The organism is Pseudoxanthomonas sp. SE1 (assembly GCF_029542205.1).
Classification (GTDB): domain Bacteria; phylum Pseudomonadota; class Gammaproteobacteria; order Xanthomonadales; family Xanthomonadaceae; genus Pseudoxanthomonas_A.
In genome coordinates this window covers 3,320,155-3,544,626 of record NZ_CP113783.1, presented here as the reverse complement: position 1 = coordinate 3,544,626, position 224,472 = coordinate 3,320,155, and the positions used below count along the sequence as shown (strand labels likewise).

General features: G+C 67.5%; 218 protein-coding genes, 2 other RNA genes, 5 pseudogenes and 1 riboswitch (2 of these 226 cut by a window edge). Of the genes and pseudogenes, 128 read left to right on the top strand and 97 right to left on the bottom strand.

What is annotated here, in order from left to right:
- A protein-coding gene (locus OY559_RS16810; protein WP_277727395.1) for a caspase family protein crosses the window boundary here: on the top strand, positions 1–568 show its 3' portion. It extends 1,172 nt beyond the left edge of the window; the window shows 568 of its 1,740 coding nt (coding positions 1,173–1,740); its start codon lies beyond the left edge, outside the window; its stop codon occupies positions 566–568.
- A 9-nt stretch (positions 569–577) separates the two neighbouring features.
- Here OY559_RS16810 and OY559_RS16805 read toward each other — a convergent pair whose 3' ends face one another.
- The 3 genes from OY559_RS16805 to OY559_RS16795 form a co-directional block, all read right to left on the bottom strand.
- Entirely contained in the window at positions 578–1,843 is a 1,266-nt protein-coding gene (locus OY559_RS16805) for an RNA polymerase sigma factor (RefSeq protein WP_277727394.1), read from the bottom strand.
- A gap of 91 nt (positions 1,844–1,934) precedes the next feature.
- The gene (locus OY559_RS16800) at positions 1,935–2,348 is read right to left on the bottom strand and encodes a VOC family protein (protein WP_277727393.1); all 414 of its coding nucleotides are present in this window, start codon (positions 2,346–2,348) and stop codon (positions 1,935–1,937) included.
- 117 nt (positions 2,349–2,465) lie between these two features.
- The gene (locus OY559_RS16795; RefSeq protein WP_277727392.1) at positions 2,466–2,852 is read right to left on the bottom strand and encodes an MmcQ/YjbR family DNA-binding protein; all 387 of its coding nucleotides are present in this window, start codon (positions 2,850–2,852) and stop codon (positions 2,466–2,468) included.
- A 145-nt stretch (positions 2,853–2,997) separates the two neighbouring features.
- Here OY559_RS16795 and OY559_RS16790 point away from each other — a divergent pair, with 145 nt between their 5' ends.
- A complete protein-coding gene (locus tag OY559_RS16790) occupies positions 2,998–3,393 on the top strand; it encodes a low affinity iron permease family protein (protein ID WP_277727391.1) in 396 nt (131 codons plus the stop codon).
- 72 nt (positions 3,394–3,465) lie between these two features.
- Here the strand turns inward: OY559_RS16790 and OY559_RS16785 are convergent, their stop codons facing one another.
- The 4 genes from OY559_RS16785 to OY559_RS16770 form a co-directional block, all read right to left on the bottom strand.
- Complete coding sequence (locus OY559_RS16785) at positions 3,466–3,939, bottom strand: GNAT family N-acetyltransferase (RefSeq protein WP_277727389.1); 474 nt, start codon at positions 3,937–3,939, stop codon at positions 3,466–3,468.
- 45 nt (positions 3,940–3,984) lie between these two features.
- Positions 3,985–4,848: an SDR family oxidoreductase gene (locus OY559_RS16780; protein ID WP_277727388.1), complete on the bottom strand. Its 864-nt coding sequence runs from the start codon at positions 4,846–4,848 to the stop codon at positions 3,985–3,987.
- A gap of 290 nt (positions 4,849–5,138) precedes the next feature.
- A complete protein-coding gene (locus OY559_RS16775) occupies positions 5,139–5,669 on the bottom strand; it encodes a hypothetical protein (protein WP_277727387.1) in 531 nt (176 codons plus the stop codon).
- Positions 5,670–5,798: 129 nt separating this feature from the next.
- On the bottom strand, positions 5,799–6,695 hold the full coding sequence (locus tag OY559_RS16770) for a TIGR01777 family oxidoreductase (protein ID WP_277727386.1): 897 nt from the start codon (positions 6,693–6,695) through the stop codon (positions 5,799–5,801).
- Between the two features lie 116 nt (positions 6,696–6,811).
- Here OY559_RS16770 and OY559_RS16765 point away from each other — a divergent pair, with 116 nt between their 5' ends.
- The 6 genes from OY559_RS16765 to OY559_RS16740 all read left to right on the top strand — a co-directional run bounded on the left by OY559_RS16765 (position 6,812) and on the right by OY559_RS16740 (position 10,312).
- Complete coding sequence (locus OY559_RS16765) at positions 6,812–7,510, top strand: alpha/beta fold hydrolase (protein WP_277727385.1); 699 nt, start codon at positions 6,812–6,814, stop codon at positions 7,508–7,510.
- A 91-nt stretch (positions 7,511–7,601) separates the two neighbouring features.
- Positions 7,602–8,507, top strand: a complete 906-nt coding sequence (gnd, locus tag OY559_RS16760) for a phosphogluconate dehydrogenase (NAD(+)-dependent, decarboxylating) (RefSeq protein WP_277727384.1) — start codon at positions 7,602–7,604, stop codon at positions 8,505–8,507.
- A gap of 61 nt (positions 8,508–8,568) precedes the next feature.
- Entirely contained in the window at positions 8,569–9,246 is a 678-nt protein-coding gene (locus tag OY559_RS16755) for a type 1 glutamine amidotransferase domain-containing protein (protein ID WP_277727383.1), read from the top strand.
- Between the two features lie 63 nt (positions 9,247–9,309).
- Positions 9,310–9,597 (top strand): DUF3247 family protein, encoded by a 288-nt coding sequence (locus tag OY559_RS16750; RefSeq protein ID WP_277727382.1) that lies wholly within the window; start codon positions 9,310–9,312, stop codon positions 9,595–9,597.
- Positions 9,597–9,791, top strand: a complete 195-nt coding sequence (locus tag OY559_RS16745; RefSeq protein WP_277727381.1) for a CPXCG motif-containing cysteine-rich protein — start codon at positions 9,597–9,599, stop codon at positions 9,789–9,791. Before OY559_RS16750 ends, OY559_RS16745 begins: the two co-directional genes overlap by 1 nt.
- 83 nt (positions 9,792–9,874) lie before the next feature.
- Positions 9,875–10,312: a hypothetical protein gene (locus OY559_RS16740; protein ID WP_277727380.1), complete on the top strand. Its 438-nt coding sequence runs from the start codon at positions 9,875–9,877 to the stop codon at positions 10,310–10,312.
- A gap of 481 nt (positions 10,313–10,793) precedes the next feature.
- Here OY559_RS16740 and OY559_RS16735 read toward each other — a convergent pair whose 3' ends face one another.
- The gene (locus tag OY559_RS16735) at positions 10,794–12,641 is read right to left on the bottom strand and encodes an ABC transporter ATP-binding protein (protein ID WP_277727379.1); all 1,848 of its coding nucleotides are present in this window, start codon (positions 12,639–12,641) and stop codon (positions 10,794–10,796) included.
- Positions 12,642–12,693: 52 nt separating this feature from the next.
- Positions 12,694–13,266, bottom strand: coding sequence for an NADPH-dependent FMN reductase (locus OY559_RS16730; RefSeq protein ID WP_277727378.1), 573 nt, complete (start codon positions 13,264–13,266; stop codon positions 12,694–12,696).
- 66 nt (positions 13,267–13,332) lie between these two features.
- Here OY559_RS16730 and soxR point away from each other — a divergent pair, with 66 nt between their 5' ends.
- The 3 genes from soxR to OY559_RS16715 all read left to right on the top strand — a co-directional run bounded on the left by soxR (position 13,333) and on the right by OY559_RS16715 (position 14,990).
- Positions 13,333–13,797 (top strand): redox-sensitive transcriptional activator SoxR, encoded by a 465-nt coding sequence (soxR, locus tag OY559_RS16725; protein ID WP_277727377.1) that lies wholly within the window; start codon positions 13,333–13,335, stop codon positions 13,795–13,797.
- Positions 13,798–13,858: 61 nt separating this feature from the next.
- Positions 13,859–14,386 (top strand): DUF2059 domain-containing protein, encoded by a 528-nt coding sequence (locus tag OY559_RS16720; protein WP_277727375.1) that lies wholly within the window; start codon positions 13,859–13,861, stop codon positions 14,384–14,386.
- A complete protein-coding gene (locus OY559_RS16715) occupies positions 14,373–14,990 on the top strand; it encodes an HAD family hydrolase (RefSeq protein WP_277727374.1) in 618 nt (205 codons plus the stop codon). Before OY559_RS16720 ends, OY559_RS16715 begins: the two co-directional genes overlap by 14 nt.
- Before the next feature lie 171 nt (positions 14,991–15,161).
- Here the strand turns inward: OY559_RS16715 and OY559_RS16710 are convergent, their stop codons facing one another.
- Positions 15,162–16,202, bottom strand: coding sequence for an oxidoreductase (locus tag OY559_RS16710; RefSeq protein ID WP_277727373.1), 1,041 nt, complete (start codon positions 16,200–16,202; stop codon positions 15,162–15,164).
- 168 nt (positions 16,203–16,370) lie between these two features.
- Here OY559_RS16710 and OY559_RS16705 point away from each other — a divergent pair, with 168 nt between their 5' ends.
- Entirely contained in the window at positions 16,371–16,724 is a 354-nt protein-coding gene (locus OY559_RS16705) for a BON domain-containing protein (RefSeq protein WP_277727372.1), read from the top strand.
- A gap of 111 nt (positions 16,725–16,835) precedes the next feature.
- Positions 16,836–17,384, top strand: coding sequence for a lipocalin family protein (locus tag OY559_RS16700; protein WP_277727371.1), 549 nt, complete (start codon positions 16,836–16,838; stop codon positions 17,382–17,384).
- A 152-nt stretch (positions 17,385–17,536) separates the two neighbouring features.
- Here OY559_RS16700 and OY559_RS16695 read toward each other — a convergent pair whose 3' ends face one another.
- The 8 genes from OY559_RS16695 to OY559_RS16660 form a co-directional block, all read right to left on the bottom strand.
- Positions 17,537–18,064: an acyloxyacyl hydrolase gene (locus OY559_RS16695; RefSeq protein WP_277727370.1), complete on the bottom strand. Its 528-nt coding sequence runs from the start codon at positions 18,062–18,064 to the stop codon at positions 17,537–17,539.
- A 148-nt stretch (positions 18,065–18,212) separates the two neighbouring features.
- Positions 18,213–19,628 carry an efflux transporter outer membrane subunit gene (locus OY559_RS16690; protein WP_277727369.1) on the bottom strand — a complete coding sequence of 472 codons (1,416 nt, stop codon included), beginning with the start codon at positions 19,626–19,628 and terminating at the stop codon, positions 18,213–18,215.
- Positions 19,622–20,371 (bottom strand): SDR family oxidoreductase, encoded by a 750-nt coding sequence (locus tag OY559_RS16685; RefSeq protein ID WP_277727368.1) that lies wholly within the window; start codon positions 20,369–20,371, stop codon positions 19,622–19,624. Before OY559_RS16685 ends, OY559_RS16690 begins: the two co-directional genes overlap by 7 nt.
- Before the next feature lie 27 nt (positions 20,372–20,398).
- Entirely contained in the window at positions 20,399–23,569 is a 3,171-nt protein-coding gene (locus tag OY559_RS16680) for an efflux RND transporter permease subunit (RefSeq protein WP_277727366.1), read from the bottom strand.
- A gap of 90 nt (positions 23,570–23,659) precedes the next feature.
- A complete protein-coding gene (locus OY559_RS16675) occupies positions 23,660–24,868 on the bottom strand; it encodes an efflux RND transporter periplasmic adaptor subunit (protein ID WP_277727364.1) in 1,209 nt (402 codons plus the stop codon).
- A gap of 125 nt (positions 24,869–24,993) precedes the next feature.
- Positions 24,994–25,791 carry an SDR family NAD(P)-dependent oxidoreductase gene (locus OY559_RS16670; RefSeq protein WP_277727363.1) on the bottom strand — a complete coding sequence of 266 codons (798 nt, stop codon included), beginning with the start codon at positions 25,789–25,791 and terminating at the stop codon, positions 24,994–24,996.
- A gap of 5 nt (positions 25,792–25,796) precedes the next feature.
- Complete coding sequence (locus OY559_RS16665; RefSeq protein ID WP_277727362.1) at positions 25,797–26,264, bottom strand: hypothetical protein; 468 nt, start codon at positions 26,262–26,264, stop codon at positions 25,797–25,799.
- Positions 26,261–26,488, bottom strand: coding sequence for a hypothetical protein (locus OY559_RS16660; protein ID WP_277727361.1), 228 nt, complete (start codon positions 26,486–26,488; stop codon positions 26,261–26,263). Before OY559_RS16660 ends, OY559_RS16665 begins: the two co-directional genes overlap by 4 nt.
- Before the next feature lie 131 nt (positions 26,489–26,619).
- On the opposite strand from OY559_RS16660, the gene OY559_RS16655 reads away from it, so the two are divergent.
- Positions 26,620–27,648 carry a LysR family transcriptional regulator gene (locus tag OY559_RS16655; RefSeq protein WP_277727360.1) on the top strand — a complete coding sequence of 343 codons (1,029 nt, stop codon included), beginning with the start codon at positions 26,620–26,622 and terminating at the stop codon, positions 27,646–27,648.
- A 266-nt stretch (positions 27,649–27,914) separates the two neighbouring features.
- The gene (locus tag OY559_RS16650; RefSeq protein ID WP_277727358.1) at positions 27,915–28,442 is read left to right on the top strand and encodes a hypothetical protein; all 528 of its coding nucleotides are present in this window, start codon (positions 27,915–27,917) and stop codon (positions 28,440–28,442) included.
- A 235-nt stretch (positions 28,443–28,677) separates the two neighbouring features.
- On the opposite strand, the gene OY559_RS16645 is transcribed toward OY559_RS16650, so the two are convergent.
- Entirely contained in the window at positions 28,678–29,013 is a 336-nt protein-coding gene (locus OY559_RS16645; RefSeq protein WP_277730038.1) for an OmpA family protein, read from the bottom strand.
- A 60-nt stretch (positions 29,014–29,073) separates the two neighbouring features.
- A pseudogene (locus tag OY559_RS16640) lies at positions 29,074–31,101 on the bottom strand (sodium-translocating pyrophosphatase); the annotation flags it as partial.
- 260 nt (positions 31,102–31,361) lie between these two features.
- Between OY559_RS16640 and OY559_RS16635 the strand changes: the two are divergent.
- Complete coding sequence (locus tag OY559_RS16635) at positions 31,362–31,883, top strand: hypothetical protein (protein WP_277727357.1); 522 nt, start codon at positions 31,362–31,364, stop codon at positions 31,881–31,883.
- A 54-nt stretch (positions 31,884–31,937) separates the two neighbouring features.
- On the opposite strand, the gene OY559_RS16630 is transcribed toward OY559_RS16635, so the two are convergent.
- From OY559_RS16630 to OY559_RS16605, 6 genes are all read right to left on the bottom strand, one after another.
- Entirely contained in the window at positions 31,938–32,429 is a 492-nt protein-coding gene (locus OY559_RS16630) for a DUF2846 domain-containing protein (RefSeq protein ID WP_192202167.1), read from the bottom strand.
- Between the two features lie 3 nt (positions 32,430–32,432).
- Positions 32,433–33,071 carry a hypothetical protein gene (locus OY559_RS16625; protein WP_277727356.1) on the bottom strand — a complete coding sequence of 213 codons (639 nt, stop codon included), beginning with the start codon at positions 33,069–33,071 and terminating at the stop codon, positions 32,433–32,435.
- A 96-nt stretch (positions 33,072–33,167) separates the two neighbouring features.
- Positions 33,168–33,536 carry a nuclear transport factor 2 family protein gene (locus tag OY559_RS16620; protein WP_277727354.1) on the bottom strand — a complete coding sequence of 123 codons (369 nt, stop codon included), beginning with the start codon at positions 33,534–33,536 and terminating at the stop codon, positions 33,168–33,170.
- Between the two features lie 31 nt (positions 33,537–33,567).
- The gene (locus OY559_RS16615) at positions 33,568–33,699 is read right to left on the bottom strand and encodes a hypothetical protein (RefSeq protein WP_277727353.1); all 132 of its coding nucleotides are present in this window, start codon (positions 33,697–33,699) and stop codon (positions 33,568–33,570) included.
- Between the two features lie 70 nt (positions 33,700–33,769).
- A complete protein-coding gene (locus OY559_RS16610; protein WP_277727352.1) occupies positions 33,770–34,162 on the bottom strand; it encodes a DUF488 domain-containing protein in 393 nt (130 codons plus the stop codon).
- A 7-nt stretch (positions 34,163–34,169) separates the two neighbouring features.
- Complete coding sequence (locus OY559_RS16605; RefSeq protein WP_277727351.1) at positions 34,170–35,426, bottom strand: 6-phosphofructokinase; 1,257 nt, start codon at positions 35,424–35,426, stop codon at positions 34,170–34,172.
- Between the two features lie 120 nt (positions 35,427–35,546).
- Between OY559_RS16605 and OY559_RS16600 the strand changes: the two genes are divergently transcribed.
- The 4 genes from OY559_RS16600 (at position 35,547) to OY559_RS16585 (ending at position 40,003) form a co-directional block, all read left to right on the top strand.
- Positions 35,547–36,125 (top strand): adenylate kinase, encoded by a 579-nt coding sequence (locus OY559_RS16600; protein WP_142125568.1) that lies wholly within the window; start codon positions 35,547–35,549, stop codon positions 36,123–36,125.
- Between the two features lie 138 nt (positions 36,126–36,263).
- Complete coding sequence (locus tag OY559_RS16595) at positions 36,264–37,973, top strand: cellulase family glycosylhydrolase (protein WP_277727350.1); 1,710 nt, start codon at positions 36,264–36,266, stop codon at positions 37,971–37,973.
- Between the two features lie 121 nt (positions 37,974–38,094).
- Positions 38,095–39,417 carry a UDP-N-acetylmuramate:L-alanyl-gamma-D-glutamyl-meso-diaminopimelate ligase gene (mpl, locus tag OY559_RS16590; protein WP_277730037.1) on the top strand — a complete coding sequence of 441 codons (1,323 nt, stop codon included), beginning with the start codon at positions 38,095–38,097 and terminating at the stop codon, positions 39,415–39,417.
- Positions 39,418–39,427: 10 nt separating this feature from the next.
- Complete coding sequence (locus tag OY559_RS16585; RefSeq protein WP_277727349.1) at positions 39,428–40,003, top strand: LON peptidase substrate-binding domain-containing protein; 576 nt, start codon at positions 39,428–39,430, stop codon at positions 40,001–40,003.
- 134 nt (positions 40,004–40,137) lie between these two features.
- Here OY559_RS16585 and OY559_RS16580 read toward each other — a convergent pair whose 3' ends face one another.
- Entirely contained in the window at positions 40,138–42,144 is a 2,007-nt protein-coding gene (locus OY559_RS16580; protein ID WP_277727348.1) for a bifunctional DedA family/phosphatase PAP2 family protein, read from the bottom strand.
- Positions 42,145–42,273: 129 nt separating this feature from the next.
- On the opposite strand from OY559_RS16580, the gene OY559_RS16575 reads away from it, so the two are divergent.
- From OY559_RS16575 to OY559_RS16555, 5 genes are all read left to right on the top strand, one after another.
- Entirely contained in the window at positions 42,274–42,870 is a 597-nt protein-coding gene (locus OY559_RS16575; protein ID WP_277730036.1) for a phosphotransferase, read from the top strand.
- Positions 42,871–42,953: 83 nt separating this feature from the next.
- Positions 42,954–43,769, top strand: a complete 816-nt coding sequence (locus OY559_RS16570) for an SDR family oxidoreductase (RefSeq protein WP_277727347.1) — start codon at positions 42,954–42,956, stop codon at positions 43,767–43,769.
- A gap of 68 nt (positions 43,770–43,837) precedes the next feature.
- Entirely contained in the window at positions 43,838–44,242 is a 405-nt protein-coding gene (locus OY559_RS16565; RefSeq protein WP_277727346.1) for a DoxX family protein, read from the top strand.
- 7 nt (positions 44,243–44,249) lie between these two features.
- Positions 44,250–44,687 (top strand): VOC family protein, encoded by a 438-nt coding sequence (locus OY559_RS16560; protein ID WP_277727345.1) that lies wholly within the window; start codon positions 44,250–44,252, stop codon positions 44,685–44,687.
- A 26-nt stretch (positions 44,688–44,713) separates the two neighbouring features.
- Positions 44,714–45,250: a cysteine hydrolase family protein gene (locus tag OY559_RS16555; protein WP_277727344.1), complete on the top strand. Its 537-nt coding sequence runs from the start codon at positions 44,714–44,716 to the stop codon at positions 45,248–45,250.
- Between the two features lie 6 nt (positions 45,251–45,256).
- On the opposite strand, the gene OY559_RS16550 is transcribed toward OY559_RS16555, so the two are convergent.
- Positions 45,257–46,141 (bottom strand): ion transporter, encoded by an 885-nt coding sequence (locus tag OY559_RS16550; RefSeq protein WP_277727343.1) that lies wholly within the window; start codon positions 46,139–46,141, stop codon positions 45,257–45,259.
- Positions 46,142–46,245: 104 nt separating this feature from the next.
- Between OY559_RS16550 and OY559_RS16545 the strand changes: the two genes are divergently transcribed.
- A complete protein-coding gene (locus tag OY559_RS16545) occupies positions 46,246–47,481 on the top strand; it encodes an acetylornithine transaminase (RefSeq protein ID WP_277727341.1) in 1,236 nt (411 codons plus the stop codon).
- On the opposite strand, the gene OY559_RS16540 is transcribed toward OY559_RS16545, so the two are convergent.
- The 6 genes from OY559_RS16540 to thiE all read right to left on the bottom strand — a co-directional run bounded on the left by OY559_RS16540 (position 47,482) and on the right by thiE (position 53,296).
- On the bottom strand, positions 47,482–48,762 hold the full coding sequence (locus OY559_RS16540) for a sensor histidine kinase (RefSeq protein ID WP_277727339.1): 1,281 nt from the start codon (positions 48,760–48,762) through the stop codon (positions 47,482–47,484).
- Positions 48,759–49,448: a response regulator transcription factor gene (locus OY559_RS16535; protein ID WP_277727338.1), complete on the bottom strand. Its 690-nt coding sequence runs from the start codon at positions 49,446–49,448 to the stop codon at positions 48,759–48,761. The genes OY559_RS16540 and OY559_RS16535 overlap by 4 nt, the downstream gene beginning before the upstream one ends.
- A 3-nt stretch (positions 49,449–49,451) precedes the next feature.
- On the bottom strand, positions 49,452–50,576 hold the full coding sequence (locus OY559_RS16530) for a DJ-1/PfpI family protein (RefSeq protein ID WP_277727337.1): 1,125 nt from the start codon (positions 50,574–50,576) through the stop codon (positions 49,452–49,454).
- A 70-nt stretch (positions 50,577–50,646) separates the two neighbouring features.
- A complete protein-coding gene (locus OY559_RS16525) occupies positions 50,647–51,276 on the bottom strand; it encodes an HAD-IA family hydrolase (protein WP_277727336.1) in 630 nt (209 codons plus the stop codon).
- On the bottom strand, positions 51,273–52,565 hold the full coding sequence (gene hemL, locus OY559_RS16520; RefSeq protein ID WP_277727335.1) for a glutamate-1-semialdehyde 2,1-aminomutase: 1,293 nt from the start codon (positions 52,563–52,565) through the stop codon (positions 51,273–51,275). Before hemL ends, OY559_RS16525 begins: the two co-directional genes overlap by 4 nt.
- 95 nt (positions 52,566–52,660) lie before the next feature.
- Positions 52,661–53,296, bottom strand: a complete 636-nt coding sequence (gene thiE, locus OY559_RS16515; protein WP_277727334.1) for a thiamine phosphate synthase — start codon at positions 53,294–53,296, stop codon at positions 52,661–52,663.
- A gap of 35 nt (positions 53,297–53,331) precedes the next feature.
- Here thiE and OY559_RS16510 point away from each other — a divergent pair, with 35 nt between their 5' ends.
- Positions 53,332–53,553 carry a rubredoxin gene (locus OY559_RS16510; RefSeq protein WP_277727333.1) on the top strand — a complete coding sequence of 74 codons (222 nt, stop codon included), beginning with the start codon at positions 53,332–53,334 and terminating at the stop codon, positions 53,551–53,553.
- Between the two features lie 107 nt (positions 53,554–53,660).
- On the opposite strand, the gene OY559_RS16505 is transcribed toward OY559_RS16510, so the two are convergent.
- The 3 genes from OY559_RS16505 to OY559_RS16495 form a co-directional block, all read right to left on the bottom strand.
- On the bottom strand, positions 53,661–54,509 hold the full coding sequence (locus OY559_RS16505) for a SirB1 family protein (protein ID WP_277727332.1): 849 nt from the start codon (positions 54,507–54,509) through the stop codon (positions 53,661–53,663).
- A 38-nt stretch (positions 54,510–54,547) separates the two neighbouring features.
- The gene (locus OY559_RS16500; RefSeq protein ID WP_277727331.1) at positions 54,548–54,994 is read right to left on the bottom strand and encodes a DUF192 domain-containing protein; all 447 of its coding nucleotides are present in this window, start codon (positions 54,992–54,994) and stop codon (positions 54,548–54,550) included.
- 91 nt (positions 54,995–55,085) lie between these two features.
- Positions 55,086–55,514 (bottom strand): hypothetical protein, encoded by a 429-nt coding sequence (locus OY559_RS16495; protein WP_277727330.1) that lies wholly within the window; start codon positions 55,512–55,514, stop codon positions 55,086–55,088.
- Between the two features lie 161 nt (positions 55,515–55,675).
- On the opposite strand from OY559_RS16495, the gene OY559_RS16490 reads away from it, so the two are divergent.
- Positions 55,676–56,065 carry a hypothetical protein gene (locus OY559_RS16490; protein WP_277727329.1) on the top strand — a complete coding sequence of 130 codons (390 nt, stop codon included), beginning with the start codon at positions 55,676–55,678 and terminating at the stop codon, positions 56,063–56,065.
- 26 nt (positions 56,066–56,091) lie between these two features.
- Here the strand turns inward: OY559_RS16490 and rpiA are convergent, their stop codons facing one another.
- The 7 genes from rpiA to OY559_RS16455 form a co-directional block, all read right to left on the bottom strand.
- On the bottom strand, positions 56,092–56,742 hold the full coding sequence (gene rpiA, locus OY559_RS16485; RefSeq protein WP_277727327.1) for a ribose-5-phosphate isomerase RpiA: 651 nt from the start codon (positions 56,740–56,742) through the stop codon (positions 56,092–56,094).
- Positions 56,743–56,913: 171 nt separating this feature from the next.
- Positions 56,914–57,381, bottom strand: a complete 468-nt coding sequence (locus OY559_RS16480) for an EVE domain-containing protein (protein WP_277727326.1) — start codon at positions 57,379–57,381, stop codon at positions 56,914–56,916.
- On the bottom strand, positions 57,378–58,004 hold the full coding sequence (locus tag OY559_RS16475) for a 5-formyltetrahydrofolate cyclo-ligase (RefSeq protein WP_277727325.1): 627 nt from the start codon (positions 58,002–58,004) through the stop codon (positions 57,378–57,380). The genes OY559_RS16480 and OY559_RS16475 overlap by 4 nt, the downstream gene beginning before the upstream one ends.
- A gap of 178 nt (positions 58,005–58,182) precedes the next feature.
- Positions 58,183–58,369, bottom strand: a non-coding RNA gene (ssrS, locus tag OY559_RS16470) — 6S RNA.
- An 84-nt stretch (positions 58,370–58,453) separates the two neighbouring features.
- Positions 58,454–58,750 (bottom strand): cell division protein ZapA, encoded by a 297-nt coding sequence (locus OY559_RS16465; protein WP_142125591.1) that lies wholly within the window; start codon positions 58,748–58,750, stop codon positions 58,454–58,456.
- Positions 58,747–58,968, bottom strand: coding sequence for a TIGR02449 family protein (locus OY559_RS16460; RefSeq protein WP_277730035.1), 222 nt, complete (start codon positions 58,966–58,968; stop codon positions 58,747–58,749). Before OY559_RS16460 ends, OY559_RS16465 begins: the two co-directional genes overlap by 4 nt.
- A 156-nt stretch (positions 58,969–59,124) precedes the next feature.
- Positions 59,125–61,386, bottom strand: coding sequence for a putative bifunctional diguanylate cyclase/phosphodiesterase (locus tag OY559_RS16455; RefSeq protein WP_277727324.1), 2,262 nt, complete (start codon positions 61,384–61,386; stop codon positions 59,125–59,127).
- A gap of 137 nt (positions 61,387–61,523) precedes the next feature.
- Here OY559_RS16455 and OY559_RS16450 point away from each other — a divergent pair, with 137 nt between their 5' ends.
- Both OY559_RS16450 and OY559_RS16445 read left to right on the top strand, forming a co-directional pair.
- Positions 61,524–62,066, top strand: a complete 543-nt coding sequence (locus OY559_RS16450; RefSeq protein ID WP_277727323.1) for a UPF0149 family protein — start codon at positions 61,524–61,526, stop codon at positions 62,064–62,066.
- A complete protein-coding gene (locus tag OY559_RS16445) occupies positions 62,066–63,391 on the top strand; it encodes an aminopeptidase P N-terminal domain-containing protein (protein WP_277727321.1) in 1,326 nt (441 codons plus the stop codon). Before OY559_RS16450 ends, OY559_RS16445 begins: the two co-directional genes overlap by 1 nt.
- 456 nt (positions 63,392–63,847) lie before the next feature.
- On the opposite strand, the gene OY559_RS16440 is transcribed toward OY559_RS16445, so the two are convergent.
- Both OY559_RS16440 and OY559_RS16435 read right to left on the bottom strand, forming a co-directional pair.
- Positions 63,848–64,282, bottom strand: coding sequence for a GFA family protein (locus OY559_RS16440; RefSeq protein WP_277727320.1), 435 nt, complete (start codon positions 64,280–64,282; stop codon positions 63,848–63,850).
- Between the two features lie 9 nt (positions 64,283–64,291).
- The gene (locus OY559_RS16435; RefSeq protein WP_277727319.1) at positions 64,292–64,687 is read right to left on the bottom strand and encodes a YciI family protein; all 396 of its coding nucleotides are present in this window, start codon (positions 64,685–64,687) and stop codon (positions 64,292–64,294) included.
- A gap of 165 nt (positions 64,688–64,852) precedes the next feature.
- On the opposite strand from OY559_RS16435, the gene OY559_RS16430 reads away from it, so the two are divergent.
- A complete protein-coding gene (locus OY559_RS16430) occupies positions 64,853–65,245 on the top strand; it encodes a GFA family protein (RefSeq protein WP_277727318.1) in 393 nt (130 codons plus the stop codon).
- Between the two features lie 72 nt (positions 65,246–65,317).
- Here OY559_RS16430 and OY559_RS16425 read toward each other — a convergent pair whose 3' ends face one another.
- The 4 genes from OY559_RS16425 to OY559_RS16410 form a co-directional block, all read right to left on the bottom strand.
- A complete protein-coding gene (locus tag OY559_RS16425; protein ID WP_277727317.1) occupies positions 65,318–65,653 on the bottom strand; it encodes an antibiotic biosynthesis monooxygenase family protein in 336 nt (111 codons plus the stop codon).
- A gap of 70 nt (positions 65,654–65,723) precedes the next feature.
- Positions 65,724–66,119 (bottom strand): nuclear transport factor 2 family protein, encoded by a 396-nt coding sequence (locus tag OY559_RS16420; protein ID WP_277727316.1) that lies wholly within the window; start codon positions 66,117–66,119, stop codon positions 65,724–65,726.
- Positions 66,120–66,265: 146 nt separating this feature from the next.
- Positions 66,266–66,556 (bottom strand): DUF3144 domain-containing protein, encoded by a 291-nt coding sequence (locus tag OY559_RS16415; protein WP_277727315.1) that lies wholly within the window; start codon positions 66,554–66,556, stop codon positions 66,266–66,268.
- A gap of 81 nt (positions 66,557–66,637) precedes the next feature.
- Positions 66,638–66,955, bottom strand: coding sequence for a hypothetical protein (locus OY559_RS16410; protein WP_277727314.1), 318 nt, complete (start codon positions 66,953–66,955; stop codon positions 66,638–66,640).
- 642 nt (positions 66,956–67,597) lie between these two features.
- Here OY559_RS16410 and OY559_RS16405 point away from each other — a divergent pair.
- Positions 67,598–68,560 carry a hypothetical protein gene (locus tag OY559_RS16405; protein WP_277727313.1) on the top strand — a complete coding sequence of 321 codons (963 nt, stop codon included), beginning with the start codon at positions 67,598–67,600 and terminating at the stop codon, positions 68,558–68,560.
- A gap of 18 nt (positions 68,561–68,578) precedes the next feature.
- Here the strand turns inward: OY559_RS16405 and pepQ are convergent, their stop codons facing one another.
- The 7 genes from pepQ to rph form a co-directional block, all read right to left on the bottom strand.
- Positions 68,579–69,919: a Xaa-Pro dipeptidase gene (pepQ, locus tag OY559_RS16400; RefSeq protein WP_277727312.1), complete on the bottom strand. Its 1,341-nt coding sequence runs from the start codon at positions 69,917–69,919 to the stop codon at positions 68,579–68,581.
- A gap of 69 nt (positions 69,920–69,988) precedes the next feature.
- The gene (locus OY559_RS16395) at positions 69,989–70,336 is read right to left on the bottom strand and encodes a PilZ domain-containing protein (protein WP_277727311.1); all 348 of its coding nucleotides are present in this window, start codon (positions 70,334–70,336) and stop codon (positions 69,989–69,991) included.
- Entirely contained in the window at positions 70,333–72,864 is a 2,532-nt protein-coding gene (locus tag OY559_RS16390; protein WP_277727310.1) for a DUF1631 family protein, read from the bottom strand. The genes OY559_RS16395 and OY559_RS16390 overlap by 4 nt, the downstream gene beginning before the upstream one ends.
- A gap of 90 nt (positions 72,865–72,954) precedes the next feature.
- Positions 72,955–74,109 carry a radical SAM family heme chaperone HemW gene (gene hemW / locus OY559_RS16385; RefSeq protein ID WP_277727309.1) on the bottom strand — a complete coding sequence of 385 codons (1,155 nt, stop codon included), beginning with the start codon at positions 74,107–74,109 and terminating at the stop codon, positions 72,955–72,957.
- 138 nt (positions 74,110–74,247) lie between these two features.
- The gene (gene rdgB, locus OY559_RS16380) at positions 74,248–74,841 is read right to left on the bottom strand and encodes an RdgB/HAM1 family non-canonical purine NTP pyrophosphatase (protein WP_277727308.1); all 594 of its coding nucleotides are present in this window, start codon (positions 74,839–74,841) and stop codon (positions 74,248–74,250) included.
- 6 nt (positions 74,842–74,847) lie between these two features.
- Positions 74,848–75,234: a VOC family protein gene (locus OY559_RS16375; protein ID WP_277727307.1), complete on the bottom strand. Its 387-nt coding sequence runs from the start codon at positions 75,232–75,234 to the stop codon at positions 74,848–74,850.
- Positions 75,235–75,338: 104 nt separating this feature from the next.
- Positions 75,339–76,070, bottom strand: a complete 732-nt coding sequence (gene rph / locus OY559_RS16370) for a ribonuclease PH (protein WP_277727306.1) — start codon at positions 76,068–76,070, stop codon at positions 75,339–75,341.
- Positions 76,071–76,199: 129 nt separating this feature from the next.
- Here rph and OY559_RS16365 point away from each other — a divergent pair, with 129 nt between their 5' ends.
- The 5 genes from OY559_RS16365 (at position 76,200) to OY559_RS16345 (ending at position 81,043) form a co-directional block, all read left to right on the top strand.
- Positions 76,200–77,060 (top strand): YicC/YloC family endoribonuclease, encoded by an 861-nt coding sequence (locus OY559_RS16365; RefSeq protein ID WP_277727305.1) that lies wholly within the window; start codon positions 76,200–76,202, stop codon positions 77,058–77,060.
- Positions 77,057–77,674, top strand: a complete 618-nt coding sequence (gmk, locus tag OY559_RS16360; RefSeq protein WP_277727304.1) for a guanylate kinase — start codon at positions 77,057–77,059, stop codon at positions 77,672–77,674. Before OY559_RS16365 ends, gmk begins: the two co-directional genes overlap by 4 nt.
- Positions 77,675–77,888: 214 nt before the next feature.
- Positions 77,889–78,188 (top strand): DNA-directed RNA polymerase subunit omega, encoded by a 300-nt coding sequence (gene rpoZ, locus OY559_RS16355; RefSeq protein WP_142125611.1) that lies wholly within the window; start codon positions 77,889–77,891, stop codon positions 78,186–78,188.
- 138 nt (positions 78,189–78,326) lie between these two features.
- The gene (locus tag OY559_RS16350) at positions 78,327–80,498 is read left to right on the top strand and encodes a RelA/SpoT family protein (RefSeq protein WP_277727302.1); all 2,172 of its coding nucleotides are present in this window, start codon (positions 78,327–78,329) and stop codon (positions 80,496–80,498) included.
- 161 nt (positions 80,499–80,659) lie between these two features.
- A complete protein-coding gene (locus tag OY559_RS16345; protein ID WP_277727301.1) occupies positions 80,660–81,043 on the top strand; it encodes a RidA family protein in 384 nt (127 codons plus the stop codon).
- A 92-nt stretch (positions 81,044–81,135) separates the two neighbouring features.
- On the opposite strand, the gene OY559_RS16340 is transcribed toward OY559_RS16345, so the two are convergent.
- Entirely contained in the window at positions 81,136–82,173 is a 1,038-nt protein-coding gene (locus tag OY559_RS16340) for an AraC family transcriptional regulator (RefSeq protein WP_277727300.1), read from the bottom strand.
- Between the two features lie 119 nt (positions 82,174–82,292).
- Here OY559_RS16340 and OY559_RS16335 point away from each other — a divergent pair, with 119 nt between their 5' ends.
- From OY559_RS16335 to OY559_RS16305, 7 genes are all read left to right on the top strand, one after another.
- On the top strand, positions 82,293–83,528 hold the full coding sequence (locus OY559_RS16335) for a parallel beta-helix domain-containing protein (RefSeq protein ID WP_277727299.1): 1,236 nt from the start codon (positions 82,293–82,295) through the stop codon (positions 83,526–83,528).
- Between the two features lie 9 nt (positions 83,529–83,537).
- Positions 83,538–84,713, top strand: a complete 1,176-nt coding sequence (locus OY559_RS16330) for an SO2930 family diheme c-type cytochrome (RefSeq protein WP_277727298.1) — start codon at positions 83,538–83,540, stop codon at positions 84,711–84,713.
- A 36-nt stretch (positions 84,714–84,749) separates the two neighbouring features.
- A complete protein-coding gene (locus OY559_RS16325; protein WP_277727297.1) occupies positions 84,750–87,200 on the top strand; it encodes a TonB-dependent receptor in 2,451 nt (816 codons plus the stop codon).
- Between the two features lie 86 nt (positions 87,201–87,286).
- Entirely contained in the window at positions 87,287–89,392 is a 2,106-nt protein-coding gene (gene recG / locus OY559_RS16320; RefSeq protein WP_277727296.1) for an ATP-dependent DNA helicase RecG, read from the top strand.
- A gap of 163 nt (positions 89,393–89,555) precedes the next feature.
- A complete protein-coding gene (locus OY559_RS16315; protein ID WP_277727294.1) occupies positions 89,556–90,494 on the top strand; it encodes a nucleoside hydrolase in 939 nt (312 codons plus the stop codon).
- A gap of 74 nt (positions 90,495–90,568) precedes the next feature.
- The gene (locus OY559_RS16310) at positions 90,569–90,811 is read left to right on the top strand and encodes a type B 50S ribosomal protein L31 (RefSeq protein ID WP_055940095.1); all 243 of its coding nucleotides are present in this window, start codon (positions 90,569–90,571) and stop codon (positions 90,809–90,811) included.
- A 260-nt stretch (positions 90,812–91,071) separates the two neighbouring features.
- Entirely contained in the window at positions 91,072–92,361 is a 1,290-nt protein-coding gene (locus OY559_RS16305; protein WP_277727293.1) for a citrate synthase, read from the top strand.
- Between the two features lie 75 nt (positions 92,362–92,436).
- On the opposite strand, the gene OY559_RS16300 is transcribed toward OY559_RS16305, so the two are convergent.
- From OY559_RS16300 to OY559_RS16290, 3 genes are all read right to left on the bottom strand, one after another.
- A complete protein-coding gene (locus OY559_RS16300) occupies positions 92,437–93,471 on the bottom strand; it encodes an aldo/keto reductase (RefSeq protein WP_277727292.1) in 1,035 nt (344 codons plus the stop codon).
- A 106-nt stretch (positions 93,472–93,577) separates the two neighbouring features.
- On the bottom strand, positions 93,578–94,234 hold the full coding sequence (locus OY559_RS16295) for a hypothetical protein (protein WP_277727291.1): 657 nt from the start codon (positions 94,232–94,234) through the stop codon (positions 93,578–93,580).
- Positions 94,235–94,340: 106 nt separating this feature from the next.
- Positions 94,341–96,767, bottom strand: coding sequence for a penicillin-binding protein 1A (locus OY559_RS16290; RefSeq protein WP_277727290.1), 2,427 nt, complete (start codon positions 96,765–96,767; stop codon positions 94,341–94,343).
- Between the two features lie 216 nt (positions 96,768–96,983).
- On the opposite strand from OY559_RS16290, the gene OY559_RS16285 reads away from it, so the two are divergent.
- The 14 genes from OY559_RS16285 to OY559_RS16220 all read left to right on the top strand — a co-directional run bounded on the left by OY559_RS16285 (position 96,984) and on the right by OY559_RS16220 (position 113,060).
- Positions 96,984–98,042: a pilus assembly protein PilM gene (locus OY559_RS16285; RefSeq protein ID WP_142125624.1), complete on the top strand. Its 1,059-nt coding sequence runs from the start codon at positions 96,984–96,986 to the stop codon at positions 98,040–98,042.
- Positions 98,042–98,833, top strand: a complete 792-nt coding sequence (locus OY559_RS16280) for a PilN domain-containing protein (RefSeq protein WP_277727288.1) — start codon at positions 98,042–98,044, stop codon at positions 98,831–98,833. Before OY559_RS16285 ends, OY559_RS16280 begins: the two co-directional genes overlap by 1 nt.
- The gene (gene pilO / locus OY559_RS16275) at positions 98,830–99,519 is read left to right on the top strand and encodes a type IV pilus inner membrane component PilO (RefSeq protein ID WP_277727287.1); all 690 of its coding nucleotides are present in this window, start codon (positions 98,830–98,832) and stop codon (positions 99,517–99,519) included. Before OY559_RS16280 ends, pilO begins: the two co-directional genes overlap by 4 nt.
- Positions 99,519–100,043 (top strand): pilus assembly protein PilP, encoded by a 525-nt coding sequence (locus tag OY559_RS16270; protein ID WP_277730034.1) that lies wholly within the window; start codon positions 99,519–99,521, stop codon positions 100,041–100,043. The genes pilO and OY559_RS16270 overlap by 1 nt, the downstream gene beginning before the upstream one ends.
- A gap of 14 nt (positions 100,044–100,057) precedes the next feature.
- The gene (locus OY559_RS16265) at positions 100,058–101,983 is read left to right on the top strand and encodes a type IV pilus secretin PilQ (RefSeq protein ID WP_277727286.1); all 1,926 of its coding nucleotides are present in this window, start codon (positions 100,058–100,060) and stop codon (positions 101,981–101,983) included.
- A 153-nt stretch (positions 101,984–102,136) separates the two neighbouring features.
- Positions 102,137–103,129, top strand: coding sequence for an AAA family ATPase (locus OY559_RS16260; protein WP_277727285.1), 993 nt, complete (start codon positions 102,137–102,139; stop codon positions 103,127–103,129).
- A gap of 25 nt (positions 103,130–103,154) precedes the next feature.
- Positions 103,155–104,057 carry a DUF58 domain-containing protein gene (locus OY559_RS16255; RefSeq protein ID WP_277727284.1) on the top strand — a complete coding sequence of 301 codons (903 nt, stop codon included), beginning with the start codon at positions 103,155–103,157 and terminating at the stop codon, positions 104,055–104,057.
- A 2-nt stretch (positions 104,058–104,059) separates the two neighbouring features.
- On the top strand, positions 104,060–104,512 hold the full coding sequence (locus OY559_RS16250; RefSeq protein WP_277727283.1) for a DUF4381 domain-containing protein: 453 nt from the start codon (positions 104,060–104,062) through the stop codon (positions 104,510–104,512).
- A complete protein-coding gene (locus tag OY559_RS16245) occupies positions 104,509–105,531 on the top strand; it encodes a vWA domain-containing protein (protein WP_277727282.1) in 1,023 nt (340 codons plus the stop codon). The genes OY559_RS16250 and OY559_RS16245 overlap by 4 nt, the downstream gene beginning before the upstream one ends.
- A complete protein-coding gene (locus OY559_RS16240; protein WP_277727281.1) occupies positions 105,528–107,288 on the top strand; it encodes a tetratricopeptide repeat protein in 1,761 nt (586 codons plus the stop codon). The genes OY559_RS16245 and OY559_RS16240 overlap by 4 nt, the downstream gene beginning before the upstream one ends.
- Positions 107,285–108,961 carry a BatD family protein gene (locus OY559_RS16235; protein ID WP_277727280.1) on the top strand — a complete coding sequence of 559 codons (1,677 nt, stop codon included), beginning with the start codon at positions 107,285–107,287 and terminating at the stop codon, positions 108,959–108,961. Before OY559_RS16240 ends, OY559_RS16235 begins: the two co-directional genes overlap by 4 nt.
- Before the next feature lie 72 nt (positions 108,962–109,033).
- On the top strand, positions 109,034–110,347 hold the full coding sequence (locus OY559_RS16230) for a dicarboxylate/amino acid:cation symporter (RefSeq protein WP_277727279.1): 1,314 nt from the start codon (positions 109,034–109,036) through the stop codon (positions 110,345–110,347).
- A gap of 101 nt (positions 110,348–110,448) precedes the next feature.
- The gene (gene tkt / locus OY559_RS16225) at positions 110,449–112,446 is read left to right on the top strand and encodes a transketolase (protein ID WP_277727278.1); all 1,998 of its coding nucleotides are present in this window, start codon (positions 110,449–110,451) and stop codon (positions 112,444–112,446) included.
- A 116-nt stretch (positions 112,447–112,562) separates the two neighbouring features.
- On the top strand, positions 112,563–113,060 hold the full coding sequence (locus OY559_RS16220) for an REP-associated tyrosine transposase (RefSeq protein WP_277727277.1): 498 nt from the start codon (positions 112,563–112,565) through the stop codon (positions 113,058–113,060).
- A 53-nt stretch (positions 113,061–113,113) separates the two neighbouring features.
- Here the strand turns inward: OY559_RS16220 and OY559_RS16215 are convergent, their stop codons facing one another.
- The 7 genes from OY559_RS16215 to OY559_RS16185 form a co-directional block, all read right to left on the bottom strand.
- Positions 113,114–115,054, bottom strand: coding sequence for an acetyl-CoA hydrolase/transferase C-terminal domain-containing protein (locus OY559_RS16215; RefSeq protein WP_277727276.1), 1,941 nt, complete (start codon positions 115,052–115,054; stop codon positions 113,114–113,116).
- Positions 115,055–115,094: 40 nt separating this feature from the next.
- Positions 115,095–115,655, bottom strand: coding sequence for a flavin reductase family protein (locus tag OY559_RS16210; RefSeq protein WP_277727275.1), 561 nt, complete (start codon positions 115,653–115,655; stop codon positions 115,095–115,097).
- A gap of 39 nt (positions 115,656–115,694) precedes the next feature.
- Positions 115,695–116,312: a molybdenum ABC transporter ATP-binding protein gene (locus tag OY559_RS16205; protein ID WP_277727274.1), complete on the bottom strand. Its 618-nt coding sequence runs from the start codon at positions 116,310–116,312 to the stop codon at positions 115,695–115,697.
- Positions 116,312–117,013 carry a molybdate ABC transporter permease subunit gene (modB, locus tag OY559_RS16200; protein ID WP_277727273.1) on the bottom strand — a complete coding sequence of 234 codons (702 nt, stop codon included), beginning with the start codon at positions 117,011–117,013 and terminating at the stop codon, positions 116,312–116,314. Before modB ends, OY559_RS16205 begins: the two co-directional genes overlap by 1 nt.
- A gap of 7 nt (positions 117,014–117,020) precedes the next feature.
- The gene (gene modA, locus OY559_RS16195; RefSeq protein WP_277730033.1) at positions 117,021–117,803 is read right to left on the bottom strand and encodes a molybdate ABC transporter substrate-binding protein; all 783 of its coding nucleotides are present in this window, start codon (positions 117,801–117,803) and stop codon (positions 117,021–117,023) included.
- Positions 117,804–117,877: 74 nt separating this feature from the next.
- Complete coding sequence (locus tag OY559_RS16190) at positions 117,878–118,630, bottom strand: S1/P1 nuclease (protein WP_277727272.1); 753 nt, start codon at positions 118,628–118,630, stop codon at positions 117,878–117,880.
- A gap of 126 nt (positions 118,631–118,756) precedes the next feature.
- Positions 118,757–119,377, bottom strand: a complete 621-nt coding sequence (locus tag OY559_RS16185) for an OmpW/AlkL family protein (protein WP_277727271.1) — start codon at positions 119,375–119,377, stop codon at positions 118,757–118,759.
- 164 nt (positions 119,378–119,541) lie between these two features.
- On the opposite strand from OY559_RS16185, the gene gap reads away from it, so the two are divergent.
- From gap to OY559_RS16120, 13 genes are all read left to right on the top strand, one after another.
- Complete coding sequence (gene gap / locus OY559_RS16180; protein ID WP_277727270.1) at positions 119,542–120,546, top strand: type I glyceraldehyde-3-phosphate dehydrogenase; 1,005 nt, start codon at positions 119,542–119,544, stop codon at positions 120,544–120,546.
- Positions 120,547–120,771: 225 nt separating this feature from the next.
- A complete protein-coding gene (locus OY559_RS16175; RefSeq protein ID WP_277730032.1) occupies positions 120,772–123,504 on the top strand; it encodes a DUF2339 domain-containing protein in 2,733 nt (910 codons plus the stop codon).
- Positions 123,501–124,853: a DUF3999 family protein gene (locus tag OY559_RS16170; RefSeq protein WP_277727269.1), complete on the top strand. Its 1,353-nt coding sequence runs from the start codon at positions 123,501–123,503 to the stop codon at positions 124,851–124,853. Before OY559_RS16175 ends, OY559_RS16170 begins: the two co-directional genes overlap by 4 nt.
- 70 nt (positions 124,854–124,923) lie before the next feature.
- Entirely contained in the window at positions 124,924–126,099 is a 1,176-nt protein-coding gene (locus OY559_RS16165) for a phosphoglycerate kinase (RefSeq protein WP_277727268.1), read from the top strand.
- Positions 126,096–126,737 carry an HAD hydrolase-like protein gene (locus OY559_RS16160; RefSeq protein ID WP_277727267.1) on the top strand — a complete coding sequence of 214 codons (642 nt, stop codon included), beginning with the start codon at positions 126,096–126,098 and terminating at the stop codon, positions 126,735–126,737. The genes OY559_RS16165 and OY559_RS16160 overlap by 4 nt, the downstream gene beginning before the upstream one ends.
- 272 nt (positions 126,738–127,009) lie before the next feature.
- Entirely contained in the window at positions 127,010–128,479 is a 1,470-nt protein-coding gene (gene pyk / locus OY559_RS16155; RefSeq protein ID WP_192202087.1) for a pyruvate kinase, read from the top strand.
- A gap of 136 nt (positions 128,480–128,615) precedes the next feature.
- Positions 128,616–129,620, top strand: coding sequence for a class I fructose-bisphosphate aldolase (locus tag OY559_RS16150; protein ID WP_277727266.1), 1,005 nt, complete (start codon positions 128,616–128,618; stop codon positions 129,618–129,620).
- Positions 129,621–129,932: 312 nt separating this feature from the next.
- On the top strand, positions 129,933–130,406 hold the full coding sequence (locus tag OY559_RS16145; protein WP_277727265.1) for a MarR family winged helix-turn-helix transcriptional regulator: 474 nt from the start codon (positions 129,933–129,935) through the stop codon (positions 130,404–130,406).
- Between the two features lie 8 nt (positions 130,407–130,414).
- Entirely contained in the window at positions 130,415–131,506 is a 1,092-nt protein-coding gene (locus OY559_RS16140; RefSeq protein WP_277727264.1) for an HlyD family secretion protein, read from the top strand.
- 140 nt (positions 131,507–131,646) lie between these two features.
- On the top strand, positions 131,647–133,203 hold the full coding sequence (locus tag OY559_RS16135) for an MDR family MFS transporter (RefSeq protein WP_277727263.1): 1,557 nt from the start codon (positions 131,647–131,649) through the stop codon (positions 133,201–133,203).
- A gap of 55 nt (positions 133,204–133,258) precedes the next feature.
- A complete protein-coding gene (locus OY559_RS16130; RefSeq protein ID WP_277727262.1) occupies positions 133,259–133,645 on the top strand; it encodes an SMU1112c/YaeR family gloxylase I-like metalloprotein in 387 nt (128 codons plus the stop codon).
- Between the two features lie 224 nt (positions 133,646–133,869).
- Positions 133,870–134,187, top strand: a complete 318-nt coding sequence (locus OY559_RS16125; protein ID WP_277727261.1) for a zinc-ribbon domain-containing protein — start codon at positions 133,870–133,872, stop codon at positions 134,185–134,187.
- Positions 134,188–134,213: 26 nt separating this feature from the next.
- A complete protein-coding gene (locus OY559_RS16120) occupies positions 134,214–134,678 on the top strand; it encodes a DUF6265 family protein (protein ID WP_277727260.1) in 465 nt (154 codons plus the stop codon).
- A 3-nt stretch (positions 134,679–134,681) separates the two neighbouring features.
- Here OY559_RS16120 and cysK read toward each other — a convergent pair whose 3' ends face one another.
- Positions 134,682–135,656, bottom strand: a complete 975-nt coding sequence (gene cysK / locus OY559_RS16115) for a cysteine synthase A (protein ID WP_142125655.1) — start codon at positions 135,654–135,656, stop codon at positions 134,682–134,684.
- A gap of 25 nt (positions 135,657–135,681) precedes the next feature.
- Entirely contained in the window at positions 135,682–137,142 is a 1,461-nt protein-coding gene (gene cysG / locus OY559_RS16110; RefSeq protein ID WP_277727259.1) for a siroheme synthase CysG, read from the bottom strand.
- A 169-nt stretch (positions 137,143–137,311) separates the two neighbouring features.
- Between cysG and OY559_RS16105 the strand changes: the two genes are divergently transcribed.
- The 5 genes from OY559_RS16105 (at position 137,312) to OY559_RS16085 (ending at position 139,679) form a co-directional block, all read left to right on the top strand.
- Positions 137,312–138,295: a LysR family transcriptional regulator gene (locus OY559_RS16105; RefSeq protein WP_277727258.1), complete on the top strand. Its 984-nt coding sequence runs from the start codon at positions 137,312–137,314 to the stop codon at positions 138,293–138,295.
- 78 nt (positions 138,296–138,373) lie between these two features.
- Entirely contained in the window at positions 138,374–138,721 is a 348-nt protein-coding gene (locus OY559_RS16100) for a hypothetical protein (RefSeq protein WP_277727257.1), read from the top strand.
- Complete coding sequence (locus tag OY559_RS16095; RefSeq protein WP_277727256.1) at positions 138,718–139,095, top strand: DUF2809 domain-containing protein; 378 nt, start codon at positions 138,718–138,720, stop codon at positions 139,093–139,095. Before OY559_RS16100 ends, OY559_RS16095 begins: the two co-directional genes overlap by 4 nt.
- An 18-nt stretch (positions 139,096–139,113) precedes the next feature.
- The gene (locus OY559_RS16090) at positions 139,114–139,371 is read left to right on the top strand and encodes a type II toxin-antitoxin system Phd/YefM family antitoxin (protein WP_277727255.1); all 258 of its coding nucleotides are present in this window, start codon (positions 139,114–139,116) and stop codon (positions 139,369–139,371) included.
- The gene (locus OY559_RS16085; protein ID WP_277727254.1) at positions 139,359–139,679 is read left to right on the top strand and encodes a type II toxin-antitoxin system RelE/ParE family toxin; all 321 of its coding nucleotides are present in this window, start codon (positions 139,359–139,361) and stop codon (positions 139,677–139,679) included. Before OY559_RS16090 ends, OY559_RS16085 begins: the two co-directional genes overlap by 13 nt.
- Positions 139,680–139,685: 6 nt before the next feature.
- Here OY559_RS16085 and OY559_RS16080 read toward each other — a convergent pair whose 3' ends face one another.
- The 6 genes from OY559_RS16080 to OY559_RS16055 all read right to left on the bottom strand — a co-directional run bounded on the left by OY559_RS16080 (position 139,686) and on the right by OY559_RS16055 (position 146,706).
- Positions 139,686–140,054 (bottom strand): hypothetical protein, encoded by a 369-nt coding sequence (locus OY559_RS16080; protein WP_277727253.1) that lies wholly within the window; start codon positions 140,052–140,054, stop codon positions 139,686–139,688.
- 113 nt (positions 140,055–140,167) lie between these two features.
- Entirely contained in the window at positions 140,168–140,938 is a 771-nt protein-coding gene (locus OY559_RS16075) for a LytR/AlgR family response regulator transcription factor (protein ID WP_277727251.1), read from the bottom strand.
- On the bottom strand, positions 140,935–142,197 hold the full coding sequence (locus OY559_RS16070; protein ID WP_277730031.1) for a histidine kinase: 1,263 nt from the start codon (positions 142,195–142,197) through the stop codon (positions 140,935–140,937). Before OY559_RS16070 ends, OY559_RS16075 begins: the two co-directional genes overlap by 4 nt.
- A gap of 140 nt (positions 142,198–142,337) precedes the next feature.
- Positions 142,338–143,051: a phosphoadenylyl-sulfate reductase gene (locus OY559_RS16065; RefSeq protein WP_277727250.1), complete on the bottom strand. Its 714-nt coding sequence runs from the start codon at positions 143,049–143,051 to the stop codon at positions 142,338–142,340.
- Entirely contained in the window at positions 143,048–144,751 is a 1,704-nt protein-coding gene (cysI, locus tag OY559_RS16060) for an assimilatory sulfite reductase (NADPH) hemoprotein subunit (RefSeq protein ID WP_277727249.1), read from the bottom strand. The genes OY559_RS16065 and cysI overlap by 4 nt, the downstream gene beginning before the upstream one ends.
- 86 nt (positions 144,752–144,837) lie before the next feature.
- On the bottom strand, positions 144,838–146,706 hold the full coding sequence (locus tag OY559_RS16055; RefSeq protein WP_277727248.1) for an assimilatory sulfite reductase (NADPH) flavoprotein subunit: 1,869 nt from the start codon (positions 146,704–146,706) through the stop codon (positions 144,838–144,840).
- Between the two features lie 205 nt (positions 146,707–146,911).
- On the opposite strand from OY559_RS16055, the gene cysD reads away from it, so the two are divergent.
- From cysD to OY559_RS16020, 7 genes are all read left to right on the top strand, one after another.
- On the top strand, positions 146,912–147,823 hold the full coding sequence (gene cysD / locus OY559_RS16050; protein WP_277727247.1) for a sulfate adenylyltransferase subunit CysD: 912 nt from the start codon (positions 146,912–146,914) through the stop codon (positions 147,821–147,823).
- A gap of 105 nt (positions 147,824–147,928) precedes the next feature.
- Positions 147,929–149,794 carry a sulfate adenylyltransferase subunit CysN gene (cysN, locus tag OY559_RS16045; protein ID WP_277727246.1) on the top strand — a complete coding sequence of 622 codons (1,866 nt, stop codon included), beginning with the start codon at positions 147,929–147,931 and terminating at the stop codon, positions 149,792–149,794.
- A 164-nt stretch (positions 149,795–149,958) separates the two neighbouring features.
- The gene (locus tag OY559_RS16040) at positions 149,959–151,056 is read left to right on the top strand and encodes an efflux RND transporter periplasmic adaptor subunit (protein WP_277727245.1); all 1,098 of its coding nucleotides are present in this window, start codon (positions 149,959–149,961) and stop codon (positions 151,054–151,056) included.
- Between the two features lie 5 nt (positions 151,057–151,061).
- On the top strand, positions 151,062–154,196 hold the full coding sequence (locus OY559_RS16035; protein ID WP_277727244.1) for an efflux RND transporter permease subunit: 3,135 nt from the start codon (positions 151,062–151,064) through the stop codon (positions 154,194–154,196).
- Entirely contained in the window at positions 154,189–154,737 is a 549-nt protein-coding gene (locus OY559_RS16030; protein ID WP_277727243.1) for a GNAT family N-acetyltransferase, read from the top strand. The genes OY559_RS16035 and OY559_RS16030 overlap by 8 nt, the downstream gene beginning before the upstream one ends.
- 111 nt (positions 154,738–154,848) lie before the next feature.
- Positions 154,849–156,348, top strand: a complete 1,500-nt coding sequence (locus OY559_RS16025; protein ID WP_277727242.1) for an alanine/glycine:cation symporter family protein — start codon at positions 154,849–154,851, stop codon at positions 156,346–156,348.
- 97 nt (positions 156,349–156,445) lie between these two features.
- On the top strand, positions 156,446–157,222 hold the full coding sequence (locus OY559_RS16020) for a TrmH family RNA methyltransferase (protein WP_277730030.1): 777 nt from the start codon (positions 156,446–156,448) through the stop codon (positions 157,220–157,222).
- 158 nt (positions 157,223–157,380) lie between these two features.
- Here the strand turns inward: OY559_RS16020 and OY559_RS16015 are convergent, their stop codons facing one another.
- The 4 genes from OY559_RS16015 to OY559_RS16000 form a co-directional block, all read right to left on the bottom strand.
- The gene (locus tag OY559_RS16015; RefSeq protein ID WP_277727241.1) at positions 157,381–158,769 is read right to left on the bottom strand and encodes a M28 family peptidase; all 1,389 of its coding nucleotides are present in this window, start codon (positions 158,767–158,769) and stop codon (positions 157,381–157,383) included.
- 93 nt (positions 158,770–158,862) lie between these two features.
- Entirely contained in the window at positions 158,863–159,264 is a 402-nt protein-coding gene (gene mscL / locus OY559_RS16010) for a large-conductance mechanosensitive channel protein MscL (protein ID WP_277727240.1), read from the bottom strand.
- 64 nt (positions 159,265–159,328) lie between these two features.
- Positions 159,329–160,036, bottom strand: coding sequence for a fumarylacetoacetate hydrolase family protein (locus OY559_RS16005; protein ID WP_277727239.1), 708 nt, complete (start codon positions 160,034–160,036; stop codon positions 159,329–159,331).
- Between the two features lie 64 nt (positions 160,037–160,100).
- A complete protein-coding gene (locus OY559_RS16000; protein ID WP_142125913.1) occupies positions 160,101–160,376 on the bottom strand; it encodes a hypothetical protein in 276 nt (91 codons plus the stop codon).
- Positions 160,377–160,466: 90 nt separating this feature from the next.
- On the opposite strand from OY559_RS16000, the gene OY559_RS15995 reads away from it, so the two are divergent.
- Positions 160,467–160,790: a Rieske (2Fe-2S) protein gene (locus OY559_RS15995; RefSeq protein WP_277727238.1), complete on the top strand. Its 324-nt coding sequence runs from the start codon at positions 160,467–160,469 to the stop codon at positions 160,788–160,790.
- A gap of 18 nt (positions 160,791–160,808) precedes the next feature.
- On the opposite strand, the gene OY559_RS15990 is transcribed toward OY559_RS15995, so the two are convergent.
- Entirely contained in the window at positions 160,809–161,891 is a 1,083-nt protein-coding gene (locus tag OY559_RS15990; RefSeq protein WP_277727237.1) for a methyl-accepting chemotaxis protein, read from the bottom strand.
- Between the two features lie 600 nt (positions 161,892–162,491).
- On the bottom strand, positions 162,492–164,159 hold the full coding sequence (gene ettA, locus OY559_RS15985; protein ID WP_055940213.1) for an energy-dependent translational throttle protein EttA: 1,668 nt from the start codon (positions 164,157–164,159) through the stop codon (positions 162,492–162,494).
- Positions 164,160–164,374: 215 nt separating this feature from the next.
- On the opposite strand from ettA, the gene OY559_RS15980 reads away from it, so the two are divergent.
- The 12 genes from OY559_RS15980 (at position 164,375) to thiL (ending at position 173,793) form a co-directional block, all read left to right on the top strand.
- The gene (locus tag OY559_RS15980) at positions 164,375–164,854 is read left to right on the top strand and encodes an RcnB family protein (protein WP_277727236.1); all 480 of its coding nucleotides are present in this window, start codon (positions 164,375–164,377) and stop codon (positions 164,852–164,854) included.
- 145 nt (positions 164,855–164,999) lie between these two features.
- A complete protein-coding gene (gene glyA / locus OY559_RS15975; protein WP_277727234.1) occupies positions 165,000–166,253 on the top strand; it encodes a serine hydroxymethyltransferase in 1,254 nt (417 codons plus the stop codon).
- A 113-nt stretch (positions 166,254–166,366) separates the two neighbouring features.
- On the top strand, positions 166,367–166,903 hold the full coding sequence (nrdR, locus tag OY559_RS15970; RefSeq protein ID WP_142125678.1) for a transcriptional regulator NrdR: 537 nt from the start codon (positions 166,367–166,369) through the stop codon (positions 166,901–166,903).
- 3 nt (positions 166,904–166,906) lie between these two features.
- Positions 166,907–167,425 (top strand): GNAT family N-acetyltransferase, encoded by a 519-nt coding sequence (locus OY559_RS15965; protein WP_277727233.1) that lies wholly within the window; start codon positions 166,907–166,909, stop codon positions 167,423–167,425.
- On the top strand, positions 167,418–168,515 hold the full coding sequence (ribD, locus tag OY559_RS15960) for a bifunctional diaminohydroxyphosphoribosylaminopyrimidine deaminase/5-amino-6-(5-phosphoribosylamino)uracil reductase RibD (protein WP_277727232.1): 1,098 nt from the start codon (positions 167,418–167,420) through the stop codon (positions 168,513–168,515). Before OY559_RS15965 ends, ribD begins: the two co-directional genes overlap by 8 nt.
- 12 nt (positions 168,516–168,527) lie before the next feature.
- On the top strand, positions 168,528–169,286 hold the full coding sequence (locus OY559_RS15955; protein WP_277727231.1) for a class I SAM-dependent methyltransferase: 759 nt from the start codon (positions 168,528–168,530) through the stop codon (positions 169,284–169,286).
- Between the two features lie 139 nt (positions 169,287–169,425).
- A riboswitch (FMN riboswitch) is annotated at positions 169,426–169,623 on the top strand.
- 138 nt (positions 169,624–169,761) lie between these two features.
- Positions 169,762–170,355: a riboflavin synthase gene (locus tag OY559_RS15950; RefSeq protein WP_277727230.1), complete on the top strand. Its 594-nt coding sequence runs from the start codon at positions 169,762–169,764 to the stop codon at positions 170,353–170,355.
- 108 nt (positions 170,356–170,463) lie between these two features.
- Positions 170,464–171,558, top strand: coding sequence for a 3,4-dihydroxy-2-butanone-4-phosphate synthase (ribB, locus tag OY559_RS15945; RefSeq protein ID WP_277727229.1), 1,095 nt, complete (start codon positions 170,464–170,466; stop codon positions 171,556–171,558).
- 63 nt (positions 171,559–171,621) lie between these two features.
- Positions 171,622–172,089, top strand: a complete 468-nt coding sequence (gene ribH / locus OY559_RS15940; RefSeq protein ID WP_277727228.1) for a 6,7-dimethyl-8-ribityllumazine synthase — start codon at positions 171,622–171,624, stop codon at positions 172,087–172,089.
- Between the two features lie 22 nt (positions 172,090–172,111).
- The gene (nusB, locus tag OY559_RS15935) at positions 172,112–172,579 is read left to right on the top strand and encodes a transcription antitermination factor NusB (RefSeq protein ID WP_277727227.1); all 468 of its coding nucleotides are present in this window, start codon (positions 172,112–172,114) and stop codon (positions 172,577–172,579) included.
- Between the two features lies 1 nt (position 172,580).
- Positions 172,581–172,832 (top strand): helix-hairpin-helix domain-containing protein, encoded by a 252-nt coding sequence (locus tag OY559_RS15930; protein WP_277727226.1) that lies wholly within the window; start codon positions 172,581–172,583, stop codon positions 172,830–172,832.
- Between the two features lie 7 nt (positions 172,833–172,839).
- Entirely contained in the window at positions 172,840–173,793 is a 954-nt protein-coding gene (thiL, locus tag OY559_RS15925; protein WP_277727225.1) for a thiamine-phosphate kinase, read from the top strand.
- A 139-nt stretch (positions 173,794–173,932) separates the two neighbouring features.
- On the opposite strand, the gene OY559_RS15920 is transcribed toward thiL, so the two are convergent.
- The 3 genes and pseudogenes from OY559_RS15920 to OY559_RS15910 form a co-directional block, all read right to left on the bottom strand.
- Positions 173,933–175,321, bottom strand: a complete 1,389-nt coding sequence (locus tag OY559_RS15920; protein ID WP_277727224.1) for an FAD-binding oxidoreductase — start codon at positions 175,319–175,321, stop codon at positions 173,933–173,935.
- 29 nt (positions 175,322–175,350) lie between these two features.
- The gene (locus OY559_RS15915) at positions 175,351–175,740 is read right to left on the bottom strand and encodes a YraN family protein (RefSeq protein WP_277727223.1); all 390 of its coding nucleotides are present in this window, start codon (positions 175,738–175,740) and stop codon (positions 175,351–175,353) included.
- Positions 175,730–176,995: pseudogene (locus tag OY559_RS15910) on the bottom strand (penicillin-binding protein activator); the annotation flags it as partial. The pseudogene OY559_RS15910 and the gene OY559_RS15915, both read right to left, overlap by 11 nt.
- 215 nt (positions 176,996–177,210) lie before the next feature.
- Between OY559_RS15910 and rsmI the strand changes: the two are divergent.
- The 3 genes from rsmI to rnpB all read left to right on the top strand — a co-directional run bounded on the left by rsmI (position 177,211) and on the right by rnpB (position 179,638).
- Positions 177,211–178,044, top strand: a complete 834-nt coding sequence (gene rsmI / locus OY559_RS15905; RefSeq protein ID WP_277727222.1) for a 16S rRNA (cytidine(1402)-2'-O)-methyltransferase — start codon at positions 177,211–177,213, stop codon at positions 178,042–178,044.
- A gap of 27 nt (positions 178,045–178,071) precedes the next feature.
- The gene (chrA, locus tag OY559_RS15900; RefSeq protein ID WP_277727221.1) at positions 178,072–179,241 is read left to right on the top strand and encodes a chromate efflux transporter; all 1,170 of its coding nucleotides are present in this window, start codon (positions 178,072–178,074) and stop codon (positions 179,239–179,241) included.
- Positions 179,242–179,288: 47 nt separating this feature from the next.
- Positions 179,289–179,638, top strand: an RNA gene (gene rnpB, locus OY559_RS15895) — RNase P RNA component class A.
- A gap of 205 nt (positions 179,639–179,843) precedes the next feature.
- Here rnpB and OY559_RS15890 read toward each other — a convergent pair.
- Positions 179,844–180,614, bottom strand: a complete 771-nt coding sequence (locus OY559_RS15890; protein ID WP_277727219.1) for an NRDE family protein — start codon at positions 180,612–180,614, stop codon at positions 179,844–179,846.
- Positions 180,615–180,935: 321 nt separating this feature from the next.
- Between OY559_RS15890 and mraZ the strand changes: the two genes are divergently transcribed.
- The 15 genes and pseudogenes from mraZ to lpxC all read left to right on the top strand — a co-directional run bounded on the left by mraZ (position 180,936) and on the right by lpxC (position 197,727).
- Positions 180,936–181,382 (top strand): division/cell wall cluster transcriptional repressor MraZ, encoded by a 447-nt coding sequence (mraZ, locus tag OY559_RS15885; RefSeq protein WP_142125694.1) that lies wholly within the window; start codon positions 180,936–180,938, stop codon positions 181,380–181,382.
- Positions 181,379–182,347, top strand: a complete 969-nt coding sequence (gene rsmH, locus OY559_RS15880) for a 16S rRNA (cytosine(1402)-N(4))-methyltransferase RsmH (protein ID WP_277727217.1) — start codon at positions 181,379–181,381, stop codon at positions 182,345–182,347. The genes mraZ and rsmH overlap by 4 nt, the downstream gene beginning before the upstream one ends.
- Complete coding sequence (ftsL, locus tag OY559_RS15875) at positions 182,344–182,607, top strand: cell division protein FtsL (protein WP_277727216.1); 264 nt, start codon at positions 182,344–182,346, stop codon at positions 182,605–182,607. The genes rsmH and ftsL overlap by 4 nt, the downstream gene beginning before the upstream one ends.
- Positions 182,604–184,313, top strand: a pseudogene (locus OY559_RS15870) (penicillin-binding transpeptidase domain-containing protein); the annotation flags it as partial. The gene ftsL and the pseudogene OY559_RS15870, both read left to right, overlap by 4 nt.
- A 128-nt stretch (positions 184,314–184,441) precedes the next feature.
- Positions 184,442–185,911: a UDP-N-acetylmuramoyl-L-alanyl-D-glutamate--2,6-diaminopimelate ligase gene (locus OY559_RS15865; RefSeq protein ID WP_277727214.1), complete on the top strand. Its 1,470-nt coding sequence runs from the start codon at positions 184,442–184,444 to the stop codon at positions 185,909–185,911.
- Positions 185,908–187,287, top strand: a complete 1,380-nt coding sequence (gene murF, locus OY559_RS15860; protein ID WP_277727212.1) for a UDP-N-acetylmuramoyl-tripeptide--D-alanyl-D-alanine ligase — start codon at positions 185,908–185,910, stop codon at positions 187,285–187,287. The genes OY559_RS15865 and murF overlap by 4 nt, the downstream gene beginning before the upstream one ends.
- Positions 187,277–188,362, top strand: a complete 1,086-nt coding sequence (mraY, locus tag OY559_RS15855; protein ID WP_277727210.1) for a phospho-N-acetylmuramoyl-pentapeptide-transferase — start codon at positions 187,277–187,279, stop codon at positions 188,360–188,362. Before murF ends, mraY begins: the two co-directional genes overlap by 11 nt.
- The gene (gene ftsW, locus OY559_RS15850) at positions 188,362–189,657 is read left to right on the top strand and encodes a putative lipid II flippase FtsW (RefSeq protein WP_277727208.1); all 1,296 of its coding nucleotides are present in this window, start codon (positions 188,362–188,364) and stop codon (positions 189,655–189,657) included. Before mraY ends, ftsW begins: the two co-directional genes overlap by 1 nt.
- On the top strand, positions 189,654–190,748 hold the full coding sequence (gene murG / locus OY559_RS15845; RefSeq protein ID WP_277727206.1) for an undecaprenyldiphospho-muramoylpentapeptide beta-N-acetylglucosaminyltransferase: 1,095 nt from the start codon (positions 189,654–189,656) through the stop codon (positions 190,746–190,748). The genes ftsW and murG overlap by 4 nt, the downstream gene beginning before the upstream one ends.
- On the top strand, positions 190,748–192,199 hold the full coding sequence (gene murC / locus OY559_RS15840) for a UDP-N-acetylmuramate--L-alanine ligase (protein ID WP_277730029.1): 1,452 nt from the start codon (positions 190,748–190,750) through the stop codon (positions 192,197–192,199). Before murG ends, murC begins: the two co-directional genes overlap by 1 nt.
- Positions 192,196–193,155, top strand: a complete 960-nt coding sequence (locus OY559_RS15835; RefSeq protein ID WP_277727204.1) for a D-alanine--D-alanine ligase — start codon at positions 192,196–192,198, stop codon at positions 193,153–193,155. The genes murC and OY559_RS15835 overlap by 4 nt, the downstream gene beginning before the upstream one ends.
- Complete coding sequence (locus OY559_RS15830; protein ID WP_277727202.1) at positions 193,155–193,940, top strand: cell division protein FtsQ/DivIB; 786 nt, start codon at positions 193,155–193,157, stop codon at positions 193,938–193,940. Before OY559_RS15835 ends, OY559_RS15830 begins: the two co-directional genes overlap by 1 nt.
- Positions 193,937–195,172 carry a cell division protein FtsA gene (gene ftsA, locus OY559_RS15825; protein ID WP_142125704.1) on the top strand — a complete coding sequence of 412 codons (1,236 nt, stop codon included), beginning with the start codon at positions 193,937–193,939 and terminating at the stop codon, positions 195,170–195,172. Before OY559_RS15830 ends, ftsA begins: the two co-directional genes overlap by 4 nt.
- 86 nt (positions 195,173–195,258) lie before the next feature.
- Positions 195,259–196,485 (top strand): cell division protein FtsZ, encoded by a 1,227-nt coding sequence (gene ftsZ, locus OY559_RS15820; RefSeq protein WP_277727199.1) that lies wholly within the window; start codon positions 195,259–195,261, stop codon positions 196,483–196,485.
- Between the two features lie 327 nt (positions 196,486–196,812).
- On the top strand, positions 196,813–197,727 hold the full coding sequence (lpxC, locus tag OY559_RS15815; protein ID WP_277727197.1) for a UDP-3-O-acyl-N-acetylglucosamine deacetylase: 915 nt from the start codon (positions 196,813–196,815) through the stop codon (positions 197,725–197,727).
- Positions 197,728–197,928: 201 nt separating this feature from the next.
- On the opposite strand, the gene OY559_RS15810 is transcribed toward lpxC, so the two are convergent.
- Positions 197,929–198,402, bottom strand: a complete 474-nt coding sequence (locus tag OY559_RS15810) for a DciA family protein (protein WP_277727195.1) — start codon at positions 198,400–198,402, stop codon at positions 197,929–197,931.
- 8 nt (positions 198,403–198,410) lie between these two features.
- Here OY559_RS15810 and OY559_RS15805 point away from each other — a divergent pair, with 8 nt between their 5' ends.
- The 4 genes from OY559_RS15805 (at position 198,411) to OY559_RS15790 (ending at position 204,232) form a co-directional block, all read left to right on the top strand.
- A complete protein-coding gene (locus OY559_RS15805; protein ID WP_277727193.1) occupies positions 198,411–199,361 on the top strand; it encodes a M23 family metallopeptidase in 951 nt (316 codons plus the stop codon).
- A 269-nt stretch (positions 199,362–199,630) separates the two neighbouring features.
- Entirely contained in the window at positions 199,631–202,384 is a 2,754-nt protein-coding gene (secA, locus tag OY559_RS15800; protein WP_277727191.1) for a preprotein translocase subunit SecA, read from the top strand.
- 121 nt (positions 202,385–202,505) lie between these two features.
- Complete coding sequence (locus OY559_RS15795; RefSeq protein ID WP_277727189.1) at positions 202,506–203,459, top strand: Nudix family hydrolase; 954 nt, start codon at positions 202,506–202,508, stop codon at positions 203,457–203,459.
- Positions 203,460–203,938: 479 nt separating this feature from the next.
- Positions 203,939–204,232, top strand: coding sequence for an REP-associated tyrosine transposase (locus OY559_RS15790; protein WP_277727187.1), 294 nt, complete (start codon positions 203,939–203,941; stop codon positions 204,230–204,232).
- Positions 204,233–204,389: 157 nt separating this feature from the next.
- On the opposite strand, the gene coaE is transcribed toward OY559_RS15790, so the two are convergent.
- The 8 genes and pseudogenes from coaE to OY559_RS15750 all read right to left on the bottom strand — a co-directional run bounded on the left by coaE (position 204,390) and on the right by OY559_RS15750 (position 214,179).
- On the bottom strand, positions 204,390–205,037 hold the full coding sequence (gene coaE, locus OY559_RS15785; protein WP_277727185.1) for a dephospho-CoA kinase: 648 nt from the start codon (positions 205,035–205,037) through the stop codon (positions 204,390–204,392).
- A gap of 84 nt (positions 205,038–205,121) precedes the next feature.
- Positions 205,122–205,985 (bottom strand): prepilin peptidase, encoded by an 864-nt coding sequence (locus tag OY559_RS15780; protein ID WP_277727182.1) that lies wholly within the window; start codon positions 205,983–205,985, stop codon positions 205,122–205,124.
- Between the two features lie 3 nt (positions 205,986–205,988).
- A complete protein-coding gene (locus OY559_RS15775) occupies positions 205,989–207,254 on the bottom strand; it encodes a type II secretion system F family protein (RefSeq protein ID WP_277727181.1) in 1,266 nt (421 codons plus the stop codon).
- A gap of 366 nt (positions 207,255–207,620) precedes the next feature.
- On the bottom strand, positions 207,621–209,354 hold the full coding sequence (gene pilB / locus OY559_RS15770; protein WP_277727179.1) for a type IV-A pilus assembly ATPase PilB: 1,734 nt from the start codon (positions 209,352–209,354) through the stop codon (positions 207,621–207,623).
- Between the two features lie 160 nt (positions 209,355–209,514).
- Positions 209,515–209,844 carry a prepilin-type N-terminal cleavage/methylation domain-containing protein gene (locus tag OY559_RS15765; protein WP_277727177.1) on the bottom strand — a complete coding sequence of 110 codons (330 nt, stop codon included), beginning with the start codon at positions 209,842–209,844 and terminating at the stop codon, positions 209,515–209,517.
- A gap of 540 nt (positions 209,845–210,384) precedes the next feature.
- Positions 210,385–210,477 (bottom strand): annotated as a pseudogene (locus tag OY559_RS15760) (prepilin-type N-terminal cleavage/methylation domain-containing protein); the annotation flags it as partial.
- A 443-nt stretch (positions 210,478–210,920) separates the two neighbouring features.
- A pseudogene (locus OY559_RS15755) lies at positions 210,921–212,325 on the bottom strand (sigma-54 dependent transcriptional regulator).
- A 231-nt stretch (positions 212,326–212,556) separates the two neighbouring features.
- Positions 212,557–214,179, bottom strand: coding sequence for a sensor histidine kinase (locus tag OY559_RS15750; RefSeq protein ID WP_277727175.1), 1,623 nt, complete (start codon positions 214,177–214,179; stop codon positions 212,557–212,559).
- 212 nt (positions 214,180–214,391) lie between these two features.
- On the opposite strand from OY559_RS15750, the gene sucC reads away from it, so the two are divergent.
- The 6 genes from sucC (at position 214,392) to OY559_RS15720 (ending at position 219,811) form a co-directional block, all read left to right on the top strand.
- Positions 214,392–215,561, top strand: a complete 1,170-nt coding sequence (sucC, locus tag OY559_RS15745) for an ADP-forming succinate--CoA ligase subunit beta (RefSeq protein WP_277727173.1) — start codon at positions 214,392–214,394, stop codon at positions 215,559–215,561.
- A 96-nt stretch (positions 215,562–215,657) separates the two neighbouring features.
- Positions 215,658–216,533 carry a succinate--CoA ligase subunit alpha gene (sucD, locus tag OY559_RS15740; protein WP_277727171.1) on the top strand — a complete coding sequence of 292 codons (876 nt, stop codon included), beginning with the start codon at positions 215,658–215,660 and terminating at the stop codon, positions 216,531–216,533.
- Between the two features lie 114 nt (positions 216,534–216,647).
- Positions 216,648–216,932, top strand: coding sequence for a CopG family ribbon-helix-helix protein (locus OY559_RS15735; RefSeq protein WP_277727170.1), 285 nt, complete (start codon positions 216,648–216,650; stop codon positions 216,930–216,932).
- A 3-nt stretch (positions 216,933–216,935) separates the two neighbouring features.
- Positions 216,936–217,238, top strand: a complete 303-nt coding sequence (locus OY559_RS15730; protein ID WP_277727168.1) for a type II toxin-antitoxin system RelE/ParE family toxin — start codon at positions 216,936–216,938, stop codon at positions 217,236–217,238.
- Positions 217,239–217,248: 10 nt separating this feature from the next.
- Complete coding sequence (locus OY559_RS15725) at positions 217,249–218,883, top strand: NAD+ synthase (RefSeq protein ID WP_277727166.1); 1,635 nt, start codon at positions 217,249–217,251, stop codon at positions 218,881–218,883.
- A 40-nt stretch (positions 218,884–218,923) separates the two neighbouring features.
- Complete coding sequence (locus tag OY559_RS15720) at positions 218,924–219,811, top strand: vitamin K epoxide reductase family protein (RefSeq protein ID WP_277727164.1); 888 nt, start codon at positions 218,924–218,926, stop codon at positions 219,809–219,811.
- A 96-nt stretch (positions 219,812–219,907) separates the two neighbouring features.
- Here OY559_RS15720 and OY559_RS15715 read toward each other — a convergent pair whose 3' ends face one another.
- On the bottom strand, positions 219,908–220,795 hold the full coding sequence (locus OY559_RS15715) for an outer membrane protein assembly factor BamD (protein WP_277727162.1): 888 nt from the start codon (positions 220,793–220,795) through the stop codon (positions 219,908–219,910).
- A gap of 118 nt (positions 220,796–220,913) precedes the next feature.
- Here OY559_RS15715 and rluD point away from each other — a divergent pair, with 118 nt between their 5' ends.
- The 4 genes from rluD (at position 220,914) to OY559_RS15695 (ending at position 223,829) form a co-directional block, all read left to right on the top strand.
- Positions 220,914–221,888 carry a 23S rRNA pseudouridine(1911/1915/1917) synthase RluD gene (gene rluD, locus OY559_RS15710; protein WP_277727160.1) on the top strand — a complete coding sequence of 325 codons (975 nt, stop codon included), beginning with the start codon at positions 220,914–220,916 and terminating at the stop codon, positions 221,886–221,888.
- Positions 221,885–222,655 (top strand): peptidoglycan editing factor PgeF, encoded by a 771-nt coding sequence (pgeF, locus tag OY559_RS15705; RefSeq protein ID WP_277727158.1) that lies wholly within the window; start codon positions 221,885–221,887, stop codon positions 222,653–222,655. Before rluD ends, pgeF begins: the two co-directional genes overlap by 4 nt.
- Positions 222,640–223,173, top strand: coding sequence for a DUF4166 domain-containing protein (locus OY559_RS15700; RefSeq protein ID WP_277727156.1), 534 nt, complete (start codon positions 222,640–222,642; stop codon positions 223,171–223,173). Before pgeF ends, OY559_RS15700 begins: the two co-directional genes overlap by 16 nt.
- Before the next feature lie 239 nt (positions 223,174–223,412).
- The gene (locus OY559_RS15695; RefSeq protein ID WP_277727154.1) at positions 223,413–223,829 is read left to right on the top strand and encodes a thiol-disulfide oxidoreductase DCC family protein; all 417 of its coding nucleotides are present in this window, start codon (positions 223,413–223,415) and stop codon (positions 223,827–223,829) included.
- A gap of 394 nt (positions 223,830–224,223) precedes the next feature.
- On the opposite strand, the gene OY559_RS15690 is transcribed toward OY559_RS15695, so the two are convergent.
- A protein-coding gene (locus OY559_RS15690; RefSeq protein ID WP_277727152.1) for a TonB-dependent receptor plug domain-containing protein crosses the window boundary here: on the bottom strand, positions 224,224–224,472 show its 3' end. Its footprint extends 2,172 nt past the window's final position; 249 of the gene's 2,421 nt are visible here — the last part of the coding sequence; its start codon lies beyond the right edge, outside the window — the gene reads right to left on this strand; the stop codon is at positions 224,224–224,226.

Here is a 224,472-nt window from a genome sequence, read left to right as displayed (position 1 = left end):
GTACGACGTGGACTTCAGCATCCTGCTGGACTGCTGCCATTCCGGCGGCATGGCCAAGGGCGGTCCGGCGCGCATGCGCGGACTCAACCCGCCGGACGATATCCGCCATCGTGCGATGAAGTGGGACGCCGCCAGGGAGATGTGGGTGCCGCGCGAACTGGAACTCACCGAGCGCAAGCAGCTGGCCGTCGACCAGGACACCATGCCGCTGGGCGACATGAGCGGCCGCCTGGGCTACGCATTGCCGGTACGCACGTTGCCACTGGGCCAGGCGCGCCAGATGCGCAAGAAGCTCGGCCACAAGGGGCCGTACATGCCGCTGCTGGTGTACGCGTGCCAGGAAGGCGAGTTCGCATACGAATACGAGCACGGCGCTGTCCAGCATGGCGCGTTCACCTATGCGCTGGTGAAGAACTGGCGCCGGATGCTGGCAGGGGGCCATGGAGACAGGCGACGGTTGAAAGTCAGCGACCTGGTGAAACACACCTCGCAGGAACTGCGCGAACTGGACTACGACCAGACCGCCGCGCTGGCCGGGCCCGAGATCCGCCTGTCGCGCTGGATGTAACGGGGCTTGCTATCCGGCAGCGCATTCGCGCGCGCGCGCCAGCAGCAGGGCCTGCTCGCGTGCGTTGCGGGTCATCGCCGCTGCGCGCTCGAATTCCGCACGTGCTTCGTCGCGGCGGTCCAGCTTGAACAGCAGGTCGCCGCGGACGCTGGGCAGCAGGTGGTACTGCTTCATCGCCGGTTCGTCGCGTAGCCGGTCCACCAGCGGCAACGCACTGGCCGGGCCGGCAGCCATCGACACCGCGACCGCGCGGTTCAGTTCGACCACCGGTGACGGATTCACCTGTGCCAATGCCGCGTACAGCGTCGCGATCCGCGCCCAGTCCGTCGCGTCCGCCGTACCGGCGCGGGCATGGCAGGCGGCGATGGCGGCCTGCAGGGCATACGGGCCGAATGCACCGCCCAGCTGCTCGGCACGCTCCAGCGCGGCCAGGCCACGCCGGATGAGCAGGTGGTCCCAACGGCCACGATCCTGGTCCAGCAGCAACACCGGCTCACCGTCCTTGCCGGTGCGCGCGTGCAGGCGCGAGGCCTGGATCTCCATCAGCGCGACCAACCCGTGCACTTCCGGTTCGCGCGGCGCCAGTGCGGCCAGCATGCGGCCCAGCCGCAGCGCTTCCTCGCACAGCGCGGGCCGCATCCAGCCGTCACCGCTGGTGGCCGAGTACCCTTCGTTGAAGACCAGGTACACCACGCCGAGCACCGACGAAAGACGCTCCTGCAGTTCTTCCCCGCGTGGCACCTCGAACGCCACGTCGGCCTCGGCCAGCGTGCGCTTGGCGCGCACGATGCGCTGGGCGACGGTGGGTTCCGAGGTCAGGAACGCGCGCGCGATCTCGTCCGTCGTCAGCCCGCACAGCAGGCGCAGCGTCAGCGCCACGCGGGCCTCCATCGACAGCACCGGATGGCACGACACGAAGACCAGCCGCAGCAGGTCGTCGTCGATGTCGTGGTCCAGCGCGTCCTCGTCACGCGCGCGCCGTTCCTCCTGCACGTCCTCCAGTTCGCGCGCCAGCTCCTCGTGCTTGCGGTCCAGCAGCTGGAGCCGCCGCAACCGGTCGATCGCGCGGCGCTTGGCGGTGGTCATCAGCCAGGCCCCCGGATTGTCCGGCACGCCGTCACGGGGCCAGGTTTCCAGGGCGGACACCAGCGCGTCCTGCGCCAGTTCCTCGGCCAGGTCCAGGTCCCGCAGCATGCGGGCGAGACCGGCGATCACGCGTGCGGATTCGATGCGCCAGACGGCATCGATCGCGCGATGGGTAGGGGTCGTCGACATGCCGCGCATCACACCACGGCGCCGCGATCGGTGAAAGTCGCAGCGCAGCGAACAGGGGCATCACCGTGTGCATGACGTCCCCGCACGGGCATCAGGCATCCTTCTCGCAGTTGATCATCCACGGTACGCCGAACTTGTCGACCAGCATGCCGAAGCGTACCGCCCAGAAGGTCTGCGCCAGTGGCATGGTCACCTGGCCGCCATCGGAGAGCGCGGCGAAGATGCGTTCAGCATCGGCGATGCTGTCCACCGACAGCGACACCGAACAGCCCTTCACGCCATCGTACGGATGGGCCGGGTGGTTGTCCGACCCCATCAGCACGGTCTGGCCGAACATCACATGCGTATGCATGATCTTCTGCTTGTACTCGGCCGGCATGTCCTCGCAGCCTTCGGTGCCCTCGAAGCGCATCATCGGGCCCAGCGTGCCGCCGGTGGCCTGCGCGTAGAAGGTGAAGGCGGCCTCGCAGTCGCCATTGAGGATCAGGTAGGGATTGACGTTCATGGTGCGCTCCTTGGGTGATGGTGCAGGCCCGGCCGGCCCTGCTTCTTTTCTCCGACGAACCGGCGTGCCTGGAATCGACACGCCGGGCCGGTCTTCTTCATTCGGGGCGCGTGGCGCTCAGCGGACCTTTCCGTCCGGCGCCGACGCCCCTTCCTGGATCTCGGCACGCTGCCGCCGGCTCAACCTGTCCCAGGCGTACCGGTGGGACCACGCCACCAGGTCCTTCAGGTAACCGGCCGGCATGGCGGACACGTCCACCACCGTGACCCAGCGGTGATGCCCCAGCCAGCGGGCAGGCTTGATGCCGGGCTGGTCGGTCAGTTCAAGAAAACGCTCCGGCGGGACTTTGAAGCTGAAACGCCACCGCTCCGGTTCACTGGTCTTGAAGTAGGCGAAGCGCTTGCCGCCCACTGCATACACCAGGATGTTGGCCGGTGCGTCGTACCGTTGTTCGACGGCGCCGGGCAAAGACCTGCAGTGGCGTTTGAGGGCGGCGACATCCATGCCGCATGCTAACGCCGTCGCCGCAGGCGATGCGCTGGCGGCGACGCGGTCGAGGGCACTGCCTGTCCGCGAAACGCCCCTGTTCACGCCCGCCTTCGTGCAAGGGATTACCTTGCCTGCCTTGCCATGCACAGGATCGCCCGCCATGTCGTCCCACTCCCTGTTCACGCGCGTGGCCAAGGCGGCTTCCACGTTCAGCGGCAGGCCCACGTGTTTCGTGCTGGCGCTGGCGGTGCTGCTGGCGTGGGCGGTCAGTGGCCCGATGTTCGGGTTCAGCGATACCTGGCAGCTCGTCATCAATACCGGCACCACCATCATCACCTTCCTGATGGTGTTCCTCATCCAGAACACCCAGAACCGCGATGCCGAAGCCATGCAGATCAAGCTGGATGAGCTCATCCGCGTCTCGCGCAACGCCAACAACGCATTGCTCGACCTGGAGGAAATGGAAGAGAAGGAACTCGACACCCTGCGCGCACGTTACGAGGACATGGCACGGCAGGCGCGCGAGGCGCAGCAGGTGAAGGCGGATCGCAGGTAGCCCGTGGATGCCGCGATTGCGCTTCGTTCCAACCCGGCCTACGGGTGAGTGGAAGCCCGGCGTGATGGCCCATCACACCAGCAACCGCTTCTCCATCCGGTAGTTGTGGATGGCCACGCCGCCGAGCGACAGAGCGTTGCGGCCCAGCATCAGGAAGCCGCGGCGCTCGAACAGCGGCCGCGACAGTTCGCTGGCCTCCACGAAGATGCGCGGCACGTGCAAGTGCCGCGCATGCGCCTCCAGTGCGGCGTAGAGGAACGAACCTACGCGCATGCCCTCGGCTTCCGGAGCGATGTAGAGAAAGTCGAGGTGCCCGTCGTCTTCCATGTCGCCGAAGCCCAGCACCGCTCCTGTGCCATCCTGCGCAACCAGCACGAGGCGTCCGTCACGGCAACGTGCTTCCGTTCCCTCGACAGTCGCCGTCGCCGCCCATGCGGTCACTTGCGCCGCGGTGTATGCACGCGGGCCGTAGTGCATGACGGATCTGGCGTACAGATCGGCCAGCGTGGAGGCGTCGTCGGGACGGTAGAGGCGGAGCGTCGGCATGGGCGAGGACACCGGAACGATGTCGTCAGTATGCGGTGCGTGGTTTCACGCCGAGATATGCCCGCCACCGTTGACGTGGATCAGCTGCCCGGTGATGTAGCGCGCATCCTCGCTGGCCAGGAACACATACGCCGGCGCGACTTCCGACGGCTGGCCGGGGCGCTTCATCAGCGTGTCCGAGCCGAATTCCGCCACCTGCCTGCGGGTGAACGAGGCCGGGATCAGCGGCGTCCAGATGGGTCCCGGCGCGACCGCGTTGACACGGATACCCCGGTCCGCCAGCGACTTGGCCAGCGAGAACGTCATCGCATGGATCGCGCCCTTGGTCGCGGCATAGTCCAGCAACGTATCGTGGCCACGCACGCCAGTCACCGAGCCGGTGTTGATGATGCAGCCGGTCTTTTCCGGCAGGTGGTCCAGCGCGGCGTCGACCAGGTGGAAGAACGAGAACAGGTTGGTCTCGAAGGTATGCCGCAGGCGCGCAGGCGTCAGGTCTTCCGGCGCATCCACGGGGTACTGCTGCGCGTGGTTGTTGACCAGCACGTCCAGCGCGCCGAGCTGTTTCACCGTGCGCGCGACCACGCGGCGGCAGCGGGCCGGTGTGGTCAGGTCGCCGCGCAATGCCAGGGCGCGCCGCCCCGTGGCCTCGATCAAGCGCTGCGTTTCCCGTGCATCGCGATCTTCTTCCAGGTAGGCAATCGCGACATCGGCACCCTCATGCGCGAAATGCACTGCCACGGCGCGCCCGATGCCGCTGTCGCCGCCGGTCACCAGCGCCACCTTGCCGGCGAGCCGGCCGCTGCCGCGGTAGCCGGGGCGGATGGTTTCGGGTTCGGGCTGCATCCGCGGTTGGCGACCGGGCTGGCGGCGCTGGGCCTGCGGACGGTTGACGCGCTTCTTGGTGGCCATGACGCACTCCTGGAAGGAACGTCCCGACCGTAAGTGCGCGGACGTTACGCCTCCGTCGGCAGGCGATGAAGATCGTCGTGATCGACGCCACCGTGGCTGCTGGAACACCGCTTCCAGCGCGGCCGGGTTCATGGGACCGGGTACCAGCTGCTCAAGCAGTTCCTTCGGCAGCTCCACTGCCGGCCTCAGGGCCGGCTCCTTCTTCTTGCGAGATATACAGGTTCCTTGGTGCCGTCATGGTTGGCCTGGCACACAAAATTCCTGACACCCTCCTGACACCATCTGACGTGCTAGCCGAGCAGCCTCTCTCTACTCACACAGAGCCTGACGCGGCAGCCAAAAAGCCTGGCGCTTCTCTCATTGGGGCTGGCACATGAGGCGAAAAGCCTCGTTCTTCTCTCAGCAAGCCTGACGTGCCAGCCGCGCAGCCTCTCTCTACTCACACAGAGCCTGACGCGACAGCCAAAAAGCCTGGCGCTTCTCTCATTCGGACTGGCGCATGAGGCGAAAAGCCTCGTTCTTCTCTCATCAAGCCTGACGTGCCAGCCGAGCAGCCTCTCTCTACTCACACAGAGCCTGACGCGACAGCCAAAAAGCCTGGCGCTTCTCTCATTCGGGCTGGCGCATGAGGCGAAAAGCCTCGTTCTTCTCTCATCAAGCCTGACGTGCCAGCCGAACAGCCTCTCTCTACTCACACAGAGCCTGACGCGGCAGCCAAAAAGCCTGGCGCTTCTCTCATTCGGGCTGGCGCATGAGGCGAAAAGCCTCGTTCTTCTCTCATCAAGCCTGACGTGCCAGCCGAACAGCCTCTCTCTACTCACACAGAGCCTGACGCGGCAGCAAAAAAGCCTGGCGCTTCTCTCATCCGGGCTGGCGCACGAGGCGAAAAGCCTCGTTCCACTCACACATGGGCTGGTGGCTCAGGCAAAACGTCCCGCGGGCGGCCGCGGTCACCTCGCCGGGCGCTGCAGCAGGTCTCCAAGCGCCGTCTCCAGCGTGGGAAAGCGGAACGTGAATCCCTCCGCCAGGGCGTGAGCAGGCAGCACACGCTGGCCGGTGAGCAGAAGCTGGGCCATCTCGCCGAAGCCGAGGGTCAGCGCGAAGGCCGGCGTGGGCAGTACGGCGGGGCGACGCAGGGCCTTGCCCAGCGCGCGTGCGAAGTCGCGATTGGTCACCGGCGTGGGTGCGGTGCCGTTGTAGGCGCCGCCGGCCTGGTCGCGCTCCAGCAACCACTGGATCAGGCTGACCAGGTCGTCGCGATGGATCCAGCTCATCCATTGCCGGCCATCGCCCATCGGTCCGCCCACGCCCATGCGGAACGGGGGCAGCATCTTCGCCAGCGCGCCGCCCCCGGTGCCCAGCACGATGCCGGTGCGCATGCGGCAGGTGCGGACGTCCAGGCTTTCGGCCTGCATGGCTTCGGTTTCCCAGTCCCGGCACAGGCGTGCGGCGAAGTCGTCGCCGGGTGCGGCGGACTCATCCAGCGCCACGTCGTCGCGCGGGCCGTAGTAGCCGATCGCCGAGCCGGAGACCAGCACGCGCGGTCGCGCGGCCTGGCGCGCCATCCATGCGATGAGCGCCCGCGTGGTGCCGATCCGCGATGCGATGAAGGCCGCCTTGCGCTCCGCGTTCCATCGCCCGGCCATCAGCGGTTCGCCGGCCAGGTTCACCACTGCCTCCATGTCGCTGGCCTCCTCCAGAGAGGCGAACGCGTGCACGGCCGGCAGCCGTGCGCGGGCGCGGGCCGGGTCGCGTGTCAGCACGCTGACGGTGTGGCCGGCCCGCAGCAGGCGGGTGCAGAGGGCCTGGCCGATGAAGCCGGTGCCGCCGGTGATCAGGACGCGCATGGAGCGGACTCGTGAGGGGTGGCTCCAGCTTACGCAGGCGGGTGTGTTGCGGATGTGGAACGGACCGTCGGCGGCGATCGGCGGTGGTTGGGCAGGCGGGTGATTACACTGGCGGCATGGCTTCATTTCCCCTGCTCCTGCTGCCCGGCCTGCTGTGTGACGAGCACCTGTGGCAGCAGCCTGCCGTGGCGTTGGCCGACGTCGCGACCGTGCATCACGCTGACCTCACCCTGGACGACAGCGTCGCCGGCATGGCCGCGCGCGTGCTGGCCACGGCGCCGCCGGTGTTCGCATTGGCGGGATTGTCGATGGGCGGCTATGTCGCGTTCGAGATCCTGCGCCAGGCGCCGCAACGCGTGGCACGCTTGGCATTGCTGGACACCAGCGCGCGCCTGGATCCGCCGAAGCGGCTCGCCGTGCGCCGGGCGGGACTGGCGATGGCCGCATCCGGCCGCTTCGCCGGGGTCACCCGCAAGCTGCTGCCGCAGCTGGTGCACGAGAGCCGGGTGGATGACGCCGTGGGTGCGGAAGTGATGGCCATGGCGCAGCGTGTCGGCCGCGATGCGTTCCTGCGCCAGCAGCGCGCCATCATCGACCGTCCCGATTCGTTGCCGCTGCTGCCCACCCTGGCCGTGCCGACATTGGTCGGCGTGGGCGAGGACGACCGCATGACGCTGCCGGAGGAATCCCGGATCCTGCACGAACATATTCCCGGTGCGCGTCTGCATGTGTTCGCGCGCTGCGGACACCTGCCCCCGTTGGAAGTGCCGCAGGAAACCGCGGCGGTGCTGCGCGATTGGCTGCTGGCCGCATGAGTCGCCGCACGCGCATGCGCGCCATCGCCGTGCGCAGGGCGGACAATGCGCGGGCACCTTTTCATTCTTGACTGACTACACGGGAGTACACATGGAACTGGCGATGATCGGGCTGGGGCGCATGGGCGCCAACATGGCCGAACGGCTGGTACGCGGCGGCCACGCGGTGCGCGGCTACGATCCGGGCGATGCTGCGCGCCAGCAGGCGGAGGCGCGCGGCATCGTCGTGCACGCGAACCTGCAGAACGCGGTGTCGTCGCTGCCCACGCCGCGCGTGGTGTGGCTGATGGTGCCGGCCGGGCACGTGGTCGACGACACGCTGGACCAGTTGCGGCCGCTGCTGTCGGCAGGCGACACCGTGATCGATGGTGGCAATTCCAACTACAAGGACACCCAGCGGCGTGCCGCGCTGTTGTCCGATGCCGGCATTCACTACGTCGACTGCGGCACCAGCGGCGGCGTGTGGGGCCTGGCGGAAGGCTACAGCCTGATGATCGGCGGCGACGCCGAGGCGGTGGCGCGCCTGGAGCCGGTGTTCGCCACGCTGGCGCCCGCGCGGGACAGCGGTTGGGGCCGGGTGGGCCCGAGCGGTGCAGGCCACTTCGCCAAGATGGTCCACAACGGCATCGAGTACGGAATGATGCAGGCTTATGCCGAGGGGTTCGCCATCCTCAAGAAGAAGCAGGAGATGGATTTCGACCTGGGCGCGCTGGCCGACATCTGGCGCGAAGGCAGCGTGGTGCGCTCGTGGCTGCTGGACCTGACCGCCGATGCGCTGAAGAAGAATCCGGAGATGCAGGGCATCGCGCCGTACGTGGCCGATTCCGGCGAAGGCCGCTGGACCGTGGCCGAGGCCATCGACCTCAATGTCTCCGCGCCGGTGATCACGTTGTCGCTGCTGGAACGCCTGCGCTCGCGCGATGACGATTCCTACGCCGACAAGCTGCTGGCGGCGATGCGCAACGAGTTCGGCGGGCATGCGGTGAAGCAGGGCTAGGCTCACCTGGCCTTATCGCAGGCAGCGCTAGTCTGGCCGCATCGACACGAGGGAAACGCCGATGAAGATCCTGATGGTCCTGACCTCCCATGATCGCCTGGGCGATACCGGGCTCAAGACCGGGTTCTGGCTGGAGGAATTCGCCGCGCCGTACTACGTGTTCAAGGATGCGGGCGCGGAGGTCGTGCTGGCGTCGCCGAAGGGCGGGCAGCCTCCGCTGGACCCGAAGAGCGACGCGCCCGATGCGCAGACGGCCGCCACCGTGCGCTTCAACGAGGATGCGGACGCACTGTCCGCGCTGGCCGGCACGCTGCGCCTGAAGGACGTGGTGGATGGCGAGTTCGATGCCGTGTTCTATCCGGGCGGGCACGGTCCGTTGTGGGACCTGGCCGAGGATGCCGATTCCATCCGGCTCATCGAGCAGGCGTTCTCCGCCGGCAAGCCGGTGGCGGCGGTGTGCCATGGACCGGCGGTGTTCCGGCACACGCGGGGCGCCCTGGGCGAACCGCTGGTGAAGGACAAGCGCGTGACCGGCTTCTCCAACCAGGAAGAAGCGGCGGTCGGGCTGGCCGACGTGGTGCCGTTCTCGCTGGAAGACGTGCTGAAGAAGAACGGCGGACGCTACGAGCGCGGCGCCGTGTGGCAGTCGTACGTGGTGACCGATGGCAGGCTGGTGACGGGACAGAATCCCGCCTCGTCCGAAGCCGCGGCCGAGGACGTGCTGCGCCTGCTGCGCTGACGTGTTCACGGCCGCTTACCAGGCCGGGACTAGGGTGGGGCCGCATTCGCACGGAGTAGGACCATGACGCAGGCGCCGCAGCATCTCTACACCCGGCAGGACGACATCGCCCGCATGGAGGCACTGATCCTGCAGTTGCCGGACGAGGCGAAGGTGGAATTGAAGCTCACCGATGGCGGTTCGATCACCGGCATCGTGCCGGTGCGTCCCAGCGTGCAGGTGTTCCGCGACGCCGAAGGCCGTGAGGGCTTCAATGCGGTGGTGCGCATCGACGACGGCACGCGCCCGGAGGTGGCGCACTACCTGTGGCTGGACCGTATCGCGTCGGTGACGGCGCTGGGCTCGGCCTGATGCCGCACCTGCCGTCCGCCGACATCGCCTGCCCGTACTGCGGGGAAGTCATCACGCTGGTCGTGGATGATTCGGCCGGCGACCAGCGCTACATCGAGGACTGCCATGTCTGCTGCAAGCCCATCGAAGTGCGCGTGAGCGTCGACGGTGACGGCATGGTCGAGATCGACGCATGGGGGCAGGACGAGGCCTGACCGCGCGCCGACCGTAACGCGCGTATCGCGTGCGGTGGCGCTATGCTCCCTCCCGGTCCAACAACCAACCCTGGGGAGGGAAGATGACGACCACAACGACGGTGAAGCGTTCGACGGGCTACTGGATCATCGCGGTGTTCGCGCTGGTCTGGAACCTGATCGGCGTGGCGTTCTGGTACATGCAGGTGAACATGTCCAGCGAACAACTGGCATTGATGACCGCACCGCAGCGGCAGGTCTACGAAGGCACGCCCGGCTGGATCAACATCGCGTTCGCCGTTGCCGTGTTCGGCGGCGTGCTCGGCGCGGTGGGGCTGCTGCTGAAGAAGCGCTGGGCCACCACGATGTTCCTGCTCTCGCTGGTCGCGCTGCTGGTGCAGATCATCGGCGCATACGTGGTGACGCCTGCATGGGCGGCCTACGGCGCGGCGGGACTGGCGATGCCGGTGGTGCTGGTGGTGATCGCGCTGTTCCTGTGGTGGTACAGCGGCAAGGCGAAGGGGCGCGGCTGGCTGTCGTGATTCGCGTACGATGATGCAAAAAGGCGCCGGGGAAACCCGGCGTTTTTTCTTCTCCCCACGCGGTGGGGAGAAGGAATAAAGGGCGTCGTCTTCTTTCAGGCACAAGCACGGCGAGACAGCTCCCCTCTCCCTGCGCAGCGGGGAGAGGGTGCCGAAGGCGGGTGAGGGGCGACGGAGCCTGTAGTGTCGATGCCGACGGACCGCTTCCAACGTCGGACGCAGACCGCGTAGGGGCTGTTATCGCGCTCGCCCCTCATCCGGCCTCCGGCCACCTTCTCCCCGCCGTGCGGGGAGAAGGGAACGTCAGGTTTCGGTCTCCTGCGGATCCACGCCGATGAAGTCGTCGGACTGGCGGCGCCAGGACCCCGTAGGGTGGGCCCTGGCCCACCCTCGCAACAACGCGCCATGCCGCGCGTGATCTGGCATGGCGACGGTGGGCCGGGCCCACCCTACGTTTCTGCGCAGCGGGGAGCAGGGAACGTCAGGCTTCAGTCTCTTCTAGATCCACGCCGATGAAACCACCCGACTGGCGGCGCCACAGCGCGGCATACAGGCCGTCCTGTTGCAGCAGTTCCTCGTGGCTGCCGCTTTCGATCACGCGGCCGCCGTCCATCACGATCAGGCGGTCGAGTACGGCGATGGTGGACAGGCGGTGGGCGATGGCGATGACGGTCTTGCCTTCCATCAGCGCGTACAGCTGTTCCTGGATGGCGGCTTCGACTTCCGAATCCAGCGCCGAAGTCGCTTCGTCCAGCACCAGGATCGGTGCGTCCTTCAGCAGTACACGCGCGATGGCCACGCGCTGGCGCTGGCCGCCGGACAGCTTCACGCCGCGCTCGCCCACCTGGGTGTCGTAGCCGCTGCGGCCCTTGGCGTCGGTCAGCCCGCGGATGAACTCGTCCGCATGTGCGCGCTCGGAGGCCTGCAGCAGTTCTTCCTCGGTCGCGTCCGGGCGGCCGTAGCGGATGTTGTCGCGGATCGAACGGTGCAGCAGCGAGGTGTCTTGGGTGACCATGCCGATGTTCCGGCGCAGCGATTCCTGGGTGACGTGCGCCACGTCCTGGCCGTCGATCAGGATGCGTCCGCCTTCCACGTCGTAGAAGCGCAGCAGCAGGTTCACCAGCGTCGACTTGCCGGCGCCGGAGCGGCCGACGATGCCGACCTTCTCGCCGGGCCTGATGACCAGCGACAGGTCGTCGATCACCTTGGCCTCGCGGCCGTAGTGGAACTTCACGTGGTCGAAGCGGATCTCGCCGTGCGCGACGTCCAGGTCTTTCGCGTCCTTGGCATCGGCGATGGCCAGCGGCTGCGCCAGCGTGCCCATGCCGTCCTCGACGGTGCCGATGTTCTCGAACAGGCCGGCCACTTCCCACAGGATCCAGTCCGACATCGAGCGGATGCGCATCACCAGCGCGATGGCCACCGCGATGGCGCCCATCGAGATCGATGCCTGCAGCCACGCCCAGATCGCCACACCGGCGATGCTGGCCAGCAGGAAGGCGTTGAGCGTGTGCAGGGCCACGGTCAGCTGGGTGACCAGCCGCATCTGCGCGTGCACGGTGACCATGAACTCGTCCATCGCGCCGCGGGCGTAGTCCTGCTCGCGCATGGTGTGGGCGAACAGCTTGATGGTCTGGATGTTGGTGTAGCTGTCGACGATGCGGCCGGTCATCTGCGCACGCGCGTCCGACTGCGCCATCGAGACCTTCTGCAGGCGCGGCACGAAGTGGAACACCAGCACCAGGTAGCTGACCAGCCAGACGACCAGCGGCAGCACCAGCCACACATCGGCCTGCGCCACCAGCACCACGGTGCCGACGAAGTAGACGACGACGTAGACGAACACGTCCATCAGCTTCATCACCGTCTCGCGGATCGACAGTGCGGTCTGCATGACCTTCTGCGAGATGCGGCCGGCGAACTCGTCCTGGAAGAAGCCCACGCTCTGCCGCAGCAGGTAACGGTGCGACAGCCAGCGGGCGATCATCGGGTAGTTGCCGAAGATGGTCTGGTGGATGATCAGCGACTGCACCAGCACCAGCAGCGGGTAGGCCACCACCACCAGCAGGCCCATCCACAACAGCGTCTGCCCATGCACCTGCAGGAAGCTGTCGCGGCCCGTGCTGCCCATCCAGTCGACCAGCTGCCCCATGTAGTCGAAGAAGGTGATCTCCAGCGCGGAGATCACACCGGTCAGCACCGACATCGCGATCAGCCACGGCAACAGCGGCCGCGAATAGTGCAGCAGGAACGGCAGCAGCTTGCGGGGCGGTGTGGCGGGTTCGCCCTTGGGATACGGATTGATGCGGGTTTCGAAGAATCGGAACATCGGGTCGGTCCATCGTGGGCGCGCATCGGCGCGCCGGGGAAAACGTACCGGCTCAGCCGGCGGGATAGGGCCAGGCCGCGCGCGCCTGGCGGAGCGCGTGGCCATGCCAGGCCAGCTGGTCCAGCATGCGGCGGGCGGCGCGTTCGCTGGCATCGCCTTCGCGTGGCCTGCCATTGGTATCGAAACGGTCCCACGCCTGGGCGAAATACACGCCATCACGGACCGGCACCGCATGCAGGCCGGAGAATACCTGCCGCAGCTGTTCCGCCGCACGGACGCCACCGCTGTGGCCCCCATAGGCGACGAACGCGACCGGTTTGGCCTGCCAGTGGGCCTGGACCGAATCGATCACGAACTTCAACGCGGCGGGATAGCCGTGATTGTACTCCGGCACCACCACCACGAAGGCGTCGGCGCGCCAGATGCGTTGTTGCAGATTCACGAGGTCGGCGCTGGGTGCGCCGCCGTGGCGGTGCGGAAGATCAAGCAGGGTGGGATCGATGGCATCGACAGTGTAGTCGCGCCGCAAGGCCAGCTGCGCGCGCAACCAATCGGCGACGGTGTCGCAGAAGCGACCTTCGCGCGTGCTGCCGTACAGCAGGGCCAGATGAAGTGGATCTCGCATGGGGACGGGTTGCAGGGAGGCGGGGTGGCAGGGTAGAACCTCAACCATTCTTGAGGTCAATCCGCCATGCCTGGAAAACAGCATCCGCCCGTCGAAACGGAACTCACCGTCGGCCAGGTGGCCGCGCGCGCGGGCGTCGCGGTGTCCACGCTGCACTTCTACGAAGCGAAGGGGCTGATCCACAGCTGGCGCAATGCCGGCAACCAGCGCCGCTATCCGCGCGAAGTGTTGCGCCGCGTGGCCGTCATCAAGGTGGCGCAGCGTACCGGCATTCCGCTGGCTGAGATCCAGTCCGCGTTGTCCTCATTGCCCGAGAACCGCACGCCCACCGCCGCCGACTGGAAGAAACTCTCCGCGCGCTGGCATGCCGCGCTGGAGGCCCGCATCGCCAGCCTGACCCGCCTGCGCGACCAGCTCGACGGCTGCATCGGCTGCGGCTGCCTGTCGTTGAAGGCGTGCCCGCTGCGCAATCCGTGGGACGAACTGGGCGAGGAGGGTCCCGGTGCCCGGTTGCTGGAAGCGGACGGGTAAGCGGCACGGGAGATGTCCTATGCTGCGCGGGCGCCAAGGTCGGCGCCGCATAGGAGGACGCATGAAAAAGTGGATGCTGTGCCTGTTGCTTGTCGTGGTGTCGCCCATATTCACTGCCGCCGCCGCGCCGGCCAGCGAAACCTCGGTGCGCGAGCTGCTGGACGTCACGAAGACGCGCCAGATGCTGGACCAGGTCTATGCCCAGATGGATGCCATGTACGCGGGTTCGATGCGCCAGGCGTTCGGGGGTACGTTGTCTGCCGAACAGCAGGCACGCGTCGACCGGCTCAGCACGCGCATGATGGCGTTGATGAAGAAGGAGTTGTCGTGGGAGGTGCTGGCGCCGATGTACGTCGACATCTACGGCAAGTCGTTCACCGAAGACGAGGTGCAGGGCATGCTCGCGTTCTACCGGACGCCGGCCGGGCAGGCGGTGGTCGACAAGATGCCGGTGGTCATGCAGCACTCGATGGAGGCGATGCAGTCGCGCATGGGCAGCCTGATGCCCGAGATGCAGAAGCTGCTGGCCGAGGAGCTGGAAAGCGCCCAGGCCGAACCCGAGACGGCGGCACCGCATGGTGGCCACTGAGCACGAGGGCGGACGGGACCTCGCGCTCTTCGACTTCGACGGTACGCTGACCACGCGCGAGACGTTTCCGGATTTCATGCGCCAGGCCGTCGCGCGTTCGCGGCTGCTGGTCGGCAGCGTGCTGCTGGCGCCGGTGGTGTTCGGCTACCGGCGTGGCTGGGTGGCGGGCAATCCGACCCGGGCCAGCATCGTGCAGGTGGGCCTGCGCGGCGTGGATGCGGAACGCCTGCGGGCGCAAGGCGCAGCCTTCGCACATGACGTGCTGCCCGGTGTGCTGCGGCCCGAGGCGATGGCGCGACTGGCGTGGCATCGCGAGCGTGGCGACCGCATCGTCGTGGTGTCGGGCGGACTGGATGTCTACCTCGTGCCGTGGTGCGCGGCGCAGGGTGTCGACCTGCTGTGCTCGGTGCTGGCCGAACGCAAAGGGCGCATCACCGGCTATGCCGGGCCGCAGTGCGTCGGCGAGGAGAAGGTGCGTCGCGTGCGCGCGCTGTGCGACCCGCAGGCGTATGCCGCCATCCATGCCTACGGCGATACGCACGAAGACCAGGCCATGCTGGCGATGGCGCACCACCGGACGTATCGCGGCAAGGCGATGGCCTGATTCTGTGTTCCTGTAGGAGCGACGTAAGTCGCGACCGCACGCCATCCGCGACACAAGATCCCAGGCCCGGTCCCGACCCGTCGTCTGGGTGGGCACAATGCACTTGATGTCTGGTGTCCCGGTTGTTCCGGCCTTGCGGTCGCGACTTACGTCGCTCCTACAGGGAGGCAGTCAGTCCAGCGGGATCGCGCGCTGCGCCTCGCTACTCTGCACGCCCAGCTCGATCAGGCGCATCACGTCCAGCGCTTCCTGTGTCGTCACCGGGGGCGCGGTGCCCTGCAGGATCGCGTCACGGATGCCGGCGTAGTAGCGGCGGTAGTCGCCGGCCTCGGCCTGCGCGACTTCGGTGACCAGGCGGCCGTCGCGTTCGGCTACGATCTCGCCCGCACGTGTGTCCACACCCCAGCCCGGCGCGCCAGGCACCACGCCCGCGCGCAGCTGGTCTTCCTGCACGTCCAGCCCGTGCTTGAGATAGCTGCCGCGCGTGCCATGCACCGCGAAACGCAGGCCGTTGCCCGCCACCAGCGTGGACGCATGCAGGATGACGCGATGGTGCGGGTAGCGGAGCGTGGCGTCGACATAGTCCGGTGCGCGTGCGCCATCGCGCAGGCGGGCGATGTCGGCGCTGATCGCCTCGGGAACACCGAACAGCTGCAACGCCTGATCCAGCAGATGCGGACCCAGGTCGTACCACAGCCCGCCACCGGGTTCGTCGCGCTCGCGCCAGCGGTCCTGCACGGCGGGGCGGAAGCGGTCGAAGTGCGAGTGGAACTCGGCCACGCGCCCGAGCCGGCCTTCGTCGATCAAGCGCCGCACGGTCAGGAAATCCCCATCCCAACGACGGTTCTGGAACACGCTCGCCACGCGTCCCGCGTGCGCCGCCGCCGCCACGACCTCCCGCGCTTCCCGTAGCGTGAGGGTGAACGGTTTGTCCACCACCACATGTTTGCCCTGGCCGAGCGCCTCGATCGCCAGCGGCGCGTGCGAGTCGTTCGGCGAGGCGATGACGACCAGATCCACGGCGGGATCCGCGAAGGCCGCGCGCGTATCGGCGGTGACGAGCATGCGGGGCCAGTCGGCGTGCACCTTGCCGGCGTCGCGCGAAACCACCGTATGCAGTGCGAGCCCGGGCGTGGCCTGGATCAGGGGCGCGTGGAACACCTTGCCCACGAAACCATAGCCGACCAGTGCGACGTTGAGTGTGTCAGTCATGCGGGCGATTCCAGGAGCCAGCGGACATGGTAGGTGCAATACGCGCGTTGATCACCTGTCCACCTGCGTGAACGTCGCGCAACGCGTAACTGAACGACACGCGTTCTTTCACGTGCGTTGTACGCCGGCGCACGGACACTCGTGGCGCAACACAAGAGGAGGATGACCATGACCCATGTACGCACCCGTTCGCTGTTGACCGCCGCTCTGTCGACGGCCCTGTTGTTCTCCAGTGCCCATGTGCTGGCGGACAATCCCCCGAACGAGCCTGAGGAGAATGCGCAGAACGACTCCTCGCAGCCCGTCAACGACACCTGGATCACCACCAAGGTGAAAGCCGACCTGCTGGCCACGGAAAACGTGTCCGGGCTCGACATCAAGGTCGAGACCGTCAACGGCGTGGTGACGCTCACTGGCGCTGTCGCCAACCAGGCGCAGAAGGACAAGGCCATCGCAGTGGCCAGCCAGATCAAAGGCGTATCGAGTGTCGAAGCCAGTGGGCTGACGCTCGCCGCGAAGTAGATCGTTGCACCGAGTTGTGGCACGGAGCGGATGCACTCCAGCGTAGGGTGCATCCGCTTCTCTGTCTCTGGCGTATGCGTTGCACCCTTCTCATCCATCAAGGAGCGACCGATGAACCGCCGGTACCTGATCCCGATCGCCGTTGCCGCACTGCTGGCCTGCAGCATGTTCTCCGTGCAGGCCGCCGCGCCTGTCACCTCGGTGCCACACCTGGACATCTCGCGCTATGCCGGCCAGTGGCATGAGATCGCGCACCTGCCCATGGCATTCCAGAAGCAGTGCGTGGGCGACATCACCGCGCGCTATTCGCTGGATGCACCCGGAAAGATCGGTGTGCTCAACGCGTGCAGGACGAAGGACGGCAGCATCGACCAGGCCCAGGGCGTGGCACGCCCGGTGGAAGGTCACCCGGGTCGGCTGGAGGTCCGCTTCGCCCCCGAATGGCTGTCATGGCTACCCTGGGCATGGGCAGACTACTGGGTGATCGCGCTCGATCCGGATTACCAGTGGGCGATGGTGGGCGAGCCCGGCCGCGACTACCTGTGGATCCTGTCGCGCGAACCCTCGATGGAGCGTGCGCAGTTCGAGCAGCTGAAGGCCCGGGGCGAGGCCATGGGCTACGACCTGTCGCCGTTGATCATGGCGGCGCCGCTGAAATAGGAAGATGCATGTTGTCGTTGTAGGAGCGACGAGAGTCGCGACCGCGAAAACTGAGGCTCCAGGGAATCCGCAGCAAGCGCGGGGTACTGGCGCTACAAAGACCATCACGCCGTGCGGTCGCGACTTACGTCGCTCCTACAAAAGCCGGAACGTCAAAGCCTGTGCGTATAGCGGAACTGCAGGAAGTTCTCGCCCGGGTTCGGCTTCTCGATGCGTGCGTTGGAGAAATGCTGGAAACGCAGCGACCATTCGTGCTGGCGATCCGCGCCGAAGGTCTTGCCCACGGCGATGTGGTCGCCGAAGTTGAAGGTGGTGCCGAATTCTTTCTTCCGCGTGTTGTATTTCGGGAAGATCACGTTCACGCCGATGCCGCCTTCGACGAACCAGCCTTCGCTCCAGCCATTCGGGCGCCAGCGCAGCGCCGGCGTGAAGCCGACCTGCGTGCTGTTGTCGCTGTCGCTGTGCCAGCGACCGATTTCGGCCTGCCACTGGCCGCTGACGTGACCGTAGCGGTACTGCTTTTCCCAACGCCAGTCGCGGCTCGCGCCAACCGTGAGCGCGTGCGCGTCTTCAGCAACGCCGCCCTGCACGAACCAGGCCGTGCGCGGTTCGGCGGCGGTGGCCGTACCGGCGGCAAGCGCCATCAAGCCGGCCAGGGACCAGCGGCTCAGCAGGGGCAAGGGGGAAGGGCGACGGGCGCGTGGGGGGAAGACGGCAAGGTTCTGGTTGGACACGGACACACTCGATCGAAGGGAACAGGCCGCGCCCGTGGGCGCGGCGGTACATTTTCCAGATTGGCTCAGGGCGCGTGAAGGCTGCGCGGCGTGCTCAGGGCTGCGCCGCGAGCGCGGGGGCCACGTCCTGTTCGCCCCAACCGCCCAGCGATTTGTAGATCGCCACCACCCCGACATTCACGCCTGCCTCTGCCTGTGCCAGCGCGTCATCGGCGGCCAGCTGGGTACGCTGCGCGTCCAGCAGGGTGAGGAAATCGGACGAGCCGGCACGATACCGGACTTCGGCCAGTTCTGCTGCACGGCGCGCGGCAACGGATTGTTCCAGCCGGAATTTCAGCTGCGTCTGCTGCTTGGCATAGGACAGCAGTGCGTTTTCCGTTTCCTCCAGGGCGCCAAGCACGGTCTTTTCGTACTGCGCCGCCACGCCATCGGCCTGGGCTTCGCTGGCACGCAGGCGAGCGCGCACGCTGCCCATGTCGAACGCGGCCCAGCTGATCGAGGGCGTGACCTGCCAGGCCCGGTTGTCGCTGTTCACCAGGTTGCCCCAGCCGCCGGACAGGAAACCGATGAAACCGCGCAGGCTGACCCGCGGGAACAGGTCGGCCGTCGCCACGCCGACGCGTGCCGTGGCTGCGGCCAGGCGGCGCTCGGCCGCGCGCACGTCAGGCCGCTGGCGAAGCAGGTCGGTGGTGTCGCCGATCGGCAACGCCTTGGCGAAGGCCGGGGCCTCGCGCGGGGCGAGCACGGCGTCCAGTTCACCGGGGCGCTTGCCCACCAGCACGGCGAGCCGATGCCGCGATTGGCCTTCGCTCGCTTCCAGTGCGGGCACTTCGGCTTCCACCGCACGCACGCGCGCCAGACTGCTCTGTACTTCCAGCTGGCTGCCGGCGCCCAAGTCGAAGCGCGATTCCGTGAGGCGCTGGGTGTCGCCCAGTGTCTGCAGGATCCGACGCGCCACCTCCAGCCGCTTCTGCGTGCCGCGCAGTTCGAAGTAATTGCGTGCCACCTCCGCGGCCACGGTCACCTGCGCGGCCTGCAGGTCATTGCGCTGCGCCTGCAGGTCCGCGTGTGCGGCTTCGGTATTGCGGCGCACGCGACCGAACAGATCCAGTTCCCACGCGGCATCGAAGCCGGCGGAGTAGCTGTCGGTCTCCACGCGGCCCTGTCCTTCAACGGGCTGCTTGGTGCGCGTGCCTTCCACCGCGGCGGTGACGTGCGGGGCCAGGTCCAGGCGGCGTTCGGAGAACACCGCGCGCGCTTCGTTGACGCGCGCTATCGCGATGCGCACGTCGGGATTGGCCAGCAGCGATTCGCGCACCAATTGGTCGAGCACCGGGTCGTCGAACTGGCCCCACCATGTGGCGACCGGATGGTCGGCCACGTAGCCGGCCGACGCCGCGTGCTGCAGCGTGGCCGGTGCGGTCTGCGGCGCCACGTAGTCGGGCCCCACGGTGACGCAGCCGGCGAGCAGCGCGGCTGCCACGCCGAGCGTGAGGGTGCGGATCACCATGGCAGCACCTGGTCGAAGTAGTAGTAGCCGCCGGTCGGGCCGTCGTTGTCGATCAGGGCCAGCCGCACGCTGGTGCGCGCGCCTTCCGGCACGGACAGCTCACCGTTCTGCTGGTCGCCCGACTTGTTCATGTCGGTCTGCACGTAGCCCGGGTGGATGGTGTTGACCTTGATGCCGGTGTCCTTCAGCTCGTGCGCCAGGTGCACCGTCCACGCATTCACTGCGCTCTTGGACACGTTGTAGGCCGGGATGCCCTTGAACTCGTAGATGAAGGAGGCCGGGTTCTGGTGCTCCGAGATCGAGCCCAGCAGGCTGGACACGTTGACGATGCGGCCCGCGTCGGACTTGCGCAGCAGCGGCAGGAAGGCCTGCGTGGTTTCGATCAGGCCGAACACATTGGTGTCGAACGTGGTGCGCCAGGTTTCCAGCGACTGGCCGGACACGCCCTTGGTGCCGTCGTCGACCAGGATGCCGGCGTTGTTGACCAGAATGTCGAGCTTGCCGTGGCGTTGCTCGATCTCCTTCACTGCCGCGGCGATGCTGGCCGCGTCGGTGACGTCCAGCGCGATGGCTTCCACCGGCAGGCCTTGGGCCTGCAGGTCGAGCGTGGCTTCGACGGCCTTGTCGCGGTTGCGGCCGGCAAGGATCGTGTGCACGCCGGCTTCGGCCAGCTGGCGGACGGTTTCACGGCCAATGCCGCGGGTGGCGCCGGTGACCAGCGCGATCTTGGATGACGTGTTCATGGCTTTGCCTCGTGATGTGGGGATGGGTCAGGAATGGGCATGCGCATCGGCGTTGGCCGGCGCATGGGAAACGAGCGGACGGTTGGCCAGCTTGCGCAGGGCCACGTAGAACACCGGCGTCAGGAACAGGCCGAACAGGGTGACGCCCAGCATGCCGGCGAACACCGTGATGCCGGTGATCGAGCGGACTTCGGCGCCGGCGCCACTGGACAGCACCAGCGGCACGGTGCCGGCGATGAACGCCACCGACGTCATGATGATGGGACGCAGGCGCAGGCGACAGGATTCCAGTGCTGATTCGACGATGCCCTTGCCCTGCAGCTCCAGCTCGCGGGCGAACTCGACGATCAGGATGGCGTTCTTGCACGCCAGGCCCATCAGCACCACCAGACCCACCTGCACGAACACGTTGTTGTCGCCACCGGCCAGCCACACGCCGAACAGGGCCGACAGCAGCGTCATGGGCACGATCAGGATCACCGCCAGCGGCAGCGTCCAGCTTTCGTACAGCGCGGCCAGCACCAGGAAGGCCAGCAGCACCGCCAGCGGGAACACCACCAGCGCGGCGCCACCCTGCGTCATCTGCTGGTAGCTCAGATCGCTCCAGCCGATGCCCATGCCGGTCGGCAGCACCTGCTGCGCCAGCTCGGTGACCTTGGCCATCGCTTCGCCCGACGACAGCACGCGCGGGTCGGCATCGCCCAGCAGGTCCGCGGCGGGATAGCCGTTGAAGCGGATCACCGGGTCCGGGCCGTAGGTCTGCTTGACGCTGACCATGCTGCCGATCGGCACCATCTCGCCATTGCCGTTGCGGGTACGCAGGTTGGCGATGTCCTCGACGTTGTCGCGGAACGGACCGTCGGCCTGCGCGATCACCTGCCAGGTACGTCCGAACATGTTGAAGTCGTTGACGTAGGCCGAACCCAGATAGGTCTGCAGCGTGTCGAACAGCTCGGTCAGCGGCACGCCCTGTGCCTTCGCCTTCACCCGGTCGACCTCGGCATCCAGCTGCGGCACGTTGGCCTGGTAGCTGCTGATCGGGAAGCCCAGGCCCGGCGTCTGCGACGCCGCGCCCTGGAACGCCTGCACGGCGTTCTGCAGTTCGCCATAGCCCAGGCGTGTGCGGTCCTCGATGAACAGCGACCAGCCGGAACCATTGCCCAGGCCCTGGATGGGCGGCGGCATGAAGGCGAAGGTGAAGCCTTCCTGGATGGTGGAGAACTTCTGGTTGAGTTCGGCGGTGATCTCCTCGGCCGAGCGCGAGCGCTCACCGAAGGGGTCGAGGGTGAAGAAGATCACACCGTTGTTGGGTGTGTTGGTGAACTGCAGCGGGTTGAGGCCCGGGAACGCGATCTCGCTGGCGACGCCGTCCACTTCGTTGGCGAGGGCCGCCATCTTCTTGAGCACGGTGTCGGTACGTTCGATCGAGGCGCCTTCCGGCATCTTCACGCCGGCGATCACGTACAGCTTGTCCTGCACGGGAATGAAGCCCGCCGGCACCGCCTTGAACATCAGGCCCGCGCCGACCAGCAGCACCATGTAGACCGCGAACACCGCACCGCGCTTGCCGAGCGCGCGCGACACCGCGCCTTCATAGCGCTGCGAGCTGCGGTTGAAGAAACGGTTGAACGGACGGAACAGCCAGCCGAACAGGCGGTCGATCAGACGCGACGGGCCGTCCTTGGGCGCGTCGTGCGACTTCAGCAACTTGGCGGCCAGCGCCGGCGACAGGGTCAGCGAGTTGATGGCCGAGATGACCGTGGAGATGGCGATGGTGACGGCGAACTGCTTGTAGAACTGGCCGGTCACGCCGGTCAGGAAGGCCATCGGCACGAACACCGCGCACAGCACGAGTGCGATGGCGATGATCGGGCCGGAGACTTCCTTCATCGCCAGGTGGGCCGCTTCCAGCGGCGTGGCGCCGAGTTCGATGTGGCGCTCGACGTTCTCCACCACCACGATGGCATCATCGACCACGATGCCGATCGCCAGCACCAGGCCGAACAGGGTCAAGGTGTTGATCGAGTAGCCCAGCACGTACAGCACCGCGAACGTACCGACCACCGAGACCGGCACCGCCAGCAGCGGGATGATCGAGGCGCGCCAGGTCTGCAGGAACAGGATCACCACCAGCACCACCAGCAGGGTGGCTTCCAGCAGCGTCATGACGACGGACTTGATGGAGTCGCGGACGAAGATGGTAGTGTCGTAGATCGACTGGATCTCCACGCCCGGCGGAAGCGTCGGGCGGATCTCGTCCATCTTGGCGACCACCGCGTCGCGGATCTCCAGCGCGTTGGCGCCGGGGGCCTGGAAGATGCCGATCGCCGAGGCGTTCTTGCCGTCCAGGCGGGCGCGCAGGGTGTAGTCGCCGGCCGCCAGTTCGATGCGGGCCACGTCGGCCAGCCGGACGATCTCGCCGTCGGCGCCGCTCTTCAGCACGATGTTGCCGAATTCCTCGGTGGTCTCCAGCCGGCCCTTGGCATTGATCGGCAGCAGGAAGTCGCTGCCGTTCGGCATCGGCTCGGCACCGAGCTGGCCGGCCGAGACCTGCACGTTCTGCTCGCGCACGGCGCGCAGCACGTCGCCGGCGGTCATGCCGCGCGCGGCCACCTTGTCCGGGTCCAGCCACAGGCGCATCGCGTAGTCGCCGCCGCCGAACTGCTGCGCATCGCCGACGCCCTGGATGCGCGCCAGCTCATCCTTGACGTGCAGGCGCATGTAGTTGCGCAGGTACAGCGAATCGTACTTGCCATCCTTCGATGTCAGATGCACGACCATCAGGAACACGGGCGACTGCTTCTGGGTGGTGACGCCCTGCCGGCGCACGTCCTCGGGCAGGCGCGCCTGCGCCTGCGCCACGCGGTTCTGCACGCGCACGGCGGCTTCATCGGGATCGGTGCCCGGCTTGAAAGTCACCGTCAGCGACAGCACGCCATCGGAACCGGCGACGGACTTGACGTACATCATGTCCTCCACGCCGTTGATGGCTTCTTCCAGCGGGGTGGCGACGGTTTCGGCGATCACCTTGGGGTTGGCGCCGGGATAGACGGTACGGACGACGACCGATGGCGGTACCACTTCGGGGTATTCGCCGATCGGCAGCAACGGGATCGAGATCAGGCCGGCGGCGAAGATCACGATCGACAACACCGCGGCGAAGATCGGCCGGTCGATGAAGAATCTTGAGAAGTCCATGGGTGGATTTCCTGGAAAGAAGAAAGAGCGTCCCCGTCGCCTGCCAGGGGAGTGGCAGGCGTGGGGTCAATCAGGGCGGTGCGCGGAGCGTCAGTTCTTGGCGACGGCCTGGGTCGGCGGCGCTTCCGCCGCGCCCATCACCACGGCCTTGGCCTGCACCGGCATGCCGGGGAAGAACACCTTCTGCACGCCGCTGACGATCACGCGGTCGCCGGCCGACAGGCCCTTTTCGACGATGCGCAGGCCGTCGGCCATGCGGCCCACCTGCACGTCGCGGCGCTGGGCCTTGCCTTCCTTGTCGACCACGTAGACGTACTTGCGGTCCTGATCGGTCAGCACGGCCTTGTCGTCCACCAGCGCGGCCTTGAATTCACCGCTGCCCAGCAGGCGTACGCGGGCATACAGACCGGGGGTGAAGACGCGGTCGGCATTGTCCAGCAGCGCGCGGGCGCGGATGGTGCCGGTGCTGCGGTCGACCTGGTTGTCGAGGAAGTCGACCACGCCCGCATGCGGGAAGTCGGTTTCGTCAGCCAGCGCCACCTGCACCGGCACCTTGCCGTCGCGTTCGCTCGGGCGTTCGCCGTTGCGGGCCATCTCGGCATAGCGCAGGAAGGCGCGTTCGTCCGCATCGAAGTGCACGTGCACCTTGTCCAGCGAGACGACGGTCGTCAGCACGCTGGCGGCATCGCCGGCGCTGACCAGGTTGCCCGCGGTGACCAGCGCACGACCGGCGCGGCCGTTGATGGGTGCGCGCACCTGGGTCCATTCCAGGTTCAGACGCGCGCTTTCCAGCGCGGCCTGCGCGGCGGCGACGTTCGCCTGCGCCTGGTCGGCGTTGGCGCGGCGCTGTTCGTACTCCTCGGTGGACAGGGCCTGCAGGTCGGACAGGCGCTTGGCGCGCGAGGCCTCGCTGCGGCCGAGTTCGGCCAGGGTGCGTGCACGTGCCAGTTCGGCCTGCGCGCGTGCCAGTTCGGCGCGGTAGCTGCGCGCGTCGATGGTGAAGAGGACGTCGCCCTTCTTCACTTCCTGGCCTTCGGTGTAGTTCACGCGGTCGATGTAGCCGGACACGCGCGGACGCAGGTCGACGTGCTCGATGGCCTCGACGCGGCCACTGAATTCGTCCCACTGGCTGACCGACTTCACGGGCACGGCTGCGACGCTGACCTCCGGCGGGGGCGGCGCACCTTGCTCGGCGGCCTGTCCGCTGCAACCGGCCAGCACGGCAAGGGCGAGCGCACTGAACGCGCCCAGCGCCAACAGGCGGCGGGCGCGCGGGGAAGTGGGGAGATTCGTGTTCATGGGGAGTGGTCTCTTGGGGGAGAGGAGGAAACGGGGGCCAAGACTGCTACCTGAAGTCAGGTTGAGGTCAAGCGGCAGGTCGGGTCGATGCAGATGGGACGGGGCGATGCGGTGTGGCGTGACAGTCAGGCGGAAGCGCGGCCATTGCGTCGGGCGCCGGCGACGGCCCACAACGCATCTTCGAAGTCGCACGCCACGGTCTGCTCCGGCGGTTTCGCGTCGCGTGCGGACCAGGTGACGATGGATTGCGAAGAGCGGCCTGTGCGCGTCAGCAGCGACACTGCGCTGCGTCCCACGGCCAGCGCATCGGGCCATTCCGCGCAGGCGTTGATCGCGTTCTCCGGCGTACATACCGGCTTGTCCACGGAAAGCAGCTGCACGCGCACGCCAAGTGCATGCGCTTCTTCGTGCAGCACCTGCGCGAGCATGCGCATCGCGGCGCCGGTGACCGAGGCATGGCCATAGCCCGACCAGCCGCGCTCCGCATACGGTCCACCGATCAGCACGTAGTTCGCGGCGGTCTGGCTTTCCGCCAGCACCGGCAGCAGGTGGCGGGCGGCGGCGAGATGCGGGATCAGGTCGGCTTCCAGTTTCTCCAGCAGGAACGATGCCGGGCGATCCAGCAGGCGCCCGCTCTGCAGCGGCGTGCCCATGCTGGCGAATACGGCCCGCAGCGGGCGTCCGCGTTCGCGCACCTGTTCGGCCAGGCGCGCGGCGTCGCGGTCGTCGTGGATGCAGGGGGAATGGATCAGTTCCAGTCCGGGTTCGTCCTCGAAGTGCTCCGCCAGCGCACTCATGCGCGGGCCGTCGCGACCGACCGCCAGCACCGGGCTGCCGGCTTCCAGCAACGCACCGACCACACCGAACCCGACATTGCCGCCTGCGCCCAGCACCAGCGCGCCCGGAGTGAGCGAATCCTTCATCGCGTTCACCGATTGCCCCGCATCGAAAGGGGCGCGATGCGCGCGCTGGTACCGGCCGCTTTCACCCGCAGGCGCAGACGGCCGCCATCCGCCAGGTGGCGGGGCAGCGTGAACTCGCGGAAGCCGGTGGCCTTGCTCGCCAACGGCAGGCGCACGGCGGGCCGACCCGTCGCGGGGGAGGATGACGACGGGCCGGCCGGCCTGCGGAAGCGTTCGGCCAGCGCGCGCGCAACGGCACGGAGCCAGCGCGCGGCGGCACTCGGTAGGGAGAAGGGCATGGACGATAGTCTGGCGACCGGTGCAGTGATCGCGATATCCGGATCCTGTTGCACGATTGCCTGATCCTGCATGCCCTCGATAGCCGTGGCCACGAAGGCCCGGCAGGTGCCAAGGCGCAGGGCGGGGGCGCAGCGGCCATCGGCATCGGTGGCGATGCCGTTTGTCGGAAGGCGCCGGGCAAGTGTCCCGCTCATGGGATGAATCCTCCCACGACCGGGATAATCCCACTCAGCATGCCCAGGCGACCGATGCGCCGACCACCGCCCAGGACACCGCCGCGCTGCGAACGGGGCGCGGCGACGTGACCGGAGAGGTCCTGTAACAACAGGCTTTTGCCGCGACGGAAAGCGCGTTGTGTCGCGGCTTCCTGCGGGTCTTCGGGATGTTCCAGCGATTGGAAAAGGCGGGCGAACAGCATGGGGGCGGTACCCGGTGGAGGACGATGGACGCCACGTTACGCCTCCAATGAGGACTTGATTAGTCCTGATTTAGGGGAATAATCATCCCGTCAGCGGGCCAATGCGCCCTTCGTTCCCCTGGAGTCATACGATGAGCCACGATCTCAACGACACCCTGATCTTCGTGAAAGTGGTGGAGCAGGGCAGCTTCATCGCCGCCGCCAACCTGCTGCGCCTGCCCAAGACCACGGTCAGCCGCAAGGTGCAGGAACTGGAGACACGTCTGGGCGCGCAGTTGCTGCACCGGACCACGCGCAAGCTGGGCCTCACCGAAGCGGGCAACGTCTACTACGAACATTGCCAGCGCATCGCGCGCGAGCTGAACGAAGCGGCGAGCGCGGTCAGCCAATTGCATGCCGGTCCGCGCGGCTGGCTGCGCTTCACTGCGCCGTACTCGATCGGCATCGACAAGATCTCGCCGCTGTTGGGCGAGTTCCATGCGCAGTACCCCGAGATCCGGGTGGAGATGCTGCTGGCCAACGACACGCTCGACCTGATTTCCGGCGAGATCGACGTGGCGCTGCGCATCGGCAGCCTGCCGGATTCCAACCTCGTGGCGCGCCGGCTCAGCACCCTGCGCACCCAGGTGTATGCCAGCCCGAAGTACCTGGCGCGGTATGGCGAACCCCTGCATCCCGATGACCTGCAGCACCATCGCGTGCTTGCCATGCAGAAGAACCGGCGCGGCAACGGCTTCGCACTGACCCTGCGCGATGCCGAAGGCGAGCAGGATTACCCGATCAACCCGATCCTGGTGGCCAACGATCCCGCCGCATTGAAAGGCGCGCTGCTGTGTGGCGAGGGCATCATGGTCGGCGCCGACGTGATGGTGAAACCGTACCTGGAACAGGGGCATCTGCTGCGCGTCCTCGCCGGCTGGACGGGACCCGAGTACGAGTTCAATGCGGTGTTCCCGCGCGGCCACGTGCAGTCGCCGAAGGTGCGCGCGTTCGTCGACTTCCTCGTCGAGCGCATGAAGTTCGACGTGGACTACATGATGGAGCACTGCCCGGTGTACCTGAAGCAGCAGGCCGAGGCGCGCGCTGCCGCCGGGACGGCACCCGCGGCCGAAGCTGCGACGGCCGTGGGACGCAAGGTGCTGGCCGACGTGCTGAGTTGACGGCGGCAGGCAGGCGCCGTCGTCCAGCGCAGGCTGGGACCCAATGGCGTTTGCGGTTGCTCCTGTGGTTTTCGAATACAGGCGAAGACAGAACGGGTCCCGGCCTGCGCCGGGACGACAGCGGATGCGGCCGGGCGCCGGCTAACGATTCCCGAACGCAAGCGCGTGCAAGGCTGGCTAGGATGGAGACGCATCGCCGGAGCTGGGTTGTCGCGCCATGGATGGGCCACTGCACCGCGCCTGCCACCTGACCAGGAATCCGAACGATGAAGAAGCTGATGACAGCATCGATGGTGCTGTGGCTTGCGGCCTGCGCGCCTTCCGCGCCCGAGGCGGATACGAGGGCCACGCCTGCGGCGCCCGCGCAGGCGGCGGTAATCAAGACGGCGACGCCTCCGCCTGAGCTTGCGGACGATCCCGCGGCCGTGAACCAGGCGATCGACGAAGTGCTGGGTGACCACGCGCGCTATGAAGCCGTGATCCGCCAACTGCAGCAGGCGGTCGCAGCGAACGACGCGGTCGCCGTGGCCGCGCTGGTGGACTATCCGTTCTCCACCGTGAGGGAAGGGCAGCCGCTGAAAGTGGCCGATGCCGGCGCGTTCGTGCGCGACTACGACCGGATCATGCTGCCGGCCATCGCCGAGGCCATCACGCGGCAGAAGTACTCGCAGCTGATGGTCAACTACAAGGGCGTGATGTTCGGCAACGGCGAAGCCTGGGTGAACGGCATCTGTAAGGATGATGCGTGCAAGGATGTCGACGTGCGCGTGGTGGCGCTGCAGCCGGCGTCGTGATCCGCGGCGACTGTTGTGACCTCTGTAGGAGCGACGTCAGTCGCGACCGCACGGTTCGGATGCCATGGATCATCGCAAGCCAAGAACAGGTGGTCGGCACGATTCTCTTCTCGCACGCTCATCGATGTTCAGTGGTGTTGATGGCACACGGTCGCGACTGACGTCGCTCCTACAGTCAAAAGAAGAGAAAGGGCGGCCAGTGGCCGCCCTTCTTCATGCCGCGTAGCGCGGACGTTTACTCCACCATCACATCCACGCGCCGCGCCTCATCGGCATCACCGCTGCCGGTGGTCTGCGCCGGCTTGTCGAGCGTGATGCGCTCCATCGCCACGCCGTTGACCACCAGCCATTGCTGGATGACTTCCGCGCGCTGCTTCGCCAGTGCTTCGTTAGCGGCGGCATCGCCACTGGCATCGTGGAAGCCGGACACGCGGACGCGCTTGCCCGGATCGGCGCCCAGCGTGCCCAGCACGCCGGACAGGCGCGCGCTGGTGTCGGCCGGTACCACGGCCGAGCCGCTGTCGAACAGGATGCGTGCCTGGCGTCCATCCACTACCTCGCTGGCCGCCATCGGGGCGACGTGCGCGGCAGCCTCGGCCGAGGTCGTGCTGCCCAGCCAGCCGTTGACCGGCAGCACCGGCACCAGCAGCAGCGCGACGATGTTGATGATCTTGATCAGTGGGTTGATGGCCGGACCGGCGGTGTCCTTGTAGGGATCGCCGACGGTATCGCCGGTCACCGCGGCCTTGTGCGCCTCGCTGCCCTTGCCGCCGTGGTGGCCGTCCTCGATGTACTTCTTGGCGTTGTCCCACGCGCCGCCGCCGGTGGTCATCGAGATGGCCACGAACAGGCCGGTGACGATGGTGCCGATCAGCAGGCCGCCCAGCGCCTGCGGACCCAGCAGCAGTCCGACGATGATCGGCACGACCACCGGCAGCAGCGAGGGCACGATCATTTCCTTGATCGCGGACTTGGTCAGCATGTCCACCGCCCGGCTGTAATCCGGCTTCGCGGTGCCGGCCATGATGCCGGGGATCTCGCGGAACTGCCGGCGCACTTCTTCCACGACGCTGCCTGCAGCGCGGCCGACGGCTTCCATCGCCATCGCGCCGAACAGGTAGGGAATCAGGCCGCCGATCAACAGGCCGACGATCACCAGGTGGTTGGACAGGTCGAAGGTAAACACCGTGTCCGGATGCGCGGTCTGCAGGTTGTGGGTGTAGTCGGCGAACAGCACCAGCGCGGCCAGCGCGGCCGAACCGATGGCGTACCCCTTGGTCACCGCCTTGGTGGTATTGCCCACCGCATCCAGCGGGTCGGTGATGTTGCGGATCTCGGGCGGCAGTTCCGCCATTTCCGCGATGCCACCGGCGTTGTCGGTGATCGGACCGTAGGCATCCAGTGCCACGATCATGCCGGCCATCGACAGCATCGCCGTCGCCGCGATGGCGATGCCATACAGGCCGCCCAACGCATACGCTCCCAGGATCGCGATGCACACCGCGACCACGGGCCATGCCGTAGACCGCATCGACACGCCGAGGCCGGCGATGATGTTGGTGCCATGGCCCGTCGTCGACGCGGCGGCGACGTGCTTGACCGGCGCGTACTGCGTGCCGGTGTAGTACTCGGTGATCCACACGATCACGCCGGTCAGCACCAGGCCGACCAGCGCGCAGAAGTACAGGTTCAGCGCGCCATACGACGAATCGGCCATCAGTTGCGTGGTGATCGGGTAGAACGCGATCGCCGCCAGCACCGCCGACACGATCACGCCCTTGTACAGCGCGCCCATGATGGAGCCGCCCGCCTTTACCTTGACGAACATGGCGCCGATGATCGACGCGATGATCGACACGCCGCCGAGCACCAGCGGATAGAGCACTGCATGCTCGCCCGCCTGCGCGACCATCAGGCTGCCCAGCAGCATGGTCGCGATGATGGTGACCGCATAGGTTTCGAACAGGTCCGCCGCCATGCCGGCGCAGTCGCCGACGTTGTCGCCCACGTTGTCGGCGATCACGGCGGGGTTGCGCGGATCATCCTCCGGAATGCCCGCTTCCACCTTGCCCACCAGGTCCGCGCCGACGTCGGCGCCCTTGGTGAAGATGCCGCCGCCGAGGCGCGCGAAAATCGAGATCAGCGAGGAGCCGAACGCCAAGCCGACCAGCGCGTGCAGCGCGTCGCCTTCGCTATAGCCCAGGTGCAGGTGGAGCACGGCGAAGTAGCCGGCCACGCCCAGCAGGCCCAGGCCGACGACCAGCATGCCGGTGATGGCGCCGCCCTTGAAGGCCACGTCCATCGCTGCGCTCATGCCCTTGCTCGCGGCCTCGGCGGTGCGCACGTTGGCGCGTACCGAGACGTTCATGCCGATGTAGCCGGCGGCACCGGACAGCACCGCGCCGATCAGGAAACCGATGGCGCTGGCCCACGACACGAAGAAGCCGATCAGCACGAGCAGCACGAGGCCGGCGATGCCGATGGTGGTGTACTGGCGGTTGAGGTAGGCGCTGGCGCCTTCCTGCACGGCCGCCGCGATTTCCTGCATGCGGGCATTGCCCGCGGGCTGTTTCATGATCCAGCGCGCAGCCACCACGCCGTAGATGATCGCCACGCCGGCGCAGATCAGCGCCAGCGTCAAACCGTATTGTTCCAGCATGACCCCTCCCAAGGTTGATGGATGTCGTCCAGCGAAACGCATGAACACGCAACCCAATCCTGATGGAGCCTGTTGAACGATTGAGCGCACTCGACCGCTGCGATGGACTGCAGCACGAAACCCTTGTTCAGACATCCCTGGAGCTGGCCCGAGTATGACCGGATGCGACCCATGCCGCCAGCGGTGACGGACCGGTTCAGGCATTCCATGCCAGCCTTGCGACCCTGATCCTGTTTCCGTATCCGTTTCAAGGAGTTGCCATGCGTCAGACCGTCGCACTTCCGCTGTTTGTCGTGTGCCTGGTGATGGCGTTGCCCGCGTGGGCGGCCGATCCGGTGCCCGAGATCCAACGACCCGCAGGTGCGCCGCAGGCCGTCGGTGCGGTGCACAGCCTGCGTCAGATCCCCGAGGCCTGCGCGCGGTTGGAGGGCGCCTTCACCGGCGACGCAGCGCAGCCCTATCGCTATGCCCCGGTGCGCACAAGCCCGCAGTGCCAGCCGCGTGCACGCTTCATCGATTTCGACAAAGCGAAGCCATCGGTCGCGACTGGCTGGAAGCTCAATGACCTCATCCGCGTGCCGAATGCCGCGTGTCCGTCGCAACAGGCAGTCGTGCGCGTGTGGCGCAAGCCCGGCAGCGCCGCGCCGCCACCGCTGGACGGCCAGGGCCAGTCCCGCATCTACCTGCAGGACGCGAAGCAGCAGGCGGGCACCGCCGCACAGGCGCCGTCGCTGACGTTGTATGCGGCGAAACTCGAGGTGGAAGGCAAGGCCTGCAGATAAGGACGGCGACGGTGTCCCTGGGGGAAACCGTCGCCGCGGGGTCCGCGTCCGCGCTTACTTCTTCGCGGGCTTGAGCTCTTTCGCCATGCCGTTGAAGGCAGCCTCGTCGGAAGGCGACAGGTTCGGGCGACCGGCCATGAAGCCCATCGTGATCGAGCCGAGCACGTAGTAGGTCTCGCCTGCTTCCACTTCCAGTGTCAGCACATCCTTGGCTTCGGAGTGCACCGTGTACTGATGGGTGCCCGGCGCGACGGAGGCGACGAAGTACGTGCCGCTGCTGAGCTTGCCGAGCTCCGTTTCGCCTTCGCGGACCTTGTACTTCACGGCGGCGCCGGCGAATTTCTTCTCGCGGAAGAACACGATCTGGCCCATGCCTTCGGACGGTGCTCCGATCAGGCTGTCGCCCGCTGCCGGCGCAGGCGCGGGCGCTGCCTCGGGTGCTTCGGTGGCGGCAGGCGCAGCGGCCTCCTGCGATTGGGCGTGGCCGGCCGCCATCGGCAGCAGCAGGGCGAGGCAGAGCAGCGAACGGTTCAACGGATGACGCATGGGTTACTCCTGTGTGTCGGGTGGTTTCGGGGTGGATGGGATGTCGGGCATCGAGGGCGTCGGGGTCGCCGCGTCTGGCGCGATGCCGCTCGTGGCGGCTTCCGTGGAGAAGGAGCCGGCCAGCTTGGCCGTCGCCGTCGTCAGCGCGGGTATTTCGATTTCCTTGCCGTGGATGAAGTGCGCGAAGGGTCCGATGCCCAGCGACGCGCCCAGTGCGGCGCCGCTGGTGTCGCGTCCAGCACCTCCCAGCTTGAAGCCGCGCAGCCGGATGGTGTGGTCGCCGATCTGGAGGCTACGCGCCGCGAGGATGAGTTCGCCGGGCTTGCCTCCACCGCGCGAGGGCTCGGCATGGACGATCTCGCCGACGCCTTCGATACCGGCGGGGATCACGACCGCATCGTCCACGACCACCGCTTCCTTCAGGCGCAGACGGAAGACGTCGCCGCGGTGGGCGTGCGCGGAACTGATGGGGTCGAGTATCTCGATGACGAGCAGCGTGCCATCAGGCAGTACGCAGCACGCAGGCTGCGCTGTTTCACCGCTAAAGGGAGCAGGCGGCACCGGTGCGTCCTGCGCGCCGCACGGCAAGGCGCACAGTACCGCGAGCAGGCCCGCGCCCACGCATGTCCATTGTCTTTGCATGTTCCCCCCTGGTGGCAACGCTAGCGCAACAGAAGGGGGTCGCCAAGCGGGGGAAGCGGCCATTCCGTGGCCAGGGCCCGATGTCGGGGGCGTCCGCTACGAAGCGGCAGGGGTACCCTGGTGATACGACAGCTGCCAGCCGAGCGCGGTATGTCGCCACACCGACATGCGCAGCGCGGCATTGTGCCGTGTGCCATCGGCCGCGATTCCGTGCGAAGCGAAGTGCAGCAACACCACGCCGTCCGAGAGCCGCTCGATGTGGTGATCGTAGGCGAGGACGCGGGGCGGAGACGGGCGATCGACGAGAAAGTCGATGACGGTCTGCCGCGTGTAGCGCGTGCCCGAACGGCCCACCTCATGGAAGTCGGCATGCAACAGGCGCTCCAGCCGCTCGCGCGAGCACGTCGCGCCGGGGTGGTGGAGTTCGGTTTCCAGCGCCGTCAGTTCGGCGAGCAGGTCGTCCATTGCATCATCCTGGCGCGATGGATGGCATCGATCAGGATGTCTCACCGACGAACGAAGCCGCATTGTCTTTCTGCGCGAGGTATTGGCCGAAACGGTAGCCGGCGCCCGCGATGGCCAGACCGATGGCGACGGCAAGCAGTCCGATGAGCACTTTGCGGAACATGGCGGGATCCTTGAGCGAAGGCGAGGAGCCCACGCTAGCACCGCCCGTTTCGACGGACCGGTGCCTGAAGTCATCCTGCCTTGATGATGGCGCCGCGTTCGGCCAGCAGCGCGCGCAGCACCGACCGGTGGCAGTGTGCTTCATCCTCGCAGTAGCAGCCCACCGAGAAGTCGCTGCCGTGCGACAGCGCAGCAAGCAGGTCCAGCGTGCGGGCATTGTCGGGCACGGCCATCTCGGTGCGGTACTTCCTGGCGAAGGCAGCCCAGTCCTTGGGTGTCGTCGCCTCCTGCGCTTGCTTCACCAGCTCCGTGCTGGGCGCGAGATTGGGATACCAGACGTCGTACCAGTCCTGCGCCGCGAACTCCGCCTTCGGCACGCCACGTGGCGGCCTGCGCACCGTGCCGATGCGCAGGCCTTCGTCCTTCGCGCGCGGACTGCCGAGGCGGACGATGCGGATGCCCATCAGGCGATCAGCCTTCCCAGGCAGGCAGCTTCTTCTTCACCGCCACGTTCTTCAGCGCGACGTACTTCGGCAGGCCATCGGTGCCATACGGGGGGTAGGCTTCGCCGCGGATCAGCGGTTGCAGGTACTTCCGTGCGGCCGGGGTGATGCCGTAGCCATCCTTGCGGATGAAGCCCGGCGGGAACTTCTTCTCGTGGTTGGCCACTTTCGACAGCGGCGCGGCCTCGATCTTCCAGCGGAACGGCGCGTCGGACGTGCGCACGATCACCGGCATCACCGCATTCTGTCCCTTCAGCGCGAACTGCACGGCCGCCTTGCCGACGGCCTGCGCCTGCTCCCAGTCGGTCTTCGAGGCGATGTGGCGCGCGGAGCGCTGCAGATAGTCGGGCAAGGTCCAGTGCACCTTCAGGCCCAACTGGTCCTTCACCCGGCCCGCCAGATAAGAAGCCACACCACCGAGCTGCGTATGGCCGAACGAATCCTTGCCGCCGCCGGCATCGGCGACGAAGCGGCCATCGGCATGCTGGATGCCCTCGCTGGCCACCACCACGCACCAGCCGACGCGGTCGACGACCTTCTTCACCTGCGCAAGGAACTGCGTCTCGTCGTAGGCGCGCTCCGGGAACAGGATGATGTGCGGCGCCTCGTCAGGCGTCTGCCCGGCCATGCCCGCCGCCGCGGCCAGCCAGCCGGCGTGCCGGCCCATGGCCTCGTAGACGAACACCTTGGTGGAAGTTTCCGCCATCGCGGCCACGTCCAGCGCAGCCTCGCGCACGGAGACCGCCGTGTACTTCGCCGCCGAGCCGAAGCCGGGGCAGGTGTCGGTGACGGCCAGGTCGTTGTCGACCGTCTTCGGCACGCCGATGCAGGTCAGCGGGTAGTCGAAGGCCTGCGCCAGCTGCGAGACCTTCCACGCCGTGTCGGCCGAATCGTTGCCGCCGTTGTAGAGGAAGTAACGCACGTCGTGCGCCTTCAGCACCGCCAGCAGGCGCTCGTACTTCGCGCGGTCGGCCTCCAGCGATTTCAGCTTCACGCGGCAGCTGCCGAAGGCGCCGCCCGGGGTGTGGGCGAGTGCGCGGATGGCGGCCGCCGACTCCTTGCTGGTGTCGATCAGGTCTTCGCGAAGTGCGCCGAGGATGCCGTTGCGCGCCGCCAAGACCTTGATTTTCCGGGCCCGCGCTTCGGTGATGACCGCCGATGCGGAGGCGTTGATGACGGCGGTGACGCCGCCGGACTGCGCATAAAGTAGGGTGCCAGATGCCATGTGGGGTTCGTTCCGGGTTGCCGGGATGCGGTAAGCTTCACACAGATGACGCGGTGCAGCGCGGCGCCCGGCGCCCGGCGCGGTCCACCGCCCGCAGGATTCCAGCTTGGGAGTTACAGCATGCGATTGGTTCTACTGGGCCCACCCGGGTCGGGCAAGGGCACTCAGGCGGCGCGCCTGAAGGACTACCTGCAGGTACCGCACATCTCCACCGGCGACCTGCTGCGCGCCGAAGTGGCCGCCGGCAGCCCGCTGGGCCTGCAGGCCAAGGAAATCATGGCGCGCGGCGACTTCGTCAGCGACGACATCCTGCTCGGCATGCTGGAAGACCGCTTCGCCCGCCCCGACACCGCCAACGGCTTCATCCTGGACGGTTATCCGCGCAACCAGGCCCAGGCCGATGCGCTGGGCACGTTGCTGGCCAGGCTGGGCCAGCCCATGGACTATGCGGTGCAACTGGAGGTCCCGGCCGACCTGCTGGTCGAGCGCATCGCCGGCCGTGCCGCTGCGGAAGGCCGCGACGACGACACGCCCGAGGTGGTGCGCAACCGCCTGGACAAGTACACCACCCAGACCGCGCCGGTGATCGACTACTACCGCCAGCATGGTCAGCTGACCGTGGTGGACGGCGTGGGTTCGCTGGACGAGGTGTTCACCCGCATCACCGAGGCGCTGGCGCCGGCCAAGGAAGTGGGCTGACGTTCCCGCATTCCCGGACGTGACTCCACGAAGCCCCGCCATGCGGGGCTTCGTCGTTGAGGGCTGTGATGGCGGGCATCGCCGTCCGTGGGGCCGGCTGTTATGGTCCGGGTCCCGAGGGGTCACCCGGAGCCGCCGATGAAGCGCATCGCCTGCCTGCTGCTTGCCAGCCTGCTCGCCGTATCCGTAGCCGAAGCCAAGGACTTCCTGCGCACGCAGGGCCCGCAGATCGTCGACGAATCAGGCAGGCCGGTGATCCTGCGCGGCATGGGCCTGGGCGGCTGGATGCTGCAGGAAGGCTACATGCTGGACATCGACGGCGTAGGCACCCAACGCAGCATCCATGCGCGCATCGTCGAGCTGATCGGGACGGAGAAGGCCGAGGCGTTCTACCAGGCCTGGCGCGACAACCACACGACCAAGGCCGACATCGACGCGATGGCGCGCTGGGGTTTCAACTCCGTGCGCCTGCCGATGCACTACGCCCTGTACACGCTGCCGGTGGAGCAGGAGCCGGTCGCCGGCCGGCAGACCTGGGTGGAGGAAGGCTTCCGCCGCACCGACGAACTGCTGGCCTGGGCCAAGGCCAACGACCTGTACCTGATCCTCGACCTGCACGCCGCGCCCGGCGGGCAGGGCAACGACAACAACATCGCCGACCGCGACCCCACGCAGCCCTCGCTGTGGGACGACCCGCGCCACCAGGACAAGATGGTCGCGTTGTGGAAGAAGCTGGCGCAGCGCTACAGCGATGAGCCGTACATCGCCGCCTACGACATCATCAACGAGCCCAACTGGGGCTTCGCCGACAAGGCCGACACCAACGGCTGCAAGGAGAATGACAACGCACCGCTGAAGGACCTGCTGGTGCGCACGACACGTGCGATCCGCGAGGTGGACACGCGCCACATCATCGTCATCGAAGGCAACTGCTGGGGCAACAACTACCGCGGCGTGCTCGACGACGGCCCGTGGGACGACAATCTGGTGATCAGCTTCCACAAGTACTGGAACGTCACCACGCGCGACAGCATCGCCGACCTGCTGGCGCTGCGCGACAAGCACAAGATGCCGCTGTGGCTGGGCGAGACCGGCGAGAACTCCAACGACTGGTTCGCCCGCACCGTCGCCCTTGTCGAGGGCGAGGGCATCGGCTGGGCGTGGTGGCCGCTGAAGAAGATCCGCTACAACAATCCGCTGCAGATCGTGCCAAATGCGGGCTACCGGCAGGTGCTGGCGTACTGGAAGGGCGAGGGTCCGCGCCCCTCGCCGGAAGCAGCAGAGACGGCTCTGATGCGGTTCGCCCGCCAGGACGTGCGCCATGAGGACAACGTGCAGCACCCGGACGTGATCGATGCGTTGTTCCGCGCGCCGCATTCGGATCAGTCGGTGCCGTTCAAGACCCATGTGATCGGCAGGGAAGGAGGCCGCATCGCGGCGGTCGATTTCGACATGGGCCGCAATGGCGTCGCCTACCATGACCTGACGCCGGCCAACCACCATATCTCCGACGGTGGCGAACGCGTGGTGTGGAATCCGGCCATGACCTACCGCAACGATGGGGTGGACCTCGGCAAGGACGCCGACGGTGCGCTCCATGTCGCCGGCATGCGACGCGGCGAGTGGCTCAAGTACACCTTCGATGCCGGCACTGGCGGCCGGTATCGACTGGCGCTGGACGGGCGCGGCAAGGGGCGTGTCTCGCTGGTGCTCAACGGAGTACCGGTGAAGGCCGCCGAGCGCGCCCGCGGATTCCGCGCGCTGCCGCTCGCGCCCGGGTGCAACACGCTGGTGGTGAAGGCCGAGAGCGACGGCCTGGATCTGCAGACCCTGCATTTTTCCCGCTGAACCCGCGTCACGCCCACGTCTTGCAGGAGGTGCCGAACCCAGCGCGCTCGGCTAAAGTTCGCGGACTCATCCCGGAACTGCAGTCTTGAAGATCCACATCCTCGGCATCGCCGGCACCTTCATGGGCGGCGTGGCCGCCCTGGCCCGCGAACTCGGCCACACCGTCGAAGGCAGCGACCAGGCCATCTACCCGCCCATGTCGACCCAGCTCGAAAAGCTCGGCATCGCGCTGGCGCAGGGCTACCAGCCTCAGAACATCGCGCCGGACTGCGACGAGATCGTGATCGGCAATGCCTTGTCTCGCGGCAACCCCGCGGTCGAGGCGGTGCTGGACCAGGGCCGGCGCTACATCTCCGGCGCGCAGTGGCTGTCCGAGCGCGTGCTGCCGGGCCGCGACACCCTGGCCGTGGCGGGCACGCACGGCAAGACCACCACGACGACCATCCTGACCTACCTGCTGGACGCGGCGGGGCGTTCGCCCGGCTTCCTGATCGGCGGCGTGGCCGAGGACTTCGGCGTGTCCGCGCGCATCGGCGGCGGCCGCGAGTTCGTGGTCGAGGCCGACGAATACGACACGGCCTTCTTCGACAAGCGCAGCAAGTTCGTCCACTACCGCCCGCTGGTCGCCATCCTCAACAACCTGGAATACGACCACGCCGACATCTTTCCCGACGTGGCCGCGATCCAGCGCCAGTTCCACCACCTTGTGCGTACCGTGCCGCGCCGTGGTCGCCTGATCGTCAATGGCGAGGACCAGAGGCTGGCCGAAGTGCTGGCCATGGGGTGCTGGACGCCGGTGGAACGCTTCGGCTTCGATGCCGCACTGGAGTGGAGCGCGCGCCTGATCCGCGAAGACGGCAGCGCGTTCGCCGTACGCCACCACGGCAACGAGATCGGCGAGGTGCACTGGCCCATGCTCGGCCGCCACAACGTGCTCAACGGCCTGGCCGCGCTCGCCGCATGCCATGCGGTCGGCGTCGATGTCGCCACCGTGCTGCCGGCGCTGGCGGCGTTCCGCAGCGTGAAGCGGCGGATGGAAGTGATCGGCCAGCACGACGGCATCACCGTCTACGACGATTTCGCGCACCATCCCACCGCCATCCACACCACGCTGGAAGGCCTGCGTGCGCGTGTCGGCGAGGCACGCATCCTGGTGGCGATGGAACCGCGCAGCAACTCGATGCGCTCCGGCGCGCATGCCGGGGCGCTGGCACCGTCGCTCGACATCGCCGACGCGGTCGTCTTCCTGCACCGGCCGGAACTCGCATGGGACGCCGGCAAGATCGTCGCCGCCATCCGTGGCGACGCGCGCACCGTGCCCGACGCCGATGCGCTGATCGCGGCGTTGAAGACGCAGGCGCGGCCGGGCGACCACGTGGTGTTCATGTCCAATGGCGGCTTCGACGGTGCGCCGCGACGCTTTCTGGCGGCACTGCAAGGCTGAGGTGGCCGCCATGGCGCACGAATCCCTGCCGCTGTTCCCCCTGCACAAGGTGCTGCTGCCTGGTGCCGCGATGGATCTGCGCATCTTCGAGCGGCGCTACCTGGATCTGGTCCGCGACTGCGGGCGTTCCGGTGGCGGATTCGGGGTCTGCCTGATCCTGGAGGGCAGCGAGGCGGGGGCGCCCGCGACGCCGGCGGCCTACGGCGTCGAAGCGCGGATCGAGAACTTCGACATGGGCGAGGACGGGCTGTTGTCGCTGCGCGTGCGCGGGCACCGGCGTTTCCACGTGGTCCGCACGCGCGTTCGCGACAACGGGCTGGTGATGGCGGATGTGGAATGGCTGTGCGCCGACGAGGACTGGGAGATCCGTCCCGAGCACGCACTGCTGGGCACCTTGCTGCAGACCATGATGGAAAAGGTGGGCACCGATCTGAATGGCCTGCCGCCGCGCATCTTCGAGCACGCCGCCTGGGTGGGATGGCGATTGGCGCAGGTGCTGCCGATCACGCCCGAGCAGCGCGTGTCGATCCTGCAGGAAGACGACGTGCACGCACGCCTGCAGCGCCTGCTGGAGTGGATCGACTGACACCGCCCCGGTAGGAGGGGCTTCAGCCCCGACCGCACGTTCTGAATTCCGGGATGTTTGACGGGGTGGCATCGGAACTGGCTTTCAACAGCCGCACGGCTGGTCGGCCCTCCTCCAGGAACCTTCCCGCTGAGTCAGGGCGGGACCGCCTCGTCGTCGGTACGCAAGCGCAGCACCGGCAGCCCGGAGTCCGGATGCGGCGCGATCACGTGGGCGAGATCCGGCGTGGCCTGCGTCACCGCATCCAGCGCCGTGCGCGCCTCGCGTAACGGCCGCCACAGACGCACCAGGTTGAAGGCGCGCTGCTGCTGCAGCACCTGCGCACTGCCGATCCAAAGCGGCACATCGCCGGGCAGCAGGCGCGTGTCGGCCGGCCACAGGCGCAGCACGAACACTTCGCCCGGCTGGTCGCCCTTGCGCACCATCAGCAGGCTTTCAGCGCGCGTGTCGAGCGTGGCGGGGAGCACGGGTTGCTCATCGTCGGGCAGGTCGCTGTCGAGCAGGTTCAGGGCTTCCTCCCACCCGGCCTGCGGTTGTTCGCGCCAACCGGCGGCCGTCAGGCTGGCCTTCAGCGGCGCCAGCGGCCCGGCGACCTGCACGTCCAGCGGCCAGCGCTGTTCGTCGTCGAACTCGTTGCGGCGCGCCGGCAATGCCTGCCAGTCGCGCTGCCACCAGTCCTGCAGCGCGACCGTCCGTTCGATCACCGGTGTCTGGAACTGCGCCAGCATGTGCTCCACGTTGCGCGGCGCATGCCACAGCCCGGCCAGCACGAAGCTGCCGTAGAACAGCCACGCGATGGGCTTGATCCAGAACGAGCGCACCATGCGGCGCCGGTACGCGATGCCCAGCACCAGCAGCCACACCAGGCCGAACAACATGCCGCCGATGATGTCGCTGAGCCAGTGCGCGCCCAGGTAGATGCGCGCGAAGCCGATCAGCGCCACCACGATGCCCGAGACCAGGTACGGCCACACGCGCGTGCGGCCCGGCAGTTCGCGCGCGATCAGCACGGCGAAGAAGCCGAAGGTGATCGTCGACATCGTCACCGCGATGGACGGGAAGCCGAACCCGCTGCTGACACTGGGGGGCTTCGGAATATCCACTGACGCGCCCAGCCACGCCGTCAGGGCCAGGCCGAAGGCGATGGCGGCCAGCCAGTGTGCGGCCGCCATCCAGCGCTTGCGCCAGCACAGGTAGCCGAGGACCAGCAGCGATGCCGGGGCCAGCACCTGTTCGTCGCCGAGCGAGGCGATCGCGGCGAGGGGATGATCCGCCAGCGGGTTGCGCAACGCGCGCATCAACTCGTACACCCACAGGTCCGCCGCCAGCGGCTCGCCATGGCCGATCACGATGATGAGGAACGCGAACCATACCCACACGATCGCCAGCAACAGGATGGCCAGCAGGGCCAGCGGCACGGATTCGCGCCGCGCAGGCTCGAAGACCGCGGCGGTGTAACGGCCGAGCACCGGATGTGCGTGCGACCACGCCAGTGCGCGCGCCAGCAGGGCATCGGCGTGGGCCGCAAACCAGCGATAGGTGTACAGCACCATGGCCCATGCCAGCGCGATCACCAGCACCAGCAGTCCCAGGACCAGCGCCAGTCGGCCCGCCACGGCGGCCACGGCATCGTATGCGTGGCCCAGCACCCAGCCGGGCAGCAGGAAGGCCACCGCCCATGCCACGCAGGCCGCACCGCTTGCCACGGCATAGCGCCGCAGCGGCATGCGCGAGATGCCGGCGACCGCCGGCACGAACGGCCGGATGGGGCCAACGAAGCGCGCGATGAAGATGCTCTTCCATGCATTGCGGCGGAACAGCAGTTCGCCGCGGTCGAGCAGCTGCGGATACTTGCGGAACGGCCACACCGTGCGCAGCTGCTGGCCCCAGCGATGACCGACCCAGTAACTGGTCGCGTCGCCCAGGAGCGCGCCCAGCGTCGCGCAGAGGACGGCGTAGGGACCCGAGATTTCGCCCAGGCCGATCAGCACGCCGACCGCGAACAGCAACGGCAGGGCCGGCACGATGGCGCCCATGATGATCACCGCATCGCAGAAGGCGATGGCGAAGATCACCAGCCCTGCGGCCACGGGATGCGCGCTGATCCAGGCCAGCAGGTTGTCGAACCAGGAGGACTCCATCGCCGGATTATAGGCGGCGGCACATGACCGGCGTCTGCGACCTATGGACGGTAGAATGACGTCGTGGACTTGCGCTCGCCCTCCGAAATCGCTGCACTCAAGGCCGACAGCTTCGGCCGCATCTCGTTGATGCAGGGGGGCGGAGGCCCATTCGTACGTCGTGACCTTGCACACGTCCCGCTGTGGTTGAGGTTTCCGGCCTGGTGGCTGGCGAGGCGCGAGGCGCTTGCATTGCGCAAGGTCGCCGGCATGGCCGATGTCCCCCAACTGCTCGACTGGACCGGCCGCCGGCTCGACCGCAGCTACATGGAGGGCGCAGCGATGTACCAGCGGCCGCCGCGTGGCGACCTGGCCTACTTCCGCGCCGCGCGCCGGCTGCTGCAGCAACTGCACCGCCGGGGCATCGCCCACAACGATCTCGCCAAGGAGGCGAACTGGTTGGTGCTGGAAGACGGCCGCCCGGCGATCATCGATTTCCAGCTCGCCACCCGCGGCGATCCGCGCTCGCGCTGGATGCGCCTGCTGGCGCGGCAGGACCTGCGCCATCTGCTCAAGCACAAGCGCATGTACTGCGGCGCCTCGCTGACGCCGGTCGAGAAGCGCGTACTCAAGCGCACGTCCTGGCTGCGCGACCTGTGGTTCCGCACAGGAAAGCCGGTCTATCGTTTCATCACGCGCCGGCTGTTGAAGTGGGAAGATAACGAAGGACAGGGGCCGAAGCCATGAGGCCCGGCGTTGCAGCTCCCGGACCTGCAGGAGCGTCCCACGGGCGCTCCTGCAATGACGGTTTGTAGAGACCAGGAAACGACATGAACCTCGCAGGCAAAACCCTGTTCATCACCGGCGCTTCGCGCGGCATCGGCCTGGCCATCGCCCTGCGCGCGGCGCGCGACGGCGCCAACGTGGCGATCGCGGCCAAATCGTCGGTGCCCAATCCGAAACTGCCCGGCACCATCCACACCGCCGCGCAGGCGGTCAACGACGCCGGGGGGCGGGGACTGGCGCTGAAGTGCGACATCCGCGAAGAGGACGAGGTGAAGGCCGCGATGGCCGCGACCTTCGACGCCTTCGGTGGCATCGATATCCTGGTCAACAACGCCAGCGCCATCTGGCTGGCCGGTGCGCTGGACACGCCGATGAAGCGCTTCGACCTGATGCAGCAGGTCAACGCGCGCGGCAGCTTCCTGTGCGCGCAGGCCGCGCTTCCCTACCTGAAGCAGGCCGCCAATCCGCACATCCTGACGCTCGCGCCGCCGCCCACGCTGGACCCGAAGTGGTGGGCGCCGCACACCGGTTACACGTTGGCGAAGATGGGCATGAGCTTCGTGACCCTGGGGTTGGCCGGCGAGTTCGGTCCGCAGGGCATCGCAGTGAATGCCCTGTGGCCGCGCACCATCATCGCCACCGATGCGTTGAACATGATTCCCGGCGTGGAGATCCCGCGCTGCCGCACGCCGCAGATCGTCGCCGACGCCGCGCATGCCGTGCTCGCCCGCGAGGCGCGCGGTTTCCACGGTCACTTCCTGATCGATGAGGATGTGCTGCGCGAAACGGGCGTCATGGATTTCACGCCGTATGCCGTCGATCCGTCGCAATCGCTGTTGCCGGATCTGTTCCTGTCGTAGCGGGCAGGCGCGGCCCCGCGTGCCGCGCAACCTGCGTTCGATGCCGGTCATGAAGAGGAGCCACGACGATGTCGCCATCTGAAACCGCAGGACGCCAGGCGCTGGCGTTCATCCGCATCGCCCTGGCCGCGCTGCTTTTCGTCCATGGCGTCGCGCGCGTGCTGGCCGATGGCGTGGCGCCTTTCGGCGTATTCCTGGAGTCGCGCGGATTTCCGTTCGGACTGGGGATCGCGTGGTTCGTGACGGTGTTCGAACTGGTCGCGGCGCCGCTGTTCGCGGCGGGCCGATGGATCACGCCGATCGCGCTGGTGTTCAGCGCGATCTACGCCTGCGGCATCTGGCTGGTGCACGCGCCGGCGGGCTGGTTCGTCGTGGGCCTTGGCCGCAATGGCGCCGAGTACAGCGTGCTGATCATCGCCTGCCTGCTGGCCCATGCGTGGGCGCACCGAAACCGCTCTTCCGTTCCGACATGAGGCTGTCATGAAATACCTGCACGCGATGATCCGCGTCCACGATCTCGAAGCCACCGGCCGCTTCCTCACCGAAGGCCTGGGCCTGGTGGAAACCCGCCGCATGGAGAGCCCGCAGGGGCGTTTCACCCTGGTCTATTTCGGCGCGCCGGCCAATCCGGAAGCGGAGATCGAACTGACCTACAACTGGCCGCCGGAAGACGGATCGCCTGCCGAGGACTATGGCAGCGCGCGCAACTTCGGCCATCTCGCGTTCGAGGTCGATGACATCCATGCGACCTGCGCGCACTTGCAGTCGCTGGGCATCACCATCAACCGCCCGCCGCGCGATGGCCGCATGGCCTTCGTCCGGACGCCGGACCTGATCTCGATCGAATTGTTGCAGAAGGGTGCCGCGCTGCCGCCGCAGGAGCCTTGGCTTTCGATGCCGAATACGGGAAGCTGGTGACGCATCCGCAAGAAGGAGCCCGACAGATGAACCTTGCCCTGGTCGTGATCGATGTGCAGCGTGGCCTGTTCGAGCCGCAACCGTCGCCGGCTGATGCCGATGGCGTGATCGAGCGCATCAACGCGCTGTCGGCGAAGGCCCGCGATGCCGGCATGCCCGTGATCTTCGTGCAGCATGAACGCGCGGGCGACCTGGAGCCGCAATCCACGGGCTGGGCGCTGCATCCCGCGTTGTCGGTGGCCGAGGGCGACCACCGTATCCGCAAGAGCACGCCGGACGCGTTCCTTCGCACCGGGCTGGACGAGGTGCTGTCGTTCTGCGGGGTGGAGGGCGTGGTGCTGTGCGGCTACGCGACGGAGTTCTGCGTGGATACCACCACGCGCAGCGCGGCGGCGCATGGGTACCACGTGGTGCTGGCCGCCGACGCGCACACCACCCACGACAAGGCGCACGCGACGGCCGACCAGATCCGCACGCACCACAACGCCACGCTGCCGGCGATCCGCAGCTTCGGTGTGAGCATCCGTGCATTGCCTGCCGCGGAGATTGCGTTCGCGGGCTGAGCCGCTTCAGCCCATCGGCGCGTGGAGCCGCGAGCCGCAGTGGCGGCAGTGCAGGGCGTCGGGATCGTGGCCTTCCAGCCCGCACTCCGGACAGCCGCGGCGGTCCAGGTGCCCACGCTCGTGGGAGGCCTCGCGCAGGCTGCTGGCCAGCTCCGCCGTGTAGATGCCGGTGGGCACGGCGATGATGCTGTAACCGATCAGGATCAGCACCGAGGTGATCGCACGGCCGGCGGTGGTCTGCGGCGCGATGTCGCCGAAACCGACGGTCGCCATCGTCACGATGGCCCAGTACATGCTGGTGGGGATGCTGGTGAAGCCGTGCTCCGGGCCTTCGACCACGTACATCAGGGCGCCGAAGATGACGACCAGCGTGAGCACCGCGCAGACGAAGACGAAGATCTTGCGCCGGCTGCGCCACAGCGCGCCCACCAGTTGTCCACTCTCCTCGACGTACTGGGTCAGTTTCAGGATGCGGAACAGCCGCAGGATGCGCAGGATGCGTACCACCAGCAGGCTCTGCGCGCCCGGTACCAGCACCGACAGGTAGGTCGGCAGGATGGACAGCAGGTCGATGATCCCCCAGATGCTGATTGCGTAGCGCAGCGGCCGCCGCACGGTCGCCAGCCGCAGTGCGTATTCGGCGGTGAACAGCAGCGTGAACGCCCATTCGGCCGCGTAGAGCACGTCGGCATGACGCGCGTGGAAGGACTGCACGCTGTCCAGCATGATGACGATGACGCTGGCGAGGATGGCCAGCACCAGCACGAGATCGAAATTGCGCGACGGCGGCGTGTCGTGCCGGTAGATGATGTCGAACCAGCGCCTTCTCCAGCCGTCCTCGGTGGCGGGGTTGAGCTGGGGGTCCGAAAACAGGCGCGGCTGGAACTTCATGGGTCGCCATGATGCACCAACACGTGGCTGCCTGCCTCGGCCCCTGCCTGCGGTGCCTGCCCGCTTGCGTCACAATATGGCCCCCGCCTGCTGCCTGCCAGACCATGAGCGCCACGACTCCCGACCTGCTGTCGAACGGACAGCGTTACTACCTGCCGGTCTACCGTCCGCGCGAGGTGATCCTGGAGCGCGGCCAGGGCGCACGGGTGTGGGACAGCGAGGGCCGCGAGTACCTGGACCTGTCGGCCGGCATCGCCGTCTGCGGCCTTGGCCACAACGATCCCGACCTGGTCGCGGCGCTGACCGAGCAGGCGGGCAAGCTGTGGCATACCAGCAACGTCTTCTACAGCGAGCCGCCGCTGCGCCTGGCCGAGGAACTGGTCACCGCGTCGCGCTTCGCCGAGCGCGTGTTCCTGTGCAATTCCGGCGCGGAGGCCAATGAAGCGGCGATCAAGCTGGTGCGCAAGTGGGCCGCCGCGCAGGGTCGTGCACCGGACCAGCGCGTGATCGTGACGTTCCGTGGCAGTTTCCATGGCCGCACGCTGGCCACCGTGACGGCGACGGCGCAACCGAAGTACCAGGAGGGCTACGAGCCCCTGCCCGCTGGTTTCCGCTACGTCGATTTCAACGACCTGACCCAGCTGGAAATCGCCATGTCCTGCGGCGACGTGGCTGCCGTGATGCTGGAGCCGGTGCAGGGCGAGGGCGGCGTGATGCCGGCCGCGCCCGGCTTCCTGGCGGGCGTGCGCGCGCTGTGCGATCACCATGGTGCGCTGCTGGTGCTGGACGAAATCCAGGCGGGCATGGGGCGCACCGGCACGCTGTTCGCCCACTGGCAGGACGGCGTGGTGCCGGACATCGTGACGCTGGCCAAGGCGCTGGGCGGAGGCTTCCCGATCGGCGCGATGCTGGCCGGACCCAAGGTGGCCGAGGTGATGCAGTTCGGCGCGCATGGCACCACCTTCGGCGGCAATCCGCTGGCGGCCGCGGTGGCGCGCGTGGCGCTGCGCAAGCTGGCTTCGCCGCAGATCGCCAACAATGTCGCCCGCCAGGCGGCCGCGTTGCGCAAGGGACTGGACGCGATGAATGCGGAACTCGGCCTGTTCTCGCAGGTGCGCGGTCGTGGCCTGATGCTGGGCGCGGTGCTCAATGCGAAGTACGCGGGGCGTGCCGGCGAAGTGCTCGACCTGGCCGCGGCGCAGGGCCTGCTGATGCTGCAGGCCGGCCCCGACGTGCTGCGCTTCGTGCCCTCGCTCAACATCACCGATGCGGAAGTGGCCGACGGCCTGCAGCGCCTGCACGCCGCGCTGCGCGCGTTCGCGGACCGGACGGTGGCGTGATCAGCCCGCAGGCAGCGTGAGCCGCGCAATCGTCCGGCCCGCCGCGCTATCGATCCGCAGCGCGATGCCGTGGCGCTCGCAGAGCCGCTGCACGATCGACAGTCCAAGGCCGAAGCCGCTGCTGTCGCCGCTTTTCACGAACGGTTCGAAGTCGACATCGCGCACGTCGCCACCGGGATTGGCGATGCGCAACGCGCTGTCTTGCATGTCGATGACGATGTGACCGGCGCAGGTGTGCGCGAAGGCGTTGCCGACGAGATTCGACAGCAGGATGTTCAGCACGGTCGCCGGCAGTGTCGTGAAGACGTGGGTTGCGACATCGACCCGCACCTCGACCGGCTTGTGCTCCAGCAGCGGAGACTGCTCGACGATGACGCGTTCCAGCAGCGGCAGCACCGGCGTCCTGGTCTCCGATTCGGGCGATGCCTGCTCCCGTGCCAGCGAAAGCAGCAGCGCGACGGTCTGTTCGAGCTGGCGCGACGATTGCGCGATGTGGTCCAGGTGGCGTCGTGCCGCATCGGACAAACCGGCTTCCATGCCCAACCGTTCCGTCGCGGTGCGGATCACCGTCAACGGCGTGCGCAGTTCGTGGCTGGCGTCACGGGTGAATTCCCGTTCGCGCTCGACGAAATCCCGAACGCGTGCGATCAGGTCATCCAGCCGGCGGGCGACCACGCCAACCTCGTCGTCCGGGAAACCGGCGGCGAAACCGGGCGGCAGCCGTTCCGGTGTCGCATCGCCCACGGCATCCGCCAGCCGCGACAGCGGCGCGGTGGTGCGCCGCGCCAGCCAGCCGCCCAGCAGCAGGGCGAACGCCACCATGGCGACCCCGGACCACACCAGCAACTGCACGATCTGCGCACGCATCGGCCGGACGACAAGCAGGGAGCTGACTTCGGCGACCAGCCACGCGGCCGGTTCGCCCGCATCGCGTGATGGCAGCATGCGCACGTGGTAGTGGCGGCCCTCCGCGCCGGCGAATTCGCGTCGTCGCGGCTCCTCGCGCAGGACGTCGGCGATGCCGTCGGGCAGGGCCGACGCCGTTGTCGCGATGGACATGAAGCCGTCGCGTGGCGTGGTCCAGTCGCCATGTTCCTCGTGGTACGCCTGCTGCGCGGCGACCTCGCGGTCCAGCATCGTCTCGAAGAGCTGGTCTTCCACCGCGTACACGAACAGCACGACGTACAACGCGAACACGGCAGCGACCAGCAGGGTGAAGCCGGCGAACGCCAGCATCAGGCGGTTGCGCAGGCGTCGGCGCGACGGGCCGGAGGGCATCATGCGTCGGCCTCCAGCCGGAAACCGACGCCATGCACGGTCTTCAGCATCGGCGTGGCGAACGGTTTGTCCAGCGCCTGCCGCAGCAGGTAGAGATGGGTGCGAAGGGGATCGGACTCGGGTGGCGCATCGTCCCACAGTCGCTGGACCAGGTCGCTGCGCGTCAGCGTGCGGGGCCAGGCCTCGGCAAGCGCCAGCAGGATCTGGTAGCTGGTGGCATGGAGGTCCAGCTCGCGGTCCCCGCGGCGCGCATGGCCGTGGCGGCGGTCGACCTCCAGTGTGCCGATCCGCAGCACGTGTGTCTTCCCGGCACGGTGGCGTTGCGACAAGGCGATGCAGCGCGCCAGCAGCTCCGCGCCCGCGAACGGCTTCACCAGGTAGTCGTCGGTGCCGGCGCGGAAGCCCTGCAGCTTGTCCTCCAGCGCGTCGCGTGCAGTCAGCATCAGCACGGGGACATGCCGGTCGGCCTCCGCCCGCAGGCGCTCGCAGAGACGGATGCCATCAAGCCCGGGCAGTCCCAAGTCCAGCACCAGCACGTCCGGCGGCGACGCCAGCGCCATCTGAAGCCCGCTCAGTCCGTCGCCGGCGAACTCGGCATGGATGCCTTCCGCCGTGAACAGGCCATCGAGCTGCGCGCGCAGCAACGGGTTGTCCTCGATCACCAGGATGCGGAGCGCGGAAGGCTTCATCGTTCAGCCGTCGATGCGTTGCAGGAGGGCCCTAGCTTCTTCCATGTCGGGCTTGCCTTCCAGCAGGCGTTGCACCAGTGCCTTGGCCTGCGCACGCTCACCCAGTCGCAGATGCGCTTCGGCGGCACCGAGTTTCAGTTCGGGTTGCGCCATGTACGGCATCGCCAGCTGCATCAGCCGCAGTGCATGGCGCACGTCATCGTCGCGGGTGGCGGCTTGCGCCTGGTAGTAGCCCAGCAGACCGAGCAGGTCGACGTGGTAGCGCGTGGTGTCGGTCGACAGGGCGGCCGCGACGCCCTCGATATCGCCCTCGCGCGCCTGTGCCGCGAGCGCCATCGTCAGTTCGTCGCGCCACGGCGTGCGTGCGACCGGCGTGCGCCCCGTCGCGCGCACGATGGCCTCGGCGACGCCCGCGGTGGAGTAGGGGTTCTGCCCGGTGACGAGGCGACCATCCACGACGACCTTCACCATCATCAGCGGTGCTTCCTCCCAGCGCGCACCGCGCTCGCGCAGCCTGTCTTCCAGCAGCCAGGGAAACTCCTTCGCCCAGCGCTTGCCGAACAGGGCCTCCTCCTCGTTGGTGAAGCCGGTCAAGGTCTTGCCGTCCACGAGCGACGCGCCATTGCGCAGGCGGACGTCGACGAGCGCGGCCGGTCCGTGGCAGACCGCGCCGATCACCGCGCCGTGGTCGTACGCATCGGCCAGCAGCGATGCCAGCGCGGCGTCGCGCGGCAGATCGAACATCGCGCCCTTGCCGCCGACCACGTAGATGGCGGCGTAGTCGCTCGCCTTCACGTCGCGGGTTTTCCGCGTGTCGGCGAGCACGCGTGTGGCGTCCGCATCGGCGAGCAGGGCGGCATTGAAGGGTTCCTGCGGGTTGTACTTGTCGGCTTCCACGGCTCCTCCTTGCGGACTGGCGACCTCGATGGCGAAGCCGTTCGCCTTGAAGATCAGCCATGCCTGCGACAGTTCGTCGAACTCGTAGCCCGGGCGGGTCTTGCCCTGGTCGCGGCCTTCGCCGCTGACGACGATCAGGATCCTGCCTGCATCCGCCGCGTGCAGCGGTGTGGCGAGGGTGGCCAGCAGGAGCGCGCAGGCCAGGTGGAAGGTGCGTGGAATGAAGCGCATGACGAGGGTTCTCCGGTGGTTGGGCACCAGTGTTCCGTCGCCGGATCAATCAAGGTTCAAACCAGGCCGGTCACCAGCCGGTCTGGGGGCCGAAGGCATAACGCTTCAGCGCCTTGCCCAGCGTGCGTCCGTCGGTCACGGTCTCCGCGTGCAGGCCGGCTTCGCGCGCCCCCTGCACGTTGGTGAACCTGTCGTCGACGAACAGCGTGCTGGCAGCGTCCCAGCCGAGCAGTTCCAGCGCATGCGTGAAGGTGGCCGGTGCGGGTTTGCGGCGCTGCAGGCCGCCACTGGTCAGCACGCGGCCCTCGATCCGCGCCGCCAGCGGCGCGACGATGCACGGGATGGCCTGCGTCATCATGGCCCCGTTGTTGGTCAGCACGCCCATCGCCACGTCTGCGTGCAGTGCAGTGACACGGGTCAGCACGTCGTCCATGGCCGTGCTGCCGGCCATCCGCGAGGCGATCCATGCGTCCTCGTCAATGGCGGCGCCGATCCCCTCGCCGAGACGGTGCAGGTATGCCGCCGTGTCGACGCTGCCGCTGTCGTACTCGGTTTCCAGCCCCGATACGAACAGCACCTCGCGCACGCGCTCGTGTTCGCAGCCAGCGTGCGCGGCGAGGTGAGCGATGCGGACTTCGTGCCGGTAGTGCGCCAGGACGCCATCGAAGTCGAACAGCACCTGGTGGATGCGCGGCTTCATCCAGCCGCGACCACCTTGAACGCCTCGCGCGCGGCGACGAGCGTCGCCTCGATCACCTCGGGCGTGTGTGCGCTGGACATGAAGCCGGCCTCGAACGCCGACGGCGCCAGGTACACGCCGCGCTCCAGCATGGCGTGGAAGAAGCGGTTGAACGCCGCGGTATCGCAGGCGACGGCCTGTGCATAGGTGTCGACCTGCTGATCCGTGAAGAACAGCCCGAACATCGCGCCGACGCGGGTCGTCGTAAGCGGCACGCCGGCGTCGCGCGCGGCGGCTTCCATACCTTCGCACAGCGCGGCCGTGGCGGCGGCGAGCCCGTCGTGGAAGCCGGGCGACTGGATCAGCTCCAGCATCGCCAGACCCGCGGCCATCGCCACCGGATTCCCGCTCAGCGTGCCGGCCTGGTAGATCGGGCCGGCGGGCGCGATCTGCAGCATCAGGTCGCGGCGGCCACCGTAGGCGCCCACCGGCATGCCGCCGCCGATGATCTTGCCGAAGGTGGTCAGGTCCGGTGTGATGCCGTAGTGCGCCTGCGCGCCGCCCAGCGCCACGCGGAAGCCGGTCATCACCTCGTCGAAGATCAGCAGTGCGCCGTGCTGCGTGCACAGCGCGCGCAGGTGCTGCAGGTAGCCTTCGCGCGGCGGCAGGCAGTTGGCGTTGCCGACGACGGGTTCGATGATCAGGCAGGCGATCTCGCTGCCGTACTGCTCGAACAGTGCCGTCGCGCCATCGAAATCGTTGTAGCTCAGCGTTAGCGTCAGCTCGCTCAGTCCCGCCGGCACGCCGGGCGAGGTCGGCACGCCCAGCGTCAGCATGCCGCTGCCGGCCTTCACCAGGAACGAGTCGCCGTGGCCGTGGTAGCAGCCTTCGAACTTGACGATGCGGTTGCGGCCCGTGGCGCCGCGCGCCAGCCGGATCGCCGACAGCGTGGCTTCGGTGCCGGAGTTGACCATGCGCACCATCTCGCACGACGGCACCAGCCGGGTGATCGTCTCGGCCATCGTCACTTCGGCCGGGCAGGGCGCGCCGTACGACAGACCGTTCTGGATCGCTGCCTGCACGGCGTCGCGCACGGCCGGATGGTTGTGGCCGACGATCATCGGACCCCACGAACCCACGTAGTCGATGTAGCGGTTGCCATCCACGTCATGCAGGTACGCGCCATCGGCGCGCTGCACGAAGAACGGTTCGCCCCCCACCGACTTGAACGCGCGCACCGGCGAATTGACGCCGCCGGGCAGCAATGCCTGGGCGCGGGTGAAGAGGGCGTGGGACTGGTCGTGGTTCATGGGATTCCAGGGGAGAACTTTGTAGGAGGGGCTTCAGCCCCGACGGCTCTTGCAGGTGTCGTGGTCGGGGCTGAAGCCCCTCCTGCAGAGCTGGATCAGGAACCGAAGCCGCGTCGATAGGCGATCGCTGCGGCCAGCGGGTCGGACGCCTCGAACACGCCGCCGATCACGGCAACCAGGTCGGCGCCGGCCGCCACCAGCGGCCCCATATTGTCCGGGGTAATCCCGCCTATCGCCACCCGCGGGACGCCAAGCACCGCGGCATCGGTCAGCAACGCCGGCGTGGCGCGTCGTGTCGTGACTTTGCTGGCAGTGGGAAAGAAGGCCCCGAACGCGACGTAGCTGGCGCCTGCGGCCACCGCGCGCTCGGCCAGCGCGGCATCGTCGTAGCACGAGGCGCCGACGATGGCGTGCACGCCCAGGCGGCTGCGCGCGGCGGCGAGATCGCCGTCGTCTTCCCCCAGATGGACGCCGGCGGCACCGACGGCCTCTGCCAGCGCCACATCGTCGTTGATGATCAGCGGCACGTTCGCCCGCGCGCAAAGTGCTTGCAGGGCCGCGGCCTGCGCGTGGCGAAGGCCGGCATCCGGGTCCTTCTGCCGGTATTGCAGCCATGTCGCATGCGGCAGTACGGCGGCCACGCGTGCCAGCAGGCACGCCGTGTCCCGCTCCTCCGGCGTGATCAGGTACAGCCCGCGGGCAGTGCGGACGGACGGCGGCAGGGCGGTCATGGGTGAACTTCCGGTGCACGGGCGGCGGTGGGACAATGGCCGCTCCTTCCAGCGTGCATTATCCGATGACCGACGCCACCACCACCATCTTCCGCACCTGGATGTGCGTGGTCTGCGGCTTCATCTATGACGAGGCCGACGGCCTGCCGGAAGAAGGCATCGCCCCGGGCACGCGCTGGGAAGATATCCCCGCCGACTGGACCTGCCCCGACTGCGGCGTGGGCAAGGACGATTTCGAGATGGTGGAGCTGGACTGAGGGGTCCAGGTTCCTTGGCGCTTGTGGGAGCGACGTGAGTCGCGATGGGCATTCCGCACGTTGTCATCGCGACTCACGTCGCTCCCACAAGGCAGCCACACGCCGCGTCAATGCATCCGCGACGATCGCACCGCGCTGAGCTCAACCAGTTGCTCGCGGATCGCCGAGGCGTCGTTCGCTTCCGGTGCCAGTTGCAGATAGCGCGTCAGGTCACGCTGGGCGCCATGGCGGTGGTCCATCTTCAGGTAGGCCAGCCCGCGGTCACGCAGGGCATCGGGCTGGTCGGGCGTCAGCTTCAGCACGCGATCGGCGCTGCGCGCGGCGCGGTCCCATTCCTCGCGCTCGGCATACACGCCGTGCAGGTTGCGCAGCGTGCGCACCAGGATCGCGCGCGGTGAGGCTGGGTTGAGGATGTGCAGGAGCGCCGCATCATCGGGAACATCGCCGCCCAGGTGCGGCTTGGCGCGTTCGCGCAGTTCGTCCACGCCCAGCGGGCGGCCACCGTTGAAGGGGTCCATCACCAGCAGGCCGTCGTCCACCGGCAGGCGCACCAGGAAATGGCCGGGGAAGGACACGCCGTCCAGCGGCACGCCCAGCCGGTGGGCCACTTCGATCTGCACCATCGCCAGCGACACCGGATTGCCCAGCCGGCGCTCGAACACCTGGTTGAGGTAGCTGTTGCGCGGGTCGTAGTACTCGTCGTGGTTGCCGGTATAGCCCAGTTCGTCGAACAGGTGCCGGTTGATCGCGGCCATCTTCAGCGGCCACGGCTCGATGGTGTCGATCTCGTGGCGCAGGTGTTCGGCATGGCTCTGGACGAGCGTGTCGTAGAGATCGGCGTCCAGGTCGGGGTACTCGTCGCGCGCGATCAGCAGCGCGGTTTCCAGCAGCGGGACGGTCTCGTCCGCCTGGCTGGCCAACGCATTCCATTCCGGCAATGTCAGTCGATCCCCCATGGCCACAGAGTGCGGCCGTTCGCGCCGACAATCAAGCCTCAGCGGACGGGTGGAATGCCATCCCCGAGGCCCAGTTCCGCGCCATCCTGGAGCTTCAGCCGCTCCGCTTCGCCGGCATTGAGTTCAAGCACGTAACGGGCAGGCCGGGTGCTGGGGTAGGACGGGCAGGCATTGCCGCCGGAGCAGGGCGGCACGTTGCGCTGCTGCGACACCAGCTTGCGGCCGGTGTCGAAGTAGAGGATATCCAGAGCGATGCGGGTGTTCTTCATCCAGTACGCCTGTGGCTCTTCGGCGTCGTGGATGAAGAGCATGCCGGTGCCGTCGGCCAGCTCGTCACGGAACATCAGGCCGCGTGCCCGCTCGGCATCGTCATCGGCGATCTCCACCGCGAAGCGCTCGCCGCCGATTTCGACCCATGGCCCGCCGTTGGCGCAGCCGCTGAGGAGCAGGGCGAAAGCGAGCACGGGCAGCTGTGAGGGACGCATGTCGAAGTCCGCTGTTCGAGGAGGGCCGTAGTGTAGCGCCCTGCCCGGAGCCTGGCGGCGCGCGAACGTGGTGGCGCGTGCCCATGCGGATTCAGTCCGTGCGCAGCCTGGCGGCGATCCTTTCCGCGGCGAGCCGGTTGTCGCGATAGTAGGCGGCGTTCTCCGCCAGCGCCTGCCAGCGCTGCTGGTCTTCCACGTGGTGGCGCAGCTGGCGGACGACACTGGGTATCAGCTGCCGATGGCTTGCGCTGTCCGCGCGCTGCGCGACCTGCAGCAGGTCGAGCAGCAGCAGGATGCCGTCATGGTTGCGTTCGGCCTGCCTGCGTGCCGCGAGGAACAGCCGGTCGAGCCCGGCCGGCGGCAGCCTGGCGAGGCCCGGGTCTGCCAGGCTGTGGCCAGGATCGGCCTGCAGTACGTGCAATGCGTCATCCAGCGGAATGAGGGGTGTTGTGGGCACCGTCGCATCGCCCGCATCAGCGACGGCGGGCGCTTCGTGCGCGGTGGCTTCCATCAGCGGCATCGGACATCTCCTTGTGTCTGTGGGAACGCTCGCGAGGGTCCGGCTTTCCGTGGGCGGGAACGTCGCCGCGCGATCAGGGCCGACTGTATGAACTCGATAAGTTCACGTCAATTAACTTAACAGGTTAATAAGTGTGATTCGGCGCCGCTAACGTTCCCGGCATGGGTAACGAGCACGAAAAATTCTCGCAGCGACTGGCGCACGCCATGCAGCAGGCAGGCTACGAGCCACGTCCGACGGTCCTGTTCCACCTGTTCAACACCCGCTATCGCGGTCGCTCCGTGAGCGTCCAGACCACATCGCGCTGGCTGGGTGGCCGCGCGATACCCGCGCAGGACAAGCTGCAGGTGCTGGCGGATCTGCTGGGGGTGGATCCGCACGTTCTGCGATTCGGCACGAACCCACGTTCGCGCGTGGCCGAGACGCGCGCCACCTGGCCTGCGGGTGCCGGCAGCCGCGAGCGCCAGGTCATCGATGCCTTCCTGCGGTTGCCGCCGAAGAAGCGCGAACTCGTGGGCGACCTGGTGAAGGCGCTGGCGGACGAGGCGTAGAAGCGTTCGGCCGCCATGCCCGTTGCCTAGCGCAGCACGATCGGCGGTTCGCCGCCGACGATGACGATATCCGCCGGACGGCGGGCGAACAGGCCCACGCTGACCACCCCGGGGATCTGGTTGATCTCGCGTTCCATCGCCACCGGGTCGGTGATGGACAGGTTGTGGATGTCCAGCACCACGTTGCCGTTGTCGGTGGTCACGCCGTCGCGCCACACCGGCTGGCCGCCGGTCAGGGCGAGGATCTCGCGTGCCACCAGGCTGCGTGCCATGGGGATCACTTCCACCGGCAGCGGGAACCTACCCAGCACGGGCACCTGCTTGCTGGGGTCGACGATGCACACGAACTGCTTGCTGGCCTCTGCGATGATCTTCTCGCGCGTCAGCGCCGCCCCGCCGCCCTTGATCAGGCGCTTGTGCGGGTCGCACTCGTCGGCACCGTCCACGTACAGCGACAGCGTGCCGGTGTGGTTGAGGTCGAGCACCTCGATGCCGTGCTGCTTCAGGCGCGCCGTGCTCTGTTCGGAACTGGACACCGCGCCCTTGATGCGGTCTTTGATGCCGCCCAGCGCGTCGATGAAGAACGCGACGGTGGAGCCCGTGCCCACGCCGACGATCATGCCGTCCTCGACGAACTCGATGGCCTTCTCGCCGGCCAGGCGCTTTGCTTCGCTCATGGGTTCAACACTCGTGTACAGGATGGGGTTGTTGTAGGAGCGACGTGAGTCGCGACCGCACGGCGTCGGAGGTCGGGGAAAGCGACGGCATCTTGACCTCCACTTCCCCTCGTTTTCGCTGGACCCCCGCCCTCCCGGTCGCGACTCACGTCGCTCCTACACGGGGAGAGATCATTCCAGCGCCAGCAGGTATTTCCATTGCGCGGCCGTCACCGGCGATACGGAAAGGCGGCTGCCGCGCTGGGTCAGGGCAAAGCCTTCGCCCAGCGCATCGGCATGCTGCTTGACCTCTTCCAGCGTGATGGTGCGCGTGAGCTTGCGTTCGAACGTCACGTCCACCAGCGACCAGCGCGGATCTTCGCGCGTGCTCTTGGGGTCGTGGTAGTCGGATGTCGGGTCGAACTGCGTTTCGTCCGGATAGGCGGTGCTGGACACGGTTGCCGTACCGACGATGCCCGGCTCCTTGCAGTTGGAGTGGTAGAACAGCACGCCGTCGCCCACCCGCATGCTGCGCATGAAGTTGCGCGCCTGGTAGTTGCGCACGCCGTTCCACGGCTCGGTGCCGACCTTCTTCAGGTCGTCGATGGAGAAGGCGTCCGGTTCCGACTTCATCAGCCAGTAGTGCTTGCGGGCGGTCATGGCGGGGCGTCCGGCAAAGAAGAGAAGGGGAGCAGCGTGTCGCGCTCGGTGCAGACGGCATCCAGCGGTACGTCCCAGGCCTGCGCGCCGACCGTGTCGACGCGCTGCGCTTCGAAACCCACCCCGACCAGCCACGGCGGCGCGGGGCGCTGCAGGCGTGGTGCCAGTGTGCGGTCATACCAGCCGCCCCCCATGCCGAGGCGATGGCCTGCGGCGTCGAAGCCCACCAGCGGCACGACGATCAACGCCATCTCGGTGGCGGTCAGCCCGGTGCGTGGATCGACATCCGGCTCGGGAATACCGTAGCGGTTGGTCACCAGCTCATCGCCCGGTCGCCAGGGTGCGAAGCGCAGCGTTTCGTCGTCGGCCAATACGGGCAGGCAGTAGACCAGGCCGGGCGGCAGGCGCAGCTGCCAGCTGTGCAGGCCGATTTCGCCGTCCATCGCCCAGTAGCCGGCGACATAACCGGTGGAAGGAAAAAAGGGGAGGGCGAACAGGCGCGTGGCGAGCGCGTCGGCGCCGGCGATGCGCTCGGCGGCGGGCAGGGCGCGGCGGCGCACGCGCAGCTCGCGGCGCAGCGCATTGCGCTCGGCGGCCAGGGCGAAAGGCGGGGAGTCGGGCATGCGCGAATTTTACGGCATGCGCACCGGCGTTGCCGGTGAATCCGCGGGAGCGGCGTCAGTCACGGCCCAGTGCGTCGGATCCCTAGTGCAATCGGCTTCGTTTCGAAGTCATCCCGCTCAAGGGCGGGTGCGACAGGACCGGCCGGGTCGCGGCTGATGCCGCTGCCGCGGGAAAAATACGTCCTCCGCCATGCACGATGTTCGCGAAACGACCTTGAACCCGGGGTTCAAGTGGGAAGGTTGGGCAACCATCGGGCTTTCCGCTGCGAGGCAGACCTGCACTCCCGGTAACCGTCACCATCCCGTGGTCGTAATTAAGGGACAAGGCGAATGTTTGCGCTCACTGTCGAGTACAGCAGAGGACGCCGGGCCAGTATAGCGATTGAAGACTTTTTGCCTAGCCCGTTCGTCGGCCGATTCAGTGCGCGGTCGGCGACATGCACACGCTGTCAGGGCGTACCCAGCACGCCGTCGAGCTTGCGGTGCAGATCCTGCAGCGTGCGTTCGACATCGCGGTTGCGCGCGTGCTGTTCATCGCGCAACTGCTGCAATTCGTGTGCCAGGTTGAGTGCGGCCAGCACGGCGATGCGGTCGACCGCCGCCATGCGGTTGCTGCCGCGCACCTCGCGCATGCGGCTGTCGAGCAGCTTGGCGGCCGCCATCAGGCTGGAACGTTCATCGGGCGCGACGCCGACGGTGTACTCGCGGTCCAGGAGGTGGACGCTGACCGGTTCGTTGGCGCTCACGTGTGCTGCTCCAGGGATTTCAGGCGGCTGATCATCGCTTCCACCCGCGAACGCGCCTGTTCGTTCTTGGCCAGCAATTGCGAGCGTTCGCCGACCAGCTGTTCCTGCTGCTGGCGCAGGCTGCGGTTCTCGTCCGCCAGGCGTTGGCAGCGGTCCGCCAGGTCCTGGATGCGCGTGCTGAGCGCGCGAAGCTGGTCGAGCAGGTCGGCGTTGTCCATGGGGGCACGATAGGCATGCGGTTGGCGGCCGGTCAAGCGGCGGCTGGCGATGCTCTGTAGGAGCGGGCCATGCCCGCGATGCTCTTGCGTGGTCTCATTGAAAAGCATCGCGGGCATGGCCCGCTCCTACAGGGTTTCCGTCAACGGTTGCCGTGTTCAGGAAGCGACGCGCATGCCCGAGCCGGGGTAGTACTCGCGGATGAAGCGCAGGCACTGGTCCGGGCTCAGCGCCTGTGAGACCCAGTGGCCCTGGACTTCGTCGCAGCCATGGTTGCGCAGGAACTCGTACTGGTCCCACGTTTCCACGCCCTCGGCCACCACCTTGAGCGCCAGCGACTGGCCCATGGTGATGATGGTGCTGGTGATCGCTTCGTCGTCGGTATCGTGGGTGAGGTCGCTGATGAACTCGCGGTCGATCTTCAGCGTCGTCAACGGCAGGCGCTTCAGGTACGCCAGCGACGAATAGCCGGTGCCGAAATCATCGATCGCCAGCGAAATGCCCAGCCGGCGGCAGGCGCGCAGCGTGTCCGCGTTCTGTTCGGGGCTGGCCATCACCACGCTTTCGGTCAGTTCGAGTTCCAGCCTGCCGGCGGGAACGCCCGTCTCCTGCAACGTGCGGGCCACCACCGTCTGCAGGTCGCCGCGCTGGAGCTGGGTGGCGGACACGTTCACCGCCATCGAAAGTTCTTCCATGCCTTCGTCGTGCCAGGTGCGCAGGGTCAGGCAGGCTTCCCGCAGCGCCCAGGCGCCGATCTCCAAGATCATCCCGGACTCTTCGGCCAGGGGGATGAACTGCGCCGGCGAGACCATGCCGAATTCCTTGCTGTCCCAGCGCAGCAGGGCTTCCACGCCGGTGATGCGCTGGCGCGAGATCGACAGCCGCGGCTGGAATACCAGCGACAGCTCGTTGCGGTCGATCGCCCGGCGCAGTGCGCTGGCGAGGATCGCGCGGTGCCGGTTCTTCTCGTCCATCGACTCGGAGTACATCTCGTACGTGTGCCGGCCCATCGCCTTGGCCTGGTACATGGCGGTGTCGGCATGCTTCAGCAGCTCGGTCGGCACCTGCGCGTGTTCGGGATACAGGCTGATGCCGATCGACGGCGAGACCGCCAGTTCCAGCCGCTCGCCGAAATTCAGCGGGGCACGGAAGGCCTGGATGATGCGCTGGGCCACGGCTTCGGCGTCGGGCATGCCGTTGATGTCTTCCAGCACCACGGTGAACTCGTCGCCACTCAGGCGCGCCACCGTGTGCTGGGTGCCCACCGTCTGCTGCACGCGCGCGGCGGCGGCGCGCAGGATGCGGTCGCCGGTGGCGTGGCCCAACGAATCGTTGATGTCCTTGAACCGGTCCAGGTCGATGAACAGCACCGCCACGTGCCCGTGCTCGCGGCGCGCCCGCACGATGGCGCGCGACAGCCGCTCGGACAGCAGCGACCGGTTCGGCAGGCTGGTCAGCGTGTCGTAGTTGGCCAGGTAGCGCAGCTCCTGCTCGGCCCGCTTCTGCTCGGTGATGTCGGTGAGCACCTGCACGTACAGCGGACGTTCGCCGCTGGCATCGGGCACCACGTTGGTCTCGATGCGGCAGAGGATCTCCTCGCCGTCCTTGCGCACCTTCCAGATTTCGCCGGACCAGCGTCCGGTGAGCCGCAGCTCGCGGTTCATCCGTTCGAAGAACGCGTCCTCGTGCTGGTCGCTGTCCAGCATGGTCATCGGCTGGCCGATGATTTCTTCTTCGGCGTAGCCAGTGATGCGGGTGAACGCCGGGTTGATGGTGATGAACTGGTGCGCCCAGTCCAGCACCGCGACGGCCTCGTTCATGCTGCGCATCACCTCGCCGGCGATACGGTGCTCGTATTCGGCGTTGCGGCTGGCGGTGATGTCGCGTGCGGTGCCGGCGATGCGGATCGGCCGGCCCTCGGTGTCGCGATCGACCACCCGGCCGCGGGCGCGCACCCACACCCACGTCCCGTTGCCGTGCATGTCCATGCGGTGTTCGGACGTGAAGATCGGCGACTTTCCCTGCAGGTGCAGGCGCAGGCGCTCCATCACCAATGGCAGGTCTTCTTCGTGGATGGTCGGTACTTCACCCTGTCGCGTAAGCACGGTGATGTCGCCCGTCTGCACGGCGGTCTCGTCGGCGCGCATCCGGTACAGCCTGCGCTGCACCAGGTCGTAATCCCAGAACTGTTCGCCTGACGCCCACAGCGCCAGCTTCAGGCGTTCGTCGCGGTTGCGCAGGGATTCGCTGCGCAAGGGTTCCTGCGGCAGCTGCCGGGCCGCCAGCCAGGCCTGCCACCAGCGGCGCGTGCCGATCACCACTACGCCCGCCAGCACCACGCCGGCAAGCAGCATGACCGGCACCCGGGACGACAGCGGGGACGCCGTTGCGAGCAGTGCGACGACAGAGGGGGCGTGCATGCGGGTGGACGGACCGTGCCGAGCCTGAGCGATGCTGGAGTGTAGGCATGCGTACACACGCACAACAAGTCGGTGTGCGGGATTTCGTTGCTACACTTGCGAGGTTGTCCGAAACCCTTGGCGGATTGCGTTCTTCTATGCCCGACCTTCCCGATATCGCCGACGTGACCGCCGCTTCCCGCCAGTTGGGACTGGCCATGGAGGCGTCGGAACTGCATGGCGCACTGTGCGGCTGGCTGGCCGGTGGCGGCGCTGCCGATGGCGCCTGGCTGGCGCGCGCGCTGGCCGACGATCAGCTGCCTGCCCCGGCCGCCGGCAGTGCCCTGGACCACCTGCGACAGACCGCTGTGGCGCAGCTCGAAGACCGCAGCTTCGCTTTCGACCTGTTGCTGCCTGCCGCCGACCGTCCGCTGGATGAGCGTGCCGAAGCGCTGTTCTCGTGGTGCCAGGGTTTCCTGGGCGCCTTCGGGCTGGCGACGGGCGCCTCGCCGCCGCTGTCCGAAGAAGGACAGGAAGCGCTGCAGGATCTCGCGCGGTTGGCCCAGGCCTCGGCCGAAAGCAGCGACGACGACGAAGATGAAGACGCACTGGCCGAACTTGAAGAATTCGTCCGCGTCGCCGTCCTGTTGCTGCATGGCGATTGCGTGCTCGGGCCCCGGCATCGCCGGAGCCTGAACTGATGAAGGCACTGGCCGGGATAAGCGCGGCCGAGTTCGCCCGCCGCCGCAGGCAGTTGATGCGGCTGGCCGGCAACGACGCCATCCTCGTCCTGCCCGCCGCGCCGGAGCGCGTGCGCAGCCACGACACGCACTATCCGTACCGGCAGGATTCGGACTTCTGGTACCTGTGCGGGTTTCCCGAGCCGGATGCCGTGCTGGTGCTGGTGCCGGGCCGCAAGCATGGCGAAGCCATCCTGTTCTGCCGCGAACGCGACCCCGAGCGCGAAGGCTGGGATGGCCCGCGCGCCGGCCAGGAGGGCGCGGTCGACGACTACGGCATGGACGATGCCTATCCCATCGATGACCTCGACGAGATCCTGCCCGGCCTGCTGGAAGGGCGTTCGCGCGTCTACTACCACTTCGGCCGCGATGCCGATTTCGACCTCAAGCTGATCGGCTGGGTGCGCCACGTGCGCGCGCACGTCAAGCAGGGCGCGCAGCCGCCGCACGAATTCCTCGAACTCGGCCACCTGCTGCACGACCTGCGGCTGTTCAAGTCCAAGGAAGAAATCAAGCTGATGCAGCGCGCCGCCGACATCAGCGTGCTCGCCCACCAGGCCGCCTATCGCGCCGCGAAACCCGGCATCCGCGAATACGAACTGCAGGCCGACGTGGAGCGCGTGTTCCGCGCCCACGACGCGTGGCCGGCCTACAACAGCATCGTGGGCGCCGGCCGCAATGCGTGCGTGCTGCATTACCGCGCCAATACGGCACAGGCGCGCGATGGCGAACTGGTGCTGATCGATGCCGGCGCCGAATACCGCGGCTACGCCGCCGACATTACCCGCACCTTTCCGGTCAACGGCCGCTTCACCGCCGCGCAACGCGCGCTGCACGACCTGGTCGGCGACGCCCAGCGCGCCGCGTTGTCATGCGCGCGCGTCGGCGTGCCCTACGAGGCCGGGCACGTCGCGGCCGTGGAAACCCTCACCGAAGGCCTGCTCAGGCTGGGCCTGCTGAAAGGCAAGCTGGAAAAGAATCTCGCCGAAGGCACCTACCGCCGCTTCTACCGCCACAAGACCGGCCACTGGCTGGGCCTGGACGTGCACGACGTGGGCGACTACCGCATCGACGGCGAATCGCGCCTGCTGGAAGCCGGCATGGTGTTCACCATCGAGCCCGGCCTGTACGTCGGCCACGATGACGACACCGTCGACCCGAAGTGGCGCGGCATCGGCATCCGCACCGAAGACGACGTGCTGGTCACCGACGGCGAGCCCGTCGTGCTGACCGACGCGCTGGCACGCAGCGCCGATGAGATCGAGGCGGCGATGGCGAGGGGCTGACATAGCGGCACGGCGCGTCCACTCCACGCGGCACAAGTGCAAGGAAATGCACCGTGCGCGCAAGGCATCAGGCCTTGTGCATGGCCTGTCGGGACCGCTCTTTGTCACGGTGGACGTCGCCTGTCTGGCATCGAGCCCTGCGCGCAAGCCCCAGGATCCCAAGCGCGAGGCCGATGAGCCTTGCATACGGCGCTCCGGACTTCGCGGCACCAAGGCCAACGCTCTTGCGCACAAGCCGCTACGCCGGGCGCGCGAGATCCTGAGGGCGGCGCCCGGGGCTCGAAAGCCTACGCGCCGGCCGGCATGGTCTGCACGCAAGGCCTGGACCCTTGCGCCGACAAGGCACCGTACCTTGTCCTTCTCTCATCGCACTGGGCGCACGAGGCCCAGCGGCTTGCGCGCAACCGTCAATGGCCGGACATCGGGATTCAAACGCTTGCGGGCCCAAAGGCCGACTTACGGCACCATCCGCACGTCGCGGATCCACAGCCGCCGCCAGCGCGCAGTCTTCTCGTCGGGCGTCAGGGTCTGCGGCGAGACGCCCACGGCAGGTGCAAACGCATCACGCGCGTCCAGGCAACCGACATGGACGGCCGCGCAGATGCGGTCATCCTCCTCGAATATCACCGCCACCAGCACGCCGCAGTCGCCGCACAGCAGGAACTGCGCCGCCTGCGAGCCCTGCCGGTAGCGGCGGAGCCGGTCGGGGCGATGCGCGTGGATGATCAGCTGCGCCGCGGCATCCGACACCCAGGCCGCGCGGTGTGCGCGGCAGAAGCTGCAGTCGCATGCGCGCGGAGCCGTGGCACCCGGCATCAGCGAGGTGAAAAAGGCGAGCGTGATCGCGCCGCAGTGGCAGCCGCCTTCCAGCCGGGCATGCGCTGCCGTCATCGGCGCGGCTCAGCCGCCGCTCGAACGCCAGGCCGGCGGCGTTTCGTTGGTCACATCGTTGGCACGCGCCCGCGCGGCTTCCAGCGGCCGGATCTCCAGCGTCAGGCCGTACGGCAGGCAGGGGTTCCCGGCGGCGATCCGCGCCGCGTCGTCCAGCGAGTCGGCGACGATGAACCAGTAACCGCCCACCAGTTCCTTCGCCTCGGCGAACGGCCCGTCGGTGATGCCATCGCGCGTGACCCGCTTGCCGTGGGTCTCCAGCCGGCTGCCGGGCTTCAGCACGCCATCGGCCAGGCCCTGTTCGTACCACGTGTAGAAACGGTCGATGGCGCTCTGGACATCCTGCGGCGAGGCGGTTTCGTCCCACTGGCCGCGGGAGATCAGCAGGTATTCGGACTTCGACATGGGCATACCACGTTGGGACGGAGTGGGCGCATCGTACTGCGCAGGGCAGCGCGACGCACGGCGCGATGCGCCGACAATGCGCATCCACATGGGTAATGCGCGGCACCAGCGCTTCCTTCCCTGTCAGGTGTGTACCTTGTGTGCCTGGTTCGAAGGAGATGCAGCATGGAGCGATTCACCGGTGGTTGCCTGTGCGGCAACGTGCGGTTCGTGGCGTCGGGGCGCCCGTATCGCGTTGGACTCTGTCATTGCCTGGACTGCCGCAAGCATCACGGGGCGCTGTTCCACGCCTCGGCGATCTTCCCGCGCGACGCGGTGACGGTGGAAGGCGAGACGCGCGACTACGCCGGACGTTTCTTCTGTCCTCGCTGCGGCGCGTCGGTGTTCGGCTGCAGCGGAGACGAGATCGAACTCAACCTCGGGTCCCTGGATGCCCCCGACCAGCTGACGCCCACCTACGAGCTGTGGACGATCCGTCGCGAGTCCTGGCTGCCCGCGTTTCCACTCGCGAAGCGATATGCGCGTGACCGTGATGCGGGAGGTCGGTTCGAGGCGTAGGGGCGTTCAAGACGTGCGGACGACACCTGTTCGATGGGTGTACCGGCTCCGCCGTTGAACATCACGTGCAGCTCAGCCTGTCCTGCGTATCTGGACCGGCATCAACTGATCCTCTACCGGATCCAGCAGAATCTCGGGGAAAGATTCGATGATGGCGTCGGCCATGTCGGCCTGTGCCGCCGGGTCGACGGCGGGCATTGCGAATGCAGCCGCACGCTTCTCCGCGCTTTCCCACTGCGCATAGGCATACCAGAGCCCGTCGTTGCCGCGATGGAGTCGGGAACCCAGTCCACCCCGTTGGGTACGGATGAGCATCGTCAGCCTGGACCAGGCGGCGATGTACTGGGCTTCCTTGTCGGGATGTACCCGTGCACGGTAGATCACGCAGAATCCGAGGTCGCGGGTCATGTGGGACATCCTTGATGCTCGACGCATGTATTGAGTCGCGTAACGAGGTGGAGTTGGCTTGAATGCCCCTTCAGGTGGCGCCCGACGGATCTTTCTGCTCAGGCGACTCTGTATGGGCAGAAGCTACCCACCTTCCACCCTTCCTGATCCATGTGGTTGTGTCATACACGACCATCTCATGACTTTTCCCGCCCATCGTGAAAGATTGCTTTGCCTTGTAGGAAGCGATAGCCACGTCCGGGACAGGGAAGATGACTCTCTCATCAAAGAACGCGAAAGACGTGATTCGAGCATCCCCCAATAGGGCCATCGCTTTGTACTCGGCGGGGTCGAAGTAATGGATGCCCTGGGCACTTGCAGCCGTGGACTGCTCATCCAGAAGGGACACAGCCGTATCGAGGTCCATGTCCATCATGGATTGCCAGAACTTTCGCTCCAGAGCCATGATTTCATCTTGCGTAGCCATTCGGCGCCTCACGCTTGAAAGGGAAGCCGAATGTCGCACGAGGAATGTTCAGGTGCCGTCTTCAGCGCTCTGCACCCTCGCGATGCCGCCTGACGCCTGATCACGTCGCCATGGTGCGGTTTCGGCTTGAATGAACTGTCAGGACCCTACGTGTCCTTGCGCATGTACCTGTCGTAATGCTCAACGTAGTCATCCAGATGCTCCTCCAGCATCTTCGTGTACTCGGCGACGTAGTAGTCACGAATGCTGTCGCGCTCATTGATCATCTGATGCTTTGATTCGCAGTTGCAGGCCGCGACATGGACATTGAATCGTGCAGCCCCATAAAGGAACGAGGCGCTCACTTTGCCGCGACCCGTGTCTTTCGTTTGATCGTTGGCCAGATGAATATGGGCGTCTGCCCGATCATAGAAATGATCGTCTTTTTCAGTGGTCATGGTTTTCTTGTGTGCGATTCAACGTCTGAATCAGGCTACACCGCAAAGCGGCATCAGTTCGAATGGACTGCCCGGCGCGAACTAGCCAGCGCTACGGTAGGTGAAGATGCCTGCGGCGACGACCTCATAGCTGGGATCTCCATTGTGATTTGGTATGAACGTTGATGCCGGGTCAAGGATGAAAACACCTTGCTGCTCAACAAAGAACTCGTATGTGCAGATGTAGACGCCTTGATGGTTGCGGTAAACGCGCTTTGGCTTGAGGTTGGCCACAACCTCAGGCCAGCTGGATTCAGGAATGTCTCCCTCGGGGTGCGCGAGAAGGACGGCACTCGCCGCGGCCAGACTTTTGGATTGATCGCGGGAGATCGATGGCGTGCAGCCGAGCACGGCTGTCATGAGGGCTATGAGGCATAGCTTATGTAGTCGCGTCATTGCGCCTAGTGCCTGGGTTGGGTGAACCCACATAGTGGGCTCGGCTTGAATGAGCTGTTACCGCTCATGCCGAAACCTAACCATTACCGAGGGATGACATGAGAGTACCAAGACCGTCAGCCAAGTGAACGCGGATAACACCAGGAGTGTGGTGGCCAAGGTGCTCACGGATCGAGCGATAGGCGAGCCAGCGGCCAGCCAAGCGATTACAAGCCCAGCCACACAAGCAAGAGCACCCAACCAGCGGCCCCAACCCCGGAACAGAAAAAGTGCTCCTGAAGCCACCACTGCGCCTAAGACGGCAATGACAAATGCACCCGAAAGAGCCAGCCAGGCCGGTGGCGGCTGATTGAGATCGACGCTGATCTGGAATGGGCGATCGAACGGCAGGCACGCCGCCGCTAGAAGGGAAGCAATCGCGACCAATATCAGGATGCGGAAAAGAATGATCATGAGCCCTAACGCCTTCTAGCCCGCACCCCGGGCGCCGCCCGATTCTGTAAGCGCCCGCTTCCCCCGTCAAACCACCACGACGGGAATGCCGCAGGGCGGCTTGCCGGCAGCGCGCTGGCAGGCTAGCGTCTGGTCACCAATGGAAGGGGTGGCATGGACATGCGGAACGTCGTCAGGGGGTGCATCGTGGCCGGGGCCGTGTGGATGGCGGCGGCTTACGGAAACGAGCCCGTGGCGCCGCCCGAGACGCCGCCGGAAGTGCTGGAGACGTTGCTGGATCGCGAGGCGCCGGCGGCGGAACGCGATGCCGCCATGCAGCAGCTGGTCGCGCATGCGCAGGCCGGTGACGGCTATTCCGCGTTCTACCTGGGCGCGCTGTACCGGCACGGCATGGACCATCCTGCGCGGCGTGTGGAGCGCGACGTGGAAACCGCGCGCTTCTGGCTGGAGAAATGCGTGGCGTCCGCGCGCTGCCCGCTGATCGCACTGGCATCGCTGGCCGAACTGGAGCTGGCCGCCGGCAACGCCAAGCCCGCTATGCAGTGGGCGCAGGCATGGGTGGTGCTGGACCGCGAAAGGGAAGCCCGCACACGCGGTACCCAGCCCCATCGCAACACCGCCGACGCGCCATACCGCAACACGGCCTACCACGCCTATCTGATCAGCCGCTGCTACAAGGCCATGCCCAAGGGCGGCGACCAGGAAGCGGTGGGGCGCAGCTGGTTCGACGAACTGCGCGAGGCGCGTGGCACCGATCTGGACCGCATGCTGTTCACGCAGCTGGACGGGCATGGCAGCAAGGCGGTGTGGGGCGCGACACAGTTGGAGATCGCCGCCGAGAACCAGCGCGAGAAGTTCATCGCGCCCGATGCCCGCATCCCGCTGGGACCGTCGTTCGCCTTCTTCCTGTATCGCGCCAATCCGGAAGGCGGGCGCGGCGAGGTGGTGACGATGATCGAAGGCCTGCCCACGCCGGCCAGCGCGCGCGGCCTAGAGGCGCAGGCGCGCAGCATGCGCATGAAGCCTTACCCGCTGCCGGAAGACGGACGGCGCGCTTATGCCTTGCTGCCCGTCAGCTACGACGACGGCAGCTACACCCTGGTGCCATCACGCTGAAGCGGGACGGCAGCCGGCTCAACCCACCTCCGCAAACGCCGGCCGCGTCAGGTTGTCGGCATCGCCGTCGGTGCACAGCACTTCGTCCTCGATGCGGATGCCGCCGTACGGGCGGAACGCATCCACGCGCGCCCAGTCCACGCTGGCGGCGTGGCCGTTCTTCCTCACCTCTTCAAGCAGAAGATCGATGAAGTACAGGCCGGGCTCGATGGTCACCACCATGCCGGGTTCCAGCACGCGGGTCATGCGCAGGTAGGGATGGCCGGTGGGGCGTTCGATGCGGCCGCCGCGGTCGCTGGCGGCGAAGCCGGCCACGTCGTGCACCTGCAGGCCGATGGGATGGCCCAGGCCATGCGGGAAGAAGGCCGCGCTCACGCCGCTGGCGACGGCGGCCTCCGGCGACACGGTGATCACGCCGAAGTCCTTCAGGATGCCCATCAGGGTGTGGTGTGCATCCACGTGCAGCTGCCTGTAGTCCACGCCGTTGCGCACGCCGGCGCACATGCGTTGCTGCGCGGCGTCCACCGCATCGATCATCGCCTGGAACTCGCTGCCGGTGTCGTAGGCGTAAGTGCGGGTGATGTCGCTGGCATAGCCGTGGAAGCTGGCGCCGGCATCGATCAGGAAGCTGCGCAGCGGATCGGGCGCGGTGCGCTGCAATTCGGTGTAGTGCAGCACGGCGGCGTGTTCGTTCAGACCGATGATGTTGCCGTAGGGCAGGTCGTTGGCGTCCTGGCCCACCGCAGTGCAGTAGGCCATGTGGATGCCGAACTCGCTCTGGCCTGCGCGGAACGCCGCCTCGGCGGCGCGATGGCCGCGCACGGCCAGGCGCTGCGCCTGGCGCATCAGGGTGATTTCATACGGCGTCTTGTAGGAGCGCTGGTACTCCAGGTACTGGATGACCGGCTCGGGATTGTTGGGGGCGTAGTCACCCAGCGCGCTCTGCGGCTCGCCGAGGATCGCGCTGCGCGCGGCCGGCGGCAGCAGGGCGAGTGCTTCGTCCGGCTTGCGGATGATGTGGATGTCGAAATGGTCCACCCACCAGCCGCTGGGTGCGTCCGGCACCACGTGCCAGTAATCGAACGGCTGGTAGAAGATCACCTTCGGGCGTTCGCCGGGCGTGTACACCAGCCAGCTGTACGGCACGCGCGTCAACGGCAGCCAGGCCTTGAACTGCGGGTTGACCGCGTACGGATAATCGCGGTCGTCGAACACCTGCCAGTGCTGCGTGCCGCTGGGCACGACCAGATGATCGAAGCCGCCGCGCGCCAGGGCTTCGTCCGCGCGCCGCTTCATCGTCGCCAAGTGGTCGGCGTAGAGCGGGACGAGTTCGGTGCTGGGGGAGGCGGGGGCGTTCATGGCGGCGGCTCGTGCGAAAGAGCCGCCATTTTGCCGCATCCGGCCCGTGCAGGCCGTGGCGTGGGGTCCTTATTCGGCTTCCGGCCCAGCGTTGACCCACTGGCGCAGGCGCTCCAGCGGCTCGCGGTCGATGGTCAGGAAGCGCAGGCCGGCGAAGGCCTGCCCGGGCGTATTGGCCTGCGCGGACCACAGCAGGTGCGCGCCCACGTCGATCGGCACGTCCTGCCCGCGCTCATCGCGAAGATGGAAGCGCAACTGGTACAGCGCATCGTCCACCACCGGCTCGGTGGCGACCAGCAACATGCCCGACTCGGACAGGTTGCCCAGGCGGCCGATGACCTGTTCGGTCATCAGGTCGAACACGGGGACAGGTTTGGGCACGCTGCGTCGGCGTGCACGGCGGAACTCGCGCATCATGCGGCGTCTCCTGCGGCTTCGGTTTCGCCGCGGCGGCCAGTGAGGCTGCGCAACGCACTGAGGGTGGCATTCCATGCGCGGTCGATCAGGCGGCCGCGGTCTTCGGTCACCACCTGCGCTTGGCCCTTGGCCATCAGGTGCGCGAGCGTGTCCAGCGAGTGCTCGCCCACGCGCTGGCCGCGCTGGTTGACGAACAGGGCATTGCCGGTGACCGGACTGAACCACGACAGGCGCTGGCGCTGCAGGTCGCCCTGCTGGTTGCGGGTGAATTCGAACCACGTGCCGAACGGCAGCGTGCGCAGGTAGTCGTAGCACTCCTGTTCCTGCGGCGTGCGCGGCTGCGCCGGCTTCTTCTTGACCTCGCCCTGGCCACCCAGCCGTGCGCGTGCCTTGAGGCGCGCGGTCAGCTCGGTGCGCGAGGTCGTTTCGTCTTCCTCGGCGCTCGACAGGCGGCGCGCGATCGCGGCCGCTTCGTCTTCGTGGTAGCCCACCTGCACCAGCGACTTCTCGATCTTGTCGGCCAGCGCGGGGCTGGCTTCCTGCGCGGTGGTGGTGGCGGCGACGATCTCCAGCGTGGTCTGCAGCTGGTCGGTCCACTCGCTCGACGATTCGCCGTTGCGCAGTTGCGTGAGCGTGAGCACGTCGGCCCAGGCCTGGCTGAGCAGGGCCTGCACGAACTTCTGTGGCTTGGCCTCGGCCATCGCGGATTCGATGGTCTCCGCGGCGCGCTGCTTGGCGACTTCCAGCCGGTCCTTGCCGCGCGCGGCTTCGATCTGCCGGCGCTCGGCCAGTTCGGCCTTGCGCGCGGCCGCCTGGAGGTGCTGCTGGACGTCGCGGTTGGCGTCCTCGAAGACGGCTTCATCGCCTTCGTAGGTTTCGACCACGGTCTCGACCGCGCGGTGCAGTTTCTGCACCAGCTGCGGGTCGACATCGTCATCGCCCAGCCAGGTGGCGCCGGATTCGGCCACCGTGTTGAGCAGGTCGCGCGCCGGATGCTGCGCACGCAGGAAGAAGTTGCGGTCGCGCAGCGCGGCCTGCACGACCGGCACCTGCAGCCGCACCAGCATGTCGGCGGCGGGCGCGTCGTGCTGCACCTCGCGTTCGATCTCGTTGTAGAGCAGGTCCAGCAGCTCGAAGGTGTCCGAATCCGCGCTCGCCAGGGTGGCGTTTGCACCGTGCTTGGCACGTACCTCCGCCAGCATGGTCTGCTGCAGGTCGGCCACGGTGCGGCGCGGCTGGTCGGGCGTACGCGGCGGCAGGGGCGCTGCCTGCAGCGCCTGCAATGTGTTCAACACATCGGGCGTAGGCAGCAGCCGGTGGGTGGGGGCGGCCGGTGCGTCGGTGCCCGTGCCCGGGCCACCATCACCCGTCGGGGCGCCGCCCTGGCGGCCGCCTTGACCCGGCGAACCCGGTCCTCCCTGGCCCTCCTGTCCTCCGTGGCCGCCAAGGCTGCCATGCCCGCCGTGGCCGCCCGAGGCAGCGAGGGCGTGGGCATCGGCCTGCAGGCCGCCGCGACGGATGGCGAGCAGCTTCTGCAGCACTTCAAACGAACCCGCGGCGCCCTCCGCGGGTGGCGCATCCCCGGTCGCGGGTGCGGCGGCGCCAGCGGCAGCGCCCGGGGGCGCCGATGGCGGTGACGCGCCATGGGCGGGTTCTGGCGCCCGGCCGTCGGTCATGGCGCCGGCGACGGCCTGCAACTGGTCGGGCGTCAGCGTGGCCCAGTGCGACGCGCCTGCCTGGCCCTGCCAGGCGGTCATCGGGCGCGGTGCGGTGCTGCCCTCGTCGAGCGGCTGCCGACGGATCGCGTCCTGCGCGCGGCCCCGGCGCGGCATGTAGACCAGCCCCGGCAGGATGCCTTCGCGGGACAGGAACTGGTTCACGGTGCTGGCCCACTCGCTGTAGTTCAGCATCACCTTGTGGTCGAAGGTGCGGTACAGCACGAGCTGCGCGTCCAGCGACAGCTCCAGGCAGTTCGCGGCCTCCTTCAGCACATGGCAGAGGCGGTTCGGTCCGAGCGGCAGGGTGTCGGCGTCGTAGGCGGGGGCACGCGCGAGCACGCCGAAGCGCTGTCCGAGCATCAGGATCTGCGCGTTGCCACGCTGCTCGTGCCGGCGCGCGACTTCGCGCAGCACGATTTCCTGGTCCATCGCGGCATCTTCCACCAGGGTCAGCGTCTGGTAGTCCAGGCGCGTCACCGTCGAGGCGTCCGCATCGGCGCGCGGCATGCGGATGCCCGCCAGTTCGCCTTCCAGGCCGAACATGTAGTGCGGCACCAGTTCGGTCCGGTGCTTCTGCAGCGCGCGCAGGTCGACGAAGATCTGGGTCTGGAGGTGGTTGCTGCGGGCCTGTTCGGCCTGTTTGAACAATTGCTGCTCGAACTCCACCAGCATCGCGTTCAGCGCGGTGATGAAGTCCGGCGAGATGTGGTCGAACAGGTTCTGCAGCACGCGGCGCACGCGCGGCGGCAGCGCGGCCGATGCGATGGCGGTCGGCGCGGCGGCAGGCGAAGGCGATCGTGGCGCGGTCATCGGTGCAGTAGGCTCCCCTGTAACTCCATCATTATCACACCCGGCGTTGCCTGCGCATCCATCCGTCGCCACGCGGAGACGGCGCCGGCCTCAGGTGTCGAGGAACAGTTCGATCACGTCGTTGGTGAACCGGCGGCCCAGGGCCGTGGGCCGCACATGGCTGTCCGACAGATCGAGCCAGCCATGCTGCCGGGCCTGTTCCAGCGCCACCTCGATCATTGCGACGGGCAGGCCGGTAGTGGCGGTGAAATCGGCCAACGCAAAGCCTTCCTGCAGCCGCAGCGCATTGAGCATGAATTCGAACGGCCGGCGTTCCGGCGTGATGTCGTCATCGCCGCCGATGGCCTGCGGCGTGCCCGCGGTCGCCAGATAGCCCGTGGGGTGCTTCACCTTCCAGCGGCGCAGGATCTGCCCGGTGGCACCCGAGGTGATCTTGCCGTGCGCACCGGCACCGATCCCCACGTAATCGCCGTAACGCCAGTAGTTCATGTTGTGCGCGCAGCGACGGCCCGGTTGCGCGTAGGCGCTGACCTCGTAGTGGCCATAGCCGGCATCGGCGAGCAGCGCCTGGCAGTGTTCCTGCATGTCCCAGGCATGGTCGTCGTCGGGTATGCCCTGCGGAGGCCGCGAGAAGAACACCGTGTTCGGCTCCAGCGTCAGCTGGTAGTGGGAGATGTGCGCGGGTCGCAGCGCGAAGGCGCGTTGCAGGTCATGTTCGGCCATGGCCAGGGTCTGGCCGGGCAGGGCGTACATCAGGTCGAGGTTGAGGTTGTCGAAGCCGGCATCCTGCGCCAGCTTCACGGCCTGCTCGGCCTCGCGGCTGTCGTGGATGCGACCGAGCTTCTCCAGGCTGCCGTCGTCGAAGCTCTGGATGCCGAAGCTGATGCGGTTCACGCCGGCCGCGCGGTAGCTCTCGAAACGGCCATGCTCGGCGGTGCCGGGATTGGTCTCCAGCGTCACTTCCAGCCCCGGTGCGAAACGCAGCCGGCTGCTTGCGGCCTGCAGGAAGCGGTCGATGGCCTCCGGCGGGAACAGGCTGGGCGTGCCACCACCGAAGAAGACGCTGTGCACCGTGCGCCCCCACACCAGCGGCAGATCGTGGTCCAGGTCGCGCAGCAGCGCCTCGACATAGGCATCGAACGGCAGCTCGCCCTTGCCCTGGTGCGAATTGAAATCGCAGTACGGACATTTGCGCACGCACCACGGCATGTGGACGTACAGCGACAGGGGAGGCGGGATCAGCATGGGTCTATTGTAGGAGCGGGTTCCGTGCCCCGCATGGGATACACGCCCGCGATGCTTCTTGCGTGGCCGTACGGGAGCGCACCGCGCCCATGTGCCCCGTTGGGGCAGCGATACCCCGTTGGGGCAAGAAGGGCGGCCCTACAGCAATGTCTGCAGCCGCTGCTTCAATCCCGCCAGCGCCTTGCCGCGATGGCTGATGCGGTTCTTCTCGTCCAGCGGCATCTCCGCCGCCGACTGGCCGAACTGCGGGTCGAAGAACACCGGGTCGTAGCCATGTCCGCCGGTGCCGCGACGTTCAAGCAGGATGCGGCCCTGCCACTCGCCTTCGACGATCAGCGGTTGCGGATCGTGCGCATGGCGCAGCAGCACCAGGACGCAATAGAAGTGCGCGCCACGCTGTTCGCCAGGCGTGTCCTTCAATGCGTCCAGCAGTTTGTCGATATTGCGGTCGGCATGGCCGTGCTCGCCGGCGTAGCGTGCCGAATACAGACCAGGCGCACCGTTCAGCGCGTCGACGCAGATGCCGGAATCATCGGCCAGCGCGGGAAGCCCGGTCTGCAGGCTGGCATGGCGCGCCTTGATCAGCGCGTTCTCGATGAACGTGGCGCCGGTTTCGTCGGCATCCTCCACGCCCAGGTCGGACTGTGCGATCAGTTCGATGCCGGTATCGGCCAGCAGGCTGCGCAGTTCTTCCAGCTTGCCGTGGTTGGAGGAGGCGAGAACGAGCTTCATGTCGGATCAGTCCTTGGGTTGCAGCAGGTCCCAGCGGTTGCCGTACGCATCGCGGAACACCGCGACGGTGGCGTAACTTTCCTCGCGCGGGGTTTCGAGGAACTCGATGCCGGCGGCGACCATGCGCGCATGGTCGCGCCAGAAGTCGTCGGTCTGCAGGAAGAAGGCCACGCGCCCGCCGGTCTGGTCACCGATGCGCGCGCGCTGTTCGTCCGTGCTGGCGACCGCCAGCAGCAGGCCGGTTTCGGTGCTGCCCGGCGGGGCGACATGCACCCAGCGCTTGTGGCCCTGGTCCGTGTCCTCGCGCAGTTCGAAGCCCAGCGCGCCACAGTAGTGCGCGATGGCGCGGTCGTAGTCGTCGACGACCAGGGTAATCAGGGTGAGGGTCTGCATGAGATTTCCGGATTCTTGTAGGAGCGCCCTCGGGCGCGATGCGGTTCTGCGTGATCTGCTCGAAGAGCATCGCGCCCATGGGGCGCTCCTACAAGGGTGCGGAATCAGCCCGCCAATGCCGCCCGTTGCGCGGCGAACAGCTCGCCGATGCCCTTCTCGCCGAGGGCGAGCAGCGCATCCAGTTCATCGCGGCGGAACGCGTGGCCTTCGGCGGTGCCCTGCAGTTCGATGAAGCCACCGCCGTCGTTCATCACCAGGTTCATGTCGGTGTCGCAGTCGCTGTCCTCGGCATAGTCCAGGTCCAGCACCGGCACGCCGCGGTAGATGCCCACCGACACCGCGGCGACGGCGCCATGGATCGGGTCGCGCGCGCCTTTGATCTCATTGCGCGCCTTCAACCAGTTCACTGCGTCCACCAGGGCCACGTAGGCGCCGGTGATGGCGGCGGTGCGGGTGCCGCCGTCGGCCTGCAGGACGTCGCAATCCAGGGTGATGGTGCGTTCACCCAATGCGCCACGGTCGACGCACGCGCGCAGGGTACGGCCGATCAGGCGCTGGATTTCCAGCGTGCGACCGCCCTGCTTGCCGCGCGAGGCCTCGCGGTCACTGCGGGTGTGGGTGGAGCGCGGCAGCATGCCGTATTCGGCGGTCACCCAGCCTTCGCCCTTGCCGCGCAGGAAGCCCGGCACCTTGTTTTCCACCGTCGCGGTGCACAGCACGCGGGTGTGGCCGAAGCTGACCAGCACCGAGCCTTCCGCATGGCGGGTGTAGTTGCGCAGGATGCTGACCTCACGCATCTGGTCGGGGAGGCGGGTGCTGGGACGGGAGAAGGACATGGGGGCATCCGCGATGAGGGGGGCGAAGTCTAGCAGTCCGTGCCGTTCGGGCTGGTTGGTCCGGCCGGGCCCGGTCCGCGCCACGCAGGCTGCTAAGATGCGCCGCTCACTGGTCCGATGGGCACCTGCATGATCCGCAGCATGACGGCGTTCGCCACTGCCGAGCGCGCCACCGAGGGCGGCTCGCTCGCCGCCGAACTGCGCGCGGTCAACCACCGTTTCCTTGAACTGGGTGTCCGCCTGCCGGACGAACTGCGCGTGCTCGAACCGGCGCTGCGCGAACGGGTCGCCTCGCGCGTCTCGCGCGGCAAGCTGGACCTGACGCTGCGCCTGCGGGCGCCGGAAGGCGGGGGTGCCCTGCAGATCAATCCCGGTGTCATCGCACAGCTGTCGGAGCTCGCGCTGGAACTGTCCTCGCGCCTGCCCAACCTGCGCACCGATCTGACCGACCTGCTGCAGTTCCCCGGCGTGCTGCAGAGCAAGGGCGTGGACATGGACGCGCTGCAGGCCGAGGCGCTGGCCTTGCTGGACGCGGTGCTCGACCAGTTCGTCGCGGCGCGCGAACGCGAGGGCGGCAAGCTGGTGGCGGCGATCCTGGAGCGCGTGGATGGCATTGCCGCGCTGGCGGCCGAGGTACGGACCCTGATCCCGCACATCCGCGCGGGGCAGCGGCAGAAGCTGGAACTTCGCCTGGCCGACGTGGCGCAGAACATGGAGCAGGGCCGGCTGGAGCAGGAACTGGTGCTGTGGTTGCAGAAGCTCGACGTGGACGAGGAACTCGACCGCCTCGACAGCCACATCAAGGAGATCCGCCGCGTCTTCACCCAGAAGGAACCGCAGGGTCGGCGGCTGGACTTCCTGCTGCAGGAATTCAACCGTGAAGCGAACACCCTCGGCTCCAAGTCGGTCGACGTCCGCACCACCAACATCGCCGTGGAGCTGAAGGTGCTGATCGACCAGATCCGCGAACAGGCGCAGAACATCGAATGAAGCGCGGAACCCTCTACATCGTCGCGGCCCCCTCGGGCGCGGGCAAGAGCAGCATCGTCAATGCCGTGCTGGCGCGGGACGAGGATATCGCGCTGTCGATCTCGTTCACTTCGCGTGGCGCGCGTCCCGGTGAACGGCATGCGCAGCACTACCACTTCATCAGCGCCGACGAATTCAAGGCGATGATCCGTGCAGGCGACTTCTTCGAGTACGCCGAGGTGCACGGCGACTGGAAGGGCACCGCGCGCCAGTCGGTCGAACCGCAGCTCGCGGCAGGCAAGGACGTGCTGCTGGAAATCGACTGGCAGGGCGCCCGCCAAGTGCGCGAGAAGGTGCCGGACGCGGTCAGTGTGTTCATCCTGCCGCCCTCGCGCGACGCGCTTGAACAGCGCATGCGGGCGCGCGGGCAGGACAGCGAGGAGGTCATCCAGCGCCGGCTGGCGGCCGCCCGCGAGGAAATGTCGCACTACGCGGAATTCGACTACGTGATCGTCAACGATGTGTTCGAGACCGCCGTCGAGCAGATGCACGCCATCTTCACCGCCAGCCGACTGCGCCGCGAGGCGCAGGATGTCCGGCACGCCGGCCTGATCGCCACCCTGCTGGCGGAATGAAGGTAGAGCCGAGCTTGCTCGGCTCCGCACGCCATCCAGGATGGGAAGGTCAGGTGCAAGGAGCAGCGGAGCGAGCTCCGCACTACTGGATGGCGGCCCCGTGCGTCTTAAATCCTTGATTTGCAAGGGAAGGCTTGCGTATCCGGGCTCGCCCGCCTACAATCGACGCCCTTTCCCCATTCACTGGGCGGCCAACAGGCTGCCGGGAGCCCGCATGGCCCGCATCACCGTTGAAGATTGCCTGGAAGTCGTCGATAACCGTTTCGACCTGGTCACGATGGCTGCCAAGCGCGCCCGCCAGTTGGCGAACGGCGTGGAGCCGACCATCGACAACAGCGAACACCAGGACAAGCCCACCGTGCTGGCGCTGCGTGAAATCGCCGCCCGCAGGATCGACAACGACCTGATCGACCGCGTCGAGAAGGCCGAGCGCGAGCGCGCCGAGCGCGAAGCGCTGGAATGGGCCGCCGCCGAAGTGGTCGCCGACGACGACCTGTCCAAGGGCGACGATTGATCGACCCCGCCTCGGGTTTCCATCGAAACCGGCGATGACCAGAAAGCCCGCGCAAGCGGGCTTTCTGCGTTCCAGGCAGGCGCGCATCGGGCAGGCGCGCGCGTTGCCGTTGCGACGTGACTGGCATAGGCTGGCGGCATGAGTTCAGGTCGCATCGCCAAGGCAGTCCGCAACCCCGCTTCGCCGCGCGACGAAACGGTGCCGGAGTACGTCGCGCAGTTCGAGAAGACCGCGCGCTACCTGCCCAAGGACCAGCTGCCGCTGCTGCGACGCGCATGGGAGGTCGGCGCCGCCGCGCATGTCGGGCAGACCCGCAAGTCGGGCGAGCCCTACATCACCCATCCGGTGGCGGTGGCGGGCGTGCTGGCCGAACTTGGCATGGACGCGGAAACGCTGATCGCGGCCATCCTGCACGACACCATCGAGGACACGCCGCTGACCGGTGCGGAGATCGCGGCCGAGTTCGGCGAGTCGGTCGCCGAGCTTGTGGAAGGCGTCACCAAGCTGGACAAGCTGAAGTTCCGCGACCGTCAGGAAGCGGCGGCCGAGAGCTTCCGCAAGATGCTGCTGGCCATGTCGCGCGACCTGCGCGTGATCATGATCAAGCTGGCCGACCGCCTGCACAACATGCGGACCCTCGGTGCACAGAGCGCCGAGGCCCGCGGGCGCATCGCCCGCGAGACGCTGGAGATCTACGCGCCCATCGCACAGCGGCTGGGCATGAACCTGGTCAAGTCCGAACTGCAGGACCTGGGCTTCCGCGCGCTGCATCCGTGGCGTCACGCGGTGATCGAAAAGCATATCCGCAGCCAGCCGGTGATGCGCCGCGAATCGATGGCGCAGATCGAGGCGCATCTGTCGCAGCGGCTGGCGAAGGAAGGCATCGAGCATCGTCTGGTCAGCCGGGTCAAGACGCCCTGGAGCATCTACAACAAGATGCAGGGCGAAGGGAAAAGCTTCGACCAGGTGATGGACGTGTTCGGGTTCCGCGTCGTGGTCGATTCGGTGCCGTCGTGCTACCACGCACTGGGCGCGGTGCATGCGCAATACAAGCCGTTGGATGGACGATTCCGCGATTTCATCGCCATTCCCAAGGCCAACGGATACCAGTCGCTGCACACGGTGCTGTTCGGACCCTACGGTTCGCCGATCGAAGTGCAGATCCGCACCACCGAGATGGACCTGATCGCCGAGCGCGGCATCGCGGCGCACTGGACCTACAAGTTCGGTACCGACACGCCCAACAGCGCGCAGAACCGCGCGCATGCGTGGATCGTCGAGCTGATCGACAACCAGCACGCAGCGGGCTCGTCGCTGGAGTTCCTGGAGAACGTCAAGGTCGACCTGTTCCCGGACGAGGTCTACCTGTTCACGCCGAAGGGGAAGATCCTGTCGCTGCCGCGCAATTCGACCGCGCTGGATTTCGCCTATGCCGTGCACACGGACGTGGGCAACCAGGCCGTGGCCTCGCGCGTGGACAAGAAGCTGGTGCCGCTGCGCACCAAGCTCGCCAGCGGGCAGAGCGTGGAGATCATCACCGCCAAGTCGGCCGCGCCCAAGCCGCAGTGGCTGGAGTTCGTGGTCACCAGCAAGGCGCGTACCGCGATCCGGCACCAGCTCAAGCAACTGGAGCACGAGGATGCCGTACAACTGGGCCACCGCATGCTGGACCGTGCGCTGGAGGACCTGGACAGTTCGCTCGAGCGGCTGCCGCAGCAGCGTCTGGAGGCCTTCCTCACCGAGCACAAGTATCCGCGCCTGGAAGCCTTCCTGGCGGACGTGGCGCTGGGCAACTGGATGCCGGCACAGGCGGCGCAGGCGCTGACCGCGTTCGCCGAACTGCGTGCCGGCGGCCACTCCAAGCACTCGCAGGAGAAGATCCTGATCACCGGTGGCGAGCGCGGCGTGGTCAGCTTCGCGCAGTGCTGCCAGCCCATCCCGGGCGACGAGATCATGGGTTACCACACGGCCGGCAAGGGCATCGTGGTACATCGGCTGGATTGTCCCAACGTTACCGAATTCCGCAAATCGCCCGAGCGCTGGGTGCCGATCGCCTGGGACGCACGGGTCACCGGCGACTACGACGCCGCCCTGCTGATCGACGTGGAGAATCGCCCCGGCGTGCTGGCGCAGGTCGCGGCGGCGGTCGCGAAGAGCCAGTCCAACATCGAGCGGGTCGAATACCTGGAGCGCGACATCAACGTCGCCGTGCTGCGCTTCTCGATCCAGGTACGCGACCGCAACCACCTGGCGGAAGTGATGCGACGGCTGCGGCGCCTCAACGTCGTGCACGGCGTGCGCCGGCAGTGACGTAGGGCGGGCCCAGGCCCGCCGTCGTGGCGCCCATGTTCGCAATGGCGGCGATCCGCTTGGGTTGCCTGTTTCCATCAATGCGAAGGTGATCGGGTCGCGCGCGATGGCGGGCCTGGGCCCGCCCTACGTAGAATCGGCTATCCACTGAGGAGTCGCCCATGACCAAACAGATCATCCAAACCGACCAGGCGCCGGCCGCCATCGGTCCGTATTCGCAGGCCGTGCGCGCGGGCAATACCGTGTACTTCTCGGGGCAGATCCCGCTGGATCCGGCCACCGGCAATCTGGTGGAAGGCGACATCGGCGCGCAGGCCCGCCGTGCTTTCGACAACCTCAAGGCCGTCGCCGAAGCGGCGGGCGGCTCGCTGGACCGCATCGTGCGCCTGGGTCTGTACCTGACCGACCTGTCGCAGTTCGCGGCGGTCAATGCGGTAATGCAGGAATATTTCGCCGCGCCTTACCCCGCACGTTCGACGATCGAAGTCTCCGGCCTGCCGAAGGGCGCCGCTTTCGAAGTCGATGCGGTGATGGTGCTGGAGTGATCGTGGAGACCCCGTAGCGCCGGGCTTGCCCGGCGCCGGATGCCATCCGGCAGGTTTGCGCGAGAACGAAAGGCGGCGGAGCAAGCTCCGCTCTACGTGGGGCGTCGTCGCGTGTCGCTGGGCGTGTGCCCGGTCCAGCGCTTGAACGCGCGGCGGAATTCACGCACGTCGTTGAAGCCTATCTGGCTGCCGACGGTGGCAATGGTCGTTTCTTCGTCGTGCAACAGCTCCAGCGCGCGTTCCGTGCGCACGCGGTCGTGCACTGCGCTGAAGCTGGTGCCTTCCTCGGCGAGCTGGCGGCGCAGCGTGCGCTCACTGAGGTGCAGTGCGGTGGCCACGTCGGTCATCTGCGGGTTCTCGCGCAGGCGCGGGCGCAACTGCCGCTCCACCGCCGCGGTGGTCTCGCCACGCAACGACATCGCCGTCAGCTGTGCCTGGCACAACGCGAGCGCCTGCCGTGACGTCACCGGGTTGTAGCTGGCGAACGGCAGTTCCAGCCAGCGACGGTCCACCACCATGGCGTGCCGCGGCTGGTTGAAACGGACTTCGCAACCGAACAGGTCGTCGTAGCGGGCAGCGTAGCGGGGTGCGGGATAGCCGAGTTCCAGCCGTAGCGGGCGGAATTCCGGGCCCGCCAGTTCGCGCGCCAGCATCAGCGTGCTGGCGAACATTTCCTCGCAAAGGAACGGCAGCAGGTCGTTGGCCTCCTCCGGCGCCGTCGCGATCACGGCCAACGCGCCTTCATCGCGATCCTCCAGTTCCAGGTCCATCAGCGGCCCCAGGTTGCGCTGGTATTCGAGGCCGATCTGCACCGCATCGCCGAACGTGGGCGCCGTCTTCATCGCCAGCCCGAGCAGGCCGAAGTTGCCGCCGTTCTGCTTTCCGCCCATGGCCAGGCCGACGCCATCGATGGGCAAGGTGGGCAGGGCGCGGCGGATGATCTCGCTGGCCTGGCGGTAGGACACGCGGGCCTGCGGGTCGTGGATCTCCTGCACGTTCAGGCGCATGCCCGCGAACCAGCTCTCGGCATTCACGCCGAATTCGCCGGCAAGCAGCACCAGCCCGCAGAGCATGTTGGTAGGCAGATTGGCGATCGACAGGGGATTGCCCAGTCCGGTTTTCCAGCGCATCGAAGCCCCTCCAGCTTGTCCGCTTTCCCCCCCTTAGTATGCCGCTCCCGCCCTCCGTGTCACACATGCCCGCCCACCAGACTGGCCTGCACTACGCAGGCGTATGGGAGGGGAGACTCATGCAACGCAACATTTCCTTGGCGATGGCCGGCGCATTGGCGTTGCTGGCGGCGGGCTGCCAGCCAGGGACACCCGCGACCGATACCGTCGCGGCCGCCGATGCAGGTTTCGCCGCCACCCTGCAGGAGCGCCTGCTGGACGCCAAGCCGGGCGATGTCATCGAGATCCCGGCCGGCCGCCACAGCTTCGACCGCAGCCTCAGCCTGCGTGCCGACGGTGTGACGATCCGGGGCGCCGGCATGGACAAGAGCGTGCTGAGCTTCAAGGGGCAGAAGGCGGGCGCGGAAGGCCTGCTGGTGAACGGCAACGACTTCACCATCGAGAACCTCACCATCGAGGATTCCAAGGGCGACGGCCTCAAGATCAGCGAGTCGTCGAACATCACCATCCGGGGCGTGAAAGTGCAATGGACCGGTGGCCCGAGCACGAAGAACGGTGCCTACGGCATCTATCCGGTGCTGACGAAGAACGTGCTGATCGAGGACACGGTGTCCATCGGCGCGTCCGATGCGGGGATCTACGTGGGCCAGTCCGACGGGGTGATCGTGCGCCGCAGCCGCGCCGAACAGAATGTCGCCGGCATCGAGGTCGAGAACACGATCAACGCGGACGTCTACGAGAACGTGGCCACCGGCAACACCGGCGGCATCCTGGTATTCAACATGCCCGGCCTGTCACAGCAGGGCGGCAACATCCGCGTTTACAACAACAAGGTGATCGCCAACAACCACGAGAACTTCGGCGCCAAGGGCACGCCTGTGGCCAGCGTGCCGGCGGGCTCGGGCATCGTCATCAACTCCAACGACGACATCGAGGTCTTCGCCAACGAGATCCGCGACAACGCGACGGCCAACATCATCGTGTCCAGCGTGTACTCCACGGGGTACAAGGACAGCAGCGCCTCGCCGAACTTCGATCCTTACCCCGAGCGCATCTTCATCCATGGCAACACCCTGTCCGGCGGCGGGGATTCGCCCGACGGCTTCGACCTGAAGGCGCTGAAGGTGGCGGTCTACGGCCTGCGCGGCAGCTTTCCCGACGTGCTCTGGGACGGCTACTTCAACAAGGATCGCCTGGTGGACGGCAGGAAGATCGGCCCGCAGATCTGCCTGCGCGATGTCAGCGGCGTGGTCAATGCCGACGGGCCCGGGGGCTACAAGAGCCCCGGCAAGGACATGAAGTCGCACGATTGCGAACTGCCGCGCCTGCCGGCGGTCGATCTGAAGCGCGGTTGAGGACGACGCATGCGGCATCGGTGCACGGCGTTCCTCCTGCTGCTGGCAGCGGGCCTGGTGCTGGTGGCCTGCCAGCCTGCATCCCGTGTGCATTTCATTGCCGAAGGGCAGCCGGCAACGCTGGCGGAGTGGGGCGTGTTGCGGGTCGAGGACGGCTGGTTGCGGCTCAATGAGGGCGTGGTGCCCTACGACCTCAACACGCCGTTGTTCAGCGACTACGCGCACAAGCTGCGCACCGTCTGGATGCCGGTGGGCATGGCAGCCACGTATCAGCCGGACCGGAGTTTCGACTTCCCGGTGGGCACGATCCTCAGCAAGACGTTCTACTACCCGTTGCCCGCAGGCAAGGCATGGGATGGGGCATCGGTCGCGCGCACGCCGCCGTCATCGTCTTCGCTCGAAGGCGAAGCGCTGGACCTGGCGAAGGTCCGCCTGATCGAAACGCGCCTGCTGGTGCACCGTGCGGAAGGCTGGGTCGCGCTTCCCTACGTATGGAACGACGCCCAGACCGGAGCCACACTGAGGCGCACCGGCGAACTGGTCACGCTCGACCTGGTCGATGCGCATGGCGGCCGTGAAGCCGCGAATTACCAGGTGCCCGACCAGAACCAGTGCGGCGGCTGCCACATCACCGACAACAAGTCGCGCAAACTGCTGCCGATTGGGCTGAAGGCGCGCCACCTCAATCGCGACTTCGAGTATGCGGCCGGTCGCGACAACCAGTTGGCCCACCTCGCGCGCGTCGGCTATCTGAGTGGCGTACCCGCGCAACCGCCGCGGCTGGCAGACGCGGCCGATCCCCGTGCATCCCTCGATGCGCGCGCGCGTGCCTACCTCGACATCAACTGCGGGCATTGCCACAGCGCCACCGGTCCGGCCATCACGTCCGGCTTGTGGCTGGATGCGGGTACGCAGGACCGCCTGAAGCTGGGTTTCTGCAAGCAGCCCATCGCCGCGGGCAAGGGCACGGGCAACCGGCTGCACGACATCGTGCCGGGCAGCGCGGAGGCGTCCATCTTCGATTTCCGCATGGACAGCGACGATCCCGCGATCATGATGCCCGAGCTGGGCCGGTCGGTCGTCCATCGCGAGGGTGTCGAACTGATCCGCGCGTGGATCAATGCGCAGCCGGGAAGCTGCGATGCAGGGAATGAAACAGACATTCAACCGCCGCCGGCCGTCTGAAGCCGGTATCCGCACAACGCTTCTCGGGAGGGAGTGATGAAAGTGATGCAACGGAATCTGGTCGTGGGGCTGCGTCGCGCGCTGTTCGGCGGCTGCGTGGTGCTGGGTACGGGCGGCACGGCCTGGGCGCAGGCCACGCCCGAGGGTGAGCAGCAGGCGACCGATCTGGACACCATCACCGTGACCGCGCAGAGCCGTTCGCAGGAACTCCAGGACGTGCCGATCGCGCTGCAGGTGGTGGATCAGCAACTGCTCGACGACGTGGCGGCCGAGAACCTCGGCGACATCGACGCCTTCGTGCCCGGCCTGGTGGTGGATGCCGTGCAGCCCACGCAACCTTCGTTCCGGCTGCGTGGCGTGGAGACCAGCGACTTCGGCATCGGGACCGACCCGGCGGTGGGGATATTCGTGGATGGCGTGTACGGCGGCCGAGGCGGTGGCGTGCTGCTGCCGTTCCTCGACGTCGAGCGCATCGAGGTGCTGAAGGGCCCGCAAGGCACGCTGTTCGGCCGCAACACAGCAGCGGGTGCGATCTCGCTGGTGACGCGCCGGCCGCAGGACGAAACCGAAGCGCGCCTGCGGTTGCGACTGGGGAACTACGGCAAGCAGTACGCCGATGCGATGTGGAACATTCCCACCAGCGAGACGTCCGCGTTGCGCGTCAACGCGCTGTTCAACCACAGCGATGGCTGGTTCCAGGATGGCGCGACGGGCAAGGACCTGGGGGGAGAGAACGTATGGGCGGCGCGCGCAGCCTGGCAGGTCCGCATGGGCGAGAACACCACCGCGCTGGTCAGCTGGGACCACGAGAGCCTTGACCAGAACGGCCGGGTGACCACCGGCATCGTGCCGTTGCCGGCCTACCCGCAGCGCCCTCCGGTGCCCGTGGATCCGGACGACTACTTCGATCCGCGCGAGGTTCCGACCTACAGCGATGCGGAGAACGCCGAGTGGCGCACGTTCGACGGCGTCACCCTGATCGTCGACCACGCGTTCACCTGGGGCAACCTGACGTCGACCTCGTCGTGGCGGCAGTACGATTCGCTGAACCAGACCGAGGAGGACGGCACCAACCGGGCCGACCTGTACATCGATTCGGTGAATACCGAAAGCAACGAAACGTTCTACCAGGAGTTCAAGTTCGCCGGCAGCAACGCGCGCCTGGACTGGGTGGCCGGTGCCAGCTTCTTCAAGGAGGACGCCGACCAGACCAGCGAGGTCAACACGAATACCGAGGCGGTGGACAACATCGTGCGCAACCTCGGCATCGCGCCGACGCCGGATGGCAGCCTGTTCGGATTCACCTCGTTCCTGGCGCAGAGCGTGGGTATCCCGGTGTCGCTGGTGGGCGACCGCTGGAACGAGCGTTTCACCAATACCTTGTCGACCACCGCGTACGCGGCCTTCGGTGACGTGATCTGGCGCGCGTCCGACAAGCTCAACCTGACCTTCGGACTGCGTTACACGCGCGACGAGAAGGACTTCACCTGGCTCAACACGCCGCGCAATGCGCCTGAACTGGAAGGCAAGCTGGACCTGCTGGAGTCGCTCGGGTTCTTCGCGGCGCTGGAGCAGATGGGGATCCCGATCACGCGTGAACTGCTGACCTTCGACATGGCCTTCATCGATCCGCCGGCGATGGTGAACAAGGGCGTGCTGGTGCGCGACAAGCGCAGTTGGAGCGATGTCAGTCCGCGCTTCGTCGTGGACTACCACCTCAACGACAGGACGATGGTGTTCGGTTCGCTGGCCAAGGGCTACAAGGCCGGTGGCTTCAATGCGCTGCAGATCGGGCCTGCGTTCGAGAACGAGGACGTATGGAACCTGGAGGCAGGCATCAAGCAGTCCTTCGGTCGCTTCTCCTACAACGCGTCGCTGTTCCACTACCGCTACGACAACCGCCAGTCGATCCGATTGATCGATCCCGACCCGAACAACCCGGTCGACATCCCGCGCTTCGTGTTCGATACCGGCGACCTCGAGGCGACCGGCATCGACTTCGACATGCGCTGGAAGGTGACGGATGCATTCTCGCTGGATGCGCAGGCCGAATGGATCGATTCCAAGTACAAGGACTACGTGACGCCGGAAGGCATCGATCTGGATGGCGAGCCGACCGGTGAGCCGCGGTTCACTGCCTCGATCGGTGCGGCGTATCGCGTGGACCTGGCCGGTCACGGCGATCTGCGCTTCTCCGCACGCCATGCCTACCGCGGGCGCAGCCGCTGCAATGCCGGGTCGGACCTGCAGGGCGACTGCGGCGTCAACGCGCTGCTCGACATCGGCGAGGCGCGCGACCGCACCGACATGCGGATCGGCTGGACGGCGCCGAACGGCCATTGGAGCTGGGCGATCTATGGCAACAACGTGTTCGACAACCAGTACGTGAAAGGCCTGAACACCTACGGGCGCGGACCGCTGGGCGTGGTGGGCGCCACCATCAGCGAGCCGCGCACCTACGGCATGGAAGTGGTCGTGAAGTTCTGAGCCGCGCGGAGACGCGCTGGACGTGGGCCCCGGCATCGTGAGGTGCCGGGGTTTTTGTTTCGGGCCGTTCCCGGCATCCTTGTGCGATGCCTGCACGTCGCGACACGCCGCCCATCGAACTTTCCGCCGAACCGTTGAGCCGCCTGCCGGGCGTGGGTCCGCGCGTGGCGGAGAAGCTCGCCGCCCGCGGCCTGCTGACCATGCAGGATCTGTGGCTGCACCTGCCGCTGCGCTACGAAGACCGCACCGCGCTCACGCCGATCAGGCAATTGCAGCCCGGCGTGCCCGCGCAGGTCGAAGGTCGGGTCGAGGCCGTGGAGCGCGGCTTCCGCTACCGGCCCGTACTACGCGTGGCCGTGGGCGACGAATCGCATGGCACGCTGGTGTTGCGTTTCTTCCATTTCCGCGCGGCGCAGGTGGCGCAGTTCGCCGTGGGTGCGCGCATCCGCTGCTACGGCACGCCGAAGCCGGGGCAGCATGGCCTGGAGATCGTCCATCCCAGCTACCGCATATTGGGCGAAGACGACGACGCGGCCCTGGGCGAGGCGCTGGATCCGGTCTATCCCGCGATCGAGGGGCTGGGGCCTGCGAGCATCCGCAAGCTGGTCGGCCAGGCGCTTGAGCGGCTGCCGGACGATGACCGCCTGGAACTGCTGCCGGCCTCCCTGCTGGACGGGTTGGGCCTGCCTTCACTGCGGCAGGCCCTGCTGACCATGCATCGTCCGCCGCGCGATGCGGATGTCGCTGCACTCGCACTGGGCACGCACCCCGCGCAGCGCCGGCTGGCGATCGAAGAACTGCTGGCCCATCACCTGAGCCTGCGTCGGCAACGACTGGCCTTGCAGCAGCACCGCGCGCCCGCGCTGAAGGGAAAGGGCGCGCTGGTGAAGGCGCTGGTCAAGGCGTTGCCGTTCACGTTGACGGGCGCGCAGCAACGCGTGTTCGCGCAGATCCGCGAGGACATCGCCAAGCCGTCGCCGATGCTGCGGCTGGTACAGGGCGACGTCGGCAGCGGCAAGACAGTGGTGGCCGCGCTGGCGGGCATGCTGGCAGTCGAAGCCGGCAAGCAGGTGGCGCTGGCGGCCCCGACCGAGTTGCTGGCCGAGCAGCACCTCGTCAACCTGCGCGCGTGGCTCGAACCCCTGGGCGTGCGCGTCGCGTGGCTGGCCGGCAAGGTCACCGGCAAAGCCCGCGCGACCGTACTGGCACAGGTGGCGTCGGGCGAAGCGCAGGTGGTGGTCGGCACCCATGCGCTGATGCAGGAGGCGGTGACGTTCCATGATCTCGGCCTGGCCATCGTCGACGAGCAGCACCGCTTCGGCGTGCACCAGCGATTGGCGCTGCGCGACAAGGGAGCAGGGAGCGACCGTGTGCCGCACCAGTTGGTCATGACCGCCACGCCGATTCCGCGCACGCTGGCGATGGCGGCCTATGCGGACCTGGATGTATCGGCCATCGACGAGCTGCCGCCGGGCCGCACACCGGTGCAGACCGTCGCGCTGAGCGCGGAGCGACGGCCGGAGCTGGTCGAACGCATCCGCACGGCCTGTGCGGAAGGGCGGCAGGCGTACTGGGTCTGCACGCTGATCGACGACAGCGACGAGGTGGTCGCACAGGCGGCACAGACAACGTTCGAAGCCCTCTCCGCATCATTGTCGGAAGCCCGCGTCGCGCTGGTGCACGGACGCATGAAGGCGGCAGACAAGCAGGCCACGATGCGCCGCTTCAAGCAGGGTGAGGTCGATCTGCTGGTGGCGACCACGGTGATCGAAGTCGGCGTGGACGTGCCCAATGCCTCGCTGATGATCATCGAGAACGCGGAGCGGCTGGGCCTGGCGCAGTTGCATCAGCTGCGTGGGCGGGTCGGCCGTGGCGCCACCGCGTCGACCTGCGTGCTGATGTACCAGCCGCCGCTGTCGATGATGGCCAAGCATCGCCTGGCGACGATGCGCGAGACCAACGACGGTTTCGTCATCGCCGAGAAGGATCTGGAACTGCGTGGCCCGGGCGAACTGCTCGGCACGCGGCAGACGGGACTGGCGGCCTTCCGCGTCGCCGACCTGGCGCGCGATGCCGGCCTGCTGCCGCAGGTGCACGCACTGGCGGAGCAGTTGCTCGTCGACGCACCGGTGGTGGCGGACCGCGTGATCCATCGCTGGGTGGGCGGTGCAGCGCGGTACGCGTCCGCGTAGGTTGCTTCTTGTAGGAGGGGTTTCAGCCCCGATGCCTTTCGATCAGGCTTCAGTCGGCTGACCGAAGAGCCTCGGGGCTGAAGCCCCTCCTGCATGACGCGCATGCTTCCATGGCGCCGCCGGCGGTGCGAGACTCGGTGGCCGAAAAGACGAAGAGAAGAAGATGACGGACAGGATTCCCTTGCTGATCGATACCGATCCCGGCGTCGACGATGCGCTGGCATTGCTGATGGCGTTCAACGATGCGCGCCACGACATCGTCGGCCTGACCATCGCGGCCGGCAACGTGGGCCTGCAGCACACCGTGCGCAATGCGCTGAAACTGTGCGAAGTCGCGGGCCGTGATGACATTCCCGTGTTCGCCGGCGCACCCGCGCCGCTGCTGCATCCGTCGCCGGATGCGGGCTATGTGCACGGGCAGGATGGCTTCGGCGATGTCGGCTACCCGCCGGCCGCACGCCAGGCGGAAGCCGAGCACGCGGCGCTGGCCATCCTGCGCCTGTCGCATGAGCACGCGGGCCGGCTGGTGCTGGTCGCACTGGGGCCACTGACCAACATCGCGCTGGCGCTCAAGCTGGACCCGACGCTGCCGCAGCGGATCGCGCGCTTCGTGGTGATGGGCGGTGCGGTGACCTGCCACGGCAACATCACGCCGGCGGCCGAGTTCAATTTCTACTTCGACCCGGAGGCCGCGCACCTGGTGCTGGAAGCGTTCGAGCGCTACGACCTGGCCGACTGGGAGGCCACCATCGCCCACGGTCTCCATCATGAGCGGGTGACGGAATGGCTGCGGGCGGATTCCGACCGCGCCCGCTTCTACGACCGCATCTCCGAGAAGACCCGCCTGTGGTCCGCCGATCGTCGCGGCGACCACTGGTACGCGGCCGACGCCCTGGCCATGGCCTTCGTGCTGGCGCCGGAAGGGGCGCTGGAACTGGCCGAACGGCCGCTGGCCATCGAGCTGGCGGGGGCCCACGCCCGTGGCGCGTCCATCGTGGACTGGCGCCGGGAAGGCGGCCGGCCGGACAGCGCCAACATCCTGCTGCGCTACGACCAGCAGCGGTTCGAGGCGTTGATCCAGGCCGCCCTGGCGGCGGCCTGACACGCGGGTTGCGCCGGACCGGGAGGGCGGTCTACAATGCCGCTCTTCCATTCCCGCGACACGGTGTGCCCGCCATGAAGGCCGACATCCATCCCAATTACCGCGAAGTCGTCTTCCACGACGTGACCTCCGATTTCAAGTTCCTGACTCGCTCCACGCTGGGCAGCAAGGAAACGACGAAGTGGGAAGACGGCAACGACTACCCGCTGATCAAGGTCGAAATCTCCTCGGCTTCGCACCCGTTCTACACGGGCAAGCACAAGGTCATCGACACCAGCGGCCGCATCGACAAGTTCCAGAAGCGCTACGCGCGCTGATCGAACCGTCGTTTGCCTGATCCGCCTGCGGCCGCGCCTAGTGCGCGGCCGTTCGCGTTTGCGCGTCCCAGATCATGCGTCGCAACGGAACGCACGGTTGCGCGAGCGGCCTCATTCTTTGGTCTGACGCTGGTGCTGTATCGAGCGACGGCTCCAAACCCGCTGTGCGATAATTCGGGTCATCCAAGGTTCACTCCCTGGACTCCCGTCCCGCGCCGCCCGGCTACCGGCCGGCGTTACCCCACGAAGGAGCGCACACTGTGTCCGAACTTGACCAGGTCACGCTGAATGCCGGCGACAAATCCGTCGTCCTGCCAGTCCTGAAACCCACGCTTGGCAACGACTGCGTCAACATTTCCAAGCTGACCAAGGAAACGGGTCTTTTCACCTACGACTCCGGATTCACCGCCACCGCCAGTTGCAAATCGGCCATCACCTACATCGATGGCGACAATGGCGTGCTGCTTTACCGCGGCTACCCCATCGAGCAACTGGCGCAGCATTCCAGCTTCCTGGAAGTGTCGTACCTGCTGATGAACGGCGAACTGCCGACCAAGGAAGAGTTCGCCGGCTTCGAGCACGAAGTCACGCATCACACGATGATGCATGAGTCGCTGAAGAACTTCCTGCACGGCTTCCACTACGACGCGCACCCGATGGCCATGCTGGCCGGCACGGTCGCCTCGCTGTCGGCGTTCTACCACGACACGCTGGACCTGGAAGATCCCGAGCAGCGCCGCCTGGCCGCCATCCGCCTGCTGGCGAAGATGCCGACCCTGGCTGCCGCGGCCTATCGCTATTCGATCGGCTGGCCGATCCGCTATCCGCGCAACAACCTCGAGTACGTCGACCGCTTCCTGCACATGATGTTCGAAGTGCCGAGCGAGCCGCTGGAACTCAATCCCGTGGTCGCCAAGGCGCTGGACCTGCTGTTCATCCTGCACGCCGACCACGAGCAGAATGCCTCCACCTCGACCGTGCGCCTGGTCGGTTCGACCGGTGCGAATCCGTACGCCTCGGTTGCCGCCGGCATCACCGCGCTGTGGGGCCCCGCGCATGGCGGGGCCAACGAGGCCGTGCTGAAGATGCTGGAGGAAATCGGCGATGCGAAGAACGTCGCGTCCGCCGTCGACAAGGCCAAGGACAAGGAATCGGGTTTCCGCCTGATGGGCTTCGGCCACCGGGTGTACAAGAACTTCGATCCGCGCGCCAAGATCATCCGCGAGATGACCCACAAGGTGCTGGGCGAACTGGGCGTGGACGATCCGCTGCTGGAAGTGGCGATGAGGCTGGAAGAGGCGGCGCTGAAGGACGAGTACTTCATCCAGCGCAAGCTGTATCCCAATGTCGATTTCTACAGCGGCATCATCTACAAGGCGCTGAAGATCCCCACCGAAATGTTCACCGTCATGTTCGCCATCGGCCGCACCGCCGGCTGGGTGTCGCACTGGCTGGAACAGCAGGTCGATCCGGAAGCGAAGATCGGCCGTCCGCGCCAGATCTACACCGGCTACGCGCCGCGCGATTACGTGTCGCCCGACAAGCGCTGAGGCTTCCCGCCATGCAACGAAGAGGGCCCCGCGAGGGGCCTTTTTCTTTGCGCGCCCGGCGCGGCCCCCCCCGGGTCAGCGCACCGGCACCTCCGGCAGGTCCAGCAGCGCCAGCTTGCCGCCTCGCAGGCGTGGGGCGCTGACGGCGACGATGTCATGCGGGAAGCCCGCCCGGATAGCGCTGGCTTCGTCCAGGCGTGCGCGCTGCGCGGGGCTCAGCGTGATCGTGGTTGCCGACAGATTGTCCGCCAGCTGTTCCGGCGTGCGGGGCCCGATGATGGGCAACACGCCGCGGCCCATCACCCATGCGATGGCGATCTGGCCAGGCGGAAGTCCGGTTTCTTCCGCGACGGCCAGCACCGCATCGACCGTCGCCGTCTTGCGGGCGTCGCTCTCGCCGTGGATCACCACGCCGAGGCCCTGTGCGCGTCCGGTTTCACCCTTGCGGTATTTGCCTGTCAGCAGTCCGCCGCCGAGCGGCGACCAGCCCACGGTGCCCAGGCCGAAGGCGCGGGCCATCGGGAGCAACTCGCGCTCCACGGTCCGTTCGACCAGGCTGTATTCGATCTGCACCGCAGAGATGGGCGCCCAGCCGCGCAACTCGGCGAGCGTCGCGGCGGTGGCCACGCGCCAGGCGGGGAAGTCGGACAACCCCGCGTAGACGATCTTGCCGGCCCGTACCAACGCATCCAGCCCGCGCGCGATCTCCTCGATCGGCGTGTGGCCGTCCGGCATGTGGACCCACAGCAGGTCGATGCGGTCGGTCTTCAGGCGACGCAGGCTGCCCTCGACCGACTGGATCATTGCCTTGCGACTATTGCCTGTGTCCTGCAGCCCGGCGTCGGCACGCGCACCCAGCGAAAACTTGGTGGCGAGCACCACGGCGTCGCGATCTCCGCCAATGAACTCGCCGACCATCTCTTCGGACTGGCCGAACTGGTACTGGTCGGCGGTATCGATGAAATTGCCGCCGGCGTCGCGATAGCGGGCGTAGATGCCCGCGGCTTCGTCGCGGTCGCTGCCGTAGCCCCAGCCTTTCCCGAAATTGCCGGTGCCCAGCGCCAGCGCGGAAACGCGCAGGCCGGTGTTGCCGAAGACGCGGTAGCGCATGCTTCCTTCTCCCGACGATGCCGCCCCAGCAAGTTGCGGGCCTGCGATGCGGGAAGTGGACGCCGGTCAGGTGGCGGCGTCTTGCACGGCGTTGCGCTTTGCCGGCTCAGCGTTGGGGCGTGCTGGATTCGTAGCTGGCGATCTCCTCGTTGGCAAGCAACTGCCGCAACTGGGTGGCGGAGGCCCGTTTCATCGGCCTCTCGTCCACGCTGGAGAGGGGCGCCTGGCGCAATGCGTCGTGCGGCAGGACGGTCAGGTCGAAACCCAGCTCCTCGGCGCTGAATACCCACACCGGCAGGTCCGCCACGCGTTCCCGGTCGATGCGCAGACGGCGTTCGCGCGGTTCCGCCGGAATGCGATGCTCTTCGAGGAAGCGGGTGACGGCATCCGGGTCGTCGCTGTGGACGTGCAGGTGGACGGGCGTGTTCGCATCGGCCGTGCCTTCCAGCACCGGGCCCACCAGGCGTGGCGAGAATCCCGCCAGGAATTCCATAGCGCGCAGCGCGGCTTCACGGCGTTGCCGCAGGCCCACCGCATGCGCCTCGCCGACGAACAGGCGCTGGTACTCGCGCAGCGCGTCCTCGATCTCGCGGTTGCGGGGCAACGACGCGTCATCGTGGATGCCGAGCCGGTTGGCCGCCTTGAGTTTGGCCTGGTGGAAGTCGCGGATGCCGCCTTCGGCCATCAGCCGGGCGGCCTCGTGGGCGAGCCGCTGGCGGCGTTCGCGGGTGCGTGTTTCGGCGTGCTGACGGGCGTGGTGCATGGAGAGCCTCCGCGTCGAAACTGACCGCGAATGTACACCATGCGCCCGACCTGTCCATGACGGCGCCTCGGCGCCGTCATGCGGTCTTCATCGATCCGGCGGGCCGTCAGAAGATGTCGAACGCTTCCTCGTCCGGCACCGCGTCTTCGGGGCCGTACAGGTCGTAGTCCTGGATGCGATCCATGTCTTCGACCTTCACCCATTCGGTCACACCGTTCAACGTGGCCTGCACCATGCCGTCGGGCGGATCGTTGAGCGCGACCGGCTTGTCCTTGAGGGCCGCGCGCATGTAGTCGATCCAGATCGGCAGGGCGGCCTTGCCGCCGTACTCGCGATAGCCCAACGACTGGAAGTTGTCGCGACCCACCCAGACCACGGTGGCGTACGTGCCGCCGAACCCGCCGAACCACGCATCCCGGTGGTCGTTGGTGGACCCGGTCTTGCCGCCCACGTCCTCGCGTCCCAGTACCTTGGCAGCGGTGCCAGTGCCACGCTGGACCACATCGCGCATCATCGACACCAGCTGGTACGCGGTGCGCTCGTCGATGGCGCGCGGCGCGGTGAGGGCATTCGGGTCGGCGGGCTTTTCTTCTTCCCTGGGCTTCTGTGGACTGGCGGCAGCGACGGGCTTGGCGGCATCGGCAGGACCGAAGTTGAAGCCGTCCACCACCTGGCTGGCCGGTGTACTGCTGCCGTGCTGACCCTGGCCGCAACTGCGACAGGCGACGGTGGGGTTCTCCTTGAACACCACGTTGCCTTCGCGGTCCTTCACTTCATCGATGAACCACGGCGTCACCCGCGAACCGCCATTGGCGAACACGGCATACCCGCGAGCCACGGAGAGCGGAGTCAGCGAGGCGGTACCCAGCGACATCGACAGATTGGGCGGCAATTCGGCTTCCTCGAAACCGAACTGGCTGATATAGGTGCGCGCGAACGGCACGCCCATGCCGTCCAGCAGGCGTACCGACACCAGGTTGCGCGACTGCACGAGTGCTTCGCGCAGGCGCATCGGGCCGCGGAAGCCGCCGCCATCGTTCTGCGGGCGCCACATGTGGCCACGGCGGTCGCGGAAGACGACGGGCGCGTCCAGCACGATCGATGCGGGGTTGAAGCCCTTTTCGAACGCCGCCGCATACACGAACGGCTTGAAGCTGGAGCCCGGCTGGCGTCGCGCCTGGGTGGCGCGGTTGAATTTGTTGCCGGCGAAGCTGTAGCCGCCGACCAGCGCGCGCAGGGCGCCGTTGTTCGCGTCCAGCGATACCAGCGCGGCCTGTGCGCGCGGGATCTGGTCGACCACATACGTGCCTTCTTCCTTGCCCGCCTTGATGCGGGCCATGTCGCCGCGCTTGAACAGCTTTGCGGGCGTGCGGCCGGTCCATTTGCTGGCGGCGGCAGGCAGGATGAGTTCCTTGCCATCCGCCATCACCACCGTCGCACTGCCGTCAGCGGCGGTACGCGCCACCACCACGGGGACCAGGCCGTTCTGCGCGGGCACGCCCCGCAGGTGCGCGGCCAGTGCGGTCGCATCCGCGTCTGCGCCCACGTCGAAATGCTGTTCAATCCCGTTCCAGCCATGGCGGTGGTCGTACAGGCCCAGGCCGTCGCGTACCGCGTCGTTGGCCGCGGTCTGCAGCGTGGCATCCAGCGTGGTGGTCACGTGGTAGCCCTTGGTCAGCGCCTCGGGCCCGAAGCGCGCGATCATCTCCTGGCGCACCATCTCGGTCACATAGGGCGCATGCACCTCGATCGGGCGCTCATGCGGTTTGGCGTGCATGGGCTCGGCCTTGGCCTGGGCGGCATCGGCAGCGCTGACGTAACCATCCTCGCGCATGCGCTCGACGACATAGGCGCTGCGCTGCTGGTTGCGGCCGGGATTGCTGATCGGATTGCCGCTGGAGGGGAATTTCAGCGCACTGACCAGGGTGGCGGTCTCGGCCAGGGTCAGCTGGTCCAGCGTCTTGCCGTAGTAATACTCGGCGGCGGCGGCCACGCCATAGGAGCGGTTCCCGAAGAAGCTCTTGTTGAGGTACAGCTCCAGGATCTCGTCCTTGGTCAGCATCTTCTCGATGCGGATGGCCAGCATCATCTCCACCAGCTTGCGGGTGTAGCTGTACTCGGAGCTGAGGAACCACTGCCGGGCCACCTGCTGGGTGATGGTACTGCCGCCGGCCACGCGGCCTTCCTTGCGGCTGACGATCTGCCAGACGGCGCGGGCGATACCCGTGGGGTCGATGCCGTTGTGTTCGTAGAACTTGCTGTCCTCGGCTGCGACGAAGGCCTGCTTGACCCGGGCCGGGACCTTCTCGATCTGGACGGGATAGCGCCGGATTTCGCCGTAGAGCCCCATCAGCCGGCCGTCGCTGGCATAGATGTAGAGGGGTTCCTGCAGCTCCACGCTCCGCAGGGACTGGACGTCCGGGACCTTGGACGAAACCGTGTAGTACAGGACCCCCAGGCCGACCAGGCCGGCGAGGGCAAGTATCAGGAACGTGATGAGGGTCCAACGGAGAAGACGACGGAAACGGGACATCCAGTGCTTTCCGATTGCAGAATTCGTAACGGCAGAGTATAGATGACCGCCGGGATCGCCACAGGTGATCCCAAGGGGAACAGGGACTTGGGGAACAACCCTCGTGAAACGTGACAAGCCGCACAGCCACGTCAACGTCGGTTGCCAAGAGTAAAAACTTGGTTATTAATGTCGGCGCGTGTCGTGCGCCCAGTGCCCGTCGGAAGGGGAAAGACCGTGGGGCTAATCCCAAAAAGCCAGTCGTCGCTGATCGGCGTCGATATCAGTTCGACTGCGGTGAAGCTGCTGCAGCTCTCGCGTGTGGGCAACCGTTACCGGGTTGAGCACTACGCCGTCGAGCCGCTGCCGCCCAATGCCGTGGTCGAGAAGAACATCGTCGAGGTGGAAGCCGTCGGCGAGGCCATCCGTCGCGCGGTGAACCGTGCCGGCAGCAAGGCCAAGCATGCCGCCGCCGCGGTCGCCGGATCGGCGGTGATCACCAAGATCATCCCGATGCCTGCCGACCTGGACGAGAACGACCTGGAGGCCCAGGTCGAGCTCGAGGCCGTCAATTACATCCCGTATCCCATCGAGGAAGTGAACATCGACTTCGAGGTGCTGGGCCCCATGCCCAACAACCCGGAGATGGTGCAGGTGCTGCTGGCCGCTTCGCGCTCGGAGAACGTGGAGCTGCGGCAGTCCGCACTCGAACTCGGCGGCCTGACCGCCAAGGTCATGGACGTGGAAGCCTTCGCGGTGGAGAACGCCTTCGCCCTGATGGCCAACGATCTGCCCGTCCCGCAGGACGGCGTGGTGGCGCTGGTCGACATCGGCGCCACGATGACCACGCTGAACGTCCTGCGCCGTGGCCGCAGCCTCTACAGCCGCGAACAGGTGTTCGGCGGCAAGCAGCTGACCGACGAAGTGATGCGGCGGTACGGACTGACGTATGAAGAAGCCGGTCTGGCCAAGCGCCAGGGCGGTCTGCCGGAAAGCTATGAAGTCGAAGTGCTGGAGCCTTTCAAGGAGGCGACGGTCCAGCAGATCAGCCGCCTGCTGCAGTTCTTCTACGCGGGCAGTGAATTCAACCGCGTCGACCAGATCGTCCTGGCGGGCGGCTGCGCCGCGCTGGCCGGCCTGCCGGAAATGGTGGAAGAGCAACTGGGCGTGCCCACCGTGGTCGCCAACCCGCTGGCGCAGATGACCCTCGGCCCGCGCGTGCAGGCGCATGCGCTGGCACAGGACGCTCCCGCGCTGATGATCGCCACCGGCCTGGCTTTGAGGAGCTTCGACTGATGGCAAGAATCAACCTACTCCCGTGGCGTGCCGAACGCCGCGTCCAGCGACAGCGCGAGTTCTACGTGATGCTGGGTGCAGCGGCGATCGCGGGCCTGCTGCTGTCCTTCCTGCTGTGGTTCCACTATGACGGCCAGGTGTCCGGCCAGACCGAGCGCAACGACTTCCTCAAGGATGAAATCGCCAAGGTCCAGGCACAGAACAAGGAAATCGAGCGCCTCGACGAGCAGAAGCGCCGCCTGCTGGCGCGCAAGGACGTGATCGAGAAACTGCAGGCCAACCGTTCGCAGATGGTGCACCTGTTCGACTCGCTGGTGCGGACCATTCCGGACGGCGTGATGCTGGCCAACATCAAGCAGGAAGGCGAAGTGCTGACGCTGCAGGGGCGCGCGCAATCCAACGCCCGTGTCAGTACCTACATGCGCAACCTGGAAACCTCCGGCTGGATGACCAAGCCTGAGCTGTCGATCATCGAAGCCAAGCCGGAAGAGGTCAAAACGCTGACCAACACCGGTGCAGGCAGCGCGCTGCCCTACGTGTTCACGCTCCAGGTGCGGCTGGCGAATCCCACGGCGGAACAGGAAGCGGAAACGGCCGCCGCCGGCACCACGCCCGCCGATCCGAACGCCCCGGCCACCACGCCTGTCCCGGCAGCGCCGCTGGAAGGTCAGCCTTCGGCGCCCGCACCCGCACCCGCACCCGCACCCGCACCCGCCACACCCGCGCCCACCACCCCGACACCGGCGGCGCCCGCAGGCAGTTCGCCCCAGGCTTCCGGGAGCAACACATGAGCCAGAAGACGTCGCTCAAGAACCTGGACATCAACAACATCGGCGCGTGGCCGCAGAACGCCAAGATCGGATTCTGTGCCGTGCTCGCCGTGTTCATCCTGGTCCTGTCCTACTTCCTCTTCGTCAAGGGGAAGGTGGAGACACTGGATTCGCTCGAGCAGGAAGAGGTGCGCCTGCGTCAGGACTTCGAGAAGGAACAGGCCAAGGCCGCCAACCTCGAACCCCTGAAGCAGCAGCTCGCCCAGATGGAGCAGGTGCTCCAGCAGATGCTGCGCCAGCTGCCCAGCAAGACGGAAATGCCCGACCTGATCATCGACATCTCGCAGACCGCGTTGTCCAGCGGCCTGACCAACGAGTTGTTCCAGCCGGAGCCCGAAACGCTGAAGGAGTTCTACGCCGAGAAGCCGATCCAGCTGCGCATGGTGGGCAACTACCACCAGTTCGGTGCCTTCGTCAGTGGCGTTGCATCCCTGCCGCGGGTGGTGATCCTGACCATGCACGACATCTCGCTGCAGCCGAAGGAAGGCAAGGGCGGCATCAATCGCGGCGCCCTGGAGCTTTCGGGCACGGTCAAGACGTATCGCTACCTGGACGAGACCGAGGTTGCGGAGCAGGAAGCTGCGGCGGCTGAAGCTGCCAAGGCGAGCGGCAAGGGCAAGGCGCCCGCGTCGGGAGAGAAGCAATGATGCGCAGCAATTGGCACTTTATGATCCTGGCCGCGGTCGTGCTGACGTCCGGTTGCGCCCGCGGCATTACCAGTACGCCGGGCGATGCGCCGAACCTGCGCGCCTGGGTGGAAGACGTGCGCGCACGCCCCGCGCCGCCACTTGAACCGCTGCCGGTGATGCAGCAGTTCGAAACCTTCGAATACGCGGCACAGACGCTGCGGGATCCTTTCAGCAACGCCTGGAGCAATACCGACGGGGGCGGGCTGCGGCCGGATCCTGACCGGCGCAAGGAAACACTGGAGCAGTACCCGCTGGACAGCCTGGACATGGTCGGTACGCTCGGCAAGGGGGCAGGTCTGGTGGCACTGGTGATGGGACCCGACAAGGTCACCTACCGGGTACGTCCGGGGAACTACCTGGGGCAGAGCGATGGCCGGGTCACCTCGGTCCGCGAAGATGGCTTGGAACTTGTCGAACTAGTGCCGGATGGCGCAGGCGGATGGCTGGAACGGCCGGCGTCGATTGCGCTTGAAGATCAATGATTGGGGGATACACGATGACCGCTACGAATGCCCACCGCCCGCGGCCGTCCCGGCGCCTGGCTACTTTCCGGGTCTGCTCTCTTGGGCTGGCCATCGGCCTGCTTGCGGCGGCCAATGCCGCAGGCGCCGCCTCGCCAACGCCACCGGCCACGTCCCCCGCCACCGTCGCGACGCCTGCGTCTGCGGTCTCGGTGTCGAACATCGACTTCCGTCGCGGTGAGGATGGTTCGGGACGGTTGATCGTCAAGTTCGATGGGCAGGGCGCCGCTCCGGACCTGCGCAACCAGGGCGACAGTGTGGTGGTGAGTGTCGGCAATGCGACATTGCCCGCCTCGCTGCAGCGTCCGCTCAACGTGGTCGATTTCGCCACGCCCGTGCAGCGCGTCGAAGCGCAGAGCAAGGGCGGCGGGACGCAACTGGTGCTGAGCACCCGCGGCGATTTCGAATCGCTGGCGTACCAGTCGGGCAACGAATACGTGGTGGAGATCGTGCCGCGCGCCGGACAGAAGGCGATGGGCGGAGCAAATGCGACTTCCGGCACCAGCGCCTCCGCCGTGGTGGCGGCAGCGCAGAAGGTGGCCACCGAGGCCCGCCGTTACAGTGGCCGCCCGGTGACCTTCAACTTCCAGGACGTGCCGGTACGCACCGTGCTGCAGTTGATCGCGGAAGAGTCGAATCTCAACATCGTCGCCTCGGATACGGTGCAGGGCAACGTCACGTTGCGCCTGGTCAACGTGCCGTGGGACCAGGCGCTGGACATCGTCCTGCGCGCCAAGGGCCTGGACAAGCGTCGCGATGGTGCGGTGGTCTGGGTCGCCCCGCAGCCCGAACTGGCGAAGTTCGAGCAGGACAAGGAAGACGCGCGCATCGCGATCGAGAACCGCGAGGACATGGTCACCGACTACGTCCAGATCAACTATCACAGCGCCGCCGCGATCTTCAAGGCACTGACCGAGGCCAAGGGCATCGGCAACCAGAACAACAGCGGCGGTGGCGGCGGTGGTGGTGGCCGGGACCAGGAGAACGGATTCCTCTCCCCGCGCGGACGCCTGGTTGCGGACGAGCGCACCAACATGCTGATGATCAGCGACATCCCGAAGAAGGTCGCGCAGATGCGCGAGCTGATCTCGATGATCGACCGGCCCGTCGACCAGGTGCTGATCGAAGGCCGCATCGTGATCGCCAGCGATACCTTTGCGCGCGACCTCGGTGCCCGCTTCGGCATCCAGGGGCGTCGTATCGGGGACCGCAGCCAGGGCATCGGCGGTTCGCTGGGCGGCAACGCCGGCAACATCAGCAACCCGACCCAGCCGATCACCCCGGGTGGCCTGAATGTCAACCTGCCAGCTGACGGCTTCACTGACGCTGCGGCGGGCGCGCTTGCCTATACGCTGCTGGGCCGCAATTTCGCGATCGACCTCGAACTTTCCGCCATGCAGGAAGAAGGTCGTGGCGAAGTGATCTCCAATCCGCGCATTGTCACCGCCAACCAGCGCGAAGGCGTCATCCGGCAGGGCAAGGAAGTCGGTTACGTCACCATCACCGCAGGCCAGGGCGGTGTTGCGACGCCCAACGTGCAGTTCAAGGAAGCCCTGCTGGAACTGAAGGTGATGCCCACGATCACCAATGACAACCGGGTATTCCTGAACCTGAATGTCAAGAAGGACGAAGTGGCGGAGTTCATCACGCTGGAAGGCTATGGCAGCGTGCCTACCATCGACAAGCGTGAAATCAATACCGCGGTGCTGGTCGATGATGGTCAGACCGTCGTGATTGGCGGCGTGTACGAGTTCGCCGATCGCAGCAGTGTGGCCAAGGTGCCTTTCCTCGGTGACATCCCCTTCCTGGGCAACCTGTTCAAGAAGAAGGGACGCAGCAAGGAAAAGGCCGAACTGCTGATCTTCATCACGCCGAAGGTGCTGTCGGTCTCCAAGCGCTGAGGTGTAGCGCCAGGTGCATCATCGAACGGGCCGCGACAGCGGCCCGTTTCGTTTCTTCACCCTGGGGCTGAATCCGGTTCGGATTCGTCGTTCCCCGCGGGAACCGCCATGGCAAACTGCGGTCACAGGCACGCCACGCCTTCCGGAGCGCCCATGGATTCCACGCCACTGAACACACGAACACTGTTTGACCGCTTCAGTGCGCTGCGCGACGACCTTTCCCGGACCATCGTCGGCCAGTCCGCGCTGGTCGAGCGGCTGCTGATCGCATTGCTGGCCGATGGCCACCTTCTGGTGGAAGGCGCGCCCGGGCTGGCGAAGACCACGGCGATCCGCGCGCTGGCGTCGCGGCTGCAGGCGGAGTTCGCACGCGTGCAGTTCACGCCGGACCTGCTGCCTGCCGACCTTACCGGCACCGAGGTCTGGCGACCGCAGGATGGCCGGTTCGAATTCCAGCCCGGACCGGTGTTCCACCCGTTGTTGCTGGCCGATGAAATCAACCGGGCTCCCGCCAAGGTGCAGTCGGCGTTGCTGGAAGCGATGGGCGAACGCCAGGTGACGGTAGGCCGGCATACGTATCCATTGCCGGCCTTGTTCCTGGTGATGGCCACGCAGAATCCGATCGAACAGGAAGGCACCTTCCCGTTGCCGGAAGCGCAGCTGGACCGGTTCCTCATGCACGTGAAGATCGGCTACCCCGAGGCGGCGGCGGAAGCCGACATCCTGCGGCTGGCGCGTGATCGTGCCCGCGAACAGATGCAGTCCGTCCCGGCGGCCGTCGAGCGCATGCCGTTGGAGGATGTCTTCAGTGCGCGCACGCAGGTGCTGGACCTGCATCTCGCGCCGGCGCTGGAACGCTATCTGATCGAGCTGGTCCTCGCTTCGCGCGACGCTGCGCGCTACGACGCGACGCTGGCGCGGCGGATCGCCTGGGGGGCGAGCCCGCGCGGTTCCATTGCCCTGGAGCGCTGCGCACGTGCGCGCGCCTGGCTGGCAGGTCGCGACTACGTGACGCCCGACGACATCCGCGCCATCGCCCCCGACGTGTTGCGCCACCGCGTGCTGCCCAGCTACGAGGCCACGGCCGAGGGCTGGGATGGCGATCGTCTGGTGAAGGCGTTGCTCGACGTGGTTCCGCTGCCCTGAGCGCCAGCGCGAACGTCCGCACAGCATGCCCATGAGCGAAGGCATCGCACCCACCCTGACCGAGCTGATCGCCTTGCGGGCGAGCGCCCAGCGGCGCCCACCCGCGCGACGCGGCCGGCATTCCGTCACCGGGCCGTCCGCCTCGCCGTTGCGCGGGCGCGGCATGGAGTACGCGGAATCCCGCGAATACGTGGCGGGCGATGATGTCCGCCACATCGATTGGCGGTTGACGGCGCGCAGCGGACGCACGCATACCAAGCTGTTCCAGGCTGAGCGTGAACGGCTGACGTTGCTGGTCGCCGACACGTCGCCATTGCTGTACTTCGGTACGCGCGTGCGGTTCAAGTCGGTGCAGGCCGCGCGTGCCGGCGCGGTGGCGGCGTGGCAGGCCGTGCGTGAAGGCGATCGCCTGGCGATCCTGCGTGGCAGCATGACGGAAGCACCTGTTCCGCCCGCATCGGGTACCCGCGGGGTACTGCGTGTTCTCGATGCGCTGGTGCGCTGGTATACGGCGCCACCACCGGAGGATCTGGGGTTGGCGTTCGCGCTCGACCACGCAGCACGGCTGCTGCGCCCCGGGTCGCGCCTGCTGGTGCTCGCCGATCCCCACAGCCTGGCCACCATCCCGGAGACGCGGTGGCCGGCACTGGCCGCGCATCATGATGTGGTCGTGCTCTTGTTGACGGATCCGCTGGAGACGGATCCACCGACCCAGCGCCTTCCTTTCTCCGTTGGAAGCCAGCGCGTGGAACTCGATCTCGCCAGCCCCGCGCAACGCGAGGCGTGGCGTGCCGAGTTCCAGCAACCCCTCGATCGCGCGCTCGATCGGCTGCCTGCGCGCGGCGTGGAAGTCCGCACCTTGTCCACGGATGCGGACAGCGATGCGTGGCTGGTCGCGCTGGGCCGTGCGCAGCCGCAGGTGGCCTGAGCATGAGCCTGGCGACGCTGGTGCTGCGCGACGTGCATGTTCCGCCGTCGCCATCGTGGTGGCCGCTGGCGCCCGGCTGGTGGTTGCTGATCACTGTCGTCCTGCTGCTCATCGTCGGCGTGATGGCATGGCGACTGCGTCGCCACCGACGACGCCAGGCATGGCAACGCTGGTTCGATGCGACGAGCGAGGCAACATCGCCTGCCGGACAGGTGGCCGCGATGTCGGAACTGTTGCGCCGTGCTGCGCGACAGCGGGATGCATCCGCTGACCGGCTGGAAGGCGAAGCGTGGCTGCGGTTCCTCGATGGTGGGCATGGCCATGCGTTCACGCAAGGGCCCGGCCGACTGCTGATGGATGGCGGATATCGTCGACAGGTGGATGCGGCCGAATTGGCCGCAGCGCGCGTCGTCGCGCGTGCGCGCTTCCTCGAACTGATGGCGGGTTCGCGATGAGTGGGTCACTGCCCGTGCTGCAGGTCCTGCAGGATGGCTATGCGGGCTTCGCGTGGCCATGGTTCTGGCTGGCGTTTCCCTTGCCCTGGTTGGTGCGCTGGCTGCTGCCCGCGCGCCGTACCCAGGCCGACGCGCTGAGGGTGCCCTACGGCCGCTCGGTGCAAGCCATCGCGCAACACGGCGGGCGCGGCATGCAGGGGCGTGGCGCCGCGCTGGCGTGGCTCGTGTGGTTCCTGCTCTGCGCTGCCGCCGCGCGTCCGCAACAGTTTGGCGATGCCGTCACGCCGCCGGTGAGCGGGCGCGACCTGATGCTGGCGGTCGATCTGTCCGGCAGCATGACCGAGCCCGATATGGAACTGGGCGGTGCCGTCGTCGATCGCCTGACCGCAGCGAAAGCCGTGCTCGCCGACTTCCTCGACCGCCGGGACGGCGATCGCGTCGGCCTGCTGGTATTCGGTCAGCGCGCCTATGCGATGACGCCGCTGACGCGCGACCTGCAGACCGTCCGCGAGCAGTTGCGCGATGCCGTGGCCGGCCTGGCCGGCCGGGAGACCGCGATCGGGGATGCCATCGCGCTGGCCGTGCGTCGCCTGCGCACGCAGGAGGAGGGCCAGCGGGTGCTGATCCTGCTCACCGATGGCGTGAACTCCGCCGGGGTATTGACGCCACAGAAGGCAGCCGAACTGGCGAAGGAGGAGCGCGTGCGCATCCACACCATCGCGTTCGGCAGTGACGGTGCGATGAGCCTGTTCGGCATTCCGTTGCCGATGCCCGCCAGTTCGCCGGAAGACATCGACGAGGCGACCCTGCGCGATGTCGCCGCGCAGACCGGCGGACGGTTCTACCGCGCGCGCGATACCAACGAACTGGCCGGCATCTACGCCGAACTGGATCGCCTCGAACCGGTGCAGCAGGCGGGCAAGGCCGTGCGGCCGCGCATCGAGCGCTATCACTGGCCCTTGGCTGCGGCACTGGGTTTCGCGCTGCTGACGTTCCTGTGGCCGCGGAGGCGCGCATGAGTGCTTTCTGGAGCGCACTGCATTTCCTGCGCCCGCACTGGCTGTGGGCCCTGCTCGCGCTGCCGTTGCTGGCGTGGTGGTGGCGCGTGCAGCGGCACCGCCTGAATGCCTGGCAGGGCCATGTGGACGCGCATCTGCTGCGGCATCTGCTGGTGCGGGGTGGTGGCGCGGCGCGCGCGGGCATGATCGTGGCCGCGTTGGCGTACGCGCTCGCGGTGCTCGCGCTCGCAGGGCCGAGCTGGCGACAGGGCGACCAACCGTTGTGGCAAGCCCAGCGTCCGCTGGTGGTGGTGCTGGATCTTTCCAGTCGCATCACGACGACTGACCTGCCGCCTTCGCGCCTGCTGCAGGCGCGGGCGAAGCTGGCGCGCCTGCTCGACGCACGCGCCGGCAGTCCGGTCGCATTGGTCGCCTTCGCGGACGACGCATTCACTGTCGCGCCGATGACCGACGACACGGCCAACATCCGGCTGTACCTCGATGAGCTGGCGCCGGAGATCATGCCGGTGGACGGGCAGCGCACCGATCGCGGCATCGCCTGGGCGGCGCGTCTGTTGGCCCAGGCGGATTTCCGCAACGGCGACATCCTGGTGCTCACCGATCACGCGGACGCTGGCGCAGCGAAAGCCGCCGCCGCCACGCGCGCGCAAGGCTACGTGGTCTCGGTGCTCGGGCTGGGCACAGCCGCAGGCGCGGCGTATCGCGGCAACGACGGGACGATCGGCCATGCGGCGCTGGACGCTTCATCGCTGCGCACCTTGGCCGCAGCCGGCGGCGGACGTTACGAGTCGACCACGACCGACAACGGCGATCTTGCTGCGCTCGGCGTGGCATCGCCGGGTCTGGAGACCGTGGGCACGACGATGCCCGGTGGCGGCAAGGCGTGGCGTGACGAAGGCTACTGGTTGCTGATTCCGATTCTGCTGCTCGCATTGCTGTGGTTCCGCCGTGGCGCGGCGCTGGTACTGGCGGGCGCGCTCTGGCTCCCGCTCGCCCAGCCCGCGCATGCGGCTGGCATCGAGTGGTGGCAGCGTGCGGACCAGGCCGAACATGCGCGCATCGCCGAGGGCGTGGATGCGTATCGGCAGGGCGACTTTGCGACCGCCGAACAGGCGTTCACGGGCATCGACACTGCCGAAGGCTGGTACAACCTCGGCAACGCGCTGGCAAAGCAGCAGCGTTACGACGATGCCATCGCGGCGTACGACCGCGCGCTGCGCGCGCAGCCGGGCATGGCCGATGCACTGGCTAACCGCGCGGCCGTGGACGCAGCACGCAAGCGCCCGCCGTCGCCGGGAGAGGGGCAAGGCAAGCCGGGACAGCAGGGCGACGGCGGCAATGCATCCGGAGCGTCGCAGGACCAGGCCAAGCCCGATCCGGAGGCACAGAAGAATGCATCGCCATCGCCTGCGGGGCAGCCTTCCGACCCGTCGGCATCGGGCGATGCGCGCAAGCCGTCGCCCGATGCGGATCCAGCGCGCGGCGGTCCGCCACCATCGTCCCCGCCGGACGCCGCCACGCAGGCGGCCGCCGATGCCGCACAGCGTGAACGCATGCGCGCGGCGATGGCGCGCGAACCCGAAGGCGCCAAGGGTGCGACGGAAAACAAGCCTGCGGTACAGGCCGAAACGGCGGAGCAGCGCGAACGCCGGCAGGCCGTCGATGCCTGGCTGAAACGCGTGCCGGACGAGCCCGGTTCGCTGCTGAAGGCGAAGTTCCGGCTTGAACACGAACGCCGGCAGAGGGAAGGGCGATGAAACATCGGGTATTGATCCTGTTGTGCGTGCTGTCGGTATGGCCGTTCTCGCTGCTGGCGGCTACGCGTGCATGGCTGGAGCAACCTTCGGTCACGCTGGGTCAGGCGGTCACGCTGAACGTGGAAACCGACGCGGTGTCCGCGACGCCCGACCTGACCCCTCTGATGCGCGATTTTGAAGTGGAGGGCCAATCCGACAGCCGCAGCGTGGGACTGGTGAACGGGCGCGTGCGCGGCAGCACGACATTCGCGCTGACGCTGCGTCCGCGGCGCGCGGGAACGCTGGCGATCCCCGCGTTGCAGGTCGGCGGCGAGCGTACTGCGCCGCTGGTGCTGGAGGTCACCGCGACTCCGACCGCCAGCGCGGCATCGAACGGACTCGTATTCGTGGAAACCGAGATCGACGATCCAAGCCCCTACGTGCAGCAGTCGGTGGGTGTCACCGTACGGCTCTACTACGCCACGCCATTGGTCTCCGGCCAACTCGACCTGGATCCACCGGATGGCGCGTTGCTGCAGCGCGTCGGCGACATCGTGCAGTCCAGCCGCGAGATCGACGGACGGCGTTACAGCACCGCCGAGCGCCGCTTCCTGCTGGTGCCGGAGCGCAGCGGCGCGTTGACGTTGCCGGGTCCCCGTTTCAGCGGCCGTGGAGCAGGTGGCTGGATGGACGACCTGCTTGGTGGCAACAGTCGCGAGGTGAACATCACCGGGGCACCGCGCACGCTGCAGGTGCGCGCGCAGCCTGTGAACGCCCCCCAGCCCTGGTTGCCGGTGCGCGACCTGCGCCTGCGCTACACCGCAGTGCCGGACCAACTGCGCACGGGTGAAGCGGCCACGCTCGCCATCGAGACCACCGTTACAGGCGCAACGCAGGCCCAACTGCCCGACATGCCCGTGCCTTCGATTCCGGGTGCGCAGGTGTTCGCGGAACCACCGCAATACGACGAGACGTTCAATGGCGGCACGCCACAGGTGAAGCTGACGCGGCGCTACTCCATCGTGCCTTCCGCCGTGGGTACGTTGACGATTCCCGGCGTGGCGATGGCCTGGTGGGATGTGCGTGCCGGCGCTGCCAAGCGTGCGGCACTGCCTGACCTCTCGTTGCCTGTCGTCGCCGGCGACGGACAATCGACAACCGCTTTGGCGCCCGGCGACCGTTCACCCGTATCGCAGGGTGCTGCTGACGACGGCGTCATTGCGCTGGCAGGTGAGCGGCGCGTGCCTGCCCGCGTGTGGCCCTGGCTGGCGGCGGGATTCGCCATGCTCTGGTTGCTGACCCTGCTGTGGGGGCTTTCGCGGCGGCAGGGCGGCACGGCGGCGACGCGCGTCCGTGAGCGGTCGTCAGGAACAGAACAGGAGGCAGTGGGACCGGCCACGCATACGGCGGCAGATCTGAAGCGTGTGTTGGACGCTGGCGACCTCGACGACATCGAACTCGTGCTGTGCGGGATGGCACGCCCACCGGCCATCGATCTCGACGACCTGCAGCGACGCCTTGCGGCACCGACGCAGCGGATCGCGGTAGAGGCATTGCGTCGTGCCCGCTGGGCGGGCGGCGATCCCGCGAAGGCGCGGCTTGCGTTGCGCGAAGCCTTCCGTGGTGGGCCGCGATGGCGGTCTTCCGACGCAGCGGCCACGAAGGAACCGCTGCCGCCGCTGTATCCACAGTGAGGGGGCCTGACCGCACCGGCTCCCGATGCCGGGTTTGCTAAGCTCCCGACTTTGTCGCTGCAGGACCCGCTGATGACCGACGCCTCGCCCGCCACCCGCGCCAAGCTGCCGTTGCACTGGAAGATGGCCATCGGCTTCGGTGTCGGTCTGGTCATCGGGCTCATCGTGCATGCCTCCGGCCAGGGCGATGCGGGCTGGGTGCAGGACGTCACCAAGTACGTCACCACGCCGTTCAGCAAGATCTTCCTCAATCTCATCTTCATGCTGATCGTGCCGCTGCTGTTCTCGGCGTTGGTCTGCGGCATCGCCGAGATGGGCGACATCCGCGCGCTGGGCCGGATCGGCTGGAAGACGCTGGCCTATACCGTGCTGCTGTCCGCGGTGGCGGTGCTGCTGGGCCTGCTGCTGGTCAACCTGTTCAAGCCGGGCGTGGGCGTGGATCCAGCGCTGGCACAGCAACTGATCGCGGAGAATGCCGAACGCACGAAGGAAATCGTCGCCAGTGTCGGCAGCCAGCCGACCGGCATGGACATGCTGCTGTCCATCGTGCCGGACAACGTGATCGGCGCGGCGTCGAGCAATGCTGCCATCCTGTCGCTGATGTTCTTCGCGGTGATGTTCGGCGTCGGGCTGGTGCTCACGCCGTCGGAGAATACCGGCATCCTGAAGCGCGGCATCGAGGGCGTGTTCGAGATCTCGATGACGCTGATCGGCCTGGTCATCCGCCTGGCGCCGTACGCGGTGGCCTGCTTCATGTTCAACCTGGCCGCGATCTTCGGTTTCGACCTGCTCGTGCGCCTGGGCGCCTACGTCGGCGTGGTGGTGCTGGCGCTCGCGCTGCACCTGCTGGTCAGCTACTCGGTGGCGTTGAAGCTGGCCGGCTACTCGCCCCTCACGTTCTTCCGCGGTGCGCAGGAAGCGATGGTGATGGCGTTCTCCACCGCGTCGAGCAACGCGACCCTGCCCACCGCGCTGCGCGTGGCCGACGAGAAGCTGGGCCTGCCGCGCACGGTGTCGCGCTTCGTGCTGACCGTGGGCGCCACCGCCAACCAGAACGGCACCGCGCTGTTCGAGGGCGTGACGGTGATCTTCCTGGCCCAGTTCTTCGGCGTGGACCTGTCGCTGGGCCAGCAGTTCATGGTGATGCTGGTGTGCATCCTGGGCGGCATCGGCACGGCCGGCGTGCCGTCCGGCTCGCTGCCGGTGGTGGCGCTGATCTGCGCGATGGTGGGGGTGAACCCCATCGGCATAGGCCTGATCCTGGGCGTGAATCACTTCCTCGACATGTGCCGGACCACGCTGAACGTCACCGGCGACCTGACCCTGGCCTCGCTGGTGGCCAAGGGCGAACGCGCCGACGTGAAGCTGCCGGGCCAGCCGGGCTAACACCCCGGAAAGCGGCCCGCAACCGCGACAGGGCGGGCGGGGGGTGGGACAATGGGCGGCCCGCAGCCCGCCGGGCGCCGCCCCTCTGTGCTCCGACTCCCATGACGACGCCCACCCGCCGCCAGCTCGCCAACGCCATCCGTTTCCTCGCCGCCGACGCGGTGCAGGCCGCCAATTCCGGCCATCCCGGCATGCCCATGGGCATGGCCGACATCGCCGAAGTGCTGTGGAACGACTACTACCGCCACAGCCCGTCGAACCCGCACTGGTTCAACCGCGACCGTTTCATCCTGTCCAACGGCCACGGTTCGATGCTGCAGTACGCGCTGCTGCACCTGGCCGGCTACGACCTGCCGCTGCAGGAGCTGAAGAACTTCCGCCAGCTGCACAGCAAGACCGCCGGCCACCCGGAGCGCCACGAGACCCCAGGCGTGGAGACCACCACCGGCCCGCTGGGCCAGGGCTTCGCCAACGCGGTCGGTTTCGCGCTCGCCGAGAAGCTGCTGGCGCAGCGCTTCAATCGCGACGGCCACGCCATCGTCGACCACCGCACCTTCGTGTTCATGGGCGACGGCTGCCTGATGGAAGGCGTGTCGCACGAAGCCGCCTCGCTCGCCGGCACCTGGGGCCTGGGCAAGCTGGTCTGCTTCTGGGACGACAACAAGATCTCCATCGACGGCAATACCGACGGCTGGTTCACCGACGACACGCCGGCGCGCTTCGAAGCCTACGGCTGGCAGGTCGTGCGCAACGTCAATGGCCATGACCCGGTCGAGATCAAGACCGCCATCGACACCGCGCTGAAAGCTGCCGACAAGCCGACGCTGATCTGCTGCCGCACGACGATCGGCTTCGGTTCGCCGAACAAGGCCGGCAAGGAATCCAGCCACGGCGCCCCGCTGGGCAAGGACGAGCTGGAGGCCACGCGCGCCGCGCTGGAATGGCCGTACGGTCCATTCGAAGTGCCCGCCGACATCTACGCCGGCTGGAACAAGGTCGAGGCCGGCAAGGCGCTGGAGGCCGACTGGAATGCACTGCTCGATGCCTACGCCGCGCAGTATCCGGAGCAGGCCGCGGAACTGAAGCGCCGTGCGTCGGGCGAGCTGCCCACCGACTTCGTCGCGCAGGCCGATGCCTACATCGCCAAGGTGCAGGCCGAAGGCCCGGTCATCGCTTCGCGCAAGGCCTCGCAGAACGCCATCGAAGCCTTCGCGCCGCTGCTGCCGGAACTGGTCGGCGGCTCGGCCGATCTGGCGCATTCCAACCTCACGCTGTGGAAGGCCAGCAAGTCGGTCTCCACCACCGATCCGAACGCGAACTACGTGTACTACGGCGTGCGCGAGTTCGGCATGACCGCGATCGCGAACGGCCTGGCGCTGCACGGCGGCTTCGTGCCGTTCGATGCGACGTTCCTGGTGTTCAGCGACTACGCGCGCAATGGCGTGCGCATGAGCGCGCTGATCCCGGCGCACGCCATCCACGTGTACACGCACGATTCCATCGGCCTGGGCGAAGACGGTCCCACCCACCAGCCGGTCGAGCACTTGGCCTCGCTGCGCTACATCCCGAACAACGACGTGTGGCGTCCGTGCGACGCGGTGGAATCGGCGGTGGCGTGGAAGCAGGCCATCGTCCGCCAGGACGGCCCGAGCTGCCTGGTGTTCTCGCGCCAGAACCTGCCGCACCAGCCGCGCACCGAAGCGCAGGTCGCCGACATCGCGCGCGGCGGTTACGTGCTGGCCGATGCCGATGGCACGCCGGACGTCATCCTGATCGCCACCGGTTCGGAAGTGGGCCTGGCGACGCAGGCGAAGGCCACGCTGGACGCGCAGGGGTTGAAGACGCGCGTGGTGTCGATGCCGTCGACCGACGTGTTCGACCGCCAGGACGCCGCCTACCGCGAGGCCGTGCTGCCGAAGGCCGTGCGCAAGCGCGTCGCTATCGAGGCCGCGATCAGCGACTTCTGGCGCAAGTACGTGGGCTTGGATGGCGCCGTCATCGGCATGACGGGCTTCGGTGCGTCCGCCCCCGCCGACGCACTGTACAAGCATTTCGGTATCACCGCGGAGGCGGTGGTCGAGGCGGCGAAGTCGCTCTGAGGTGGTCCGTCTGCCGCTGTAGGAGGGGCTTCAGCCCCGACCGCATCGGAATTCTGGCCGCTCACTGAAAGGGTTTCACCGATAGTTGCTGGAGCCATGGCGCATGACCCTGCGCCATGGCTTTTCCACATCCGGGCTCTGGTCACCAGGCGTTGCGACGAGGACGTTGGTCCGAGCCTGGTCGCATCTATCTGGTGACCATTACGACTTACCGGCGCGAGCCTCATTTCAGTCGATGGGAGGCGGCCAGCAGGATGTCGGAGGTGCTTGCCTGTAGCAGCACATGGTCGCCGCACGCAGAACTGCTTTGCTGGGTGTTGATGCCCGACCATTGGCATGGACTGATGCGCTTGACCAGTGCGGCCACGCTTGCGCACGTGGTGGGTACCGCGAAAGGGCGATCGGCGCATGCGGTGCGCGACGTACTGGCCCCAAGGCGAGTATGGGCGCAAGGTTTCCATGATCGTGCATTGCGACGGGACGACGATGTGCTGGTCGCGGCCCGCTACATCATCGCCAACCCTACACGGGCCGGTATCGCTAGTCGAATCGGTGGCTATCCTTACTGGGATGCGGTTTGGTTGGGCGATAGTGCCGGAGGCAGTCGGGGCTAAAGCCCCTCCTACAGAGAGAATTTCTTGTAGGAGGGGCTTTAGCCCCGACTGATTTACCCCGTTTCCCGCAAACCCAGCGCCAGCAGCTTCGCTTCCAGGCGTTCGCCCAGGTTGCCCGGCGCGGCGAGATCCATGCGCACCATCGCCTCGGCATCGTCCGGCTGCACGCCCAGCGCACGCAGCACGGTGCCGATCTTCTTCCATGGCGTGGCGGTATTCGTCTTCAGCCATCCCAGCGCCTTGACGATCCGCTGCTCCACCCCGGTGAAGTCGCTGCCCAGCGGATAGTCCGGCAGCGTGCCGTCGTGGCGGAATGCGCGCAGGCGCGCCGACAGGTGCACCGGCGTGTTGTCGATCCAGTGCGCAGGCGGGTGGAAGCCGGTGCGCAGCTTGCCCGCGCGCTGCGCCTGTTCCATCAGTGGCTGCTGGAAACGCGTGTCGGTGATGCCGCCCATGGCGATGATGCAGTCCTCATCGTTCTTGCCGCGCAGGTCGGCGATGCCGTACTCGTTGACGTACAGGTCGCGCAGGTGGCGGGGGATGGTGGTGTGGCCGTAGTTCCAGCGCACGTTGGAGGCGGCCTTGCCTGCATCGTCGCGCACGGCGCGAAACATCAGCACGCTGCGTGCGCCGTCCAGCGCATTCGACATGTCGACGAAGTTGTACTGCCCGCCTACGCCGGACACCACGCGCCCGTCGTCGAGACCGTCGGAGACGGCCGCGCCCAATACCGTGGCCATCATGCAGGAGTTGAAGAAGCGCGCGTCCCGCCGCTGGAGCCGCGCCAACGCCTCATGGTCCCGCTGCAGTTCGTTGATCATGCTAATCCGGCGCATGCCGATAGCGCGGCGCTGGTCGTCCGACAGTTCGCGCAACCAGTCGTAGAACGCGGGCGAGCCGAGGTAGAACGCGCCGTGCAGATATTCGCCATCGCGTTCCAGCCGCGCGTGGTCGCCGAGGTTGGCGGTGCCGTCAGCGATGCGCCGCATCAGCGCCTCGTCATCCACCACCTTGCGCCGGATCACGCCGGTTTCCACCAGCCGCTTGAAGCCTTCGTTGACCATCTCGCTGCAGCCGTACAGGCCGATGGCGAAAGGCTCGAGTCCTCCGCTGGCGAGGACGGCGGGGTGCCGTTCCAGTTCCGGATCCAGGGCCGCCAGCACACGCCGGTACGTGGCGTTGTCGGTGTGGCGCAGCACCAGGGCATGGCTCAGTGCGTCGGCCAGCGCGCCGATGCCGATCTGCAGCGTGCCGCCGTCGCGCACCAGCGTGCTGGCATACAGGCCGATGGCGTAGTCCGCATCCGACACCGGCTGGCGCGGCAGGCCGAACAGCATCGGATAGGGCCCCGGTGGAGTGACCACGATGTCGAAGTAGTCTTCGTCCACCGCCGCCGTTCCGCCGATCCAGGGCAACAGCGGATCCACTTCGGCCACCAGCAGCGGGCGCGGCAGACCGCGCGCCATGACGGCATCCACGGTGTCCTGGGTCAGGTCGTTGTTGCACGACATCGACAGTCGCGTGCCGTCGGGTTCGCGCGCGACCTTCTGCACGATCACGTTGAGCGCGCGGTCGGCTAGGGCGCGTGCGACGTGCGTGTAGTTGAGGCTGGCGTAATGGCGTTGCGCGGTGCTCGAACGCAGCAGCGCGCCGCCCTGCATGTAGAACTCTTCCACCTCGATGTTCGGCGGCAGCGCATCGCGCTTCATCGCCTGCACGTAGTCCAGGCGCGGGAAGTCCCCGCCGAAATGACGCGCGGCGAACGGCCCCACGAACCGGCCCTCCAGGCCCTTGCCGCCAGCGGGCGGGTCCAGTGACAGCGCGGTGTACAGCGACCACGGACGTGCCGGGTCACGTGCGATGCGCGCGTACAGGGCATTCAACAGGCGGTGCGGCTTGCCGATCCCCAGGGGGGCCCCCATGCGCAGCGGGCCCGGCGTCCGGGACAGGATCAGGTCGACGGCTTCGTCGAGCGTAGTGAGGTGCTGTGTCATGGTGCCAGCGTAACGAGCCCCGCGTTGATCGGCTATGGCTTCATTGCTCCAGCATGTCCGGACGGAACCGGCGTCGCCGAGACACCTCGCGGCCGGACACCATGAAACGGCCTTCGCCACGGTAGTGCACGGTGCGGGGGACGCGCGGCGAGGGGGCGACACGCGCATGCACCACGCGCCACACGAACAGCGGATAGTCGGCGGTGATCCGGGTCTCGTGCAGTCGGCATTCGAACTGCGCGTGGCATTCGGCGATCCGTGGCGCATCCACCTTGCGCGAGGGCAGGGCGGTCAGGCCGAAGCGGTCGAACTTGTCCTGCTCGGCGCTGCTGCAGTTGCCGATGCGCACGACGGTGTCCAGCAGGTCTTCGGTCGGCAGGTTGATCACGCACTCGCGGCTGGCGCGTGCCAGCGCGTGGCTGCGGTTGGCATCCCAGATGTAGGTGCCCACCAGGTCGTAGCCCAGCATCATGTGCCAGCCCAGCGTCATGATGGCGCGTTCGCTCTTGTGCGCCGTGCTGAGCAGCACGACGGGACCGGGTTCCAGGTAGCGCCGCACCTGGTCCACCGGCAGGTCCTTCCAGTGCTTCTGTCTGGTCATGACGCCGCTCCCTTGGGATGGCGGCAGGATACGCGTGGCTCAGTCGAGAACGTGTATGGCGTCGGCGACGCGCCGCACTTCGTCCGGGTGGTGGCTGACATAGACGATGGGCAGGCGGATCTCGTCGCGCACGCGCTGCAGGTAGGGGATCAGTTCCTCTCGTCGCGCCTGGTCCAGCGCGGACAGCGGCTCGTCGAACAACAGCAGCGACGGTTGCGAGAGCAGGGCACGGCCGATCGCGACGCGCTGCGCTTCGCCGCCGGACAGGTTGCGCGTGCGGCGGGAGAGCAGTGGCGCGATGCCGAGCAGGTCCACGACGGCGTCGAAGCCGAACTGTGGCGTGCCCCGGCCGCCGTGACGGCCGTACTGCAGGTTCCGGCGGACATCGAGGTGCGGGAACAGGCGCGCATCCTGGAACACGTAGCCCACGCGGCGGCGATGCACGGGCTCGTCGATGTGCCGCGCGCTGTCGAACAGGCAATGGTCGTCCACGTCGATGCGGCCCGCCACCGGCGTGAGGAGTCCGGCGATGGCATTGAGTACCGACGTCTTGCCCGCACCCGACGGACCGACCAGTGCGATCACGCGCGCGTCGTCGTCGATATGGATGCGACGGTGGAAATGGCCGCGACGCAGTTCGATGTCCAGCCTGAGCATCAGCCGTCCTCCCCCTGCCGCGTGTGGTGGCGTCGTACCAGCCATTCGGACGACAGCAGCGCGGCCAGCGAGATCACTACGGCCACGGCTGCCAGGCGCCAGATGCCGGCTTCGCCGCCGGGGACCTGCATCAGGCCGTAGATGGCGGAGGACAGCGTCTGTGTTTCGCCGGGGATGTTCGACACGAAGGTGATGGTGGCGCCGAATTCCCCCAGCGCCTTGGCGAAGGCCAGCACGCTGCCGGCGACAAGGCCGGGCCAGGCCAGCGGGAGGGTGATGGTGAAGAACACACGCCATGGCCCTGCGCCCAGCGTGGAGGCCGCCTGTTCCAGCCGGCGGTCGGTGGCTTCCAGCGAGAGTCGGATCGACCTCACCATCAACGGAAATCCCATCACCGCGCATGCCAGCGCGGCGCCGGTCCACCGGAACGCAAGCACGATGCCGAACTGTTCCTGCAGGAAGCCGCCGACCGTCCCTTGGGTGCCCAGCGTCACCAGCAGCGCGTAACCCATCACCACCGGTGGCAGCACCAGCGGAAGGTGCACGATGGCGTCCAGCAGTGACTTGCCCGGAAAGCGCGTGCGTGCCAGCAGCCAGCCGACGAGGACGCCGAAGGGCAGGCTCGCGAGCGCTGCCACCAGCGCCACCTTCAGGCTGAGCCGGATCGCGGTGAGTTCTTCCGGGCTGAAGGCGTCGAACACGGCGGCGTCAGTCCTTCACCGTGAAGCCATGCCGCGCGAAGATGATGTCGGCAGCGGGTGACGCCAGCCATTGCACGAATGGCGTCGCCTGTGCCGTGCGCGGTCCCCGCAGCGCAGCCACGGGATACACGATGGGGGGATGCGAATCCGCCGGAAATGTCGCCAGCACGCGCACAGCCGGCTCGGCCTTCGCATCGGAGGCATACACGATGCCGAGGGGCGTTTCGCCGCGCGCCACCAGCATCAATGCCGCACGCACGCTTTCCGACTCGGCCAGGCGCGCTTTGACGCCATTCCACAGCGACAGCGACTCCAGTGATGCGCGGGCGTATTTGCCTGCCGGGACCGTCGCGGTCTGCCCCACGGCGAGGCGGCCCTGGCCCAGTGCGGCCAGCAGGGTCGCCGGGCGCTTCAGGTCCACGCTTGCCTGGCGGGCTTTCGGTGCGACCAGCACCAGCTGGTTGCCCAGCAAGTCCCGCCGCGTCGCGGCCTGCAGCTTGCCGCGCTGCTGCAGGTAGTCCATCCATTCCCGGTCGGCGGAGAAGAACACGTCTGCCGGCGCACCCTGTTCGATCTGGCGCGCGAGCGCGGAACTGGCAGCGTAGGACACGCGGACCGATACCCCCGTCTGCCTCTGGTAGGCCGCTGCGGCTTCGTCCAGCGATTCCTTCAGGCTGGCGGCGGCGAAGACAGTGAGTGGCGCTTCGTCCTGCGCCCGGGAGGCGTTGGAAGCGAAGGTGGCCGTGAGCAGGGCCAGTGCGGCGAACACGCGACGGAGCGGCCTGGGCAGGTTCATGCGAACTCCTGGTGGAACGGGCGATTCGATGATCTTTGGCGCGGAGCGGGAATGCGGATGCCGGCAGGTCAGTGGCGATCAAGTGCCTCGTTCAACACGGCCGCCAATGCCGCGCCTCCCGCCCTGAGCTGGCGCTCGGCCACCGGCAGGTGCCTGTCGACGTAGCGCTGCTCGAGTTTCGCGCGACGTGGATAGAAGTCCGGCTGGGTGGCCACGCGACACGATTGCTCGGCCCAGGCGGACGAGGGAGGGGACAGCGCGATGGCGCCCAGGGAGGGCTTCGGCAGCGCGCGAAGGTGGCGCAGGTAGTCGGCTTCGCTGCGGCCGGTGGACACGAGCATGCGGCTGTCCCACAAGGTGTGCAGGTTGGTGCCGCGTCCGTTCCAGTTCACCTGCACATCATTGCCGCCCTTGTCGTGCGCGTAGCCTGCATGCAGCGGCTGGTGCACGTCGCCGACGAAATGCACGACGAACTTCAGCGCCTGCACGCGTTCGGCGCGTGTGCGCCGGGTGTCCGCGAGGATCGCGGTCTGCGCCCTTATCGCTTCCACCACGCAGTTGCCGCCCGGGCAGTCGCGCGGCTGCACGTAGACGCAGTCGTGCTCACCGAGGTTGACGAAGTGCCAGCGTGCGGTCTTGCGGCCCAGCACAGGATCGTTCTCGCGCAGGTCGTCGGCCCAGCTGGCGACGCCGGCCAGCGTCGGGTCCGGTTCGCCCTGCAGCAGGGCTTCGACCTGGTGTCGCGCATCCGGCGCCAGGTCATCCCATGCCAGCAGCGCCACCAGGCGGTGGCCGAGGGGTCCCCACGCACGCGCAGGCATGGGAAGCAGCGCGAGAGCAAGGGAGAGGGCGAGGGAGACGGCGAAAAAGAGAGGACGGACCATGCCGGTACTTTAACCGACACGGGCCGTCCCCATTTGACCTCGTCAGGCGATGCGGCTATCTGCTCAGAACTTCACGACATACGCCACGCCGTAGACCAGCGGGTCGATATTGGCGGTGCCCAGCTTGGCGCCATCGACCTTGACGTCGGTATCGATGTCGATCCAGCGCGCATCCACGCGCACCGCGCCGCGCTCGCTGACCTTGATGTCGATGCCCGCGTGCGCGGCCAGGCCCCAGGAGTCGTCCAGTTCCAGCTTGGTGCCGTCCAGCGCACCCTTCGTGTCCTCGCTGAAGAACGTGGTGTAGTTCAGGCCGGCGCCGAGGAACGGCGACACCTTGCCCTTGCTGTTGAAGTGGTACTGCAGCGACACGGTCGGCGGCAGGTGCTTGGTGCTCCCCACCGTACCGACGCCGTCGACGGCGATGTCGTGCTTGAACGGCAGCGCAGCCAGCACTTCAAGGCCCAGGTTGTCGCGCAGGAAGTATTCGAAGGTGATGGTCGGCTTGACGTCGCTGTCGATGTCCAGCGGCAGCGTGCCGCCGGCCAACGCGCCGTTGTCGGACTTCGGGTTCACCTGGTGCGCACCCACGCCCAGCGTCCACTCGCCCTTGGACTGGGCGAAGGCGGGAACGGCGGCGCCCAGGGCGAGGGCGATGGCAATCGGGATCAGGGTCTTCTTCATGATGGTGACGCTCGTTGGAATGTGGCGCCAGTCTCTGCCCGCGTACCCGGCGCCGCCTTGATCCTGATCAATGCCCGTGCGGCGGCGCCGCGGGGGCGGCCTGTTAGAATGGCGGCCCCGTCAACCCCGCCGCGCCGCGCGCGTGGCCGCAGGAGTCCTGAGCAATGTCGATCAAGGTGGGTATCAACGGCTTCGGCCGCATCGGGCGCAACGTGCTGCGTTCCGCCGTGCAGAACTTCGGCAACGACATCGAGATCGTCGCCATCAACGATCTGCTGGAGCCGGACTACCTGGCCTACATGCTGCAGTACGACTCCGTGCACGGCCGCTTCGACGGCGACGTGAAGGTCGAAGGTGGCGCGCTGTTCGTCAACGGCAGGAAGATCCGCCTGACCCAGGAGCGCGACCCGGCCAACCTGAAGTGGGACGAAGTGGGTGCCGAGGTCGTCATCGAATCGACCGGCCTGTTCCTCGACAAGGCCACCGCACAGAAGCACCTCGATGCCGGCGCGAAGAAGGTCATCCTGTCGGCGCCGTCGAAGGACGACACGCCGATGTTCGTCTACGGCGTCAACGACAAGACCTACAACGGCGAGGCCATCATCTCCAACGCCTCGTGCACGACCAACTGCCTGGCGCCGATCGCCAAGGTGCTGCACGACAAGTGGGGCATCAAGCGTGGCCTGATGACCACCGTGCATGCGGCGACCGCCACGCAGAAGACCGTCGACGGCCCGAGCAACAAGGACTGGCGCGGCGGTCGCGGCATCCTGGAGAACATCATTCCGTCCAGCACCGGCGCGGCGAAGGCCGTCGGCGTGGTGATCCCGTCGCTCAACAAGAAGCTCACCGGCATGTCGTTCCGCGTGCCGACCAGCGATGTGTCCGTGGTCGACCTGACCGCCGAGCTCGAGAATCCGGCCACGTACGAAGAGATCAAGGCCGAGATGAAGGCGCAGAGCGAAGGCGCGCTGAAGGGCATCCTGGGCTACACCGAGGACAAGGTGGTCGCCACCGACTTCCGCGGCGATACCCGCACCTCGATCTTCGACGCAGAGGCCGGCATCGCGCTGGACCCGACCTTCGTGAAGATCGTCAGCTGGTACGACAACGAGTGGGGCTACTCCACCAAGTGCCTGGAAATGGTCCGCGTGGTCGCCGGCAGGTAAGCCGCGCTGCTTCTGCTGTACCGCACGGGCGTCCCACGGGGCGCCCGTGTCGTTTCCAGGTATCGCGAAGTGATACGGGGCGGCCGGGATCACGCCACCTGCGCATCGAATCTTGCAAATCCTGCCGCCTTGCCCGAGGCTGCCCCGAGGCTGAATGGACGGCCGGGGAACGGGCCAGTCCGTTCCTGCACCGAATACGCAAAGGCGGGTTGGGCGATGGATGATCTGGCGGGAGTGTTGGTGTTGCTCGGCCTGGCGGTGCTGGCCGTGCCGGTATTGCTGATCGTGGCGCTGGTCGCGATCAGCGGACTGAAACGCCGGGTGGGCGAGCTGGAGCGGCAGGTGGCGCAGCTGCGCAGCACACCGGTGGCGCCCGCAACGTCGCAGGCGCCGGTCGATGTCGCAACGTCCACGCGAGCCGATGCCGAGCCGACCTTGGCCGAACTCGTGCGGTCGCCACCGGCGCGCGTCGAGACATCGCGCCCTGTGCCACCGGCCGCGACACCGCCACCGATTCCCCCGCAGCGCTCCGAGCCTGCGGCAACGTCTGCGGAGCCCGCGCCCACGCTGCCGCCGCGTCCGCCACGTCCGCCACGTCCCGAAGCACCGTCGCGACCCGCTACGCCCGATGTCTTCACCGTTGCAGTCCGCGCGGTGCAACGCTGGTTCACGGTCGGCAACGTGCCGGTCAAGATCGGCGTGCTGGTGCTGTTCGCCGGCGTCGCCGCGCTGTTGAAGTACGGCGCCGACCAGGGCTGGTTCACCCTGCCGCCTGAGCTGCGCCTGGCCGGTATCGCGGCGGCGGCGCTGGGGGCGCTGGTGTTCGCGTGGCGCAAGCGCGAAAGCAACCGCACCTTCGCGCTCAGCCTGCAAGGGGGTGCCATCGGCATTCTGCTGCTGGTGGTGTTCGCCGCGTTCAAGGTCTTCACCGTGATGCCGGCCGGTGCGGCGTTCGCGCTGAGCATCGCACTGGTCGCCGGTGCGGGCATGCTCGCGGTCCTGCAGGACGCGAAGTCGCTCGCCGTCTTCGCGCTGCTGGCGGGCTTCCTCGCGCCGATCTGGCTGTCGACCGGCAGTGGCAACCATGTCGCGCTGTTCTCGTACTACGCCGTGCTCAATGCCGCCATCGTCGGCATCGCCTGGTACAAGTCGTGGCGCGTGCTGAACCTGCTTGGGTTCGTCTTCACCTTCGGTATCGGTACCCTGTGGGGGCTGTTCGACTACGCGCCGGAAAAGTACGCGACGACGCAGCCGTTCCTGGCGCTGTTCTTCGCCTTCTACCTGCTGATCCCGCTGCTGTTCGCGCGTCGCCAGCCGGCCAGCCGCCGCGACTTCATCGATGGCTGCCTCGTGTTCGGCATGCCGCTGGTGGCGTTCTCGCTGCAGGCGGGCCTGATGCAGGGCGGAACATTCGAAGACAGCCGCCTGCCGCTGGCCTTCTGCGCGCTGGGACTCGGCGTCCTGTATGCCGCACTGTCGTGGACCTTGCGCCGCCGTACGAACTACGACGCGCTCGCGCAATCGTACGCGCTGCTGGCGGTCGGCTTCGCCACGCTGTCGGTGCCGCTGGCGCTGTCGGCGCAGGCGACGGCCTGCGTGTTCGCGCTGGAAGGCGCGGCGCTCGCCTGGCTGGGCCTGCGGCAGTCGCGGCTTCTGCCGCAACTGACCGGCGCAGGCCTGCAACTTGCTGCAGCAGCGGCGTTCTTCATCTCGCGCGCCGATGCAGCGTCGTGGCATGGGACGACGGCGGTCGCACCGATGTTCGCCAACGCGGCCTTCATGAGCGCGCTGCTGATCGCCGTCGCCGGTTTCGCCAGCGCCTGGGCTTATCGGATGCGCGGTCGTGGCGTGGCGCTGGTGTACTACCTGTGGGCGCTCGCCTGGTGGCTCGGCAACGGCATGGTCGAGATCGATGCCTACCTTGGCCGACGCGATGAACCCGACGCGATGCTGGCCTTTGTCGCGCTGACTGGCTGGCTGGCGGCAGAGGTCCATCGCCGGCGTCCGGCCACCGCGCTGGCGTGGACCACGCTGGTCGCGCTGGCCTCGGCCGCACCCCTGGCGCTGTGGCAAACCGACGCGCACCAGCAGCCGTTCGCCGGTCATGGCGCATGGGCGTGGCTGGCCTATGCGGTGCTGGGCGTACGCAGCCTGATGTGCCTACGCGACAGCGAGCATCGACTTGCCGGTGCGGCCCAGTTCGTGTGGTGGCTGGTGTGGCCACTGGTCGCCAGCCTGCTGCTGGCGTGGTTGCCAGGCCACGTCGAAGGCATGGGCGACGGCTGGCAAGCGGGTCTCATCGCATTGCCGTGGCTGGTCGTCGTGGCGCTGGCGCTGTTCCGCTGGCGTTGGCTGGCGGCACCGCTCGGCGAGCGCTTCGATGGCTGGCGCACGCCGCTCCTGGGTGTCCTGTTCACCGCGCTGGGTCTGTGGTGGCTCGTTTCGTTGTTCCTGGCGGGTCATGCCAGGCCGCTGCCCTGGATCCCCGCGCTGAATCCGCTGGAACTGGCGCAACTCGCCACGCTCGTCCTGCTGTTGCGCTGGTGGATGCCGGATACGCGCGTGCTGCCGCCGGCACGCATCGTGCTGCTGTCGTCGTTGGCTTTTCTCTGGATCACCTCGGTCGTGCTGCACGCCGTGCATCACTGGGGTGGCGTGCCGTGGAACGACAGCCTGGTGTCCGCCAGCCTGGCGCAGACCAGCCTGACGGTCACCTGGAGCGTACTGGGCGTGCTGGGATGGGTGATCGGTTCGCGTCGCGGCCAGCGCATGTTGTGGCTGGGCGGTGCTGTGCTGATGGGCGTGGTGCTGGCCAAACTGGTGTTCGTCGATCGCCAGCATCTGGGCAACCTGCTTGGTATCGGTTCGTTCATCGCCTACGGTCTGCTGTGCACCGTGGTGGGTTATCTGGCGCCGGCACCGCCGCGCCGTGTCGATAACGAGGAGGCGCCCGCATGAAGAAGTGGTTGATCGTCCTTTGCCTGCTGCCCGCGATCGCGGCCGCACAGGCGCCTGCGCCGTACGCGAAGCGTTGGCCGCTGGTGTTGTCGGCCGAACAGGCTGGTGCGTATCGGGTGGTGCTGGATCGGGATGTCTATACCACCACCGCCTGGCCAGACCTGCGCGATGTCGATGTACTGGACGCGCACGGCAAGCCGGTGGCGGCGGCGTTGTTCGGTCCCGAGCAGCCGACGGCATTGCCGGCGCGGCGCATCGTGGTGCCGTGGTTCCCGCTGCCGGCCCAGGCGCAGGACGCCGCGACTCCGTCGCGCGTGTCGGCGCAGTTCGGTGAGAACGGCCGCATCGTCCGCATCGAGGCGGATGGGGGCGGCGCGGGCGCATCGGGCCCCGCACGCGCCTTCCTGATCGACCTGAGCGGCATCCGCGACAACGCCGAAGCGCTGGAATTCACCTGGGACACCGGCACGCCGCGCGAATCGCGCTACCGGATCGACGGCAGTCCCGACCTGCAGAACTGGGAGGTGGTGCAGGATCGCGTGACCCTGGTGGACTTGCAGCGCGGCTCTCAGCGCCTGGTGCGCGACGAGGCGCCGATCCGCGGCGGACTTCGCTACATCCGCTTCGTGCCGCTCGATGCCTCGCCTGCATTGCCGATCCGCGAAGTGCGCGTGCGCCTGGACGCCGTGCACCAGCGGCAGGAAGTGCAGTGGTCGGAACTGCAGGGGCGTCGCGTTTCCGCACAGGGCGTGGACAGCTACACCTATGAAAGCGATGGACGGTATCCCGTGGCATTCGCCGATCTGGCGATGGACGACTACGCCGTTGGTGAGTGGACGCTGGAGAGTCGCGACAGCACGGACGCTCCATGGCGGCTCCGCGCAGGACCCTGGGTGGCGTATCGCGTGGCCGGCGAACAGCCCAGCGCCTCGCCGGCACAACCGTTGTCGAGCGGGCCGGCGCGCGACCGTTACTGGCGGCTGCGCAACCGGGGGGCCTTGCCGGACCAGGCGCCCACGTTGCGGCTCGGCTACCGGCCGGAGGTGATGGTGTTTGTTGCGCAGGGCACGCCGCCTTACGCCCTGGTCGCGGGCAGCGCGAGCGCGCGCCGCGCCGCCGTACCGATGCCGGCACTGGTCGATGCACTGCGCCGCGACCGTGGCGAGGAATGGCAGCCCGCGCCCGCCTACCTGTCCGCGTCCGCGGTCCTGGCCGGCGACGCGGCGCTGGTCGCACCGCCCACGCCGCGCGACTGGAAGACCTGGTTGCTGTGGGGCCTGTTGATCGCTGGCGCCGCGCTGGTGGCGGCCTTCGCCTTCAGCCTGTTGCGCAGCCGGCCGCCGGCATAGGCCATCGTCGTTTGCGGCATGCGGGGGCAGGCGGGACAATAGCGGTCTTTCCCGCTGCCCAGGACCTCCCATGCCCATCGTCCGCATGACCGACCTCGACCTCGCCGGCAAGCGCGTGCTGATCCGCCAGGACCTGAACGTGCCGATCGACGGTGGCCGCATCACCTCCGAGCAGCGCATCACCGCGTCCCTGCCGACGCTGAAGCTGGCGCTGCAGAAGGGCGCGGCGGTCATGGTGACCTCGCACCTCGGGCGTCCGAAGGAAGGCGTCTGGAGCGAGGCCGATTCGCTGGCGCCGGTCGCTGCCCGCCTGTCGGAACTGCTCGGTGTCGACGTGCCGCTGGTGAAGGACTGGGTGGAGGGTGTCGATGTGGCGCCGGGCCAGATCGTCCTGCTCGAGAACTGCCGCATGAACGTCGGCGAGGGCAAGGATGACGATGCCCTGTCGAAGAAGTACGCCGCGCTGTGCGACGTGTTCGTCATGGATGCCTTCGGTACCGCGCACCGCGCGCAGGCCTCCACGCATGGCGTGATCCGCTTCGCGCCGGTCGCGGCCGGCGGACCGCTGCTGATGGCCGAACTGGATGCGCTGGACAAGGCGCTGGCCAATCCGGCCCGCCCGCTGCTGGCCATCGTCGCCGGCAGCAAGGTGTCCACCAAGCTGGAACTGCTGACCAGCCTGGTCGGCAAGGTCGACCAGTTGATCGTCGGCGGCGGCATCGCCAACACGTTCATCGCAGCGGAAGGCCATGCCGTGGGCAAGTCGCTGTACGAAGCGGACCTGATCGACACGGCGAAGAAGATCGACGCCGATGCGAAGGCGCGCGGCGCCGAGATCCCGCTGCCGACCGACGTTGTGGTCGCCACCGCGTTCGCCGCCGACGCACCGGCGACGGTGAAGGCCGTCGATGCCGTCGCGGAAGACGAACTGATCCTCGACATCGGCCCGCAGACCGCGCAGCGCTATGCCGATCTCATCAAGTCCGCCGGCACGGTGGTGTGGAACGGGCCGGTGGGCGTGTTCGAGTTCGATGCGTTCGGCAAGGGTACCGAGACGCTGGCGCGCGCCATCGCGCAGTCGAAGGCGTTCTCCATCGCCGGTGGTGGCGACACGCTCGCGGCCGTGGACAAATACGGCATCGCCGGCGACGTCAGCTACATCTCCACAGGCGGCGGGGCGTTCCTGGAATTCCTGGAAGGCAAGACGCTGCCGGCCGTGGCCGCGCTGGAAGCGCGCGGCCAGTGAGCCGCGCCACGCTGTTCTTCGATCTCGACGGAACGCTGATCGATTCGGCCATCGGGATCACGCGCTGCATCACGCATGCCCTGACGCAGCTGGAGCATCCGGTACCGACCGACGCCGAACTGCGTGGCTGGATCGGCCCGTCGCTGCGGACCAGCTTCATGCCGCTGCTGGGCGACCCGGTCAGGGTCGAAGCGGCGGTGGAGCTCTATCTCGAGCGCTTCGAGTCGCACGGCTGGCTGGAGCACCAGGTGTACGCCGGCATCGGCGAAGCCATCGAAGTGCTGCACGCGGATGGCCACCGGCTTGCCGTCGTCACCGCCAAGAACGAACCGCACTCGCGGAAGATCCTCGCCCACCTGCCGTTCGGTGATCGCTTCGAAGACATCATCGGTGCCACCGCGGATGGCCGGTTGAGCCACAAGAAGGACCTGATTGGCGAAGCGCTTCAGCGCCTGTCGTTGGCGCCGGAGGCATGCGTCATGATCGGCGACCGGCACATGGACATCGACGGCGCGCGCCATCATGGCATGCGCAGCGTGGGCGTACTGTGGGGATTCGGCGACGAACAGGAGCTGCGCGATGCAGGCGCGCACCATCTCGCGGGCACGCCCGACCAGTTGCGGCCACTGTTCGCCTGAGGTCAAGCGCGCGATCAAACGCGCGTTTCATCGCCTTTTTTTGCGCACTCGGGTGTGCGTGCGCAGCATGCTGCCTGTGCGCAGAGACCAAAAAAATACCAGTCGCGCGGGTGCGTGGATCATCAGGAAAGCGCTTTGAAACAGCGCTTTCCCCGCGCCGTACCCTGTGCGCGGAGGGCTGTCCCGGGACAGCGGCATGACGTTGGGAATGTCAGTCGTTCCGAAGAAGTTTCGCTGTGGTAGCGTTTGCGCGATCACAGGGAATCCGCACCATGACCGAACGCCAGCGCCGCACCAAGATCCTCGCCACCCTCGGACCGGCGACGGACCCGCCCGGCGTGCTCGAAGAATTGTTCCGTGCCGGCGTCAACGTGGTGCGCCTGAACTTCTCTCACGGTGATCCGTCGGGCCAGGCCAAGCGCGCCGCGGCGGTGCGTCTGGCGGCACAGCGCGTGGGCGCGGAGGTCGGCATCCTCGCCGACCTGCCAGGGCCGAAGATCCGCGTGGAGCGGTTCGCCGAAGGCAAGGTGGTGCTGAAGACCGGCGACCGCTTCGACCTGGTGGCCAGTGTCGACGCGCCTCCGGGCGATGCCTCGCAGGTGGGCGTCAGCTACCTCGGCCTGCCGGGCGACGTGGAAGCCGGTGACGTGCTGCTGCTCGACGATGGCTTGATGCAGCTCCAGGTGGTGAAGGTCGACGGCGAGCGCATCGTCTGCACCGTGCTCAACGACGGCGTGCTGTCCGACCGCAAGGGCCTGAACAAGCAGGGCGGTGGCCTGTCGCTGGGTGCGTTGACCGAGCGCGACCGCGAGCTGATCGCCTACGTGGCCGAGAACATCGGCGTGGACTTCATCGCCGTGTCGTTCTGCCGCAATGCCGACGACATGAACGAGGCGCGCCGCATCGCGCGCGAACACGGCTGCGACGCCGCGCTGGTCTCCAAGATCGAACGCACCGAGGCCATCGAGAACCTGGCCGAGATCGTCGATGCCAGCGACGTGGTGATGGTGGCGCGCGGCGACCTGGGCGTTGAGATCGGCGATGCCGAACTGCCCGGCCTGCAGAAGAAGATCATCCGCGAGTCGCTGGCGCGCAACAAGGTGGTGATCACCGCCACCCAGATGCTGCAGTCGATGGTGGACAGCCCGATCCCCACGCGCGCCGAAGTGCTGGACGTGGCGAACGCCGTCATCGACGGCACCGACGCGGTGATGCTGTCGGCGGAAACAGCCGCGGGCAGCTATCCCGTGCGCGCGGTCGAGGCGATGGCACGCATCTGCCTGGGTGCCGAGAAGCAGTTCGAGATGGACACCGACTTCGAGAAGGCGCCGCGCAACCTGGAGCGTGCCGACCAGGCCATCGCCATGGCGACCATGTTCCTGTCCGAGCACATCGGCGTGCGCGCGATCGTGGCGATGACCGAATCCGGCGGCACCGCGCGCTTCCTTTCGCGCTTCCGTTCCAATGCGCCCATCTATGCGTTCTCACGCCACGACGGCGCCCGTCGCAAGATGGCGATGATCCGCGACGTGTTCCCCATCGCCTTCGACAGCCGCGGCTTGGCCCCGCGCGAGGCCGCGCGCGATGCGATGCGCGTGCTTCACGACCGTGAACTGCTGGCCGAGGGCGACCGCGTGATCTTCACCAGCGGCGACCACATGGAAAAGCACGGCGCCACCAACACCCTGCGCCTGCTGCAGATGGGCGAGCGCGGCAAGGCCGAGGGACTGGGCGAGCTGTAACCGGTTTCGCTCGGGGCTTGTGCGCCCCGCGACCGTCCCCGGATGCGCCCCGGCGTGCTCATGGCCCGATGTCGCCCGCTGCCGGCGTGACGCGGGCTACAATTGGTATCTTTCCCGCCGCTTCCCCAGGAACCCCATGAGCATCGAACAGCTTGCCGAAACCGCCCAGGCCATGGTGGCCGCGGGCAAGGGCATCATCGCGATCGACGAGTCCACCACCACCATCGCCAAGCGGTTCCAGGGCGTGGGCATCGAGAACACCGAAGAGAACCGGCGCGCCTACCGCGAGCTGCTGCTAACCACGCCGAAGCTGTCGGACTACATTTCCGGCGCGATCCTGTTCGACGAGACCTTGCGCCAGTCCACCAAGGACGGCGTGCCTTTCGCCAAGTACATGAGCGACAACGGGATCATCCCCGGCATCAAGGTCGACAAGGGCACGCATGCTCTGGCCGGCTGCCCGGGCGAGGTGGTCACCGAAGGCCTCGACGGCCTGCGCGACCGTCTGAAGGAGTACTACAAGCTCGGCGCGCGCTTCGCCAAGTGGCGTGCGGTCATCACCATCGGCGAAGACATCCCCTCGGGCACCTGCATCGAGGCCAACGCCCACGCGCTGGCACGCTATGCGGCGCTGTGCCAGGAATGCGGCCTGGTGCCGATGGTGGAGCCGGAAGTGCTGATGGACGGCGACCACAACATCGAGGTCTGCTATGAAGTGACCGAGGCCGTGCTGCGCTCGCTGTTCGGCGCGCTGTACGAGCAGAACGTGTTGCTGGAAGGCACCATCCTGAAGGCCTCGATGGTCATCGCCGGCAAGGACTGCGAAGAGCAGGCCGATGTCGACGAAGTGGCCGAGTCCACCGTGATGTGCCTGAAGAGCACCGTGCCGGCGATCCTGCCGGGCGTGGTGTTCCTGTCCGGCGGCCAGACCGACGAGCAGTCGACTGCCCACCTTAATGCGATGAACCAGTTGGGCAACCTGCCGTGGCCGCTGAGCTTCTCCTATGGCCGCGCCATGCAGCAGGCCGCGCTGAAGCTGTGGTCGCAGGACCTGGTGGGCAACTTCGCCAAGGCGCAGGCCGTGGTGTACGAGCGTGCCAAGGAAAATGGCCTGGCTGCGCAGGGCAAATGGGAAGGCTGATCGCCTGCGCCACCTGGAAGTAATTTCGACGCCGGCCTCGTGCCGGCGTCGTCGTTTCCGGGGGGCGGAATCCGGAATCAAGGAGCGCAACCGTCCCCTCGAACCGTCATTCCCGCCTGCGCGGGGATGACGACGTCCCTTCCATCGTCCCGGGCCGGGGCGCACTTCGGCCTGACGCGTGAGCAAGGGCAGCTTCGTCAACCAGGCGATCGGCCTGTTCAACCTTCAAGACGGGACCTTTGCCGAAAGCGCGGCTGAACAGAGTTCTCTGCCTTGAACATTATTGCCTAAGCAGCTATATCATAGGCACCCATGAGCAATGCAAACGGCAAGAGCACCATCGGTTACCTGATCGCGGACCTCAGCCGTTTGTTCGGCCGCGTGTTCGACCGGCGCGCCGCGCACCTGGGCCTGACCCGCGTGCAGTGGCGTGCGCTCAAGCGGATCCACCAGAGCGAAGGCATCACCCAGTCCGAGCTGGCCGACCTGCTCGACATGGAGCCGATCGCCGTCGGCCGCGTGCTGGACCGCCTGCAGAAGGCCGGCTTCATCGAGCGCCGCAGCGATCCGGACGACCGCCGCGTATGGCGCCTGCACCTGCTCCCGCAATCCGACGCGGTGATGCACGACATCGAAGCCGTGTCCGTGTCCGTGCGCGAGGACTGCCTGGCCGGCGTCGACGCCGACGAACTGGCGACGACGCTGAAGGTGCTCGGCCAGATCCGCGAAAACCTCTCCCTGCTCGACCGCGCAAGCCGCGGCGAGTCCTCCCTCCGCAAGAGCTGACTCCGACCATGACCAGCAAGATCAATGAAGCCGGCGAAAGCGCGGCCAAACCCTCCGCTCCCAAGCGCCGCCGCGTGCCGGTGTGGCTGTGGGTCGCCGGCCCGCTGGCGGTCGCCGGCTTCTTCGGCTGGGAATACGTCGCCTCGCAGCGCGAAGTGAGCACCGACAACGCCTATATCAAGGCCGAACGCATCCTGATCGCGCCGCAGGTCGGTGGCCGCGTGGTCGAAGTGGCCGTGCAGCAGAACCAGCCGGTGAAGAAGGGCGACCTGCTGTTCCGCATCGATGCCGATCCGCTGACGATCGCGGTGGCGCAGAACGAAGCGCTGGTCGCACGCATGGCCAATACGGCCAGTGCCAGCCGTGCAAAGGTGGTCGGTACCGGCACTTCGATCCAGGCCGCGCGAGAAACGCTGGCGTGGGCGCAGCGCGATCTCCAGCGCATGCAGCAGCTCGCCGGCCAGCAGCTCGTCTCGCGCAAGATGCTGGACGACGCGCGCCACGCGGTCGCCGAAGCGCGCACCGATCTGGGCGACGCCATCGCCACCCAATCCGAAGCCACCGCCTCGCTCAGCGGCAGCCCGGGCACGCCGACGCAGGACCTGCCCGAGTACCGCGCCGCGATGGCGATGCTGGCGAAGGCGCGGCTCGACCTGGCGCATGCCGAAGTGCGCGCGCCCGTGGACGGCATCGTCGGCCTGCACGACCTGCAGGTGGGCGAGTACATCAACGTCGGCCAGTCCGCCATGCCGCTGGTCGCCACCTCGCCGATCTGGGTGGAAGCCAACTTCAAGGAAACCGAGCTGACGAAGATGCAGGTCGGCCAGCCGGCGACCATCGAGGTCGACTCGTATCCCGGTGTGACATGGAAGGCGCATGTCGCTTCCATCGCACCCGCCTCGGGCGCCGAGTTCAGCGTCCTGCCGCCGCAGAACGCCACCGGCAACTGGGTGAAGATCGTGCAGCGCATCCCGGTGCGCCTCGAGATCGACAGCGCCGCCGCGGATGCCCCGCAACTGCGCGCCGGCATGAGCGCCGACGTGCATGTCGAGCTGCGCGACGGCGGTACCGCCTCCAGCCGCGCCACCGCCGCGCGCTGAGTTCCTGTTTCCATGTCATCCCGGGCGTGTGCGGACGCGGGTGAGGGCACTGTGGTGGGGCCCGGCCCCGCTGACGCCGCGCCCCGGGTGACCTCTGGATCGTCGCGCACCGCGGGCGTCGATCCCTTCCGGATTTCTCCATGAGCACGACTGCCGTCTCCCCTGCACCTGCGCACGACGACACCGGCAAGCGCACGCTGCTGGTCGGCTCGGTGATGCTGGCCACGCTGATGCAGGCGCTGGACACCACTATCGCCAACGTCGCGCTGCCCGACATGCAGGGTTCGCTGTCGGCTACCCAGGACCAGGTGTCGTGGGTGCTGACCAGCTACATCGTCGCCGCTGCGATCCTCACGCCGGTCACCGGCTGGCTGGCGGGCCGCCTCGGGCGCCGTCGCCTGCTGATCATCGCGGTCAGCGGCTTCACCGTCGCCTCGCTGCTGTGCGGCATCGCCAGCGGCATTGGCGAGATGGTGATGTTCCGCATCCTGCAGGGCGTGTTCGGCGCGTCGCTGGTGCCGATTTCGCAGTCGCTGCTGCTCGATGCCTTCCCGAAGGAAAAACACGGCGCCGCGATGGCGATGTGGGGCATGGGCATCATGGTCGGGCCCATCCTCGGTCCGCCCCTCGGTGGCTTCCTGACCCAGAACTACAGCTGGCACTGGGTGTTCCTGATCAACCTGCCGATCGGCATCCTCGCGCTGGTCGGCATCATGGCCAGCGTGAAGAAGGACGTGGTGCAGGAGCGCAAGCTCGACGGTGTCGGGCTGGGCCTGCTGGCGCTGGGCATTGGCGCGCTGCAGCTGTTCCTCGATCGTGGACAGAGCGAGGATTGGTTCGGCAGCGTCGAGATCCAGATCGAAGCCGCGCTCGCCTTCCTCGCGCTCTACATGTACGGCCTGTGGTGGTGGCGCAAGCGCGAGCACGCGCTGCTCGACCTGGGCCTGTTGAAGAACGCCAACTTCGCCGTCGGCTGCGCGCTGATCTTCGTCGTGGGCATCGTGCTGTTCGCCACGCTGGCGCTGCTTCCGCCGTACCTCAGCACGCTGATGAACTACCCGGTGCTGACCATCGGCCTGGTGCTGGCGCCACGTGGCGTCGGCACGATGTTCAGCATGATGGTGGTCGGTCGCCTGCTGGGCCGCATCGACGCGCGCTGGCCGATCCTGGTCGGCATGGGGCTGATGGTGTTCTCGCTGCACGGCATGACCCAGTTCGGGCCAAATGCGTCGATGGAATCCATTGTCTGGCTGGGCGTGGTGCAGGGCATGGGGCTGGGCCTGGTGTTCGTGCCGATCTCGACGGTCGCCTACGCAACCCTGGAACCGCACCAGCGCACCGAAGCCGCCGGCCTCTTCAGCCTGGTGCGCAACATCGGCTCGTCGGTCGGCATCTCGGTGGTGATGACGATGCTGTCGCGTGCGATGCAGGTGAACCATGCCGAGATCGGTGCGCGTATTCCCGCGTTCGGTGCGGAGACGACGCTGCTGCCCGCGGCGATGGATCCGTCCACGGCGACCGGCCTCGCATTGCTCAACGCCGAGGTCAACCGGCAGGCGGCGGCGATCGGCTACCTCAACGACTTCAAGCTGATGATGCTGCTGACGCTGGTGTCGATGCCGCTGGTGCTGTTGATGCGTGGCGGCAGGGCGCCGTCGGGTGGAAACGCCAGTGCGGACGCGGCTGCGGCGCATTGAATGGCGGGTCAGGCCCGCCTGCAGAGACTGCGGTACCTGCGCCTACAATGCCCGCATGAAGATAGAAGGCCTGCACCACGTTGCGATCATCGCGTCGGACTACGCGCGCTCGAAGCGCTTCTACGCCGACGTGCTCGGACTACGCGTGGTCGCCGAGCACTATCGTGCAGGACGTGACTCCTGGAAGCTCGATCTCGCGCTGCCTGATGGCACGCAGGTCGAGCTGTTCTCCTTTCCCTCGCCACCGCCGCGGGTGTCGCGTCCGGAAGCGTGTGGCCTTCGCCACCTCGCCCTGCGCGTCACGGACCTCGATGTCGCCGTCGCGCATCTTTACAGGCATGGCGTGGAATGCGAGCCGGTCCGCGTGGACGAGTACACGGGTCGCCGCTTCACCTTCTTCGCCGATCCGGACGATCTGCCGCTGGAGCTGTACGAGCAGTGATCCGCAGTGGCTTGCTGTAGGAGCGACCTGAGTCGCGACCGCGTGCCATCCATGTTGGGATCTCGCGGACAGCGCATCGTCTTGCCGCGCCCGGCTTGACCAAGGATATGTGTGGCCGACGACAGGCGGTCGCGACTGACGTCGCTCCTGCAGGACTCCGTACAAACGTGGATTCGCCCGCCTCGGCCTGCTAACGTGCGTGCCGTTCACTCGGGGGATGTCGGATGTTCTGCAGGCAATGCGGCCAGCAACTGGTCGACGAGGCGGTCGCGTGCCCGCAATGCGGCGTGGCGACGGGGTACTTCCCGCAGGCCGTGGCGCAGGGAAAAAGCCGCACCAACTTCATCCTGTTCGGTGCGTTGCTGGGGTTGATCGGCGTGCCGGGGGTGCACAATTTCTACGCCGGCTACAGCCAGAAGGGGTTGATCCAGCTGCTGGTCAGCGTGCTTTCGTGCTGGCTGCTCTGGTTGCCGATGTACATCTGGACGATCGTGGAGATATGTACCGTCACCGTCGACAGCGACGGCAAGCCGATGTATTGAGGCGTCACGTCGATGAGGGAAATGCCATGAAGCCAACCGTCCTGTGCATGACCGGCCTGCTGTTGTCGGTGGCATCCGGCGCACATGCCGGAGAACTGGATTGGCTGGCCGGCCACTGGTGCGGCCTGCGCGGCAAGACCTTCAGCGAGGAAACCTGGATGGCGCCGCGCGGGGGCCTTCTCGTCGGCATGCACCGCGACTCGCGCGATGGCAAGGCGACGGGCTTCGAGTTCATGCGCATCGCGCAGCAGGACGGGCGATGGGTGTTCCTGGCGCAGCCGGGCGGCGGCGCGGTCACCGCGTTCCCGGCGGCCAGCGTGGAGAAGGATCGTGTCGTGTTCGCCAATCCCGCGCACGACTTTCCGCGTCGTGTGATCTACCAGCGGCGGGACGTCGACACGCTGCATGCCCGCGTGGACGATGGCCGCGATGACGGCAAGGCGCTGGAATGGACGTGGCGGCGCGACTGCGACGCGCCGCCGGCCGATTGAACCTTACGGCAGCGCGGCCTCGCCCAGCGAGGCCAGCCAGTCGTCGTCCGAGCCTTCGTTGACGCCTTCGAACAGGGGCGTGGAGAAGTAGCGCTCGCCGGTATCCGGCAGCATCGCCAGCAGCACGTCGCCCGGCTTGGCCTTCTGTGCGACCTGCAACGCGGCCGCGACGGTGGCGCCGCCGGAGATGCCGACGAAGATGCCTTCTTCGGCCGCCAGGCGGCGCGCGGTGGCGATGGACTCCACGTCGGTGACCGGCAGGATCTCGTCGGCCACCTCGCGGTTCAGTACGTCCGGCACGAAGTCCGGGGTCCAGCCCTGGATCTTGTGCGGCTGCCACTCCTTGCCCTGCAACAGCGAGGCGCCGGCCGGTTCGGAGGCGGTGATGCGTACTTCCGGACGCGCGACCTTCAGCACTTCGCCGACGCCGGTGAGCGTGCCGCCCGTGCCCCAGCCCGTGACGAAGTGATCGAGTCGCTGGCCGGCGAAATCGCGCAGGATTTCCGCTGCCGTGGTCTGGCGATGGTAGGCGGGGTTGGCGGGATTGGCGAACTGGCGGGCGAGGAACCAGCCGTGCTGCTTCGCCAGTTCCTCGGCGCGGCGGACCATGCCGCTGCCGCGCTCGGCGGCCGGCGTCAGGATGACCTTGGCGCCATAGGCGCGCATCAGCTTGCGGCGTTCGATGGAGAAGGTTTCCACCATCGTGGCGACGAACTTGTAGCCGCGCGCGGCGGCGACCATGGCGAGCGCGACGCCGGTGTTGCCGGAGGTCGCCTCCACGATAGTGTCGCCCGGCTTCAGCAGGCCCTTGGCTTCGGCGTCGAGGATGATGGCCAGTGCCAGGCGGTCCTTCACCGAGCCACCGGGGTTGAACGATTCGACTTTGGCGTACAGCGTGACGTGCTCGGGCGCGATGCGGTGCAGTTTGACGACCGGGGTGCGGCCGATGGTGTCCAGGATGCTGTCGTAAACGGCCATGGGGTCTCCGTGGGTAAGCGGTGGATCAGGCGGCCTGCAGTGTGGGCGCCGGAAGGTTGCGGGATTGTGTGGGGACGGCCGCATCGACGGGTGGCGCACCGAACCAGTGCAGCGTGCCGGCGAGGGCGGCGACTTCGCCCAGGATCAGCAGGGCGGGCGAGCGCACCTGATGGGAACGCGCGATCTCCGGCAGATCGGCCAGCGTGCCGGTGACCACCCGCTGGTCGCGCCGCGAGCCGTTTTCGACCAGGGCGAACGGCGTGGACGGTGCGCGGCCATGGGCGACGAGCCGGTCGCGCAGTCCCTCCAGCCCGGCCACGCCCATGTAGACGGCGAGTGTCTGCCGCTCCTGCGCCAGCGCATGCCAGTCCAGCGTGTCGAACGAGTCCTTGCAATGCGCGGTCACCAGCCTGACCGCTTGCGCGTGGTCGCGATGGGTCAGTGGAATGCCGGCGTAGGCGGCGCAGGCGACGGCGGCGGTGATGCCGGGCACCACTTCGTAGGGAATGCCGTGCGCGCGCAGGAATTCCAGTTCTTCGCCGCCCCGGCCGAACACGAACGGATCGCCGCCCTTCAGCCGCACCACGCGCTTGCCCTTGCGCGCGTGTTCCAGCATCAGCGCATGGATGTCGTCCTGGCGGGTGCTGTGTCCCGTCGCCGACTTGCCCACTTCGATGTAGGTCGCGTCGCGACGGCCGAGGCGCAGCACATCCTCGCTGACCAGGCGGTCGTGCAGGATGACGTCGGCCTCGTTCATCGCCCGCAATGCGTTGAGCGTCAGCAGTCCGGCATCGCCGGGGCCGGCGCCGACCACCGCCACGGAACCGGCGTGCGTGGCGGCCGCGCGCTCATCCAGCATGGCCTGGAAATGCTGTTCGGCCTGCGCGTGCAACTGCTGGCGGAACAGGCGGGGCAAGGGACCCGCCAGCAGGGCCTCGAAGAAGCGGCGCCGCTCGCCGGGCTGCGGGAAGCGTTGGCGGATGCGCTGGCGCTGGCGGGTGAACAGGTTGGCCAGCGAGGCCCAGGAATCATCCAGCAGCGTTTCCAGTTGGCGACGCAGGTGGCGCGCCAGCATCGGCGCACCGCCGCCGCTGGAGATGGCGATCTGCAGCGGTCCGCGTTCGACGATGGCGGGCACGTGGAAGCTGGAAAGTTCACCGTCGTCCACGACATTGGCGAATACATGACGCGCTTCGGCGGCGGTGGCGACCGCGCGGTTGACCGCCGTGTCGTCGGTCGCGGCGACCACCAGCCACGCACCGGCAAGCCAATGGGCATCGAAGTGGCCGGGGATCCAGTCGATCCGGCCTTCCCCGTGCCAGGCGCGCAGGCGCGGGGTCAGGTCCGGCGCGCCGACACGCGGACGCGCGCCGGCATGCAGCAGCGCTTCGGTCTTCCGCTCCGCCACCGGCCCGCCGCCCACGACCAGTACCCGGCGGTCTTTCAGGTCGGCGAACAGGGGAAACAACGGAACGCTCACGGGCATCGGATGGATGGCGACTGGGCTGCTGACCGTACTGCCGCGCCAGGATGGTCGGAAATGACATCCCACCAAAACCATATAGCTTGCGGTTATAAGCTCCGACGGCTACGGTCCGGGCAAATCCTCTACAGTCCAAGGCCCCCTCCCGGCGGGCCGCCGTGCCCCCACGCCGATGACGCTGACCCAACTTCGTTACCTGGTGGCCATCGCCGACGCCGACCTCAACATCACGCTGGCGGCGGCGCGGGTGCATGCCACCCAACCCGGCCTGTCCAAGCAGTTGAAGCAGCTGGAAGACGAGCTGGGCTTCCTGCTGTTCGTGCGCAAGGGTCGCAGCCTGGAATCCGTGACGCCCGCCGGCCACGAAGTGATCGACCGGGCCCGTCTGGTGCTGGGCGAGGCCAACAACATCCGCACCTATGCCGCCAACCAGCGCCGCGAGAGCCAGGGCCAGCTGGTACTGGTCACCACCCATACGCAGGCGCGCTTCGTGCTGCCGCCGGCCATTGCGCAGATCAAGCGCGACTTCCCGCAGGTCAGCGTGCATCTTCAGCAGGCTCCGGAAAGCACGGCGCTGGACCTGCTGACCCAGGGTGATGCCGACATGGCCGTGGTCAGTACCGCCGGCGATCCGCCACAGGCGGGCATCGCCGTGCCGCTGTACCGCTGGCGAAGGCTGGTGCTTGTGCCTCGTGGCCATGCGCTGGAGCAGCTCGGTCGCGTGCCTGCGATGGCCGACCTCGCCGATCAGCCGTTGATCAGCTACGAGTCGTCCACCCGTCCGGGGTCGTCCTTGCAGCGTGCTTTCGCCAAGGTGGGGCTGGAGCCGAACATCGCCCTGACGGCGCTCGATGCCGACCTCATCAAGACCTACGTCCGCGCCGGCCTCGGCGTGGGCCTGCTGGCCGAGATGGCGGTGAATGCCACCGACACCGACCTGCGCGCCTGGCCGGCACCGCCCGAGGTGAAGGAGTGCATCGCCTGGGCCGTGCTGCCACGCGAGCGGGTGCTGCGCGACTACGCGCTGGACCTGGTGCGCGCGCTGGCGCCGCAGATCGACCGCCGCGACCTGCGGCGGGTGATCGACGGCAACCAGGACCCCGACTGGCCGGAGCCGCCCACCTGGCAGTCGTTGACGCAGACGATCACGAGCTGATGGTTCCCCCGATCGCGTGATTGACGCGGCCTGCCCGCGGGAGCGAGTCTGCACACCATCGCCCCCGCCTGATCCGCCATGAACCGCATCTCCCGGATGGTCGCCCGCATGTATGCCCCGGCCGCGGTGCTCGCGGTCGGCGGCTTTGCCACGGCGGAAGTGGTGACGCGCACCGGACGCGCGCTCGGCGACATCACGCCGCAGCGGTTGGCTTCGTTGTCGTTCCTGTTGGCCATCCTGCTCGGAACGGCGTGGGCATTGCATTCCAGTTGGCGCCTGTATCGCTGGGCGCGCGGCCGCGAGCTGCGCTGCGCCTGCGGCGGCATGATGTCGCGCGTGCGCTACAACCGGCAGCGGCAGAAGTACCGCAAGTGCCTGGCCTGTGGGGGCAAGACGCTGGAAGGTGCGCATTGCGGCAGCGCATGAGGTGGCGGTTCGACGCCGTCGCGGCGGCGTGGGCGGTCGGCGTGTTCGTGGTGCTCGTCCTGCTCGCCACGGTGGGTGACGGTTGGGGGTGGATACGCAGTTTCGTAGGCGACGTCATCGCCGTCGTCTGGGTGCACTGCGTGCTTGCCAGCGTCTTGTGGCTGCGTCCGCCGATGCGTCCGCTGCTGGCGCTCGCCCTCGGACTTGGTGTCGAGGCAGCGCAGTACGTCAGCCAGCTGACGGGCTGGCAGGTCGCATCACCGGTCCTGCGCATCGTGCTGGGCAGCACGCCGGACTGGCTTGACGTGGTCGCCTATCTGATCGGGTTCGTATTGGCGTGCCTGCTGGAACGGCGCTTGCCGGGCAGCAAGTGATACTGTAGTGTCACTTTCATGCGCACCGAACTCGTCACCACGCTGAAGCGCCAGGCCACCGATCTGCTGGCCGATGTCGAACGGGATCGCGAGCCGATCCTGATCACGCAGCACGGATTGCCCAGCGCGTATCTTGTCGACGTGGAAACCTACGAGACGCTGTTGTCGCGCATGGCCGTGCTGGAAGGCATCGCGCGCGGCGAACAGGCCGTCGCTGAAGGTCGGGCGGTCACCCATCGTCAAGCCAAGGACCGGCTTGCCAGATGGTTGAAATAGTCTGGTCGGAGCCGGCGCTGGCCGACCTCGACGCCATCGCCGACTACATCGCCCTGGACAATCGTGCGGCCGCCGTCGAGCTGGTCCGGCGCGTATTCGCGCATGTGGACCATCTGGCGGATCATCCCGACAGCGGCAGCCGACCTCCGGAGCTGAAGCGCGGCCGCTACCGCCAGATCGTCGAACCGCCGTGCCGCGTGTTCTATCGATCAGAGCCGGGGCGCGTGCTCCTCCTGCATGTCATGCGCAGTGAGCGACTGCTCCGGCCCGGCATGTTGCAAGCACGCAGGCCCATCAAACCACGCTGAAAGCCCTCAGGCGCCGCAGACGGCGTCTTTGTCGGCGTCCTGGGATACGCATTCCCGGAAATCCTGCGGCAGGCCACGGATCTCATGCGTCTTGCCGGGCGCCAGGCTGAAGTCCTCCAGCGGCGTGCGGGCGCAGGTCGCCGGGTTCTCGCCGGCCGCGGGCGCGGGGCAGCGTTCGGCATAAACGCGGTAATGGCACTGCCCGCTTTCGCTGGCGAAGCATTCGAACGTGGCCACGCCCTCGCGCAGCGTGGTCTTGCTGAAAAGCGTGTCCACGCCGTTGGCGCTGCTGTGGTGGATGGTGGTGACGCTGGGCTTCTCGTTGCATCCTGCCAGGGCCATCAGGCAGGACAGCAGGGAGGTGACGATGCGCATGGCGTTTCCTCTGGTGTTTCGATGGGCAAAGGCAAGCCATCCACGACGCAGATGCGCCGTGCCGGTGATGCCACGTTGGATGCCGCGCGGAGCGGGCGGGTTTAGAGCGGCGACTACATGTTGCGGAACAGGCTCATGAAGGGCTGGCTGACGGTCAGCGTTTCCGGCCGCGTCTTCAGCTTCAGCCGGCCACGGCCCGCGTCATCGCGACTGACCGATGCCACTGCCTTCATGTTGACGATGGTGGAGCGGTGGATCTGCTTGAACGTGTTGGCGTCCAGCGAATCGAGCAACTCGCGCAGCGGAGTGCGCAACAGCGATTCGCCTTCGGCGGTCATCACGGTGGTGTACTTGTTGTCGGCCTGGAAGTAGGCCACGTCATCCACCATGATCAGCCGGGTGTCCTTGCCCGCGCTGGCGGTGATCCACACCAGCGGCGGCTTCGACGACGTGACTTCCCGTGCCGACAGGTGGCGCAGCAGCGCTTCCAGCGTGGCGCCATCGGGATGCCCCGCCGCCGCGCGTGCCTGGATGCGCTGCACGGTGGCCAGCAGCCGTTCGCGCGTGATCGGCTTGAGCAGGTAGTCGATCGCGCCCTGTTCGAACGCATCGATCGCATACTGGTCGTAGGCGGTGACGAACACCACCTGCGTGCGCGGGCTCGCATCGGCCAGGCCGCGCGCGACCTCAATCCCGGTCAGGCCGGGCATGCGGATGTCGAGGAAGGCCACGTCCGGCTGCAGTTCGGCGATGGATTCCAGCGCGCTGGCGCCGTCCTCGCATTCGGCCACGATGTCCAACTGCGGCCAGGCCTCCTTCAGCAGCGAGGACAGCGCTGTGCGCAGCAGTTCCTCGTCTTCGGCGATCACGCCCCGGAAGTTCATGCGGCACCTGCCTTGCCGGCCAGCGGCAGCGTCAGCGTGGCGGCGACGCCACTGGGGAAGTTGGACACGATGGCGAACGAAGCCTCGCTGCCGAAGGTCAGGCGCAGGCGTTCGCGCAGGTTCTTCAGGCCGATGCCGGTACCGGTGCTCTGGCCGCCGAAGCCCTGGCCGTCGTCGGCGACGGTCAGCGTCGCATGATCGTCGTGCTGCCGCGCCAGGATCCAGATGGTGCCGCCGCCGGTCTTGGGCTCCAGCCCGTGCTTGATCGCGTTCTCCACCAGCGTCTGCAGCATCATCGACGGCATCGGCACCGCCTTCAGCGTATCCGGCACTTCCACCTGCACGTTGAGCCGTGTGCCCATGCGGATCTTCAGGATCTCCAGGTAGGCCCGGGTGCGCTCCAGTTCCTCGCCCAGCGTGGACAGGGCGTCGTCGGTGCGCGGCAGCGAGCTGCGCAGGTAGTGGATCAGGTGGCCGAGCATGATGTCGGCGCGCGGCGGATCGGTGCGGGTCAGCACCTGTGCGCTGGCCAGCGTGTTGTAGAGGAAGTGCGGCTCCACCTGCGCGTTGAGCAGGTTCAGGCGCGCCACGGTCAGCTCCTTCTCGCTGACGGTCTTCTCGACATCGGCCTGCTCCTGGCGGCGCTGGTCGGCGACGCGGCGGGTGATGGCGCGGGTGACGGCTTCCGCGTTTTCCACATTGACGCCGTCGTCCAGCACGAACAGGTCGAGCCACGCGCTGGCGTCGGGCCCCAGCATCAGGGTGATGCTGCTGGTGCCATTGCCGGGCGTGACGGTCGCCTGCACAAGGTCACGCTTCACCGCGAAGCGGGCCATGATGTTGAAGCGCGACGGCTGGCTGGGGCCGTCGAAGCTGTCCACGCGGCGCACCTTGACCCGCACCTGCAGGCTGTCGGGTGCGCTCTCTGCGTCCTCGGCGCGCGGCAGTTCGCGCAGCGCGCCTTCGATCAGGTCGAAGGCGGCGGCCGTATCCAGCGGCACTTCGATCTGCCGGCGCTGGCGGCTCGACAGCGTGGTGCTGTCCAGGCGCCCCGTGATCAGCCAGATCCGGCGCAGGTGGCTGATCGTGCCGATCAGTACCGAGATCATCACCAGCGTCGCTGCCAGGTTGAACAGCCAACTGGCGCCGCCGGACAGGAACGTGTGCTCGAAGAGGCCGTTCCACACGAAGCCCGCCATCAGGATCGCGCCGAACCAGGCGACGAGGATGCGGATGATCAGGAGCAGGCTGGGGAACACGTCGGGCACCGCGGCTTCGGGAGTGCCGTGGAGGATAGCCCGCCAGTCCCGGGAGGGAAGAGGGCGCGCGACGGACCCCGCGATGCGGCGACGAAACCGGGCTGGCCCGACGCGAATGCCTCAGGCTGCCGGGGCTGCCATCAGACGTCGATGTGGATGCCGCACTCGCGCTTGAGGCCGTTGAAGCGGGTGTCCTCCTCGCGCATGCCGGGCTCCCAGCGGCGCGTGGTGTGGAAGTCGCCGATCGACACGTACCCCTGCTCCCACAGCGGATGGTAGGGCAGGCCGTGCTGCTTCATGTACTGCCAGATGTCGCGGTCGGTCCAGTCGACGATCGGGTTGATCTTCCAACGGTCCTCGCGCTGCTGCAGCACGGGTGCGTTGGCCCGGCTGGTGGCCTGGCTGCGACGCAGGCCGGTGAACCAGGTGCCCACGCCCAGTTCCTTCAGGGCACGCTTCATCGGTTCGACCTTGCGCAGGCTGTTGTACTGCTCGATGCCGACCAGGCCCTGTTCCCACAGGCGGCCGTGGCGCGCTTCCATCCAGGCGCGGCTGACCAGCGGACGGAACACCTGCAGGTTGAGCTGCAGGCGTTCGGTCAGTTCGTCGGCGAAGCGGTAGGTCTCGGGGAACAGGTAGCCAGTGTCGATCAGCACCACGGGGATGTCCGGCTTCTGCCGGGTAACCATGTGCAGCAGCACGGCCGCCTGCGCGCCGAAGCTGGAGGACATCGCGGCTTCCGCGGGGCCGTGCTTGAGCGCCCAGGTGACGCGCTGCTCCGCCGTCTGCGTTTCCAGCCACGCGTTGTGCTCGGCGATCCGGTCGGTGTCCAGGGAAAGGGCGAGGGCGCTCATGCGTAAAGGTCCGGTGCGATCTGTCGGTGGGTGGGGTAGGCGGGCAGGGCGACCACGCCACTGCGGTGCAGGAAGTCGCCGAAGCCTTCGCCATCGGTGCGTTCGCCGGCATATCGCGCGAACAGCGCGTCCAGCGTGGCGAGGATGGCGGCCTCGTCGATGTTCTCGCGGTACAAGGTATTGAGCCGTTGGCCCCGCGCATCGCCGCCGAGCATCAGGTTGTAGCGGCCCGGCGCCTTGCCCACGAGGGCGATCTCGGCGAGGTAAGGACGCGAGCAGCCATTGGGGCAGCCGGAGATGCGCAGCAGGATCGGCGCATCGCGCAGGCCATGCTTCTCAAGCAGCGGTTGCAGGCGGGCGGTGAAGTCGGGCAGGTAGCGCTCGGCCTCTGCCATTGCCAGTCCGCAGGTGGGCAGGGCCACGCAGGCTACCGCCGCGCGCTGAAGGGCCGTGCCGAGGCGCTCGCCGGCGTCCAGCCCGTGCGTCTTCACCAGCGTGTCGATGCGCTCGCGCTCGCTGGCCGGCACGCCGGCGATGACGAGGTTCTGGTTCGCCGTCATGCGGAACTCGCCGCGATGCACGTTGGCGATCTCGCGCAGGCCGGTCAGGTGTGTCGCATGTGCGGTGTTGGCGATGCGACCGGCGAACAGGTGCAGGGTCAGGTGCCAGCGGCCGTCTTCGCCTTCCACCCAGCCATAGCGGTCGCCGTTGTGCTCGAAGCGGAACGCGCGCACCGGCTGCAGCGTCACGCCACTGCGGCGTTCGATCTCGCCGACCACGGTGTCCAGGCCGTGGTCGTCGATGGTGTACTTGAAGCGCGCACGCTTGCGCAGCTCGCGGTTGCCCAGGTCGCGCTGGGTGGTGACCACGGCCGTGGCGACATCGAGCAGGTGCTCTGGCGTGATGAAGCCGACCACGTTGCCGACGCGCGGGTAGGTCTCGGCATCGCCATGCGTGGCACCCATCCCGCCCCCGATCACCAGGTTGAAGCCGGCGAGTGCTCCGTCTTCGAGGACGGCGATGAAGCCGAGGTCGTTCGCGAACACATCCACGTCGTTGACCGGCGGCACGGCGAAGCCGATCTTGAACTTGCGCGGCAGATAGGTAGCGCCGTAGATCGGTTCTTCTTCCTCGCCGCTGCCGGCCACGCGCTCCTCGTCCAGCCAGATCTCGTAGTAGGCACGGGTGTTCGGCAGCAGGTGCTCGGACAGTTTCGCGGCCCAGGCCTGCACCTCGGCATGCGCGCGCGATTCCAGCGGGTTGGCCGCGACCAGCACGTTGCGGTTGACGTCGCCGCAGGCCGCCAGCGTGTCGATCAGCGTGGCGTTGATGGCCTGCATCGTCGCCTTGAGCTCGCGCTTGATCACGCCGTGGTACTGGAAGGCCTGGCGCGTGGTGATGCGCAACGAGTGGTTGGCGTACTGCGTGGCGATGGCATCCAGCTTCAACCATTGCGCCGGCGTCACCACGCCGCCGGGCGTGCGCGTGCGGATCATGAACTGGTAGGCCGGCTCCAGCTTCTGCCGGCGGCGCTCGTCGCGCAGGTCGCGGTCGTCCTGCTGATAGCTGCCGTGGTACTTGATCAGGGTCTGGTCCGATTCGCGCAGCGCGCCGGTGACCGGATCGGCCAGACTGTCGAGCAGGCTGCCGCGCAGGCGGTTGCTCTCGGATTTGATGTCTTCGACGGAATGGTTGGACATGGGTGTTCCACTGTAGGAGCGACGTGAGTCGCGACCGGAAGGTTGCAGGTCGCGACTCACGTCGCTCCTACAAAAGCGGAGGGTCGTCAGTACACGTCGCGGCTGTAGCGCCCCTCCGTCTGCAGGTTCACCAGGTACTCGCGGGCACCGTCTTCATCCAGGCCACCGTGCTCGACCACGATGGCCTGCAGCGCCGCATGCACGTCCTTGCCCATGCCGATGGCGCCGCACACATACAGGTGCGCGCCGTTCTGCAGCCAGTCGTAGACATCCCGGCCGCGCTCGCGCAGGCGGTCCTGCACGTAGATCTTGCGTGCCTGGTCGCGCGAGAACGCCAGGTCCAGGCGATGCAGTTCGCCGCTGCGCAGCGCGTCCTGCCATTCGCTCTGGTAGAAGAAGCCTTGGTTGAAGTGCTGGGCACCGAAGAACAGCCAGTTGCGGCCGCGAGCGCCTGTCTCGGCGCGTTCCTGCACGAAGCCACGGAACGGTGCCACGCCGGTTCCCGGGCCGATCATCAGGATGTCGCGGCTGCCGTCGGTGGGTACGCGGAAGCGTTCGTTGGCCTCGATGTAGACCGGCACCTGGTCGCCTTCCTCGCGTGCGGCGAGGAAGCCGCTGGCGGCACCGCCGTGCGCATGGCCGAAGGCGTCGTAGCCCAGCACGTCGACGGTCAGGTGGGCTTCTTCGCCCACACGCTTGCGGCTGGAGGCGATGGAATAGAGGCGCGGCGCGAGTGGGCGCAGCGCGGCGACCAGTTCCTGCGCGGACCAGCCCGCCGGCCAGCGACGCAGTACGTCGATCAGCTGGTGCGTGTTGAACAACTGCGTCAGTGCGGTGTTCTGAGCGGGCGCGAGCAGCGCATTGAGTTCGTCGGCCTGCGCATGGGCGGCATGCGTGGCCAGGAAGGGACGCGACAGCCGGGTCAGCTCGCGGCGCGCGGCCAGCCACTCGCGCAGGGGCAGGGCATCGCCGCCTTCGCTGACGGTGCCGTCGCCGTCCAGCCGCAGCGCTTCCAGTACGCCATCGACCAACGCGGCGGGATTGCGGTGGCGCACGCCCAGCGCATCACCTGGCTCGTAGTGCAGGCCGCTGCCTTCCAGCGACAGTTCGATGTGACGCACGTCCTTGTCGGCGACGCCGTGTTGGCCGAAGCGCGGGCCCTTGAAATCGCGGCCGCTGATGCGCTGGTTGAGCAGCAGTTCGGCGGGGAAGGGATGCTCGTGCGACCACAGGGCCGCATGGCCGGGGCGCAGCGGCGTGACCGTGGCCAGCGGAGCGGCGCCAGCGGCCGGCGTCTTCAGCAGGTCGCGCGCATGCGCCAGTGCCTGCTCGCGCCACGGGGTGGCGACCGTCTCGATGTCGAGGTCGGCCAGGCCGGCGGCGAACAGCCGGCTGGCGCCGAGTTCGGCCAGGCGCGCATCCAGTCGGGTGGCGATGCCGCAGAAATCGGCATAGCTGGAGTCGCCCAGGCCGAGCACGGCGTACTTCAGTTCGGGCAGCTTCGGCGCGCGCTTGCCACGCAGGAATTCGACCAGGCCGATGCTGTCATCCGGCGGGTCGCCTTCGCCCTGGGTGCTGATGACGATGTAGAGCAGGCGCTCGCTGGCCAGTTCGCGCTGCGGGTACGCATCGGCCCGCAGCAGGCGGACCGACAGGCCGGCGGCTTCGGCCTGCTGGGCCAGTACTTCGGCGGCACGGCGGGCATTGCCGGTCTGGCTGCCGTAGACGATGGTCAGGCGCTGCGCGGCCTGCACGCCTTGGGCGGGAAGGATGGTCCGGGATGGCGTGACGGCGGATGCGGCTTGCGGCGCCAGCTGTGCCTGTGCCAGGCCGGCGGCGTAGCCGGAGACCCACCACAGGCTGGCGCCGTCCAGGCCGGCCACCGCCTGGGCCAGCAGCGCCCGCCGCTCCTCCGCGAGGGGAATGGGGGCAAGGACAGGCTGGGTGGCGGACATCGGCGTGGCCCGTGGGCGCGACTGGGACGACCGATGGTAGGGATGGGCACTGACCGCCAGAAAGGACGCGTGGTTATGGGCTTATGGCCGCAGCTTATTTCGCCTGCATGAGCCACCGGCCGAATACTGCCGGCCTCCCGGACCCGTTGGCGACGCCCTGCTAGGCTAGTCCGTCCGGATCCACTGCCCTCTTTTGTCTGCCTCGATGACTGCCGTACCCCGCCTGTCCCACCTCGACCGCCTGGAAGCGGAAAGCATCCATATCCTGCGGGAGGTCGCCGCCGAATTCCGCAACCCGGTGCTGCTGTACTCGGTGGGCAAGGACAGTTCGGTGCTGCTGCACCTGCTGCTGAAGGCGTTCGCCCCGGCCCGGCCGCCGATCCCGCTGCTGCACGTGGACACCCGGTGGAAATTCCGCGAGATGATCGCCTTCCGCGACCGGCGCGCCGCCGAGACCGGTGTGGACCTGCGCGTGCACATCAATCCGGACGGCATCGCCCGCGACATCGGGCCGATCAGCCACGGCGCCACCGTGCACACCGACGTGATGAAGACCCAGGGCCTGAAGCAGGCGCTGGACCATTACCGCTTCGACGCGGCCATCGGCGGTGCCCGCCGCGACGAGGAGAAGTCGCGCGCCAAGGAGCGCGTGTTCTCGTTCCGCAACGACAGGCACCGCTGGGATCCGAAGAACCAGCGCCCCGAGCTGTGGAACCTATACAACGCCCGCATCAACACCGGTGAGAGCGTGCGCGTGTTCCCGCTGTCGAACTGGACCGAGCTGGACATCTGGCTCTACATCTACCGCGAGAACATCCCGGTGGTGCCGCTGTACTTCGCCGCCGAGCGGCCGGTGGTCGAGCGCGACGGCGCCCTGCTGATGGTGGATGACGAACGCCTGCCGCTGCGCGAGGGCGAAGTCCCGCAGCAGCGCCGCGTGCGCTTCCGCACACTGGGCTGCTATCCGCTGACCGGCGCGATCGAGTCCGAGGCCGACTCGCTGGAGAAGATCATCGCCGAGATGCTGGTGACCACCAGTTCCGAACGGCAGGGCCGGGTGATCGACCACGACCCGGGCGCGTCGATGGAGAAGAAGAAGCTGGAGGGGTATTTCTGATGTTCCCGGTGATCGCCGTTGTAGGAGCGGGCCATGCCCGCGATGCGTTTGCGCGGCGTGGAAAAAAGCATCGCGCCCATGGGGCGCTCCTACAGGAGCTCCACCATGTCTGACATCTCGGATTACCTCAAGCAGCACGAATCCAAGCCCCTGCTGCGCTTCATCACCTGCGGCAGCGTGGACGATGGCAAGAGCACCCTGATAGGCCGCCTGCTGTACGACAGCAAGCGCCTGTTCGACGACCAGCTGGCCGCGTTGGAGAAGGACAGCCGCAAGCACGGCACCCAGGGCGAGCGCATCGATTACGCGCTGTTGCTGGACGGGTTGGCTGCCGAACGCGAGCAGGGCATCACCATCGATGTGGCCTACCGCTACTTCGACACGGACAAGCGCAAGTTCATCGTCGCCGACTGCCCCGGGCACGAGCAGTACACGCGCAACATGGCCACCGGCGCATCCACTGCGGACCTGGCCGTGGTACTGGTGGATGCGCGCAAGGGCCTGCTCACGCAGACCCACCGGCACAGCTACATCGTCTCGCTGCTCGGCATCCGCCACGTGGTGCTGGCGGTGAACAAGATGGACCTGGTGGACTTCGACCAGGACGTGTTCGAACGCATCGCCGCCGATTACCGTGCGCTCGCGCAGCGGCTCGGCATTGCATCGATCACCTGCATCCCGCTGTCGGCGCTGGAAGGCGACAACCTGTCCTCGCGCTCCACGCGCACGCCCTGGTACACCGGCCCCGCCTTGCTGGAACACCTGGAAAGCGTGCAGGTCGATACGCACGATACCGGCGCAGGCCTGCGCCTGCCGGTGCAATGGGTCAACCGCCCGCACCAGAATTTCCGTGGCTATGCAGGCACCATCGCGGCCGGCGAGGTGAAGCCGGGCGACGAGGTGGTGGTGCTGCCGTCCGCGCGCCGTTCGCGTGTCGGGCAGGTGCTCGGCCCGGATGGCGAAGTCGCCACGGCGCACGCCGGCCAGGCCGTGACGCTGACCCTGGTGGACGAAATCGACATCAGCCGTGGCGACGTGATCGCGGCCGCAGGCGATCCGCCGGAAGTCGCCGACCAGTTCGCCGCGCACCTGCTGTGGATGTCCGACGCGCCGTTGCTGCCCGGCCGGCCGTACTGGCTGAAGATCGGTGCGCGGACCGTTTCCGCCACCGTCACCGAGATCAAGCACCGCATCGACGTGAACACGCAGGAGCACCTCGCGGCCAAGCGGCTGGAGCTCAACGAGGTCGGCTACTGCAACCTCAGCCTGGACGAACCGGTCGCCTTCGACACCTACGCGCGCAACCGCGCGCTGGGCAGCTTCATCCTGATCGACCGCTACGACAACGGCACGGCCGCCGCGGGCACGCTGGACTTCGCGCTGCGGCGCGCGGGCAACGTGCACTGGCAGCATGTTGATGTCGACAAGGCCGCGCGTGCGCGCCAGAAAGGCCAGGTGCCGAAGGTCCTGTGGTTCACCGGCCTGTCCGGCGCGGGCAAGTCGACCATCGCCAATCTGGTGGACAAGCGCCTGCATGCGCTTGGCTACCACAGCTTCCTGCTGGACGGCGACAACGTGCGCCACGGGCTGAACCGCGACCTGGGCTTCACCGACGAGGACCGCGTGGAGAACATCCGCCGCGTGGCCGAGGTGGCGAAGCTCATGACCGATGCCGGCCTGATCGTGCTGGTCAGTTTCATCTCTCCGTTCCGTGCGGAGCGGCGGATGGCGCGCGACCGGTTCGCCGATGGCGAGTTCATCGAGGTTTTCGTCGACGTGCCCCTCGCTCTTGCCGAGGCACGCGATGTGAAGGGCCTGTACCGCAAGGCCCGCGCCGGGTTGATCCCGAATTTCACCGGCATCGATTCGCCATACGAGACCCCGGAGCACCCCGACGTGCACCTGCACGCGGGCGAGCAGGACCCGCAGGCCCTGGCGCTCCAGGTGCTGGCGAAGCTGGGCCTGGAATAACGCCGGGACCGGTCCCGCTGCGGCGGCAAGGGTCATAGGTCATGGTCGGGTGTGTGCACCGCATGCCCTTTGGCGCGTTTCCCGCACGAACTGCCGCATCCGCGGCAGCGTGTTTCACGTACGGCCGGTAGACTGCGTGAATAATGAAAATTACGGGATGGTCCATGCTCAACCGATTCGCCCCCCGCGTCCTGTTGGTCGCGCTGCCCTTCCTGCTGCTCGCCGCCTGTGGCGGCGACAAGGGCGCGCAGGCGAAGGGCAATGGCAATGCGGGCGAGCGCCCCATCCCGGTCACCACCCAGGTCGTCCAGCCGGGCGCGTGGAACGACACCCTGCAGGCGCTGGGTACGGCGAAGGCGCGTGAATCGGTCACCCTGACCGCGAAGGTCAGCGAGATCGTGCAGGACGTGCACTTCGAAAGCGGCCAGGATGTCGCCGCCGGGCAGAAGCTGATCACGTTGAAAGGCGACGCCGCGCAGGCCGCACTGGTGCAGGCCGAGGCGACCTACGCGGAGGCCGAGCGTCTTTACCGCCGGCAGAAGGAACTCGCCGACCAGCAGTTGATCGCCCGCTCCGGACTGGATACGCAGCTGGCGTTGCGCAATGTGGCCGCGGCCCGCGTGCGCCAGGCGAAGGCCGACATCGGCGACCGCAGCATCCGTGCACCGTTCGCGGGCGTGCTGGGCATCCGCCAGGTCAGCCCCGGTTCGCTGATCACCGCCAACAGCGCCATCGCCACACTCGACGACATCTCGCGCATGTACGTGGATTTCCAGATGCCCGAGGTGGCGTTGGCGACGGTCGGCGTGGGCAATACGGTGACGGCCACGGCCGCGGCGTATCCGGGCGAGACGTTCGAAGGGCGGGTGGAAACGATCGATGCGCGCATCGACGCGACCACGCGCGCCGTGACCGTACGCGCGGTGTTCCCGAATGCCGGGCGCAAGTTGCGCCCCGGCATGCTGCTGGACGTGCGCCTGTTCCGCCCCGAGCGGCAGGCACTGGTGATCCCCGAGATCGCCGTGGTGCAGGTGGGCCGTGATTCGTTCGTCTACCGCGTCAAGCCGGATGGCAGCGTCGAGCAGGCGCCGGTGACCGCCGGCGTGCGCCGCGACGGCCAGGTCGAGATCGTGAAGGGTGTCGCCGCCGGCGACCGCATCGTCATCGATGGCACCGGCAAGCTGCGCCCCGGCGTGAAGGTGGCCGACACCGCGCGGACCCCCGCGAAGCAGGACGTGCCCGCCGCCGACGGCAAGGGCTGAGCGCCATGAAACTTTCCGACCTGTCGATCAAGCGCCCCGTCTTCGCGGTGGTGGTCAGCCTGCTGCTGGTGGTGCTGGGCGTGATGTCGTTCCTGCGCCTGACCCTGCGCGAACTGCCCAACATCGACCCGCCCATCGTGTCGGTGGAAGTGAACTATCCGGGCGCATCGGCTGCCGTCGTGGAGACGCGCGTCACCCAGATTCTCGAGGACGGCCTGTCGGGCATCGAGGGCATCAAGACCATCCAGTCCAGCAGCCGCAACGGCCGCTCCGACGTGACCATCGAATTCAACCTCAGCCGCGACATTGAGGCCGCCGCCAACGACGTGCGCGACCGCGTCAGCCGGGTGATGGACCGCATGCCCGACGAGGCCGATCCGCCGGAGATCTCCAAGGTCGAGGCCGACGCCGACGTCATCATCTGGTTGAACATGCGCTCCACCGTGATGGACACGATGGAGCTGACCGACTACGCCGATCGCTACGTGCTGGACCGGCTGTCCTCGCTGGACGGCGTGGCGCGCGTGCAACTGGGTGGCGGCCAGCGCTACGCCATGCGCATCTGGCTGGACCGCGAGGCGATGGCCGCGCGTGGCGTGACCACCAGCGATGTCGAGGCCGCACTGCGGGCGCAGAACGTCGAACTGCCGGCGGGTCGCATCGAATCCGCCACCCGCGACTTCACCCTGCGCGTGGAGCGCGGCTACCAGCGGCCGGAACAGTTCTCGCAGTTGCCGTTGCGCAAGGGCGAAGACGGTTACGTGGTGCGGCTGGGCGACGTGGCGCAAGTGGAACTGGGCGCCGAGGAGCGCCGTTCCTACCTGCGCAGCAATGCCGTGCCGAACGTCGGCCTGGGCATCGTGCGCACCTCCACCGCGAACGCGCTGGACGTGGCCCGCGCGGCGCGCGCCGAAGCGGAGGTCATCCAGCAGACCCTGCCCGAAGGCACCGAGATCTTCATCGCCTACGACAGCACCACCTTCATCGAAGCCTCCATCGAGCGCGTGTACTGGACGCTGGGTGAGGCGATGGTGCTGGTGTTCCTGGTCATCTGGCTGTTCCTGGGCAGCCTGCGCGCGGCGCTGATCCCGGCCGTGACGGTGCCGGTGTGCCTGATCGCCGCCTTCATCGCGCTGTACGCCTTCGGCTTTTCGATCAACCTGCTCACGCTGCTGGCGCTGGTGCTCTGCATCGGCCTGGTGGTGGACGATGCCATCGTGGTGCTGGAGAACGTGCAGCGCCGCGCGGACCTGGGCGAGCCGCCGCTGGTGGCGGCACGGCGCGGCACCTCGCAGGTGGCATTCGCGGTGATGGCCACCACGGCGGTGCTGGTGGCGGTGTTCCTGCCCGTGGGCTTCATGGAGGGCAACACCGGGCGCCTGTTCCGCGAGCTTTCCGTCGCCCTCGCGGCGGCGGTCGCCATCTCGGCCTTCGTCGCGCTGACGCTCACGCCGATGATGTCGTCCAAGCTGGTGCGGCCACATACCGAGCCGCGTGGGCTCAATGCGTGGACCAACCGCACGCTCACCCGTGTCAGCGACGGTTACGCGCGGCACGTCGAACGGCTTGTCGCCCTGCCGGGCAAACGCATCCTCGCCATGGTGCTCGTGGCGATGGCGGTCTGCGGCATCGCCATCGTCGCGCTTGGCCTGCGCGTTCCCAGCGAACTGGCGCCGGCCGAGGACCGCGGGCGCTTCTTCGTGATGGTCGATGGCCCGGAGGGTGCCGGCTTCGACTACATGGTCGGCCAAATGCAGCAGGTCGAGAAGATCGTCATGGCGCAGGTGGGCGGGGACAAGCCCGTCGACCGCGCCAACTCGCGCACGCCGCGCGGTTTTGGCGGCAGCGAGGAAATGCACACCGGCCAGGTGATCGTGTTCCTGCACGACTGGCACGAGCGCGATGTGGCCACGGACGACGTGGTGGCGCAGCTGCGCGGCGAGTTGTCCAAGCTGCCCGGCGTACAGGCGCGCGCCAACGTGCCCGGCGGCCTGGTCGGCAGTCGCGGCCAGCGCTACCAACTGGTGCTGGGTGGCCCGGACTACGCCGAGCTGGCGCAATGGCGCGACCGCATCCTGCAGCGGCTGGAATCCAACCCGGGCATCCAGGATCCGGATTCGGACTACAAGGAAACGCGCCCGCAGATGCGCGTGAACATCGACCGCGACCGCGCCGCCGACCTCGGCGTGTCGGTGCAGGAGATCGGCCGCACACTGGAAACGATGATGGGGTCGCGCCAGGTGACCACCTACGTGGACAGTGGCGAGGAATACGACGTCATGCTGCAGGCCGGCCGCGAGCGTCGCGCCAATCCCGAGGACCTGGCGAACACCTACGTGCGCGGCGGCAATGGCGCGCTGATCCCGCTGTCCAACCTGGTGACGCTGAGCGAGATCGCCGAACCTGGCAGCCTCAACCGGTTCAACCGCCTGCGCGCGATCACCATCAGCGCCGGTCTGGCGCCCGGGTACAGCATGGGCGAGGCGCTCGAATGGACGCGCCAGGTCGTGGAGGAGGAACTGCCGGATTACGCGCAGATCGACTGGAAGGGCGAGTCGCGCGAGTACCAGGAAGCCGGTGGCGCCATCCTGCTGACTTTCACCCTGGCGCTGCTGATCGTGTATCTGGTGCTGGCGGCGCAGTTCGAGAGCTTCATCCATCCGCTGGTCATCATGCTGACCGTGCCGCTGGCGGTGCTCGGCGCGCTGATCGGTCTCTGGGTCACCGGCGGCACGCTGAACCTCTTCAGCCAGATCGGCATCGTGATGCTGATCGGCCTGGCGGCGAAGAACGGCATCCTGATCGTCGAATTCGCCAACCAGCTGCGCGACGACGGTGCGAACGTGGCACGCGCCATCGCCGAATCGGCGCGCGTGCGCCTGCGCCCCATCCTGATGACGTCGGTGGCCACGGTGATGGGCGCGGTGCCGCTGGTGCTCTCCGGTGGCCCGGGTTCGGCCAGCCGGGCGACCATCGGCATCGTGGTGATCTTCGGCGTGACCTTCTCCACGCTGCTGTCGCTGTACGTGGTTCCCGCGTTCTACGCACTGCTGGCGCCCTACACGCGCTCGCCCGAAGCCGTCGCGCACGAGCTCAGCAAGCTGGAAGCGGAAACCCCCTCCGTGGGCGGCCATGGCTGAGTCCGGCGGACGTCCGTTCGCCGGCGTCTGTCTGGAGGGCGGGGGATTCGCGCTGCGGGCATGGCGGCACGATGACCTGGACGCGCTGGTGCTTCATGCGGATGACCCGCTGGTGCCGCGCGGGTTGAGCGACCGCTTCCCGCATCCTTATACACGCGCGGATGGCGAAGCCTTCCTTGCCGGCCGCGTGGTCGATCTCGACCATCCCGTGCTCGCCATCGAGATCGGCGGCGAGGCCTGCGGCGGCATTGCGGTGCGTCCGCGGCTGGGCGAGAAGGCGCACGGCGCCGAACTGGGCTACTGGCTGGGGCGCCGCCATTGGGGGCAGGGATACATGACCCACGTGGTCGCGGTCTACCTGGACTGGGTGGTGCCAGCGCTGGAACTGCGCCGGGTCGAGGCCAACGTACTGGACGTCAATCCCGCCTCGGCACGCGTGCTGGAGAAGAACGGGTTCCAGCAGGAAGGCGTGCGCCGGGCAGCCGTGCGCAAGCCCGACGGCCTGCACGACCTCCGGCTTTTTGGCCGCATCTGGCCCTGAATCCACACCGGGACTGCGCAGCGGCGCAGGTTACGGGTATCTTTCAGGGACCTGGCAGCGTTCGGCCGCCGCTTTCCCGTACCCCGCACCAACGACCGGAGACTCATCCCCGTGGAAGCCTTTTTTGCCTGGTTGAACGGCATCATCTGGAGCAACGCGCTGATCGCGCTGTGCCTGGGTGCCGGCCTGTGGTTCACCGTCCGCACCCGCGTCATGCAGGTGCGCGGTTTTGCCGAGATGTGCCGGCTGACCGTCACCGGGCAGAAGTCGGATGCCGGCGTGTCCTCGTTCCAGGCCCTGGCCATCTCGATGGCCGGCCGCATGGGCATCGGCAACATCGCCGGCGTCGCCACCGCGATCGCCTATGGTGGACCGGGTGCGGTGTTCTGGATGTGGGTGATGGGCTTTCTGGGTGCGTCGACCTCGTACATCGAGTGCACGCTGGCCCAGATCTACAAGGAAAAGGACGCCGAGGGCCGTTACCGCGGCGGTCCCGCCTACTACATCGAGAAGGCGATGGGCCTGAAGTGGTACGCAGTGACCTTCGCCGTGGCCACGGTCATCGCCACCGGCCTGCTGCTGCCCGGTGTACAGGCGAACGCCATCGCCGACAGCGCCAGCAACGTGCTGTGCGGCGCCGCCGGTTGTGAAGCGGTAGGCGGCGTCGGTGCCCTGAAGCTGTGGATCGGCCTGGGCGTGGCGGCGGTGCTGGCGCTTATCATTTTCGGCGGCATCAAGCGCATCGCCACGTTCGCCGAGATCGTGGTGCCGTTCATGGCGCTGGCGTTCATCCTGATGGCGGTGACGGTCATGATCGTCAATGCCGGCAAGGTGCCGGCGATGTTCGCCGACATCTTCTCCAGCGCGTTCGGCGCGCACGCCGCGTTCGGCGCGATCATCGGCCAGGCCATCGCCTGGGGTGTGAAGCGTGGCATCTACGCCAACGAGGCCGGCCAGGGCACCGGCCCGCACGCCGCCGCCGCCGCCGAGGTCTCGCATCCGGCCAAGCAGGGCTACGTGCAGGCATTCGCGATCTACTTCGACACCATGCTGGTGTGCACGTCGACGGCGTTCCTGCTGCTGTCCACGGGCATGTACAACACCTTCAGGACGGTCACCGAGAACGGAAAGGACACGCTAGTCGCCATCGTGTCCGGCGTTCCCGGCCTCCAGCCCTCCGAGGGCGCGCAGTTCACCCAGGCGGCGGTGGAATCGGTGCTGCCGGGCTGGGGTGCGGGCTTCGTGGCGCTGGCGCTGTTCTTCTTCGCCTTCACCACCATCATGGCCTACTACTACATGGCCGAAACCAACCTGACCTACCTGGCCGGCGTGAAGAAAACGCATCCGCTGGCGACACTGCTGCTGCGCCTGGGCATCGTGGGCATGGTGGTGTTCGGCGCGTACCACAATGCCGCGATGGCGTGGACGCTGGGCGACATCGGCGTGGGCCTGATGGCGTGGCTGAACGTCATCGCCATCCTGATCCTGCAGAAGCCGGCGCTGATCGCGTTGCGCGACTACGAGCGGCAGAAAAAGCTGGGGCTGGACCCGACCTTCGATCCGGACGCGCTGGGCATCCGCAACGCGCACTTCTGGAAGAAGCAGGCCTGACGTGAGCAATCCCTGGAACAACCGTCCGCCGCGTCCGCCGCGTCCGCCCGGTGCACCGGATCGGCGGCGACCGCAGCGCACGCAGGACGAGCGTCCCGTGCGCGAGCAGGCGTCGCGGGACGAGCGCGTCACGGGCGCGGCCCGCAGTGAGTTGCGACTGTATGGCCTCAACGCCGTGCACGCGGTGTTCGCACGCCGTCCCGAGGCCATCCGCAAGGTCTACCTGACCGAGTCGCGCATCCCGGCGTTGAAGCCGTTGCTGGCGTGGTGCGTCAAGCAGCGCGTCGGCTATCGGGTGGTGGAAGAGGGCGACCTGGACCGCCTGGCCGCCAGCACGCACCACGAGGGCGTGGTGGCCGACGTGTTGAAGGTCGAGCCGGTGCCGATGTCCGACTGGCTGCGCGCGCTGCCGGACGGCAGGCCCGTCGCGGCGCTATGGCTGGACGGCGTGGGCAATCCGCACAACTTCGGTGCGATCCTGCGCTCGGCCGCGCATTTCGGCGTGGCGGGCATCCTGCTACCTCGCGAGTCCACGCTGGCGTTGTCCGGCGCGGCGGCGCGCGTGGCCGAAGGCGGTGCCGAACGGGTGCCGCTGGTGCGCATGGGGCAGGCTGACAATGCGGCCGCCCAGCTGCGCAACGCGGGCTTTTCGCTGGCCGCCACGGTCGTGCGCGGCGGCGATGACCTGTTCGCGGCGAAGCTGCCGCCGCGACTGGTGTACGTGATGGGGGCGGAGGGCGAGGGCATGGATGCACGCCTGGCCGATGCCTGCGATATGCGCCTGTCGATTCCCGGCACGGGTGCTGTCGAAAGCCTCAACGTCGCTGCCGCGACCGCGGTGTTCCTGGCGCAGTGGAAGCAGCGCAACGGCTGAAATGGTGGAGCGAGGCGCCGCAATCAGGTGTGGGAGCGACGTGAGTCGCGAAGATCGGCGCCGGCATCTGTGCCGGCCGATGATGGGCGATAGAAGCGGCTGAGCCATGTGGCGGCACCGATGACCCGTCGCGACTCACGTCGCTCCCACAACTGACTCTATTCCTTCAGGCGGCTGCCGAAGTCGCCCTCGGCTTCTGCCGCCAGGTATGCGAACACCGTGTACGCCGCCACGTTCTGCGCCAGCGCGGCCGGGTCGATCTTGTCCAGTGTGTCGTCGGCGTTGTGGTGCAGGTCGAAGTAGTCGCTGCCATCCTGCGCCAGCCATGCCCACGCCATGCCCTTCGCGGCGAATGGACTGATGTCCGGGCCCGCGCTGCCCTTGCCGGGCGCGTACTCGATGCCCAGCGGCGCCAGCGCCTGTGCGATCTGTTCGGTGGCCTTGCGCGCGTGTTCCGGCGCGCCGGTATTGAAGGCGTAGATGCGGCCCGCGCCGAAGTCGCTTTCGGCGGCGATCTGGTGGCGCGTGATGTCGCCCAGGTGCTTCTCCGCATACGCCTTGCCACCGTAGAGACCCTGTTCCTCGTTGGCGAACGCGATCACGCGGATGGTGCGCTTCGGCGCCTGCTTCAGCTGGCCGATCAGATGGCCGGCGGCCATGGTGATGCCGATGCCGGCGCCATCGTCGATCGCGCCGGTGCCCAGGTCCCACGAATCCAGATGGCCGCCGATCACCACGACTTCCTTCGGCAGGCTGCGCCCGGTGATCTCCCCAATGACATTGTGCGAGGTGTACTCGCCGTCCCAGCCGCAATCCAGCGCGAGCGACACGCGTACCGGGCCGCGCTGCAGCAGGCGCGCCAGCTGGTCGGCATCGGGAATGGTCAACGACGCCGATGGAACCGGCGTCAGTCCTTCGTCGAAGCGCGTGATCCCGGTATGCGCGACGCGGTGGTTATCGGTGCCGGCTGAGCGCATCAGAAAGGCGATGGCGCCCTTGCGGATCGCCGCCGACGGTCCCTTCGAACGGATCGCGCCACCGTTGCGGTAGTCGCTGCCATCGCGCGCAGCCTTCATCGGATAATCGACGAAGGCGATCTTGCCGGCCAGCGAACCGTCCGGCGCCGCCTCCAGCGCGGCGAGATCGGCGAAACGGACGATCTCCGCTTCCACCTTGCCTGCCGGGCTTCCGCCCAGGGCGGTGATCGTCAGTGGCTGTGCGTGCGCCCCGAGTACCGCCGCGCTTTCGCTGCGGCGCACCCACTTCGGGAACGTCACCGGTTCGAGCCACACCTTGTCGAAACCCAATGCCTTGAACTTCGTCTCCGCCCATGCGACCGCTTTCGCATCCGCGTCGCTGCCGGCCAGGCGCGGGCCGATCTCGGTGGTCAGCGATTCGACGACCTTCCAGCCCGTATCGTCGGCCAATGCCTGTTCGCGCAGCGATGCGGCGGTGGCGAGCGAGGACTCGGGAATGCGCGTCTCGCGCGCGAAGGCAACGGAGGGAATGGCAAGGGCGAGGGCCAGCAACGACGGAACGAGGTGCATGGGGTGTCCCGGAAAAGACGAAGCCGCGAGCTTAACAGCCCGCGGCTCCCTGATCGCTTTGCCGATGTTGCGGTTCGGGAAAGCTGTGTGCCGCTATTTCTTCAGCGCGTCGCGGATCTCGCGCAGCAGCACGATGTCTTCAGGCGTGGCGGCTTCCGGTGCCGGTGCGCGGACGCGGTTGTAGGCCTTCAGGAACAGGAAGATCACGAAGGCGATGATCAGGAAGTCGATCGCCGTCTGCAGGAAAGCGCCGTACTTCAACAGCAGCGCCGGCACGATCTCCTTGCCCGCCGCATCCACTTCGGCAGCGCGCAGCGTCACCGCCAGGTCGCTGAACTTCACGCCTCCCATCATCAGGCCGACCAGCGGCATGACGATGCCGTCGACCAAGCTGCTGACGATCTTGCCGAAGGCCGCGCCGATGACGACGCCCACGGCCAGGTCGACCACGTTGCCGCGCGACACGAATTCCTTGAACTCGCTGATCATGCCCATCCCATGTCCTCGTCAGTCGGCGCCGACACGCCATCGGCGCCGACTATATCGCACGCGCCGCCGATCAGCCGGTAACGCGGCCGCGCAGCTCCACCACGCCATCGAGTGTGGCAACGAACGCATCGCCGGGGACCAGCGCGGCCACACCGGCCGGGGTGCCCATGAAGACCAGGTCGCCGGCTTTCAGGGCGTAGAGCGTGGACAATTCGTGCAGGATGTCGGGCACGTCCCAGATGAGGTCGTGCAGCGCGCCGTGCTGGCGCACTTCGCCGTTGACCTGCAGCGTGAGCGTGCGATCTTCCAGCCCTCCGACATCCGCCGCGTGGACCAGCTCACTGACCGGGGCGGAGTGATCGAATCCCTTGCCGGTGTCCCAGGGCAGGCCCTTGGCCTTGGCCGCGCCTTGCAGGTCGCGGCGCGTCAGGTCCAGGCCGACGCCATAGGCGATCACCAGCGCCTTGGCGGCCTCGGGAGCGAGTGGACCGGGCGCCGCATCGGCGCCCAGTGCGACGACCAGTTCCACTTCGTGGTGCAGATCGCGCGTGCCCGGCGGGTAGGGGATATCCGCATTCCCGGTGACGATCGCGTCGCCCGGTTTGTGGAAGAACACGGGGCTACCGCGCTCGGCCTTCGAAGCGGGTGCGGTCGCGCCCATCTCGCGCGCGTGGTCGGCGAAGTTGCGACCCACGCAGAAGATGCGGCGCACCGGGAACGTGCCGCCACCGCGTACCGGAACGCGAGGTACGGGCGGGGCAGGGATGATGTCGGTCATGTCGGCGACCCGTGGGAGGTGGCCGCAGAGTTTAGGCGGGAACGCGGGCGCCCCGCCAAGGCACTCAGTGCGAGAGGGGCAATACCGGCTTGCGGACCACGCGATACTCCGCATCCACAACCCGTGCATCGCGGGCGTTGGGCTTGCCGCGCTGGCGCAGGAGTTTGTATGCCAGGCCGCCGGCGATCATCGCGGCACCGACGAACACGCTGAAGAACACCAGCACCCCGAGCAGCAGCACGCCCAGCAGACCCAGGCCGACCCGCAGCAGCGGATGGCGCGGCTTGCGCGGGGCGAACACATGGCGGAAGGCGTTGAACTGGAAATGGCGTGCGTACATGGCGTTGCGTCGTGACAGAATGCGGCCGGAGCCGGTACGCGCAGTATCGGATGACCGTTTCATGACCGTGTGAGGACTTCGTTAAGCGACATGCGACTGAGCGCACTGAATGACATCGCCAATGGCGGTTTCGCCGAGGTAGAAGCCATGATCGGCGACGATGCCGAGTCGTTGATCCTGCATCGCGATGGCGACGAGGTGCGTGCCTGGCTCAATGTCTGTCCCCACGCAGGCAGGCGGCTGGACTGGGCGCCTGGTCAATTCCTCAAGAGCAAGGACGGCCACCTTGTCTGTGCCGCCCATGGGGCTTCGTTCGAACTCGCGCGCGGTGATTGCGTCGCCGGGCCCTGCCGCGGCGATTCGCTGCGTGCCGTCGCCGTGCAGGTGCGCGACGGCGAGGTGTGGCTGGACTGAGTTGCTGCTGCGCGGACGTCAGTCCACGCCCTGCAGGATCACGCAATGCCAGCCCGTGCGGTACGTTTCATAGCCGGGTGAGGCGGCCTGTGCCACGCAGTGCGTGCGGCCGTCGATGGAGATGTCGATCGCCCCGCGGGGCTGGGCGAACAGGGGCGCACGGCCAGGGAAATCGAGCCGCGGGGCATCCGCGCCGGCCTGCGTATCGGCCAGCAACCGGCCCTGCGCATCGACGATGCAGACCCGGCTGCGGCGCCATTCCGCTTCCGACAACGGCGTCCGTTCCACGATGGTCTGCGCCAGCGCATCCCAGCGGAACACGATGCCGAGCACGCCCAGCACACGTCCCTGTACGCGACCGCCTTCGCGCACCGTGCAGGCGTAGACCAGCACGCGCTCACCGCCCGCGAGCGTGCTCGCATGCATGGACTGGAAGCCGAACTCTTCGCCATTGCGCGTGGCCATGGCCGATTGGAACCAGTCCTGTTGTGCCACCGAATGACCGGCTGACGGGTACTGGCGTGGACGGCCATTCGTCAGCACGTTGCCTTGCAGGTCGGTGAGCACGAGGTCGAAATAGACCGTGTAGGAATCCAGTATCTGGCCGAGCCGCTGGCTGGCATGCGCGAGCGCCGCCGGCTGCGGGTCATGTGCGGCAGCGACGATCGCCGCATCGGTGGCCCACCAGCGCACATCGCAACTCCGCTCGTACAGGTTGCGATCGATCAGGTCGATGTTGGCCAGCGCCAGGTCGGTCAGCCGGGTACGGCGCACGTCGGTCTGCAACTGGTCCAGGCGCCCGCGCAGGTCGGTGCTCGTGCGGGCCGCCATGCGGTCGATCTCCTGGGCGGTGTCGCTGACCCGGCGCGACAGCGTATCCATCTCTTCGGCGATCACGCCGAAGCTGCGGCCTGCGGTGCCGATGCGCACCGCCTCGATGCGTGCATTCATCGAGATGATGCGGGTGATGCGGTTGATCTCGTCGATCTTCTGCAGCGATTGCCGCAGTTGCTTCAGCAGCGCGTCCGACAGCCCCGATACGGACTGTATGTGGTCGTCGATGCCGGCGTCGTCGGTGGGGGCGGCGGCGCGTGCGTTCATGGAGCTCCTAATGGGAAAGGGAAGGGCAGGCGCGACGCAGGTGCTTGCGGCAGCGTGAAGTCGGTTCCGTTGTTGAGGCGCTATCGGCGCGCACGGCGAACGCTTTAATCTGCACCGTCGCGGTGCGTGTTGTCCCCCGGATGGGGCGATTGCGGTGTCTCGTCTTGGACGCGTGTCCAGCGTTGGCCCAAACCTTGCGGCCCCGGGCAGGGGACCCGTGTGTGACGTGAGCAAATGCATCGGCTGTGGCTGCAGCCCTGCTGTCTGCATGGGCGGCCACGTCCAGGTCGATCAGTGACTGCATGAGCGCCTGTTTCGCAGTAGCGGCGGTTCCCGCTTCCGTCAGAAGCGGAGGCGCCCCGGCTGGCCTCTCATCGCGCCGGTTCGTTGAACCATCCGGCATGGCGGGTGGCAGCCGCATTCCTGACCGTCCAGACCTTCGTCGACTCGTCGGTCGTGTCGCTGCTGCAACGCGGGGCCGCGGGTTGAACGCGCAGACCGGGCGCGCGGCAGCCGGCCACAGACGAGAACGCCGGCACTGGGCCGGCGTTCTCGTTGGGCAGGATCAATGACGGGCGCGCACCGTTGCGCGCGACCGCATCACTTCAGCGCCTTGAACCGCAAGCGGTGCGGACGGGCGCCTTCTTCGCCCAGGCGACGCTTCTTGTCTTCCTCGTACTCGCGGTAGTTGCCCTGGAAGAACTCCACGTGCGAGTCGCCCTCGAACGCGAGGATGTGCGTGGCAATGCGGTCCAGGAACCAGCGGTCATGCGAAATGACGAAGGTATTGCCGGGGAACTCCAGCAGCGCATCTTCCAGCGCACGCAGGGTTTCGATGTCCAGATCGTTCGACGGTTCGTCGAGCAGCAGCACGTTGCCGCCCTGCAGCAGCGTCTTGGCCATGTGCAGGCGGCCGCGTTCACCGCCCGACAACGAGCCGACCAGCTTCTGCTGGTCCTGGCCCTTGAAGTTGAAGCGGCCGATGTACGCGCGCGACTGGATCTCCACGCCGTTGATGTTGAGGATGTCCAGGCCGCCGGAAATCTCCTGGAAGACGTTGTGGTTGCCTTCCAGCTTCTCGCGGCTCTGGTCCACGTAGGCCAGCTGCACGGTCGGGCCGGTGGTGATGGTGCCGGAGTCCGGTTTTTCCTGGCCGGTGATCATCTTGAACAGCGTCGACTTGCCCGCGCCGTTCGGACCGATGATGCCGACAATCGCGCCACCCGGCACCAGGAAGCTCAGGTTGTCGATCAGCAGGCGGTCGCCGAACTTCTTCGAGACGTTCTTGAACTCGATGACGTTGTTGCCCAGGCGCTCGCCCGGCGGGATGAAGATCTCGTTGGTTTCGTTGCGACGCTGGTAGTCGACCGACTGCAGTTCTTCCAGGCGGGCCAGACGGGCCTTGCCCTTCGAGCGGCCGCCCTTGGCGTTCTGGCGCGACCATTCCAGCTCCTTCTGGATCGCTTTCTGCCGGGCCTTTTCCTGGTTGTCTTCCTGCTTCAGGCGCTCGTCCTTCTGCACCAGCCAGTCGGTGTAGTTGCCTTTCCACGGAATGCCGCGGCCACGGTCGAGTTCCAGGATCCATTCGGCGGCGTTGTCGAGGAAGTAGCGGTCATGGGTGACGGCCACGACAGTGCCGGTGTAGCGGGCGAGGAACTGTTCCAGCCATTCGACGGATTCGGCGTCCAGATGGTTGGTCGGTTCGTCGAGCAGCAGCATGTCCGGCTTCTGCAGCAGCAGGCGGCACAGCGCCACGCGGCGCTTCTCGCCGCCGGACAGCTTGCCGACGATGGCATCCCACGGCGGCAGGCGCAGCGCGTCGGCGGCCACGTCCAGCTGGTTTTCCAGCGTGTGCGCGTCGCCGGCAGCGAGGATCGCCTCCAGACGCTCCTGCTCCTTGGCCAGCGCGTCGAAATCGGCGCCTTCTTCGGCGTAGGCGGCGTACACGGCTTCAAGGGCGGCCTGCGCCTGCAGCACGTCGCCCACGCCTTCCTCGACGGCCTGGCGGACGGTGTGCTCCGGGTTGAGCTCCGGCTCCTGCGCCAGGTAGCCGACCTTGATGCCGGGCTGCGGACGGGCTTCGCCTTCGAAGTCCTTGTCCACGCCCGCCATGATCTTCAGCACGGTGGACTTGCCTGCGCCGTTCAGGCCCAGCAGGCCGATCTTGGCGCCCGGATAGAAGGACAGCGAGATGTCCTTGATGATCTGCCGCTTGGGCGGGACCACCTTGCTGACCCGGTTCATGGTGTAGATGTATTGCGAGGACATGCAGGCTCCGGTACGCAGGCCCCGGCGCCCGGCCGGGGACGGCGGACGAGGAGGCAAATTGGGAATGCGCCGATTATAGCCGTTCCGGCCCGACCGACCGCTGGCTGAATACGTTCCCTCAACCTGTCTTTGACACGGCCGTAACCGTTTTCCAGCGGGAATCGGTTCAGATGCGATAGGCATCATGGGCTCACGTGCCACACAGAGGGGTTTCCATGAACACCAAGCGCCTTTTCCAGAGCCTGGCCTGTGCCGTCCTGGCCTTCGCCGTCACCGCCCCCGTGCTTGCACGCGACAATGATCGCGGTCGGGACCGGGACCGTTCGCACCACTATGACCGTCGCGACGACCGCCGTGACGATCGCCGGGATGACCGTCGCGAATGGCGTGACGACCGCCGCGACCAGCGTCAGGCCTACCGTCACGGCTACCATGATGGCCGCCGTTACGACGACCGTCGGTACTACGCGCCGCCGCGCGTCGTGTACCGCCCGGCCCCCAGCTACCACCGTTGGGCGAGGGGTCAGCGCTACCGCGATCACTACCGTGGCCCGGTCTACGTGGTGAATGACTACAGCCACTACCACGTGCGTCGTCCGCCCCGCGGTTACCACTGGGTGCGTGACGATCGCGGCAACCTGCTGATGGTCGCCATCGCCACCGGCATCATCGCCGACCTGCTGCTGCATCACTGAGCCAGCAGGCCCGATGCCCCGAAAAGCGCGCTCCGGCGCGCTTTTCGCTTTCAGGGGTCGGGTGGCAGCGGCCGGTACGGCTTCGTCCGAGGGGTCCCCGGCGGGCTACAATCGGGCCTCCCGCCCGACCTGCCCCGGAGACCCGATGTTCCCGCGCGACGCCCGCATCGAAACCTACGATCCCGAACTGGCCCAGGCCATCGCCAACGAGGCGCGCCGGCAGGAGGATCACGTCGAGCTGATCGCCAGCGAGAACTACGCCAGCCCCCGCGTGCTGGAGGCCCAGGGCAGCGTGCTGACCAACAAATACGCAGAGGGCTACCCGCACAAGCGCTATTACGGTGGTTGCGAGTACGTGGACATCGCCGAGCAGCTGGCGATCGACCGCGTGAAGCAGCTGTTCGGCGCCGACTACGCCAACGTGCAGCCGCACTCCGGCTCGCAGGCCAACCAGGCCGTGTATTTCGCGCTGCTGAACCCCGGCGACACCATCCTGGGCATGAGCCTGGCCCACGGCGGCCACCTGACCCACGGCGCCAAAGTCAACGCGTCGGGCAAGCTGTTCAACGCCATCCAGTACGGGGTGAACGATCAGGGCCTGATCGATTACGACGAAGTCGAGAAGCTGGCGCTGGAGCACAAGCCGAAGATGGTCGTGGCCGGCTTCTCGGCCTACTCGCAGGTCGTCGACTGGGCACGCTTCCGCGCCATCGCCGACAAGGTCGGCGCCTACCTGTTCGTCGACATGGCGCACGTGGCGGGGCTGGTTGCCGCCGGCGTCTACCCGAACCCGCTGCCGCATGCCCACGTGGTCACCTCGACCACCCACAAGACGCTGCGCGGTCCGCGCGGCGGCATCATCCTCGCGAAGGGTGCCGGCGAAGAGATCGAGAAGAAGCTGCAGAGCATCGTCTTCCCGGGCATCCAGGGTGGTCCGCTGATGCACGTCATCGCGGCCAAGGCCGTGGCTTTCAAGGAAGCGCTGGAGCCGGAGTTCAAAAGCTACCAGGCGCAGGTGGTGAAGAACGCGCAGGCGATGGCGAAGACGATCATCGCGCGCGGCTACAAGATCGTGTCCGGCGGCACCGAGAACCACCTGATGCTGGTCGACATGATCGGCAAGGACGTCAGCGGCAAGGATGCGGAAGAGGCGCTGGGCAAGGCGCACATCACCGTCAACAAGAACTCCGTGCCGAACGACCCGCGCAAGCCCTTCGTGACCTCGGGCCTGCGCATCGGCACGCCGGCGGTGACCACGCGCGGCTACGGCGAGCAGGACTGCATCGACCTGGCCAACTGGATCTGCGACGTGCTGGATGCGCCGGGCGACGAGGCCGTGCTGGCCAAGGTGCGCGACAGCGTCACTGCGCAGTGCCGGAAGTACCCGGTTTACGGCTGAGAGCGAGAAACGAGTGAAGAGGAGTGAGAAACGAGTGAACGCAGCAGCGCATCGAGTAGCGGCAAGCCCCGCTTCTACTCGTTTCTCGTTCCTCTCCACTCGTTCCTGATCCCATGCACTGTCCCTTCTGCCAGCACACCGACACGCGCGTCATCGATTCGCGCGTGTCCGAAGACGGCGCGACTATCCGTCGTCGCCGTGAGTGCGAGGCGTGCGGGGAACGGTTCTCCACGCTGGAGAACATCGAGATCAAGCTGCCGGCGGTCATCAAGGGCGACGGCCGCCGCGACACCTTCGATGCGCGCAAGCTGCGTGCCGGTTTCGACCGTGCGCTGCAGAAACGGCCGGTTTCAGAAGAACAGATCGAGGCGGCGGTGCGTGCGGTGATCCACGCCATCCGCATGAGTGGCGAGCGCGAGATCGCCTCGCGCAAGATCGGCGAGTTCGTCATGAACGAGTTGCGCAAGCTCGACCATGTGGGCTATGTGCGCTTCGCCTCGGTCTATCGCAGTTTCGAGGACGTGGCCGATTTCCGCGAGGAGATCGAGAAGTTGGAACGCGACCTGCCGCCGGGCGCCGGCCAGCTCTCGCTGCTGGGCGGCGACGTCGTTCCGTTCGACAAGCACGCGGACAAGAACAAGAAGCGCTGAGTCGTGCGTATCGAGTGGATCGGACGGCACCCCGGGTGTATCGAACTGCTCGCGCGCTGGCACCACCAGGAGTGGGGCGCGCTCTATGACGACTGGACGCTGGACGCCGCGACCGCCGAACTGCGCGACCACGCCACGCGCACGTCGCTGCCGACCACGCTGTTGCTGATGGAGGGCGATGATCTGCTGGGGTCGGTCAGCCTGCTGATCGAAGATGCGCCCGCGTTGCAGGATCGCGGCAGTCCGTGGTTGGGCAGCCTGTTCGTGCTGCCGGATGCGCGCGGCCAAGGGGGCGGGCGCATCCTCGTCGAGGCGGCGGTGGCGCATGCGGCGCACCAAGGTGTCGCGCTGTTGCGCCTGTTCACGCTGTGGCATGAGGAATTCTACGCATCGCTGGGCTGGCAGGTGGAGGAGCGTACGTCCCTGCACGGGACACCGGTGGTGATCATGTCGATCCGTCCCGCACGGCGCGTGGCGCATACTGGCTCTCCTTCCGATGCCGCGTGGGCGATGCATGACTGATACCGCTTTCTCTGCGTTCGATCACCAGTGCATGGCGCGTGCGTTGCGACTGGCCGAGCGGGGTGCGTACACGACCCGGCCGAACCCGATGGTTGGCAGCGTCATCGTGCAGGGCACTGAAATCGTCGGTGAAGGTTGGCACCAGAAGGCCGGAGGCCCGCACGCGGAGGTGTTCGCGCTGCAGGCGGCGGGCGAGCGCGCGAAGGGCGCGACGGCCTACGTCACGCTGGAGCCGTGCGCGCATACCGGCCGCACCGGTCCCTGTGCGGAGGCGTTGGTCGCTGCTGGCGTGACGCGCGTGGTCGCCGCGATGCGCGACCCCTTCCCGCAAGTCGACGGAGCCGGTTTCGACCGGCTGCACGCGGCCGGCATCGAGGTGCAGGCCGGGTTGATGGAGGCGCAGGCGCGCCGGTTGAACCGGGGTTTCCTGTCGCGCGTGGAGCGTGGCCGGCCGTGGATGCGGGTAAAGCTGGCGACCAGCTTGGATGGCCGCACGGCGATGGCGAACGGCGACTCCAAGTGGATCAGTGGCGAAGCCTCCCGCCGCGACGTGATGCGCTGGCGCGCCCGTGCCGGGGCCATCCTGACGGGCGCCGGCACCGTACTGGCGGATGATCCGTCGCTGACCGTGCGCTTCGGCGACGACACGGCATTCGAGCCCCCGCTGCGGGTGGTGCTCGATCCCGGGCTCGCTACCGTGGCGCGCGGCAATGTGCGGCAGGGCGGGGCGCCTACGCTCTACATCCATGCGGCTGACGCCAAGCCCCCCCGCGATGTCGACGTACCGCGCGTGGTGGCGCCCGCGACCGGCAGCAACTTCGACCTGAAGGCAGTGCTGGAGCTGCTGGCCCAGCGCGGCATCAACGAGGTTCACGCCGAGGCAGGCGCCACGCTGGCGGGCGCTTTCCTCGCCGCAGGCCTGGCAGACGAGGTGCTGCTGTACGTTGCGCCGATGCTGCTGGGCGACCAGGCCCGGCCCCTGTTCGGCGGGCTGGGCATCCAGACGATGGCGGAGCACCTGAAGCTGGAGATTGTGGACAGCCGCATGATTGGCGAAGATCACCGCCTCCTGCTGCAACCCGCCCGCTGACCGCCCGCCAGAATGGCTTTCAAGGATCATTTTTCCGGCGTCGCCGACGTCTATCTCACCTCGCGGCCCACCTACCCGGAGGCGCTGTATGACGTGATCGCCTCGGCCGTGCCGGCCAGCGCGCAGGTATGGGAGCCGGGCGCCGGCAGCGGACAGGCCACGCGCGGCCTCGCGGCGCGCTTCGCCCATGTGCATGCCACTGATCCCAGCGCGGCGCAGATCGAGCGCCATTGGGCGCAGGGCCAGGCCGGCAGCAACGTCAGTCTGGCGGTCGAACCTGCCGAAGACACCCTTTTGCCGGATATCAGCGTGGACCTGGTCGCCGTTGCGCAGGCGCTGCACTGGTTCGACCGCTACCGCTTCTTCGCGACCTGCGAGCGCGTATTGCGGCCGGGCGGCGTGCTCGCGGCATGGACCTACCAGGACATCATTTTCGAGGACGATCTGGCCGAGGTGGCCGAGAAGGTCCGCGACGACATCGACCCGTACTGGCCGCCGGAGCGCGCCGACGTGGACATGGGGTATGGCGACTACGTGTGGCCGTTCGAGATCTTGCCCACGCCGCGCCTGTGGCTGACCGCAGAATGGAACCTGCCCACGTTGCTGGGCTATTTCGGCAGCCTGTCGGCCACCGGCAGCTATCGTGCCGCGACCGGCGAGGACCCGGTCTACGCCCATACCCCGGCGCTGGCCGAGGTCTGGGGCGACCCGCAGCGGGTGCGCACCATGCGCTGGCCGCTGATCCTGCACCTGCGCCGGAAGGCGCTGTAGAACAGATCGTCTTGGCTGCAAGCACAAACAGCGGTGATTCGCTTTTCGGGCGCGCTGCGGCGCGTTCATCCTCTTGCAGCCTGCTGGTCAGCGGGGCGCGGTGTAGAATGCGCGGGCCGGTCCGCCGGCACACCACCAACGACGTCTTCAGGGCGGGGTGAAATTCCCCACCGGCGGTAGGTCGCCCAGCGACGAGCCCGCGAGCGCCTGGGTGACATGCGAGTCCCTCGCAAGAGCCCGCACATCCGTGTGCGGACTTTCCAATGTCGCCGAAGGGTCAGCAGATCCGGTCCGATGCCGGAGCCGACGGTCATAGTCCGGATGAAAGAAGACGGCATCGCCGAACCGCGCGGAAGCGCGGCGTCGTGCGCCTGCCTTCGCGCCCGGAGGCGTCTCCGCTTTGCTGCCGCGAGAGACGTTCCATGCCTTCCACGATTCCCCGTGCTTTCCCCGTCCTCCTGCTGGAGGCCTGCTGATGTTCACCGGCATCATCGAAGGCGTAGGCCGCATCGCCGCGCTGGAATCCGTGGGCGGCGACGTCCGCCTGACCGTGGCCGTCGGCACGTTGCCGTTCGACGCCGTGCAACTCGGCGAGAGCATCGCGGTGAATGGCGTGTGCCTGACTGTCATCGCCTTCGATGCATCGAGCTTCCAGGCCGATGCGTCCACCGAAACCCTGTCGCTGACCACGCTCGGCAGTCTGGGCGAAGGCGCGCTGGTCAACCTGGAGCGCGCGATGCGCCCGACCGACCGCCTGGGTGGTCACCTGGTCAGCGGTCATGTCGACGGCGTCGGCCGCGTGCTGTCGATCCATGAAGATGCGCGCGCGCAGCGCTGGCGTTTCCGCGCGCCGGCGCCCCTGCTGAAGTACATCGCGAAGAAGGGCTCGATCTGCGTGGACGGGGTGAGCCTGACCGTCAACGAGGTGGACGGCGAGGGCTTCGAGGTCGCGCTGATCCCGCACACCGTCTCTCACACCGCCTTCTCGCAGACCGCCGTCGGCGATGCGGTGAACCTGGAAATCGATCTGGTGGCGCGCTACGTGGAGCGTTTGCTGGGCGCGCGCTGAGTGGCATCCAGGCCCCGTGCGTCATGCCTCACCGTCATCCCGGCGAAGGTCGGGATCCGTCTTGATCCTGATTCTCCGTATCTCTTCCGCTATCCGAGTATCGAACCGATGTCTTTTTCCCCCATTCCCGAACTGCTGGAAGAAATCCGCAACGGCCGCATGGTCGTCATCGTCGATGACGAGGACCGCGAGAACGAAGGCGACCTGATCATGGCCGCCGAGCTGGTGAAACCGACCGACATCAACTTCATGGTCACGCATGCGCGCGGCCTGGTCTGCCTGTCGCTGACGCGCGAGCGTTGCGCGCAACTCGGCCTGGCGCCGATGGTCCAGCACAACACCGCGCAGTTCCACACCAACTTCACCGTCAGCATCGAGGCGGCCGAGGGCGTCACCACCGGCATTTCCGCGTATGACCGCGCGCATACCGTGCGTACCGCCGTGCGGCCGGATGCGAAGCCGAGCGACCTCAGCCAGCCCGGCCACATCTTCCCGCTGATCGCCCAGCCCGGTGGCGTGCTGACGCGTGCCGGCCACACCGAGGCCGCCAATGACCTGCCGATGCTCGCCGGGCTGGAGCCGGCCGGCGTGCTGGTGGAAGTGCTGAATCCCGACGGCAGCATGGCGCGTCGCCCGCAACTGGAAGTGTTCGCGCGCGAGCATGGCCTGAAGATGGGCTCCATCGCCGACCTGATCGCCTACCGGCTGGCCACCGAACACACGGTGGAGCGCATCGACGAGCGCGACATCGAGACCGAGTTCGGCCCGTTCCGGCTGGTCACCTACCGCGACCGTATCGCGCACGACCTGCACTTCGCGCTGGTCCGTGGAACGCCGGACAAGACGACGCCCACGCTGGTGCGCGTGCAGGTGGAGAACCCGCTGAGCGACCTGCTGCACTGGCGGCGCGACGACTTCGGTGTGCACGCCACCGACGCACTGCGCGCGATCGCGGCCGAAGGGCAGGGCGTGATGGTCGTACTGGCCGAACCGCGCAGCGCCGAGGCTCTGCTGGCGCGCCTGCGCAAGCAACCCGATGTGCAGGCCAACGCCAAGGACGTGGGCCAGTGGCGCCGCAACGGCGCCGGCGCGCAGATCCTGGCCGACCTCGGCCTGGGCCGGTTGCGCGTGCTGGGCACGCCACGCAGGCAGGTCGGCCTGGCCGGTTTCGGCCTGGACGTGGTCGAGTACGTCCAACCCTGACCCGCCGGAACGGACCCGCCGCCGCCCCGGCTGGTAGACTTGCCCACCCCCAAGGAACCCGCCATGTCCCACTATGAAGGCGATCTGCGCGCGCCCGAAGGCGCCCGCTTCGCGATCATCGCCAGCCGCTGGAACCCGCGCATCACCGATGTGCTGGTGGCCGGTGCGCGCCAGAGCTTGGCCGGCAACGGCGTGGGCGAGGACATGATCGACGTTGTGCGGGTGCCGGGCGCGTGGGAAATCCCGCTGGCCGCCTCGCGGCTGGCCGCCACCGGGAACCATGCCGCGATCATCGCGCTGGGTTGCGTGATCCGTGGCGACACCCGCCACTACGAGCACGTCGCCGACCGCTGCGCCGAAGGCCTGATGCGCGTGCAGTTGGACACCGGCGTGCCGGTGATGAACGGCGTGCTGGCGGTGGAACGCATCGAGGATGCCGAGGCCCGCGCCGGCGGCAGCCATGGCAACAAGGGCGAAGAAGCCGCGCTGGCCGCCATCGAGATGGCACAGTTGCTGGAACAGTTGCCGTAACCCAAGAACCGCAGGAGCCGACGTGAGCCGACAACATCATCCCCAGCGCAAGGACGGCGTCGATCCGGTCACGCGCGCGCGCGCGCGCCGTCGTGCGCTGCAGGCCGTGTACGCGTGGCAGATGTCGGGCGGCGAAGTGGGCCAGGTGATCGCGCAGTTCGCGCACGAGCAGGCGCACGAGATCGCCGACCTGGAGTATTTCGAAGACCTGGTGCGTGGCGTGGTGCGGCATCGCGCGTCGCTGGACGAGGCACTGCTGCCGTTCCTCGACCGCACGGTGGAAGAAGTCGATCCCATCGAGCGCGCGGTGCTGCGCATCGCAGCCTACGAACTGATCCACCGCCTCGACGTGCCGTACCGCGTGGTGCTGAACGAGGCCATCGAGACCGCCAAGCGCTTCGGTTCCGAACACGGGCACACGTACATCAACGGTGTGCTCGATCACGCCGCCGTCGAATGGCGACCCGCCGAGGCGCAGGCGCGACGCTGACGTGTCGGGTAGCGACGCACGGTTTCCCCCGGAAGAGCGCGATGCCTTGCTCGCGCTGAAGGGTGTCGGTCCCACCGTCGTGCAACGGCTGGAGCAGATGGGCATCGCTTCGTTGCGGCAACTGGCCGCCGCCGAACCGTCGGAGATCGTCGCCAATGCGGCCGGGCTGACGGGTTCCAGCTGCTGGAAGAACAGCCCGCAGGCACGCGCGGCGATCCAGTCCGCCGTCGACTTCGCGCGATCGCGCGCCTGATGCCGCCATGAGTGTCGGCGAGTTCGACCTGATCGCCCGCATCCGTGCCCGCGCGGGGACGCGCGCCGACATCGTGCTCGGCATCGGCGACGACGCTGCGCTGTTGGCGCCGACGCCGGGCCTGCAGCTCGTCGTCACCGCCGACACCTTGAATGCCGGCATCCATTTTCCCGACGGCAGCGCAGCGGCCGACATCGGCTGGAAGGCGCTGGCGGTGAACCTGTCCGATCTCGCCGCAATGGGCGCCGAACCCGCCTGGTGCACGCTGTCGCTGTCGTTGCCGCAATCGGATGCGGCGTGGATCGACGGCTTTCTCGATGGCTTCCTGGATCTTGCAGGGCGCCACGGCATCGCGCTGGTGGGGGGCGACACCACGCGGGGGCCGCTGTCGATCTCGGTGACGGCGATGGGCATGGTCGAGCCCGGCGGCGCCTTGCGCCGCGACGGCGCGCGCATTGGCGATGACGTCTGGGTCACCGGCACGCTCGGCGATGCGGCGGGCGGCCTGGCGTTGCTCGACCGCGGACCGGTTCATGCGCTGCGTGCGCGACTGGATCGTCCCACGCCACGCGTGGAGGCGGGTCGCGCGCTGCGGGGCATCGCCACCGCCTGCGTCGATGTCTCCGACGGACTGCTGGCCGATCTCGGCCATGTCTCGTCGCGGAGCGGTGTGGGCGTGCAGGTCGACATCGACGCGTTGCCGGCGTCGGATGCATTGATGGCGACGTTCGATGAAGCCACGCGCGTGCCGTTGCAGGCCAGCGGTGGCGACGACTACGAACTTTGCTTCACCGCGCCTGACGATGCGCGCGCACGCATCGATGCCGTGTTCTCGAAGCTCGATCTGCGGATCACGCGGATAGGACGCATCATGGCGGGCGAGGGGGTGCAGCCGATGCGTTCCGATGGCACGCCGTGGTCTTCACAGCGCCGCGGTTACGACCACTTTGCGAAGTCCTGAGGCTGTTGCAGGAGCGACGTGAGTCGCGACCGCACGTCGTCGGCGTTCGTGGCCCGGCATCAAACGCAAGAGGGAACGGCAGACGTCTGTCGGTGGCTTTCCCGGCGCGCATGGCGCGCGGTCGCGACTCACGTCGCTCCTACATGGGCTTCCGCGGTGGCAGGACCTTGCCGGGGTTCAGGATGTCGTCGGGATCGAGCGCGGCTTTGATCGCGCGCATCGCGTCGAGCGTCGCCACGTTGAACGCGTCCGCCATGAAATCCCGCTTGCTCAGGCCGATGCCGTGTTCGCCGGACAGCGTGCCGCCCAGCGCCAGCACGTGCGCGAAGACCTTCGGCAAGGCCGCATGTGCGCGTGCCGTCTCGGCGGCGTCCCCGTCGTCGTACATGATGTTGACGTGCAGGTTGCCGTTGCCGGCATGGCCGAACACGACGATCGGCAGCGAGGCTTCGACCGACAGTGCTTCCATGGCCGCCACCAGATCCGGAATGCGCGACACCGGCACCACCACGTCCTCGTTGATCTTGCCCGGTTTGATCGTGCGCAGCGCCGGCGACAGGGCGCGTCGCGCGGCCCAGAGCCGGTCGCGCGCGGTACCGTCCTGCGCGACGTCCAGCGTGAGCATGCCATCGCCTTCGGCGGCGTCGGCCAATGCCTGCAGCGAATACGGCAGCGTGTCCTCATCGCCGTCGGCGTCGACCAGCAGCATCGCACCCGCCTCGGGTACATCGCTGCCGTTGCGCCGGATCAGCGCGAGGGCGCTGCGGTCCATGAATTCCAGCATGGCCGGCGTCGCCGGGCGGGCCATGATGCGCGACACTGCCGCCGCGGCTGTGATGGCATCGCGGTAGAGCACGCGCAGTCCGGCCTGCGCACGCGGTCGCGGCGCCAGCTTCAGGGTTGCTTCCACGATCAGCGCCAGGGTGCCCTCGCTGCCGACGAGCAGGTGGGTGAGGTCGTAACCCGTCGCATCCTTGGTGTAGGCACCGCCGCAGCGGATCAGTTCACCCGCACCGGTCACGGCGACCAGGCCGAGCACGTTGTCGCGTGCGGTGCCGTACTTCACCGCGCGCGGTCCGCCCGCATTCGTGGCGAGATTGCCGCCCACGCTGCAGAGGTCGGCGCTGGAGGGGTCGGGTGGCCAGAACAGGCCATGCGGTGCGAGCACCTGCTGCAGGTCGCCATTGAGCACGCCTGGCTGCACCACCACGCAGCGGTCGGCGGCGCGCACCTCGACGATACGATCCATGCGTTCGAACGAAACCACCACGCCCCCCTGCGTGGGTACGGCCGCACCGGTGGTCCCCGTGCCGGCACCGCGCGCGACGATGGCGATGCGGTGAGCGCGGCATGCGCGCACCACGGCTACCACGTCTTCGCAAGTGCGCGGCAAGGCGACGGCCCATGGCATGGCCCATTGGCGCGAATCGTCGCCGCCATAAGGGCGGCAGGCGTCGCCGGTGAGCCAACCGTCCCCCAGGCGGGCGGACAGGGCTTCGTGCAGGTCGATGGGCAGGGCTGGATTCACGCCGTCATTGTAGGCGCGGCCTGTACGGCTCAGATTTCGTCGGCGCGGAACGCGTCGCGGATCCAGGTGAGCCGGGGCGCGGCGGGATCGCCCTGCGCGTCGATCACGTCGAACCTGCAGGGGGCGTCTGCGAGGGCGGGGTGCTCCTGCAGAAAGCGCAGGGCCGCATGCACCAGGCGGCGGCGCTTGCCGGCATCGACCGATGCCGCGCCTCCACCGAAGAGCTGCGATTGGCGGTAGCGCACTTCCACGAACACCACGGTCGGTGTGCCGGGGCGCGTGGCATCCCGCATCACCAGATCCAGTTCACCGACGCGGTAAAGGGCGTTGGCAGCCAGATCGGTCAGGCCGGCGCGACGCAGCAACTCGCGCGCCGCCGCTTCGACGGCTTGCCCGCGTTTCCTGCGGTCAACCGCCATCCGCCACGGGCACGGCCTGGCCGCCACTGAACACCGACCACGAAGGTGTACGCACCACGTTGCCGAAGCCGTCCAGTTGCAGGCGCCCGGTGGCACCGCGGATCTCGGTGTTCACCCCCAGCGCCAACTTCTCCAGATAGGCCGTCAGCAGCCAGGCGTCATAGCCGAACGCGAACAGGCGTGCGGCGGGACCACGTGCGGTCGGCACGCGTTCACCGGTCACGCTGGCCGCGGGCAGCGCCGGCACGCCGCGCGAGGTCCAGGTTTCGGTCGGGAAGGCGATGCCGTCCAGCGCCATGTCTTCCACCGGCTTGCCGGTGCCCGACGTCAGCTGCGAGGTGCCTACGCGCGTCTTGCCACCCAGGCCGGCCAGCGCCAGTTGCGGGGTCAGGACGCGCGCCGTGCTGCCGCGTACCGCAAGGAAAACCGAATCGACGCCCTCCTGCGAAGCGGTCGCAAGGAGGGTCGACAGGTCGCCGGGGGTTTCCGCCACGCTGATCACCCGCGTGACCTTGCCGCCGCGTTCGCTGAAGCGCTCGCGGAACGCCTGGGATGCACGGCGTCCATTGTCGTCGCTGCCTTCGATGATCAGCGTCATGCGGCGCTCACGCGCCAGCAGATACTCCGCTGCGGCCAGGCCATCGTCTTCCGGCGCCAGCGAGAAGCCCGCCTTGCCGTCGGGCGGTGCCACCGTGCCGCGATTCAGCACCAGCATCGGGACAGCGAGCTGCGGTTGCTGGAAGAGCGCACTGACTTCGTCCCGGCCGAGCGGACCGATCACGAAATCCGCACCTTCGGCCGCCGCGCGCGCATAGGCGGCGGTTGCACCGGCCGCTGTACCGGTGGTGTCGTAGAACTGCACGTCGGGGCGGCGGCGGTGTTCGCCGTAGTAACCCGCCAGCAGGCCGTCGCGGACCGGCGCCGCGGCGGTGGCGAGGTTGCCGGAAAGCGGGAGCAGGACGGCCACTTTCATGGGAGGCCGGTAGCCGTCGGCTTCCGCAGGCGGGCGGTTGCCTGCGTCGAAATGCCATTGCGTGCCGCGGTCGAACGGGCGCGGCAGCGGCAGGCCACGGCGCTGCAACGCGCGACCGGCGAAGTTGTACAGCGGATCCCCGGCCGGCAAAGCCGCGGCGTCGCGCGCGAGCGTGGCGTCGTCCAGCGTAGCGAGCAGGCGGTCGATCTCGCGCGCATTGTCGCTGCGCGCCTGCCCGCTCAGGATGGCGTCCTGCCGGGCCAGTGTCGCGGCGTTGCCGAAGGCCGGGGCGAAGCGCACTGCGGCGGGCGTGGGTCCGGCGCCGGGCGTGGTGGCACAACTGGCCAGCAACACGGTCAGCAGCAGCGCGAGCAGGGCCCTTGCGGGGCGGATGCGTACGGAAAGCATGCTTGCAACAGGCGGGTTCATGGGCGGCATCGGCGTTCGGGCAGGGGAACCGGCTACGATTCTACCCTCAGCCATCGAACCCCACTGGAATGCCTGCCGGAACCTTGTTCATCGTCGCCACGCCGATCGGCAATCTCGGCGACCTCACGCCACGCGCGCTGGAGACGCTTCGCAGCGTTGCGGCGATCTGCGCGGAAGACACCCGGCGCAGTGGCCAGTTGCTGTCGCATTTCGGCGTTTCCACCCCGCTGGTCGCACTGCACGAACACAACGAGGACGCACTGTCGCAGCGCGTGGTCGAGCGCTTGCTGGCCGGCGACTCGCTGGCGCTGGTCAGCGATGCCGGTACGCCACTCGTCAGCGATCCGGGTTTCCGCCTGGTGCGCGCGGCGCGTGCGGCGGGCATCAAGGTCAGTCCGTTGCCGGGCGCGTGCGCGGCCATCGCGGCGCTGAGCGTGGCCGGGCTGCCCAGCGACCGCTTCACGTTTGAAGGTTTCCTGCCTGCCAAGGCGTCCGCGCGGCGGGAGCAACTGCAGCGTCTGGCGGGCGAGGCGCGCACGCTGGTGTTCTATGAGTCCTCGCACCGCATCGCCGAATCGCTCGCGGACATGGGCATGGCCTTTGGTGCCGACCGCCCCGCCGTGATCGCGCGTGAGCTGACCAAACTGTTCGAGACCGTACTGGATGGCACGCTCGCCGAGCTGCAGGCGCGGGTCGATGCCGATGACAACCAGCGCAAGGGTGAGTTCGTGGTGATGGTCCAAGGCGCCGCGAACGATGAAAGTGCGCAGCTCGTGGAAGGGCGCCGCGTCTATGCCCTGCTCAACGCGCACCTGCCGCCGTCCGCCGCGGCCAAGCTCGCCGCGGAGATCACTGGCGCCCCTCGCAAGGCGCTGTACGGGATGAAGGCCGGCGCAGAATGACGGCGTGCGGCCGACGCGGCTGACGTGATGGAGGCCTGGCGCGTCTTTCTGGTCTTCCTGCGCCTGGGCCTGACCTCGTTCGGGGGGCCCATCGCGCACTTGGGATATTTCCGGGAAGCCTTCGTCGTGCGCCGCCGGTGGCTGGGCGAGGCCGAGTACGCCGATATCGTCGCCCTGTGCCAGGTGCTGCCCGGACCTGCCAGCAGCCAGGTGGGAATGGTGGTGGGATTGGGCCGTGCCGGCCTGCCTGGCGCGCTGGCTGCCTGGTGTGGCTTCACGCTTCCCTCCGCGCTGCTGATGGTGGCGCTGGGCGCCAGCCTGTCGCAGTGGCGCGACGTGGTGCCGGAGGGCCTCATCCACGGTTTCAAGTTGCTGGCGGTCGTCGTTGTCGCGCAGGCGGTGTGGGGCATGGCGCGCGCGTTTTGCCAGCGCACCGCCACGCGGCTGCTGATGCTGGCGTGCGCGGCGGCACTGGTCGCCTGGCCGATGGCAGGCATGCAGGTGGCGGTGATCGTCGTCGGTGCGCTGGTGGGGCTGGGGCTTCAGGTTGGCGAAACCACTCCGTCGTCGGTGTGCATGCAGGGCGTGCCGTCGCGACGGGTGGGCGTGCTGGCGCTGGTGGCGTTCGCCGGGTTGCTGGCGGCGTCGTGGTGGGGGGCGGACTCGCTGGCGGGCGTGTCCGGTGTGTTCTATCGCGCGGGTGCACTGGTGTTCGGCGGTGGCCACGTGGTGATGCCCCTGCTGCAATCGGGTGTGGTGGTGCCGGGCTGGCTGTCGCAGGACGCCTTCCTCGCCGGCTACGGTGCCGTGCAGGCGGTGCCGGGACCCATGTTCACCTTCGCCGGCTATCTCGGGGCCGCGATGGATGCCGGTCCCGGAGGATGGGCGGGTGGGGCGCTGGCCCTGATCGCGGTCTTCCTGCCGGCGTTGCTGTTGGTGCTCGGTGTGTTGCCGTTCTGGCAGCGGATCGTCGGCTTGCCCGGGATGCGGCGTGCGCTGGCAGGCGTCAATGCCGCCGTGGTCGGCCTGCTGCTCGCGGCGTTGTGCGGTCCGCTGTGGTCCGGCGCGGTGTCGGGTGTCGCCGATGTCGTGGCCGTCGTTGCGGGCTTCGCTGCGCTGGTGTGGGGTCGCCTGCCGGTGGGCTGGATGGTCGTGGCGATGCCGCTTGCCGGGATGGCGTTGCATGCATTGCGATGATCGCGACGGCCGGGCAGGCGGGTGGTCTGTGCGACAATGCGCGTGGCGGAGCCGGCCAGACAGTCGCGTCATTGGAAACAATGCCGAGGAAAGTCCGGGCTCCACAGGGCACGGTGCCAGGTAACGCCTGGGCGGCGCGAGCCGACGGAAAGTGCAACAGAAAGATACCGCCTAAGACTGTTTCGACAGGACGGCAAGGGTGAAATGGTGCGGTAAGAGCGCACCGCGAGTCCGGCAACGGACCGGCACGGCAAACCCCACCGGGAGCAAGACCAAATAGGGACCTCATGGCGCGGCCCGCGTCGGGTCCGGGTAGGTTGCTTGAGCGTAACGGTGACGTTGCGCCTAGAGGAATGACTGTCCACGACAGAACCCGGCTTATCGGCCGGCTCCGCCGCTGACTTTCCTGCGCAAGCGCAGGAAAGCCCCCAAAGTTTGCGGACGCAAACTTTGGGCCCCGAGCCTTGCTGCCACACCCCCATCCGCACCTGCGGTGCGGATCGCCCCCTGACTCAGGGGGCTGGTAAGCGGGTATTCGCTGATTTTTCCTTGCAGGAGCGACGTCAGTCGCGACCGCACGACTTCAGGCGTGGACGGGTTGACTACCCGCCCGTTCCTATCCGCAACGTCGTTTCACCCTCGAACACCCCCTCCGGACCGAACCGGCGCTCGCTGATCCAGCCATGTCCGGCGTGGTCGATGGCGATCAGGGTGCTGGCGCGGGTGCCGTAGCGGGTGTCGCGGATGAAGGCGGAGGACAGCATGCGTTCCAGGTCCAGGCCCACTCCGGTGTCGGGCAGGCGTGTATCCGGGGCGCGGGTTTCGTCCGACAGGGCCTGCCACAAGGGCGTCACGTCATCTTCCCCGGAGGCCACCCAAGCGGCCAGGCGCTCCTTCAGTGTCATCGTCTTGGGCCAGGGTTCGTCCAGATCCCCATTGGAGACGGCGTGCAGGCCGGGTGCCAGCGGGATCCGGCGCGGCGTCGGGTAGTTGCTGAGGTATTCGCATGCGACCGCATCGGCCAGCAGCAGATTGAACGGGGCGAATCCTTCCGCCGCCGCCAACAGGCCTGCCGTGCGGTGGTCGGCGCTGTCGGGCGAGCCCAGGAATCCCGCCGCGAGTTGGCCCCGGGAGGGCGCCCCCGGCACCTGGATGGCCGGGTCGCGGACGTTGGTCACCACCGCCATCCGGCCCTGCTGGTCCACGCCGGCCCAGGTGCCGCCCGACTGCAGGTCGCGGCCTGCCATGACACCGGGCGCCTCGGCCCAGATCGCCAGCGCGGCGGTCGGGCGCGCGTGGAACTCGTCACGGTTGCCCGCCAGCAGCAGTCGCCAGCGGGGATGGACGTTCCATGCGAGCGCGACAAGACACATGGGGGGATTCTGGACCGGCGGTTTGCGCAGTTCCACTCCGCTCCGCATGTCGCGGCCGGCCCGCATGTGAAACGGCGATCACCTCACTGAATCCTTCCTCAATCTCAAAATTTGAGACGAAACAGCAACTTGTGGATAAGGCTTGAACAAGTCTCTGAAGTTTGCTGCAAGCCATTGATCCGCCAAGCGATTTCCCGTCCGCTTCCCTGTTGACAACCTTGTGCGCAGTGCTAAGGTGGGTAGCAGAGGGAAAACCGGGTTTTTAGTGGTTTTCCGTGGTTCAATTGATCGCTCTTTTAGCGAACCGGGAAGGCAGGGGCTGTGTTTCAGGGTGAGACCGCCATCACAGTGGACGACAAGGGACGGCTCGCGGTGCCCACCGCGTACCGCGACCTCGTCGCGCGCGAGTGCGGCAACCGTCTGGTCATCACCTACAACCCCTTTGAAGCCGGCAGCCTCTACCTCTACCCGGAACAGGTCTGGCAGCGCGTACGCGACGACGTCAACAAGCTGCCCAGCACCCAGCGCGCGCACCGCAATCTGCAACTGAAGCTGGTCGGTGCCGCCTCGCCCGTGGAGCTGGATGGCAATGGGCGCATCAGCATCCCGGCCAGCCATCGCAGTGCGGTAGGCATCGAGAAGAAGGCCGTGCTGCTCGGCATGGGCGAGAAGTTCGAACTCTGGAGCGAACAGGCGCATCACGCGCAGATCCGTCAGACCCTCACTGACGACGATCTGAGCGCACACATGCTCGAGCTGCGCTTGTGAGCAAGGGTGACGGCAAGCGGCAGTCCGCGCCGGCCGGTCACCTCCCAGCGCTGCACTTGCCGGTGTTGTACACGCAGGTCATGGAAGGGCTGCAGGTGAAAGAGGACGGAACATACCTGGACGGCACCTTGGGGCGCGGAGGCCACGCGCGCGGCGTGCTGCAACAACTCGGCCCGGGAGGCCGGCTGCTGTTGATGGACAAGGATCCCGACGCGATCGCGCATGCCGAACAGATGTTCGCGGGCGACGCGCGCGTGGCGATCCGGCGCGGCAGCTTCGCGTCGATGGCGCAGTGGGCTGAAACCGCCGCGGGCCTGGACGGCGTGCTGCTCGACCTGGGCGTATCGTCGCCCCAGCTCGATGTCGCCGAACGCGGCTTCAGCTTCGGCAAGGATGGTCCGCTGGACATGCGCATGGATCCCGACGCGGGCGAGAGCGCCGCCGACTGGATCGCCCGCGCCGACGAACGCGAGATCGCCGACATCCTGTGGACCTACGGCGAAGAGAAGCAGAGCCGCCGCATCGCGCGTGCCCTGGTGGCGCGCCGCGCCACCCAGCCGTTCCTGCGTACCGCCGACCTGGCGGCCGCGATCGCGGCCGTGATGCCGCGCGGCGACAAGATCCATCCGGCCACGCGTAGCTTCCAGGCCATCCGCATCCACATCAATCGCGAACTGGCCGACCTCGAGGCCGGGCTGGACGCCGCGCTGGCGCGGCTCAAGGTGGGTGGCCGGTTGGCGGTGATCAGCTTCCATTCGCTGGAAGACCGCATCGTCAAGCAGTTCATCAGCCGGCATGCGAAGGCGCCGCCAGCCAATCGACGCCTGCCCATGGCGGATACCTTCGTGCCCACGCTGCGTGCGATCGGCGGCGGGCAGAAGGGCGAACCCGACGAGGTCTCCTCCAACCCGCGCGCACGCAGCGCGGTGTTGCGCGTGGCGGAGAAGCTGGAGGTCGCGGCATGACGCGCTTCCTGATGATCGTGCTGGCGCTGGCCAGCATCGCCTCGGCGATCGGCGTGGTGTACGCGCGCCACCGCCATCGCGTGCTGTTCGATGAAGTGACGCGGCTGGAGCGCGCCCGCGACGAACTGAACGTCGAGTTCGGGCGCCTGCAGCTGGAGCAGGCCACCGTCGCCGAGGCCACGCGGATCGACCAGGTGGCGCGTGTCCGCCTGGGCATGAAGTTCCCGGAGACGGCCGACGTGGTGGTGATCAGGCCATGAACGCCGCACCCACGAAAAACCGCAACCGCGCCCGGTTCAACCTGCGCGGACGCCTTGCGCTGGTACTGGGCGCGATGGGCCTGTGCTCGATCAGCCTGGTCGGTCGCGCGGCCTATGTGCAGTTGATCAACCACGACTTCTATCAGCGCCAGGGCGACGCGCGTTTCCTGCGCGAGATTCCCATCCCCACCTCGCGTGGCATGATCACCGACCGCAATGGCGAGCCGGTCGCGGTGTCGTCCCCGGTGGAATCGGTATGGGGCAATCCGCAGGAGCTGTTGAAGGCCCCGGATCGTCTGCCCGAACTGGCGAAGGCACTGGGCGTGCCGGTCGAGCACCTGACCCATCGCCTGTCGCAGCGCGCCGACAAGGAGTTCCTGTACCTCAAGCGCCGGATCAATCCGGACGAGGCGCAGCGGATACTCGCGCACAAGATTCCCGGCGTGTTCTCGCAGCGCGAGTTCCGCCGCTTCTACCCGCAGGGGCCGGCGATGGCCCATGTGCTGGGGTTCACCAACGTCGACGATCGTGGCCAGGAAGGGCTTGAGCTGGCGTTCGACGAATGGCTGAGTGGTACGCCGGGCGCGCAGAAAGTGATCCGCGACAACCGCGGCCGCATCGTCGAGAACGTCGACCTGATCCGCTCCGCGCAGCCGGGCAAGGACCTGACCCTCAGCATCGATCGCCGCATCCAGTATCTCGCGCATCGCGAGCTGCGCAACGCGTTGCTGGAACACCAGGCCAGCAGCGGTTCGATCGTGATCATGGACGTGGCCACGGGCGAAGTGCTCGCCATGGTCAACCTGCCGACCTACAACCCGAATGCGATCGACCGCGTGAAGCCGGACGCGCGCCGCAACCGCGCGCTGACCGACATGATCGAACCGGGTTCGACGATGAAGCCCCTGACCGTGCTGACCGCACTGAAGGCCGGCGTGGTCACGCCGTCGACGTTGATCAACACCAATCCGGGCTACATGGCGCTGAACAGCCGCTACACCATCAAGGACGTTCCGCGGAACAATGGCGTGCTGACCGTCACCGGCGTCATCACCAAGAGCTCGAACATCGGCTCTATCAAGATCGCAGAGAAGCTGTCTAACGCCTATTTCTACGAGAGCATCCAGAGCTTCGGCTACGGCCAGAAGCCCGGCAGCGGCTTCCCGGGCGAGTCCGCCGGCATGCTGGCGCCGCCGGATCGCTGGAACGGCCTGCAGAAGGCCACGATGTCGTACGGCTATGGCCTCGCAGTGACGCCGTTGCAGATCGCGCGCGCCTACTCGGCGCTGGGCAATGGCGGCAGGTTGGTGACGCCGACCTTCGTCAAGGGCCAGCGGGGCGAAGCGCCGCAGGTGCTGGATCCGGCGATCGCGCGGGAAGTCGTCGGCATGATGGAAACGGTGGTGACGCAAGGCGGCGCCAAGCGGGCCGGCGTACTGGGCTACCGCGTCGCGGGAAAGACCGGCACTGCCCGCATCGCCTCGGGCGGCGGTTACGCGAAAGGCCGGTACGCGTCATTCTTCGCCGGCCTGGTGCCGGCCAGCAATCCGCGTTTCGCTGCCGTCGTGGTGATCAACGACTCGCAGGAGGGCGGCTACTACGGTGGCCTGGTGGCGGCCCCCGTGTTCCATGACGTGATGGACGGCGCGCTGCGCCTGATGGACGTGCCGCCTGACGACATCGAAGCGTGGCTCGCTGCGCAGGCCAGGAATACGTCCAACCCGAATGGCGGCGCGCCTGCGCCGGCCCCCGTCGTCGACGATGCCGTCGACACTGCCGATCCGTCTGCGTTCGGTGCTCCGCGGGCGGCGCTGCCGTCGACGGGAGCGGCGCGATGAGGCGGATGATGGCCCTCGCCGAACTGCTGCCCGACGTGGATGTGCCGCGCGATATCGTCGTGCGCGGACTCACCCTGGACAGTCGGAGCGTGCAGCCGGGAGATGCGTTCGTCGCCATCGCCGGATTCGGCGCGCACGGGCTCAACTTCGTCGCGCAAGCGCGCGAGAACGGTGCGAGCGCGATCCTGTTCGAACCGCCGGTGCCGGATGGACTGGAGGCGCCGAGGGACGCCATCGCCGTCGCGGGATTGCGCGCGCGCATGGGCGCGCTGGCCGACCGCTTCCATGCCGCGCCATCGCACGACATGAAGATGGTGGGTGTCACCGGGACCAACGGCAAGACCTCCACGGTGCAGTTGCTGGCGCAGGCCTGGCATCTGCGCGGCATCCGCTGCGCGACGGTCGGCACGCTGGGGGCCGGCATGTACGGCGAAGTGGTGCCCACCGGCTTCACCACGCCGCTGGTGCTGCAGATGCACGCGCTGCTGGCGCAGTTCCGCGATGCCGGTGCCAAGGCCGTGGCGATGGAAGTCAGTTCGCATGCGCTGGACCAGGGTCGCGTGGACGCGGTGCATTTCGACGTGGGCGTGTTCACCAACCTCACACGCGACCATCTGGACTACCACGGCGACATGGAGCGCTATGGTGCGGCCAAGTCGCTGCTGTTCTCGCGCCCGGGGCTCAAGGCTGGCGTCGTCAATCTCGACGATGCCTACGGCGCGGACCTCTTCGCTCGCCTGCCGCATGGGGTGCAGCGCATCGGGTTGAGTTCTCGTGGGCAGCCCGAGGCCAGCGTGCGCGCTGAGGCGTTGCGCCTGGACGGCGCCGGCATCGCCTTCGATCTGGTCATCGGCGAAGAACGGCAGCCGGTGCAGTCGCGGCTGCTGGGTCGCTTCAACGTGGACAACCTGCTCGCGGTGGCCGGTGCGCTGCATGCGCTGGGCGACACCACAGTCGATATCGCGCGCACGCTGTCCCGATTGGCGCCTATCCACGGTCGCATGAATCGCCTTGGCGGCGACGGCAAGGCGCCTCTCGTCGTGATCGACTACGCGCACACGCCGGATGCGCTGGAACAGGCTCTGGCCAGTCTGCGCGACCACGTGCAGGGCAGGTTGTTCTGCGTGTTCGGCTGCGGTGGCGATCGGGATGCGGGCAAGCGTCCGCAGATGGCCGCGATTGCCGAGCGCCTGGCGGATGTGGTGCTGGTCACCGACGACAATCCGCGCACCGAAGATGGCGATCGCATCGTGGCGGACATCATGGCGGGCTTCTCCCGGCCGGGCGCCATCACCGTGCAGCGCGACCGTGCGCAGGCGATCACGCAGGCGATCACGCAGGCCGGGGCCGACGACATCGTGCTGGTCGCGGGCAAGGGTCACGAGCCTTACCAGGAAATCCATGGCGTGAAGCACCCGTTCGATGACACCGCCGTGTCGCGCCAGGCACTGGAGGAGCGTCGATGAAGCGTCTTCCCCTTTCCCTGCTGGCGCACTGGGCGGGTGGTGAACTGCTGGGCGATGACCTGGTGATCGGCTCGCTGACCCACGACACGCGCACGCTGGTGCCGGGCAGCCTGTACGTCGCCCTGCGCGGCGAGCGGTTCGATGGCCATGATTTCGCCTACGACGCATCGATGCGCGGCGCTGCCGCAGTGCTGGTCGACCACGAAGTAAAGGTGGACGTGCCGCAGGTCGTCGTGCCGGACACGCTGCTGGCGATCGCGCGCATCGCCGCCGGCCTGCAGCGCGACCGGGTGGAGAAGACCGTCGCCATCACCGGCAGCAACGGCAAGACCACGGTCAAGACGCTGGTGGTGTCCATCCTGCAGCGCGCCGGCGTCACCTACTTCAACCCCGGCAACCGCAACAACGAGATCGGTCTGCCGATGGCCGTCATCGACGCGCCCGACGATGCCGACTTCTCGGTCTACGAGATGGGCGCGGGCAAGCCGGGCGACATCGCCTACCTGACCGACATCGTCACGCCGGAAGTGGCGCTGGTGAACAACATCGCGGCCGCCCATCTGGAGCGCATGGGTTCCTTGATGGGCGTGGCGGAAACCAAGGGCGCGATCTACGACGCCCTGCCGGCCGACGGTACCGCGGTCATCAATGCCGACGATGCCTTCGCCGAGTATTTCGCCAGCCGTGTGCCTGATCGGCGGATCCTGCGCTTCGGCCTGGAGACCACGGCCGACCTTACCGCGCGTGATATCCGCGCGACGGCGGAGGGTTCGGATTTCGTACTGGTCGCTCCACACGGCGAGGTGGCCGTGAGCCTGCGTCTGCCGGGGCGCCACAACGTGCTGAACGCGCTGGCGGCTGCTGGTGTCGCGATGGCCTGCGGCGTGTCCCTCGCCATCATCGCCGAGGGACTGTCGGCCGCGCAGCCGGTGGCGGGTCGCCAGGTGGCGCATGCGCTCGCCAATGGCGCGGTGCTGATCGACGACAGCTACAACGCCAATCCAGGCTCGCTGGTGGCCGCCATCGACACGCTGGCCGCGGCGAGCGCACAGGCCGGTGGCGAAGGTTGGCTGGTGCTCGGGGACATGCGCGAACTGGGCGACGATGCCGAGGCGCTGCATGCCGATGCCGGGCGTCGCGCCAGGGCCGCCGGGATCCGTCGCCTGTACACGCTGGGTCCACTCAGCGCCGCTGCCGCCGCTGCCTTCGGCGAAGGCGCGTATGCGTTCGACAGCCACGCTGCGCTGGCCGGCGCTTTGGGCGCCGATCTGCGGCCCGGCGTGCGCTGTCTGGTCAAGGGCTCGCGCGGCAGCGCGATGGACCGGATCGTCGCCACCTTGCTGTCCACCGGGGAGGACACATCGCATGTTGCTTGAGCTGGCTCGCTGGTTGCAGAGCCTGGAGAATTTCTTCGGCCTGTTCGGCTACCTGACGTTCCGCGGCATCCTCGCCGCGCTGACGTCGCTGTTCCTGTCGCTGTGGCTGGGTCCGGCGGTGATCCGCAAGCTCGGCCAGCTGAAGGGCGGGCAGCCGATCCGCAAGGATGGCCCGCAGTCCCACTTCTCCAAGGCCGGCACGCCGACGATGGGCGGCGCGCTGATCCTGATGACAGTGCTGCTGTCGGTGCTGCTGTGGGGCGATCTGCGCAACAAGTACGTATGGGTGGTGCTGCTGGTGATGCTGACGTTCGGCGCCATCGGCTGGTACGACGACTGGATCAAGATCGTCAAGCGCGACCCCAACGGCCTGAAGTCGCGCTGGAAGTACCTGCTGCAGTCGATCTTCGGCCTCGCTGCCGGCCTGTATCTCTACCTGTACGCCGACGTGCCGGCGGCGACGACCTTCTACGTGCCATTCTTCAAGTCGATCGCGCTGCCGCTGGCGGGCGTCGGCTTCGTCGCCATCGCGTACTTCTGGATCGTGGGCTTCTCCAACGCCGTCAACCTGACCGATGGGCTGGATGGCCTGGCGATCATGCCCACGGTGCTGGTGGCCTGTGCGCTGGGCGTGTTCGCCTACGCCTCGGGCAACGCGGTGTTCTCCAGCTATCTGCAGATCCCGCAGGTGCCGGGCGCGGGCGAGCTGACGATCATCTGCGCCGCCATTGCGGGCGCGGGCCTGGGATTCCTGTGGTTCAACACGTATCCGGCCATGGTCTTCATGGGCGACATCGGCGCGCTGGCGCTGGGTGCGGTGCTGGGCACCATCGCGGTGATCGTGCGGCAGGAGCTGGTGCTGGTGATCATGGGCGGCATCTTCGTCATCGAGACGCTGTCGGTGATGATCCAGGTGGCGTCGTTCAAGCTCACCGGCAAGCGCGTGTTCCGCATGGCGCCCATCCACCACCACTTCGAACTGAAGGGCTGGCCGGAGCCGCGCGTGATCGTGCGCTTCTGGATCATTTCCGTCGTGCTCGTCCTCGTCGGCCTGGCCACGTTGAAGGTGCGCTGATGAACGACACGCCGCGCCAGGCCACACGTCTTGAAGCCATCGGGGGCCGCTTCGACCCCTGGTTGCTCGGCGCCATGCTGGCGCTGGCGTCGTTGGGCGTGGTGATGGTGGCGTCGGCGTCGATCTACCAGCACGGCAACCCGTTCCACTATCTGGTCCGCCATGGCCTGTTCCTGGTGGCGGGTGCAGGCCTGGCGTGGTGGGTGACGCGCACCGAGCTGAAGAGCATCGAGGCGCGCAATCACCTGTTGCTGTTGGGGTGCGTGGTGCTGCTGTTGCTCGTGTTCGTGCCCGGACTGGGCGTGAGCGTCAAGGGCGCGCACCGCTGGATCAACCTGGGCGTGTCCAACTTCCAGGTGGTGGAAGCGGTGAAGGTCTTCTTCATTGTCTGGCTGGCCAGCTACCTGGTGCGCTTCCGCGATGAAGTCAACGCGACCTGGGCTGCGATGCTCAAGCCGTTGGGCGTGGTGGTGGTGCTGGTCGCGCTGCTGCTGATGCAGCCGGACTTCGGTTCGTCCTCGCTGCTGCTCGCGATCACCGCCGGCATGCTGGTGCTGGGCGGCGTGAACATGCCGCGCATGTTCGGCCCGGTGCTGGTCGGTCTGCCGATCCTCGCGGTAATCGCGATCGCCGAGCCCTACCGCATGCGCCGGCTGACCTCGTTCTCCGATCCGTGGGCAGATCCGTTCGGCAGCGGCTACCAGCTGACCAACGCGCTGATGGCGATCGGCCGGGGCGAGTGGGGTGGTATCGGTCTTGGCGGTTCGGTGCTGAAGCTCAACTACCTGCCGGAAGTGCATACCGATTTCATCTTCTCGGTGATCGGCGAGGAACTCGGCTTCGTCGGCATTTGCCTGGTGGTCGCGCTGTATGCACTGCTGGTGGGGCGCGCCTTCGTCATCGGCCTGCGCTGCGTGGAGATGCGCCGCCACTTCGCGGGCTACATTGCGTTCGGCGTCGCGCTGTGGATCGGCATGCAGAGCTTCGTGTCGATGGGCGTGAACCTGGGCCTGCTGCCGACCAAGGGCCTGACCCTGCCGCTGATCTCGTCGGGTGGCTCCAGCATACTGATGACCTGCGTGGCGATGGGCCTGCTGCTGCGCGTGTCCTACGAACTGGAACGCACACAGCGCCAGGTAGCGTTGCGCGGGGAGGTGATGCAGGGCGCGGGTGAATCGCCTGCACCGGTCGACCCGCGTCCGGTGCCCGCCGCGACCGCCTCGTTCTCGCAGACGCTGCGCGGCACCAGCCGCCTGCAGCAACGCGTCGAGCCCACGTTCGAGAGGATCGCATGAGCACTGCGGGCGCTCCCGTCATGATCATGGCCGGCGGTACCGGCGGGCACATCTTCCCCGCGCTGGCCGTGGCGAAGGTGCTGCGCGCGCGCGGCGTGCCGGTGGTCTGGCTGGGTGCCGACGGCGCCATGGAAACGCGCCTGGTGCCACCGCACGGCATCCCACTGGACACGCTGGCCATCACCGGCCTGCGCGGCAAAGGCAAGTTGGCGTTGCTGGGCGCGCCCGTGCGCGTGCTGCGTGCGATCCGCGCCGCCGGCTTCGTGCTGCGTCGCCGTGCCCCGCGGTCGGTGGTGAGTTTCGGTGGCTTCGCTGCCGGTCCCGGCGGGGTCGCCGCGCGCCTGATGGGCTTGCCACTGCTGGTGCACGAACAGAACCGCGCGGCCGGTTTCACCAATCGGATGCTGGTGAAGGTCGCGCGGCGCGTGATGACCGGTTTCCCCGGCGCGTTCCCGTCGCGCGAGGAAGTGGTCGGCAATCCGGTGCGCGACGACATCGCCGCCGTCGTGCCGCCACCCGAACGCTTCGCCGGGCGGGCAGGTCCACTGCGCGTGCTGGTACTCGGGGGAAGCCAAGGCGCCCGGGCTTTGAACCTCGCCGTGCCGAAAGCCATCGCTTCGTTGTCGGGTGTCGCCGTCGAGGTGCGTCACCAGTGCGGCGAGAAGCTGCGCGACGAAGCCGCCCACGCCTACGCGGACGCCGCCGTGCCCGCGAGCGTTGAAGCCTTCATCACCGACATGGCGGCCGCGTACGCGTGGGCCGACCTGGTGGTCTGCCGCGCCGGCGCATCGACCCTGGCCGAACTGTGTGCCGTGGGCGTCGGCAGCGTGCTGGTGCCGTTCCCACAGGCCGTCGACGACCATCAGACCCGCAACGCCGATTACCTGGTCGAGCGCGGCGCGGCCCTGCTGCTGAAGCAGGACGACACGCTGGCCGGCGCGCTGGCCAACACGCTGCGCCAGCTGGCGGGTGACGGCGACAAGCGGCTTGCCATGGCGCAGGCCGCGCGCGCGCTGGCGAAGACGGACGCGGCCGACCGCATCGCCGACATCATTCTCGAGGAAGCAATGAACATGAGGACGCAGGCATGATGATGGCTGCTGCACGCGAGCGCCGCCTGCAACACACCGGCAACCTGGCGAAGGAATTCCGCCGGGTGCACTTCGTCGGCATCGGCGGTTCCGGCATGAGCGGTATCGCCGAAGTGCTGTGCACGCTGGGTTACGAGGTCTCCGGCTCGGACAACGCCGACAACGCCGCGACCCGCCGCCTGGCGTCGCTCGGTGCGCGCGTGATGCGTGGCCACAACGCCTCCAACGTGCTGGGCACGGACTGCGTGGTGGTCTCCAGTGCGATCAGGCAGGACAACCCCGAACTGATGGAAGCGCGCAGCCAGCGCATTCCGATCGTCCCGCGTGCGGCGATGCTGGCCGAGCTGATGCGCTTCCGTCGCGGCATCGCGGTCGCCGGCACGCATGGCAAGACCACCACGACGAGCCTCACGGCCGCCGTGCTGAGCGAGGGCGGACTGGACCCGACCTTCGTCATCGGTGGCCAGCTGCTTGCGGCCGGTGCGAACGCCAAGCTCGGCGACGGGCAGTGGCTGGTGGCAGAGGCAGACGAAAGCGACGGCAGCTTCCTGCGCCTGAATCCGCTGATCTCCATCGTCACCAACATCGACGCGGACCATCTGGAGAACTACGGCAACGACTTCGAGCGCGTGAAGGCGGCCTTCGCCGAATTCCTGCAGCGCCTGCCGTTCTACGGCCTGGCGGTGCTGTGCATCGACGATCCGGAAGTCGCCGCCATCGCCGCGGAGACGCCGCGTCACGTGATGAGCTATGGCTTCGCGGAGAACGCCGATGTGCGTGCCGAAGACGTGGAGCAGGACGGCGGCCGCATGCATTTCACCCTGCGGCTGCCGGAGGACGCGAGCATCCGCGTCAGCTTGGCATTGCCGGGGCGCCACAACGTGCAGAACGCGCTTGCCGCGGCGGCCATCGGGTGGCAGCTTGGCGTGTCGCCGGAGAACATCGCGACGGCGCTGGAGAAGTTCGCCGGCATCGGTCGCCGCTTCAACGACCTGGGCGAGATCGTCACGCCGCAGGGCGCGCGCGTGCAGCTCGTCGATGACTACGGCCATCATCCGAAGGAACTGGCGGCGGTGTTCGCCGCCGCACGCGGTGGCTGGCCGCACAAGCGGCTGGTCGTGGCGTTCCAGCCGCATCGTTACAGCCGCACGCGCGACCAGTTCGACGCGTTCGCCGCGGTCCTGTCGGAGGTCGATGCGCTGGTGCTGAGCGAGGTGTACCCCGCCGGTGAGCAGCCGATCGCAGGCGCCGACTCGAAATCGCTGGCGCGCGCCATCCGTGCGCGCGGCCGCAACGAACCCGTGGTGGTCAGCCAGGTCGCGGACCTGGTCGACGTGCTGCCGGACGTGCTGCAGGACGGTGACCTGTTGCTGCTGATGGGGGCCGGCGACATCGGCCACATGTCGCAACACATCGCCGCGCATGGCTTCACTGCGAAGGATCCGGCATGACCACCGTGACCGTGCAACCGCCGCGTTTCAAGGATCCTGCCCGTTTCGGTCGCGTCGCCGTGCTGATGGGAGGTGTGTCCAGCGAGCGCGAAGTGTCGTTGAACTCGGGCCAGAACGTGCTGGCCGCGCTGCTGTCGCGTGGCGTGCAGGCGTTTGCCATCGACGGCGTGCCGGCCCTCATCGAAGCGATCCGCGCGGGCAAGGTGGACAGGGTGTTCAACATCCTGCATGGCGGCGACGGCGAGAACGGCGTGCTGCAGGGGCTGCTGCAGTCGCTCGGTGTGCCGTACACCGGCCCGGGCGTGCTGGGTTCTGCGCTGACCATGGACAAGATCCGCACCAAGCAGGTGTGGCAGGCGGCCGGTCTGCCGACCGCGGGCTTCGTGCGGATTCCGCAGGGTGGTGATCTCGCGGCCGCGGTGCGAACGCTGGGCTTCCCCGTGTTCGTGAAGCCGAGCGCGGAAGGGTCCAGTGTCGGCGTGTTTCGCATCCTGGGCGAAGACGACCTCGTGCCCGCCGCGACGTTCGCATCCACCTACCCCGGCGAGCTGCTGGCGGAGCAGATGCTGACCGGCGGCGAGTTCACCGTCGCTATCCTGGGCGACCTCGCACTGCCGTCGGTGCGTATCGTGCCGGCGCAGGGCTGGTACGACTACCACGCCAAGTACATCGCCGACGATACGCAGTATCTCTGTCCCGGCCTGGATGACGCGGCCGGGGAAGCGCAGATCCGTGCACTGGCGCTCGAGGGCTTCCGCGCGGCCGGCTGCAGCGGCTGGGGGCGTGTGGACGTAATGCGTCACGCGGACGGACGTTTCCTGCTGATGGAGGTCAACACCGCCCCCGGCATGACGAGTCATTCGCTGGTGCCCAAGGAGGCGGCGCAGGTCGGCATCGGGTTCGAGGAACTGTGCTGGCGCATCCTGGAGCAGACCGTGCCGGAGGTCGCCGGCTGATGAACGCCGCTCTGCGCATCATGGCCTGGTTGCTGGCGCTGGCGCTGGTCGCGCTGCCGGTCGTGGCCGTGGTCAACGGCTGGATCGGCGCCGACCGGTGGCCGTTGTCCAGGCTGCGCGTGCAGGGCGAATTCGAACGCGTGGATGCGGCGCAGTTGCAGGCCGCCGTGCTGCCGTACGCGAAGCGCGGTTTCTTCGCCGTCCAACTGGAAGATGCCAAGCACGCGGTCGAGCGGCTGCCGTGGGTGGAACGCGCGGACGTGCGCAAGCGCTGGCCGGACGTGCTGGAAGTGCGCATCACCGAGCACAAACCGTTCGCGCGCTGGGGCGACGACAAACTGCTGTCCGAGCACGGGCGCCTGTTCCCGATGCCGAAGGAGCTCACGGGCCTGGATCTGCCGCAACTGGGTGGGCCGGACTCCCAGGTGCAGGAAGTGACCGCGCTCTACAACGAATCGCGCCAGCTGTTCGCGCCGATGGGCCTGGAGGTCACCACGCTGGTGATGGATGCGCGCGGCAGCTGGTCTTTGCTGCTGGCCAACGGCACCCAGGTGGTCGTCGGTCGCACCGACGCGCGCCCGCGCCTGGGCCGCTTCGCGCGGATGCTGCCGCAGCTGCTGGCGGCCGCGCAGGCACAGCCGCTGGTGCGCGCGGACCTGCGCTACACCAACGGATTCGCACTCAGCTGGGGCGAAGCGCCCAAGGCGCCGCCGCCGGCCTCCACACCGTCTCCATTGCCTGCGCCGATCGCGGTCGCAGGTCGTCTTCTGCAGGGCATTACATGAATCGCAAGGGTGACAAATCGCTGATCGTCGGGCTGGACATCGGCACCTCCAAGGTGACGGCGCTGGTCGGCGAGTACGCACCGGGCAATCCGATCGAGGTGATCGGCATCGGCTCGCACGAGTCGCGCGGCCTCAAGCGCGGCGTCGTGGTGGACATCGAGTCCACGGTGCAGTCGATCCAGCGCGCAATAGAGGAAGCCGAGCTGATGGCCGGCTGCGAGATCCGCTCGGTGTACGCGTCGATCTCCGGCAACCACGTGCAGTGCCGCAACTCGCCCGGCATCGTGCCGATCCGCGACGGCGAAGTGACCTGGGGCGACCTGGACCGCGTGCTGGAAGCGGCGAAGGCCGTCGCGATCCCGGCCGACCAGAAGATCCTCCACGCCATCCCGCGCGAATACAAGCTGGACAACTCGCAGGAAGGCATCCGCAATCCGGTCGGCATGACCGGGGTGCGCCTGGAAGTGGACGCGCACCTCGTGTTCTGCGCGCAGTCCGCCGCCGCGAACATCAGCAAGTGCGTGCAGCGCTGCGGCCTGCAGATCGATGACCTGATCTTCTCTTCGCTGGCCTCCAGCGTGGCCGTGCTGACCAGCGACGAGCGCGAGCTGGGCGTGGTGCTGGTCGACATGGGCGCGGGCACCACCGACCTGGCGGTGTTCGTGCAGGGCGCGATCTGCCACACGGCCTCGCTGCCCATCGCCGGCGACCAGGTGACCAACGACATCGCGCACATGCTGCGCACGCCAACACCGGAAGCCGAGCAGATCAAGGTGCGCTATGCCTGCGCGCTGGCGCAGCTGGCGACGGCGGAAGAGAGCATCCAGGTGCCCAGCGTCGGCGACCGCCCGCCGCGCCGCCTGCCGCGCCATGCGCTGGCGCAGGCGGTGCAGCAGCGTTACGAGGAAATCTTCGAGATGGTGCAGGCGGAACTGCGCCGTTCCGGCTTCGAGGAGCGCGTGCGCGCCGGCATGGTGCTGACGGGCGGTGCGTCGAAGATGGAAGGCGTGGTCGAACTGGCCGAGGAAATGCTGCAGATGCCCGTGCGCGTCGGCATCCCGCAGCACGTCACCGGTCTGGGCGAAGTGGTCGGCAATCCGGTGCATGCCACCGGCGTCGGCCTGCTGCTGATGGGCAGCCAGATCGAACATCCACGTCGCCCGTCGTTGCCCACGGGCAAGGCAGGGAGTTGGTTCAAGAAACTGCAGAACTGGTATCGCGGCGAGTTCTGAGTGAGGCGACACCTACCGCGAAGTTGAAGGCATCACGACGTTCGTTCCACCCAGCAACACATAACTAAATAAACGAGGACAAGGACATGGCACATTTCGAACTGGTTGAAAAGATGGCCCCGAATGCGGTGATCAAGGTGGTTGGCGTGGGCGGCGGCGGTGGCAACGCCGTGGCGCACATGGTCAACGGCAGCGTGGATGGCGTGGAGTTCATCACCGCCAACACCGATTCGCAGGCGATCAAGAACTGCGGCGCCAAGCTGCAGCTGCAGTTGGGCAGCAACGTCACCAAGGGCCTGGGCGCGGGCGCGAATCCGGAAGTCGGCCGCCAGGCCGCGCTGGAAGACCGCGAGCGCATCATCGACGCCCTCGACGGCGCCGACATGGTGTTCATCACCGCCGGCATGGGCGGCGGCACCGGCACCGGCGCCGCGCCGGTCGTGGCGCAGCTGGCCAAGGAGATGGGCATCCTGACGGTGGCCGTGGTCACCAAGCCGTTCCCGTTCGAAGGCCGTCGTCGCATGCAGGTCGCGCTGAAGGGCATCGAGGAACTGAGCCACCACTGCGACTCGCTGATCACCATCCCGAACGAAAAGCTGATCACCGTGCTGGGCCGTAACGCCACGATGATCCAGGCGTTCCGCGCCGCCAACGACGTGCTGCTGGGCGCCGTGCAGGGCATCGCCGACCTGATCGTCCGCCCCGGCCTGATCAACGTCGACTTCGCCGACGTGCGCACCGTGATGAGCGAGATGGGCCTGGCCATGATGGGCACCGGTTCGGCACGCGGCGACGATCGCGCGCAGGCCGCCGCCGAGGCCGCCATCCAGAACCCGCTGCTGGACGACGTCAACCTCAACGGCGCCAACGGCATCCTGGTCAACATCACCGCCGGCCCGGACTTCACCATGGCCGAGTTCGACGAAGTGGGCCGCACCATCGAAGGCTTCGCGTCGGAAGACGCGACCGTGGTCGTCGGCACCGTGCTGGACCCGGACATGCAGGACGAAGTGCGCGTGACCGTGGTGGCGACCGGCCTGAACCGCAACGCCGCCCGCCAGCCGGTCGGCCGTGGCGGCGACCTGCGCGAGCCGATGCGCGCGCCGATCAAGCTGGTCCGCGACGCCACCACCGGCATGCCGATCGACGACGGCTTCGCCGTGGACCCGATCAGCGCCGCCACCAGCGGCATGGGTCTGCGTCGTGGTTCGGCCGCACCGGCATCGTCCGCACCGGCTTCGGCCCCGATCGCGGCCGACCTGCCGCCGGACTACCTGGACATCCCGGCGTTCCTGCGCCGCCAGGCGGACTGATCGCGTAGAAGTGGAACCCTCCTCCGCTTGCGGGGGAGGGCAGGGTGGGGGCAAGCGGAGTCGGTCGACGCGAATGCCATCCCGTGGGTTCGAGTAAGTGGTCTTCGACGCCCCCATCCCAACCTTCCCCCGCATGCGGGGGAAGGGGCTGTGCACTGCCATGTCCCTTCGCTGCCGGACCTTCGCCGGTCCGGCAGCCCTTTCACGACGTCCCTATCAGGTCGTTGTTGCAGGAACGGGACACACAGGTTCTTCCGTTAAGATTCAGTGGCCTGCGTGATATTCTCGCTGCCCGCTCAGGTTCCCCCCTACCTGCGATTCCTTCGAATGGCCCAGCAACGCACCCTCAAGAACGTGATCCGCGCGACGGGCGTGGGGCTGCACAGTGGCGAAAAGGTCTACATGACCCTGCGCCCGGCCCCCGTGAACACCGGTATCGTGTTCCGGCGCGTCGACCTGGAGCCGGTGGTGGAGATTCCCGCCAGTGCGGGCCTCGTCACCGAGACCACGCTGTGCACCGGGCTGACCTGCGAAGGCGCCAAGGTGCAGACCGTCGAACACCTGATGTCGGCGATGGCCGGCCTCGGAGTAGACAATGCCTACGTGGAACTGTCCTCCGCGGAACTGCCGATCATGGACGGCTCCGCAGGCCCGTTCGTGTTCCTGATCCAGTCCGCCGGCATCACCGAGCAGGATGCGCCCAAGCGTTTCATCCGCATCACGCGTCCCATCGAAGTGACCGAGGGCGACAAGGTGGCGCGCTTCGAGCCCTATGACGGCTTCAAGCTGGGCTTCACGGTGAAGTTCGACCATCCGATGATCCCGACGTCGCAGTCGCGGGCCGAAGTGGACTTCTCCACGGGCGCCTACATCAAGGAGGTCGCCCGCGCACGCACGTTCGGTTTCATGCGCGACCTGGAATACATGCGCGAGCGCAACCTCGGCCTGGGTGGTTCGATGGACAACGCCATCGTGCTGGACGAGTTCCGGGTGTTGAACGAGGACGGCCTGCGCTACACGGATGAATTCGTCCGCCACAAGATCCTGGACGCCATCGGCGACCTGTACCTCGCCGGACGCCCGATCCTGGGGGCGTACGAAGGCTTCAAATCGGGCCATGCCCTGAACAACAAGCTGGTCCGCGCCCTGCTGGCCGAGACCACTGCCTGGGAAGAAGTGACGTTCGAGGACCGCGCCATGCCGTCCCCGGTCGTCTACGCAACGCCTGCCCTGGCGATCTGAGACGCCCGTCCTCTGCGGACGGTGACCCCGCTGTCGACCGGTTTCCCACCACCATCACGCAGTGGTGTGCGAATGGTTACGCCTTGGCGAAAGTGTGAACTTGGTCAGGAAATCGGGCCGGAAATAACATTTTTCTAACCTCTGACTAACGACCCGACGGGCGGTGGCCGGTACCATGCCCCGTCCCTCGTGATGGTCGAATCACATTTTTCGCCTCCCACGATGACCACCCCCCGGGGTGGGAGCACCCGCGGAGTCCGGGGTGGACAGGAGGTCGAGGGCCGCTTGCAGCCCTTTGCGGGAGGCCTCCGACACAGGTACGACCGGATCTTGCGCAGGCTCCACGGGATGGAGCGGCGCGAGGCTCGTCTTGGCGGTGACTTCGGTGACCGTCAGTCCGATGGATTGGGCCGCGTTGATCAGTTCGGGTGCGGCGAGGCGAAGCCTGGCATGCCATACCGGGGAATCGACGATAAAAACGAGCCGCTTGCCTGCCACGTTCGCCAACCGGCAATGCGGCGCCAAGGCAGGCGGCAGGCAGGGGCGAAGCTGCTGTTCCAAGGCGTCGAGCCACATGGCACGACGCACCGGGTCGGTAGCGGCATCCGTCAGGGCAGCCTGCAGGGCAGGTTGCGCGGTGCCGGTACGGCGCGGCTTGGACTTCGAATCAGACATCGGTATCTATGAGCTTTAAAACCATCGTCAACAATACGCGTACCTGGTGGGCCCATGCATCGGCCCATGGTGCCTATCGAATCCGCCTCGCGTTCCATGCCCGGCCGCTCGCCAGCGCTGCGGTGCTTGTCGCTGCCGGCCTGCTGGTCGGCGTGGGGGGGCGCAGCGCCCTCGGCATGGCGCAGGTCTCGATGCTGCAGGCCAAGGCCGAGCAGCGCGACACCGAGCTTGAGCAGGTCCGCCGTGGTGCCCAGCAGGAAATCAACGCCATGGCCGCGCGTCTCGGCGAACTGCAGGCACAGGCGAACCGCCTGAACGCACTCGGTGAGCGCCTCACCCGCGTGGGCCAGCTGCAGGACGGCGAGTTCGACTTCAACGAGCCGGTCGGCGTGGGCGGCAACGACGTGTCCTACGACATGAAGCCGGCCGACCTGACCGCGGGCGTGGACAAGCTGGAGCAGCAGTTCGCCGCCTCCGGGCGCCAGCTGTCCGTGTTGGAAGCGCTGCTGTTCAACCGCGAACTGGACAGGAACGCCACCCCGGGCCGCATGCCGATCGCCAACAGCTACATCACGTCCGGCTTCGGCGGTCGTGCCGATCCGTTCGGCGGCGGCGGCCAGAACCACAAGGGCATCGACTTCAAGGCGCGCGTGGGCGATCCGGTGTTGTCGGTGGCCGACGGCGTGGTCAGCTTCGCCGGCGTGAAGGGCGGCTACGGCAACGTCATCGACGTCGATCACGGCAATGGCTACGTGACCCGCTATGCGCACAACTCGCGTCTCAGCGTGCGGGCCGGCGACCTGGTGCGCGTGGGCCAGGAAGTGGCCAAGGCCGGCTCGACCGGTCGCTCCACGGGCGCGCACGTGCATTTCGAAGTGTGGGAGAACGGACGCGTGGTCAATCCGCGCAAGTTCCTGGGCGAAGGCCCGACGCCGGTAGGGCAGATCAAGCGCGGGTAACCGCGACCAGAAGTAGAGCGGAGCTTGCTCCGCTGCTTTCCGGTCCGGGGCCTGCGACAGATGCCGTGCGTCGCCGAGCAAGCGCGACGCTACTGCCTGTGTCCGGGAACCATCCGGTGTCCAGCCGGTCTGACGGCCCGCCTTGATTCCCCGGGCGGCGCCCCAAGCTACAATACGGTGTTGCCAGACAGGGCGCCTTGCGCCCTGTTTCGTTTTGGGCCCGCCGAAGTCGCGCGGCCCCGGTGTCCTTTTCCTTTCCGGTTCCCTACATGATCAACAGCCTGCTTACCCGTGTCTTCGGCAGTCGCAACGAGCGCCTGCTCAAGCAACTGCACCGCACCGTCGACAAGATCAACGCCCTGGAAGCGGAGCTGCAGCAGCTCACCGACGAGCAGCTGAAGGCGAAGACGCCGGAGTTCCAGCAGCGCATCGCCGGCGGGGAAGCCCTGGACAAGATCCTTCCCGAAGCCTTCGCGGTCTGCCGCGAAGCCAGCCGTCGCGTGCTGGGCATGCGCCACTACGACGTGCAGCTGATCGGCGGCATGGTGCTGCACCTGGGCAAGATCGCCGAAATGCGCACCGGCGAAGGCAAGACGCTGGTCGCCACCCTGCCGACCTACCTCAATGCGCTGGAAGGCAAGGGCGTGCACGTCGTCACCGTGAACGACTACCTGGCCCGCCGCGACTCCGCCTGGATGGGCCGCCTGTACAACTGGCTGGGCCTGAGCGTGGGCGTCGTCTACCCCGGCATGCCGCACGGCGACAAGAGCGCCGCCTATGCCGCCGACATCACCTACGGCACCAACAACGAATTCGGCTTCGACTACCTGCGCGACAACATGGCGATGTCGCGCGCCGACCGCTTCCAGCGCGGCCTGCACTACGCCATCGTCGACGAAGTCGACTCCATCCTGATCGACGAGGCGCGTACCCCGCTGATCATTTCCGGCCCGGCCGACGAATCGCCCGAGCTGTACATCCGCGTCAACCGCATCGTCCCCCAGCTGATCAAGCAGGAGAACGAGGAAGCCGAGGGCGACTACTGGGTCGACGAAAAGGGCAAGCAGGTGCACCTGTCCGAAGCCGGCATGGAGCACGCCGAGGAACTGCTGCTGCAGGCCGGCATCATCAGCGAGGAAGAACCGCTGTACGGCGCCAACAACCTGTCGGTCGTGCACCACCTCAACGCCGCGCTGCGCGCGCACGCCATCTACCAGCGCGACGTGGACTACATCGTGCGCGATGGCGAAGTGGTCATCGTCGATGAGTTCACCGGCCGCACGCTGACCGGTCGCCGCTGGTCCGACGGCCTGCACCAGGCGGTCGAGGCGAAGGAAGGCGTACCGGTCCAGCGCGAGAACCAGACGCTGGCCAGCGTGACGTTCCAGAACCTGTTCCGCATGTACAGGAAGCTGTCCGGCATGACCGGCACGGCCGATACCGAAGCCTTCGAGTTCCAGAGCATCTATGGCCTGGAAGTCATCGTCATCCCGACCAACCGCCCGACCGTGCGCAAGGATTCGCCCGACCAGGTGTTCCTCAACCGCCAGGGCAAGTTCAAGGCGGTGCTGGCCGACATCCAGGACTGCTACCAGCGCGGCCAGCCGGTGCTGGTGGGCACCACGTCCATCGAGACGTCGGAAATGCTGTCCGAGTTCCTCACCAAGGCCGGCGTGCCGCACGAAGTGCTCAACGCCAAGCAGCACGAGCGCGAAGCGCACATCGTGGCGCAGGCCGGTCGTCCGGGCGCGATCACCATCGCCACCAACATGGCGGGCCGCGGTACCGACATCGTGCTGGGCGGTTCGCTGGAAGCCGAATACGAGACGCTGCCGGAAGACGCCAGCGACGCCGACCGCGCCGCGGTGAAGGCCGAATGGCAGAAGCGCCACGACGAAGTGAAGGCCGCCGGTGGCCTGCACATCGTCGGCACCGAACGCCACGAATCGCGCCGCATCGACAACCAGCTGCGTGGCCGTTCCGGCCGCCAGGGCGATCCGGGTTCGTCCCGCTTCTACCTGTCGCTGGAAGACAACCTGATGCGCATCTTCGCCTCGGACTGGGTCCAGAAGGCGATGAAGCTGATCGGCATGAAGGAAGACGACGTCATCGAGGACAAGCTGGTCAGCCGCCAGATCGAGAAGGCGCAGCGCAAGGTGGAAGCGCACAACTTCGACATCCGCAAGAACCTGCTCGACTTCGACGACGTCAACAACGACCAGCGCAAGGTGATCTACGCGCAGCGCGACGAATTGCTCGACGCCGATTCGGTGAAGGACAACATCGACGGCATCCGCGGCGACGTGGTAGCCGAAACGGTGGCGCGCTTCGTGCCGCTGAACTCGGTGGACGAACAGTGGGACCTGCAGGGTCTGGAGCGCGAACTCGGCGAGGAAATGGGCGTGGAGCTGCCCGTGAGCCGCTGGCGCGAGGACGCCGAGGAGCTCGATGCCGAGACCATCGAGCGTCGCGTGCAGGAAGCGATGGACAAGCACTTCGCCGACAAGGAAGCGGTGATCGGCGACGAGACCATGCGGGCGCTTGAAAAGCACATCATGCTGACGGTGCTGGACAAGAACTGGAAGGAACACCTGGCGCGCATGGACTATCTGCGCCAGGGCATCCACCTGCGCGGCTACGCGCAGAAGCAGCCGAAGCAGGAGTACAAGAAGGAAGCCTTCGAACTGTTCTCCGGCATGCTGGAACGGGTGAAGAGCGAAGTGGTGACCCTGCTGTCGCGCGTCCGCATCCGCAGCGAGGAGGAAGTCGCCGCGCTGGAAGCGCAGGAGCGCGCCATGGCCGAGGCGCAGGCCCGGCAGATGCAGTTCCAGCACCAGGATGCCGGCGGCTACAGCGCCGACGAGGAAGCCGAGCAGGCCCGGCAGCTGGCTGCGGCGCAGGGCGGCTACGTGCAGTCGGGCCCGATGCCGGCACACCGCGACGCTCCCAAGGTCGGCCGCAACGATCCGTGCCCCTGCGGCAGCGGCAAGAAGTACAAGCACTGCCACGGCCAGCTCGGCTGAGGCGGCGCCGCACCTCGCCTGACGGAAAAGCCGCGCGTCGCGCGGCTTTTTCTTTGCGCGCGGCATCGTGTCCGGGCGAGACTATTTGCGTCTACCTGACCGTTCCCGGCAAGCTTCTTCCATGCTCACTCCGTTGCGCTCCATCCACGTCATGGCCGCCGTCATCACCGATGCACGCGGCCGCATCCTGCTGACCCGCCGGACGGAAGGGCGCGACCTGGCGGGGCGCTGGGAGTTTCCCGGAGGCAAGCAGGAACCCGGGGAAAGCCCCGAGGATGCCCTGGTGCGCGAACTGCGCGAGGAACTGGGCATCGAGGCCCGGGTCGGCGATCACCTCATCAGCGTGCCCCAGCAATACCCCGACAAGCGCCTGTGCCTGGAAGTGCGGCACCTGACCGGATGGGAAGGCGCGCCGCGCGGGCACGAGGGCCAGGCGCTGGCCTGGGTCGCACCGGACAAACTGATGCGCTACGACATGCCGCCGGCGGATCGCCCGGTGGTGGCGGCGCTCATGCAGCCGGACCGTTACCTGGTCACGCCGGAACCCGAGGATCCGCCTCGCTGGCTGGCCTCGCTGGATGATGCGTTGTCGCGGGGTATCCGCCGCGTGCAGGTGCGTGCGCGCAGCGTGTCGGGCGACGCCTGGCGATCGCTGGCGAAGGAAGCTGTCGCGCGCTGCCGCACGACCGGCGCCGAGGTGCTGCTGAACGGCGACGTGGACCTGGCGCGCGAACTGCAGGTCGGCGTCCATCTGCGTGCCTCGCAACTGGCGGCGCTGTCGGAGCGGCCGCTGCCGGAGGGATTACCCGTCGCGGCGTCCTGCCATGCCGCATCGGAGCTGCGGCAGGCGGAGGCGCTGGGATGCGATTTCGCGGTGGTGGGCAGCGTCTACCCGACCCTCAGCCATCCCGGCGGCGAGTCGCTGGGATGGCCGGGCTTCGCCCGTCTGCGCGAGGGTGTGTCCTTGCCGATCTACGCCATCGGCGGCATGGCGGACGACGACATCGCCGACGCGCGCCGGCATGGGGCGCAAGGCATCGCGGCCATTCGCGGGCTGTGGCTTTCGGCGGCGTAACGCATCGCGGGCATGGCCCGCTCCTACAAGGCTGTGCGGCGTGCCCTGTAGGAGCGCCCTCGGGCGCGATGCTTTCCGGTCTGTGCTCGAAGAGCATCGCGGGCATGGCCCGCTCCTACAAAGCGGCGCGGCGAGCTCTGTAGGAGCGCCCTCGGGCGCGATGCTTTGCTGTCCGGCCTGGAAGAGCATCGTGGCAGGGTTCGCTCCGACCTCTGACGGTTAGGCGCGGCGATGCCTGATGTGCATGTCGGACGCAAGCCAGCAAGCTGGCTCGCATGCCCCGTCCCGTTTTCCCGCATGCCGGTCATGCGGCGCTCCGGCGCCATCGCCTCCATCTGCCAGGTCATGTGTACCTGATAACCGCGACCACCGTTGGGCGCCAACCCTTCTTCAAGGAATTCGCACCCGCTTGCAGGGCCGCGCGCTGCCATCTCGACCCCGACGTCTACCGCGAATCGCGGCTGCTGGCGTGAGTGTTGATGCCGGACCACGGACATTGGTTGGTCCAGGTTGGCGACGACAATCACCTTGCGTCGATCATGAACCGGATCAAGTCCGCCACAGCGCGCGCCTACAACGGAGATGCGGGGCGTACCGGTGCGCTCTGGGCGCGGGCGTATCACGAGCGCTTGTTGCGCGGGGAGAACGACGTGAGGGCTGCGGCGCGTTACCTGGTCGCGAATCCCGTCAGGGCAGGGTGGGTGAAACGCGTGGGCGACTACCCGTTCTGGGACGCCGTGTGGATCGCGGATCGCATTCCGAAGGCGTTGTAGGAGCGCCCTTGGGCGCGATGCTTTCCGGTCCGTGTCCCAAGAGCATGGCGGGCATGGCCCGCTCCTACAAAGCGGCGCGACGTGCTCTGTACGAGCCCCCTTGGGCGCGATGCTTTGCTGTCCGGCCAGGGAAGAGCATCGCGGGCATGGCCCGCTCCTACAGGGGGCGATTGTTCGCCATGGAATGCATGTTTCCGGCGTCCGCCAGCGCCAGATAGCGTCGGTGCAGGTCATCGGCGGCGCGCTGCAGGTGGGTGATATCACCATCGTTGACGACGATATCGTCCGCCAGCGCCAGCCGGTCTGCACGCGAGGCCTGGGCTGCCATCATCTTGTCCGCCAGGACTGCATCGATGCCGTCGCGCTGCATCAGCCGCTGTTTCTGCACTTCGGTGGGTGTGTCGACCACCAGGATCCGGTGCAGCCACGGGTAGGCCGCGCGTCCACCGCCTTCGGTGAGCAGCGGGATCGTCGCGATGGCGTAGGGACTCGTGGCTTGCCGGCAGATCTCTTCCAGCCGCCGACGGATGGCGGGGTGCACGATCGCTTCCAGTGCGCGCCGCTCTTCCTCGTTCCCGAATACGCGTACACGCAACGCCGCCCGGTCCAGTTGGCCATCCGCCATCAGCACATCGCGCCCGAAGCGCTCCGCCACGGCGGCCAGCGCGGGTTCGCCGGGCCGGACCACCTCGCGCGCCAGCAGATCGGCATCGGCCACCGCGATGCCGCGTGCGGCAAATGCTCGCTCAAGCGCACTTTTCCCGGAGGCAATGCCGCCGGTCAGGCCGATGAAGTAATCGCTCATGGGGGGATTATGTACGAGCGCATTCGGTCGAGATGCTCATGCTCTCCACAACGTGCGGGGAAACGCATCGCCCGCGGGGCGCACCTACTTCAGGCCGGCGAAACGCAGGTAGGTGTCCACGATCTGCTGGCCCCAGAAGAACACGATCCAGCCCGCGATGGCCAGATAGGGGCCGAACGGGATCGGCGTGGCGCGGTCGCGGCCCCGCACCGCCAGCCAGGCCGAACCGACCACGGCACCCACGAGCGAGGAGATCAGAATGATGGGCAGCACGCCATTCAATCCCACCCAGGCGCCGAGGGCCGCAAGGAGCTTGAAGTCGCCCCGGCCCATGCCTTCCTTGCCGGTGATCTGTTTGAACAGCCACCACACCAGCCACAGCGACACATAGCCGGCGATGGCGCCCAGCAGTGCCGGCTTGGCGGGCATGTAGAGGTTGTCGAGGCTGCCGATCAGGCCCAGCCACATCAACGGCAGCGTCAGCTGGTCGGGCAGCAACCGCGTGCGCAGGTCGATGCCGCTCAGCGCCACCAGGTAGCAGCTCAGCAGCGCCGCGCCAAAGCCCTGCCAGCCAAAGCCGAACCGCCATACCGAGGCGACCGCCAGCAACGCGGTCAGCAGCTCGACGAGCGGGTACTGCGGCGAGATCGGGGCCTTGCAGTGGCGGCAATTGCCGCGCAGGGCCAGCCAGCTGAACAGCGGGATGTTCTCGTACCAGGACAGCGCCGTTTTGCAGTGCGGGCAGTGCGAGCGTTCCACCACGATGCCGGGAGGCGGCGGATCGTAGATCTCCGGCTCTTCCAGCACCTCGCGGGCGTCACGCTTCCACTCCCACTCCAGCCGCCGCGGCAGTCGCAGGATGACCACATTGAGAAAGCTGCCCACCAGCAGGCCCAGGCCTGCCACCACCGGGTACCCCAGTTCGGGGTGTTGATCCAGAAACGCCATGGATCAGCCGACCACCGTCGCCGCGATCTTGAAGATGGGCAGGTACATGCCAACAACGAGGCCACCGACCAGCACGCCGATGATGACCATGATGAAGGGCTCGATCAGGCTGGACAGCGCATCCACCGCGTTGTTGACCTCCTGCTCGAAGTACTCGGCCACCTTGAACAGCATGGTGTCCAGTGCACCGGCTTCCTCGCCGATGGCGGTCATCTGCACCACCATGTGCGGGAACAGCTGGGTCTGCTTCATCGCCATGTTCAGCGGGTAGCCCACCGACACGTCATCGCGCATGCGGTGTACGGCCTTTTCGTACACGGTGTTGCCGGTGGCGCCGGCCACGGTGTCCAGGGCTTCGACCAGCGGCACGCCGGCCTTGAAGGTCACGGCGGTGGTGCGGGCGAAGCGGGCGACGGCCGAGTTATGCATGATCTGGCCGATCACCGGCACCTTCAGGATCAACTTGTCCACCGCATGCTGGAAAGCGGGAGACCGCTTGAAGAGGAACAGCGTCCCGAAAATGCTGCCAGCTACAACGAGCAACATTGCCCACCACCAACTGACCATGATGCGTGAGGCAGCCATGATCATCTGGGTGAACGCGGGCAGTTCGGTGCCGAAGCTGGAGAAGGTCTTCTCGAATTCCGGGATCACGAACATCAGGATCACAGAGGTGACCAGAATGGCGACCGCGATCACCGCCGCGGGGTAGAACAGCGCCTTCTTGATCTTGCCCTTGAGGGCTTCGATGTTTTCCTTGTAGTTGGCGATGGTCTCCAGCACCGTCTCCAGCACACCGGCCGACTCGCCTGCCCGTACCAGGTTGCGGTACAGCTCGTCGAACTGAACGGGATGCTTGCTGATCGCTTCGTGCAGCGAGGAGCCGCCTTCGATGTCGAAACGGATCTGCTCGACCATCTTCTTCATGCGGATGTTTTTCTGCCCGCTTTCGATGATCTCCAGCGACGACACGATCGGCACGCCGGATTTCATCATCGTCGCCATCTGGCGGCTGAAGAAGGCGATGTCCTTCGGCGTTACCGGCTTGCCGGCGGAGCCGAACAGCGGCTTCCCCTTCACCTTGACCACGTTGGGCGTGATGCCCTGCTTGCGCAGCTCGGCGCGCAGGAAGTTGGCGTTCTTTGACTGCTGCTCGCCCTTCATCTTGACGCCGCGCTTGTCGGTGCCCTCCCAGACGAACAGGTTCAGCGGGTTCTCGCGGACGGGCGCGGAGGCGGCTTTCTTGGCGGCGGAACGGGTCACGGCCATCGGATTTCCCCTGTCCGGCTTTCCCCATCCGGACTTCATCGCCCCATGTTAGCCGGTTATCCGCCCAAGGGAAGCGCCGTGCCTGTGACGGCGGCCGGGTTTCGGTGATATGGCAGGGGCTGGGCGGCTCCCGGGCGGGACCCCATCTTGCATCTGTAGGAGCGCCTTCAGGCGCGATGCTCTTGCCCGAAGCGCATCACAGACAAGGCTGCCAGCCCAGCCCAGCTCATTTGTAGGGAGACGCTTCGGCGAGACGCCTTCGAGTCTGGTCCGAACGAAAAGCATCGCGCCTGAAGGCGCTCCTACAAAAGCGAGGGAGCGGGACATCAGGTGCGGAATACGGGGCGGGGGCCAGTGTCTCCCGCCTCAATCCTTGGTGACGCGGTTGATCTCGGCCAGGCTGGTGATGCCGTTGCGCACTTTCATCAACGCCGACTGGCGCAGGTCGCGGATGCCGGCTTTCTGGGCCTTTTCCGCGATCTGCATGGCATTGCCGCCTTCCAGCACGATCTCCTGGATCGCGTCGTTCATCGGCATGACCTGGTAGATGCCGGTACGGCCCTTGTAGCCACTGGTGCACTCGTCGCAGCCCACGGCCTCGTAAACGGTGAAGCCGGCGGCGATCTCGGCCTCGCTGAAGCCTTCCGCCAGCAGCGCCTGCGGGGGCAGTTGCACCGGGCGCTTGCACTTCGAACACAGCCGGCGTGCCAGGCGTTGCGCGATGATCAGGGTCACCGAGCTGGTGATGTTGTAGGGCGCGATGCCCATGTTCATCAGGCGGGCGATGGTCTGCGGTGCGTCGTTGGTGTGCAGCGTGGACAGCACCATGTGGCCGGTCTGCGCGGCCTTGATCGCGATCTCGGCCGTTTCCAGGTCGCGGATTTCGCCGACCATGATGATGTCCGGATCCTGGCGCAGGAAGCTGCGCAGCGCGGCGGCGAAGGTCATGCCGCGGCGGTTGTTCTGCTGCACCTGGTTCACGCCGGGCAGGCGGATTTCCACCGGGTCTTCGGCGGTGGAGATGTTGCGCGTCTCGTCGTTGAGGATGCCCAGTGCGGTGTACAGCGATACGGTCTTGCCCGAGCCGGTGGGGCCGGTGACCAGCACCATGCCGTAGGGCTTCTGGATGGCATCCTCGAACAGCTTCTGCTGGTCGGGCTCGTAGCCCAGCTTGTCGATGCCCAGCTTGGCGGCGCTGCCGTCCAGGATACGCAGCACCACCTTCTCGCCGAACAGCGTGGGCAGCGTGCTGACGCGGAAGTCCATCTGCTTGCTCTTGGACAGGTTCAGCTTGATGCGGCCGTCCTGCGGTACGCGCTTCTCGGCGATGTCCAGCTGCGCCATCACCTTGATGCGCGCGGCAATGCGGTCCTTCAGCTTGGTCGGCGCCTTGGCGACCTGCTTCAGGATGCCGTCCACGCGCAGCCGCACGCGGTAGTCGGTCTCGTACGGCTCGAAGTGGATGTCCGAGGCGCCGCGCTTTATGGCATCCACCAGGACCTTGTTGACGAACTTCACGACCGGCGTGTCATCGCCCTTCGAGTCGACCGCATTGTCGGTACCGCCGTCCTCATCGGAAGCATCCACCTCCAGGCTTTCCAGCCCGTCGTCGTCGTCGCCGAAGTTGCTGGACAGGGTGTTGGCGGCGTTCTGCCACTGGTCCAGGGTGCGGCGCAGCTGGTCCTCGTCCACCAGCACCGGTTCGACGATCAGGTTGGTGTGGAACTTGATCTCGTCCAGTGCGCCATGGCTGCGGGTGGGGTCGGCGACACCGACGAAGAGCTTGTTGCCGCGTTTGAAGAGGGGGAGCACCTGGTGCTTCTGCACCAGTTCCTCGCTGACCAGCTTGAGTGCGCTGTGGGTCGGGTCGAATGCCGTTGCATCCAGCAGCGGCATGCCGAATTCCATGGCATTGGCGGCTGCCAATTGCGGCGCGGTGACCAACCGCTTCTCGGCTATCCATTGAGGCAACGGAATCTTGGCTTCGGCAGCGCTTGTCATCGCGGCCCGGGCGATGGTTTCGTCGAGGGCCCCGTCTTGAACCAAGCGGCGTGCAAGACCGGTGATGCCAACGAGATTGACACTGGCAGCTGCATTCATGACGCGTGATTCCTTAGTGCAAGTACCGAGAATGTAGTGTAGTTGTGACTTGGGCGCACATGCGGAAACGCGTAGCTTCGGGCCGAACGAACGAAATAATCTTCAAGGAAAGCTCAGAGCGCACTCACGTACTCTCACTTCTGATCACAATCAGACTTCGTTACTCCAGCACACAGCTGCCGCTGTTCATGTCACAGACGACGCCGCGTTGGCCGGGGGCGCGGGGCTCGCCGGTTATGTTCACGCCTACCAGCGTTGCATCTTCCGCGCTTTCGCAAGCGCTACGCGGTGCAGGCACAACAGCATCGTCGTTCTGCAGGATTGCGAAGGACATTCCGGCGTAGCTTCTCATTTCTGCAAGGCAGGCATTCTCGGCAGCAGTGACGCGATAATTGTTGTATGTCGGCAGTGCGATGGAGGCGAGAATGCCGATGATCGCGACGACGACCATCAGTTCGATCAATGTGAAGCCTTCCGCGCGACGATTCATGTCAGCCCCTGTCTTTCGTGAGTTCCCCTGGTTGCACTAGAGCAAGGAGCGCGCCAATCAGAGTGAAATGGCAGGAATAGCCTGCCTCTACTGGATGTTATGTGATCTACCGCACATCTTGTCCTGCAGACAAGAAGTTGATGGTCACGGAATTGACATCTTCGCAAAAAACGAACCCCGCCTAGGCGGGGTTCGTTGTGCGGAAAGCGGTGACCGTTACTACGGCATGCGCCTACTGCGGTTGTTGTCGAGCAATTACGGGGTAGCAGTGGTGCAGGTGCCCGATTCCAGGCTGCAGGTGGTCGTCGCGGCAGCGCGGCCCGGCTCGTTCGGAACGAACACGGTCTGCGCGCCGGCGGCAACTTCTGCGCCGGTGGTGTGACCGGTGTGGCTGCCAGTTGCAGACGCGCAGGCGGTGGTGGCGCTAGCGGCGGGGTTGGGCAGTGCCATCTCGGAATGATTGGCGGCGATCCAAGCATTCGCCCATGCCTTTGCTTCACCCGCACAAGCATTTTCAGCCGAGCGCACGCGGTAGTTGTTGTAAGCCGGCAGCGCGATGGCGGCCAGGATGGCGATGATCGCGACGACGATCATCAGTTCGATCAGGGTGAAGCCCTGGGCGTTCTTCTTCATGGTGTTTCCCCTTTCAGGATTGGCTTGATGGTTAGGGACACAAGCCCCGTGTCCCTACATGGACCGTGGGCGCCGCGTACAACGTTACGACGCGTGCACAGGATGTAGAGCAGGTTGCGTGCCAACTTCTGATACCCCCAGCGATTCCCCCACACTTCCCCGGAAGGAAACCCTGACGCCGAAGTCGGGCGGGACTATCGCATCATTCCCGGCCGTTGTGTATCGGGAATCGTGGCCAATGCCGGCGGAGTTCACAGATTGCGACATCGGCCCCGCGTAGCGACACGCGTCAATCCAGTGACGCTCGCATGGCGAGGTGACTGTCTGTGTCAGAAAGTGACGCAGCAGGTCACCCGGGTCACTGTGGGATGCGGAGCACGTTTGCGCGGGACGCACATATAAGGTGTCTCCGCGGGCTGCGCAGCGCGCATGCGCGCCCGGGCCTACTCCATCCCCAGCTTCTTCAGCTTGTAACGCAGCGCCCGGAAGGTGATGCCCAGCTGGGCGGCGGCCTTGGTCTTGTTCCAGCGGTTCTCTTCCAGCGCCTTCTGGATCGCCGCGCGCTCCAGTTGCTCGATGTAGTCGGGCAGGGCGCCGGCAGCAGGGTCCACGTCCACCGCGCCCGGAACATCGCGGATCACTTCCCCCGGGCTGAAATCGCCACCGAACTTCTTGCCGGCGGGCGCCTGCGGCAGATACAGGTCGTCGATCTCGATGCTGTGGCCTTCGGACATGGCCAGCGCGCGCTCCAGGATGTTCTCCAGTTCGCGCACGTTGCCCGGGAACGGATAACGGCCCAGCGCTTCCATCGCCTCCGGCGACACCGATGGCGCCATGCGGCCGTGCTGGGCGGCCAGGCGTTCCAGCACGGCGCTGGTCAGCTGGGCCAGGTCGCCGGTGCGCTCGCGCAGCGGCGGCACCCGCAGTTCGATCACGTTGATGCGGTAGTACAGGTCATGGCGGAAGCGGCCATCGGCGGCCAGCTCGCCAAGATCCTTGTGGGTGGCCGACAGGATGCGCACGTCCACCTGCGCTTCGCCGGACGCACCCACCGGGCGTACCGCTTTTTCCTGGATGGCCCGCAGCAGCTTGACCTGCATGGGCAGTGGCAGCTCGGCCACCTCATCCAGGAACAGCGTGCCGCCACTGGCGGCCTGGAACAGGCCCTGCTTGTCGGCGTGCGCGCCGGTGAAGCTGCCCTTCTTGTGGCCGAAGAACTCGCTTTCCATCAGCTCGGCGGGAATCGCGCCACAGTTGACCGGAATGAACGGGCCGGCCGCGCGGGCGCCCTGCTCATGGATGGTGCGGGCCACCAGCTCCTTGCCGGTACCGGACTCGCCCATGATGTAGACCGGCGCCTGGCTGCGCGCCACCTTGCCGATGGTCTCGCGCAACGCATCCATTGCCGCCGACGTACCCAGCAGGCGGCTGGCCTGTTCGGGCGGGGGGGCGGGGGGGGGGGGGGGCGCGGTCGGTGTTGTTCAGTTCCAGCGCGTGCTTGACCAGCCCGCGCAGGACGGCGAGGTCCACGGGCTTGCTGACGAAGTCGAAGGCGCCGGCCTTCAGGGCTTCCACCGCCAGCTCGATGTTGCCGAACGCCGTGATCATGGCGACCGGCGTATTGGGATAGTTGCGGGAGATCTCGCCGACCAGGTCGATGCCGTTGCCGTCGGGCAGGCGCATGTCGGTGAAGCAGAGGTCGTAGGTGTTGCGGGCCAGCAGCTCGCGGGCTTCACCTACATTGGCGGCGGTATCGATGCGCAGGCCCATGCGGCCCAGCGTCAGCGTCAGCAGTTCGCGGATGTCGCGCTCGTCGTCGACGATCAGGGCGCTACGGCTTTGATTCATGCATCCCCCCTATTGCCCCTGTGCGGGCAGTGTACCGGCTGAATGTGAATCATGGTAGGCAACGGTCCGTGATCGTGGCGTGGCATGCGCGCGCTGCGTCCGGGAGCCTTCCCGGAGCAGCAGGCCAGGGCGTGATGCGTCCTTGCGTGAGCCTCCGGATGCATCTTGGCCCTGCAGCCCGCTGGAGCATGAGTGGTGGTGCACGGTTTCTGGCGGCGTTGCCCGTCGGGCCTACGCCGGCAGCAGGGCGTGCGGGCCGGGCAGGATGATGCGGAAACAGGCGCCGCCGCCCGGTACCGGGACGTATTCGATCGTGGCCTGGTTGGCCCGGCACAGCTCGCGGGCGATGTAGAGCCCAAGGCCGGTGCCGTGCTCGGAGGTGGTGAAGAAGGGCCGGAACAGTTGCGCGGCCACGGCCTCGGGGATGCCGGGGCCGCGGTCCATCACGTCGATGGTCGGGCGCCCCTCGGCATTGAATACGCGTATGCGGACACGCGCCGATTCGCCCGGCAGGCGCCCGTAGTTCAGCGCGTTCTGCACCAGCACCGTGACCACCTGCTGCAGGTGGCGCGAATCGACCAGCGCAGGCACCGGCTTGGCGCCGATGATGGTTTCCAGCGTGTCGGTCTCGATGGAGAGCGTCTGCTGGTATTCGTCCACGAAGCGCCGGGCGAAGGTGTTGAGGTCCACGTGTTCGGGCGTGGCGCGTTCCCGGCGGGCCAGTCCCAGCACGCTCTCGACGATGCCGTTGGTGCGCTGGCACTGCTGGTGGATGATCTGCAGCAGCCGGCGGTCGCCATCGCTGACCTGCTGGGATTCCTCCAGCAGCTGCACGGCGTAGTTGATCGCGGCCAGCGGGTTGCGGATCTCGTGCGCCAGGCTGGCCGAAAAACGGCCGAGTGCGGCCAGGGTCAGGGATTCGGCCCGGCGCGAGACCACCGTGGCGTCGTCCAGGAAGATCAACGAGGTGTCGCTGTCGGCCAGCAGGCGGGCGAAGCGGGGCTGCACTTCCGGCTGGTCGGGCGAGAACTGCATCGGGGTCTCGTCGGTCTGCCAGCCATTGCGCCAGCGCTGCAGGCGGCGGGCGAGTTCGGGCGCCGCGTGCAGCAGCGACACCCCCTTGCCGTCGACGCCCTTGCCGTCGCCACCGTCGCCGAGCAGCAGGCTGGCGGCCTCGTTGGACAGCTTGATGTGGTTGTCGGCGTCCACCACCAGCACGCCGGTGCGCATGCGGCGGATGATCAGCTCGTTGACTTCGAACAGGTTGGCGACTTCCTCGCCGCGCTTCTCGGCCAGCGCCTGGCTGATGCGCGCCTTCTGCCCGGCCTGGTGGGCGAGGTAGGCCAGGGCCAGGTAACTGACCGCGAACATGATGACTTCGGCCAGCGAGCGGCTGCTGTTCTGGTCGTGGAAGAAGGTGAAGAAGTACTCGCCGAACAGCGCGGCAATGGCGATCAGCGCCACCACCAGCGCCATCCGGGTGGACGGCAGCAGCAGGGCCGCCGCGGACACGTTGAACAGCAGCATCATCGCCACGCCGGCGGTGGCGCCGGGCAGGGCGTGGGTGATCAGCGCGGCGACAAGCACGTCCAGGCAGACGCTGATGAACACGATCCACACCAGCCAGTGCACACTGCGGCCGACGAAGAACAGCACCAGCGCCAGCACCAGGTAGCCGACGGCCACCGCCGTGCCGAGGTCTCCATGGCGGGGCTCGCCGAGCAGGTCGCCCAACGGACTGAACATCAGTGCGGCCAGGATGCCGGCTTCCAGCACGCGGTACAGCGCGAAGAAGTACAGCTCGCGGCGCGGTACCGATTCGATGCGGGACAGGAGCGACTGGGCCTGACGCAAGACTCGTACTTCCCCGTGACGAGGCGGCCAGTATAGGCAGGCCGGCCCCGGGCTGCGCGTCGGAACCCTGTTCCCGCCTGTTCCACCAAAGGCTTAGGTGCCGGGTTTTGCGCCATCCGGCCCGGTCGGCGACAATAGGGGGCTCGCCCGCGCCGCCGCCCCCGTGGCCCCGGCCGTGGGCGATGTCTTCTGTTCCCTACCCACGGTGACGCATGAATTTCCACGAATATCAGGCCAAGCAGCTGCTGGCCGAGTACGGCATCCCGGTCCCGGCCGGCAAAGTCGCCTCCACGGCGGACGAAGCAGTGGCTGCCGCCCAGTCCCTCGGCAACGGTCCCTGGATGGTCAAGGCCCAGATCCACGCGGGCGGTCGCGGCAAGGCCGGCGGCGTCAAGTTCTGCAAGACCGTCGATGACGTGAAGGCGGCCGCCGGCAAGATGCTGGGCACCAAGATGGCCACCTACCAGACCGCCGGCGTCGAGCTGCCGGTCAACCTGGTGCTGGTGACCACCGCCGGCGAGATCGTCAAGGAGCTGTACCTGTCGGTGCTGGTCGACCGCGGCACCCGCACCATCACCTACATCGCCTCGTCCGAGGGCGGCGTGGAAATCGAGCAGGTCGCGGCCGAGACGCCGGACAAGATCCACAGCCTCAACGTCGACTTCGTCGAAGGCGTGCAGCCGTACCAGGGCCGTGAGTTCGGCTTCAAGATGGGCCTGACCGCCAAGCAGGCGGGCCAGTTCGCCAACATCATGGTCAACCTGTACCGCATCTTCAACGAGAAGGACCTGGCGCTGGTCGAGATCAACCCGCTGGCGATCCTGGACGACGGCAACCTGTACGCGCTGGACGGCAAGTTCAATAGCGACGACAACGCCGCCTTCCGCCACAAGGACCTGGTCGCGATGCGCGACAAGAGCCAGGAAGACGAGACCGAAGTGCTGGCCTCGGAGATGGACATCAACTACGTGACCATGGACGGCAACATCGGCTGCATGGTCAACGGTGCGGGCCTGGCCATGGCCACCATGGACGTCATCAAGCTCAACGGCGGCGAGCCGGCGAACTTCCTCGACGTGGGCGGCGGTGCCAACAAGCAGCGCGTGATCGAGGCGTTCAAGCTGATCCTGTCGTCGGACAAGGTCGAAGGCATCTTCGTCAACATCTTCGGCGGCATCGTCCGCTGTGACATGATCGCCGAGGGCATCATCGCCGCGGTGAAGGAAGTGGGCGTCAAGGTGCCGGTGGTCGTGCGCCTGGAAGGCACCAACGTGGAAGAAGGCAAGCAGCTGCTGCGCGACAGCGGCATGGCCATCATCCCGGCCGACAACATCAACGACGGCGCCAAGAAAGTCGTTGAAGCGGTCAAGGCCGCTGCCTGATCCCACGCGTGTCGCAGGGCGGGCCCAGGCCCGCCATCGACCGATCCCGACATCAAGACGGCGGGCCAGGGCCCGCCCTACAGGAAGACAGATTCCATGAGCGTTCTGATCAACAAGAACACCAAGGTGATCGTGCAGGGCTTCACCGGCCAGCAGGGCACCTTCCACGCGACCCAGATGATCGAGTACGGCACCCAGGTCGTCGGCGGCGTCACCCCGGGCAAGGGCGGCACCACCCACATCGACCTGCCGGTATTCGACACCGTCGCCGATGCCGTCAAGAACACCGGCGCCGATGCATCCGTCATCTACGTCCCGCCGCCGTTCGCGGCCGACGCCATCCTCGAAGCGGCCGCGGCCGGCATCAAGGTGATCGTCTGCATCACCGAGGGCATCCCGGTGCTGGACATGCTGCGCGTGGACAACGTGCTGAAGGGCTCGCACCCGGACACCGTGCTGATCGGGCCGAACTGCCCCGGCGTGATCACCCCGGGCGAGTGCAAGATCGGCATCATGCCGGGCCACATCCACAAGCCGGGCAAGATCGGCATCGTGTCGCGCTCCGGCACGCTGACCTATGAAGCGGTCAAGCAGACCACCGAAGTAGGCCTGGGCCAGTCGACCTGCATCGGCATCGGCGGCGACCCGATCAACGGCCTGAACTTCGTCGACTGCCTGAAGCTGTTCAACGAAGACCCGCAGACCGAAGGCATCATCATGGTCGGCGAGATCGGCGGCGACGCCGAGGAAGCCGGCGCCGAGTACATCAGGCAGTACGTGAAGAAGCCGGTCGTCGGCTTCATCGCCGGCGCCTCGGCCCCGGCCGGCAAGCGCATGGGCCACGCCGGTGCGATCGCGTCGGGCGGCAAGGGCACGGCGGAGGGCAAGTTCGCGGCGATGGAAGCCGCCGGCGTCGTCACCGTCCGCTCGCCGGGTGACCTGGGCGCGGCGATCGCGAAGCTGGTGAAGTAAGCCTCGCCGTTGCGTGTCACGCAGGAAGCCGCCTTCGGGCGGCTTTCTTTATGAGTGGGTCGAATGTAGCTCTATTGTGCTACATTCGCTTCATCCGTCCAGCGGAGTCGAGCCATGTCCACGACCACGATCCGTCTGCCCGAGGAACTCAAGGCGCGCGTCGCCCGGGCCGCCCAGCGCAGCGGCGCCACCACGCACAGCTTCATCCTCGAAGCCATTGCCGAAAAGACCGAGGCGCAGGAACGCCGCGATGCGTTCTTCGCCGAGGCGCTGCGACGCAAGGAGGACTTCGATCAGTCCGGCCTGTCCGTGCCTTGGGACGAGATGCGCGACTACATGGTCCGGATGGCGAAGGGCGAGAACCCGCCGCGTCCCGTGGCGAGGAAGGAGGGTCGCTGAACCGTGGCGCGGATCATCCTGTCCGACCGGATCGCCGACGATGCCGCCCGCATCATCGAACATCTGCGAGAACATGAAGTATCCGGCTTCGAGGCGCGCTTTTCCGCGATCTACCTTGGCATCGACGCCCTTGCGGACAATCCCCTGATCGGCCGCCCGTACCAGGGCCCGTGGCGGGAACTGGTGATCGGCCGCGACTCGCGCGGCTACGTGGTGCTGTACACCTATCAGCCGCTGACCGATGTCGTGCATGTATGGGCACTACGTGCGCAACGCGAGGCGGGATACGCAATGGAATTTCCATGATGGAGAACGCATGACCACCCTACGCATCGCCATGGCCCAGTTCGACTTCCCCGTCGGCGGCGTCGCACAGAACACGGCGAGCATCCAGCGCATGATCGCCGAGGCGCGCGACGAATACGGCGCCGACGTGGTGCTGTTTCCCGAACTCGCGATCAGCGGCTACCCGCCGGAGGACCTGTTGCTGCGGCCGCGTTTCCTCGCCGACTGCGAGACGGCGCTGACGGAGATCGCCGCCACCACGCACGGGATCGTCGCCGTGGTGGGCTGGCCGCAGAGCGCGGGCAGTGTGGTGTACAACGCCGCCAGCGTGCTGCGCGATGGCGTGGTCGAGACGACGTACCGCAAGCGCGAGTTGCCCAACTACGCGGTTTTCGACGAGCGCCGTTACTTCGATGTGGATCCCGACGGTGGCAGCTGTGTCTTCGAGGTGAAAGGCACGCAGGTGGGGCTGGTGATCTGCGAGGATCTCTGGTTCCCCGAGCCGTTGGCCGAGACGGGCAAGGCGGGCGCGGTGTTGACGCTGGTGCCGAATGCCTCGCCGTTCGACCGCGACAAGCATGCGCAGCGCGACGCGCTGATCGCCGAGCGCACGCGCGAGACCGGCATGGCGCTGGCTTACCTCAACGTGGTGGGCGGCCAGGATGCGGTGGTGTTCGACGGCGCATCCGTCGTCGCCGATGGCGACGGCACCGTGCATCCCGCAGCGGCCGCGTTCACCGACCAGTGGCTGGTGGTGGATTTCGACGCCACCAAGCGCAAGTTCACGCCGGTCGTGTGGATGGACGATGGCGACGAGAGCCGGGATGCGCTGGCCTGGCGCGCCATCGTGCGCGGCATCCGCGACTACTGCGGGAAGAACGGCTTTTCGAAGGTCTGGCTGGGCCTGTCCGGCGGCATCGATTCGGCGCTGGTGCTGGCGCTGGCGGTGGATGCACTGGGCGCGGAGAACGTCACCGCGGTGCGGCTGCCGTCGCGCTATACCGCCGGCCTGTCCAACGACCTGGCCGGCGAGCAGTGCGCGGCGATGGGCGTGAAGCTGGAAGCGATCTCGATCGAAGCACCGTTCAAGGGCTTCCTCGAAGCGCTGGGTCCGGTGTTCGGCGACAAGCCCGCCGACACCACCGAGGAGAACCTGCAGTCGCGCAGCCGCGGCGTGATCCTGATGGCGCTGAGCAACAAGTTCGGCGGCCTGCTGCTGACCACCGGCAACAAGAGCGAATACGCGGTGGGCTACGCCACCATCTACGGCGACATGTGCGGCGGCTACGCGCCGATCAAGGACCTGTACAAGACCGAGGTCTTCGCGCTCGCGCGCTGGCGCAACACCGTGGGCGGCGCGCCGGTGATCCCGCCGGCCGTCATCGACCGACCGCCGTCCGCGGAACTGCGCGAGAACCAGAAGGACCAGGACTCGCTGCCGCCGTACGACGTGCTGGACGCGATCCTGTTCCGCTACGTGGATCTGGAGCAGTCGCGCGACGAGATCGTCGCCGCCGGCTTCGACGCCGCCACCGTGGACCGCATGCTGCGGCTGGTGCGCATCAACGAGTGGAAGCGCCACCAGGCGGCGCCCGGCCCCAAGGTGTCGCGCCGGGCCTTCGGTCGTGAACGCCGTTACCCGATCACCAACAAGTACGCGCTGTGAGTCCGCTCCAGCGTCGCGCACGACCCATCCGGAGATCCGTATGACCCGAAAGAAGAAGCGTACGGCGCACCATGAGCGTCCGGCGTCCCCCGCGCCGCGCGCGGCGACGCCGCCGGATCGCGTGATGCTGGCGCTGGCGGTGCTGGGCCTGCTGATCACTGGCTATCTGGCGTGGACGGCGGGCAGCGGTTCGGCATCGGCGTTCTGCACCAGCGCTGGCGGCTGCAATGCGATCCAGCGCAGCGGCTGGTCCACGCTGCTGGGCTTGCCGATGGCGTTGTGGGGGTTCGGCCTGTACGCGGTGGTCGCGCTGGTGTCGCTGTCGCGCAAGGCGTCGCCGCTGCTGCGCTGGCAACGGCAATGGCGGCTGGCACTGCTGGGGCTGGCGATCAGTGTCTACCTGACCGTCGTGGGGGCGCTGGTGCTCGACGCGTTCTGCGTGGGCTGCCTGGCTTCGCTCGCGGTGCTGGTGGTGATGTTCGGCTGGTTGCAGTTGCGGCGCCCCGCGTCCGCTCCCGGCCAGCCCTGGAGCCGCTGGTGGGCCGTGCAGGCGTTGCCGGTGCTGCTGGTCGTGGCCGTTCTGCACGTGCACCAGAGCGGACTGCTGCACCAGCGGCCGGAAAGCCGCCGTGCGGCTGCGCTGGCGCAGCACCTGTCCGACTACGGTGCGAAGTTCTACGGCGCGTCATGGTGCGTGGAATGCAGCCGGCAGAAGCGCCACTTCGGCCATGCGGCGGAGCGGCTGCCCTACGTGGAGTGCTCGCCCGGGGGACGCAATACGCCGATGACCTCCGCCTGCGCGGCCGCGGGCGTGACCGTGTTCCCCACGTGGGTGATCGATGGCATCGAGCACAACGGGGTGATCGAGCCGCAGCAGTTGGCGGTGCTGACCCGCTTCGACTGGGAAGGCGCGGCGAACGGCAAGTGAGTCTTCGCGGCGGGATCCCGCGCATGCGGCGCGCGCCGGCACCCGGACATGAAAAAGGGCCTTGCGGCCCTTTTTCGTTTTCTACATCCGGTTGGATCAGTCATCGTTGCGCCTGTCGGCGGTATTGATCGACTTCTCGGCGCCGAATGGATTCAGGCGACGCACCATCCACGGGTAGTCCGGCCACTTTCCGGCCAGCCAGGGGTGCTGCGGATCGTTGATCTCCAGCACGCGCTTGGCGTCGGCGGCCAGGGTCTCGTTGCCCAGCTGGGTATAGGCCTCGGCCAGCACGGCGATGGCGTCGTTCTGGTGGCTGCTCTGCGGGTAGGTTTCAAGCAGGTACTTGGCGCGGCTGGCGGCGGACACCCATGCATCGCGGCGCAGGTAGTAGATCGCGGTGTCCAGCTCGTGCAGGGCGAACTGGTTGCGCAACACGGTCATGCGCTGGCGCGCATCGGCGGCGTAGCGGCTGTTGGGATAGTTCTCGGCGACCCGGTTGAGGTCGTTGTAGCCCTGCATCGGCGTGGCCAGGTCGCGGCGGCTGGCTTCCAGGCGCCAGACCTTCTGCAGGAACACCGTGTCGCGGTTGGAGTTGGCCAGGCCGCGCAGGTAGTACATGTACGGAACGTTGCGATGGGTCGGATAGGTGCGGATGAAGCGGTCGATGGTGGTGACCGCGTCGTCGAGCTTGCCCGACTTGTACTCGGCATAGGCCGATTCCATCAATGCCTGTTCGGTATAGGGCCCGTACGGGTACTGGGCGATCAGGCGGCGGAAGTTCTGCAGGCCGCGGTCCCAGTTGTTGTTCACCATGGACTGGTGCGCTTCCTGGTACATCACCTCGACAGGCTGGTTCTCCGCTGCTTCCTTCTTCTTGAAGATCTTGCCGCAGCCGGTGCCGGCGAAGCCGATGACCAGGGCCAGAAGGACGAGGCGGGTGGTCGCGGAGGGGCGGGAGAAGCGGGGGAAGGCACGCTGGGTCATGGGCTGGCGGCAGGCCGCGGCAGGGAAACAGGCCGTCGATGATAGCCTAGGCGCCGCCTTCGCCATGAACAATCGGCCAATACGGACCGGACCATGGCCTCCCTGGATGTCTTTCCGCATGACCGATACCGAATCCCCCGATAGCCTCCGCACCGCCATCGTGCCCGCCAGCGCCGCCGGCCGGCGCTTCGACGCCGCCCTGGCGGAACTGTTCCCCGAATTCTCCCGCTCCCGCCTGACCGAGTGGATCAAGTCCGGCAACGCCCTGCTGGACGGCCAGGTGGTGCGCCCGCGCGACCCGGTCCGCGGCGGCGAGACCGCCAGCCTGGACGTGGTGCTGGACACCCAGACCCACGCCGAGCCGGAAGACATCCCGCTGGACATCCTGTACGAGGACGAGCACGTCTTCGTGCTGGACAAGCCGGCCGGCCTGGTCGTCCACCCCGGCGCCGGCAATCCGACCGGCACGCTGGTCAATGCCTTGCTGTTCCGCGATCCGTCGCTGTCGGCACTGCCGCGCGCGGGCATCGTGCACCGGCTGGACAAGGACACCTCCGGCGTCATGGTGGTGGCGCGTACGGTGCCGGCGCACACCTCGCTGGTGGCGCAGCTGGCTTCGCGCGACGTGCACCGCCAGTACCTGGCGGTGGTGGTCGGGGCGATGGTCTCCGGTGGCACCGCGAATGCGCCGATCGACCGCCACCCGCGCGACCGGCTGAAGATGGCCGTGCGCGAAGACGGCCGCGACGCCGTCACCCATTACCGCCTGCGCGAGCGCTTCCGTGCGCACACGGCGCTGGAGTGCCGGCTGGAAACCGGCCGCACGCACCAGATCCGCGTGCACATGGCGCACATCAAGTACCCGATCATCGGCGACCCGCTGTACGGTGGCCCGCTGCGGCTGCCCAAGGGCGCCAGCGATGAACTGATCGCCGTGCTGCGCAGCTTCCGGCGACAGGCGCTGCACGCCGAGACGCTGGAATTCGCCCATCCCGTCAGCGGTGAGCCCGTGCGGGTCACCGCGCCGGTGCCGGCCGACATGGTGGCGTTGCTGGCGGCCCTGCGCGCGGACAGCCAGGCCAAGCGCGGATGAATCGCGCGCCGGTGGTGGCCGCGGACTGGCCGGCACCTGCCGGCGTGCACGCGTTCACCACGCTGCGGCATGGCGCCGGGTTTTCGGCAGCGCCGTTCGACAGCTTCAATCTCGGCAACAAGTACGCCGCGGATGGCGACGATCCGGCCACGGTGGCGCGCAACCGCGCGCAGCTGGCCGAACTCGCCGGCCTGCCTTCTTCACCGCACTGGCTGAAGCAGGTGCACGGCACCGATGTGCTGCGCGTGGAGACAGCTGCCGATCCCGCGTCCGCCGAGCCTGTCGCCGATGCCCTGGTCACGTCCACGCCCGGGGTGGTGCTCGCCATCCTCACGGCGGACTGCCTGCCAGTGGTGTTCGCGGCGAAGGACGGCAGGGAAATCGCCGCCGCGCACGCCGGCTGGCCCGGACTGTCGAAAGGGATGCTGGAAGCGACGCTGGCCGCGATGACCACACCCGCTGCGGATGTCATCGTCTGGATCGGGCCAGCCGCGGGGCCGGCGCGCTACGAGGTCGGCAAGGATGTGTTCGATGTGTTCGTCCGCCACGATGCCGGCGCGGAGGCCTGCTTCGTTCCCACGCGCCCCGACCACTGGCTGGCCGACCTGCCTGCGCTGGCGCGTCGTCGTCTGGTGGCGCAGGGCATGACGCCGGCCGATATCCACGGCGGCGATCTCTGCACGATCAGCGACCCCGCACGTTTCTTCTCGCATCGCCGCGATGGCCGCAGCGGCCGCATCGCCACGCTGGCATGGATGCAGCCGTAAGATCGTTGTTCGCACAGGTGCTGGGGCCGGCGTTCGACGGGCTGCCGGCGCCGGTAAGTGCGTTGCACATGGCGCGAGGCGTGAATCGGTATCGGGGTGGCGTCGAGGTCGAACGCGGCCGCCGATGGATGTCGCGGCTGGTCGCCGCGGCCACCCATCTTCCGCCCGCCGGCGACGGTCCACTGTGCGTGGAGATCGAGGCTTCGCCCGACATCGAACGCTGGACGCGCTTCATCGGCGGACGTGCGATGCCCTCGCGCCTGTGGCGTGACGGCGATGTGCTGTGCGAACGCCTCGGGTTGGCGACCTTCGGATTCCGGCTGGAGGTGGTGGACGGGGCCCTGGTTTGGCGCGTGGAGCGCGTCCGCGTGTTCGGCCTGTCGCTGCCCGCGCGCTGGTTCACCGGCGTGGGCGCGCGTGAATCCGCAGAGGATGGGCGCTATCGTTTCGACGTGTGGGCCTCGTTGCCGTTGACCGGTCTGCTGGTGCATTACCGCGGGTGGCTGGATGTGGAGTGAGTCCGTTGCGATGGTCAGCATGCCGACGCCCTTCTCCCCGCGCGCGGGGAGAAGGTGCCCGGAGGGCGGATGAGGGGCGCTTTTCGTCGCTCGCAAGACGAGGGTATGTCCGTGCGTCGCGTGTTGGATCAGTACAGTGGGCTGATGGATGGCGGACTCCGCTCGCCCCTCACCCGCCGTTGGCACCCTCTCCCCGCATGCGGGGAGAGGGAAGTCATCAAGCTTGATGGAGAGTTTGCATGACGACAGGGGTCTCATCGAGCGCGAATGGCCCGGTCATCGTCTTCGATGGCATCTGCGTGTTGTGCAACGGCTGGGTGCGCTTCCTGCTGAAGCAGGATCGCGTGGGACGTTATCGCTTCGCCGCCATGCAGTCTGACGCAGGGCGCGCGCTGCTGGCCGGGCATGGGCTGGATCCCGACGATCCGGCCTCGTTCCTGCTCGTCGAAGGCGACGACGCGTGGACCGACAGCGACGCGATCCAGCGCGTGCTGATCGGGCTGGGCGGCGCGTGGCGCCTCGCCGGTGTGATGGCGGTGGTGCCGCGCGTCGTGCGCGATCCGCTCTACCGTTCGGTGGCGCGGAACCGGTATCGGTGGTTTGGGACGACCGAGTGCCACGTGCCGACAGACGAAGAGCGGGCGCGTTTCCTGTAGGAGCGGCTTCAGCCGCGACCGCACGGCGACCGCGCTCATGATGATGCCTGTCGCGGGCGATGGCAGCCGCTGCGCATGTGCCTCCTGTGGCGTGCAGGTATCCGGTCGCGGCTGAAGCTGCTCCTACAAGGTGTTCGTCATTCGCGCGCGCTGCGAAGGATGGCTTTGCGTGGGGCGCTTATCCCTGCGTTCTCCATCCGGGCGTGTGGCGGCGCGTTCTTTTTCCTGCACGCCGCTTGTTCCTTGCTGCGCGGTCTGATCGTCCGGGCGCCGGCGCGGGTGCTGGCCAGCCTGCCGCCGCCCGCGCGATGGTTGCCTGCCCGTTCCCGTGCCGCGGCGCCTGTCCGATCAGTGGGGGCCGCCCCCACGTGGGAGGCGGTATGACGCGTGGATCTCAGAACGTGTAGCGCACCCGCGTGTAGTAGTACGCACCGTTGCTGCCGATGGGCGACAGCACGTCGTAGGGCAGGTTGCCGAAGTACGAGATGTCCGCGCTCGACAGGTCGGGGTATTCGTCGGTCAGGTTCAGGCCGCCCAGTGCCATGCTCCATTTCGGCGAGAACCGGTATTCGACTTCCGCATCCAGCTGCCATTCGGCGCCATAGGTCTGTTCCGGCTCGAAGCCACCGCCGAAGTTGAACAC

Bases quoted from the DNA above. Each gene is read 5' to 3' on its own strand.
- OY559_RS16700 (WP_277727371.1), top strand. From the start codon at position 16,836: ATGAACCGCCGGTACCTGATCCCGATCGCCGTTGCCGCACTGCTGGCC.
- OY559_RS16080 (WP_277727253.1), bottom strand. From the start codon at position 140,054: ATGCGCATCGTCACCTCCCTGCTGTCCTGCCTGATGGCCCTGGCAGGA.
- OY559_RS16040 (WP_277727245.1), top strand. From the start codon at position 149,959: ATGCTCAACCGATTCGCCCCCCGCGTCCTGTTGGTCGCGCTGCCCTTC.
- thiL (WP_277727225.1), top strand. From the start codon at position 172,840: ATGAGTGTCGGCGAGTTCGACCTGATCGCCCGCATCCGTGCCCGCGCG.
- tkt (WP_277727278.1), top strand. From the start codon at position 110,449: ATGACGACGCCCACCCGCCGCCAGCTCGCCAACGCCATCCGTTTCCTC.
- ettA (WP_055940213.1), bottom strand. From the start codon at position 164,159: ATGTCCTCGCAATACATCTACACCATGAACCGGGTCAGCAAGGTGGTC.
- OY559_RS16265 (WP_277727286.1), top strand. From the start codon at position 100,058: ATGACCGCTACGAATGCCCACCGCCCGCGGCCGTCCCGGCGCCTGGCT.
- OY559_RS16505 (WP_277727332.1), bottom strand. From the start codon at position 54,509: ATGGGGGATCGACTGACATTGCCGGAATGGAATGCGTTGGCCAGCCAG.
- OY559_RS16250 (WP_277727283.1), top strand. From the start codon at position 104,060: ATGAGCCTGGCGACGCTGGTGCTGCGCGACGTGCATGTTCCGCCGTCG.
- OY559_RS16555 (WP_277727344.1), top strand. From the start codon at position 44,714: ATGAACCTTGCCCTGGTCGTGATCGATGTGCAGCGTGGCCTGTTCGAG.
- OY559_RS16730 (WP_277727378.1), bottom strand. From the start codon at position 13,266: ATGCGAGATCCACTTCATCTGGCCCTGCTGTACGGCAGCACGCGCGAA.
- OY559_RS16255 (WP_277727284.1), top strand. From the start codon at position 103,155: ATGCCCATGAGCGAAGGCATCGCACCCACCCTGACCGAGCTGATCGCC.
- OY559_RS16510 (WP_277727333.1), top strand. From the start codon at position 53,332: ATGGCCGCTCCTTCCAGCGTGCATTATCCGATGACCGACGCCACCACC.
- OY559_RS15950 (WP_277727230.1), top strand. From the start codon at position 169,762: ATGTTCACCGGCATCATCGAAGGCGTAGGCCGCATCGCCGCGCTGGAA.
- OY559_RS16280 (WP_277727288.1), top strand. From the start codon at position 98,042: ATGGCAAGAATCAACCTACTCCCGTGGCGTGCCGAACGCCGCGTCCAG.
- OY559_RS16605 (WP_277727351.1), bottom strand. From the start codon at position 35,426: ATGGCATCTGGCACCCTACTTTATGCGCAGTCCGGCGGCGTCACCGCC.
- OY559_RS16145 (WP_277727265.1), top strand. From the start codon at position 129,933: ATGAGCAATGCAAACGGCAAGAGCACCATCGGTTACCTGATCGCGGAC.
- OY559_RS16715 (WP_277727374.1), top strand. From the start codon at position 14,373: ATGGTGGCCACTGAGCACGAGGGCGGACGGGACCTCGCGCTCTTCGAC.
- OY559_RS16530 (WP_277727337.1), bottom strand. From the start codon at position 50,576: ATGCGCTTCATTCCACGCACCTTCCACCTGGCCTGCGCGCTCCTGCTG.
- OY559_RS16185 (WP_277727271.1), bottom strand. From the start codon at position 119,377: ATGAAGAAGACCCTGATCCCGATTGCCATCGCCCTCGCCCTGGGCGCC.
- OY559_RS16290 (WP_277727290.1), bottom strand. From the start codon at position 96,767: ATGTCCCGTTTCCGTCGTCTTCTCCGTTGGACCCTCATCACGTTCCTG.
- OY559_RS16030 (WP_277727243.1), top strand. From the start codon at position 154,189: ATGGCTGAGTCCGGCGGACGTCCGTTCGCCGGCGTCTGTCTGGAGGGC.
- murC (WP_277730029.1), top strand. From the start codon at position 190,748: ATGATGGCTGCTGCACGCGAGCGCCGCCTGCAACACACCGGCAACCTG.
- OY559_RS16345 (WP_277727301.1), top strand. From the start codon at position 80,660: ATGACCAAACAGATCATCCAAACCGACCAGGCGCCGGCCGCCATCGGT.
- ftsL (WP_277727216.1), top strand. From the start codon at position 182,344: ATGACGCGCTTCCTGATGATCGTGCTGGCGCTGGCCAGCATCGCCTCG.
- ribB (WP_277727229.1), top strand. From the start codon at position 170,464: ATGTCTTTTTCCCCCATTCCCGAACTGCTGGAAGAAATCCGCAACGGC.
- OY559_RS16480 (WP_277727326.1), bottom strand. From the start codon at position 57,381: ATGACCGCCCGCAAGCACTACTGGCTGATGAAGTCGGAACCGGACGCC.
- ftsZ (WP_277727199.1), top strand. From the start codon at position 195,259: ATGGCACATTTCGAACTGGTTGAAAAGATGGCCCCGAATGCGGTGATC.
- OY559_RS16100 (WP_277727257.1), top strand. From the start codon at position 138,374: ATGAACCGCATCTCCCGGATGGTCGCCCGCATGTATGCCCCGGCCGCG.
- OY559_RS16570 (WP_277727347.1), top strand. From the start codon at position 42,954: ATGAACCTCGCAGGCAAAACCCTGTTCATCACCGGCGCTTCGCGCGGC.
- OY559_RS16330 (WP_277727298.1), top strand. From the start codon at position 83,538: ATGCGGCATCGGTGCACGGCGTTCCTCCTGCTGCTGGCAGCGGGCCTG.
- thiE (WP_277727334.1), bottom strand. From the start codon at position 53,296: ATGACCGCCCTGCCGCCGTCCGTCCGCACTGCCCGCGGGCTGTACCTG.
- OY559_RS16720 (WP_277727375.1), top strand. From the start codon at position 13,859: ATGAAAAAGTGGATGCTGTGCCTGTTGCTTGTCGTGGTGTCGCCCATA.
- OY559_RS15810 (WP_277727195.1), bottom strand. From the start codon at position 198,402: ATGTCTGATTCGAAGTCCAAGCCGCGCCGTACCGGCACCGCGCAACCT.
- sucC (WP_277727173.1), top strand. From the start codon at position 214,392: ATGAATTTCCACGAATATCAGGCCAAGCAGCTGCTGGCCGAGTACGGC.
- OY559_RS16005 (WP_277727239.1), bottom strand. From the start codon at position 160,036: ATGACCGACATCATCCCTGCCCCGCCCGTACCTCGCGTTCCGGTACGC.
- OY559_RS15765 (WP_277727177.1), bottom strand. From the start codon at position 209,844: ATGAATCGTCGCGCGGAAGGCTTCACATTGATCGAACTGATGGTCGTC.
- OY559_RS16150 (WP_277727266.1), top strand. From the start codon at position 128,616: ATGAGCATCGAACAGCTTGCCGAAACCGCCCAGGCCATGGTGGCCGCG.
- OY559_RS16620 (WP_277727354.1), bottom strand. From the start codon at position 33,536: ATGGACGACCTGCTCGCCGAACTGACGGCGCTGGAAACCGAACTCCAC.
- OY559_RS15980 (WP_277727236.1), top strand. From the start codon at position 164,375: ATGAACACCAAGCGCCTTTTCCAGAGCCTGGCCTGTGCCGTCCTGGCC.
- OY559_RS15790 (WP_277727187.1), top strand. From the start codon at position 203,939: ATGCCGGACCACGGACATTGGTTGGTCCAGGTTGGCGACGACAATCAC.
- OY559_RS16475 (WP_277727325.1), bottom strand. From the start codon at position 58,004: ATGCCCGACTCCCCGCCTTTCGCCCTGGCCGCCGAGCGCAATGCGCTG.
- OY559_RS16740 (WP_277727380.1), top strand. From the start codon at position 9,875: ATGACGACCACAACGACGGTGAAGCGTTCGACGGGCTACTGGATCATC.
- OY559_RS15715 (WP_277727162.1), bottom strand. From the start codon at position 220,795: ATGACCCAGCGTGCCTTCCCCCGCTTCTCCCGCCCCTCCGCGACCACC.
- OY559_RS16015 (WP_277727241.1), bottom strand. From the start codon at position 158,769: ATGCACCTCGTTCCGTCGTTGCTGGCCCTCGCCCTTGCCATTCCCTCC.
- gnd (WP_277727384.1), top strand. From the start codon at position 7,602: ATGGAACTGGCGATGATCGGGCTGGGGCGCATGGGCGCCAACATGGCC.
- OY559_RS16595 (WP_277727350.1), top strand. From the start codon at position 36,264: ATGAAGCGCATCGCCTGCCTGCTGCTTGCCAGCCTGCTCGCCGTATCC.
- OY559_RS16565 (WP_277727346.1), top strand. From the start codon at position 43,838: ATGTCGCCATCTGAAACCGCAGGACGCCAGGCGCTGGCGTTCATCCGC.
- OY559_RS16665 (WP_277727362.1), bottom strand. From the start codon at position 26,264: ATGAGCGGGACACTTGCCCGGCGCCTTCCGACAAACGGCATCGCCACC.
- nrdR (WP_142125678.1), top strand. From the start codon at position 166,367: ATGCACTGTCCCTTCTGCCAGCACACCGACACGCGCGTCATCGATTCG.
- OY559_RS16395 (WP_277727311.1), bottom strand. From the start codon at position 70,336: ATGATGCGCGAGTTCCGCCGTGCACGCCGACGCAGCGTGCCCAAACCT.
- OY559_RS16625 (WP_277727356.1), bottom strand. From the start codon at position 33,071: ATGCAAAGACAATGGACATGCGTGGGCGCGGGCCTGCTCGCGGTACTG.
- OY559_RS16745 (WP_277727381.1), top strand. From the start codon at position 9,597: ATGCCGCACCTGCCGTCCGCCGACATCGCCTGCCCGTACTGCGGGGAA.
- pgeF (WP_277727158.1), top strand. From the start codon at position 221,885: ATGAATCGCGCGCCGGTGGTGGCCGCGGACTGGCCGGCACCTGCCGGC.
- OY559_RS16140 (WP_277727264.1), top strand. From the start codon at position 130,415: ATGACCAGCAAGATCAATGAAGCCGGCGAAAGCGCGGCCAAACCCTCC.
- rph (WP_277727306.1), bottom strand. From the start codon at position 76,070: ATGTCCTTCTCCCGTCCCAGCACCCGCCTCCCCGACCAGATGCGTGAG.
- pilO (WP_277727287.1), top strand. From the start codon at position 98,830: ATGAGCCAGAAGACGTCGCTCAAGAACCTGGACATCAACAACATCGGC.
- OY559_RS16165 (WP_277727268.1), top strand. From the start codon at position 124,924: ATGCCCATCGTCCGCATGACCGACCTCGACCTCGCCGGCAAGCGCGTG.
- OY559_RS16790 (WP_277727391.1), top strand. From the start codon at position 2,998: ATGTCGTCCCACTCCCTGTTCACGCGCGTGGCCAAGGCGGCTTCCACG.
- OY559_RS16340 (WP_277727300.1), bottom strand. From the start codon at position 82,173: ATGCGCTGGAAAACCGGACTGGGCAATCCCCTGTCGATCGCCAATCTG.
- sucD (WP_277727171.1), top strand. From the start codon at position 215,658: ATGAGCGTTCTGATCAACAAGAACACCAAGGTGATCGTGCAGGGCTTC.
- OY559_RS15995 (WP_277727238.1), top strand. From the start codon at position 160,467: ATGCGACTGAGCGCACTGAATGACATCGCCAATGGCGGTTTCGCCGAG.
- OY559_RS16680 (WP_277727366.1), bottom strand. From the start codon at position 23,569: ATGGACTTCTCAAGATTCTTCATCGACCGGCCGATCTTCGCCGCGGTG.
- OY559_RS16075 (WP_277727251.1), bottom strand. From the start codon at position 140,938: ATGAACTTCCGGGGCGTGATCGCCGAAGACGAGGAACTGCTGCGCACA.
- OY559_RS16375 (WP_277727307.1), bottom strand. From the start codon at position 75,234: ATGCAGACCCTCACCCTGATTACCCTGGTCGTCGACGACTACGACCGC.
- OY559_RS15955 (WP_277727231.1), top strand. From the start codon at position 168,528: ATGGCTTTCAAGGATCATTTTTCCGGCGTCGCCGACGTCTATCTCACC.
- OY559_RS16190 (WP_277727272.1), bottom strand. From the start codon at position 118,630: ATGCCTGCGCGTGCGTGGGGACCCCTCGGCCACCGCCTGGTGGCGCTG.
- OY559_RS16655 (WP_277727360.1), top strand. From the start codon at position 26,620: ATGAGCCACGATCTCAACGACACCCTGATCTTCGTGAAAGTGGTGGAG.
- OY559_RS16270 (WP_277730034.1), top strand. From the start codon at position 99,519: ATGCGCAGCAATTGGCACTTTATGATCCTGGCCGCGGTCGTGCTGACG.
- murF (WP_277727212.1), top strand. From the start codon at position 185,908: ATGAAGCGTCTTCCCCTTTCCCTGCTGGCGCACTGGGCGGGTGGTGAA.
- OY559_RS16315 (WP_277727294.1), top strand. From the start codon at position 89,556: ATGACGGACAGGATTCCCTTGCTGATCGATACCGATCCCGGCGTCGAC.
- OY559_RS15990 (WP_277727237.1), bottom strand. From the start codon at position 161,891: ATGAACGCACGCGCCGCCGCCCCCACCGACGACGCCGGCATCGACGAC.
- OY559_RS16550 (WP_277727343.1), bottom strand. From the start codon at position 46,141: ATGAAGTTCCAGCCGCGCCTGTTTTCGGACCCCCAGCTCAACCCCGCC.
- OY559_RS16805 (WP_277727394.1), bottom strand. From the start codon at position 1,843: ATGTCGACGACCCCTACCCATCGCGCGATCGATGCCGTCTGGCGCATC.
- OY559_RS16310 (WP_055940095.1), top strand. From the start codon at position 90,569: ATGAAGGCCGACATCCATCCCAATTACCGCGAAGTCGTCTTCCACGAC.
- OY559_RS16600 (WP_142125568.1), top strand. From the start codon at position 35,547: ATGCGATTGGTTCTACTGGGCCCACCCGGGTCGGGCAAGGGCACTCAG.
- OY559_RS16645 (WP_277730038.1), bottom strand. From the start codon at position 29,013: ATGGCGGCCAGCGAGGTAGTGGATGGACGCCAGGCACGCATCCTGTTC.
- OY559_RS16615 (WP_277727353.1), bottom strand. From the start codon at position 33,699: ATGTTCCGCAAAGTGCTCATCGGACTGCTTGCCGTCGCCATCGGTCTG.
- OY559_RS16770 (WP_277727386.1), bottom strand. From the start codon at position 6,695: ATGCGCGTCCTGATCACCGGCGGCACCGGCTTCATCGGCCAGGCCCTC.
- mscL (WP_277727240.1), bottom strand. From the start codon at position 159,264: ATGGGCATGATCAGCGAGTTCAAGGAATTCGTGTCGCGCGGCAACGTG.
- OY559_RS16800 (WP_277727393.1), bottom strand. From the start codon at position 2,348: ATGAACGTCAATCCCTACCTGATCCTCAATGGCGACTGCGAGGCCGCC.
- OY559_RS16525 (WP_277727336.1), bottom strand. From the start codon at position 51,276: ATGAAGCCGCGCATCCACCAGGTGCTGTTCGACTTCGATGGCGTCCTG.
- OY559_RS16325 (WP_277727297.1), top strand. From the start codon at position 84,750: ATGAAAGTGATGCAACGGAATCTGGTCGTGGGGCTGCGTCGCGCGCTG.
- OY559_RS16245 (WP_277727282.1), top strand. From the start codon at position 104,509: ATGAGTGGGTCACTGCCCGTGCTGCAGGTCCTGCAGGATGGCTATGCG.
- OY559_RS15890 (WP_277727219.1), bottom strand. From the start codon at position 180,614: ATGTGTCTTGTCGCGCTCGCATGGAACGTCCATCCCCGCTGGCGACTG.
- OY559_RS16460 (WP_277730035.1), bottom strand. From the start codon at position 58,968: ATGGACAACGCCGACCTGCTCGACCAGCTTCGCGCGCTCAGCACGCGC.
- secA (WP_277727191.1), top strand. From the start codon at position 199,631: ATGATCAACAGCCTGCTTACCCGTGTCTTCGGCAGTCGCAACGAGCGC.
- OY559_RS16215 (WP_277727276.1), bottom strand. From the start codon at position 115,054: ATGACACAGCACCTCACTACGCTCGACGAAGCCGTCGACCTGATCCTG.
- OY559_RS16780 (WP_277727388.1), bottom strand. From the start codon at position 4,848: ATGGCCACCAAGAAGCGCGTCAACCGTCCGCAGGCCCAGCGCCGCCAG.
- OY559_RS16580 (WP_277727348.1), bottom strand. From the start codon at position 42,144: ATGGAGTCCTCCTGGTTCGACAACCTGCTGGCCTGGATCAGCGCGCAT.
- OY559_RS16135 (WP_277727263.1), top strand. From the start codon at position 131,647: ATGAGCACGACTGCCGTCTCCCCTGCACCTGCGCACGACGACACCGGC.
- OY559_RS16490 (WP_277727329.1), top strand. From the start codon at position 55,676: ATGGGTAACGAGCACGAAAAATTCTCGCAGCGACTGGCGCACGCCATG.
- OY559_RS16610 (WP_277727352.1), bottom strand. From the start codon at position 34,162: ATGGGCATCCGCATCGTCCGCCTCGGCAGTCCGCGCGCGAAGGACGAA.
- OY559_RS16785 (WP_277727389.1), bottom strand. From the start codon at position 3,939: ATGCCGACGCTCCGCCTCTACCGTCCCGACGACGCCTCCACGCTGGCC.
- OY559_RS15830 (WP_277727202.1), top strand. From the start codon at position 193,155: ATGAACGCCGCTCTGCGCATCATGGCCTGGTTGCTGGCGCTGGCGCTG.
- ftsW (WP_277727208.1), top strand. From the start codon at position 188,362: ATGAACGACACGCCGCGCCAGGCCACACGTCTTGAAGCCATCGGGGGC.
- coaE (WP_277727185.1), bottom strand. From the start codon at position 205,037: ATGAGCGATTACTTCATCGGCCTGACCGGCGGCATTGCCTCCGGGAAA.
- OY559_RS16365 (WP_277727305.1), top strand. From the start codon at position 76,200: ATGATCCGCAGCATGACGGCGTTCGCCACTGCCGAGCGCGCCACCGAG.
- OY559_RS16420 (WP_277727316.1), bottom strand. From the start codon at position 66,119: ATGGCTACGCAAGATGAAATCATGGCTCTGGAGCGAAAGTTCTGGCAA.
- ribH (WP_277727228.1), top strand. From the start codon at position 171,622: ATGTCCCACTATGAAGGCGATCTGCGCGCGCCCGAAGGCGCCCGCTTC.
- OY559_RS16415 (WP_277727315.1), bottom strand. From the start codon at position 66,556: ATGACCACTGAAAAAGACGATCATTTCTATGATCGGGCAGACGCCCAT.
- OY559_RS15805 (WP_277727193.1), top strand. From the start codon at position 198,411: ATGAGCTTTAAAACCATCGTCAACAATACGCGTACCTGGTGGGCCCAT.
- glyA (WP_277727234.1), top strand. From the start codon at position 165,000: ATGTTCCCGCGCGACGCCCGCATCGAAACCTACGATCCCGAACTGGCC.
- OY559_RS16540 (WP_277727339.1), bottom strand. From the start codon at position 48,762: ATGATGCCCTCCGGCCCGTCGCGCCGACGCCTGCGCAACCGCCTGATG.
- OY559_RS16675 (WP_277727364.1), bottom strand. From the start codon at position 24,868: ATGAACACGAATCTCCCCACTTCCCCGCGCGCCCGCCGCCTGTTGGCG.
- OY559_RS16300 (WP_277727292.1), bottom strand. From the start codon at position 93,471: ATGCGCTACCGCGTCTTCGGCAACACCGGCCTGCGCGTTTCCGCGCTG.
- OY559_RS16500 (WP_277727331.1), bottom strand. From the start codon at position 54,994: ATGCGTCCCTCACAGCTGCCCGTGCTCGCTTTCGCCCTGCTCCTCAGC.
- OY559_RS16440 (WP_277727320.1), bottom strand. From the start codon at position 64,282: ATGACGGCAGCGCATGCCCGGCTGGAAGGCGGCTGCCACTGCGGCGCG.
- murG (WP_277727206.1), top strand. From the start codon at position 189,654: ATGAGCACTGCGGGCGCTCCCGTCATGATCATGGCCGGCGGTACCGGC.
- OY559_RS16735 (WP_277727379.1), bottom strand. From the start codon at position 12,641: ATGTTCCGATTCTTCGAAACCCGCATCAATCCGTATCCCAAGGGCGAA.
- OY559_RS16035 (WP_277727244.1), top strand. From the start codon at position 151,062: ATGAAACTTTCCGACCTGTCGATCAAGCGCCCCGTCTTCGCGGTGGTG.
- OY559_RS16125 (WP_277727261.1), top strand. From the start codon at position 133,870: ATGTTCTGCAGGCAATGCGGCCAGCAACTGGTCGACGAGGCGGTCGCG.
- lpxC (WP_277727197.1), top strand. From the start codon at position 196,813: ATGGCCCAGCAACGCACCCTCAAGAACGTGATCCGCGCGACGGGCGTG.
- OY559_RS16235 (WP_277727280.1), top strand. From the start codon at position 107,285: ATGAAACATCGGGTATTGATCCTGTTGTGCGTGCTGTCGGTATGGCCG.
- OY559_RS16630 (WP_192202167.1), bottom strand. From the start codon at position 32,429: ATGCGTCATCCGTTGAACCGTTCGCTGCTCTGCCTCGCCCTGCTGCTG.
- pepQ (WP_277727312.1), bottom strand. From the start codon at position 69,919: ATGAACGCCCCCGCCTCCCCCAGCACCGAACTCGTCCCGCTCTACGCC.
- OY559_RS16575 (WP_277730036.1), top strand. From the start codon at position 42,274: ATGCAGGGGGGCGGAGGCCCATTCGTACGTCGTGACCTTGCACACGTC.
- OY559_RS16445 (WP_277727321.1), top strand. From the start codon at position 62,066: ATGAAGGCACTGGCCGGGATAAGCGCGGCCGAGTTCGCCCGCCGCCGC.
- OY559_RS16495 (WP_277727330.1), bottom strand. From the start codon at position 55,514: ATGCCGCTGATGGAAGCCACCGCGCACGAAGCGCCCGCCGTCGCTGAT.
- OY559_RS16260 (WP_277727285.1), top strand. From the start codon at position 102,137: ATGGATTCCACGCCACTGAACACACGAACACTGTTTGACCGCTTCAGT.
- OY559_RS15795 (WP_277727189.1), top strand. From the start codon at position 202,506: ATGCTCACTCCGTTGCGCTCCATCCACGTCATGGCCGCCGTCATCACC.
- OY559_RS16635 (WP_277727357.1), top strand. From the start codon at position 31,362: ATGCGTCAGACCGTCGCACTTCCGCTGTTTGTCGTGTGCCTGGTGATG.
- OY559_RS16105 (WP_277727258.1), top strand. From the start codon at position 137,312: ATGACGCTGACCCAACTTCGTTACCTGGTGGCCATCGCCGACGCCGAC.
- chrA (WP_277727221.1), top strand. From the start codon at position 178,072: ATGGAGGCCTGGCGCGTCTTTCTGGTCTTCCTGCGCCTGGGCCTGACC.
- OY559_RS16405 (WP_277727313.1), top strand. From the start codon at position 67,598: ATGGACATGCGGAACGTCGTCAGGGGGTGCATCGTGGCCGGGGCCGTG.
- OY559_RS16390 (WP_277727310.1), bottom strand. From the start codon at position 72,864: ATGACCGCGCCACGATCGCCTTCGCCTGCCGCCGCGCCGACCGCCATC.
- rsmI (WP_277727222.1), top strand. From the start codon at position 177,211: ATGCCTGCCGGAACCTTGTTCATCGTCGCCACGCCGATCGGCAATCTC.
- rpoZ (WP_142125611.1), top strand. From the start codon at position 77,889: ATGGCCCGCATCACCGTTGAAGATTGCCTGGAAGTCGTCGATAACCGT.
- rpiA (WP_277727327.1), bottom strand. From the start codon at position 56,742: ATGAGCGAAGCAAAGCGCCTGGCCGGCGAGAAGGCCATCGAGTTCGTC.
- OY559_RS16130 (WP_277727262.1), top strand. From the start codon at position 133,259: ATGAAGATAGAAGGCCTGCACCACGTTGCGATCATCGCGTCGGACTAC.
- OY559_RS16455 (WP_277727324.1), bottom strand. From the start codon at position 61,386: ATGCACGCCCCCTCTGTCGTCGCACTGCTCGCAACGGCGTCCCCGCTG.
- cysD (WP_277727247.1), top strand. From the start codon at position 146,912: ATGACTGCCGTACCCCGCCTGTCCCACCTCGACCGCCTGGAAGCGGAA.
- OY559_RS16230 (WP_277727279.1), top strand. From the start codon at position 109,034: ATGACCGACGCCTCGCCCGCCACCCGCGCCAAGCTGCCGTTGCACTGG.
- OY559_RS16295 (WP_277727291.1), bottom strand. From the start codon at position 94,234: ATGCACCACGCCCGTCAGCACGCCGAAACACGCACCCGCGAACGCCGC.
- OY559_RS16560 (WP_277727345.1), top strand. From the start codon at position 44,250: ATGAAATACCTGCACGCGATGATCCGCGTCCACGATCTCGAAGCCACC.
- gmk (WP_277727304.1), top strand. From the start codon at position 77,057: ATGAAGCGCGGAACCCTCTACATCGTCGCGGCCCCCTCGGGCGCGGGC.
- OY559_RS15700 (WP_277727156.1), top strand. From the start codon at position 222,640: ATGGATGCAGCCGTAAGATCGTTGTTCGCACAGGTGCTGGGGCCGGCG.
- mraY (WP_277727210.1), top strand. From the start codon at position 187,277: ATGTTGCTTGAGCTGGCTCGCTGGTTGCAGAGCCTGGAGAATTTCTTC.
- recG (WP_277727296.1), top strand. From the start codon at position 87,287: ATGCCTGCACGTCGCGACACGCCGCCCATCGAACTTTCCGCCGAACCG.
- OY559_RS15725 (WP_277727166.1), top strand. From the start codon at position 217,249: ATGACCACCCTACGCATCGCCATGGCCCAGTTCGACTTCCCCGTCGGC.
- OY559_RS16425 (WP_277727317.1), bottom strand. From the start codon at position 65,653: ATGACCCGCGACCTCGGATTCTGCGTGATCTACCGTGCACGGGTACAT.
- OY559_RS16220 (WP_277727277.1), top strand. From the start codon at position 112,563: ATGGCTTTTCCACATCCGGGCTCTGGTCACCAGGCGTTGCGACGAGGA.
- OY559_RS16705 (WP_277727372.1), top strand. From the start codon at position 16,371: ATGACCCATGTACGCACCCGTTCGCTGTTGACCGCCGCTCTGTCGACG.
- cysG (WP_277727259.1), bottom strand. From the start codon at position 137,142: ATGCCCGTGAGCGTTCCGTTGTTTCCCCTGTTCGCCGACCTGAAAGAC.
- OY559_RS16545 (WP_277727341.1), top strand. From the start codon at position 46,246: ATGAGCGCCACGACTCCCGACCTGCTGTCGAACGGACAGCGTTACTAC.
- OY559_RS16765 (WP_277727385.1), top strand. From the start codon at position 6,812: ATGGCTTCATTTCCCCTGCTCCTGCTGCCCGGCCTGCTGTGTGACGAG.
- OY559_RS15775 (WP_277727181.1), bottom strand. From the start codon at position 207,254: ATGGCCGTGACCCGTTCCGCCGCCAAGAAAGCCGCCTCCGCGCCCGTC.
- pyk (WP_192202087.1), top strand. From the start codon at position 127,010: ATGACCGAACGCCAGCGCCGCACCAAGATCCTCGCCACCCTCGGACCG.
- OY559_RS16650 (WP_277727358.1), top strand. From the start codon at position 27,915: ATGAAGAAGCTGATGACAGCATCGATGGTGCTGTGGCTTGCGGCCTGC.
- OY559_RS15695 (WP_277727154.1), top strand. From the start codon at position 223,413: ATGACGACAGGGGTCTCATCGAGCGCGAATGGCCCGGTCATCGTCTTC.
- OY559_RS15865 (WP_277727214.1), top strand. From the start codon at position 184,442: ATGAGGCGGATGATGGCCCTCGCCGAACTGCTGCCCGACGTGGATGTG.
- OY559_RS16210 (WP_277727275.1), bottom strand. From the start codon at position 115,655: ATGACCAGACAGAAGCACTGGAAGGACCTGCCGGTGGACCAGGTGCGG.
- OY559_RS16065 (WP_277727250.1), bottom strand. From the start codon at position 143,051: ATGAGCGCCCTCGCCCTTTCCCTGGACACCGACCGGATCGCCGAGCAC.
- OY559_RS16000 (WP_142125913.1), bottom strand. From the start codon at position 160,376: ATGTACGCACGCCATTTCCAGTTCAACGCCTTCCGCCATGTGTTCGCC.
- ftsA (WP_142125704.1), top strand. From the start codon at position 193,937: ATGAATCGCAAGGGTGACAAATCGCTGATCGTCGGGCTGGACATCGGC.
- soxR (WP_277727377.1), top strand. From the start codon at position 13,333: ATGCCTGGAAAACAGCATCCGCCCGTCGAAACGGAACTCACCGTCGGC.
- OY559_RS15915 (WP_277727223.1), bottom strand. From the start codon at position 175,740: ATGGCGGTTGACCGCAGGAAACGCGGGCAAGCCGTCGAAGCGGCGGCG.
- OY559_RS16750 (WP_277727382.1), top strand. From the start codon at position 9,310: ATGACGCAGGCGCCGCAGCATCTCTACACCCGGCAGGACGACATCGCC.
- cysK (WP_142125655.1), bottom strand. From the start codon at position 135,656: ATGGCCGTTTACGACAGCATCCTGGACACCATCGGCCGCACCCCGGTC.
- OY559_RS16350 (WP_277727302.1), top strand. From the start codon at position 78,327: ATGAGTTCAGGTCGCATCGCCAAGGCAGTCCGCAACCCCGCTTCGCCG.
- OY559_RS16660 (WP_277727361.1), bottom strand. From the start codon at position 26,488: ATGCTGTTCGCCCGCCTTTTCCAATCGCTGGAACATCCCGAAGACCCG.
- mpl (WP_277730037.1), top strand. From the start codon at position 38,095: ATGGGCGGCGTGGCCGCCCTGGCCCGCGAACTCGGCCACACCGTCGAA.
- OY559_RS16435 (WP_277727319.1), bottom strand. From the start codon at position 64,687: ATGTCGAAGTCCGAATACCTGCTGATCTCCCGCGGCCAGTGGGACGAA.
- hemL (WP_277727335.1), bottom strand. From the start codon at position 52,565: ATGAACCACGACCAGTCCCACGCCCTCTTCACCCGCGCCCAGGCATTG.
- OY559_RS16335 (WP_277727299.1), top strand. From the start codon at position 82,293: ATGCAACGCAACATTTCCTTGGCGATGGCCGGCGCATTGGCGTTGCTG.
- pilB (WP_277727179.1), bottom strand. From the start codon at position 209,354: ATGAATGCAGCTGCCAGTGTCAATCTCGTTGGCATCACCGGTCTTGCA.
- OY559_RS15735 (WP_277727170.1), top strand. From the start codon at position 216,648: ATGTCCACGACCACGATCCGTCTGCCCGAGGAACTCAAGGCGCGCGTC.
- OY559_RS16450 (WP_277727323.1), top strand. From the start codon at position 61,524: ATGCCCGACCTTCCCGATATCGCCGACGTGACCGCCGCTTCCCGCCAG.
- OY559_RS16795 (WP_277727392.1), bottom strand. From the start codon at position 2,852: ATGGATGTCGCCGCCCTCAAACGCCACTGCAGGTCTTTGCCCGGCGCC.
- OY559_RS16090 (WP_277727255.1), top strand. From the start codon at position 139,114: ATGCGCACCGAACTCGTCACCACGCTGAAGCGCCAGGCCACCGATCTG.
- OY559_RS16710 (WP_277727373.1), bottom strand. From the start codon at position 16,202: ATGACTGACACACTCAACGTCGCACTGGTCGGCTATGGTTTCGTGGGC.
- OY559_RS16055 (WP_277727248.1), bottom strand. From the start codon at position 146,706: ATGTCCGCCACCCAGCCTGTCCTTGCCCCCATTCCCCTCGCGGAGGAG.
- OY559_RS16240 (WP_277727281.1), top strand. From the start codon at position 105,528: ATGAGTGCTTTCTGGAGCGCACTGCATTTCCTGCGCCCGCACTGGCTG.
- OY559_RS16670 (WP_277727363.1), bottom strand. From the start codon at position 25,791: ATGAAGGATTCGCTCACTCCGGGCGCGCTGGTGCTGGGCGCAGGCGGC.
- OY559_RS16170 (WP_277727269.1), top strand. From the start codon at position 123,501: ATGAAGAAGTGGTTGATCGTCCTTTGCCTGCTGCCCGCGATCGCGGCC.
- gap (WP_277727270.1), top strand. From the start codon at position 119,542: ATGTCGATCAAGGTGGGTATCAACGGCTTCGGCCGCATCGGGCGCAAC.
- cysI (WP_277727249.1), bottom strand. From the start codon at position 144,751: ATGTCCAACCATTCCGTCGAAGACATCAAATCCGAGAGCAACCGCCTG.
- OY559_RS16685 (WP_277727368.1), bottom strand. From the start codon at position 20,371: ATGAACACGTCATCCAAGATCGCGCTGGTCACCGGCGCCACCCGCGGC.
- hemW (WP_277727309.1), bottom strand. From the start codon at position 74,109: ATGCTGATCCCGCCTCCCCTGTCGCTGTACGTCCACATGCCGTGGTGC.
- OY559_RS16120 (WP_277727260.1), top strand. From the start codon at position 134,214: ATGAAGCCAACCGTCCTGTGCATGACCGGCCTGCTGTTGTCGGTGGCA.
- OY559_RS15780 (WP_277727182.1), bottom strand. From the start codon at position 205,985: ATGGCGTTTCTGGATCAACACCCCGAACTGGGGTACCCGGTGGTGGCA.
- OY559_RS16085 (WP_277727254.1), top strand. From the start codon at position 139,359: ATGGTTGAAATAGTCTGGTCGGAGCCGGCGCTGGCCGACCTCGACGCC.
- cysN (WP_277727246.1), top strand. From the start codon at position 147,929: ATGTCTGACATCTCGGATTACCTCAAGCAGCACGAATCCAAGCCCCTG.
- OY559_RS16205 (WP_277727274.1), bottom strand. From the start codon at position 116,312: ATGCTCAGGCTGGACATCGAACTGCGTCGCGGCCATTTCCACCGTCGC.
- rluD (WP_277727160.1), top strand. From the start codon at position 220,914: ATGACCGATACCGAATCCCCCGATAGCCTCCGCACCGCCATCGTGCCC.
- OY559_RS15720 (WP_277727164.1), top strand. From the start codon at position 218,924: ATGACCCGAAAGAAGAAGCGTACGGCGCACCATGAGCGTCCGGCGTCC.
- OY559_RS16430 (WP_277727318.1), top strand. From the start codon at position 64,853: ATGGAGCGATTCACCGGTGGTTGCCTGTGCGGCAACGTGCGGTTCGTG.
- OY559_RS16755 (WP_277727383.1), top strand. From the start codon at position 8,569: ATGAAGATCCTGATGGTCCTGACCTCCCATGATCGCCTGGGCGATACC.
- ribD (WP_277727232.1), top strand. From the start codon at position 167,418: ATGACTGATACCGCTTTCTCTGCGTTCGATCACCAGTGCATGGCGCGT.
- OY559_RS16095 (WP_277727256.1), top strand. From the start codon at position 138,718: ATGAGGTGGCGGTTCGACGCCGTCGCGGCGGCGTGGGCGGTCGGCGTG.
- OY559_RS16535 (WP_277727338.1), bottom strand. From the start codon at position 49,448: ATGAAGCCTTCCGCGCTCCGCATCCTGGTGATCGAGGACAACCCGTTG.
- OY559_RS16410 (WP_277727314.1), bottom strand. From the start codon at position 66,955: ATGACAGCCGTGCTCGGCTGCACGCCATCGATCTCCCGCGATCAATCC.
- OY559_RS16690 (WP_277727369.1), bottom strand. From the start codon at position 19,628: ATGGTGATCCGCACCCTCACGCTCGGCGTGGCAGCCGCGCTGCTCGCC.
- rdgB (WP_277727308.1), bottom strand. From the start codon at position 74,841: ATGAAGCTCGTTCTCGCCTCCTCCAACCACGGCAAGCTGGAAGAACTG.
- OY559_RS16585 (WP_277727349.1), top strand. From the start codon at position 39,428: ATGGCGCACGAATCCCTGCCGCTGTTCCCCCTGCACAAGGTGCTGCTG.
- OY559_RS15835 (WP_277727204.1), top strand. From the start codon at position 192,196: ATGACCACCGTGACCGTGCAACCGCCGCGTTTCAAGGATCCTGCCCGT.